Source organism: Bdellovibrio bacteriovorus (assembly GCF_048286975.1).
GTDB lineage: Bacteria > Bdellovibrionota > Bdellovibrionia > Bdellovibrionales > Bdellovibrionaceae > Bdellovibrio > Bdellovibrio bacteriovorus_H.
In genome coordinates this window covers 1,537,270-1,719,840 of record NZ_JBLVRT010000001.1, presented here as the reverse complement: position 1 = coordinate 1,719,840, position 182,571 = coordinate 1,537,270, and the positions used below count along the sequence as shown (strand labels likewise).

General features: G+C 50.8%; 149 protein-coding genes (1 of these 149 only partly in view). 53 read left to right on the top strand and 96 right to left on the bottom strand.

The features are described from left to right. Positions 1–164: 164 nt before the first annotated feature. The 12 genes from ACNQKP_RS08305 to ACNQKP_RS08250 form a co-directional block, all read right to left on the bottom strand. Complete coding sequence (locus ACNQKP_RS08305) at positions 165–1,178, bottom strand: hypothetical protein (RefSeq protein WP_011165373.1); 1,014 nt, start codon at positions 1,176–1,178, stop codon at positions 165–167. 172 nt (positions 1,179–1,350) lie between these two features. Continuing rightward, positions 1,351–2,352: a phosphoribosylformylglycinamidine cyclo-ligase gene (gene purM, locus ACNQKP_RS08300; protein ID WP_417864073.1), complete on the bottom strand. Its 1,002-nt coding sequence runs from the start codon at positions 2,350–2,352 to the stop codon at positions 1,351–1,353. A gap of 11 nt (positions 2,353–2,363) precedes the next feature. Then, the gene (gene purH, locus ACNQKP_RS08295) at positions 2,364–3,887 is read right to left on the bottom strand and encodes a bifunctional phosphoribosylaminoimidazolecarboxamide formyltransferase/IMP cyclohydrolase (RefSeq protein ID WP_417864071.1); all 1,524 of its coding nucleotides are present in this window, start codon (positions 3,885–3,887) and stop codon (positions 2,364–2,366) included. Beyond that, on the bottom strand, positions 3,884–4,630 hold the full coding sequence (locus tag ACNQKP_RS08290; protein ID WP_417864069.1) for a phosphoribosylformylglycinamidine synthase subunit PurQ: 747 nt from the start codon (positions 4,628–4,630) through the stop codon (positions 3,884–3,886). Before ACNQKP_RS08290 ends, purH begins: the two co-directional genes overlap by 4 nt. After that, positions 4,614–7,643 carry a phosphoribosylformylglycinamidine synthase subunit PurL gene (locus ACNQKP_RS08285; protein WP_417864067.1) on the bottom strand — a complete coding sequence of 1,010 codons (3,030 nt, stop codon included), beginning with the start codon at positions 7,641–7,643 and terminating at the stop codon, positions 4,614–4,616. Before ACNQKP_RS08285 ends, ACNQKP_RS08290 begins: the two co-directional genes overlap by 17 nt. 2 nt (positions 7,644–7,645) lie before the next feature. Further along, a complete protein-coding gene (purN, locus tag ACNQKP_RS08280) occupies positions 7,646–8,257 on the bottom strand; it encodes a phosphoribosylglycinamide formyltransferase (RefSeq protein ID WP_417864065.1) in 612 nt (203 codons plus the stop codon). Next, a complete protein-coding gene (gene purD, locus ACNQKP_RS08275) occupies positions 8,254–9,492 on the bottom strand; it encodes a phosphoribosylamine--glycine ligase (RefSeq protein ID WP_417864063.1) in 1,239 nt (412 codons plus the stop codon). The genes purN and purD overlap by 4 nt, the downstream gene beginning before the upstream one ends. After that, positions 9,489–10,523 carry a phosphoribosylaminoimidazolesuccinocarboxamide synthase gene (locus ACNQKP_RS08270; protein WP_417864061.1) on the bottom strand — a complete coding sequence of 345 codons (1,035 nt, stop codon included), beginning with the start codon at positions 10,521–10,523 and terminating at the stop codon, positions 9,489–9,491. The genes purD and ACNQKP_RS08270 overlap by 4 nt, the downstream gene beginning before the upstream one ends. Continuing rightward, a complete protein-coding gene (locus ACNQKP_RS08265) occupies positions 10,520–11,233 on the bottom strand; it encodes an AIR carboxylase family protein (protein WP_417864060.1) in 714 nt (237 codons plus the stop codon). The genes ACNQKP_RS08270 and ACNQKP_RS08265 overlap by 4 nt, the downstream gene beginning before the upstream one ends. Next, the gene (gene purF, locus ACNQKP_RS08260; RefSeq protein ID WP_417864059.1) at positions 11,230–12,669 is read right to left on the bottom strand and encodes an amidophosphoribosyltransferase; all 1,440 of its coding nucleotides are present in this window, start codon (positions 12,667–12,669) and stop codon (positions 11,230–11,232) included. The genes ACNQKP_RS08265 and purF overlap by 4 nt, the downstream gene beginning before the upstream one ends. A 306-nt stretch (positions 12,670–12,975) precedes the next feature. Then, entirely contained in the window at positions 12,976–14,436 is a 1,461-nt protein-coding gene (locus ACNQKP_RS08255) for a hypothetical protein (protein ID WP_417864058.1), read from the bottom strand. Positions 14,437–14,439: 3 nt separating this feature from the next. Next, entirely contained in the window at positions 14,440–14,802 is a 363-nt protein-coding gene (locus tag ACNQKP_RS08250; protein ID WP_417864057.1) for a hypothetical protein, read from the bottom strand. A 167-nt stretch (positions 14,803–14,969) separates the two neighbouring features. On the opposite strand from ACNQKP_RS08250, the gene ACNQKP_RS08245 reads away from it, so the two are divergent. Beyond that, complete coding sequence (locus tag ACNQKP_RS08245) at positions 14,970–15,938, top strand: hypothetical protein (protein ID WP_417864055.1); 969 nt, start codon at positions 14,970–14,972, stop codon at positions 15,936–15,938. 32 nt (positions 15,939–15,970) lie between these two features. Here the strand turns inward: ACNQKP_RS08245 and ACNQKP_RS08240 are convergent, their stop codons facing one another. Continuing rightward, a complete protein-coding gene (locus ACNQKP_RS08240; protein ID WP_417864053.1) occupies positions 15,971–16,651 on the bottom strand; it encodes a L,D-transpeptidase in 681 nt (226 codons plus the stop codon). Between the two features lie 184 nt (positions 16,652–16,835). Between ACNQKP_RS08240 and ACNQKP_RS08235 the strand changes: the two genes are divergently transcribed. Beyond that, entirely contained in the window at positions 16,836–17,225 is a 390-nt protein-coding gene (locus ACNQKP_RS08235; protein WP_417864051.1) for a hypothetical protein, read from the top strand. Positions 17,226–17,330: 105 nt separating this feature from the next. After that, the gene (locus ACNQKP_RS08230) at positions 17,331–19,082 is read left to right on the top strand and encodes a SpoIIE family protein phosphatase (RefSeq protein WP_417864049.1); all 1,752 of its coding nucleotides are present in this window, start codon (positions 17,331–17,333) and stop codon (positions 19,080–19,082) included. On the opposite strand, the gene ACNQKP_RS08225 is transcribed toward ACNQKP_RS08230, so the two are convergent. From ACNQKP_RS08225 to ACNQKP_RS08210, 4 genes are read right to left on the bottom strand one after another with little or no spacing between them, the layout of a single operon-like run. Further along, the gene (locus ACNQKP_RS08225; protein WP_417864047.1) at positions 19,079–20,815 is read right to left on the bottom strand and encodes a FliG C-terminal domain-containing protein; all 1,737 of its coding nucleotides are present in this window, start codon (positions 20,813–20,815) and stop codon (positions 19,079–19,081) included. The genes ACNQKP_RS08230 and ACNQKP_RS08225 overlap by 4 nt on opposite strands. Then, entirely contained in the window at positions 20,812–21,789 is a 978-nt protein-coding gene (locus tag ACNQKP_RS08220) for a hypothetical protein (protein ID WP_417864045.1), read from the bottom strand. The genes ACNQKP_RS08225 and ACNQKP_RS08220 overlap by 4 nt, the downstream gene beginning before the upstream one ends. Then, complete coding sequence (locus ACNQKP_RS08215) at positions 21,789–22,373, bottom strand: hypothetical protein (protein WP_011165389.1); 585 nt, start codon at positions 22,371–22,373, stop codon at positions 21,789–21,791. Before ACNQKP_RS08215 ends, ACNQKP_RS08220 begins: the two co-directional genes overlap by 1 nt. Beyond that, complete coding sequence (locus tag ACNQKP_RS08210; protein ID WP_417864044.1) at positions 22,373–23,272, bottom strand: tetratricopeptide repeat protein; 900 nt, start codon at positions 23,270–23,272, stop codon at positions 22,373–22,375. The genes ACNQKP_RS08215 and ACNQKP_RS08210 overlap by 1 nt, the downstream gene beginning before the upstream one ends. A gap of 75 nt (positions 23,273–23,347) precedes the next feature. Here ACNQKP_RS08210 and ACNQKP_RS08205 point away from each other — a divergent pair, with 75 nt between their 5' ends. After that, positions 23,348–23,965, top strand: coding sequence for a hypothetical protein (locus tag ACNQKP_RS08205; RefSeq protein WP_417864042.1), 618 nt, complete (start codon positions 23,348–23,350; stop codon positions 23,963–23,965). Between the two features lie 45 nt (positions 23,966–24,010). Here ACNQKP_RS08205 and ACNQKP_RS08200 read toward each other — a convergent pair whose 3' ends face one another. Both ACNQKP_RS08200 and ACNQKP_RS08195 read right to left on the bottom strand, forming a co-directional pair. Beyond that, positions 24,011–24,970: an OmpA/MotB family protein gene (locus ACNQKP_RS08200; RefSeq protein ID WP_417864041.1), complete on the bottom strand. Its 960-nt coding sequence runs from the start codon at positions 24,968–24,970 to the stop codon at positions 24,011–24,013. 2 nt (positions 24,971–24,972) lie between these two features. Next, a complete protein-coding gene (locus tag ACNQKP_RS08195) occupies positions 24,973–25,782 on the bottom strand; it encodes a motility protein A (protein WP_417864040.1) in 810 nt (269 codons plus the stop codon). A gap of 156 nt (positions 25,783–25,938) precedes the next feature. On the opposite strand from ACNQKP_RS08195, the gene ACNQKP_RS08190 reads away from it, so the two are divergent. Next, the gene (locus ACNQKP_RS08190; protein ID WP_417864039.1) at positions 25,939–26,370 is read left to right on the top strand and encodes a hypothetical protein; all 432 of its coding nucleotides are present in this window, start codon (positions 25,939–25,941) and stop codon (positions 26,368–26,370) included. On the opposite strand, the gene ACNQKP_RS08185 is transcribed toward ACNQKP_RS08190, so the two are convergent. The 6 genes from ACNQKP_RS08185 to ACNQKP_RS08160 are packed head-to-tail and all read right to left on the bottom strand — an operon-like array spanning position 26,367 to position 46,267. Further along, the gene (locus tag ACNQKP_RS08185) at positions 26,367–27,590 is read right to left on the bottom strand and encodes a hypothetical protein (protein ID WP_417864038.1); all 1,224 of its coding nucleotides are present in this window, start codon (positions 27,588–27,590) and stop codon (positions 26,367–26,369) included. The two genes, ACNQKP_RS08190 and ACNQKP_RS08185, sit on opposite strands and share 4 nt — an antisense overlap. Then, positions 27,580–28,989 (bottom strand): vWA domain-containing protein, encoded by a 1,410-nt coding sequence (locus ACNQKP_RS08180; protein WP_417864037.1) that lies wholly within the window; start codon positions 28,987–28,989, stop codon positions 27,580–27,582. The genes ACNQKP_RS08185 and ACNQKP_RS08180 overlap by 11 nt, the downstream gene beginning before the upstream one ends. Then, a complete protein-coding gene (locus tag ACNQKP_RS08175; RefSeq protein WP_417864035.1) occupies positions 28,986–30,158 on the bottom strand; it encodes a hypothetical protein in 1,173 nt (390 codons plus the stop codon). Before ACNQKP_RS08175 ends, ACNQKP_RS08180 begins: the two co-directional genes overlap by 4 nt. Positions 30,159–30,201: 43 nt before the next feature. Beyond that, on the bottom strand, positions 30,202–36,381 hold the full coding sequence (locus ACNQKP_RS08170) for a hypothetical protein (RefSeq protein WP_417864033.1): 6,180 nt from the start codon (positions 36,379–36,381) through the stop codon (positions 30,202–30,204). Positions 36,382–36,408: 27 nt separating this feature from the next. Further along, entirely contained in the window at positions 36,409–41,631 is a 5,223-nt protein-coding gene (locus ACNQKP_RS08165) for a hypothetical protein (protein ID WP_417864032.1), read from the bottom strand. Then, a complete protein-coding gene (locus tag ACNQKP_RS08160; RefSeq protein ID WP_417864031.1) occupies positions 41,618–46,267 on the bottom strand; it encodes a hypothetical protein in 4,650 nt (1,549 codons plus the stop codon). Before ACNQKP_RS08160 ends, ACNQKP_RS08165 begins: the two co-directional genes overlap by 14 nt. Before the next feature lie 307 nt (positions 46,268–46,574). Here ACNQKP_RS08160 and ACNQKP_RS08155 point away from each other — a divergent pair, with 307 nt between their 5' ends. Continuing rightward, a complete protein-coding gene (locus ACNQKP_RS08155; RefSeq protein WP_417864030.1) occupies positions 46,575–47,054 on the top strand; it encodes a hypothetical protein in 480 nt (159 codons plus the stop codon). A 56-nt stretch (positions 47,055–47,110) separates the two neighbouring features. Then, positions 47,111–50,116, top strand: a complete 3,006-nt coding sequence (locus ACNQKP_RS08150; RefSeq protein ID WP_417864028.1) for a hypothetical protein — start codon at positions 47,111–47,113, stop codon at positions 50,114–50,116. Between the two features lie 58 nt (positions 50,117–50,174). Here the strand turns inward: ACNQKP_RS08150 and ACNQKP_RS08145 are convergent, their stop codons facing one another. The 14 genes from ACNQKP_RS08145 to clpB form a co-directional block, all read right to left on the bottom strand. Continuing rightward, entirely contained in the window at positions 50,175–50,450 is a 276-nt protein-coding gene (locus tag ACNQKP_RS08145; protein WP_417864026.1) for a KH domain-containing protein, read from the bottom strand. A gap of 184 nt (positions 50,451–50,634) precedes the next feature. Beyond that, the gene (gene proS / locus ACNQKP_RS08140) at positions 50,635–52,134 is read right to left on the bottom strand and encodes a proline--tRNA ligase (RefSeq protein ID WP_417864024.1); all 1,500 of its coding nucleotides are present in this window, start codon (positions 52,132–52,134) and stop codon (positions 50,635–50,637) included. 18 nt (positions 52,135–52,152) lie between these two features. After that, complete coding sequence (locus ACNQKP_RS08135; RefSeq protein ID WP_417864022.1) at positions 52,153–53,526, bottom strand: sigma-54-dependent transcriptional regulator; 1,374 nt, start codon at positions 53,524–53,526, stop codon at positions 52,153–52,155. Positions 53,527–53,543: 17 nt separating this feature from the next. Continuing rightward, positions 53,544–55,748: a sensor histidine kinase gene (locus ACNQKP_RS08130; RefSeq protein ID WP_038448268.1), complete on the bottom strand. Its 2,205-nt coding sequence runs from the start codon at positions 55,746–55,748 to the stop codon at positions 53,544–53,546. A 15-nt stretch (positions 55,749–55,763) separates the two neighbouring features. Next, a complete protein-coding gene (gene ribH / locus ACNQKP_RS08125) occupies positions 55,764–56,303 on the bottom strand; it encodes a 6,7-dimethyl-8-ribityllumazine synthase (protein ID WP_011165408.1) in 540 nt (179 codons plus the stop codon). Then, complete coding sequence (gene ribB / locus ACNQKP_RS08120) at positions 56,303–57,433, bottom strand: 3,4-dihydroxy-2-butanone-4-phosphate synthase (protein ID WP_011165409.1); 1,131 nt, start codon at positions 57,431–57,433, stop codon at positions 56,303–56,305. The genes ribH and ribB overlap by 1 nt, the downstream gene beginning before the upstream one ends. Positions 57,434–57,435: 2 nt before the next feature. After that, complete coding sequence (locus tag ACNQKP_RS08115) at positions 57,436–58,035, bottom strand: riboflavin synthase (RefSeq protein ID WP_417864020.1); 600 nt, start codon at positions 58,033–58,035, stop codon at positions 57,436–57,438. A gap of 85 nt (positions 58,036–58,120) precedes the next feature. After that, positions 58,121–59,317, bottom strand: a complete 1,197-nt coding sequence (locus ACNQKP_RS08110) for a hypothetical protein (protein WP_417864019.1) — start codon at positions 59,315–59,317, stop codon at positions 58,121–58,123. 309 nt (positions 59,318–59,626) lie between these two features. Next, on the bottom strand, positions 59,627–59,953 hold the full coding sequence (locus ACNQKP_RS08105) for a CZB domain-containing protein (protein ID WP_011165412.1): 327 nt from the start codon (positions 59,951–59,953) through the stop codon (positions 59,627–59,629). Between the two features lie 84 nt (positions 59,954–60,037). Then, entirely contained in the window at positions 60,038–60,532 is a 495-nt protein-coding gene (locus ACNQKP_RS08100) for a hypothetical protein (RefSeq protein ID WP_417864018.1), read from the bottom strand. 43 nt (positions 60,533–60,575) lie between these two features. After that, positions 60,576–61,082: a hypothetical protein gene (locus ACNQKP_RS08095; protein WP_088564429.1), complete on the bottom strand. Its 507-nt coding sequence runs from the start codon at positions 61,080–61,082 to the stop codon at positions 60,576–60,578. A gap of 54 nt (positions 61,083–61,136) precedes the next feature. Beyond that, positions 61,137–62,249, bottom strand: coding sequence for a CapA family protein (locus ACNQKP_RS08090; RefSeq protein WP_417864016.1), 1,113 nt, complete (start codon positions 62,247–62,249; stop codon positions 61,137–61,139). Between the two features lie 91 nt (positions 62,250–62,340). Next, positions 62,341–62,724, bottom strand: coding sequence for a methylglyoxal synthase (locus ACNQKP_RS08085; RefSeq protein ID WP_011165416.1), 384 nt, complete (start codon positions 62,722–62,724; stop codon positions 62,341–62,343). A gap of 116 nt (positions 62,725–62,840) precedes the next feature. Next, on the bottom strand, positions 62,841–65,429 hold the full coding sequence (clpB, locus tag ACNQKP_RS08080) for an ATP-dependent chaperone ClpB (protein WP_417864014.1): 2,589 nt from the start codon (positions 65,427–65,429) through the stop codon (positions 62,841–62,843). Between the two features lie 58 nt (positions 65,430–65,487). Here clpB and ACNQKP_RS08075 point away from each other — a divergent pair, with 58 nt between their 5' ends. The 5 genes from ACNQKP_RS08075 to ACNQKP_RS08055 all read left to right on the top strand — a co-directional run bounded on the left by ACNQKP_RS08075 (position 65,488) and on the right by ACNQKP_RS08055 (position 70,087). Beyond that, the gene (locus ACNQKP_RS08075) at positions 65,488–65,748 is read left to right on the top strand and encodes a hypothetical protein (RefSeq protein WP_417864012.1); all 261 of its coding nucleotides are present in this window, start codon (positions 65,488–65,490) and stop codon (positions 65,746–65,748) included. A 566-nt stretch (positions 65,749–66,314) separates the two neighbouring features. After that, entirely contained in the window at positions 66,315–67,148 is an 834-nt protein-coding gene (locus tag ACNQKP_RS08070; protein WP_011165421.1) for a flagellin, read from the top strand. Positions 67,149–67,395: 247 nt separating this feature from the next. After that, on the top strand, positions 67,396–68,169 hold the full coding sequence (locus tag ACNQKP_RS08065; protein ID WP_417864011.1) for a hypothetical protein: 774 nt from the start codon (positions 67,396–67,398) through the stop codon (positions 68,167–68,169). Between the two features lie 109 nt (positions 68,170–68,278). Next, positions 68,279–68,875 carry a hypothetical protein gene (locus ACNQKP_RS08060; protein ID WP_417864009.1) on the top strand — a complete coding sequence of 199 codons (597 nt, stop codon included), beginning with the start codon at positions 68,279–68,281 and terminating at the stop codon, positions 68,873–68,875. A gap of 63 nt (positions 68,876–68,938) precedes the next feature. After that, a complete protein-coding gene (locus ACNQKP_RS08055) occupies positions 68,939–70,087 on the top strand; it encodes an aminotransferase class V-fold PLP-dependent enzyme (protein ID WP_417864008.1) in 1,149 nt (382 codons plus the stop codon). 50 nt (positions 70,088–70,137) lie between these two features. Here the strand turns inward: ACNQKP_RS08055 and ACNQKP_RS08050 are convergent, their stop codons facing one another. Together ACNQKP_RS08050 and ACNQKP_RS08045 are read right to left on the bottom strand one after the other, a co-directional pair. Then, a complete protein-coding gene (locus tag ACNQKP_RS08050; protein WP_417864006.1) occupies positions 70,138–70,779 on the bottom strand; it encodes a hypothetical protein in 642 nt (213 codons plus the stop codon). Further along, on the bottom strand, positions 70,780–71,571 hold the full coding sequence (locus ACNQKP_RS08045; RefSeq protein WP_417864005.1) for a TIGR02147 family protein: 792 nt from the start codon (positions 71,569–71,571) through the stop codon (positions 70,780–70,782). Between the two features lie 195 nt (positions 71,572–71,766). Between ACNQKP_RS08045 and ACNQKP_RS08040 the strand changes: the two genes are divergently transcribed. Further along, entirely contained in the window at positions 71,767–73,197 is a 1,431-nt protein-coding gene (locus ACNQKP_RS08040) for an Ig-like domain-containing protein (protein WP_417864004.1), read from the top strand. Between the two features lie 66 nt (positions 73,198–73,263). Here the strand turns inward: ACNQKP_RS08040 and ACNQKP_RS08035 are convergent, their stop codons facing one another. Genes ACNQKP_RS08035 through ACNQKP_RS08025 form a run of 3 tightly spaced genes read right to left on the bottom strand, consistent with a single transcriptional unit; the run spans position 73,264 to position 78,500 of the window. Beyond that, positions 73,264–73,785, bottom strand: a complete 522-nt coding sequence (locus tag ACNQKP_RS08035) for a MarR family winged helix-turn-helix transcriptional regulator (protein ID WP_417864003.1) — start codon at positions 73,783–73,785, stop codon at positions 73,264–73,266. A gap of 54 nt (positions 73,786–73,839) precedes the next feature. Beyond that, positions 73,840–77,055 carry an efflux RND transporter permease subunit gene (locus ACNQKP_RS08030; RefSeq protein ID WP_417864001.1) on the bottom strand — a complete coding sequence of 1,072 codons (3,216 nt, stop codon included), beginning with the start codon at positions 77,053–77,055 and terminating at the stop codon, positions 73,840–73,842. A gap of 2 nt (positions 77,056–77,057) precedes the next feature. Beyond that, positions 77,058–78,500, bottom strand: coding sequence for a TolC family protein (locus ACNQKP_RS08025; protein WP_417864000.1), 1,443 nt, complete (start codon positions 78,498–78,500; stop codon positions 77,058–77,060). Positions 78,501–78,669: 169 nt separating this feature from the next. On the opposite strand from ACNQKP_RS08025, the gene ACNQKP_RS08020 reads away from it, so the two are divergent. Continuing rightward, entirely contained in the window at positions 78,670–79,320 is a 651-nt protein-coding gene (locus tag ACNQKP_RS08020; RefSeq protein WP_417863998.1) for a TetR/AcrR family transcriptional regulator, read from the top strand. On the opposite strand, the gene ACNQKP_RS08015 is transcribed toward ACNQKP_RS08020, so the two are convergent. The 3 genes from ACNQKP_RS08015 to ACNQKP_RS08005 form a co-directional block, all read right to left on the bottom strand. Continuing rightward, positions 79,317–79,931 (bottom strand): hypothetical protein, encoded by a 615-nt coding sequence (locus ACNQKP_RS08015; RefSeq protein ID WP_417863996.1) that lies wholly within the window; start codon positions 79,929–79,931, stop codon positions 79,317–79,319. The two genes, ACNQKP_RS08020 and ACNQKP_RS08015, sit on opposite strands and share 4 nt — an antisense overlap. Positions 79,932–80,077: 146 nt before the next feature. Then, positions 80,078–81,412: a hypothetical protein gene (locus tag ACNQKP_RS08010; RefSeq protein ID WP_417863995.1), complete on the bottom strand. Its 1,335-nt coding sequence runs from the start codon at positions 81,410–81,412 to the stop codon at positions 80,078–80,080. 252 nt (positions 81,413–81,664) lie between these two features. Beyond that, positions 81,665–82,723 (bottom strand): sigma-54 interaction domain-containing protein, encoded by a 1,059-nt coding sequence (locus ACNQKP_RS08005; protein WP_011165432.1) that lies wholly within the window; start codon positions 82,721–82,723, stop codon positions 81,665–81,667. 186 nt (positions 82,724–82,909) lie between these two features. Here ACNQKP_RS08005 and ACNQKP_RS08000 point away from each other — a divergent pair, with 186 nt between their 5' ends. Further along, positions 82,910–83,794: a tyrosine-type recombinase/integrase gene (locus tag ACNQKP_RS08000; RefSeq protein WP_011165433.1), complete on the top strand. Its 885-nt coding sequence runs from the start codon at positions 82,910–82,912 to the stop codon at positions 83,792–83,794. 3 nt (positions 83,795–83,797) lie between these two features. Here the strand turns inward: ACNQKP_RS08000 and recO are convergent, their stop codons facing one another. Both recO and ACNQKP_RS07990 read right to left on the bottom strand, forming a co-directional pair. Continuing rightward, positions 83,798–84,397, bottom strand: coding sequence for a DNA repair protein RecO (gene recO / locus ACNQKP_RS07995; RefSeq protein ID WP_015092087.1), 600 nt, complete (start codon positions 84,395–84,397; stop codon positions 83,798–83,800). Next, positions 84,394–85,380, bottom strand: coding sequence for a hypothetical protein (locus ACNQKP_RS07990; RefSeq protein WP_417863993.1), 987 nt, complete (start codon positions 85,378–85,380; stop codon positions 84,394–84,396). Before ACNQKP_RS07990 ends, recO begins: the two co-directional genes overlap by 4 nt. A gap of 97 nt (positions 85,381–85,477) precedes the next feature. Between ACNQKP_RS07990 and ACNQKP_RS07985 the strand changes: the two genes are divergently transcribed. The 3 genes from ACNQKP_RS07985 (at position 85,478) to ACNQKP_RS07975 (ending at position 87,846) form a co-directional block, all read left to right on the top strand. Further along, on the top strand, positions 85,478–86,128 hold the full coding sequence (locus ACNQKP_RS07985; RefSeq protein WP_417863992.1) for a hypothetical protein: 651 nt from the start codon (positions 85,478–85,480) through the stop codon (positions 86,126–86,128). A 50-nt stretch (positions 86,129–86,178) separates the two neighbouring features. Continuing rightward, positions 86,179–87,285, top strand: a complete 1,107-nt coding sequence (locus tag ACNQKP_RS07980) for a fatty acid desaturase (RefSeq protein ID WP_088564410.1) — start codon at positions 86,179–86,181, stop codon at positions 87,283–87,285. A gap of 90 nt (positions 87,286–87,375) precedes the next feature. Then, on the top strand, positions 87,376–87,846 hold the full coding sequence (locus tag ACNQKP_RS07975; protein WP_417863991.1) for a hypothetical protein: 471 nt from the start codon (positions 87,376–87,378) through the stop codon (positions 87,844–87,846). Here the strand turns inward: ACNQKP_RS07975 and ACNQKP_RS07970 are convergent. Together ACNQKP_RS07970 and ACNQKP_RS07965 are read right to left on the bottom strand one after the other, a co-directional pair. Beyond that, the gene (locus ACNQKP_RS07970; protein WP_417863990.1) at positions 87,843–88,652 is read right to left on the bottom strand and encodes an intradiol ring-cleavage dioxygenase; all 810 of its coding nucleotides are present in this window, start codon (positions 88,650–88,652) and stop codon (positions 87,843–87,845) included. The genes ACNQKP_RS07975 and ACNQKP_RS07970 overlap by 4 nt on opposite strands. A gap of 150 nt (positions 88,653–88,802) precedes the next feature. Then, on the bottom strand, positions 88,803–90,332 hold the full coding sequence (locus ACNQKP_RS07965) for a YiiX/YebB-like N1pC/P60 family cysteine hydrolase (protein ID WP_417863988.1): 1,530 nt from the start codon (positions 90,330–90,332) through the stop codon (positions 88,803–88,805). A 175-nt stretch (positions 90,333–90,507) separates the two neighbouring features. Here ACNQKP_RS07965 and ACNQKP_RS07960 point away from each other — a divergent pair, with 175 nt between their 5' ends. The 6 genes from ACNQKP_RS07960 to ACNQKP_RS07935 all read left to right on the top strand — a co-directional run bounded on the left by ACNQKP_RS07960 (position 90,508) and on the right by ACNQKP_RS07935 (position 96,685). Continuing rightward, the gene (locus ACNQKP_RS07960) at positions 90,508–91,974 is read left to right on the top strand and encodes a class I SAM-dependent methyltransferase (RefSeq protein WP_417863987.1); all 1,467 of its coding nucleotides are present in this window, start codon (positions 90,508–90,510) and stop codon (positions 91,972–91,974) included. A gap of 18 nt (positions 91,975–91,992) precedes the next feature. Then, complete coding sequence (locus ACNQKP_RS07955; protein WP_417863985.1) at positions 91,993–93,435, top strand: adenylate/guanylate cyclase domain-containing protein; 1,443 nt, start codon at positions 91,993–91,995, stop codon at positions 93,433–93,435. Between the two features lie 144 nt (positions 93,436–93,579). Beyond that, complete coding sequence (locus ACNQKP_RS07950) at positions 93,580–94,311, top strand: 3D domain-containing protein (RefSeq protein ID WP_417863983.1); 732 nt, start codon at positions 93,580–93,582, stop codon at positions 94,309–94,311. Beyond that, complete coding sequence (locus ACNQKP_RS07945; protein WP_417863981.1) at positions 94,311–94,733, top strand: hypothetical protein; 423 nt, start codon at positions 94,311–94,313, stop codon at positions 94,731–94,733. Before ACNQKP_RS07950 ends, ACNQKP_RS07945 begins: the two co-directional genes overlap by 1 nt. A gap of 222 nt (positions 94,734–94,955) precedes the next feature. After that, positions 94,956–96,284: a transglycosylase SLT domain-containing protein gene (locus ACNQKP_RS07940; RefSeq protein WP_417863979.1), complete on the top strand. Its 1,329-nt coding sequence runs from the start codon at positions 94,956–94,958 to the stop codon at positions 96,282–96,284. Next, a complete protein-coding gene (locus ACNQKP_RS07935; RefSeq protein WP_417863978.1) occupies positions 96,272–96,685 on the top strand; it encodes a hypothetical protein in 414 nt (137 codons plus the stop codon). Before ACNQKP_RS07940 ends, ACNQKP_RS07935 begins: the two co-directional genes overlap by 13 nt. Positions 96,686–96,725: 40 nt before the next feature. On the opposite strand, the gene ACNQKP_RS07930 is transcribed toward ACNQKP_RS07935, so the two are convergent. Continuing rightward, positions 96,726–97,628: a LysR family transcriptional regulator gene (locus tag ACNQKP_RS07930; RefSeq protein WP_417863976.1), complete on the bottom strand. Its 903-nt coding sequence runs from the start codon at positions 97,626–97,628 to the stop codon at positions 96,726–96,728. 95 nt (positions 97,629–97,723) lie between these two features. Here ACNQKP_RS07930 and ACNQKP_RS07925 point away from each other — a divergent pair, with 95 nt between their 5' ends. Together ACNQKP_RS07925 and thpR are read left to right on the top strand one after the other, a co-directional pair. Continuing rightward, the gene (locus tag ACNQKP_RS07925) at positions 97,724–98,701 is read left to right on the top strand and encodes a TerC family protein (RefSeq protein WP_417863974.1); all 978 of its coding nucleotides are present in this window, start codon (positions 97,724–97,726) and stop codon (positions 98,699–98,701) included. Between the two features lie 51 nt (positions 98,702–98,752). Continuing rightward, on the top strand, positions 98,753–99,382 hold the full coding sequence (gene thpR / locus ACNQKP_RS07920) for an RNA 2',3'-cyclic phosphodiesterase (RefSeq protein ID WP_417863972.1): 630 nt from the start codon (positions 98,753–98,755) through the stop codon (positions 99,380–99,382). Here thpR and ACNQKP_RS07915 read toward each other — a convergent pair. The 7 genes from ACNQKP_RS07915 to ACNQKP_RS07885 form a co-directional block, all read right to left on the bottom strand. Then, the gene (locus ACNQKP_RS07915) at positions 99,332–99,724 is read right to left on the bottom strand and encodes a hypothetical protein (RefSeq protein ID WP_417863970.1); all 393 of its coding nucleotides are present in this window, start codon (positions 99,722–99,724) and stop codon (positions 99,332–99,334) included. The genes thpR and ACNQKP_RS07915 overlap by 51 nt on opposite strands. Positions 99,725–99,842: 118 nt before the next feature. Next, complete coding sequence (locus ACNQKP_RS07910) at positions 99,843–100,367, bottom strand: NuoI/complex I 23 kDa subunit family protein (RefSeq protein WP_088564400.1); 525 nt, start codon at positions 100,365–100,367, stop codon at positions 99,843–99,845. Then, on the bottom strand, positions 100,364–101,944 hold the full coding sequence (locus ACNQKP_RS07905) for a 2Fe-2S iron-sulfur cluster-binding protein (RefSeq protein ID WP_088564399.1): 1,581 nt from the start codon (positions 101,942–101,944) through the stop codon (positions 100,364–100,366). The genes ACNQKP_RS07910 and ACNQKP_RS07905 overlap by 4 nt, the downstream gene beginning before the upstream one ends. After that, positions 101,925–103,217: an NADH-quinone oxidoreductase subunit NuoF gene (gene nuoF, locus ACNQKP_RS07900; RefSeq protein ID WP_417863967.1), complete on the bottom strand. Its 1,293-nt coding sequence runs from the start codon at positions 103,215–103,217 to the stop codon at positions 101,925–101,927. The genes ACNQKP_RS07905 and nuoF overlap by 20 nt, the downstream gene beginning before the upstream one ends. After that, complete coding sequence (locus ACNQKP_RS07895) at positions 103,217–103,690, bottom strand: complex I 24 kDa subunit family protein (RefSeq protein ID WP_374033861.1); 474 nt, start codon at positions 103,688–103,690, stop codon at positions 103,217–103,219. Before ACNQKP_RS07895 ends, nuoF begins: the two co-directional genes overlap by 1 nt. A gap of 11 nt (positions 103,691–103,701) precedes the next feature. Beyond that, positions 103,702–105,384, bottom strand: coding sequence for an NADH dehydrogenase (quinone) subunit D (gene nuoD, locus ACNQKP_RS07890; protein WP_417863965.1), 1,683 nt, complete (start codon positions 105,382–105,384; stop codon positions 103,702–103,704). After that, positions 105,371–105,892: an NADH-quinone oxidoreductase subunit B gene (locus ACNQKP_RS07885; RefSeq protein ID WP_050792947.1), complete on the bottom strand. Its 522-nt coding sequence runs from the start codon at positions 105,890–105,892 to the stop codon at positions 105,371–105,373. The genes nuoD and ACNQKP_RS07885 overlap by 14 nt, the downstream gene beginning before the upstream one ends. Before the next feature lie 237 nt (positions 105,893–106,129). On the opposite strand from ACNQKP_RS07885, the gene ACNQKP_RS07880 reads away from it, so the two are divergent. From ACNQKP_RS07880 to ACNQKP_RS07865, 4 genes are all read left to right on the top strand, one after another. After that, complete coding sequence (locus ACNQKP_RS07880; protein WP_417863963.1) at positions 106,130–107,548, top strand: S8 family peptidase; 1,419 nt, start codon at positions 106,130–106,132, stop codon at positions 107,546–107,548. Positions 107,549–107,754: 206 nt separating this feature from the next. Next, on the top strand, positions 107,755–108,360 hold the full coding sequence (locus tag ACNQKP_RS07875; RefSeq protein WP_038448292.1) for a YceI family protein: 606 nt from the start codon (positions 107,755–107,757) through the stop codon (positions 108,358–108,360). An 8-nt stretch (positions 108,361–108,368) separates the two neighbouring features. Then, positions 108,369–109,223, top strand: a complete 855-nt coding sequence (locus ACNQKP_RS07870) for a DUF692 domain-containing protein (RefSeq protein WP_417863961.1) — start codon at positions 108,369–108,371, stop codon at positions 109,221–109,223. Beyond that, positions 109,192–109,968 carry a putative DNA-binding domain-containing protein gene (locus ACNQKP_RS07865; protein WP_417863959.1) on the top strand — a complete coding sequence of 259 codons (777 nt, stop codon included), beginning with the start codon at positions 109,192–109,194 and terminating at the stop codon, positions 109,966–109,968. Before ACNQKP_RS07870 ends, ACNQKP_RS07865 begins: the two co-directional genes overlap by 32 nt. On the opposite strand, the gene ACNQKP_RS07860 is transcribed toward ACNQKP_RS07865, so the two are convergent. From ACNQKP_RS07860 to ACNQKP_RS07850, 3 genes are all read right to left on the bottom strand, one after another. After that, complete coding sequence (locus ACNQKP_RS07860; protein WP_417863958.1) at positions 109,965–111,419, bottom strand: cache domain-containing protein; 1,455 nt, start codon at positions 111,417–111,419, stop codon at positions 109,965–109,967. The two genes, ACNQKP_RS07865 and ACNQKP_RS07860, sit on opposite strands and share 4 nt — an antisense overlap. Before the next feature lie 106 nt (positions 111,420–111,525). Then, positions 111,526–112,281: a murein L,D-transpeptidase catalytic domain family protein gene (locus tag ACNQKP_RS07855; protein WP_417863956.1), complete on the bottom strand. Its 756-nt coding sequence runs from the start codon at positions 112,279–112,281 to the stop codon at positions 111,526–111,528. A 58-nt stretch (positions 112,282–112,339) separates the two neighbouring features. Continuing rightward, on the bottom strand, positions 112,340–113,062 hold the full coding sequence (locus ACNQKP_RS07850) for a hypothetical protein (RefSeq protein ID WP_417863955.1): 723 nt from the start codon (positions 113,060–113,062) through the stop codon (positions 112,340–112,342). A gap of 130 nt (positions 113,063–113,192) precedes the next feature. On the opposite strand from ACNQKP_RS07850, the gene ACNQKP_RS07845 reads away from it, so the two are divergent. Beyond that, a complete protein-coding gene (locus ACNQKP_RS07845) occupies positions 113,193–114,125 on the top strand; it encodes a hypothetical protein (protein ID WP_417863954.1) in 933 nt (310 codons plus the stop codon). Here ACNQKP_RS07845 and ACNQKP_RS07840 read toward each other — a convergent pair. From ACNQKP_RS07840 to ACNQKP_RS07830, 3 genes are all read right to left on the bottom strand, one after another. Next, positions 114,122–115,069 carry an acyltransferase domain-containing protein gene (locus tag ACNQKP_RS07840; protein WP_417863952.1) on the bottom strand — a complete coding sequence of 316 codons (948 nt, stop codon included), beginning with the start codon at positions 115,067–115,069 and terminating at the stop codon, positions 114,122–114,124. The genes ACNQKP_RS07845 and ACNQKP_RS07840 overlap by 4 nt on opposite strands. Next, positions 115,069–116,400 carry a ferritin-like domain-containing protein gene (locus ACNQKP_RS07835; RefSeq protein ID WP_417863951.1) on the bottom strand — a complete coding sequence of 444 codons (1,332 nt, stop codon included), beginning with the start codon at positions 116,398–116,400 and terminating at the stop codon, positions 115,069–115,071. The genes ACNQKP_RS07840 and ACNQKP_RS07835 overlap by 1 nt, the downstream gene beginning before the upstream one ends. Before the next feature lie 100 nt (positions 116,401–116,500). Continuing rightward, a complete protein-coding gene (locus ACNQKP_RS07830; RefSeq protein WP_088564385.1) occupies positions 116,501–117,235 on the bottom strand; it encodes a helix-turn-helix domain-containing protein in 735 nt (244 codons plus the stop codon). 346 nt (positions 117,236–117,581) lie between these two features. Between ACNQKP_RS07830 and ACNQKP_RS07825 the strand changes: the two genes are divergently transcribed. Continuing rightward, positions 117,582–119,252, top strand: coding sequence for an ABC transporter ATP-binding protein (locus tag ACNQKP_RS07825; RefSeq protein ID WP_417863950.1), 1,671 nt, complete (start codon positions 117,582–117,584; stop codon positions 119,250–119,252). Further along, the gene (locus ACNQKP_RS07820; RefSeq protein WP_417863949.1) at positions 119,245–121,056 is read left to right on the top strand and encodes an ABC transporter ATP-binding protein; all 1,812 of its coding nucleotides are present in this window, start codon (positions 119,245–119,247) and stop codon (positions 121,054–121,056) included. The genes ACNQKP_RS07825 and ACNQKP_RS07820 overlap by 8 nt, the downstream gene beginning before the upstream one ends. Here the strand turns inward: ACNQKP_RS07820 and ACNQKP_RS07815 are convergent. Further along, complete coding sequence (locus ACNQKP_RS07815; RefSeq protein ID WP_011165465.1) at positions 120,987–121,973, bottom strand: hypothetical protein; 987 nt, start codon at positions 121,971–121,973, stop codon at positions 120,987–120,989. The two genes, ACNQKP_RS07820 and ACNQKP_RS07815, sit on opposite strands and share 70 nt — an antisense overlap. Positions 121,974–121,999: 26 nt before the next feature. Beyond that, entirely contained in the window at positions 122,000–122,791 is a 792-nt protein-coding gene (locus ACNQKP_RS07810) for a GYF domain-containing protein (protein WP_048349779.1), read from the bottom strand. 223 nt (positions 122,792–123,014) lie between these two features. Here ACNQKP_RS07810 and ACNQKP_RS07805 point away from each other — a divergent pair, with 223 nt between their 5' ends. After that, complete coding sequence (locus ACNQKP_RS07805) at positions 123,015–123,932, top strand: chemotaxis protein CheX (protein ID WP_417863947.1); 918 nt, start codon at positions 123,015–123,017, stop codon at positions 123,930–123,932. On the opposite strand, the gene ACNQKP_RS07800 is transcribed toward ACNQKP_RS07805, so the two are convergent. From ACNQKP_RS07800 to phnD, 4 genes are read right to left on the bottom strand one after another with little or no spacing between them, the layout of a single operon-like run. Further along, positions 123,929–124,333, bottom strand: a complete 405-nt coding sequence (locus tag ACNQKP_RS07800; protein ID WP_038448301.1) for an acyl-CoA thioesterase — start codon at positions 124,331–124,333, stop codon at positions 123,929–123,931. The two genes, ACNQKP_RS07805 and ACNQKP_RS07800, sit on opposite strands and share 4 nt — an antisense overlap. A 16-nt stretch (positions 124,334–124,349) precedes the next feature. After that, the gene (gene phnE / locus ACNQKP_RS07795) at positions 124,350–125,360 is read right to left on the bottom strand and encodes a phosphonate ABC transporter, permease protein PhnE (RefSeq protein ID WP_417863945.1); all 1,011 of its coding nucleotides are present in this window, start codon (positions 125,358–125,360) and stop codon (positions 124,350–124,352) included. Then, a complete protein-coding gene (gene phnC / locus ACNQKP_RS07790) occupies positions 125,338–126,123 on the bottom strand; it encodes a phosphonate ABC transporter ATP-binding protein (RefSeq protein WP_417863943.1) in 786 nt (261 codons plus the stop codon). The genes phnE and phnC overlap by 23 nt, the downstream gene beginning before the upstream one ends. Further along, on the bottom strand, positions 126,120–127,013 hold the full coding sequence (phnD, locus tag ACNQKP_RS07785) for a phosphate/phosphite/phosphonate ABC transporter substrate-binding protein (protein ID WP_417863941.1): 894 nt from the start codon (positions 127,011–127,013) through the stop codon (positions 126,120–126,122). Before phnD ends, phnC begins: the two co-directional genes overlap by 4 nt. A 93-nt stretch (positions 127,014–127,106) precedes the next feature. Between phnD and ACNQKP_RS07780 the strand changes: the two genes are divergently transcribed. Genes ACNQKP_RS07780 through hrpB form a run of 3 tightly spaced genes read left to right on the top strand, consistent with a single transcriptional unit; the run spans position 127,107 to position 131,035 of the window. After that, positions 127,107–127,835 (top strand): HAD family hydrolase, encoded by a 729-nt coding sequence (locus ACNQKP_RS07780; protein ID WP_417863940.1) that lies wholly within the window; start codon positions 127,107–127,109, stop codon positions 127,833–127,835. Then, the gene (gene rsmI, locus ACNQKP_RS07775; protein ID WP_417863938.1) at positions 127,835–128,491 is read left to right on the top strand and encodes a 16S rRNA (cytidine(1402)-2'-O)-methyltransferase; all 657 of its coding nucleotides are present in this window, start codon (positions 127,835–127,837) and stop codon (positions 128,489–128,491) included. Before ACNQKP_RS07780 ends, rsmI begins: the two co-directional genes overlap by 1 nt. Positions 128,492–128,494: 3 nt before the next feature. Further along, positions 128,495–131,035: an ATP-dependent helicase HrpB gene (gene hrpB, locus ACNQKP_RS07770; RefSeq protein ID WP_417863936.1), complete on the top strand. Its 2,541-nt coding sequence runs from the start codon at positions 128,495–128,497 to the stop codon at positions 131,033–131,035. Between the two features lie 61 nt (positions 131,036–131,096). Here the strand turns inward: hrpB and ACNQKP_RS07765 are convergent, their stop codons facing one another. The 14 genes from ACNQKP_RS07765 to ACNQKP_RS07700 form a co-directional block, all read right to left on the bottom strand. Next, a complete protein-coding gene (locus ACNQKP_RS07765) occupies positions 131,097–131,936 on the bottom strand; it encodes a hypothetical protein (protein WP_417863934.1) in 840 nt (279 codons plus the stop codon). A 131-nt stretch (positions 131,937–132,067) separates the two neighbouring features. After that, positions 132,068–132,304, bottom strand: a complete 237-nt coding sequence (locus tag ACNQKP_RS07760) for a hypothetical protein (RefSeq protein ID WP_015092134.1) — start codon at positions 132,302–132,304, stop codon at positions 132,068–132,070. Continuing rightward, on the bottom strand, positions 132,304–132,930 hold the full coding sequence (rpsD, locus tag ACNQKP_RS07755) for a 30S ribosomal protein S4 (RefSeq protein WP_374027527.1): 627 nt from the start codon (positions 132,928–132,930) through the stop codon (positions 132,304–132,306). The genes ACNQKP_RS07760 and rpsD overlap by 1 nt, the downstream gene beginning before the upstream one ends. A gap of 489 nt (positions 132,931–133,419) precedes the next feature. After that, positions 133,420–133,845: a DUF962 domain-containing protein gene (locus tag ACNQKP_RS07750; protein WP_417863932.1), complete on the bottom strand. Its 426-nt coding sequence runs from the start codon at positions 133,843–133,845 to the stop codon at positions 133,420–133,422. A gap of 1 nt (position 133,846) precedes the next feature. Further along, complete coding sequence (gene cysE / locus ACNQKP_RS07745; protein WP_417863930.1) at positions 133,847–134,353, bottom strand: serine O-acetyltransferase; 507 nt, start codon at positions 134,351–134,353, stop codon at positions 133,847–133,849. A 12-nt stretch (positions 134,354–134,365) separates the two neighbouring features. Beyond that, entirely contained in the window at positions 134,366–135,328 is a 963-nt protein-coding gene (locus ACNQKP_RS07740) for a 3'-5' exoribonuclease YhaM family protein (protein WP_417863928.1), read from the bottom strand. Beyond that, positions 135,328–135,984 carry a hypothetical protein gene (locus tag ACNQKP_RS07735; RefSeq protein ID WP_417863927.1) on the bottom strand — a complete coding sequence of 219 codons (657 nt, stop codon included), beginning with the start codon at positions 135,982–135,984 and terminating at the stop codon, positions 135,328–135,330. Before ACNQKP_RS07735 ends, ACNQKP_RS07740 begins: the two co-directional genes overlap by 1 nt. Further along, positions 135,984–137,756 carry a tetratricopeptide repeat protein gene (locus ACNQKP_RS07730; RefSeq protein WP_417863924.1) on the bottom strand — a complete coding sequence of 591 codons (1,773 nt, stop codon included), beginning with the start codon at positions 137,754–137,756 and terminating at the stop codon, positions 135,984–135,986. Before ACNQKP_RS07730 ends, ACNQKP_RS07735 begins: the two co-directional genes overlap by 1 nt. Before the next feature lie 3 nt (positions 137,757–137,759). Beyond that, on the bottom strand, positions 137,760–139,136 hold the full coding sequence (locus ACNQKP_RS07725) for an MlaD family protein (protein ID WP_011165484.1): 1,377 nt from the start codon (positions 139,134–139,136) through the stop codon (positions 137,760–137,762). Next, on the bottom strand, positions 139,133–139,897 hold the full coding sequence (locus tag ACNQKP_RS07720; RefSeq protein ID WP_011165485.1) for an ABC transporter ATP-binding protein: 765 nt from the start codon (positions 139,895–139,897) through the stop codon (positions 139,133–139,135). The genes ACNQKP_RS07725 and ACNQKP_RS07720 overlap by 4 nt, the downstream gene beginning before the upstream one ends. After that, a complete protein-coding gene (locus ACNQKP_RS07715) occupies positions 139,897–140,670 on the bottom strand; it encodes an MlaE family ABC transporter permease (protein ID WP_417863922.1) in 774 nt (257 codons plus the stop codon). Before ACNQKP_RS07715 ends, ACNQKP_RS07720 begins: the two co-directional genes overlap by 1 nt. Before the next feature lie 50 nt (positions 140,671–140,720). Beyond that, positions 140,721–141,929: an alanine racemase gene (gene alr, locus ACNQKP_RS07710; RefSeq protein ID WP_417863921.1), complete on the bottom strand. Its 1,209-nt coding sequence runs from the start codon at positions 141,927–141,929 to the stop codon at positions 140,721–140,723. A 9-nt stretch (positions 141,930–141,938) separates the two neighbouring features. Then, positions 141,939–143,429, bottom strand: a complete 1,491-nt coding sequence (locus tag ACNQKP_RS07705) for a GGDEF domain-containing protein (RefSeq protein ID WP_417863919.1) — start codon at positions 143,427–143,429, stop codon at positions 141,939–141,941. Next, on the bottom strand, positions 143,430–145,682 hold the full coding sequence (locus tag ACNQKP_RS07700; protein ID WP_417863917.1) for an ATP-binding protein: 2,253 nt from the start codon (positions 145,680–145,682) through the stop codon (positions 143,430–143,432). It abuts the gene before it with no gap. Positions 145,683–145,821: 139 nt separating this feature from the next. Between ACNQKP_RS07700 and nadB the strand changes: the two genes are divergently transcribed. From nadB to ACNQKP_RS07685, 3 genes are read left to right on the top strand one after another with little or no spacing between them, the layout of a single operon-like run. Then, positions 145,822–147,435, top strand: coding sequence for an L-aspartate oxidase (nadB, locus tag ACNQKP_RS07695; protein ID WP_417863915.1), 1,614 nt, complete (start codon positions 145,822–145,824; stop codon positions 147,433–147,435). A gap of 38 nt (positions 147,436–147,473) precedes the next feature. Continuing rightward, positions 147,474–148,325 carry a lysophospholipase gene (locus ACNQKP_RS07690; RefSeq protein ID WP_417863913.1) on the top strand — a complete coding sequence of 284 codons (852 nt, stop codon included), beginning with the start codon at positions 147,474–147,476 and terminating at the stop codon, positions 148,323–148,325. After that, entirely contained in the window at positions 148,325–148,921 is a 597-nt protein-coding gene (locus ACNQKP_RS07685; RefSeq protein WP_011165492.1) for a hypothetical protein, read from the top strand. The genes ACNQKP_RS07690 and ACNQKP_RS07685 overlap by 1 nt, the downstream gene beginning before the upstream one ends. 33 nt (positions 148,922–148,954) lie before the next feature. On the opposite strand, the gene ACNQKP_RS07680 is transcribed toward ACNQKP_RS07685, so the two are convergent. Both ACNQKP_RS07680 and rnhA read right to left on the bottom strand, forming a co-directional pair. After that, positions 148,955–149,731 (bottom strand): SDR family NAD(P)-dependent oxidoreductase, encoded by a 777-nt coding sequence (locus ACNQKP_RS07680; protein WP_011165493.1) that lies wholly within the window; start codon positions 149,729–149,731, stop codon positions 148,955–148,957. A 6-nt stretch (positions 149,732–149,737) separates the two neighbouring features. After that, positions 149,738–150,502, bottom strand: coding sequence for a ribonuclease HI (gene rnhA, locus ACNQKP_RS07675; protein WP_417863911.1), 765 nt, complete (start codon positions 150,500–150,502; stop codon positions 149,738–149,740). Between the two features lie 222 nt (positions 150,503–150,724). On the opposite strand from rnhA, the gene ACNQKP_RS07670 reads away from it, so the two are divergent. The 3 genes from ACNQKP_RS07670 (at position 150,725) to ACNQKP_RS07660 (ending at position 154,116) form a co-directional block, all read left to right on the top strand. Further along, positions 150,725–152,338 carry a hypothetical protein gene (locus tag ACNQKP_RS07670; protein WP_417863910.1) on the top strand — a complete coding sequence of 538 codons (1,614 nt, stop codon included), beginning with the start codon at positions 150,725–150,727 and terminating at the stop codon, positions 152,336–152,338. A gap of 126 nt (positions 152,339–152,464) precedes the next feature. Beyond that, positions 152,465–153,316, top strand: coding sequence for a hypothetical protein (locus tag ACNQKP_RS07665; RefSeq protein WP_417863908.1), 852 nt, complete (start codon positions 152,465–152,467; stop codon positions 153,314–153,316). An 8-nt stretch (positions 153,317–153,324) separates the two neighbouring features. After that, entirely contained in the window at positions 153,325–154,116 is a 792-nt protein-coding gene (locus tag ACNQKP_RS07660) for a hypothetical protein (RefSeq protein ID WP_417863907.1), read from the top strand. Between the two features lies 1 nt (position 154,117). On the opposite strand, the gene ACNQKP_RS07655 is transcribed toward ACNQKP_RS07660, so the two are convergent. Then, positions 154,118–154,855, bottom strand: a complete 738-nt coding sequence (locus ACNQKP_RS07655) for a DUF5602 domain-containing protein (RefSeq protein WP_417863905.1) — start codon at positions 154,853–154,855, stop codon at positions 154,118–154,120. A gap of 290 nt (positions 154,856–155,145) precedes the next feature. Between ACNQKP_RS07655 and ACNQKP_RS07650 the strand changes: the two genes are divergently transcribed. Both ACNQKP_RS07650 and ACNQKP_RS07645 read left to right on the top strand, forming a co-directional pair. Then, the gene (locus ACNQKP_RS07650; RefSeq protein WP_417863904.1) at positions 155,146–160,044 is read left to right on the top strand and encodes a hypothetical protein; all 4,899 of its coding nucleotides are present in this window, start codon (positions 155,146–155,148) and stop codon (positions 160,042–160,044) included. Positions 160,045–160,156: 112 nt separating this feature from the next. Then, positions 160,157–160,648, top strand: coding sequence for a hypothetical protein (locus ACNQKP_RS07645; protein ID WP_038448318.1), 492 nt, complete (start codon positions 160,157–160,159; stop codon positions 160,646–160,648). Positions 160,649–160,693: 45 nt separating this feature from the next. Here ACNQKP_RS07645 and ACNQKP_RS07640 read toward each other — a convergent pair whose 3' ends face one another. From ACNQKP_RS07640 to ACNQKP_RS07615, 6 genes are read right to left on the bottom strand one after another with little or no spacing between them, the layout of a single operon-like run. Next, positions 160,694–161,488, bottom strand: coding sequence for a PilZ domain-containing protein (locus ACNQKP_RS07640; RefSeq protein WP_038448319.1), 795 nt, complete (start codon positions 161,486–161,488; stop codon positions 160,694–160,696). A gap of 28 nt (positions 161,489–161,516) precedes the next feature. Beyond that, positions 161,517–164,597 carry a UvrD-helicase domain-containing protein gene (locus ACNQKP_RS07635; protein WP_417863903.1) on the bottom strand — a complete coding sequence of 1,027 codons (3,081 nt, stop codon included), beginning with the start codon at positions 164,595–164,597 and terminating at the stop codon, positions 161,517–161,519. After that, complete coding sequence (locus ACNQKP_RS07630) at positions 164,573–167,296, bottom strand: PD-(D/E)XK nuclease family protein (protein WP_417863901.1); 2,724 nt, start codon at positions 167,294–167,296, stop codon at positions 164,573–164,575. Before ACNQKP_RS07630 ends, ACNQKP_RS07635 begins: the two co-directional genes overlap by 25 nt. A 5-nt stretch (positions 167,297–167,301) precedes the next feature. Then, positions 167,302–168,453: a hypothetical protein gene (locus ACNQKP_RS07625; protein WP_417863900.1), complete on the bottom strand. Its 1,152-nt coding sequence runs from the start codon at positions 168,451–168,453 to the stop codon at positions 167,302–167,304. Continuing rightward, entirely contained in the window at positions 168,420–169,391 is a 972-nt protein-coding gene (locus ACNQKP_RS07620; protein WP_417863899.1) for a hypothetical protein, read from the bottom strand. The genes ACNQKP_RS07625 and ACNQKP_RS07620 overlap by 34 nt, the downstream gene beginning before the upstream one ends. A 9-nt stretch (positions 169,392–169,400) precedes the next feature. After that, positions 169,401–170,486, bottom strand: a complete 1,086-nt coding sequence (locus ACNQKP_RS07615) for a hypothetical protein (protein ID WP_417863898.1) — start codon at positions 170,484–170,486, stop codon at positions 169,401–169,403. 203 nt (positions 170,487–170,689) lie between these two features. Between ACNQKP_RS07615 and ACNQKP_RS07610 the strand changes: the two genes are divergently transcribed. After that, positions 170,690–171,412: a hypothetical protein gene (locus tag ACNQKP_RS07610; protein WP_417863896.1), complete on the top strand. Its 723-nt coding sequence runs from the start codon at positions 170,690–170,692 to the stop codon at positions 171,410–171,412. 76 nt (positions 171,413–171,488) lie between these two features. On the opposite strand, the gene ACNQKP_RS07605 is transcribed toward ACNQKP_RS07610, so the two are convergent. After that, positions 171,489–172,670 carry a hypothetical protein gene (locus tag ACNQKP_RS07605; protein WP_417863894.1) on the bottom strand — a complete coding sequence of 394 codons (1,182 nt, stop codon included), beginning with the start codon at positions 172,668–172,670 and terminating at the stop codon, positions 171,489–171,491. Between the two features lie 96 nt (positions 172,671–172,766). Between ACNQKP_RS07605 and ACNQKP_RS07600 the strand changes: the two genes are divergently transcribed. Beyond that, positions 172,767–173,294, top strand: coding sequence for a hypothetical protein (locus tag ACNQKP_RS07600; protein WP_417863893.1), 528 nt, complete (start codon positions 172,767–172,769; stop codon positions 173,292–173,294). Here the strand turns inward: ACNQKP_RS07600 and coaE are convergent. After that, the gene (gene coaE / locus ACNQKP_RS07595; protein WP_417863892.1) at positions 173,285–173,890 is read right to left on the bottom strand and encodes a dephospho-CoA kinase; all 606 of its coding nucleotides are present in this window, start codon (positions 173,888–173,890) and stop codon (positions 173,285–173,287) included. The two genes, ACNQKP_RS07600 and coaE, sit on opposite strands and share 10 nt — an antisense overlap. A 65-nt stretch (positions 173,891–173,955) precedes the next feature. Between coaE and ACNQKP_RS07590 the strand changes: the two genes are divergently transcribed. The 6 genes in view from ACNQKP_RS07590 to ACNQKP_RS07565 are tightly spaced (at most 40 nt apart) and all read left to right on the top strand, a layout consistent with a single transcriptional unit that may run on beyond the window. Next, on the top strand, positions 173,956–175,917 hold the full coding sequence (locus ACNQKP_RS07590; RefSeq protein WP_011165510.1) for a protein kinase domain-containing protein: 1,962 nt from the start codon (positions 173,956–173,958) through the stop codon (positions 175,915–175,917). A gap of 40 nt (positions 175,918–175,957) precedes the next feature. Next, positions 175,958–177,739 carry an AMP-dependent synthetase/ligase gene (locus ACNQKP_RS07585; RefSeq protein WP_417863890.1) on the top strand — a complete coding sequence of 594 codons (1,782 nt, stop codon included), beginning with the start codon at positions 175,958–175,960 and terminating at the stop codon, positions 177,737–177,739. Then, complete coding sequence (locus tag ACNQKP_RS07580; protein ID WP_417863888.1) at positions 177,736–178,476, top strand: formyltransferase family protein; 741 nt, start codon at positions 177,736–177,738, stop codon at positions 178,474–178,476. The genes ACNQKP_RS07585 and ACNQKP_RS07580 overlap by 4 nt, the downstream gene beginning before the upstream one ends. Then, the gene (locus tag ACNQKP_RS07575; RefSeq protein WP_417863887.1) at positions 178,473–180,890 is read left to right on the top strand and encodes an alpha/beta fold hydrolase; all 2,418 of its coding nucleotides are present in this window, start codon (positions 178,473–178,475) and stop codon (positions 180,888–180,890) included. The genes ACNQKP_RS07580 and ACNQKP_RS07575 overlap by 4 nt, the downstream gene beginning before the upstream one ends. Next, positions 180,883–181,746 (top strand): UbiA family prenyltransferase, encoded by an 864-nt coding sequence (locus ACNQKP_RS07570; RefSeq protein ID WP_417863886.1) that lies wholly within the window; start codon positions 180,883–180,885, stop codon positions 181,744–181,746. The genes ACNQKP_RS07575 and ACNQKP_RS07570 overlap by 8 nt, the downstream gene beginning before the upstream one ends. A 2-nt stretch (positions 181,747–181,748) precedes the next feature. Further along, positions 181,749–182,571, top strand: the 5' portion of a protein-coding gene (locus ACNQKP_RS07565) for a phosphoenolpyruvate synthase (RefSeq protein WP_417863885.1). The gene runs 1,862 nt beyond the window's last position; only the first 823 of its 2,685 coding nucleotides appear in the window; it begins with the start codon at positions 181,749–181,751; its stop codon lies off the right edge, out of view.

The following is a 182,571-nucleotide window of genomic DNA, read 5'->3' as shown; positions in this document are numbered from 1 at the left end:
CCGTTCCCCGTTCCCCGCCCCCAAAAACCGGGAACCAAGGTTGGTCAAAAGGGGGCAGATGCAAGGCGGAGGCGACCGCCCGCAACGCAGGCGTGCTCCAAGCACGTCGGAGAGAGGACGGGCACCGACAACGCAGTCAGATGCCCCCTTTTCACCGACCGGAACTAGAACAAGTTCAGGTTGGCAGACAATGCTACGTTTGTGCGGTCTGCGCGGATGTCTTTTGGTGTGAACTGTACGTTTGGATACAGGTAGATATCACGAGTGATAGAGATACCGGTACCAACAGACTGATATGGCTCCAACTGGAAGTTGTCAGCATAACCTTCGTAGCGTGCGAACTGGAAGTAACCAAACACAGTTCTGAAGGAATAACGGTCGTTGAAAGTGTACTGAAGGAACGGGAACAAACCGAAGCTCATGTCAGAGCGTTTGTATTTACCCGCTTTGGCTGCCGCAACCATGTTCGGATCATCCAGGTCCCCAGTGTAGAAGCTCTTACCCAAAGTAAAGCTTGTTCCACCATTCCACTTGGATTGACCGAAGTTCGCCAGAACTGTCTGGCTGAAGCTTGCTGCACCAAATGTTTTGGTCAGGTTGATAGAATCACTGTCTGTCGCATGGCTGTACTGCATGCTGGAGATCATCTGAGTGTCGAACGCGCGGTAACCACGGCTCCAGCTCAGGTAAGGAGTGGAAACTTCATAACGAGCCAAAGTGCCTTTACGGCCTTTACGAGTGTCTTCGGCAGGCTTCACGATATCACCGTGAAGAGGATCCACCACGGTCACGCCCGTACCGAAGCTGATATTGTCACGCTCACCCAAACGGTAGTTGACACCAACATCACCAGACAGAGTTGTCATGGCTTCGATAGTTGCGGAAGCACGGTAGTTTGGACGAACACCACTTAGAGGCTCTTCAACAGAACCACCAGAGTACGCCAGGCTGGATTTGAAAGACCATTTGGATTTGGAACCCAATTGAGCTCTCATGCGGGCGTCAGTGATTTCACTGTCGATGTCCTTTTCTTTTTCGTCAGCCTTTTTAAGGTCTTCCATTTTCACTGTGCTGGAATTTGTATTCACAGACGTGGTGGAAGTTTGTGCGAAACCAGAAACAGGGGCCATCAACAACCCTGTTGCCGCCAATACCAAGTAAGCATTCTTATTCATCATTTTAAACTCCGTTTGTAATGAACAGGCGACTGGTATAGCCCACTCCCAGAATGTGAGTCCATATTAAAAATAGGATATGAAAGAATGGTCCCAGTGATCAGGATTTAGACAGGGGCTCTGCAGACGGAAAAGCTGTCTCTGCCAATATAGGCAAGGCAGAGACAGCAAATCCCTAGTGACGCGCGGGGGCGATTTGGCCGGAGCCTTTTTGTATGGAGCCTAAGCGCCAGTGCTTCTCGCCTTGGGAGGCCAACCATGTTTGTACGGCATCCGCCTGCCCTTTCTTAATCAACAGAACCAGCCCCACCCCCATGTTGAAGGTGCGATAGAGCTCTTCACCCGAAAGACCTGCGCGCGGAATGATTTTGCCAAAGACCGAAGCCATTTCATTCAATGCCGGCCAGCCGGAAATATCATAATCAAACTTTTCACTCATACGCGGGATATTGTGAATGCCCCCGCCGGTGATATGGGAAGCCCCCACCATCGCCATCGGGAACTGACGGCGAAGCTCATTGACCAGCTTCACATAAATACGTGTGGGCGTCAGCAGTTCCTGCATCAGCTCGGTTTCATCTTCCTGCACCAGTTTTCTGAGCAAAGAATAACCATTGGAATGAAATCCTGACGACGCAATCCCGATCAGCACATCACCTTCGTTCATGTCTTTTTCATCGTACAGATCCGCCGGTGACATCTCGCCCACGCTGAAGCCGGCCAGGTCATATTCATTCCCCTGATACACGCCGGGCATTTCGGCCGTTTCACCACCGATCAAGGCCATGCCGGACTGACGGCAGCCGTCGACCATTCCGGCAATCAGCTCTTCACTGACTTGGGTGTCGAGCTTTCCAAAGGCCATGTAATCCAAAAAGAACAGCGGCTTTGCACCGACACACAGAAGATCATTCACACACATCGCCACCAGATCGATTCCGATGCCGTGGTGTTTGTTCAGGGTTTGCGCCAGTTTCAGCTTCGTACCCACTCCGTCAGTGCAGGAAGCCAGGTACTTTTCTTCGGTCAGCTTGTAGACAGCCGCAAAGCCGCCAATGCCCTGAAGAACCTGGTCATTGAATGTGGTCGGCACCAGGTTTTTGATTCTTTCAACGAAAGCATCGGCCTTGGTGATGTCAACTCCAGCATCTTTGTAGTCCATCAATTGCGTCGTCATAGCTCAATCTCCTAGTGTAAAAAGTGGCGGCGGCCGGTAAAGATCATGGATACACCCAGGCGATCAGCTTCAGCGATCACTTCCGGATCTTTCACCGATCCGCCGGGTTGAATGATGGTTTGAACTCCCAGTTTTGCAGAGACCTGAACGGAATCAGCAAACGGGAAGAACGCGTCTGAAGCCAGTACCACGCCGGTAAGATCGGTGATGCCCTTGTCTGCCAGGCGCGAAGTGATCAGTTTTTCGATGCAGTCGATGCGGTTGGTCTGTCCTGAACCCATGGTCAGAAGCTCAAACTCGGGCCCGTCCTGACGGCAAAGGGCGATGGCGTTGCTTTTCAGGTTCTTCACCGCCAGCATCGCAAAAGCCGCCAGACGCTGCTGGTCCGGGCTGACTTGTTTTTTCGTGACGGTTTTCATCTGGCTTAAATCAAAGCCGTCAGCATCCTGCAGCAGCAGTCCGCCCTCGATGGAACGCACCTGCATGGAGGGATTTGGTTTTAACGAAACCTCCATCACGCGGCAGTTCTTTTTCAGCTTTTCCCGAGCGCCTTCAGTGAAAGACGGCGCCAGAATCACTTCGACAAACTTTTCAGCAAAGAACGCGGCAATGTCTTCGGTTACCGGAACGTTCAGGGCGATGATCCCACCAAAGGAACTTTTCTCGTCCCCTTTCCAGGCTTTTTCCAAAGCCCGCAACGGAGTTTCGGCCACAGCCATTCCGCAAGGCGTGTTATGTTTCACAACCACCGCGGCTGGCAGGGCTTTTTCACCCTGCCAGGAATGCACATCCTGCAAGGTCTTTAAAGCGAAGTCGGCGTCCAGATAGTTATTGTAGGACATCTCTTTGCCTTGCAGGGATTTGGCGTGGGCCAGACCGTCAGCAAACGGGTCTTTCAGCACCACGGCTTTTTGATGCGGGTTTTCGCCGTATCTTAGAGCCGCCCCGGATTTTTGCGTCAAGAATCCGGCGATGGCCATGTCATAAAAAGCGGTCATGGTGTAAACGGCAGCGGCACATTTTTGACGGAATTCCCAAGTGGTGGATCCATTGTTGCCGTTGAATTCTTTTAAGAATTCACTGTACTGGGACGGCTCACACAAAACTGTGACCGAATGAAAGTTCTTCGCCCCGGCACGCAGCAATGTCGGGCCCCCAATGTCGATGTTTTCGATGCACTCCTCAAACCCCGCCCGCTTTTGCAGAGTCGCGTGGAAGGGATACAGATTCACCACCACCAGATCAATGGGTTCAATCCCCAGCTCGGCGGCCTGGCGCACGTCATTTTCGTCCTGACGACGGAACAGAAGACTTGAGGCAATTTCAAAGCTGATGGTTTTCATGCGGCCGTTGAAGGCTTCGCCTTTGCCACTCAAAGTTTCCACCGCGGTGACTTTCAATCCGGCCTCAGTCAAAGCCTTGGCGGTGCCGCCGCTGGCAATCAGCTCGACATTCTGAGCTGCCAGATTTTCTGCAAGCTCCAGCAAACCGGTTTTATCAGAGACGCTCAACAGAGCTCTGCGGATTGGATTCATACCGTCACTCCCTTTTCCTGATTCAAATAACTCACAGCACTTTTAAAAAATTCCAAACCCCAGGCTTCGCCTTCGTAAGGCAGGTGCCAATCATGCACGGCCGCCTCAGGGTGAGGCATCAGGGCAAAAACCAAACCCGACGGATCACAGACACCGGCGATCTGCGCCTGAGCGCCATTGACATCTTCAGTGTAACGAAGCACTGCCTGATTCTGGGTCAGCAGACGCTGCAACAGGCTTTCATCGCGACAGACAAAGCGCCCTTCGCCATGACGAATCGGCAGAGCGAATCTGGCGGGAAGATCGCGGGTCCAGATGCAAGGGGACTTTTCGTTTCTTTCCACTTCAATCCAGCGGTCAATGAAATGACCCTGCTCGTTTTTCACCAGAGCACAGCTGCGCTGAAAGTCAGCATCCGGCAACAGACCCAGCTTGATCAGTGTCTGAAAGCCATTGCAGATGCCCAGCACCGGGCGGGTTTTCACGAACTGCTGCAATTCGTTTTTCAGATTCATTTCAAGCTTCAAAGCCAGCACTTGCCCGCTGCCCAGGTGATCGCCAAAGGAAAAGCCACCCGGGATCACCAGGGCCTGGTATTCATTCAAGCGCCCTGGGTTCGCCAGCAGGTCATTGACGTGGACTTTGTCCGCTTCACCACCGGCCAAAGATACGGCTCGGGCTGTTTCATTTTCACAGTTGATTCCATCACCCCACAAAACCAGAAACTTAGGCTTGATAGACATTCAGAACTCCTTCAGACCAGATTTTTTGCAATTCGGACAAAGCGGTGTTTTGAGTGGCTCCCTGATGCTGCCAGCTCATCACAGGATTTTCCTGAACTTCCCCCAGCAGTCTTTGCTGATGGGTGAAAAGTTCTTCAAACTGAGCCTTATCAGCAGGCTTCACACTGACCACAAACAAGGAACCCGTTTCAGACCACAGTTCATTCCAAGTGAATGATTCCAGATTCAGCTTCATTCCCAGATTGTTGCCAAAGCCGCTTTCCGCCAAAGCGGTCATCAGACCGCCCTCGGAAATGTCATGGCAGGACTGCAAAAGTGTTTTCTGATGGGCCGCAAAGATACGGAAATAAAGATCCTTGTTGCGGGCCAGATTCGGATATTCGGGTGCTGATTCCGGCACGGTGAACTCCTGGGAAAGAACTGAAGCATAAAGACTTTGTGTCGGCGTGCCCAAAAGATAAATCAGATCCCTGGCATTCTGGAAGAATCCGGGTGCTGTTTTCGTCGCATCCGGCACCTGGGCCATCGCGGTTACCAGCAAGGTCGGCGGTACGGAAATCTTCACGGTGTCCCCGCCCTTGGTTTTTCCGATAAAGTCGTTTTTCATACTGTCTTTACCACTGACAAACGGAGCGCGGTAAGCCAGAGCCGCATCGTAAAGCCCCGCACACGCACGCACCAGCTGCGCCATCTTGTGGGCCGCATCGGGATTGCTTGCTTTTGGAGTCGGGTCCGGCCAGCAGAAATTGTCGACCAAGGCCATCTTCGCCGGGTCCGCTCCGGTCGCCACCAGATTGCGCACGGATTCGTCCACCGCTTTTTGTGCCATCAAATAAGTGTCGTACCAGGAAAACTGCGGGCACAGTCCGTTTGAAACGGCCACGGCGTTGTTGTCATCCCCTCCGTGGACCGACAAATCCAGCACACCGGCATCGTTGGCTCCGGATTGGGTTTTGCCACCATAAGGTTTTACGCGGGTGGCTCCTTGCACTTCGTGGTCATAGTACCGAACTAAAGGTTCGCGCGAAGCCACGTTGGGATTGGCCAGAACTTTTTTCAGTGCCGCGGCCAGGTCGTTGCCTGTCAGAGGTGCTTTGCCTTCGGCGCGGAAGTATTCCTGATATTGTTTCGGTCCGTCGAAGTGGGCTTTCAGCTTCATGCGGCTGAGACCTTCATGCAGGAATTCCAACTTAAGTTTGGCCAAAGGTTCTTTGCCATGGAAGATGTCAAAAGATCCCGAATCAGTGAATTCACCCAGAACAAACGCTTCAACACCCATGTGACGGGCCAGATTCATAAAGTCCATCAGATGATTCGGGCTGACAGCGTAAGACATGCGCTCTTGGGATTCGCTGACCAGCATTTCCCAATATTCAAGGCCCGAGTATTTCACCGGATGCAGGCCAAGATCCATGCGCGCGCCACCGGAATACTGAGCCATTTCCCCGATCGAGGAACTAACCCCACCCGCCCCGTTGTCCGTAATGGCTTGAATCCAGCCGTTGTCGCGGGCTTTCAGAGTGAAATCCAACAGACGCTTTTGCGTGATGCTGTCACCGATTTGCACGACGTTGGAAGCCACATTGTCATGCAACGCCAACGAACTGAACGTCGCACCATGCACGCCGTCTTTTCCAAGACGGCCACCGGCCACCACAATCAGATCACCGGGACGGATTTCTTTGGATTCGCTGGCGCGGCCGTGAACAGTTTTGGGCATCACGCCCACCGAGCCCACAAAAATCAAAGGCTTCGCGGCAAACTCACTGGCAAAACAGAAAGCACCGTTGATAGTCGGAATGCCGCTTTGATTCCCGCCCTCTTCAACCCCCTGATGGACACCGCGGAAGATCACACCGGGATCTTTGAACAGCTCAGGTCTTTGCGGGGAATCAGATGCAGGGAACAAGTTCGGAGTGGAAAGACAGAACACATCCGTGTTCGCGACGGGCTTTGCGCCCAGGCCGCACCCCAGAATGTCGCGATTCACACCTAAGATGCCCGTCAAAGCGCCGCCGAAAGGATCCAGCGCCGACGGGCTGTTGTGTGTTTCGACTTTAACACACACATTTAATTTTGAATCAAAGTCGACAATGCCTGCATTGTCTTTAAAAACGGAAACCAGATAACCACAGTCATCCAGATCTTTGGTGGCTTTTTGAATATAGCTTTTATAAAGACTGGTGACTTTCTTGTCACCCAAGGCCGGGAAGTCGCCAGAGGCTTCGGAATAGTCCACTTCAGCAGCAAAAATCTTGTGCTTGCAGTGCTCACTCCAGGTTTGTGCCAGACACTCCAGCTCGACTTCGGTGATCTTGCCATGCCAGCCGTAAGAAGCTCGCTCGGCAGCGACTTCCGGGGAACTGAAATGAGTCAGAATGGTTTGAATCTCTTCACCACTGAGAGCCAGTCCACGTTCGTTGTTGATGCGCTGAAGGGTTTCAACGTCCAAATTCAAAAGCTGCAACTGGGGCGTGTGTTCAGAGGCCTTCCAGAAGTTTGGATAGGCTGCCCATGAATTTTCTTGTTTTAGGGCTGCGCCCGTCTGGATTTCTAGTTTGTTTAAAAGGGGATTGGCAAGATTCTGGAACAGAACCTTTTGGATTTGCTCTTTGGAAATATCCCCGCTGATTTCCATCTCCCACCCGCTGTGGACTTCCAGAGGGAACTCCTGCCAGGAAGAATTATGTTGCGCAGAAAACAACATCAACGCTTCGGTCGCAGTGCGGGCCATGTTGTCGGTGACTCCGGCCAGGAAACGGACTTCCACATAAGTTTTACCGTCCTGATAATCCATAAAGCCGGTTTGCTGAACTTCCGAGATGGGATCAAAGAAGACTTTATCCATTACGGCTTGAAGAGGGAACTCTTTGGTGGCGCCGGATGTCTTTTCAAGCAGCCAGTACACGCGGCGCAGTTGCAGTTCGTTCACTGGAGCTTCCAGTGACAACGCCGATTTAAGAGCTTTTTCAGTGCTGTGATCATAGCGGCTGCGCACAGATATTCTTTGCATCTTTAAGTCTCCTCAAAAGGGCTTGTGGGGATCTGCCCCAAAGCCACAAGTTCCAGAAATTGAGTGTAAGTTTGATGTTCCAGCTTATGAAAACGCACGGACCAGTCGGCCAGACTTTCACCAGCTTCCAAAGGCAATCGCGACTGCATCAGTTGCGGGCCCGTGTCCATGCCCTCGTCCACCAGATGCAGGGTCACGCCACTTTCCTCCACACCGTCTTCAAAAGCGCGACGGATGGAATCAACCCCAGGGTACGCCGGCAGCAGTGACGGATGAATATTCACCACTTGTGAATTCCCACCATGCCAGCCGTTGAAGGTCTGCAAAAACTCAGGACTTAGCAGGCGCATGTAACCTGCCAGAAAGACCCAGTCGATGCGGTATTCACGCAGCAGGTTTAACACGCGCTGCTCGTGTTCGCGGCGGTCGCTTTGTTTTGCCACTACAAAATGGCGCACAGAAAGATTTAAAGCCTTTTCCAAAACACCCGCCCCGGCTTTGTCTGAAAGGACAAAGGTGACTTCGACAGAATTCAGGGACTGCGCCTTTTTCATCAGGGCTTCGGCATTGGAGCCGGTTCCAGAGGCCAAGATTGCAATCCTGATTTTATTCATAGCCCGATATCCTGTCGCAGATACATGCCGTCAAAGTTCACGGCCTGCATTTCTTGATAGACCTTTTCCCGAGCCTCTTCCCGGGTGGAGCCCAGAGCCGTGATTCCCAGCACGCGTCCGCCGACATTGACCAGTTGGTCGTTGATGCGGCTGACTCCGGCAAAATACAGATGACGATCCGGAGCGGAAAGAACCTTGGCCGTGATGGGATTTCCCAATTTCATCGGAGACCCCGGATACCCCTCGCTGGTTGCCACGACGTGAACGGACGACTCGGAGGCCAGTTCACAAACTTCGTTTTTCAATTGATGGGTCACGGCCTTCATGATCAGACCAGCAAGATCTGTTTTCAGACGAGGCAGCAGCGCCTGCGTTTCAGGGTCGCCCATGCGCACGTTGTATTCCAGAACGTAAATGCCTTCGTTTGTTTTCATCAAACCCGCAAACAAAAAGCCCTGATAGGGCAGACGCTTGTCCCGCAGGGCTTTCAGAGTTTTTGAGAAAATACTGCGGATCTCAGCTTCATCCGTTTCGTTCACGAAGTCACAGGGGCTGTAGGCACCCATGCCGCCAGTGTTGGCGCTGAAGGGATCCGACGACACGCGCTTATAGTCACAAGCCGTGCCCAGGATCACAAAGTCCTCGCCATCACACAGCGCAAAGGCGGAAAGTTCTTTTCCGATCAGACATTCTTCCAACAACAATGGAAAACCAAAATGACGTCCCAGCGTGCGCACAGCTTCTTCAGCCATGTCCCAGGTGTTGCAAACCCACACGCCCTTGCCTTGAGCCAGGCCATCGGCCTTGACCACCAGGGGACTTTTGAAGTCATGCTTCCCCACCGCCAGCAGAGCCTGGTCTTCCGAGTAGCTGACCTGACAAGCGGCGGTTCTGACGCCCGCGTCTTTCAGCACCCCTTTGCAGAAGAGCTTTGAAGATTCCAACTGCGCCACTTCCATAGAGGGGGCAAAGCAGGCAATACCGTGCTTTTGCAGGCGCAGCTTCAAGTCGGACAGAATCAAAGCCTCGGGTCCCACAACAACCAGTGAAACTCCGTTATCGATACAGAACTTTTCAATGGCTTCCGCGCTTTCACAGTTCACGCAAGAAAAACCCGCCTGCTGCATTCCGGGGTTCCCCGGTGCCACCCACAGATCTGTGACCAGAAGTGAACTTTTCAGTTTTTGCGCCAAGGCGTGCTCGCGCCCGCCTTTTCCGACGACGACCAGTTTCATGCTTTCTTCTCCAGCAAAGACAAAGCCTTTTGGTGCCAGAATTTCAAGTTGATGTTTTCGTCAAAAGGACGTGGTTTGTTAAGGACATTGGCGATCTCGTTAGCCAAAGCCAGATACAGCCATGAACTGACCTGAATCTGTTCTGCATTCAACGCTGCGGGCCTCTGACCCAGTTCGTTTTCACAGATCGACTTCCAGGCTTCAGTTTTTCTTTCTTTGGCCAGGTCTTTGGCTTTTTTAACAGCTTCGCTCCATTCGGATCCCGTATAGATCTGGCGCAGGAATTCTTTTGAAAGAGGCAGGCCTTCATAAGTCAGACGCAACTCATCCGGTCCGATGGAATCCACCAGCACCAGTCCCCGTTGACCGTTGTTTTCATGGGTAAAGGCAAACTCCAGCTTCCCGTCCCACAATTTGACTCCGAAGCTTGCAAAAAGTTTTTCCAGCTCGGCCGCCACGTCCTGCGTGTTTTTGCGCAAAGCTGCGTATTCGGCGTCGTTCACTACATTCATGGCGGCGACGTCGGCCTTGGACAGATAGCGATCCGTGGTTTCAAGTTTCGTTGAAACCTCCACCAGGGCTGGCATAAAGCTGTCAGCCGAAGTTGGCATCTTGCTCAGCTCCAGATCCGCAAGATACGCAGGATTCTTTTTCAAACGCCCTTCCAAAGAATTCCCCTGCCCCAGATGACGGCGGAAGATCACTTCCAGCGGCACCAGACACTGGGTCGGGCGAGACGCATACATGGAATAGTCATAGGCTTCACCCTTCCATTCCGGGCGCAGCACCTTCACCGGTTGCACTTCAATGGAGGTGCGGGAACGACCGGACAGATAGTGCGAAGAAAAACCTTTGGCCGAAAGATGTTCAAAGAACATCGAGGCCATTGCCGCCAGGGCTTCGCCTTTGTGTGGAATTTCGTCGGGCATTTCTCCCCAGTCGAAAATGGAATAGCGATTGCTGTATTCAAAAACAATTTTGTCGTTGTTCTGATAAAGGTCCTTTACGGAACCGCGATAGATCAGATTCATCGGCTTGCCCCTAAAACTTTCAGTTTGTTCCATTGATTCACAAAATTGGCCACGTTGTTGGCCCCCACCCAGAATCCGCCGTGGCGGGCCTTGGCATAAAAGTCCAACGCCAGGTTGGAGCTGGCCAGCTGTTCTTTTTCACACAGGAACAGATTCAAACCTTGCGTGTGCGGAAGCTCCCAAGGACTGACGATTTCGCCCAGACAGTTTTCGGCCTGAGCCGCCGTCCATTCGATCTGCAAACCGGTTTGAGTCTGAATTTCATCCAGGGCTTTTTGAATTGGTGAATAACTTTCCAGGCTGCGATTCCAGTGCAGACACAGGCGGTCTTTTGGAACTTTCGCCAGGCGAACGATGAAGTCTCCGATAGTGTTGGCATTGTCTTCTGTCACGGCTGCCACGGGAATTCCACGCGGCATCTGAACAATCGACAAAAAGGCATCAAGGCCAGCAAAGGCCCCATTCACCGCCACGCCGAAGACCGGCTTGTCCGTTAAAGAAGCCACGACACCTGGAAGATGGGCTGCCAAGCCTGCGCCGGCGACAAAAGCATCCGCACCGCAGGTTTTTACAATCTCATGGACTCGGGCGGGATCACGGTGGGCGGAAGCCACTTCCATTTTCACGTCACCGCATTTTTCAAGGGAACGGCACAACGGACCGTACACACGTTCATCATTCGCACTGCCAAAAAGAACCTGAATTTTCATAGTTCACCACCTAAATTGATGTTCCGGGTCTTCAAAAAGTTTTCAGTTGAGACCGGAACGGGATAATCACCATCAAGACAAGCACTGCAAAGATTCTTAAGGCCCAGGCCTTCTTGCAGTCGATTCAGAGGCAGGAACACCAAGCCGTCCACCTCCAGAATCTTTTCCACTTCAGCTTCACTGCGTTTGTGCGCCACCAGTGATTCCCCATCCGGGAAATCAATGCCATAGAAACAAGGATGACGGATCGGCGGACAGGTGCTGGCCAGATAGACCTTCTCCGCCCCGGCATCACGCAACAACCGAATGATGCGCGCGGAAGTGGTCCCGCGCACAATACTGTCATCCACCAGCAGAATTTTTTTACCTTTGATCTCACTTTGCACCGGTGAAAGCTTCAGATTCACCATCATCTTGCGAACTTCGGGTTCATTGACGATAAAGCTTCTTTGCACATAGCGGTTTTTGATCAGAACTTCGCGGTAAGGTTTTTCCAGCACTTCCGCCAGACGGCAGGCTGCGGCCCGCGAGGTGTCGGGCACCGGGGCCACAACATCTATATCCAGGCCTTTTTTGCGGCACTCTTCCGCCAGGATTTCACCCAGCTTCAGGCGCACTTCATAAACCGGGCGGCCATGCCATTCGGTTTCTGAACCGGCAAAGTAAATCCATTCAAACATGCACGGGCGCGGTTTCTTTTCACTTAAGACAAAGGAATGCAGATTGCGATCCTTGTCGACAAAGACCAGCTCCCCTGGGCGCAGATCGCGCCAGTATTCATAACCCAGTCCGAAAAAGACCTGCTTTTCAGAGGCAAAACAGTAATTGTACTTATCGCCCTTTTTCTGGCGACCGATCAACAAAGGCCGAATGCCATTCATATCGCTGAAGGCGAACATGCCCTGATCAGCCAGCATCCCAATGGAGCTGTAGGCGCCTTGAACTGTTTGCAGAAGCTCTTTCACCGCTTCCGCCAGACTGGCGGGAAGATCCGGGTTGTCTTTGCGTGAAGAAAGCCCCACCGCCACCATGTGCATCAGGATTTCCAGATCGTTGCGCGAAAAGGTCCATCTTAGTTTTCGGTTGCGCAGATAATCCACGATTTCATCATAGTTCGTGACGTTGCCGTTATGGATCATGCCGATGCCATAAGGATAACTGAGGAAGATCGGCTGCAAGTCCTCTTTATCGACGCTGCCGATGGTGGAATAACGTGTGTGCCCCAGGGCCATGGTGCCCTTCAGGCGCTTGCGGCGTTCGGTGGTGAAGACGTCTTCCACCAGTCCCAGATCCTTTTCCAGATGAAACTGGGAGCGTTCAAAGTCATAACTCAGAATGCCGGCGGCATCCTGCCCGCGGTGCTGAAGTGCGAAAAGAGCCGGATACAGTTTTTCGCCGGCCTGATCTTCACCAATGAGTCCTACAACGCCACACATGGAATGACCCCTTTAAAAAACAAAAACGGCGTCACTGGGACGCCGTTTTCTTTAATATTGATATTTGATTTTTTTTGCTGGCAGTTCGGGTGTGCGGACACACGGAGGGTGTGCAAACGGGATTTCTCTCCCGAAGAGGGTCCCTTCGATGGGGGCCTAGGTGGCGAAGAATGTCTCAAAAACACTTGATGTGTCATGGTCTCTCTTTACGCTGATTGGGTGGAATGCAACCTACGCTAGCGACCGTGACAGAGTTCCGTCAAGACCCCTGACAGAATCCTGACAATTCAACACATCTTGCCATAATCAAGGCTTACACTCTTGAGCATCATTACTGGCACCATCGCAGCCCAGAGCTTTTTGCAACTCGGGCTTGGCGTAATAGATACGTGTAATACGACGATTTGCATCCGGGTGACTGGAATGACCCTCCGAATGCTTCATATCTTCCATATACGCGCGGATTTCCTCCAACTGAGGGCATGACTCCACGAATTGATCCATCTTTCTGTCGACCGCCTCGGTCACCTCGGCACATGCAGTCCCAAAGAACATGGTCTGTGATCCAAATGCAAATTCCTTAGCTTTGGCAGAATCCTGAATACCAGAAATCTTTGACGTCAAAGCCTGGGTCGAAATCCAGTCCGAAAACGCTTCCTGAATATGACCTGTTCCGGTGATTTCACTGCAATACTTGTAGCGCTCGTAGTTCTTTTCGATATTCTGACGAGAATCCTCAAAGCGGGCATCCGTGGCATCGGTCGCTTTCGTTTCGCCGGTTTCTTCATCGATTTCGTCGCCGACTTCAGCCTTCAGGCCGTCTTCAAATTCATTGATCTCGCGAAGCAAAGCCTCCTTCGTGGGAATGCTGACTTCAATGGACTGCGGGGACTGCAGACAGCTGATTACGTTTTTAAACGGATTCTGGGCCATTCTGACTGCCGCATTGACGGTCGGTTGATTGGGCTTCACCACCAGACTCATAAAGTCCGGCAGTTTCGCCCCTTCCTTGCTGAAATCCATTTCCATGGCACAAGGATCAATCCCATGACCGAACTCGTGGGCCAGGGTTGAAAACAGCGATGCTTCCGGCAAATTCATCATCTGCGGGCACACCGTGATCGTGTTGGCTTCAGAGGAATAGTAGGCATTCGGAGATTCACACCCGTCAGCCACCAGATCCATATATCGGCCGTCAGTTTTTGCTGCCCGATATTTGATGGCCTTCACCCGGGCTATCATATTATCGATCTGCTTGCCGTTGGCGGAAGTCTTCTGCGCCTCCAAAGCTTTAACAACGTGATTGCGCGCGTCTTCAACAATCTTCAAAGTGCGAGCCGTTTCTTTTTTCAGACGTTCTTTATTGCGCTGAAGCTGTTCTTTGCCCCCGGCTGCAGCTTCATCCATAAATTGATTGGCATAGACAAAGGGATCCTGCACGGCGCTTTGCGGGAAGGTGCCTTTCGCACAATGTTCGGCAAAACTCAGATTGCCCACCATCGCCATATTGGGAACCTGACGGCCTTCGCTGTCCTGATACAGATAAAAATCCTGGGCTTTTCCCGCCAGCTTCCCGCAATAGCCTTCAAATGTACAAGTTGGCGACTGCGGTGTTTCACAGGCCCCACTGCGATCCGCGGAGATTTTCAAGGTCTCACGCATTTGGGAAATCTTGTTGATGGTCTCCCGCATGTGAGGACTGACCGCCTCCTGTGCAGAAGCCGTGAAGGAAGAAAACGCCATCGCAACGAACAAAATGGACTTCATAAATTATTTTCCTCGCGCATGAGTGCGGATATCTTCAATGTGCTGCACGAAGCGACCGTAAGCGGCCCCTTCGGCACATCCCTCTGTGCGGGTTTCTTTCTTAGAGACTCTGTTGGTGTAGATATAAGTTCCGGCATGGCAGCGCTGCTTGCCTGCGGAAGCCGGGCCTCTTTCAACCTGCTTCCAGGCTTCGGCCACTTTGGGCGGAAGTGTCTTTCCCAACGCCTTGCCGTCAAAGGTGTAAGTGCCTTTGTCCCGTTTCAAAATATCAATCTTACGAACGCCCATTTTATTGGTGCGATCCAGTATTACTTCGTTCGCGAAACAGGAAGCGGACATAAAGAAAACGAACAGGAAATATCTCATTCTCTCAGTTTATTAGGGAAGCCCCCGATTTGCACCCGACGATGGTCCTTATTTTGGTCACCTGGCCATCTTGTTTACACCTCAGTCCCCGCTAAATTGCTTCTGGCCGGGGTCCGGAGATTGCTGACGTGAGAAACGATCATAAACCTATCGTTTTGGAGTCACTTATGAACAAACGTTTTGCTGGACAACTGCTGTCCGTTTCAATGGCCTTTACTCTTCTTGCTTCCGCCTCACACGCAGAGATCATTTCCGATTTGCCAAGCCTTGATAACAGCCAACAAGCAAGTGTGCCAAGCACACCTCCTCCTCCTCCAAAAGAATCTGTGGGCTCAAGCTCAACGGCGCAAACTAAAACTGAAGCAAAAGTGGAAAAGAAGAAGAGTTCCACCTCCAGTTCTTCCAGTTCTAAAACTTCCACCAGCAAGAGTTCAGCAAGCTCGGTGTCCGCTGCAAAAGCGTCTCCGCAAGAGCGTTACTATCAATATGGACGTCTGCTGAGTGCAGAGAACACCCGATCTGATGCAGATACAGCGATGTCTGCGATTGAATCCCAACAGGTCTTGAATCTGCAAGACGGCGTGGATCTTTATATCAATCTGTTAAATGGCGATTCCAGCAACAGCGCCGGAGCCCTTGAGTTGTTCCGCTCCCTAGTCCGGGATAACTCCTCGCCCGCAGCGGTGCGTTCCAGCCTGAATGCGATCAAAAAAATCGCAGCCGAGGAAAATGGAATCTCGGACACCATGAAAAACTATGAACTGATTAGAAGATCGGAAATGGCCCGCCAATTGGGAATCGAAGCCGCTGCCAATGAATTTTTGGTTTTGTTGAAAGCTCTGGGTGGCTCCAGCGCAACGGCAGATGCGCAGTCGGCATTTAACGAGGTTCAACGCCTGGCCAAGGCCGCTCGAATCAGTTACCCTTCCGCCCGTAAGACACTTCAGGAATTTATTTCCATGGAAAACAGCGCCTCAGATGCTCTGAGCAACCTGAACCTTGTTTTGGAAGGAGCCGCGCTTAGCAAAAACTTTGAAGAGGCGAAGGAATTCTTCAAGCAGATTCATCGCGACGCCGGGGGAGCCAGCAGCACCTCCTCCGCTCAGGAAACATTCAGAAAATTCTATATCAGATAGAAAAAAGCCCTCTCAATGAGGGCTTTTTCATTTCAATACCCTTCCACGACAATCAGTGTGCGATATTTCACCGCCCGGATCACATTGCCCCGCCAGTCCCGGGCCACCGATCCGTTGGGTCGAATAACGGGAACCAGACCTTTTCCTTCCTGCACGATCCGCTCGTAGATATATTTTGCATTATCGCGATGCAGGCGGACACATCCGCCGGAAGCGCGGCGGCCCAGTTGATAATTGTGCGCGGAATTTGCGGCATGCAGGGCAACCCCACCGTTAAAGAAGACACTGAATTCCATATTGGTTTGCCAAGTTTGAGAGTAGTGATTGCGCACAATCGAGTAAGGATAGAACCATCCCGGGGGCGTCGTGGTGAAGTATTGCCGCCCGCTTTTGGAAGTCTCCCACTGCTCCCTCCCCGTTGAAATCTTCCACGTGTGAGTGTGCACCCCGTTCTGAATCACACGCATCGTCTGCGCCTCATAACCATAGGCATTTTTGTTGGCGATCAGAACTATCGGAAACTCCCGGGTCACGTTCAGGGACTCGATAGAATCAAAATCCCGCAGACTTAAAGCTTCGGTGGTCATTTCCGTGCGTGGGAACCCCGCTTCAGCAGCGATTTCATCCGGCGTCATCAGATCATCCATCGGCTCGGCTTCAGCCAGCGCATTCACAGACAGAGCAAACACGAGGAAAAGAATGAAGGATTTCATAAGACCTCCCAGGGTTACCACTTATGTTATCCCAGAACAGAGTGAAATTTCCCAACGTGATATGGAGCTTTCTGACACAGGACTTTCAATCGTCAGAATGCTGCACTGTCGATTGAAAGTTATTGCGAAAGAAAATTCCCTTTGAATGAATTTGCGTTCAACGTAGATGCTAGTGGAGGTCCCCATGAAAAATACCCTTTTCATCGCGTCCTGTGCTTTATTGACGGTTTTGCTTTTTGTTATGGGTGCCAAAGCTGAACCTTCCATGGCCTCCCCAGAAACTCCGGATCCAATGACGATTGCTCAGGGAATGAACTACTGCCGCACGCTGATTTCAGTATGTGATCTAAAATCCGACGGCGGCGCCTGCGGAGGTGACCAGTATGCCGGTTGGTGGCTTCCCACTGCTGAAGAGCTCAGTCACTTTGTGGGGCTTTCAACCTCTCAGAACTACAACTGGTCTCGCACACCTTTCACTCAGGAACTCGACACGTATATCATCATGAGTCTCTTGGATGGCTCCTGGGGTTATGGTGGATATGGCAACGCCGCCGTCGTTCGCTGTGTTCGCTAGTCTGATGGGACGGAACTGTTTGCTTTATCCATGCCCGCCCTAGGTCCAGTCAGCCCACTGCCTCCTCATTAACTCCAAGGGAACATCCGCCGATAAATAAAAGCCATGTCCATCAAGATTAAGTTTCTAGTGATTACATCTTTGTTGCTGCTTCTGTCGTCGGCCACGATCTTTTGGATCAACCGCACCTCTTTTCTGGATGACAAGCGATCTTATCTTTATTCCTCCGCGATGGAGCGAATCCAGGATGCCACTGAAGTCATCGATGAAGGCTCTAACAAAGTCATGGAACGCCTGCAGACCGCGCTGCTTTTTTTTGACGGAGCCGCCTTCAGTCCGCAGATCAAAACAGCCGCTCAGCAACAAGGCTGGGGCAATATTCAGATCTATCGCACCATTGAAGGCAATGCCACGTTCCTGGATGCTTTGATTGAGTCCCCAAGCCTGCCGGCAGCTCAGTTGCAGTATCTGCAAAAGATGCCTGAAGGCAAAGTGCAAACGGACGTCAATCTGGACAGACCCGAGAACATGATCGTGTACTACCGCAAAGGGGACCTGCTGATTTACGGCCAGCTGACCTTTGATGGTTTGAACGATGCCAATCAGAAAAAAACCCTGGGTTTTTGGCATCCGCAGAAGAAGCAATGGAAAGTGCCTGTCGGTCTAAGTAATGCAACAGACATTCACTCCCCTATCACCACCCAGTTGACGGGTCAGGGCAGCAGTGTGCGTGAAGTCCGTTTGAATGGTAATGACTATCTGATTTCTTACACCTGGCTTCCACAGCTGCAGGCTTATATGTTCCAGGCTTTCGATAAAGGCCAAATCTATTCGGTTCTGCAACAGACAATGAATAAAACCCTGCTGGCTTCAGCCCTGATTATTGTGCTGGGACTGATCGCCACCTTCTTCAGTGTGGATTCCCTGACCCAGAGTATTTCTGTGCTGGCTGGAGGCATGTCGCTGTTCGCATCGACCGGCCAATCCAAGCCTATCCAGTTAAAATCCAACGATGAAGTGGGCCGCATGGCCAAGGTCTTCAATTCGATGCTTGAAAAAATCCAGGGCCTGCTGCGCCAGACCGAAGAAAAGGCCCGAATGGAAGCCGAACTGGAAACCGCCAAGGAAGTCCAGACCGTTCTGCTGCCAAAACCCAAAGTCGACACCGATCACTTCACCCTGAAGGGCTTTTATCAGCCGGCTTCCGAGTGCGGTGGGGATCTTTGGTTCCACTTCAATGACGACAAACGACTGTTCGTATTTATTGCTGATGCCACCGGCCACGGAGTTCCCGCGGCGCTGATCACCGCCGCCGCCCGCTCAGTCTTGTCTTTGTCGATGGCTGAAAACATGTGGGACCCTTCGAAAGTTCTGAGCATGATGAATCAGGTTCTGTGTGATCTTGCCAAAGGCGAAAAGATGATGACGGCCTTTGCCGCCCTTTATGACCGGGAGGCCGGCACATTGACTTACTCCAATGCCAGTCATGACTTCCCGATGATCAGCCCCCTGCCCCCTGAAGGCAAAAAGATCAAAAAGAACGATCTGGTGTTTTTGACTGATGCCAACTCCAAACGCCTTGGTGAAAGCCGCGAATCGCAGTTCCACACTGCCACCGTACCGCTGATGCCTGGCGGGGTGTTCTTTGCTTACACGGATGGACTGATTGATGCCGTCAACGGAACCGGCACAGCCTATGGCGAACGCGCCGTGATTAAGACCGCTGTGGATTGTACCAACCGCGGTTCATCAAAGAGCCTTCACGATATCATGCAAAAACAGATTGTGGAGTATATCGAAAATCAAGAACAGCCCGACGACATCACATTCCTCGGGCTGTATATCAAACAGACTTAGACAGAACGAACGGCCCGAACGGTGCCGTCCACCAGATCGCCAACTCTTAGAGAGCGGCTGTACATCACCTTTTCAACCTGCTGACAGATATCACGGCGCACTTCCGCGGTTTTCTTTCTTTGCGGGATGGCGACCATGTCGGTCAGGTCTCTTTCAACGATCATCGCTTTTCTTTCAGGCAATGTCGCCAGGATGCGGTTATAGAAGGCCGAATGAGTCTTGAACAAAGCCGCATACAGGGAATCCACTTCGTACCCGTTCAGAACCTCAGACAGAATGTCCGAAGGAACCAGCTTCAGGTCATCGAACGTCAGAATTACACGGCGCAAACGCTCCAGCTCCTCCGGATTATCATTGGCAAACAAAGCCAGCAGATCCATCTCTTCTTCCGGAGACATACCACGGATGACTTTTGCCAGAACAGACGCACCTTCAACTTTTGGTTCCGGACGCATGCGCATCTCGGTCAGCTTTTGATTGAAAGAGGAAATCACAGCCTGCACCACATTGTGCGGCAGCTTTTCCACGCGGGAAATTTCAGCCAGAACCTTCACACGCTTTTCAGCATCCAAAGAACCAACAATCCCGGCAGTCACCTCCGCAGGGGAATGCAGGCAAAGAACCGCGATATTGGCTGGAGTTTCCTTGTCCAGAATCTGCTGACGTTCTTCTTCACGCATTTTCAGCACGAATGAGAATGGATTTGTTTCATCAGAGGACATCTCATGCTCAACATAAGCCGCCAGAATCGCCTTATAAACATTGCGAACCGCAGTTTCAGACTCAGATTTCGTGGTGTTGCCTTCGCGCTCTTTCACCGCTTTACCCAGGCGAGCCCAGGCCATCGCCGGCACATCTGTGAACACGCGTTTGGAAGTGTCCCAACCCAGGAACTCCATCAACAATGAAGCATCGCCAGCGGATTCATTCAAGGTGAACTCAGTCACTGCACGAGATGCCAGTTGCGGGTATTGAGCCGCAATCGCCAGAATGTGCTGTTTCACCGCATCCATATTGAACTGCGGCTCCACCACAGCGGCAACGGCTGGTTCTGCTGCCACAGCGGCCACAACTTCTTCCGGCTTTTCTTCGCCATCCTGGTCTTTTTCAGTGTGTTTGTACTCGTGGTTCTCTTTCATCTCCTTGCGCGGATCCTGCGCACGACCGCGTCTCCATGCCCAGAACATCAGGCCGGACAAAGCCAGCAAAGACATGATCACAATCAGAGTCCACATTTTCCAGGTCAGCTCTGGCAGAATATCGGGTTTTGGCTCGGCCTTTGGAGGATCTGCCGGAAGCTCAATGCGCTTCACCGTGACAGAATCACCCGCCGTCGCATCCAGATGCAATTTGGAGGTCAAGAGTTCTTTGATGACCTTTTCAGTCTCAGGATTCACATTGCGGGACAAAACCACTGAAATGTCTGTTTTGGACTTCATCTCGTGAAGCTTATTGGTGGCTTTACCCAGTGTTGGGGCATCACCCATCAAAGGCATACCTGGCAGATACTGAACGTCCATTTCGTCGTGGAACTCTTTCAGCTTCTTTTCATCACGGTCCATTTCGATGGCCACAACCAGAGTGTAATCCGTCGGACGCAGAATCGTGTTCAAAACACTGCGTGCGCGGGCTTCGTACACTGTTTCAAGAGATCCGATCTCTTCAATGTACTGGGCGAAGGACACCTGAGAAAACATCAATGATAGAATAAATGCAGAAAAACGTTTCATCATTTGATCCCTTTATCTTTCGCGAGAATGGCACCTGCCAGCATTTTCAGGTGCGGATACTGAGACTGCTTTTCGATTCTTTGGATATCTGCGGTGAATTCACTCACCACGTTCAGCTCCTGAACAGCCACAAGGAAACTGTCTTCCCAGACTTCATCCTTGCTCTTGGCCGCCTCGGCCAGGTGCTTTTTCAGGTCGCCCTGAATCAGGGAATGATTCAGAACCAGTTGTTTGTACACAAACGGCTTCATCGCCGCCGGGTAGTTCGCATAGTTTTTATAAACACGGTTCAGCAGCTCTTTGCGAGCCTCACCGTCACGCACACGGGCCAGCATCTGCAGCCCTTCATTCACTTCAGTTTTTGAAAGCAGCATTTTACCAAGCAACGCACGGCCTTCACTGCTTAAAGGTTCCGTCTGAATCAGCACATCCGCCACAATTTCACGACGGAAAGCATCGCGATTGGATTTGTGGAAGTTCTCAATCGTTTTCAAATCTTCGGCGGCGGGCGTCCCCAAACGCAACAGCGCCTTCGCGGCAAAGCTGTGAGTCTGCGCCACATCCCCGACAACGCCCTTACCGGTTTCAGTCAGGAATTTCACAATTTTAGACTGCAGAGCCTGCACGTCCTTTTTTTCCTCGGGTTTCCACTGGATATTTGAAACATCCAGCACATAGATGCTGGCCTGGAAGAACTCTTTGTTTTCTTTCATGGTGCGTTCTGGTCCAAACGATGCCATCAGTGTTGCGAAGTCATGTTTTTTCCAGGCCTGTCCGGTTTTGGAGGACAGATGTGTGTTCACCGTCATCGAGTGGGATTTCTTCAGTTCATCCCAGGTTCCCTGACCCGAGCGGATTCCCGCCTGGCGAGCCTGTGGCTTTTTGCTTTGCAGATAACCCGCATAGCCCAAAGCTGCGCCGACAACCAGCACAGCCCCCATGATCACACGTTTTTTGTTAGTGTTTTTATCAGACATCAGTCAAACCCCACAAAACGAAGACCCGCAAAAAGAGTCATAAAGCTGTATTTGACGTTTTCATCCTCTGAAGATGGGGCAGTCAGACTGGAGCCCATGGACACCTGCCCGATCAGCAGCAAATCAGACATCACCGGAATTTCAACGCCACCCCGGATGGTCAAATCGATCAAAGACGCATTAAAGTCATCCACCGCCAGATTGCTCAAACCCAGGTTGGCGGCAATAAACGGAGTCGGACGCCAGATTTTTGCTTCCGAAGAACTGTCCACCACAACGCGCATGCCGTTCACCCCGAACATATAATAACGCCCGCCCAAAGCGATGCGCGTGAAAGGAAGCTGTTTGCCTCCGCCACCCGCCATCTCCATAAAAGATAAGGTCAGAGCCGTGTTCAACGCCGGGTTGTTGATTGAATAGTTCACTTCCATCGTGGTGGAAGATTCGATGGACTTGTCAACACCAGCACTGGGGAACTGATACTTCAAAGAAGTCATGCCCATGCTGACATCCCAATCAGATGTCAGAGCAGCATGAGCCGGAACGTACAAGAATAGAAAGATCAGTGCCCCAAGAAACTTCATCAGCGAACCCTGTTTTCGTTACGCTTTTCGATTTCCACGCTGGATGCCGGATAGCGCATTTCAGCCCCTGTTTTTGGCAATGGGGCCATTCCCAGACGCTGATAGACGTCGGACAAATACTGATAAGCCACTTTATTGTAAGGATCAATTTTCAAACAGCGTTCCCAGGCGATTTTCGCGCCCTCAAAGTCCTTCTGCAGGTATTTGATGGAACCTTTCAGCAGCCACGCATTGTTGGAGTATTCATCCAGCTGCAATGCTTTGTCGATTTCAATCAGGGCTTTGTCATACTGCCCTTTTACAATCAGCTGCTGACCCTGGAAGACAAAACCAACCACGCGATCAGTGCGATCACGCTCTGCTGTCGGCATGCCGCCGGAAAGACGTGGCGAGAACAACGCATCTTTGTAGAATGAAGATGTGTTTTCCAGAAGCGCCACACGAAGCTTAAGCTCCTGCATTTCTGCCAGCAGCTCTTCCATTCTTTTATCTTCAGGTTTTTTGTCTTTGTCTTCAGGCTTTGGCTTTTGTGGATCGTTCTTTTTTTGATCCTCATTCTGAGCCAGCTCTTCAGCCTTCTTTTCCTCGTCGGACAAAGGATCCATGCGAGTCGCCACCGCAAGGCTTTCACCTTCGTTGACTTTGACCATGACTTCTTTGGTGCGATAGTTCTGCTTTTCAAAGATCAGGAAGAACACATCACCGAGCTTTGATTCCTCTTTCACCTGAAGAGGTGCGATACCCAGAAGTTTTTTCTCCTGGCTTTGCACGTCCTTGATGTAAACTTTGGCGCCGTTGGGATAGGACTTGATTGAATACTTGCCTGCGCATGCAGAAAGCAACACTGGCACCAGAGTTACAGACAACAATCCAAGTTGCCTTGCAGTTAAGATTTTCATTACCACCATCCATCCTAGATTCGGGGTCTGTTGACTTCCTACATTTTCTAGGTAAGCTCGTAAATTAACAACTTTATGAAGAGCTTACTAACCTTAGTCCTATTCCTAACTGTTCCCCATCTTGCGAATGCGGAATTTCAAGCGCCGGTGATCCGCGCGAAGATGTCCATGTTCAGTACGACTGTATCCGCAGGTGAACAGGTTAACGAAGAGGCCTTGGGGTCCATGTTAACGCTCCAGCCGATGGTTCTATGGAACTTTCCTTCCATCAACTCCCGTATGGGAATCCATTATATTATGGATTTCTCAAGTAATTACGGCTTCACTCCTATTTCCGGTATCGGGCTCACTGGCTATTACTATCTGAAGGGTTTGCCGGCTTCTTACGAAACGACACCGGACGACACACTGGTGCAGAAGTCCAAGCCTGGCTTCTTTACCTTTGCCAGTTTCACTCCCGTGAACTTCAACCTGAATAAAAAAGAATCCACACCGAATGCCGGAGACGGTTTTTCTTTCAGTGCGCTTTTATATGAATTCATGCTGGGTGTGGGCTACGAGTACCCGATTCGTCCTAATGCACTGATTGCAGTGGAGATTTCCACTCGCGAGGCCAGTGGCGGAGATGGCAGCACAAAGTTCAGCTACTCGGGACTGGGTCTCGGGATTTCCTTCACAACTTCCTATTACTAGAAATAAAAAAAGCGGCCATGAAGGCCGCTTTTCTTTTTTGGCGGATTACTGTGCCGCCGGAGAATTCAGATCGGTCTCAAACTTCTGAGCCTTGTTTTCCAAATCCTGGATCTTTCGTTGTAACTTATCCAGTTGCTGCTGTTTACGACGCTGCTCCTGTTGCTCCTTGTGGCGCTTCTGGGCTTCATCGAATCTGGCCTGGGCCTGTTTCATTTTTTCCTGCAGGCTGGCTTCACGCTGCTGATGTTCGACTTCTTCTTTCGTCAGCTGTTTTGAGAACTGCTTCTGCTGAAGCTTGTAAGCAGCTTCCGCATCGTCCAGCGTCACAGCCACGACCACGCGGCGATTCAGGACTTTATTGGCCGGGATTGGCGCCCCTGCCTTGTCCACTTCCGGCGCCAGCGGATGACTGGATCCGAAACCAGCTGCTGAAAGCAGTTTGGAGTCGACCCCACTTTCCTCAAAATAGCGAACCACAGAGCTTGCTCGCAGAGACGACAACTCCCAGTTGGATTTCACCAGACCGCTTTGAATTGCATCACTGTCGGTGTGACCTTCCACCGCAATCTTGTTCACGCCTTCAATAGAGCGCAAAGCACTGACCACTCGGCGCAGATTCGGTTTTGCCGCTTCTTTCACCTCGACTGCTCCGGAATCAAACAGCACTTCGCCGTCGAATTTCAACAACAGTGTGTTATTGCCATCCTTGATGATCTCCACGCCATTCAGGTCGCCAGAACCTTTAAGGATATTCATGATCTTTTGTTCAGCCAACAGGGCCGCACTGACTTCCTTGATATTACCACCGAAGTACTTTGCCACTTCCTTACGAACCAGATCGAACTTTGTATTGTCGAAGCGGGACATCGAATACATAAGAACGAAGAATCCAAAAAGAAGTGTCATCATGTCGGCGTAACTGACAAGCCAGTTGGATTCGTCATGAGCCATTTCATGCTCATGCTCATCCAAATGCACTCTGCTGCGTTTATTACGCTCTCCCATAATTAAGCCGCCTTCTTAGCTGTATCCACTTTCAAAGCACCATCGTCCTCGCGCTGAGCAGGAGACAGGAACGATTTCAGATATTCTTTGATAAACAATGGATGCTTCTTTTCGTGAACAAGCAGGATGCCTTCTTTGATGATTTCACGCAAAGTCACGTCCGCCTTGGAAACCGTCTGAAGCTTTTCAGAAATCGGGATCAAGACAAGGTTGGCCACAACCAGACCATAGAAAGTCGCCACCAGTGCGGTTGCCATCGCAGGACCGATTCGATCCTGAGCGCCCGGTTCACCCAGGGTTTGCAGCAGGGAGATCATCCCCAGTGTCGCACCCAACAGACCGAATGCGGGAGGGAAACGGGACATCGTATGCCAAACTTTGATTTCTTCATCATCGCGTTTCTTTTTACCGCGCAGGGCATTTGTCAAAACATCCGCCAGCTCGTCATAATTGAAACCGTATTCCACCAACAGCTTGACTCCGTCTTTGATGAACGGATGAGTCTCTGGTTTCATCAAGGCAGAAACAGATTTCGGGTCACGGCGATAGGCTTCAGAGATTTCCACGATTGTGCCGATGGTCCCCAGATAGTCGACTCTCTCACGCCCCAGCATTTTACGAGTGACAATCTTCAGGGCGGTCCAAAGACTCTTGAAATTGAAGCTCAACAGAGCCACGGTCAGAGTACCACCAATAACAAGCACTATCCCGTGCACATCGGCGAACACCTTTGGATTCTTTGCCGCATCGAGGATTGAAAATACTGCAATGCTGACTGCAGCCAAAATACCTAAAAGCCCCGCTATATTCATAGTTCCTCCGGAATATATACAATTGTCCAAACATCGTTTCGGAGGCCCGAGAGATACTCGAAACTGTACCAAGGCTTAGATTTCGGGGTGTTCCGCAGTTGAGACTAAATTACCTGTTCCGCAATTCTATATAATGAAGGGAACAGGGAGAGTGGAATGACGAGCCTTATTATTGGTGCATGTCTTGTGATCTTTGCTATCGAGGGACTTCTGATCAGTTTGGAGTACTTCAAGATGCAGAAGAATACAAAGCTGCAATCTGCACTGGATAAAGCCAATGCCGACAAAGACCTACTGGGCCAACGTCTGCTTGAGATGGAACGCGATCTGCAGAGCGCACGCGCCGAAGTTCAAGGCATTTATGTTCTATGGAACAAATCCCTGGAATCTGAAAAAACCATGCGCCATGAACTGCATGTCGCCAAAACCCAACTGACATACCTTGCTCAAAAAGTGATTCAAGGGGTTCCAGCTCCGAAAGTCAGCCCACAGGCCGCCTACTGGGAAACTCAAGAGCGCACTCCGGAAGTGGCCATTTCCAAAAATGTCCACCGCGAAAGCTATCAAGCCAATATGGACTTCCTCTAGAGAGGACACTGCAAGAGCGCGTATTCCACCCCGCTCTTGCTGTTTTCAACAAACAGATGTCTGCCACCTGGAAGCACTGTCCACAATCCCCGCTCTGACATCGCCTTCACCGCCACCTTGTCTGTCACAGAAAACTTCTTTGATTCCCCGGCCGGGGCTGCCACGGTCAGACCGTATTCTTTCAAAAGGTTATAAGGTCTTTTCCTTTCAGCAAACCAGACCGCGCGAGGTTCCTGCTCTCCATAGACTTTGTACTCTTCGCGATAATCCAGAGGTTCACCGGTTTCAACCGCCAAAGCCGCCGGCGCTCCTTGCAAGTGAGTCAAAGGATAGAAGGCCCACTTTTCATCGCGCTCCAGCCAGCCACTGGTTTTAAATCCGATCTGTTCATAAGGTGCCACCACAAAATCCGAGAAAGGATTGGTGCCGGCATCCACGGAAAGTCTTTGTGTTTCAAGACTTAAACGGTCCGGAGCCACTTTATAGACGGCAAAGTCTTTGCCCTCACCGCTGGAATAAGCCAGCACACCCGGCTCGATGCGCACACGAGCTTTGCCATTGGAATACGCCTGCCCGCATTGCAGGACACTCAGCATATTGCCGGACTCAACACCCATCAAAGTGTCCGGAGATCTTGGGACTTCCCGCGGAATCACGCTTTGCCAGGCCTGACTGTTATAAAAGCCAAGACGCCCGTTGGCTTCCAAAGAAACAAACGTGTTTTGATTCAATCGTCTGAAGATCACTTCCGAATTCCAGTTGTGCCCACAAACACCCAATTGATTCAGCATTGTTGCATTGTCGCCGTCCATTCGGATCGGCAGTGTGCGCCCGCTTTCCGTGCGCACAAAAGCCATATTGCCAAAAGTTGCTGCCAGAGAATATTTGGATTCTTCGAAAGGATAGATAGCATTGGCAATGGTGGACTTGGCCTCCAAATAGGGAGTGAAGTCCTGGGTAAAACCCAATTTATTCACAACCCAGGTGTCGCCCTTGGTATTCAAGGTCAGAGCGCGGTATTCACCATCTGCAAAACGATCCATTGCCGCCAGCATGGAGGTCTGTTCAAAGCGGCCGGACTTCACCGTCGCGCACTCAGGAAGTTCAGGATGTGGCTTGCTGTTTTCAAAAATCACCGCGAGCATCAGCCCCATGGCAATCACAACCGCAAGAATCACAGGGACCTTGATAAAAAACGGAATGGCTTTTTTATTTGTCATTTTTCACCTTGCTGCAATCCATCTTCACAAGTCCGCTGTTTGAACCCATGATCACATCCTTGAAGACGCATTTTTCATCCACACGGACTTCATAGACGCCCTTGCCCAATACCAGCGGCACATTCGTCAGATGATTTCCCAATAGAGCAAAACGTCCGTCATAAACGTAAATCCCCCGCACCTTGGGATCTTCCACCACCAGGGCGCCAGCTTCCTGAACATCATAAGTGTACTCAGCATTGGGAACAATCAGGTAGTTTTCCAGGGTCTTTTCAAAGAATGGGTCGCGGTAAAGACGAATCGCCCACTTGCCCGTTGGCAGCGGAACACGCACATCACTGGTGAAGCGCTTGATTACTTTGCGGTTGGAATCCAAAAGCTCAATCTTCATCAGCTTTTCAACAAAGTTCGCCTGGAAGAACCCCTGCCCGCCCACTTTCAGCGTCACCTTTTTTTGCGGCGGGATGATGAACTCTGAAAATTTGTATTTGGGCTTCAGATTTACGATAGCCAGGTACTTGCCCGGAGGAACTTCAATACCCTGGGACGCATGGAATTTGCGATAGATCTCGTTCGGGGAATCAGCCCGGAACAAAAACACTGTCGCATTGGGCTGGGGACTGCTGACAAACAGGTTCTTCCCCGGATTCAGCTGCTTGTCCAGATCCTGGAACAGCTCTTCCAGCTTTTGTTCATCATCGGCCTGGTTCATATCACCAATACAAGCCAATTTGTTCAAAATGTCCGGCTGGTTCTGCAAACCGAAAGCCACGACGAAGAATTTCAGATCCACATCTTTGCCACTAAGTTCCGCGGCGATCTTGCACGGATCCTGACCGCAGGTTTCTTCCCCGTCGGTGAAAAGAACCACTCGCTTCGGCCCCTTGTAATGTTCAACATCCTTATAGGCATCCTTTAAAGCCTGCCCAATCGGAGTCATTCCCACCGGTTCAAAGCCCTTCACGATGCCTTCAATAGCGCCCAACTTGCTTTGTCCGGGTTCAATCGCCAGATAATTGTCCTTACAATCCTTTTTGCGACGCGAACCGATCACCCGCAGTCCACTGCTGGTCTTTTCCGTCCACTGGGACATCAGATAGCGGGCCAGAAGCTTTTTTAGAACATAGATCTTGGTTTTTTTCGGGCCCATCAACTGCCCCATGGAACCCGAGCTGTCGATGACGTATTCCACCAGAGGAATGGCCGTTGATGGCAGGTCTTCGGCCTTTACTTCCCCAGCGGCATTGGCGGGAACTTTGGACGGATCAAAATCCATGTTATCCAGAAGATCTTCCGCCTTTAACTGAGTCATCCCCTGTGGCACGGAAGGATCATCCTTCTCCTGCGCTGAGGAGACAAAAGCACACAATGTCAGGACAAGCAGAATCAGCTTTTTCATCGGGGTTTCAGCATCTTTCCGACATAGTCTTCCATGCGAAGACCTATCATGACTCGAATGAAGTTCTGGCTTTCTTTATAGGTGCCACCTTCAGGAATACTATAAAAGCCGTCCGGCGCGTTCGTCGGCGCCCCCGAGAACGTCACCTGACTGGAACTCATCCCTGTGCTGACATCCACCGAAAAGCGTTTAAAGAAAGGAATAAAGCCCATATGCACCAGCGTTGTCGCCCCAAGGGAAATCTCCATCGCTGTCCCCGTGGAGCTTTCTCCCCGGGTGACTCCACTGTCTTTCATCGAATAGGACGGAAAATAAGTCAGGTCGAAGTAAACCCGGTTGAAGCTCCAGTCAAAGGACTTTTCGGAGTTAAACACATTCGGACCAAACAGATAGTGGAAGTTCGCCCCCAGCCCCATACCGGAACCCGTGCTGCTTAAAACATATTCATCGTCATTGGCGGTTTTGAAATCCGTGGACTTCGTCACCAGCTTCAGGGTCGGACGCAATTCTTTCCAAATCGGCAGGAAGCGGTAATGAATTGCGATCATGCTTTCACGATAAGTGGTTTCTTTTTCCTCACGATTGTAGGACTTTACAGGAACACTGCCGCCAGAGCTGCGGTATTCCAGGCCGATTCTCCACAGGAAATCGAAGTACCACATCAGATGCGTGTCCATAAAGTTATAATCAAACGTTTTGTACCGGTTGGCCTGATTGGGTGAGGCACTTTCGATCTTTCCCTGATAAGGGCCGAAATCCAGTTGCACATAACCCTGTTCGTAAGGATCTGGTTCGTCAGGCTGAAGGCCCCCGGTTGGAGGAACTTCCGGTTCATCATACTTTTTTTCCTGGAGGCGTGCCAGGCTGACCACGCGGTCACGAACCTTCGGGAATTTGGTGATGGTTTTGGAATCCAGCAAAATCAGGAATTTTCCATCCTGCATATTCTCAACAGATCCACGGGAGATAACTTCGATGTCGTCATCCTTGATACGCGCAATGACCACCAGGTCACCGACCCGAACCAACGGTGTTGATGCAACGATCACCACATCATCATTAACCCCGATGATGGGTACCGAGTTCTTCCGGATAATATCCGGATTGATAATGCTGGCAAAGCAGACATTGGCGAAAATAAAGATGCTGAAAAAAAGATGAAGCCTCACAGATAAATTCTATGAGGCCTCTCTGAAAGATACAATTTTAAAGCTAGCGGGCGCGGTAAATCCGGCCCTTGCTGCGACTGACAAGAAGGATCTGGCCGGATTCAAAACTGATGATGCTGTCGACTGGATCCTGCACTGAATTCGCATAGACCTGATAGCTGTCCAGATCGATAGTGAACACCTGATTGGCGTCCTTCATTGTACCAATAATCATGCGCTCATCCGGGCGAATCACCAGACGACGTCCCTGCCCAGGCACATCAAATGGCGAGCTGCTGATCTCGTTGACTCCGACAAACTGAACGTCGGCCGCTGTCGGAGTTTTCGCTGGTCCGTCGGTCAGGACAGCCACGCCGCCTGTACCCGCCAGCAGGGCCATCACACGGTGAGAAGCCACATCCACAACCAGATCCGTCGGTTTACAGTCCTGATGTCCAGCAACACCGTCCCACAATGTGATCTGGGCCACCAACCCTGGTGTTCCCCCTAAGCGCACGTTGCTGACATTGAAGATAAACAATTTATGCGAGATCGACGGACTGGTTTGCTGAGTCGCCACATAGAGACGTTCCAGATTCTTATTCAAAACCATTCCGGAAATTTTTGCGGTGCCGAAGTTGTAAATCTGAATGGCGCTGGCCGGATTCAGATAGTCGTACATCAGCTTATCCCCGTTATCAGAAGCATAGAACACATACGACGAATCCAGAGACTCGGTCAGACGCAAATCAGAATTCATGCTGCTGGTGAACAGGTTCTGAGGACAGTCACCAATACACTTATTCCCCGTGCCCAGACTCAATCCCGTCAAATCTGTCGCCGGGATACGCAGGGCTTCTGTTGTCAGACCAAATGGTCCCACCCGACCGGTTTGCGATGTCAGCAGGATATCAAAGCTGCCGGAAGTCTTCACCAAGGCCATGCGTTTGGTTTGAGTTCCCGTCAACCAAGGCAGATCTTCCATAAAGTTCCACGGTGGATTCACCAAAGTCCCATTGGGTTTGTTCATCGCCCCGTTCACCAAAGTCAAATCCCACAGGAAGTGTTTGGTGAACATGCCCAAAGTATAAGTTCCGGCAAAGACCAGGTGGTCGACAATGTTTGAACCCAGAGTCAGTGTGACTGGCACCTCGTTAAGCCAGTTCAAAGACAACGGATTCATCGACGGCAAGCTTTCAGGACGGGCCGCGAAGATATCAAAGAGTTTTTCCGCCAGCAGATAATTATTGCGGATCTTCACTTTCCATTCTTTGGTGGCCACATAGTTTCCGTCAGTGGCTTCCGCACGGATCATGAACTCCCCGGCTTTCAACGGGCCCGCACCATCCGGATCCACGGACGCATCTGTGTCTTTGGCTTTAAATTCGAAGTTTGGACCCTCATCATAACGAAGCTCATCATTCACATACCAGCGATAGAAGAGTGTATCATTGGCATTCGGATCCGTTGCGGAGATCGAGAATGAAACCGGTGCTTTTTCAGACGCCAGCACATCCGTGCCTGCCGGCAGGAAGCTGTTGATCACCGGAGACGCTTCAAATGGCGACAGCGGATTCTGCACTTTCAGATAGAAGCTGACCGTGTCGGTTTCCTGGGTTTTCATGTCACGGACACGGACTCGCACCTGATGACCCACACCACCTTCGGCAGTCACATCCGTCGGATAAGCTGGATTCCAGCTGATAATTCCTTTTGCAGAGTCGATACACATGCCGTTGGCTTCGGCGCATGGGCGCGGCGAAGTCACCAGTGAATACTCCAGCGAATTACCTTGGGAGTTATTAACAATCACCGGATATTTAAACGGTGCCGATGGCATACTGGCCGCGGTGTGGGGCATGAAGTGAACCGGAGTTCCCGCAAGATTCTGACGAGGGCTGACGAAGTATGCCGGCGCGACGACATTGATTCGTAAAGGCGTCGCACTGGCAGATCGAGTCAGCGCCAGTCCATCACGATCCACATCCCCGTTGTCATTGACATACAGTTCAGCCGAGTGTTCGCCAATGTGAGTTCTTTGAGGGCACCATTCCAACTTGTAGCGCTGGCGCAAAGTGCTGCCGTAAAGTTCTGGGGCACCTACCGGAGTCAGCTTCGGCACAGCCAGGTCCACATTCAAATTCGTACCGTCACCACACTGAGGAACCGATACGTTACGTTTATAAGTGGCATCGTAAGTGGCAATTTCAGGAGCCCAGGTCGCACTGTTTGCATGACAAGTATATGGATCCGCAGACACCGGATCCAGAGTGGGGTGGCGTAAAGGAACACTATTGGCATCACGGCACAGAGTCAACAAGGTCGAGAAACTGCCGCCGTTAGGAACATAGGCATCACTGTCATACAGGTAAACATCCTGACTGAAGTAAGTATCAGCGAAAATCCGGAAGTTATTACCAGAAACGATTTCGGCAATGGATGGTACCTGATTTTTATTGATCAGACGGATCTTATAAAAGGCATCCGTGGACTGCTGCACATCCGGCATTGTCTTGGCGTCATAGACGCGCATTTTCACCACAAGCCCTGCCGTTCCTGAGAATTTCTTCGAATCAGCGTCCGTCGGATTCCAGACAAGCTTGGCCGTTGTTTTGGAACCAGGACCCGGCGTCAATGCCTCGCGCTTTTCAATCGCAACAGAAAGACCTTCAGGCCTTGGCACCCACGTTGATGTCTTTAAGTCATAAACCTGAGCATCCAAATCAAAGTTCACTGTTTGAAGCTCGGAGCCTTTATTGTTATCAATGGCATAGATATTATAAAGCGACTCTGTGGCTTCATTGAAGTCCCCCAAAGTCAAAGGTGTCCCCAGTGCCGCGCCCGATCCACCCGTCAGAGGTGCAAAGCTGCTGTTGGTAAGGACGGGCTTGGTGTTGACCTCTTTCACCACCAATGTGACATTCGTGACGGTGCTCAAGGTTCCCCAAGGTGAACGCTCAACGGCAGTCACCTTAAAGCTGAAGTTGCCAGAATAGTCAGCCGCATTCGGCGTGTAACGGAAATAGCACTTGTTTGTCTTAAAGTAAGTCTGATCCGCAGCCGCTGGCACCGTTGAACACACATTCGTGCCCGTACAGGCCGAATTGGCAAGTCCCGTGGTGCGACACACACTCCACTGCCCGACCGGCCCTGTTCCGATTTTTTCAACGGTAAAGGTGTAGTAGTCTTTCGGATCCAATGGATACCAATAGTCATCCAGTGCATAGTACGGTGTTGGCAATTTTAAAGCACTGTCCGCAACTTGAATCAAACCATCCTGCAAGTTAGTACCCTGAGTAGCGATGATTGTCGGGCTGCTGACGATGATCGATGGATTATTGATGTCGCTATATCGCAAAGTCGCCAGCCGATTGTTGGCAATCGGAGTTGTCGTCGTCCAACCCACGTTTTCAACACGGCGAACCCACTTGTTGATTGTCAGCGTACCTGCTGGCATCACCAGAGGATCAATCAATTCATAGTAAGTGTAATTGGCAGTACGAACCCGAGTTCCAGCCGGCAGATTGATCGCCGTGGTCCCCGTCGCTCGGAAGAACCGGGCAATACCCTGGTGTTCAAAAACACCGGTGTTTTCAACTTTCAAGTTGGAGGCTTCAGGCGGCAGAACATCTGCAAAGGTGTTGATGGCTTTGGCGGGAGCACGGTAACCGTCCAAAGCACGCACGCGGAACTTACGATAGATATCGACTTGGTTCGAAGTTCCCCTCTGAACCATGTGTTCATTCCAGTCATAAAGGCCCGGAGGATGCGGCAGCGTTGGTGACGTTCCGGATACCGAACCGGAAATCGCACGAACGGTAAAGGCCGGTGAACCCGCCAGCGTATTGCTGGATGTTAGCAAAGTTCCGTCTGCTATCAGGATTGGTTTTCTCCAGACAGGAATTGAAACGCTGGCCGTCCCGATCGGCATGACAATATCATCCGGCGTTTCAAACTCAATCAGCCGGCCGGCGGTGCGAACCACAGTCAGCTTTGGAATTGTGATGGCCGTCGTGGTTGTCGGACGACTGAACGTGACGATCCCGCGATCATACAAAGCCGCTGGGTTTGTCACAGTGACCCCCGCCGGAACCGTGGTCGCAATGACTGTGACAGTGTTCGCCGCAGCCGTTGTGGCTTCAGCAACCACGGGGAACAGAACTTCAAGATCACCCGCATTGATTGTGACGTTCATTTTCGGTTTGAATACTATATTACTGCCTGGAACAGTGAAGGTGCTGTTTGTCGTGGCAAAAGTTCTGGCTGCAGTGTCTTCATTCGAACGCACGAAGCGCAGGTAACCAGCGGCCCCACCCGCAATATCCACTGAATTGGTCATAATACGGATACAGAACGATGAAGCATTTCGACGGTAAGTTGGCTCATCCATACCCACCATACGACGCAGAACCAGCATTTGACTTGTTCCGCAGTCGACTATGTTTGTCAGTGAGTCAAGGGCCCCTTTATTCGTCGCCGTACCAGTCATATTGAAGTCGTAAGCTTCCAGCCACAACGGATCGTTATCCTTGTCTGATACCGTATAAGTGATGGAATTCTGAATCTGGTTGGTTTTCACCTGAACAGTCTGATCCGCGCCCGCCAAGCACGGCTTGGTATTACGGTCGGCAGCCGTCAGATTCAGCGTGATCGGAGCCGTAGCACCATTATGATTGTCCTTCAGTGTTACGATGAAAGTTCCGGTTTTCAGGGTATGCAGGGGCTTCCACAGGAATGTGTAACGCACACGATCCGGCAGAATCTCAGGATTACCCACCTGCGTGATGTAGGTCTTCAACGTGCCTGCTGTGGTCACAATCAGTTCATCAGGTGGAAATGCCGCGTTTGGCCCGATATTGTCTGCATCCTGGAAATCCAAATAGAACTGATAAGGAGCGGCACCATCAGGAACTTCGTTGGCGCAATAGTCATACTCGATCGCACTGTCAGCGATCGGATTCACCCCACCCAGCATGATCGGAGCCGAGTTAGTGTCCTTCACTGTGACCTGCAGATTGGCCAGCGTCAAACCACCCAGCGCATCGGTGACTTCCAGTATGATACTGTTAAGTCCTTTTCGGGCATCCTCATTGTTCGGCGTCCAGCGCACGGTCACTTCACCGGCGTTGTTGATTTCAGTCGGTGCCATCTGATCATTCAAGTACAACGGATTGGAACCGGAAATGGCATCCGCGACAACCTTAACAGCATCTCCGTCTTCATCTTTGAATTTAACCAGACACACCCATTCGTTGTTTTCATTGACGGTCGGCGGGCAGTTATAGCTGTAGGTTGGACGACGGTTGACGTTCTCAACCAGCACCGGCCAGTCCACACGACTGATTTTGCCACCATCAGACAGAATAACACTCATGGTGTAAGGTTCGGGACGACCGTCGTCATAAGACGGATCCCAGCGCACGATTCCTTCTTCGGCTGTGCGCAGAACCCCCTCAAGCATCCAGGCATAAAACACCTGATCCCCATCCGGGTCTCTGGCGGTGGCGCGAATTTCAATTTTTTTGCCCTCTTCGACCCGCTGCTGCTGCACCTTGGTTGTGGCTTTTTCATCCAGCACTGGTGGTCGGTTCAGGATCCCAAACGGATAAGGCTCGGCCGTAACATCACCGTCGGCATTAAACACAAACTCCACACCGAATGATTTCATAAAGGTCAGGAAATCATGGTTGTTGGAAAGGCCGTTACGGATAAAGCGGTATAACAAATCTGGATTGAACTCCGGTGAAATTCCAAACAAAGCCAGACGTTCCTCACGGAACTTGATCACCGCGGCGGTGATTTTCTGAATTTCGTCCGGAGTGTAGGTGCTTAAATCCCGGCCCGGATAGGTCGACAACAGGTTGTAAACCAGCGTCGTATCAAGACTTGGCTGAATGATGGCGTCCGGATACACCACAGCGAACCAAGGCAGCGTGCGGTATTCCATCACCACCTTCAGCACCATCGCACCGGAAGGACTCAGGCCCTTCGGCATAATGGAACGAATGAAATCGGGTTTCGCATCGGTGGTCATATCCAGCAGGTTTTTTGTTTTCTTTTCAGACTGAATGAACTCTGTCAGATATAAAGAGAACTTTTTCGTGCTGGCCGGGTTCACCTTGGTCATATCAAACTGCAATAGACTGCCCGGAGGAATAACGATTTCACTCGATTTCCCCTGCTCCTCAAGACAGCCTGTCAACCAGACTGTCACCAGAATCAGCGCCAAAGCTTTTAATACCATCCCCTGCCCCCGCAGAAACAAACGTGCTTAATAGAGTAAGAAGAAGTTCCCCACGTCGATACCGTTGATCGGCGCATGGCCATCATGTCCCTCACTTGGAACAAGAATATCCATGGTACCGTCCCCGTTCACATCCCCGGATGAAGTGTTCATATAGAAGTAACTTGGTGATGTCTCGGTATCATCGTACTGGATCACATAAGGCTTCATGCGCCCTTGCGCATCCCCGACAACGACCGTGTCCGGATAATCTGCCGAGTGCAAACCCAGGATGGAACCGAAGAACACCAGACCCCGACCCAACTGAGTGTTGCCGTTGATCGAGTCATCATATCCATATGAGCCCAGAATCACGTCGTCGAATCCGTCACCGTTGAAGTCGCCTTTTTTCATTCGGCCTGTCATGACTTCACTGCCAACCATATCTCCGGACTTGGCATCCCACGCATAGAAGGCCTGAGGAGCCGGCTTCGGTGTTCCCACCGCCCGCATACACTCAATACCCGCGCCACCGCCTGGAAGGCTCGGGTCGGTATAAAGCATTTGTTTATTCAGATTGACCTCAAGATAGTCCCACATCGCCGAGTTATTATCAGAACCGCACAAAGGACCATAATAGACATAGGACATACCCACATCTGACATTCCCGCCTTCGGTGCTTCACGTGGAGCCGTCACAATCAAGTCTTCATAACCGTCATTGTTCAGATCCCCTGCTGTAGCGACACGGTAGCCGAAGTAGCGACCGTTCATGTTGTTGCCGAAGCCCTGATTCAGGATCGGAGGCATGATGCCATAAGCGCGCCCCGCAGCTCCGTCGAGATCCAGGGATGGATCCAGATTCTGGAACTGACTTTGTGTCGTGTTAACACAGGAACCAGCCATGTATGTGGAGTTGTAATAACTGTCACGATCAGCAGCCTGAATTCCATTCGTACTTCCCTTGTACATGAACAAGCGCCCGTAGTTGGAATAGTTGTCAGCATCATAGTAACAAGACAGATCTTCCCAGCCTGGAGCTGAAATCACCAGGTCATCAATACCATCTTTGTTATAGTCCATCACAGCAATGCTGGCCCCGAACATATGGCGCATGCGATCGTAACCAAAGTTCACGTTACGCACCATCGGACTGTACAGGTACTGCATCTTACACGAGTTATTCGGAGCCCCACTGCAGGCCTTGTTGGCCACTGCGGCAGATTCGGTCCCGTAAGTGTCGATCATATAGGTCGCATTGGCCGACAACAGATTCGTATTCACCGTTGGTTCATTGTCCGTCGGGGTATAACCCTTCACTTTCGGAGTCTGCACCCCAGTAGAGGAACCATACCAAATAAACACGCGTCCCATCTCAATCGCCTGAATACCATTCAAGCAACTGGAATCGGCTTCATCATAACACTGCCAACCCGCGCCCGCCGCCGGAGGATCCCCGAATGGCGGATTGACGTCGGCAATACTGGTGCCTTTATTCATCGTAAAGAATGAAGGCGCTGAAGGAATCGCAAATACGATATCCGAATAACCATCCCCGTTGAAGTCACCATGATGGATAACTTTGCGGCGATGCGGAGACAGCTCATCCATTCCCAGGAATTCTGACCCCCATGTGGTCGTTGACCAGCGGGTTGAGATGTACTGAGGATCTCCGGCCGCAGGAATCCATTTTGGATTGGTCACAGCCTGCAATCCCCCTCGGGAACCATAGTAAGCAACGATCTGTCCCCCCGTTGCCGGATCAAGGAAGATCACATCACTGAATCCATCTCCATTAATGTCGCCGCCATCAAAGGCACGAATCGCCCAGCCAGAGCTGAGGTTCGTAGGCTTGCTGATCAGCTGAGGCAACGCGATATCGTTCAACGTCACCCCCTGGGCCGGATTCACCGAAGGATAACAGTATGTTTCATTCTGACTTTGAGACTTGAAGACCCGGACCAGATTTTCTTTACAGAACGAAGTCGTGACCAAGCCCAGATTGGATCCAAAGAACACCACTGCATCGGTCGTATAAGTTTTGCTGTTCGCTGACGGGCGTGAAATCTGCGCCACCGCATCGGCATATCCATCGCGATTGATATCACCCACGATACGAATGCTTTCGAAGTTCAGACTTTGTGGGCTGCCCATGCGATCCACCAGCTTTTCAGCGGGAACGGAGTTTACTGAAGACAGCGGCTGACCCTTGGAATAATAACCAAAGGCTGCGCCTCCACCCAATTTTGTGGATTTATCAAGGTATGCCCCCACAAAGACGTCATTCAGCGGACTCAGACCGGCATAGTCCCCGTCAAAGTTACCCACTGCCACGGACCGGCCAAAGTAGTCATAAGACTGACCTTGATAGTTGTACAGATGCAGGAAGTTGGATGTCAGACCCACGCCAGACAAGCCCGTAAACACGTAAGCCGCACCGGAATTGGTCGCTTTGGTTCCGTCACCGGTAGCGCCCACGACGACATCTTTAAGACCGTCACCCGTAACATCCGCCACGGCCATGGCCTCCGGATACAAACCAAGATAATAGTTTGCACCGATGGAGTTCGAACGAATCAGAGTCGGAGCACATTTGCGCTTGGTCAGATTGTTGTTAACGTCAAAGCGGTCACACTGGGATGAACCATCGTTCCAGTCACTGTCTTTGATCGCCGGATCCACCGCATCGATACCTTTAAACGCATCCATTTCATAAAGCTTGAATGGATTTCCATAGAAGACCCACAAAGCGCCGGAATTGGTTTTGGAACCGTTATTGAAGTAGCTGCTGGATACAACGGCTTCAGCCCAGCCATCCGCATTTGTATCAGAAGGGCTGGTCAATGCCGTATTGGTGGCATCATAACGGGAACGATCCCCGACCAGGGCCACCGAGGTACCGAAACCACGGGAAACCATTTTAACGCCAGAGCCCACCTGATCATCTTTATAGTAACTGCGCGGGAACAGGATACGGAAGCCCGCTTTATTCGTCAGACACGAGTAATGTTTGTTCGTATCCATCTTGCGGTTACCGCAGAACCAGAATTGGTTACGATAAGTTTCATCTTCGGTCGCTGACGCCGATGGCGCGGAACGACCGAAGTAAATGTAAGCCGCACCCGGAGCAGAACCCACACCCGCAGCCGCGTTGTTCACCGGCAAGCTATAGTGATTCGTACCACTTGGGAACGAGAAGCCGGAACTTCCCCAACCGCCTTCTGCGGGCGGAATCGCCGCACAGGTGTCCGGGGTTGCACAACTGGCTGTTGTCGCTTTAATTTTCGCACTTTGCGCCTGGATGTAACGATCCCCTGGCGCACCCACGATCATGTCAGATCCACCCACCAGCTTCCCGGCTGAGTTGCGAATTCTGAATCCACCATCCACATCGGCACCACCGTGCACTGAATAGCCAAAGCGAGCACCATTGTGCGGAGTCGGAGCATACACCTTCAGGAAGCGGAACTTCGGATGTGTGGCATTAGGAATCGCCCCTGCCGTCGGAGTTTCATATCCGATACCGGACTTGGATCCGAAGTACATGGCCACAAATCCCGTTTCACGTTCGTATCTCGAATCGCCAGGAAGATTCGGAGCCGGAGTTCCATCCCAGTCACCACGAGGAGCCCCCACTGCGATGTCATCATAACCATCACCGTTGAAATCACCGATAAACGATACTGAGTATCCGAATTCGGCATTGTTGCCCATCTGAACTCGTCCAGCCTGATCCCAATGGGAAGATGGCCACAAAGAAGTATCCGGCCACAACATCACTGCAGAACAAGTCGCACCCTCCACAAGGCCATTACAGGTTTCAAAGTTCTGCTGCATGTCTTTGATTTTGGTCGGAGCTTTCAGACCTTCCGCACTTCCGAAGAAGACAAAGGCTGCGCCGTCATATTCATAAGGACTGTAACTGGTGTCCTGACCAGGAGCCCCGACGACCAGGTCTTCACAGGCATTACCCAGTCGAGTGTCTCCATTCAGATTTCCGCTTCCGGACATGGATTTGCCGAAGCGCGCATAGTGGGAAAGATCCTCAAAAGTGATGATCTGCGGATCAACCCCAGGAGCTGCCGGGCTCTGCACCGGGTCCGGGAATGTTTTCAGTTTATAACTGGCAGAGCCGGTTGGCTTATAAGAATAATAAACATAAACCGCGCCGGCATTGGCTGACTTCACACCCAAAGATGCGATGGATATGTTCGGCAACCCCACGGCCAAATCAGGATGACCATCACAGTTGAAGTCTCCTGAGGTCATGGCTTCACCCATGTAAGCAACCCCGGCATCCACCGCCGCAACCGGAGGCATATCTTTGTAACCCGGAATACCCTTTATATAGGTGCTCAGGTTATCAAAAATCAAAGTTTCATTCTTCGCGCCGTCATTATAGTTCACGCGAATGGACAAATCCTCGATTTTTCCGATCGTCCAGTTCGCCGACGGAGAGAACACAATTGTCCCGGCACCCACCAACGGATCCGACACGGCCGTGTTACCCATATATACCCGGCTGACATAGTTTTCGTTTTTGTATTCAGAATTCACCACTGGGGTGACCTTCGCAAAAGGCAACGCACCGATGGAAATCGGGCTCAGTTCATAGGCTGGCGTCGGGAAGGATGAATTGGTGGAAGCGGTCACAACTTTCGTTGGACGCTCGTAGGTGTCATCCATGTATTTCGCCTGAACCACAAAGTGGTAGCGTGTGGAACCCGTCATATTACGGAAGACATAACGATTTTCCAGTGAGGTGCGGTCCACCGATGTCCAATTGGCTGTATTGGCCGCCGTTGGGTCTTCGTACTCTTTAAAGAAGATCTGATATTCCGCAACTTTGCTGGGATAATCCCAGATCAGAATCAAATTTCCATCCGCATCTTTGGAAACACTGCCCGCACCCGCAAAGGGTTTGTTGGTGGTGACTTTGATCTCTTTGTTGCCGCCGACGCTGTTCGTGCCGTCAGTGCCCACAACTTTAAAGGTGTAGGTGGTGTTTGGAGTCAGGTTACGGATGATAACTGAGTCCTGGAATGTTTCAGCAACCGAGTCAGAAGAAAGATTGTAATATACTTTGTACTCACGATATCGGCTGTGCAGCTGCCAGTAAACTCGCACTGCCGTTGGCGAAAGAACCTCGACGCCTTCCGCGCCGGTGAAATCACGCAACAGACTTCCCGTCTCAAGCTTCTCTGTACAAGCCGTCAAGCTGACGACAACGGTCAGCAGGGCTGCATTGAAAATCCTTTTAATAGAGAACATAGACGACTCCTGTCGAGAATGCCTTGCCTGACGGGTGATTGCGCCCCGGAGCCCCCAGAACCACATCTGAAACTCCGTCGCCATTGATATCACCGCTCACACTGTTGGATATATAGGTGTATTCGTATGCTTTTCGCTCCGGCAGATACAGCAGGTACGGTTCACACATTGGTGACGAACCTCCATAGCAGCGCGGAGTGGTTGTTGGTGTGGAATTGATCTTCAATCCCAGCATGCTGCCATAATAGATCACATAAGCACCGGAATCGGCCTGAATCTCTTCAAGGTCATAGTCCTTGCCTGGCATGTTCACAATGATGTCAGTATAACCGTCATTGTTTACATCACCCAATCCCGCCAGCCCATAACCGAAGGCATCTCCGGCCTCGAAGATGGCATCGGTACCCAGAACCTCAAGACGCTGAGGTTTTGGCTGGGACTGGCTGGCATGCAAAGTGTTCTTGGCAATCGGAGCTGAACCCGCCAGGAACAGATCCGTGGTCGCCAGAGACGTCGAACCATAGAAGGCATATGCACTGCCGACCTGGCCTCCATAGAAAGTATAGATTTTTCCTGCAACAGGCGCCGAAACCACGATATCAACGACACCATCACCATTGATATCACCCGCCGCCGCCACTTCATATCCAAAGCGTTCGGCCGCCGCAGCCGGATCCAGTTTTTGAATCGGGGTATAGGCCAAACCGCGCGCTGCACCTTTGAACAAATAGATGCGACCTTTCATTGTCGTCAACGACGGATCACTGACGACCAATTCGTCGGACTCTTCACCCGCAAGAACATCCAGGGAATCAATGCCCACAACATTCCAACCGAAGGTCACGCCGGTGTCATTGGACGCCAGCATCTGAACTTTACAAACCTTAGGTAAAGTCTCACTGCATGGATTTTCCACCAGAACATCTGCCGCAGCCCCGTTATCATCCTGCAAACGGATCGTGCCTGTGGCGCGATTGGTCTGTGGACCTGTCGAAGAACCGTAGATAACAAATACACGGCCTCGATTGCCTGCCGCCATATTCACCCCACCCGGGATGACATCCGCACTTGGAGTCAAACTGGTGTAGGTGCCCAAAGCAAAGTCACTATAGCCATCGGCATTGAAGTCACCATAGGCCACAGAACGATTGATGTTGCTAAATGTTCCAACCGACAATCCCGGGAAAGTGAACGACCCGTACATATTACCGTCCGCATGGAAGGCAATAGTGTTTGCTCCACCCAGACCGAATCTGAGTGGATTCTGACCCACCGGTGCCAAGGATGGAGCATTGGCATAAACCACCCCGCTGGAAGAACCGTAGTAGATATAGCTGCCGGAAGTACCCAGAATCAGAAGATCATCATAAGCATCCCCGTTCACGCTGCCGACACGATGGAATTCCCGGCCAAATCCAGGGTCACTGTCTACAGCCAGCTTCAGCGGATGCAGAGGTGCAATCGGGTTGCGCGAAGGTTCTGGTGTTGTCACCAGGCCCCCCGCACTGCCATAGAAAACAACCAATTCAACGGTGCTCGCCACAGAAATGTGCGTCACAACATCAGCGTAACCATCCCCGTTCAAATCACCGACGACTTTGGCACGTTCATAGTGATAATTCAGCTCTTTGCTGAAGTTCACATTGATCGTTTGATCCGGAGTGGTCACAGAAGCTGCAAAGGAACCATTGGATTTAAAGACAAAGGCCGCACCGTTAAAGTAAGACGGACTGGAAAGATAAGGCGCACCAATAATCAAATCTCCGGTTTTATCGCCGTTGAAGTCTGCCCCAGCCAATCCTCCGGCACCGATCTGAGCACCAGCGGTCATGTCTTTCGCATAAATAATAGAGGCACCGAATGGATTCACACCACCGCTGTACCAGGTGCAGTTCGTAGCACACCCATAAGAATCGTCGTCAGACAGTTGTGGAGCATCGATACGAACCCCGGCTTCAGTACCCAAGGTGGATACGTCCGGCTTATACAAGTAAACCACACCATGATTTAAAATGGACTTCTTACCATCACTGCTGGTCACAGCTCGGTAAGGAACACCGACGGCCAAAGATGGCAATCCCCGCGTGACATCCTCGATATCCGCCACTGTACCCAAAGAACGTCCATACTGAACTCCGGCTTCGGAAGGACTGGTATGGATCGCCTGATTTTCACAGTGTTCAAGACTGCCGGTGATAACGTTTCTGTTTTTTGCATCACACGCCAATGAATTCACCGCATTGATCGTCTGCACTGGTTCCAAAATCCCCTGCAAACCACCGGTTGCATAGTCAGAGGATCTAGGAGTCATATAATAGCCAAACACCACACCCGCATTCGTGCGGCCCGAAACTGTGGATGTCGGCGCGCCAACGAACACAGCTCCGGAAACATTTGGCGTCGAATTCGTTGTTCCGATAACCTTGGTCAGAGGATAACCATTTTGATTCTGCACACCCAGCAAAGAATAGCCGTATCCTTTTACCGTGATGTGAGCAGCACTGATACCCAAAGAGGTGTCCGGATAGGACTCTTTACACATCCAGCTGGTGATTTGCTGCAGATCCGTCCCTGAAGTCGGCTGCACACCTTTGCATGCCAGGATAGATCCCCGCCCCGCCGCACGCTGAGAAGCTCCGATCACGAGGTCATCACATTTGTTGAACTCAAAACCCTTATTTTTTGGAGCCGGAGACGTTCTGAAGACGTAGCCGCCACCATTGGTACACGTGCGTGAGTTGTAGGCCGAGGCCACGGCGCCACCGAAGTCTTCAGTTACGCTCGAACCCACGAAAGTGCCGTCTGTCAGATCACCTGCGCCGATGGATTCAGCATCAATCTTGGCATGGCTTTTCACCGCGCTTGCCGGGTAAAGACCGAAGCGGTCACCACGCAGAACGTGAACCTGACGTTTGTTGGCGTTGGTCGTCACACCCATTGCCAGATCGTCAAAACCGTCATTGTTATAATCGCCGAATGCGATCGAATGCACATAGGCCGTGCTTGAATCACGATACTTGGCCGGACGACATTTGAAGGAGGTCGGGTCACAAGTTGCCTCGTTCAGACCGTAAGCGCTACCGCCCGCACCTGTTACCAGACCACGAACCGGATCACCGAAAACGACAAAAACCGCGCCATCGTTGGTTTGCATGGCAAGGTCATCACAGGTATGAATTTCTTTAAGCTTGTTCAGATCCGCCGGAGGAACTGCTGGTGTGAACAAATCATCACACAAGCCCACGCGGTTGATCTTTGGATCGTTATCCACCACACCTTCAGGTGGTTTGTAACGGCTGAAGCAGTCCCCGTTCACGTTGCCGACCGCAATTCGAATACCCAAACGTGCATCTGAAGTCAGATCCGTATAATAAATCAACTGAGGATCCGGGAACGACGCATCCGCCGTCGGTACCACGTCTGTTTTCAAACGCGGTTTCGGACGAACGATATTGCCGTTGGAATCAATTTCATCCGGTGGCTGATATCCATAGAAGATTGACACCGCACCCGTGGCATCATAGTGCCTTTCACTAATATAAGGAGTCGCGCGCGGAGCGGACACTGCGACGTCTTTATAGCCGTCGCAGTTAAAGTCGCCCACCTGGACACCGTTCCCCAATTCTTGCATCCCCAGACCACCGCCAATCAGACGTGGCAGCAACGGAGCTTTGGCGCCAGCACCTTCAAGGCTGCGCACCAGAGGTTTGCTCAACCCCGGCAAGCCGTCAGGCTGGACATCCACAATTGTCACTTTCCCGTCAGTGGCTGTGACTTTCGCGTAAATATTCTTGATGCCCGGAGCGATCGGGATGATCGAGCGGAAATAGTCATTTCCACTTACCGTAGCCAGACGAATGTCCGTAAATCTTTCGAAAATTTCGGTTTTATAGGTGGAATCCCCGCCCTCCGTCCAGAACCAAGGGAAGTTACCCACAAAAGCGGAGTTCATGCGTACCGCTGGCAAATTCGACAACTGAGACTGCACCAGCACACAAGGTGCCTTGGAGTTCAGGTAGGTCTCGCTCATATTGGATGGCTCAAAGGTGCCATCATCATAAAACGCCATAACCCAGAAGCAGTACTTCGCGCCGCTCGGCAAAGAGTTCACCAGGCTGGTACTTTTGCTGACAACCGTGTTCACCGGCGATGTCAGGTCCCAAGTTTCGTTCTCACGCTTGGCAAAAATTTTGTATGTGACCCCATCCCCGTTCTTCACCCAGCTGACTTCCACAGAACCATTTGACTGGGACTGCAAACCCGATGAAGGAATACCCGAGAAATTCGCCAGAGTCTTCACGGTCATATAACTGTCGAAACCAAATTCCTCGTCCGTTGTTGCGTCCACACCGGAAGTTGAAAACTCATAATAGCTGTCTGGTGTCAGACTGTTCAGAGTTGTTGTCGCAAAAGTCTCAGTTTTTTTCGGAGTATTAAAACCTTTTTGATAGATTCGATATTCTTTGAATCGAGCCTGCAATGGCCATGATAGTCTTACACTCGTTGGCGATATCGCCACGGCGCTTTCCAAACCGTTGAATTTAGATGGCAAGTTGGTGCTTTGAAGCCCTGCTTTCGCACACGAAATCAGAACACCACATGCAACGTACAAGAGGATTGATAAAAGACATTTCATATTAGATTTAGGCTAGCCTCACTTTTTGAGCTTGGAAATGTCGTTTGAAATCGCACAGATGATGGTACAGTCCAGCTGGGACACCATACATTCGACGTTTTTCAGGCCTTTAAGCCAGAGAAGAATCACACTGATACTCTAAGATGAAACCAGTGCAAGATAAGCGTCTCAGAACACCCGATCCTCGTTTGACATAAGGGGAACAGTTTCTGAAATTGTGGATAGTTCCAACAAGCATGAATTCCAAATTTGAATCAGAATTTCAAGTGGGAATAGAATCGTACTTTTCAATTTTAAGGAACACTCGATGAACACAAAAGTGAACGGAAGCACAATAGAAGTCGCTCTGGAAGGCCCGATCAGCGAAAAGACCTCTTTGTTTGAACTGAATATTCAAAACTACAAAGAGATCAAACTGAACATGGCAAAAGTGACCTTCATCAATTCCATCGGAGTGAAGAACTGGATCATGTGGACCTGTCGCGTGCCGACGGATGCCAGACTCTCACTTGAAGAGTGTCCGTTTGTCATCGTGAATCAGGTGAATATTGTGCACGGCTTTCTGCCGAAGAATGCGCGCGTGACTTCCTTCAACGCGCCTTTCCTGTGCGAAGACTGCTCTCACGAACACGTGATCAAGTTGTCAGAAAATGTTCACTACAAATACGCAAGTGATCACGAAGCGTCGGCACTGAATCTTCCCTCAGGATCCAAGTGTTCCAAATGTTCCGCTGAACTTGAACCTGACTTCATTGTGGAAAAGACATTTGGATTTCTTAAGAAATAAGACCGACATCCAGTTCATGTCTGTACATCAACAAACATTTCCCCGATAGTAAGGGAATGAAAAAGAAACTCGGATTTGCAGCACTTGTATTATTCATCGGAATCATAGCAGGCGTGGGATATCTCGCGGGTATCCCGGGCCTGAGCAAAGTGGATGAAACCTCTCTTGGAAAACCTCTCGCTGTCATTCGTGATATTCAATCCCAGGTTCGACACAAGTACCCTGGCGACTTCTTCTGGCGCACAGCTGCTGATGGGCAAAAGCTTTACAACGGTTCTGAAGTTTTTGTCGGCGAAAAATCTGCAGCCCTTTTGCACTTTTCCGGTAACCGTCGCGCCCGTCTGAGCGAAAACACCCTGCTGCGCATCTCTGAAGATTCCGGCGACAGAAACAATCTGATTCTGGCTTTGAACGATGGCTCATTCAATCTGCGAAGCTTCCCCAACGACAACACAGGAATTATTCTGCGTGTGGATCAGGCGGGTTTGCGTATCGGCCCCGGCTCAAAGTATGACCTTTACGTTAAAAAGAAAGAGCATGCACTGGGACTGGCGATGGCCGCGGGACAAGTTTCCATCGAAGGTGTCGAAGACAAAAAACTGCTGAAGCACGGAGAAAGTGTCATCGTGCGAAGCCGTGGAACCAGCGCTGACAGCTCCGGCAACGCCGTCGGAGAAACCAGCAAAGTTGAACTTTACATTGATCAAACCATCGACCCTTCCATCAAGCTTGTCCATCCGGCTGAAAAGCAAGTGGTCTATAAGAATGAAACAAATCAGGCCTTCATCTGGGAAAGCGACACGGCCGAACGCCAGACTCTGGAATACTCAACGCATCCGGACTTCTATCAAATTGACGGCGAGGTCGATGTGACTGGTAAGAAAACCACCCCCATTCCAGTGGCAAAGCTGCTGGGTGATGTGTTCTGGCGGGTGGTATCTTATAAAGATGGCGTCCCCCACTTTTCAACAAACTCTTACTTCAAGGTCGCCAACCTGCAAAAGACGACATTAAGTGAACCCACACTGACCTTCATTGAACGCGGAAAGTGGCAGCTGGATACATCCGTCAGCAACGCGGCTCCGAATTCTCGCTACGAGTTCCAGGTCAGCCGGACCGAACGATATCAGGATCTGTATGACGCCTTTGTCGGCCCCTCGCCTTTCCGCTCCCTTATTGATCAATCCGGCGACTTCTATTTGCGCGTCAGACGCCTTTACGCCAACGATCTGGTATCGGACTGGTCCGATCCTATCAAAGTGCACATTCGCAGCCCTCTGACCGCGCCAGAGCTTAAAGTCACATCTCAAAATGAAAAAGTCGGCGGCGTGATGGCAGCCCAGCTTTCCTGGACCGGCGAAGAGGCGGCAGAACATTTTCTGCTTCGCACGTCCTTCAACGCTGACATGCGGGATTCAAAAATCAACCGCCTGCCAAAGTCCAAGACCAGTTTTGAAATCAACGAATACCTGACGCGGCCTTATTATATCAGTCTGCAGACAGAATCCAAAGAAGGTGAAGTGTCGCCTTCTTCCAACCTCATCACCCTGCAACCTTCTGCGACGGCTTTGAAAAATCTGGCAGCTTCTTCCGCAGCGGCCAAAGCTGCTGAGCTTCAGGCACAGAAAGCGGCTGCCGCCGCGGCAGAAGATGAACGCAAGAACGCCCTGACTGTTCTTTCCCCGGATGACAACCTTGTTGCCTATATCGGAAAACCGGTTCGCTTTGAATGGAGCGGACAAGCGCCGACTCTGGAATTTTCCACCGTGCCGAAATTCACTCAAGATATCGAAAAGGTGAACACTGCCGGTCGTTCTTTCGCGGAAGTGACCCGTAAAAAAGCCGGCGTGCTGTACTGGCGTCTGATTGCCGCTAATGGCAAGCCCGGTGCCGGTCGCAAGATCACCGTTGTGGCACCATCAGACATCAACCTGGAAAGAGCTGACCTTCGCCTGATTGAGCGCGGACGCTGGGAGATCACCGCAAAAGTTCGCGATGCCAAAAACAATCAAAACTTCGAAGTGCAATTGAGCCGCACCGCCGATTTCAGCACGGTCCTGGATTCCCGCAAAGGTCCTTTGTCTCAGGGCATGGAAGTCACAGATCCTGGAACCTACTATCTGCGCGCGCAAAAGGTTTACACCGATAAACCATCGTCTGCCGTATGGTCCAACGTGATTTCCGCAGAGGTCCGCCCACCACTGAGCGCACCTATTCTGCTGAAAGAAAAAGAGGACCTGATCAGCCCGGTCACCGTGCGAGTCACCGTCAACTGGAAGCCAGTGACTCACGCCACGGGATACATGATTGAAATCGCGGACACCCCGAAATTCGGAAATGTGAACCTGAAAGTGGATCTGAACTCTCCGGAATACGCCATTGACCATTCCACCAAAGAACCCAGTTATGTGCGTGTCCTGGCCCGCTCCAAGGAAGGGGAAATTTCCCCGGCCTCAGAGGTATTCAAAATCAAAGGGGTCCTGCCAGGCCCGGTGGTGGAACGCTATGAAATCACCTACGGCAATATCGATGAAAAAGGATCCCAGGATCAATTGCACGTTCTTTGGACTCACCGTAAGAATGCCAAAAAGTATTTTATGGAAGTGGGCCGCAACGAAAACCTGAAGGACGCCAAACGCTTTGAAACCCGCAATATTGAGTTCTTTATGCCAGTCAAAGAAGAAGGCTGGTATTACTTCCGCCTGATTCCAAGTTCTGAAAGCCCGGATTTCTTTGATACTCCATCACAGGTCTATGGCGTTGAATACCGCAAGCAATCCGACCTGCTGGCCGCCGCACTGGAAGCTCCGAGCAAAGGCAACAAGTTCAAATCCGGCGATGCCATCCGCTTTGGCTGGGGGCAGATTCTGGGAGCTGCCTGGTACGAACTTGAACTGGCGAAGAGGCAGGACTTCAGCGGCAGTGTGGTTTATAAAGTTGAAGCCCGCGATTATTATCTGAATCAGGGGCTTGGCAAGGGACGCTGGTATTTCCGCATGCGCGGTCGCAGCAACAGCCAGACCTCTCCTTGGTCTGAACCCAGCTTCATCGAAGTTCAATAAAAAAAGAGCTCCCACCGGGAGCTCTTTTCATTTTCTGATCTTGAAATTTAAAGTCGGATTAAACCACCAGCTCAATGATCGCACGGAAGCCATTGCTTCCCGCCATTGCCGCAAGGATGTTACGCAAAGACGTTATGTTCTTCCCCTGAGCCCCGATCAATTTTCCGCGATGCTCCTGAGGGATATTGATGCGATAAACAGTGGTGCGATCGCCTGACGTGAAACTGACTTCGACACCTTCTGCGCCTTTCGCCATCTCCTTCACCACATCCTGCAACAAGCCTGCAATGCGTTCCCGTACGTGATCCATCTGCGTATCTGCCAGCGCCAACACTTTGTGCCTTTCGTTAACTTCCCAACCATGGTCAACGCTGGCCCCATAAAGGGCAACGTCCACCTTCAACGACAAGACTTCAAAGTGTTCACAGAGAAATGTTTCCCGAACAGCACAGGGAAACACAAGATTTTATAATTCTTTGATGTGAATATAAAAAGGCCCTCGGAAGAGGGCCTTTTGCTTAATAGGATTTTGCGAACAAAACCCACTTTGTCGCGGGTTTCCCGGAGAAAATACAATTGCCCTGTACCGGCTCCTGATCCAGCGGCATACAGCGCGGAGTCACTTTCAACTGCGCCAGCAGCTCATGCCCCATCCCGGCTTCACACCAAGGGACCTTGGCAAAGCCCGGAGCGGTGTTTTCACCACCAGAGAAGTACTTTTCAAAGTCCTGCAGGTTCGTGATGGTTTTGATGCTTGCATCGCGCATTTGTTTCGCACGCTCAAATAGACCATCTTGCATTTCCTGAAGAAGATTCGTGATGTTTGCCACGAATGCGTTTCTTTCCATGGAAGCTTTTTCTTTCGGACCACGGTCACGACGGCCGACAAAGACTTCGCCTTTTGCCATGTCACGAGGACCCACTTCAACACGCACAGGAACACCCTGCTTAATGTACTGCCATGCTTTTTCACCACCACGCATGTCACGATCATCGATCTTCACGCGCACGGAAGAACCCACATAGTTCTGGGCTTTAAGGTCTTTTTCCAAAGATTTTACATAGTCCAGCACCTGAGCACGCTCTTCGTCGTTGCGATAGATCGGAATGATCACCACGTGCAACGGAGCCAGTCTTGGTGGAACCACAAATCCATTGTCATCACTGTGGGTCATGATCAGACCACCGATCAAACGGGTCGAAACACCCCAGGATGTGGTCCAAGCAAACTCTTCCTTGCCTTCAGCGCTTAGATATTTGATCTCGGAAGCCTTGGCAAAGTTCTGACCCAGGAAGTGGGAAGTACCCGCCTGCAGGGCCTTTTTATCCTGCATCAGCGCTTCGATCGTGTAAGTGTCCACCGCGCCCGGGAATCTTTCATCCGGAGTTTTCATGCCCTTGATCACCGGCATCGCCATGTATTGTTCTGCAAAGTCAGAATAGACATTCAGCATCTGCAAAGTCTCTTCCTGAGCTTCCTTGGCCGTAGCGTGAACGGTATGACCTTCCTGCCACAGGAATTCGGCAGTTCTCAGGAACATGCGCGTGCGCATTTCCCATCTCATCACGTTACACCACTGATTCACCAGAATCGGCAGATCACGGTAAGATTTCACCCATTTTGCAAACTGGTGACCGATGATTGTTTCGCTCGTAGGACGGATGATCAATGGTTCTTCAAGTTCGCCATCAGGGATCAGCTTGCCGTTGCCATCACCTTTCAAACGGTGATGAGTCACAACTGCGCATTCTTTCGCAAAGCCCTCCACGTGAGCCGCTTCTTTTTCCAGGAAGCTCAACGGGATCAACAAAGGGAAATAGGCATTCACGTGGCCGGTTTCTTTGAACATGCGGTCCAAAACGCCCTGCATGTTTTCCCAAACGGCATAGCCCCAGGGTTTGATCACCATACAACCGCGCACCGGAGAGTTTTCCGCCATATCAGCGGCAACGATCACCTGCTGGTACCACTCTGGATAGTTTTGAGAACGTGTCGGGGTAATTGCTGTATCTGCCATCTTGCTGTCTCTTTCCTTCTATTCTTTCGTATCAATTCCGTAGGCTTTGATCTTTCGGTGCAGGTAACTTCTTTCCAGACCAATAACCTCTGCTGTGCGCGAAATATTGCCGCTGTTTTCGCCAATCTTGCGCAGCAGATATTCTTTTTCAAACTGGGCGCGTGCCTCACGGAAGGTGGAAAGATCCTGCATCTCCACCGCTTTTTCGTCGTCTTTGTCGATCAGACCCGCGAAACGCAAATCGTGAACGTCCACGAAATCGCCCGGAGTCAGAATGTACACGCGCTCAATAAAATTCTTCAGTTCACGAACGTTGCCCGGCCACTGATAGGCCAGCATTTTTTCCACGCCTTTTTCTGAAAACGCTTTTTTCGGATAACCGCTTTCGCGGGAAACGTTGTCAGAGAAATAGGAAACAAGCACCGGGATGTCCTCGGGATGCTCTCTCAGCGCAGGCACGCGGAAAGGAATCACGTTCAGACGATAGTAAAGGTCTTCACGGAAACGACCGTCTTTCACTTCTTTTTCAAGATCCTTCGAGGAGGCTGCGATCACACGAACATCATTTTCGATCAATTCCGTGCCACCCACTCTGGTATAGGTACGGCTGTCGAGATACTTCAACAGCTTGGATTGCGCCGCCTGATTCAGCTCGCCGATCTCAGCAATGTAAAGCGTTCCACCCAAAGCCAGATCCAGTTTGCCTTTTTTCGTGCGTTCAACGCCCGGCATAGCCCCTTTTTCGATTCCGAAAATTTCTGAATCCTGAAGGTCCTCGGGGATGCCACCGCAGTTGATTTCAACAAACGGACGGCTGGCGCGGGAACTCATGTAATGGATATTCTGCGCGACAAGCTCTTTGCCGGTACCCGCTTCACCCTGGATCAGAACCCAGGAACTGGTCGGTGCCACACGCGCGATGATTTGTTTCGTCGCCACGATGCTTGGGGCCTCGCCGATCAAAGCGATGGATTTACGAAGCTTGTTCAACAGAAGCGCTTTTTCTTCCTTCTGCTGCTGGTAGCTCAGGATGTTGGAGATCACAATCAGGATCTTGTCCATGGAAAGAGGCTTTTCGATAAAGTCCCAGGCACCCAGTTTGGTCGCCTTCACCGCGGTTTCGATGGTTCCGTGACCGGAGATCATCACAAACTCCACGTGAGGAAACTCTTTGCGCGCCAGATTCAGAACTTCGATACCGTCGTACTTGCCCGGCATCCAGATATCCAAAAACACGATGTCCGGCTGAACGTCACGAATCGCCTGGATTCCCGATTCACCATCATGAGCCAAAGAAACCTGATAGCCTTCATCACGCAAAGATGCGGAAAGCACATCACGAATCGGTGCTTCGTCGTCAATAATCAAAATTTTCGTGTTCAGTGCCGTCATAACGACCTCTTTTCTTGCTAGGACTCAGACGGCTTCCATGCGCCGACTTCGTTCACTGGCATTTCAATAACCATCTTGATACCTTTGGGTTCATTGGCCGTGGCCCGAATAAACCCGTTGTGATCCTCGATGATCCTTTTCACAATGGCCAATCCTAGCCCAGTTCCGCCCTCTTTTGTAGAGTAGTATGGCTCAAAAATGCGACTTCGATCCGCCGCGGGGATGCCTTCGCCATTGTCCGCCACCGTCATGCGCACGGTTTTGATGTCTTTATCGTAGCGCGTGGTGATTTTCACGCTGGGTTGTGACTCTTTTGCAACAGCGGAAACTGAGTTATCGACCAAATTGACCAAAACACGCTTGATCTGGTCCGGGTCAAACTTGAAGTCCGGCAGTTCCAGGTCCTTGCTGAACTCAAAGTCGATCTGCGGGTGGGCCTGACGGTACAACCCCAGGGATTCCTCCACCACCGAGTTCAAATTCGCCACCACCGGACGGGCCTGCGGCAAGCGGGCAAAGTTGCTGAACTCATTCACCAGATTTTTAAGTCCATCCACCTGTTTCACGATCATGGTGGTGCATTCGCTGAAGGCCGGGTCCGTGATCGAGCCCCCGAACTTGCGCTGCAGCCGTTCGGCAGAAAGTTTGATCGGCGTCAGCGGATTTTTGATTTCATGCGCGATACGACGGGCCACTTCGGTCCACGCTGCCGCACGCTGGGCGTTCACAATCGGGGACATGTCATCAAAGACAAGAATCTTACCGATGTCTTCGCCCTTTTCATCTTTCAACATCGACAAGGTCACCTGCAACGGGATCGCTTCCCCCTGAACATTCAGGCGCAGCTCTTTTTGCAAACTTTCGATCTTATGATCGTGCATGGTTTTTTGCAGCTCCGCGAAGGTGCGGAAATACTCCAGCGTCAGCAGATCACGCACCGAATGCCCGATGTACTTTTCCGGATCCACACGCAACAGCTGGGCGGCATGACGATTGATCGTCGTTACAATCCCCGCCCTGTCCACCGAGATCACCCCGGCGCTGACGTTTTTAAGAACCGTGTCCGTGTACCGCGCGTGCTGATCCAGTTCGGCCAGCGTGCTTTCCAGAGTCCCCGTCATCGAGTTGAAGCTTTGAATCAGGTCAGCAATCTCTTCAGAACCGGCTTTGACTTCCAGCGGGGTGTAATCCCCCCCGGCGACCCGGCGGGTGGCGCGGCCCAGTTGCACGATCGGCACTGACAGTTGTTTTGCCAGATAGAATCCGAACCAGGTTGCCGCCAGCAGGATCACGAAGGTCATCAGAACCAAAATATACAAATAGATCGACTTCAGCGGGTATTCCAGCGGATTGATATCGCGGAATTCATCATACGCTGTCGAGATGTCATTCATCTTGGAAATCAATGAAAGCGGCAGGAAGCTTGAAACGACAACCGCGCCCCGCTCGGCGCCCTCTTGGACGGGCACAATCACGCGCACCAGATTGCCGTCACCAAATTGGTGAATGATACTGGCTTCGGCCTGAAGCTTGATCCCCTTTTGCAGGAACTCCAAAGACACTGCCGGCACCGTTGGTACGGTGTCATCTTCGGCCGACACCACCACGCGCTTGCCGAACAGGGATGGATAGTACTCCACCGCATCCAGGCTGAAATCCTTGCGCAGCTGTTCCACCTTTTTTTCGATGGCACGCTGATCACGCAGCGGACGAAGAGAATCTGCAATCTGATGGGCGAAGTGATAGTTCTTTTTCTTGGCGTTGAAATAGTAAGCGTTGGTGACTTCGATGGAGCTTTTCAGGACCCCGGCCATTTTCGCACTGAACCATTTGTCGAAGCTGGAGTTGATATAAAAGACCGAGATGATGAACATCAGCACGGTCGGAATAAAACTGAACGCCACAAAGGCCGCAACCAGTTTGGCCTTTAAGCTTGAGCCAAAGACTTTGCCCTGTCTTTCCACGAAGACCTTCACGACGTTGCGGAAGATCATGAACAGCAGAAGCAAAAGCAGGATGATGTTGAAGTTCACCAGACCGAAGAAGAAGATACTGTGAACAAACGGAAGCTGCTGACTGGTGGCAAACAGGCGGATCTCAAACCACGTCAGCAGACCAAATAAAAACGACACCACAAGAACCAAAATGATCTCGCGGCGTCGCTTTTTAAACTCCTGGGGGCCAGGAGGAAGAAACTCATCCTTAAGGGGCGTATTTTCCATAGGCCCCATGCTAGATTACTTTCTTACTTTTTTCTTCTTTTTTTGTGTTTTTGCCGCAGCTTTTGCAGGCTTCTTGGCTGCCTTCGCAGGGGCTTTTTTAGCCAACATAAGAGCTGTCTTCATGGCCGCAGGGATTTCCTGAGTCAGGCCGATCATTTCCATCGTCACCTGAGCCGCTTCTTCACCCTTGTTACCGTGATCACCACCCGCACGAGCCAGGGCTTGTTCTTCGTTTTCAGTCGTCAGAACGCCGAAACCGATCGGTTTTTTGTAATCAAGCATAAGGCGAGTTACGCCATCAGTCACAGAGTTGCAAACATAGTCATAGTGAGAAGTGTCACCACGGATCACCACACCCAAAGCCACAACGCCGTCACAACCCGCTTCCAGGAAAGCCTGGCACGCCAATGGGATTTCCACCGCGCCCGGAACCAAAGCCGCAAAGATCTCTACGTCTTCACAGGCCTCCAGATAGCTGATCGCGCCTTCTTCAAGTTTAGAGGTGATTTCCTGATTCCAGCGAGCGGTGACAACACCAACTTTGATTTTTCCCATTATTTTGGTCCCTTCAAGTTTTCCATTGCGACAATTTCAACGATTTCAATATCAAAGGCCTTCAGGCCGACTTTCTTTTCAGGCTTATTGGTCAACAGGCGGATTTTGTTCGCGCCAATCTCACGCAGGATCTGCGCACCAATGCCGTAGTCACGTTCATCCATCAACGGCGTCGTCGGACGGATGTCCTCAAGACCCACCAGAACATTCAGCTCCTGAGTCAGACCGGAAGTTCGGTTGTTCCCGCGCAGAAGCACGAATGCACCGCTTTCTTCCTGGGAAATCGCCTTGATGCTTTCAAGCACGGACGAAGCCCCACGCTGAACCACCGCCATAAAATCACGGGTGAAGTTGTCCACGTGAACACGAACCAGGGTCGGATGATCTTTCTTGATTTCACCTTTTTGAATCACCAAATGTTCCAACCCATCCACGGTGCTGCGGAAAACACGCGCCTGCATGTTTTCACCAAAAGACGCCGGCAGTGGAACGCTGTGCAGCTCTTCCACCAAAGTTTCATTCGCCAGACGATAAGCGATCAGATCCACGATCGTGCCAATTTTGATGTCGTGCTTTTTTGCGAACTCACGCAGATCACCCACGCGAGCCATTGTGCCGTCATCGTTCATCACTTCACAGATCACGGCTGCCGGATTCAAACCCGCCAGACGGGCCAGATCCACGCTGGCTTCTGTGTGACCCGCACGCTTCAAAACCCCACCCTGCTGGGCGCGGATTGGGAAGATGTGACCAGGCATGTGAATGTCAGAGGGTTTTGCATGAGGGTTCGCAGCCACTCGGCACGTCAGCGCACGGTCGGCAGCGGAAATACCGGTAGAAATCCCTTCAGAAGCTTCGATGCTGACCATGAACGCCGTTTTGTTCGGCGCAAAGTTCAGATCATCACGCACCATCAATGGAAGCTGCAGACGCTCGACCTGCTGGGCTGTCAGACACAGACACACCAGGCCGCGGGCTTCTTTCACCATGAAGTTGATATTTTGTGGCGTCGCGAATTCAGCGGCCAGAATCAGGTCGCCTTCGTTTTCACGATCCTCGTCATCCACCAGGATGACCATCTTGCCGTTACGAACATCATCGATGATCTCAGGGATTGTATTGAATTCCATTGTTAGCCCTTTCTGACTTCCAAAGAACGTTGGATGGCGCGAGCCATGTAATCAGGCTCCACGTTGATACGGCTGCCCGGCTTAAGCAGTCCCAAGTTAGTGCGTTTCAAAGTTTCTGGAATCAAGCAGACAGACACCACCGAACCCTGCAGTTCGTTGACGGTCAGACTGACCCCGTTCAGGGTCACGCTGCCCTTTTTCCAAACGTAAGGCAAAATGGTTTCTGCCACATTCACATCCAGGAAGAAGGACTCCCCGTCAAGATCCGCGCGGGTCACAGTCCCCAGGCTGTCGACGTGACCGGTCACCAGATGGCCGTGAATACGGTCGCCAAAACGCAAAGATCTCTCAAGATTGACTTGTTTACCCAGCCAGCTTTGCGGGTTCCATTCAAGAACCTTGATGGTCTCAGCCGCCAAAGCAAAGGTCATGGTTTGATCATCAAAAGCTTCCACGGTCAGGCAGGCGCCGTCGCAGGCAATGCTGTCGCCGAGCTTTATGTCATTGAATTCAGAAGGTTTTTTGATTTTAATACGATAGGCATTGGTCAGCTCTTCAGAGCTTTCAATGGGCATCACAGATTCTACGATTCCAGAAAACATAGGGGCCTCAAGCTTGTGGCCGAGACCCTACATCTTTCCCCTGCCCGTGGCAAGGAAAGTGGCACTTTTACACTCTGAGAAAGCCCTAGCCGCGGCCTGGTTTTCCCGGGTTTTGATTGCCAATCGGCTTGGACGGGGTCTGAGTGCCTGGCGTGGAGGAATCCACCGGCTGAACACCCGGATCCTGGGGTTTATAATCCGCCGCATGGAACTGGAACAGTTTTACTTTGGCTCCAATAACCGCGTTATTGGCATTTTGTTCAATCACGCGTCCACGGGAGATTTCATCACCCACCCAGTCGATCTCGATCTTGGCAACAGCCGAACCTGCCGCGGCCCCACCACCCAGGTACTTCGAGTTACAAGGCTCACCTTCCCAATAGTAGTCTTCGTTATAAACCAACAACTGGTCGCCCGCTTCCAGGCCCACATCCAAACCACCCACGATCACCAGATGCGTGTCGTGATTGGCCATCACACGGGTATGCCATTCTTCCGATTTCAAACCGGCGTTCAGTTCACCCACCGCTTTGACCAATGCATTCTTGGTCACTTGCGCCAGCGGAGTCTGATAGTAAGCACTGGGCCCAATGGTGAAGGCACCGAAATTCAGGCCGAAGTTCACTTTGGTTTTGGTTTGTTTTGTCGTCACATTGGCGGCTGTCATGACTTTCGAGGTCAGCGGACGAGTCGCCATCATGGAAAGATCCAGCTGCGCCCACTCGACATTCAAGCCCGCCGAAGCCAGTCCATTCGTGGAATAGTTCCCAGCCGGGGTGAAACCAACAGTCAGACCACCACCGCCGATCAATTCAAATGAATTCACCGCACCGGAAAGTTTCGCCTGTGGAATGTTCACCATACACCACGCGGTTTGTGCGTACTGCACATCATAGTTGTCCTTGCCGACAGCTTCCGCGAACGCCTTCATCATCTGACCGTCCGCTTTGGTCAGATTGAAGAAGCTTTGATCCCCGCTGCGTGCCTGCTCCGGGGGAACAGCGATTGGAGGCGCGTATCTTAGCGCGAATTCTTTGCTCTCCATGAGCACTCCATATATCTGTTCGTTGGCAACAAATTGGAAATCGAAAGAACCGTTAGGGAAGATCAGAGGACTGGAGCGGATCGCGCCCATCTCCACAATCTTCTTAAGACTGCGCACCGGAACTTCAGCCTGCTTTTGTTCGCACTTCTGATTTCCCATTGTCATGGCCGCGCCGGCGATCATCACGCCTGCTTTGAAAATTTGTTTCGACCATTTTACTGTGCCTTGTGATTTCATGATATTCCCTTTCCACTCCATCTATCGAGGCGGTTCTTGCACAGTATACGGAATGAAAAGGCTGGACCTTAAACCGGGTGTAAGTTTGCGGACTCATTTGCAAAAACGAAACCGGTTTCACCTTGAGACACGCTAAGTGTTTGAAATTGTTCGCGAGGCTTGAAAACAGCAATTATAAAAAAATATTGCCTTGTCGAATGTTTAGACTGTTTAAGAAAAGTTGAATGGCGTGATGACTAGTGTGAATACTCTGAACGTCAAAACAATGATCACAAAAAAACGAAATACCAATAAAGAAATTTCGGACGGCTACTTCGCCGCCCGCTCCAGAACTGCAATGCTGCTGACAATTTCCTCGGACAACAGCACGAACATTTCACTCTTGATCAGCTCCCGGGCCTGCGATCTCTGCCCGGCATCAACCAGCGTCAGCACGGCAGAAACATAGTTGCAGAAAGCCTCGTGTTCTTTTTCCAGATGTTGAAATGCTGGCAGATGTGAAAGGCTGCGCTTGTTGTCCCGCAACCAGAAAAGCAGATCTTCATCAGGCACCTGCAGCTCTGAACCGTTTTCCACAAAATTTCTGAGGCTGAGTTTGTATTTGGCGTGCGCCAGAACGATGTCGTTAGTCTTCATGTAGGATTCCTCCGACGCTCTTGTCGGAGCGAATCCCTCTCACTGTATGATGCAGATCATGACTTAAGAAAAAATCAGCCAGTTTTAGAAGCTTCCGCCACCGGACAATGTGATAAAGTATTGGGTCTCGCTTTTATTAAGAGTGAAATCGTTTTTATCCTTACGATCCTCGAAATACTGGAACTGCTGAACACCTCCACCGATGCGCAAACCACCCAGGCCGAAGGTGATCCCGGCAACTCCAAACGCCGCGTTGGAATTTTCAGAGGCAAAACGCAATCCCGGACCGGCATAAAGCTCAATCCCCAAAGTGCGGCTGCTGTTGTACATCTCGTAATTGAAAAGACCTGCGGTGTCCAAGCCATACACGGTGTTAATCTGGGATCCGAACTGTGTGAAGATGGAGTTTCTCCAGTTGAACCAGTTCACCGGGAAGTAATTCAAGCCCAGATGAATCTCGCTGTAGGATTCGCCATCACGGGAACCGGCTGAACCACTTAAGTCATAAGAAACATACGAAGCCTGGGCTGCACTTGAAAATATCAGAGCCATCAACACCGCACCGATATACTTTTTCATACTGCTTCACTTTCTGCGGACCTCGGGCCCCGCTCAACATGTTTTACTTTTTCAAGAATTCAAAATCGCGATCCATCACCGTCTTGCGCCCGTCAGCCCGTGCATTTTCAATCGCCCGGTCACACAAAATGCGCACGTGATCCGAAAGCACATCCATCACCGAAGCCGAAGTATTGTATTCAGACCGCGCCTGAATATAGTCCTTCAAACGAGAAGCGATGATCAAAACTTCCTGAGGAGCTGCAGCCAGACTGCCTGCCGGAGCTGACGAAGTCGATGCCGTCGGGGATTTGACAATAATACGGGCCGGAGCGCGCTGATGGGATTCTTCAGCGGCCGCCGCATCTTTGGGAGCAACCTTTTCCACGGCCCCGGCATCGCGGTGTCTTGCCCCTGGCAGATGTGTTTCAAAACAAGGTACACTGCAAAAGACATAGCCCGTGCGTTCGTTATTGCAGGTGGAAACACTGCAGACGAAATATTTCGAACCATAATTGATGGGCTTCTTGCAGGAACTGCATTTACGCCAGAATGCGGTGGTGGCTTCCATAAAATCTCCTGCCACTATTGAAGCACACATTGGCAGGGCCTGAAAAACGAATTCTTATTGATTGCAGTGCGGGATTTTCTGGTCTGGCTCCAGACGGTTCTGCGTGCCCAGGTGACGGGCGGCTTCTTTCAGGGCGTCCTTGGAACCTTTGCTGCTGATCGGATAAACGGTGTAACCATCGCGGTACGTCGGCGTGTAATAGGATGTCAGCACCTGCGTGCGACCCTGCACATCGCGTCCCAAATGCAGATAGACAACGGCGCCGGTTTTCTTTTCGGTGCCTGCCTGGAATGCCAGGAAGTTCCCCAGGGAATACACAATCATCGTCAGACGACCGTCACTGGTGCGATAGCTTTCCCAAGGTTGCAAGACATGGGGATGAGATCCCACAACTGCCACAGCGCCCGCTTCCAGGAACCGCTTGGCATAAGCCGTTTGAGATTTGTCCGGTTTGTGGCTGTATTCCACACCCCAGTGCGGAAGCACAATCACACCGTCAACATCGCCACGAGCGCGCAACTGACGGATCAATGTCTCGACCTGCTGGGATTTGCCATAACAGGAAAGAACTTGGTTCTTCGTATCAGCAATCCCATTGGTTGCCTCGGTGCAGGCGACAAAGGCCATGCGATAGCCACGCACATCTGCCAAGTGATAGAAATTTTCGTTCGACGCATAGGACGGTCTTGTGCCCACCGTGGAAAGGCCGATATTTTTTGCGGCCTCAATCGTGCGATCCACTCCCCGCCATTGGCGATCCAAAGAATGATTGTTGGCGGTGCTGATCAGATCAATATTGGAGTTTTTCAGATCCCGCAGAATCTGCGGATGGAAGTTGAAGGAAAAATTAGTTCCTGAATACACGTTCAGATCATAGGTGAAACCCTGATCTCCCACATCACGACCGGCCTTATCGATACCGACCGCTGCCGGGCCTTCCAGATTCACGGTCATGTAATCGGCCTTGTTGAACAAAGGAATGGCTTTGCTCCAAAGACTGGTGAAGTTCTGTTTCGGCAGAATATTTTTGTAAAGAGCATCGTGAACCAGAATGTCCCCGGCAAACCCCAGTACCACGGAACCATCGGCGCAGTTCGCGCCTTTGTTCGCGTGAGCGGACGTAGCAAAGATCAGACTGGCAATGAGGAAGGCTTTATTCAGACGCATAGCCCGTGAGGATGCCCTCGGCAGAGGGGTTTCTCAACCCACAGGCCTGTAACGGAAAAGAATGCAAAAGGTGTCTAAAACCCTGACAGTTCTAGTCGTGGGAAAGGCCCGTAATCAGCAGCTCAGCCGTCGCCGGATTGGTCGCCAAAGGAACGTTATGAACGTCACAGATTCGCATCAGCATCGAGATGTCCGGGTCATGGGGATGCATGCCCAGCGGATCACGGAAAAAGATCACGCCTTGGCACTTGCCAGTCGCAACCTCGGCAGCGATCTGGGCGTCCCCACCCAATGGCCCCGAAAGCCTGCGTGTGACTTTCAATCCCGCGGCCTGGATCAGGCGGCCAGTATTGCCGGTGCCCACCAAAGTGAAGTTTTTGAAAGTCTCCAGATGATCACGCACGAAAGAAACCATCAGAGCTTTCTTTCCGTCGTGAGCAATCAAGGCCAATGTCTTTTTCTTTTGTTTTTTCATTTCTTCACTCTATTCCCGTAAAACTCAATTGTCATGTTATCGCTTAAGAAGCAAAAAGCCCTGCCTCGTTGAGACAGGGCTTGATGCTGTGTAGCCAGAAAAAACAACCAGGCACCTTAGAAGGTCAGGGTGCTTCCGTTGGCTTTGACGTGGATGGTGTCTCCGGCTTTGACTTTGCCAGAGATGATCTCTTTGGAAAGTGGATTCAGAAGTTCGGTCTGAATCACACGTTTCAAAGGTCTTGCACCGTAAATCGGGTCGTAGCCTTTCTTCGCCAGGAAGTCGATGGCCTCCTGATTGAAGTCGATGCCGATCTTTTTTGCTCTCAGTCGCTGTGCGACCAGATCCAACTGCACCTTCACGATGCCGGAAATCTGCGCTTCGCCCAGGGACTTGAACATCACGATCTCATCAATACGGTTCAGGAACTCCGGACGGAATCTTTCACGCAAAGCTTCGTTGACCGCTTCACGCTTCTGATTTTCCGACATGCCCGGATCCAGAATCGACTGTGAACCCACGTTCGAGGTCATGATCAACACGGTATTTTTGAAATCCACCGTGCGCCCCTGACCGTCGGTCAAACGACCGTCATCCAGAACCTGCAACAGGATGTTGAACACATCCGGATGGGCTTTTTCAACCTCATCCAGCAGCACCACACTGTACGGACGGCGACGGACTGATTCCGTCAGCTGGCCACCCTCTTCATAACCGACATAGCCCGGAGGCGCGCCGATCAGACGGGACACAGCGTGTTTTTCCATATATTCACTCATGTCGATACGGACAACGGCTTGTTCGTCATCGAACAGGAATTCGGCCAAGGCCTTCACGGTTTCAGTTTTACCCACACCTGTCGGACCCAGGAACATAAAGGTTCCGATCGGACGGTTCGGGTCTGAAATCTCGGCCCGGGCCCGGCGAATGGCATCGGCCACAATCGTCAGGGCATGATCCTGACCCACCACACGGTGTTTCAGAGAATCTTCCATGTGCAGCAGTTTCTGGGATTCACTTTCCAGCATTTTGCTGACTGGAATACCCGTCCACTTCGCGACGACTTCGGCCACATCTTCAGGACCGACTTCTTCTTTCAGCATGCGGTTTTCTGAAGAGGATTTCGCGCCTTCCTTGCTGCGCCCTTCCAGGGCTTTGAGTTTTTTCTCGGCCTCAGGAAGCTTTCCGTATTTCAGTTCGGCCGCCTTGCCCAGATCGCCCTCGCGCTCGGCTTTGGCCACGGCCACCTTCAGGTCCTCGATGTCGGCTTTGAGTTTTTTAATGCCCTCAATGCCGCCTTTTTCAAATTCCCACTGTTCCCGCAGCAACTGGTTCTTGGCGTTCAGCTCGGTGATTTCTTTATCGATCACCGCCAGACGCTCGCGGGCGCTTTCGTCTTTTTCTTTTTTCAGCGCCTCTTTTTCAATGCGCAACTGCATCAGCTCGCGTTCGATCTTGTCGACTTCTTCCGGCACCGAGCGGGTTTCAATACCCAGCTTGCTGGCCGCTTCGTCTATCAAATCGATCGCCTTGTCCGGCAGGAAACGGTTGGTGATGTAACGATGAGACAATTTCACCGCCGACACCAAGGCCGCATCCGTGATGCGAATACCGTGGTGGACTTCGTACTTTTCCTTCAGGCCACGCAAGATGGTGATGGCGTCTTCAACACTTGGTTCCTCGACCATCACAGTCTGGAAGCGTCTTTCCAAAGCCGCATCCTTTTCGATGTACTTGCGATACTCATCCAAAGTGGTGGCACCAATACAGCGCAATTCTCCGCGCGCCAGGGCTGGTTTCAGCAACTGCCCTGCATCCATGGCGCCGTCGGTTTTACCCGCGCCCACCAGGGTGTGCAGTTCGTCGATGAACAGAATAATCTGGCCATCACTGGAGGTGACTTCTTTGATCACCGCCTTCAGACGGTCTTCAAATTCCCCGCGGTACTTAGCGCCCGCGATCAACGCCCCCATATCCAGAGACATCAGTTTTTTGCCCACCAGATTGTCCGGCACGTCGTGCTTGATGATACGCAAAGCCAGGCCTTCGGCAATGGCGGTTTTACCCACCCCAGGCTCCCCGATAAGGACCGGGTTGTTTTTGGTGCGACGGGAAAGAACCTGCACCACGCGGCGGATTTCTTCATCACGGCCCACCACCGGATCCAGCTTGCCCTCGGCCGCCAACGCGGTCAGATCACGGGCATACTTGTTCAGAACCTCGTACTTGTTTTCCGGATCATCATCCGTCACTTTTTGTTTTCCGCGAATTTCAGTCAGGGCTGTGCGTGCCGCCTCCGCCGTGACTTTGTTTTTCTTAAACAGCCCGTTCAGCTCAGAGTCCCCGCCTTTCAGCATGGCCATAAAGAAGTGCTCGGTGGAGATATAGGAATCACCCCACTCCTGAGCTTCGGTTTCGGCCGCCTGAAAAATCTTTTCAAGGCGAGGGCTGGCAAACATCTTTTGCCCGCCGCCCGTCACCTGAGGGAATTTATCAATTTTGGTCCGCAATTCCGCAAGGAACTGGGCCTGAGGAACATTCAATTTGTCGAGGATGCGCGGAACTATGCCTTCGGTCTGCTGCACCAGCTCCATCAGAAGGTGTTCCGGCTCTACAGAGGGGCTGCTTTTGCGCTCAGCCAGTCTCGCGGCGGCCTGCATGGCCTCCTGGCTTTTTCGCGTCATTTTTTCAATATCGTTGCTCATAAACCCTCCATCTGGAATAAAGGATGAGTCTTATTTCAGCAATGTCAAGGCGGTCAAAGTGGCAGGTATCGTAAATCCCAAAGGTAAAGGCAAAWCGCAGCCACGCCTGCATCCATCCATTAAAAAAGACCGCGTCAACCCCAAGGACTATCTGGAATATGACACACGCTTTTCCTGTGAGGACTGTTCCCACTTTGACGGCGAAAAAGTTGTCTGCACCATTGGGTACAATCCCCTTCATCACCTCAAAGCCACACAAACTCATCAGTATGAACTGGCCGGCAACATGGCCTTCTGCCGTTTCATCGAGATAGACTGAAAATTCTGTTCCTTTGCACGCCAGCAGCGGGTTTGCGGTCAGCGCCCAGCCTCAGCCTTTTATCCCCATTCAGAAAATTGACTCAGCCAAAGTCCTGACAAATTCGATTTTTCCCTCTGAAAGTACTGTGTACAAATGATTCAGGACAATCCTACGTCCTGAATCCCCGATCTGTCTTACGGCCAGTATTGTGAAAAACAAACAAAACCCGCCCGACGTCCTGTCAAGAGCTCGTACCAAATCCCGATCTAATGCACATCAACGATTCACTCAGAAGGAGTCAAGAGAGATGGTCACTCTCTTGCTGAACCGAAAGGAGGGCCTTCAAGGATGAAACTGAAATAGAACAATAGATTGTTCACGCGCAGAGCGCAGGAGCAGAAAGGGCAAAGCCCTGAAAGCGGACTAAGCAAAGCGAGGGTTAAAGCCCAAAAATAAAAAGGCCATTATAAGCACCGACTCGGATGTCAGTGCCGGCAAAGCGAAAGTAGGTTTCGCTGATGCCAACAAAACAAATCAAGGAAGGTAATGAATATGAAAAATAAATATTAACGGAGGAATTTAAAATGGGAATGAGAGTAACAACAAATATCAGCGCACTTAATGCTCAACGTAACTTGGTCGGTTCTCAAAGACAGATCAACGACTCTATGGCGAAACTTGCTTCCGGCAGCCGCATCAATAAAGCTGCTGACGACGCTGCAGGTTTGGCGATCTCTGAAGGCTTGAAAGCTCAGATCAGATCTGCTGCTCAAGCTCAGCGCAATGCGAACGATGGTATCTCCATGGTTCAAACTGCAGAGGGTGGTCTGAACGAGATCGGTAACATCGTGGTTCGTCTACGTGAGTTGGGCATCCAGGCTGCTTCTGATACAGTTGGTGAAACAGAGCGTGGTATGTTGAATAAAGAGGTTCAACAGTTGAAATCAGAAATGCAGCGTATTGCTTCTGTAACAACTTGGGGTACTACAAAACTATTGGATGGTTCTTCTCCGAAGTTCGATTTCCAAGTAGGTTTGTTCAACAACTCTGAAGAAGATCGTATCTCCTTCAACGCTTCTGAAAACGTGGCTACTTTGGATGCTCTGGGTCTGTCTGGTGTGGACTTCTCCACTAAAGAAGGCGCTCAGGAAGCTTTGGGTATGCTGGATAATGCACAGACTTCAATCTCTGGAACTCGCGCCAACCTGGGTGCCCTTCAGAACAGATTGACTTCTACAGTGGACAACTTGGGTGTTGCTCAAGAGAACTTGTCTGCAGCTAACAGCCGTATCCGTGACACAGACGTTGCTCAGGCATCTTCCGAGATGACTCGTAACAACATCTTGTTGCAAGCTGGTACATCCACTTTGGCTCAAGCCAACCAGTCCAACCAATTGGCTCTTAAGCTGATCGGTTAGTCTGAAAGCTAAAAGTTCAAACTTTATACCCGGAGGGTTTACACCTTCCGGGTTTTTTATTTTTGGGGAACCGGCGGCCGCCGAGCTCCCCTTTTTCATTTTTAATGTTCAAAGTTTTTCCAGCCAGGCCTGCCTAGATAATTAGCATCAAAAAAGTGTAGAACTTTTTTACCAATAATTTCAAATATTTAGCTAAAGTCTAGGTGAAAACCTTCCGAAAAATATGGAAGAAGCATGGAGGTTTTGTATGGCTAAACATATCACAGCAAGATTGATGGTCGCTCTTTTCGCCACCGCAGCTCTTGCCGCCTGTGGCAAACAGGGAGGTTTCGAGTCACTGCCAGGAACTGGGAACACCAGCCAAGGGTCCAGTGATGGCAGCAACTCCGGTCAAGGTGGCACACCAGCTCCGACAGAGCCGGCTCCTCCAAGTGCTTACGACAAAATGGATCTGAATGGATATGTGGGCGGCGGCACCTATGAAAATGAAAAGGTACTGGGTATCGACAAAGCCAACAACGCTTTGCTTCTGTACCTCCCCCTGCCAGGTGCATTCAGCAACCTTTATATAGATGTGCCGCAAGTGAAGGGCGTTCAGATCAAGACGGTCATGGATTCCCAGCAGAAAGCACGTGTGGCGGTCAGCATTCCGCTGAAACTGATCGTTAAAGATCGCGTTACAACCCTGCCGGCGACTAAATTGCCAAATGGTAACAACCTGCCAATGATGCCAAGCGGAGAGCTTCCATCCCTTGGGCTGGGTCTGAATCCGAACTCGGACAACAAGGTTTATCTGTATTTCGGAGTGAATGCGGTCGGAATGTTTATCGAAAGTTCCTTGTTCCCGGCGTTTTTGGGCCTGACTTACCCTCTTAAGAACGCTGCCGCGACCCGCACCCTGGGTTATTTCACGATTGTCCCTAAATCCGGCGCCTATAATGGCGGCCTGTTCCTGTCCTTCATCCTTCCAAATGATCTGGCCAAGATCATCGATGACCACTTGAGTGGGGTTATCAAGTAAACAAGACCGTCCCCACCGTCATTCTATTTTGATTTGCATGCCCCCTTAATTCTCGCTAGTCTAAGGGGGCATTTCCATTATTGAACCAGGACATTTCAGGGAGCGAATCATGGCAAAGAAAAAAGCAAAACCTGCGAAAAAAGTAGCTAAGAAAGCAGCGAAACCTGCTAAAAAAGCTGCCGCAAAAAAAGTAACTAAGAAAGCTGCTAAACCAGCTAAAAAAGCGACTGCAAAAAAAGCGGCTAAGCCGGCTAAAAAAGCAGCTCCAAAAAAGGCCGCTAAGCCAGCTAAGAAAGCCGCTCCTAAAAAAGCAGCTGTGAAAAAAGCTGCGAAGCCTGCGAAAAAAGCCGCTGCTAAAAAGCCAGCTGCCAAGAAACCTGCTGCAAAAAAATCAGCTGCTCCTAAAAAAGCCGCTGCAGCTGTAGGTGGTATCGCTGCTGTTGAAGTTCTTAAACCTCAGGTTGAAGACATGACTGCAGACTTTGACGATGAAGCTGAAATCGACAGCATGATCGACATCGAAGAAGAAGCTGTTTCTGAAGATGACGAATGGGATGATGAAGAAGAGTCTGAAGAAGGCGAAGGCTCCATCGAAGAAGAAGACGAGGAAATCGAAGAAGACATCACTTCCAAAAACGATGATGATGGCGACGACGATGACGATGAAGACGACGAAGACTTCGGTGATGACGAAGGTTACTTCTAGTCGCTGCGCACACAGCAAATAAAAAAGGGAGTCTTTGACTCCCTTTTTTATTATCATCAGGGCATGTACAAGCACCTCTACAAACGCTTCCTTGATGCCCATCCGGACCAGATCCATTTTGCCTGCCACAGTCACCACTACTGGCCCGATGCCACCCGTGAAGCCCACCTGCAGTACTGGGATGATTCCTGCAAATATGTCGACAACAAATGGAACCACATTTTTTCCACCAAGGTTCCCCAGGCGCAAAAGCTGATCGCCGAAAATCTGAACCTGTCCCATCCTGAGCAGATTGTCTTTGCTCCGAACACACATGAATTTGTCTTTCGTCTGCTGAGTTCTTTGAACTGGGATAAAAAGCTGCGCATTCTGACCACTGATTCTGAATTTTACAGTTTCGACCGTCAGATCAACCGCCTGTCTGAAATGTCCCAGTTCGAAGTGGTGAAAGTACCCACTCTGCCCTTTGAAACCTTCCATGAAAGATTTGAAGCGGCGGTAAAATCAACGTCGTGGGATCTGGTCTTTGTCAGCCAGGTGTTCTTTAACTCTGGGCTGGCTTGCGATATCCACCGTCTGGTGAAGGCAGCCCCTTCTGACAGTTTGTTCGTGGTGGATGGCTATCACGCCTTTATGGCTGTGCCGACGGATCTAAAAGCTCTGGAAAGCCGCATCTTCTATCTGGCCGGTTCTTACAAATACGCCCAAGGGGGCGAAGGGGCTTGCTTCCTGTATGTCCCTCCGGGCACCCGTCACCGTCCGTTTCACACCGGCTGGTTTGCTGAACTTTCAAAGCTTTCTGCCGTGGGAAATGAAGTGGGTTATCCGACCGATGCCCTTCAGTACGCGGGCAGTACCATGGACTTTTCGGCGCTGTATCGCCTGATTGCCTCGCTAGAGACCTTCAAAAAAGAAGGTCTCAGTGTCACCGCCATTCACAAGCACATTCAAAACAACCAAAAAGTATTCTTGCAGGAACTGGAACAAAAAAAGCACCCGCTGCTGAACCGTTCCCGCCTGATGGCTTTGGACCTGGATCACCACGGTCACTTCCTGACGTTTGATCTGCCCTCCACCGAGGACTGCCAGAAACTGGTGCAGGTACTGGACGCCCGCGGAGTGCACGTGGATTCACGCAAGAACCGCCTGCGTTTCGGCTTTGGGTTGTATCACGACGCTGAAGATGTTCGCAGCGTGATTGAGCGTCTGTAGAAAGGTCGAGGCCACCGCCTGAAAAAATCCAACGAAGACCAAGTTCAGAACTAACGGATCTTTCTGAATGCTGGCGGCAATTCGATGGGCTGGCTGACCGTCAAAAGCTCCTGAGAGAAAAAGAAAGCCACGTAAACACGCAATTCACTGCTGCTGGCAGGCAAACCCACCTGGCTTCTCACCAAAAGACGGTACATCATTTCATGAATCAGCAATGCCGCCTGATTGCGACTGTCTAACCGTCCCCAATAGTCAGCGGCAATCAGATAACGTCGCCCCTGGCTGGAGTTTTCTGACCACTGCACAGCCAGCTGCTTCAGAATGCATCCCTCTTTCAGCTGATACCCGCCTTCGTCATTCACTTCCGGAATAGAGGACGCAGGAACAAAGGCCACTTCCTTCCAGAAAACTTCAAGCTCGTGTTGCAGGGCTTTTTCAACGTAAGGATACTGAAGACCTATACGGTGCAAAACTTCACCCAGAACTTCACGCCCGCCATTTCCTGAAAACTCGACTGGTAAAAAGCCCCAGCGGGGAAACTCGTGCATGTCCAGCACTTCATGAGTCTGACCCGGCCCCGTGCCACAGATAACGACATCGCCGCCATTACCGCGATCAAAAACGCCCTCATCACCACCGGCCATTGCCGCAACTGGAAGAAAACATAAAATCACAAACAACAACTGTTTCATCTACACCCCCAGTTCCGAAACCGGCACCAGTTGAATATTGAGATTATAGATCTCTGACGTTGAACCCTTTTTCATGAGCTTCGCCATCTTTCCCTTAAATTCGCGAATCAGCTTTTTCGCCTCTTTAATTTGCTGAGGATCCACCGGGAAAGTCATCGAGGTGATATCCCGATCCAGCACATCCACGGAGTGCATCTTTTCCAAAGCCTGCATAATGCAGCTGGTGTTGGCATTTTTCAACGCCGCCGATGGAATGTCAGTCAAAGTCGACATCGCCCGGTGCACATTTTTAAGCTGACCTGTGGAATCAATCGCCACAAAAGACAAAGACAATAGTTTTTCCAGAACTTCTTCAAGACGGGCCTGGGTAAGACCCAGCTTGCGGGCAATCCATTTTTTGTCAAAGCGGAAAGTGCTGGTTTCAATCAATGACATCAGCGCGAAATGTTCCCACTCTTCGATCAGGGCCAGTTGATCCATACGGAGTCGATAAGCTGCTGACTTCTTGCGCCCGCGGACAGTACGCCCCTCGGAGCGTTGTAATGCTTCATTTTCAGCCAGCCTCAAAAAGTGCTGTTTTTCAAAGGGTTCAAGCGAAAGCCTTTCCACCAAGGCCAGAGCTTTCTTTTCCGTCAAGGGAGAGCGGCCGTTCAAAATATCGCTGAGTCTTCCGCTTGAAATTCCCAGCAGCTTTGCATAAGAACGCAGGGAAAAGCGCGGGTTTTTCTTTCGTCGAATCTGATAGTCAGCCAAGAGGACATCTCGGGTGTTTAGAAATTTTAACAGTTCCATGCGGCCCCGATCCTATATAGACAATAGAGGCTCCTACAAGTCAGTTCTGTCATAAGTGCTCCAGAAGTTACCAACGAATTGGAGCGACTTTCCAAACCTAATTCTAGGAACGCTCCAAAACTCACATTATCGCTCCAAGAAGATCAAGCGGAAAAATAAAGAGACCGAAAAGACAGGGATACGATCGGAGATCCCATGGCACGTATGATCGCTTTATTCAGTCTTATCCTGGCGGGCTGCACCCTGGATGCAGAAATGCTCAGGAAGATGGAACTACAACTAAAAACACCGGAAACCATTCTTGCCAGCGACAGTGCCGATAACATTAATGCCTCACCCTTTACGGTGATTGCCACATTTTCCGAATCCATGGTCAATTTCGACGCTGCGGCAGTTTCAATCATCAATGGCACCGTCAGTGTGACCGGCTCCGGAAAAGAGTACGTTCTTACCGTGACTCCGAATGCCTCCGGAATCGTCAGCATTTCCATCCCGGCATCGGCAGCTCTGACAGCTGATGGGTACGGAAACTCGCCTTCAAACACTTTGCAAAGACTTTTCGATGACATTGCCCCTGTTCCACCCGTGGTATCGAACAGTGTCGCGACGGCAGACAGCACCACATCTCCGGAAATCACCTGGACTGCCGCCACGGACGGACATTCAGGGATTAAACAGTATGAAATAGCCGTCGGCTCCAACTCCGGAACCGATGATGTCGTGGCCTGGGCCGTAGTCACAGGCCACAGCAAGACTTTTACGGGACTGACACTAACTGATGGAACTCCTTACTATGCCTCAATTCGTGTCACAGATGTCGCTGGCAATATCAGCACTGCGGTTTCAGGACCGGCTTTTTCTTATCATGCTCCTCTGACATGCCCGACAGGCTACAGTCGTGTTGCCGCAATGGCGCCCTACACAACAACCGATTTTTGCGTGATGAAGTATGAAGCGAAAAATGATGGCTCTGGCAAAGCTATTCCTCAGGGAACCGGAACCCCCTGGGTCAGTGTCACTCGTCCCCAAGCAGTAACGGCATGCCAACTCAACGGAGCACGCTATGACCTGATCAGCAACGACGAATGGCAGGCCACGGCCCGACACATCACCACAGTCAATGCCAACTGGAGTTCGGGAACAGCCTTCGTGGGTCGTATCAGCCGTGGACACAGTGATGGTACTCCGGCCAGTCCGTTGGCGCCGTCGACAGATGATAATCAAGGCTGCACGGGAACAGGACAAACCTGCAGCAGCACGGTATGGAACCTCCAGCGCCGCACCCATGTGCTGCCAAGTGGTGATGTCGTTTGGGATATGGCCGGGAATGCCCATGAATGGGTGAAGGGCGACTATACCAACTCCGCATCAAGCTATGCGGTCACCATGGCCGGAGCCATTCGTAACACATTTGGTCCGGCTACGAACTGCGATGACATCACCGTGTCCAACGATTACTGCGGCTACGGCAAAGGATCCCTGTTCACTGCCGCAGGCGCACCCTATCCCATCACCCGCGGAGGCACGGCCACCTATCAGGATTCATCCGGTCTTTTCAGCACCCGCTTGGACCCAAGCGAAACCACGGTGTCTTCCAACTTCACCTTCCGCTGCGTGTACAAATAGAAAAAGGCCGTCGCAAGACGGCCTTTTTCTTCTAATCTCAAATTTCCAGTTTCCAGTTTCCAGCGTCTATCTTGGTGTCAAAGCAGACTTGTTCTGAATCATCTTTTCCATCAGACCGTTCAGGCTGCTTTTTTCCTCGTTGGAAACGACATTCCAGAAATTCACGATCCGCGGATACCACTGAGGGAAGATATCCTGGATGGCCTGCTCACCTTTCGGTGCCAGACGAATCACGAAGGAACGACCGTCAGACTGATGCCCCTCACGAACCACCAATTCAGCTTTTTCTAGGCTGTTGATCAAACCTGAAATCGTGGCTTGGGTTACACCCACCTGGTTGGCCAGCTCGGAAGGACGCAATCCCGCAGGCGCGTTTCGAAGCATGAACAACAACATAAAGCGACCGCTGGAAAGGTTGTATTTGGAAAGCAGACTGTCGAGGCTGTTTTCAATCTCACTGGCCACTTTCAGGAACAGCAGATTGGAATATACCGCCATGGAATCCGGCTCTGCCGCCACCGGCAGCGTCGTCAAAGACGTATGAACCTCTTCACGGGAAGGAATATCTTGAATGAACAATTTTGCCATAAGGCCTCCAATATCTGAAAACAAGGGCGGGAAATGTTCCCGCCCGGTACTGAACTATTTAGCCGGAATCATGCCTTTGTCGTCATGGTTCCCGGATTCCTCTTCAATCACCGCGTCGCTTGATTTCTCTTCCATCTTTTTCTGGGAAGTGAATCTTGCGCCAAAGTTATTTGCCCACACACGGAATCTGTCCACGTAAGTGAACACCGCAGGCACCACAATCAAAGTCAGGATTGTGGATGAAATCATACCCCCGATGATCGCAACCCCCATCGCCGTACGCGTTTTGGAAGCCGCATTCATACCGATCGCCACCGGAATAACCCCGGCAATCAGTGCGAAGGACGTCATCAGGATCGGACGAAGACGAGTTTTACCAGCCAGAATCAAAGCTTCACGGCGGTTTTTACCCTCTGCCATCATCTGCTTGGCAAAATCGACAAGCAAAATACCGTTCTTACCCGCCACCCCGATCAACATGAAGAACCCGAAGATCGCAAAGATCGTCAGAACTTCACCGGTCAGGAACAGCGCCAGGAAGGCACCGCACAGAGCCAGTGGCAACGCCACCATGATCGTGATCGGCGTGATGAAGGACTCATACAGCGATGACAGGATCAGATAGATGAACAGAATCGCAAAGCCCAGTGCCATCACCGTGGATGTCATCAGTTCCTGCATGTTTTCCGCATCACCACCGAAACCATATCGCACACTTGGAGGCAGAGCATTTTCACCCGTGGTCATTGCTGCCACAGCTGAATTCACCACATCACTCAAACCCGCACCAGGCGCAAGACCTGCTGTGATCTGGATGTAACGACCACGGTCCTGACGTTCGATGGAAGCCGGTCCGGATTCCACCTCACCTTTGGCGATATCGCTCAAACGCACCAGCTTTCTGTTCACGTTCGGAACATAAACGTCATTGTACGTTTTCATCAAGTCGCGCTGATCTTCCTGCAAACGAACACGAACTTCATACTCACGACCACGTTCGCGGAATTTTGCCGGAGTCAAACCTTCCACCTGGGCACGAAGCTCGCCACCCATGGTGCTGGTGTTGATACCGAACACTTTGGCCGCGCCTGGCTTCAAGTGAACCTGCATTTCAGGTTTACCCGGGCGATAGTTCGAGTCGACGTCCTTTAGACGTGGATCCTTCTTCAAAAGTTCATACATTTTTGTGCCGGCTTTTTCCAATTCCACCGGATCCGCAGAAATAATGTTCAGAATGAATGGCTGACCACCCATACCACCAGTTGCGTCATACTTTTTAACAACCGGATTTGCCGAGGACAAATGCGTCAACTGACCGCGGATTTTGTCACGGAACTGCTCTGTTGTCAGAGGTCCACGTTCTTTGCCATCTTTCATGCGCACATAGAAGCTGGCTTTATTGGACTCCCCGTACAAGCTGCCCACGATCATTGTGGTGAAACGAACTTCCGGGTTGTCGTGCAGGATCTTGTCGACCTGACGAGCCACTTCTTCCGTACCATCCAAGCTGGTGCCTGGCTGCAGTTCCAAAGTCACAGAGAACTCACCCGAATCATCATCCGAAATGAACGCGCCCGGAACTTTTGTCACCGTATAGATACTCACGAAGAACACCACCATGGTCAGACCGATAGTCACCTTCGGCCAATCCAGGGATACATTCAAAAGTTTCACGTACAGGTTTTCAAGCATGGTTTGGAAACGGTCGAAACCTTTCACCATGCGGCCCAGAGTCTTGTCATAAAGACCCGCAGGCTTATGCTTGTCATGACCGCCACCGTGACCGGAGCCACCGAAATACGCTGTCAGCATCGGGATCAAAGTCATCGCCACGAACCAGCTGATGGCCATCGAGAACACGACAGTCATACCAAACTGTTTCAGGAACTGACCGATGGTTCCGGACATCGTACCCACTGGCACGAACACCGCGATAACCACCAGAGTGATCGCCATAACGGCCATCTGGATTTCCGTAGTCCCTTTTTCCGCCGCCGTCAGGGATTCTTCACCCAGCTCCATACGACGATAGATATTTTCAATAACCACGATCGCGTCATCGATCAACAGACCCACGGCCAAAGTCAATGCCAGCATGGATACGATGTTGATAGAGAATCCGGCAATCTTCATAACCATGAACGCACCAATCAAAGAGATTGGAACAGACAACGCCGTAATGAAAGTGGAACGCGGACTTCCCAGGAAGAAGAACACCGTGATAACGGTCAGAAGGATACCGATGATGATCGTCTCGTAAACGTCATACAAGTTGTCAGAGATCTTCACAGAAGCATCTGTCATGACCGCGACAACCGGTGCACCTTCCATTTTTTCAAGCTCAGGCTGAATGCGCTTCATCTGCTTGATCACGTCCTGAGCCACTTTCACAGTGTTGGAACCGGACTGACGATAAACCTGCAGGAACAGGGATTTTTCACCGTCCACATAGGCACGGGATTTTTCATCGGCCAGTGTGTCGACAACTTTACCCAAGTCCGCCACGCGGGTTGGAACTTCATTCCCGTAAAGGTTTACCAAAGTGTCCGAGATTTCCGGTACGGATGAGAACTCACCCAGACCACGGAAGACCATCTCTTTTTCGCCCTGATTCACTTTACCGGAAGGAATATTCTGACCGGAAGCGCCCACTTGCGCCGCCACCTGAGATACAGAGATCTCACGGGCACGCAGTTTTTTGCGATCCAGAAGCACGTGAATTTCACGCTCGCGGCCCCCGATGATCTCGATTGCGCCCACGTTACGAACCTGCTCAAGGCGCGGTTTCACGAACTGGTCGGCGATATCAAACAATGCCGCATCCCCAAGATCCTTGGCAGTCAAAGATACTGTCAGGATCGGCGTGTCCGCCGGGTCGAAACGTTTGATCAGAGGATCTTCAACGTCGTCAGGCAGTTTGGCTTTGGCAAGATTGACCTTGTCGCGCACTTCCTGCTCGGCGTGTTTGACGTCCACTTCACTGTTGAACTCAACGATAACCTGGGAAACACCTTCCAGGGATTTGGAGGTCAGACGTTTGATACCGGAAATCGTGCTGACTTCCTCTTCAATAGGACGGCTGACCAGGGTTTCAATCTCGGCAGGACCCGCACCCGCATAAACGGTTTGCACGGTTACAACCGGAATGGAAACGTCCGGATAAAGATCCACGGACATGGACTTGAAGGAGGCCCAACCGACAACCACCATGGCGATGGTCACGCAGGTGATAAATATAGGACGGCTGATGGATAACTTAGGTAAACTCATGACTATTTCCCTCCTTCAGGAGAGGCCTGGTAAAGCTTGATTTGCGCCTGCAAACCAAGAATATTTGCTGCTGATTTTACTTTGCTGATTGCAGACGTTGTATAGTCCTGTTCAAACAACAGAACCTGATACGTGGTCGTGCGACCCTGACGAAGACGAACGCGCTCGTTTTCAAGCTTCGCTTTCTGAGCATCTTCAATGCGAGACAACAAACGAAGGTTGTCACGAGCATCCTGAAGATTGCGGGTCAAATTGGTCCAGTCGATTTCCTGCGCATAGTAAGCGTACTCACGGTTCAATTCCGCCGCACGTTCAGCTTTGCGAGCACCGGCTTTGGTGTCAGATGCCGCACCAATATTCAAAGGCATACTGAAGCGAACGCCCACAAAAGCGGTGTCTTGGTCCGTTTTACCGGATTCTTTCATCGCCTCGTTGTATTCTTCATCGCGGCCGTTCATTGCATAGTTACCGTAGATGTCCAAAGACGGACGGTTTCTTTCCAGGGTGATCACGGCATTAGCGCGGGCCGCCGCCAACTGAGCGTTGGTCGCTTCCACATCTGCGCGGCTGCCAGGACGAGCTCCAGGGATGGTCAGCTGCTCCAGGGATTTGTAGTTTACCTTTTCAAGTGTCTCTACTTTTGCTGTGGCTTCACGGTTCAGGAATTTATTGAACATGCGCTGGGCTTCAAGATATTCATTCTGAGCCACTTGCAGTTCCAAAGTACGCGCTTCAACCAAAGCGCGGGCCTGCAGAACGTCCGCTTCTTCGCCCAGATTCATTCTTTTTTTACGGCTGACATAATCAAGAATGCTTTGCGCCGCTTGTTTGGCCTGTTCTTGAATTGTCACCACGTCCTGCCAGGCAGCAAGCTTCCAATAAGCCGCTTCTGCGCCGGCAAGAATGTTCAGAGATTGCCCCTGGCTAGAGAATTTTTCAGCAAGGTTCTGCGCGCGCAATGCTTCTTCATTAGCCTGAGCGGTACGGCCGAAACCATTGGCCCACAAAGGCATGGACAATTCCAATTTAGGAGTCGCATCCCAGTATTTGGATGGATTAATAGGAGATGTCGGCGCCAGTCCTTCAAACTGAGTGCGATTCAAATCATAAGACAACTTGGTCTGAAGACCGAAGCTGAACTGCTGACTTACACCCAGGGAGTAGTACTGACTTTTGACTTCGTCATACATCTTGGGATTGCCGGGCTTGCCGTCATAACCCCAGCGGGCTTCCGCAAAAAGCTTCGGGGTGAAGATCAAATCAGCTTCACGGGATTTTAACTGGGCACCTTCTGACTGCTCAGCACTTCCTTTATAGGCCGTACTGTCACCTTTCACCTGATCGAGATACTCGTTCAGAGTCAGTGCGGAGGCCGAAGCTCCGTGCAAAAGAGTCCCACAGATGAGGAACTTCGCTCCCCATTGTATGATCTTGTTTTTTTCCATATTAGTTCTCCAAAGTCCAATTACTGACTGGTTGAATATGTAATCGCTTACATACAAGTTTGTACCCCAAGGATGATAAGTATGCAATCAATTACTTAATTGAATATCAATTGACCTTATGATACAGTATCTTATAGATAGTGATTTTAGGTATTTAGGGGGGTTATCCATGTCTGACACATCTCAACTTAAGACTGTTCAGGACGAAAGTTCTGATAGCCAAAAGGGCAAAAAGCGTGACAGAAGTGCTTCTGAAGAGCGCCTGATTGCTGCGGGCATCGAAATCTTCTCTAAGCATGGTTATGACGGCTCCACTACTAAGTTGATTGCAAAAAAGGCCGACGTAAATGAATCCCTGATCGGTCGCTACTTTGACGGCAAGGAAGGTTTGTTACTTACCATCGTCGAACGCTTCATCGAAGAGATCCGCACGGAAGAGCTTGCCTACCCGCCTCAAGACACCCTTGCTGCTGAGCTTAGCAAGTATGTCGATTTTAAGGTCGGCAAAAGCCACGATCGCGACTGTCTTGGTAAAATCATCATCTGTCAGTGTTTGACAGACAATAAGTTCCGCAAAAAAGCACTAGAGCGCATTCCCATGTTCGCAGATCCCAAGCTGATTGAGCGCCTGGAGCGCCTGAAAAAGATGGGGCAGATCAAGGAAGGCATCACTTTGGATGAAATCGCCGAAGAGATTGAAACCTACCTTCATGGCGCCTTCTTGTTTGACCTGATTCTTTCCGAAACCCCTCAAGAGGTCGTCACCAAGAACGCCCTCAGATTCATCGACCACTACACTGCGGGCATCGGCAAATCCTAGAAGAAGTATTTCAGATTCAACAGGGCGCTTCCGATAGCGCCCTTTGTTTTTATCGTATCCGTTCCGGACGACAGCTTCAGCTCTGTCGTCGTTGATCGTCCGATATACTCAATCACGAAATTATCCGCAAAGAACCAGCCCAGGCCAAACAACACACCGACCCCATTGGTCGCTTCGCCATCACCCGTTCCTGCCGGAGTGAACTTGTTGATACCATAAGCAAGACCCAGTGGAAGATAGAAGGATTCCCAGCGATACAGTGTTCCCGCATAAAGGAAGTGTGTCTGGAATTTGGAAGTGCTGCCGGTTGCGCTGTAGGTGACTCCGTTCAAGGTCATCTTGTCCAGATCACGCTCCCCACCCAATGAGATACCACTGATAAAGCCCCAGGAATGTTGAGGAGCGTACCAGGCGTTGAATCCAACCTCGACAGCACCTTTGTATTCCAGGTCATAATCAATATCTGTCGGAGTTCCCGAAACCGTTCCGTCACCGGAAAGTTTCGCCAGATAGTTCGGGCTGTACCCGATCTGAACGCCATATCTCCACTCGGCGTTGGCCGTCGTGGAAAGCCCCAAAATCATCATCACTGCTGCTGCGAAAATTCTCATGCTGTACCCCTTAAATGCACGTGGATTGATGATCTTTCGGGGGCCGCAATTGTGTAAACACAAAATAAATTGTTTAGGACCTTGGTCTTTTAAAATGAAAAAGGCCCGTCGTTTTACCGACAGGCCCTTGGTGATTTTGGTTTTTATTACTCTGGCATTGGCAGGTCAATAATCAGACCGCCATCTGGTGGTGGAGGCGGAGGAGTTGTCACCGGATCCAACGGCGCTGGCTGTTGGGACTCCTGCTTTTTCTTCTCTTCCTCTTTTTTCTTTTCTTCGTCTTTCTTTTTCTGTTCGTCCGCTTTGCGTTTTTCCTCGGCTTTACGCTGCTCTTCCTGACGGCGTTTTTCCTCGTCCTTGCGCTTCTGCTCTTCCTGCTGCTTGCCGGAATCTACAGACGGCTGGGAAGGAGTCGTCGGAGCTGTCGGCTTGGACGGCTGCTGCGGGATCGGCTGTGGCTTTTCCTGCTGCTTGCGGTTTTCTTCTTCCTTACGACGTTGTTCGTCGGCCTTGCGTTGTTCTTCCTGCTTGCGAGCTTCTTCCTGCTTACGAGCCTGCTCTTGCTGTTGTTGCTGCTGCTGCTGGCGACGAGCTTCGTCGGCCTTGCGCTGTTCTTCCTGACGGCGTTTTTCTTCAGCCGCTTTCTTTGCAGCTTCCGCTTTGGCAGCTTCGATACGACGCTGTTCTTCAATGCGGCGACGTTCGGCCTCGGCACGAGCGCGGGTTTCAGCGTCGTGTCTTTCCATACAAACTGCTGCCGCAGAAACACCGGTACGACCGCGGTTTTGAACTTCGTCCACAATACACTTATTCAATGCAGTGTTGGTTCCATTTTTACAAAGTCTCAAAGCATCGTACTGCAAGCGGTTGTTTTCAACCTCAAGAGCACCTTGGTTGTAAAGTTGCGACACGCACTTATCAAACGTAGGGCTGGATGACTGGCGGCAGATAAATAGAGAATACTCTTTAGCCTGACCATAACGTGGGAATGACTTTTCCAGACTTTCCGTACAAAGCTGAGCTGGCAAATTGTTTTCAACGCCTCTTTCGCAGAAGAACGCCGCGTTCTCCAAGGTCAACGAACGTCTCTTGGACAAATCAAGCATACACTGAACCGCATCTGCGCGTTTGGAGGTAACACAAACATCAGCAGCACGACCAACATATTTATTATGATCAGAGTATGACAAATGGTCCTTATTTGGATTGGCCTTGTTATCCAGAACCTTCGTAAGATCAATCACACATTTTTGGAATTGAACATCCACACGCCCCAGACCACAGGCATACTCAGCAGATGACGGCCACAAGTCCAAGCCATTAAAAAGATTATCTGCACAACTTCCCATTGTCTGAGATGCCACAGCTCCTGGCGGCGGCGGTGCTGGAGGATTGTTGTTGCCATTTCCACGCTTGATCCACGCATTGGCAGAGCTGGCCATGGCAATAATCATCAATAATGTTACAGAAGCGCGTTTCATATGAACCTCTATTATCCAAGACCTTGAGTTGCAATGCCTGCGCCAAAACCATCTCAAATCTGTACGTTTTGGAGTATTTTACCTGCGCATAACTTTGACAGCAGTGCCGCTTTCTGCGGCGACAACGCCGGTAATTCCAAACAGTTCCGGGGGCTTAAACGACAAAAGGCCCGCAAAGGGCCTTTTGAAGAGAGAAAGAGAACACCCGGAGTGGAAAGAGAGAGGAACCACTCCGGGTTGCTAGTACAAAAACTATTTCATCGGTTTCGTGTGAACCGCGAATTTCTCGAATTCGCCGTACTCATGAAGTTTGTTATAAAGGGTCTTGATCGTGATACCCAGGTTGTTTGCAGCCTGAGTTTTGTTGCCACCGAAGTGAGCCAACGCTTTCAGGATGTAACGCTTTTCAAGCTCATGCAAAGTCATCGCCGGATCGTAAGCGATAACGTCTTTTTCAGCTTCACCGTTACGGATGTTTTCCGGGATATCATTCAGCATGATCATGTGACCGTCAGACAGGATCTGAAGTCTTTCACACACGTTCTGAAGTTCACGGATGTTACCAGGCCACTCGTAGCGAATCAGAGCTTTCATCGCTTCTTCATTCACAGAACGACCACGGTTCAGGTAGGCGTGCTGGGAGTTGTTCAGGAAGTGATTCACCAATGCAGGGATATCTTCCTTACGACGACGCAGAGGCGGAGCGCTGACCACGATCGTGTTGATACGATAGAACAAGTCCTCACGGAAGTTGCCACGAGTCACTTCCTGATCCAACTCACGGTTGGTCGCACAGATCAGACGGATATCAACTTTGATTGGGTCTTTGCCACCCACACGGTAAACTTCACCTTCCTGAATGAAACGAAGAAGTTTAGCCTGGATCGCCGGATCCAATTCACCGATTTCATCCAGGAACAAAGTTCCGCCGTTAGCCGCTTCAGCCAAACCGATTTTGCGGTTGTAAGCGCCAGTGAAGGAACCTTTTTCGTGACCGAACAACTCAGACTCAAGCAATGTTTCGCGAAGGGCACCGCAGTTGATTGCAACAAACGGTTTGTTCTTACGACCGGAGCGATCGTGGATGGCGCGGGCGATCAGCTCTTTACCAGTCCCGGATTCACCAAGAACCAGGATGTTGGCTTGGGATGGAGCTACACGGTCGATCATCTTCATCAAACTGCCCATCACTTCGGACTGATAGACGATGGTCTTGTTTTCAACCACTTTGGAAGTTTGATTTGTGTTCCACATAACTTGGTTTGCATTCTGAGAAGAGGGCAAAACAGTCGTTGAGTTGTTTTCGTTCATAGCTCCACCTTTCGGTTTACGTACTTTTTAAAACTGGGTGGGCGTCTCAATTTGAATATCTCGCTTTGATACGCCGCGACAACGCATTGAGTTATAACTTTGGTCGTGTAGTAATTGCAATAAAAATAATGCACGACGTTAACTTTTTTTTAGGGTCTCAGCCCTAATATAGGAACTTTCAGGGGTATGGCGAAGGCATTTAAGCTTTCCGAAAATATAGATAAATACCTGAAATACATGACTTTTATAAAGTCTGCCTCGCCCCTTACGATCAAGCACTATTCCCTGGATCTGATGCAGGCCTTTAATTATGAAGATCCCTCAGTTAAGGCTAAATCAATTTCGGAGTCCGAATTACTTTCCACGGCCCGGGCGGCCTTCAACCAATGGGCGCATCTGTCGCTGGCCTCTAGAAACCGCAAGGCCGCTACTCTGAAAAGCTTCTTTTCCTGGGCCTTTGAAGAAAGCCTGACCGAGAAGGATCTGTCGGTGCAGATCACCTGCCCGAAAGTCCCGAAGAAGCTTCCGCATTTCGTAAGCGTGGATGAAGCCCTGTCTGTCCTGAAAAGCTTTGATAGCGAGACGAAAATTCCCCTGAAAGAAAAGGTTCTGTTCCTGCTTCTGTATGGCGGCGGCTTGCGTGTCAGCGAAGCCTGCAATCTGAAGTGGAGCGAAGTGCAGACCTCGCAGAAAGTTCTGCGTGTGAAAGGAAAGGGATCTAAAGAGCGAGTCGTCGCTCTGCCCTCTTTGACTGTGGAAGTTCTGCTGAAGTGGAAAAAGGAAAGCTCTTTTGATGAATACGTCTTTGGCGAAAAGCCTCTAAATTCCCGCACCGCCTACGAGATGGTCCGCCAAAGTGGTATTCGCGCAGGGCTTTTAAAACCACTGCATCCCCATGCGCTTCGCCACAGCTTTGCCACTCACCTGCTCAGCAGCGGAGCGAATCTGCGCACTCTGCAAGAACTTCTGGGTCACGAAAGCCTGCAAGCCACAGAAAAGTACACCCATCTGGGCATCGACCAGCTGGCTCGCACCATGGAAAACCTGCATCCATTGGGTAAAGGAAAGTAAGCTTTAAAGAGTGGCGTTCACGATATAGTGACGAACCATCTGTTCAACGTTCTTCAGTTCATCATCCACAGTCTGACGATAGGACACCAGCTGATTGCTGTCGGCCATGTTGGTCTTAAGAAAAGGCGCCATCCAGGGTTCGGCATCCACCACACCCTGCTGCAGCAGAAACTTCAGATAGAAATGCATTTTCACGATCAGCGGATCCTGGGCCGTTTCAAGCGCGCGCAGCGTGTGCCCCAGAAGGTTGAACAGGAACTCGGAATGCCGGTCGCCTTCCTGACTGACTTTGCTGACACATTCCAAGATGTGCAAAGCCAGCTCCAGACGGTCATAGTCCGTGCGAAGTCCGGCAAAATCGTTGATCAGCGTTGCTTCCTGCAAGACGTGCAGTTTGCCTTCTTCCGCGGATTGTTTGTAAGTCAGACTGACAAAGTGAGTGGGTTCCAGCACGCCACCGCCGAAACGTTTTTTGCTTTTCAGCGCTCCCCGGGCCATGAAGGACAGCTTTTCGCCTTGAGTGGAAATGGCATGCAGAATCAGATCCGATTCGGAGTATTTCATTTTCTTGAGAATAATGAAGCGATTCTGGGCTTGGGTCACACATTCCAACTTTGCTGGGCTTTGATATCTTCATACGAAGATATCAGCAGCTTGGCAAAGTCTTTTGTCGCCAGCAATTCCGGCCCGACTACCAGCAGGCCACGCAGGCTGTCAGTGGAAGGAACCGGCTCCCACCAGTGACGGAACATTTTCATGGCATTCCACTGGCACATGTTGGTGGTTTCCAGCTTCTTCCAACCCTCTTGGGCTGAAAGCCCCAGCTTGCTGAAAACTTTTTGTGCCACAGCTTCAGCACTGACATCAGGAAAAACACACAGCGCCCGGTCATACAGGCGCGCACTGCCGGGACTCAGGAAAGACCGAGCCACGGTCGCCATTTCGGATTCGAACTTTTCCACCAGCAATTGGTTCACACTGCGCCCGTCACGAGCCTGCGTCAGTTCTTTGATAAAATCCACTTCCGACCAGGACTGGTTTTGCACCTGCAAGGCCGGTGAACGGAAACGTTCGCCCAATATCGCCACACTGACGGTGGGTGCGTAAGAACACAAACGAACCGTGTAAGGGCGAATCTCAACTGACTCATGAAAATGTCTGGCGTGAGAAATACGGAAAGAAAAAATGCGCTTTTCATTCAACAGACGATCCAGCTCGTCGGCGAAGGGATATAATTCCCCCGTCACCGGATGATCCTCACTGAACAACACAAAGCAGGTTTCTTTCTTAAGACTTTCCACCCACTCTTTCACGTCGGTGATTTGAGTGTGCGAACGTGCATTCACTTCGTAGGTTTCTTTGTAATAATATCCCAGCAGACCTTCAAACACAGAGGTCTGTCCCTGCACAACACCAATGGCTTTCTTGTGGGACATAAAGTGAGCAGTGCTCTGAGAAACTTCGTAAACCGCCTGAGACAGGCCCTGATAAGCACGCGCACGAATTCGCGGCGCCAGCCCCAAACAGGTTTTCACTTGATCGTTCAACTCTTCCCAGGTCTCAGGGCGCACAACATCGATGAGCATACTTCACTCAAGGCTAGCAGATTCCCCGACAAAAGAGAGTGAGACAAAGGTCTTATTTTAAGACGTGGTTTTGAGAAACCTGCCAAGGAACATTACAATGGAATGGTTTTCCGGGAGTTCGTTTATGCGTCTATTTAATATTTTGATTCTTGGTCTTTTTGTCTGTCTGCTTTCTCCGGTCGCGCAAGCCCGTGATCTTTTCGAAGCGCGCCTTTCTTATGGCATGCTGAACTCGGATCCGGATTTAAATTCATTGTGCGTGGACTGCGCAACCTCTGCTCCCAGCGTGACTCCATTTTATGGCCTTGGCGCGGACGGAATTGTCACGCTTCCCATCCCCCTGCTGCCCGGTATTGGTATTCGGTATGAGAATATGAAATTTTCCACCTCAAAATCCGGACTGGACTATACCGCCAATTTCAGCCGAACAGCGCTGCTGCTCAATTGGCGTCCCATTGATAATCTGATCTATGCTGGTCCGATCCTCACATACGGTCTGTCACATTCAACCGATCTGAAAGTCACGGAATTTGGTGTGAAAAAAGCCAGTTATTCCGCTGGTTCTCCCAGCTCGTACACAGTGGGTTTAGAGGCTGGCGTAAAGCTCATTGGCTTCTCATTAGGGGCTGAGTTCGGATATCAGAATTTTCAATGGAATGATGCGACAGACTCGACTGGTAACGCACCCTCTCAAGATATCAATATGAATGGGACTTACGGTAAATTTATCCTTGGCTTTTCCATTTAAGTATTGAAATCATGGCGCCTCTGTTACACTCAGAAGTACGAGGTGCCCTCATGACAAAAAAACGTATCGAATGGCCAGTGGCCTTGTTCTTGGTTCTGAATCCACTGATCACTCTCATCCTGGCCCCCATTTATTTCTACAATTTCGGTTTCCAATGGGACATCCTTCTTTTCGCTTTGGCTTTTGCCGCGGCAACAAACCTGGGTATTACGGCGGGCTATCACCGTTTGTTCTCCCATAAAAGCTATGATGCTCACCCACTGGTGAAAGCACTGTTCCTTTTGATCGGTGCTTCCGCCTTCCAGGGTTCTGCATTGAAATGGTCTTCTGACCACCGCCGTCACCACACACACATTGATGGCGAAAAAGATCCTTACAACATCAATGAAGGTTTCTGGTACGCCCACATGGGCTGGATGTTCTTCAAGGACTCCGTGGATCAGAAAATCCACGCTCCGGATCTTGAAAAAGACTGGATGGTGAAATTCCAGAACGATCACTACGTTCCAATCGCGATCCTGACAGGCTTCATCTTCCCTATGCTGGTGGGCTGGGCGATGGGTTCCTGGTTGGGTGGTCTGGTGATTGCCGGGGGCTTGCGCATCGCTTTGACCCAGCAATCCACTTTCTTCATCAACTCTCTTTGCCACACTTTGGGCAAACAGACTTATTCCAAAGAAATCTCTGCCCGTGACTCCTGGTTCGTGGCGATTCTGACTCATGGTGAGGGTTACCATAACTTCCACCACAAGTTCCAGATCGACTATCGCAACGGTATCAAATGGTACCACTGGGATCCGACTAAATGGGTGATCCGCACTTTGAGCGCGATGGGACTTGCGACCAAACTTCGCCAGATCTCTCACGTGGAAATTCTGAAAGCCCGTCTGCAGGCGGAGGCAGCCGAACTGACCAAACACGGTTTTGCTGAAGAAAAACTGGCTCAGATGAAAGAAAAGATCCTGGAAGCGCAGAACAGAATGAAAAAGCTGCGTGAGGATTATGAACAGTTCAAATTGGATGCTGTTCGCAAACGTGAAGAACTGAAAGAAGCTTACGATCACAAGCTGGAAGAGCTTCGCCGTGACATGGAAATTGCCAAACTGGAATTCCAGATGGGCATGAAACAATGGCGCGTGTATCTGCGCTCTGTCTAGATCCGGTTGTCATTATTGACATAGGCGTTGACGCCAGCACAAACCCACAACTTTAATTGGTTGTGGGTTTTGTTTTTTCAGGAGGTTGTTATGCTTAAAACTCTTTCTGCGGTGATCTTAAGTGCAGCGCTGACTTGGTCCCTGCCCGCTCTGGCTGAGGGCTTTGCTGCCTCTTTTAAGGCGAAATACCTGCCAAAGAAACTGGCCTCTATAGCCCCCGGTAAAACCACCAAAGCCGAAGTCACCAAACTGCTGGGTAAGCCGTTAAAGACTGAAAACAAAGACACGCTGCTGTTCTATAAAACCGGCAGCCTGGACTATGACACCACCATTGAAATCAAAGACGGCAAGGTGCAGTCCTTCTATCACCGCATCCCTGAAGGAAAAGTGCATCTAAAAGACGTGCAGGCCCTGCTGCCCGAAGATGCCCAGAAAGATGAATCCGAAGTGGGTCACGGCGAAGGAACCGAAACCCAGATTGAACACGACGGGGTTCGTCTAGCGGTGAAAAACACCAAAACCGCCCCGATCATTTCCTATTTTGAATCTGCAAAACCTTAAACTTTGATCCCCACATCAAGGCTGGCGACAAAGCCGGAACTGTAGTTTCCGGACTGGATGCTGGCCATCTGATAAGCGGTCCCATCGCTGAACACATTGTCCGTGGCAAAACTGATTTTGTTAAAATTGGTTTTGCTGGCCGAATACCCCGATGCATTGTTATACACCGAACTGGAAGTCGCCAGCGGGAACGTCAGTTGTGAAGTTCTAACGATATAGCTGTCATCCACGGCTTCAGCCATGCTGGGATAAATCTCGAAGTGGATATGGGTCATACGACCATCATAACAACCCGGAAAGATTGTCTGAAACGTCACGCTGCCATTGCTGTCGGTCTGCTGCACGCCACGCAGATAAGTTTCACTGGTGACACCGGAAGAATACATTGAATACTTGCCGTTAATATCACAATGCCATAAATAGATCGCATACCCCGCCAAAGGCGCACAGGACGCGTTCACATCCAGCAAGTTCAACGTCAGGGTCAGCGGCACCCCGGTGGCCGTTGAGCTTCCCGTATAGCCACCCGTATTCAGACTGCTGCGAACATCACTGCGAACAATTCCGTTCAGTCTTAACACGTTGATGGCGCTGTCATCATGGGCGGGATACGGCCCCGCAGTTTCAGAAGGAATCTGGGCACAGCTTCCACCATTGCCATCACTGACAGACTCGGCGCCATCAGCCACGGCATTGGAAAAATTCGCTTGGGAACAACCCGTTAGCATGCCGCCTGCGGCCGCTCCGAAAAGGGCGATTCCACCGTATTTGATCAGCTCTCTGCGAGACAGTCTTTTGATTTCCATATCCTCTGATTCCTTTCAGACAGAACACCGCCGTCTTGAACACAGAATATCAAGGCACTATGGATTCAGCATGGAGCCCTAAAATGCCAAAAGCCGCAACCTGATACAGGTGGCGGCTTTTAGCGTTTCCATTTGAGATGGAAATCCTAATTATTCACACTTTTTGCTCTTATTATAGAAGAACCAGTGGAACTTTGATTCATCCGGAAGTGGCTTGTTATCCACCGTCATTGGCTGTTTACGGTACTCTTGATGTTTCTTGCAATCAGCGACGCGGTAAGCTTCGTTGATCGCCAGCATGTCCTGGAATGAAGGCAGATAGCCTTTTTTCTGATAGAACTCTTTTTCTTTTTCATAGATGTTCTTTTCAAGCAAAGTCGCTACCGCTTCAAACTGCACGTTCGTTTTGATGCTGTCGACTGGCATGTACTTCGGCAAGGTGTCTTTAGCCACACCGAACTGACGAACCATTTTGGCGAAGTAAGCCTTCACACTGTGCTGAGGTGCCCAGTGGAACGTATAGTCCTTATCAATCATCCAGCCATAAACACTTTGCATGACCGCATCCTGCATACGCACCTGACGAAGCAGAGGCATAAAGCGGTATTCAGCGACGAAGTCGAATCTTGGATCCACTTCGATATCATAAGGCGAGAACAAAGAAGTCTTGGTCACACCCAAAGAACGTGGATAGTCCGTGTTCTTAAACTTGGAAACGGTGCTGCGATACTTTGGAACGATGAACTGACCACCGGAAGCCTTGTCGTAAGCCATGCGGATAACTTCAGAACAGAACAAAGATGAATAGTCATCATCGTCCATGGCAAAGTCATAGCGAATGCCTTTCTTGCGATCCAAAGCACCCTTGGCATGATCATACATAAAGCGCGCAGCTTTCTTCGCCAAAGCTTCATCCGGCTGACGATAAAGCGCCACACGCGCATCTTCAGCCTGACGCCACTTTTCCAGCGGTGTCACAATCACCCCGTATTGAATCAATGCTTCAACGATGTACTTCTTCCCGGCTTTGTCTTCGCCAACAACTGCCAAGTGCGAGAAGTTGCCTTCTTCATCAGAGATACGCGCAATCATCGCAGACACATAGGACTTACCACGGATCAAAAGTACGTCGCCGCTTTTCAGTTCAAAGCCCGAGAATTTTGGATTTGTCCAGGTGTCCGGCTTTGAATTCACCATGATCGGTGTCTTTTTAAAGTTGAATACCTTGTTCGTATACAACCAGTCCAACAGGTACTCTTCAGAGAATCGTGCATACTGGAAGCCTTCACGCATTTCCAGGATACATTCTTTGCTCAGTTCGTTGCGGGACTCGAACTCCTGCAATTTATCGTGCAAAGCCACGCGGATCTGGAAGATGGTGTCCATCACCTCAGGTCCGATGGACTTCAACTGCTCCACTTCCGTGGCATTCTTTGGCAGGAAATGATCTGCCGGCAGATAATACAGATAGTCAGTGACCTTGTTCACAAAGCCAGCGCAGGTCTTGGCATTAAACACCTGAGGATTGCCGATGTCGGCCAGAACCTTGCGGCTGCCGGTGATCAGCTCATCCGTGCTGGCCGGATGACGATAGGTTTTAACTTCAGATTTAAATGGTGACGTGCAGGCCGTAACCAAACCCACCGCCGCAGCGGCACCCAATAAAACGAGCTTCTTCATAAATAATCTCCTAATTAGTCCCTTTCTTTTTCGGTTACTTAAGGAACAAAACCAACTGGACCAAAGTATAATAAGAACGCTCCCCCTGCTTTGGTCCCGTATTCTTAGTAGCCCATAAGTACGATAAGAGCCTTGCTTAGTTTTACATCAGATATTTCAACTTAGAGGAGTCAGCATGAGCGGCAACGGCGCTATGAAGCAGGAATTTTTCCAGATCGATGAAAACACACGTAAAAAAGTGATTCGTCAGGATCGCAATGATATCGAGCCTGGTGCCTGTTTCCTAACTATCCCCGGTCGTAATCTGGAAGTTCTGAATATCAGCGCCTTTGGTTGCGCTGTACTTGTTCCGGGCGCAGAGTACGCAGACTTGAAAGCATGGTGGGACAAGAACCCACACTTTGAAGCCGACGTTCTTTACAAAAATATTCAAACTCAGCACGTTTCCCTGCGCTGGGCGCGTTCTGAAAATCACAGCAAGTCCGTGACTGGCGAAATGATTGTGGGCTTTGAGGTTCTGGGTGAACCTTTGAAAGTGGACCGAATCAAAGCTTTGGAAGTGTCTTCTGAAGTTATCAACGCGCAGACTGAATATGCCATGCATCTGGCGCAACTGCCGGCGGAATTCAAAACATTTGTCTATGAAATGAAAGACTGGCTGGAAAAGCTCAAGTCCCGCATCGACAAACTGGAACAGGAATCCCCGGTCGACAGCTGGAAAGAAGCCCAAGACTATCGCATGACGATTGCGGACTCGGTGTCCGACTATCTGGGCCAGGTCATTCCAATGAAATACGCCGACGTTCCGAAACTTGTGAAAAACTTCACTCCGGAACAAATGAAATGGGCTACTGACTTTGCCCGAGAACAAGTAGGTCACCTTGTTTACGGGGCTCCGTTTGCCAATCGTGCTTACTTCAAACCACGCGGTTATGCCGGTGACTATGAAATGATGAATCACCTTTACCGTGATGAACTGGTGGGTAAAACCCTGTTTGACCAGTGCATGCACAAATACTTCATCGACGAACCTGCAGGTGCGGCCGTGAAAAACCGTGGTCAGTACCTGTTTGAAAAGATCACTCAGCTGTTTGAGCGCACTCCGCCGACTGCGCCGGTGAAAGTTCTTTCCGTGGCCAGCGGTCCTGCGATGGAGCAGCAAATCTTCCTGCAAAATGCGACGCCATTCTATGGCCGCCCGGCTGAATTCACGTGTCTGGATCAGGATGAAGAGTCTTTGAAACACGCACAAAGACAGTTGCATTCTGTCGAGCGCTTTGTGAAATCCGGCTTTAAATTCAAATTCAACAATATGGCGATCCGCAACGTGATCGCGGCAGGCTGCCCGGAAACAGACTATGATCTGATCTATTCTGCCGGCCTGTTTGATTACTTCACAGAACCTGTGGCACAAATGGCAGCACAAAAAATGCTGGCGTCTGTAAAACCAGGCGGTCATGTCGTGATCGGCAACTTCAGCAAGGACAATCCTTGTGTGCCATTCATGGAACTGGTTCTGGACTGGCATCTGATTTACCGCTCTGAAGAGGACCTGCTGCGTATTTTCAAAGGCATGGGTTCCAAGATCTGGGTGGAAAAAGAGCCTCTGGGTGTGAATCTGTTCGTGGTAATTCAGAAATAAGAAGCTTTGAGGAACTGAATGCTGGGGAAAGAAATCACCACCTCACAAATGCGCGAGTTTGAGGTGATTGAAGAAATCAGATCTGTCCTGCGAGTCATCGCAAACTGGATGGCCGTGCCTTTGTTCATGGCTTTCTGGATTGCCGATCTGATTTACGTTCCCCAGTTCAAGTGGTTGTTCCTGGGACTGCGTCTGACCATCATTCCGCTGTGTATGCTGGCCAAGTATGAACTGCGCAAGGAACAAAGCTTTACCCGCGCGCAGTGGTTTGCTGCATTGTATGCGGGCCTGGTGGCCCTGCCCATCAACATCATGATCTATTTCATCCCTGACGTGGGCACTGGTTATTATGCCGGCCTGAACCTGGTGGCCATCGGGGGACTTTCGTTCATTCCGTTTTCCACGGGCTTCTTTGTTGCCACCGCTTTGGGGATCTATCTGCCCTATTATCTGTTCACCGCTCTGAAAATCCAGTCCGCTCCGGATCTGTGGCCGGTGATCTTGAATTCATTCTTTATTGTCGGCTCTATCGTGATTTGCTTCCTGATTCGTTTCTTTCACGAACAACTGCGCATGCGCGAAATCAACAGCCGTCTGGCCCTGAAGGCCGAAATCGCCAACCGCGATCACATCATCAAATCCAAAACCGAAGAAGCCGTTCGCCTGAACACTCTTAGCACCCAGTTCAGCCCGCAGGTGGTGCAAGCCATCCGTGAAGGCAAAGTGGATCTGGAAAAAGGTGTTCGCCGTGCGCAGATCTGCGCCATCTTCGTGGATATCGTGGGTTCCACGGAACGCGTGGTCCGTCTGGATCAGGCCAAGGTGGATCTGGTCCTGGCAAGATTCATGGACACGGTCGTCAGTATCTTCCTGAAATACGACATCACTATCGACAAATTCCAGGGCGACGGGATTCTGGCCTTTGCCAACGATCCGATCCGCTATGGGGACTACACACAAAGAACCTGCCTGGCCGCCCTGGAAGTGCGTGAAGCCCTTCGCCAGGACCGCGAGTTCTATCTGATGAACTGGAAAAAAGAAATGCAGATTCGCATCGGTATTTCTGCCGGGTATGCGAATGTCGGCTTCTATGGAAACAAAAAGTTCTTCCGTTCCTACACGGCGATTGGTGCCCCCCTGCCGTTTGCTTCCCGTCTGACGAACTTGGCTGAACCTGATCAGATCCTGATTGATTCTGACATCGCTCAGACCCTGCAGGCTGAAGGCTTTGCCGTGAAAAACATCGGTGAACGTGTGATCAAAGGCTTTGAAGGCGACACTCACTATGTCTTTGAACTGAATCAGGCTCCGATCGTACGCAAGGATGTTTCAGCAAGCTCCTGCCCTCACTGCCCGGATTCAATCCTTTATTTGGACACCAATGCCCAGGGCCACTTCGTGATGAAGTGCCGCACTTGCGGTTATGAAGCTGCGGAAACTCAGGCGGTCAGTTCTTTATAGAACCCGGCCGTTCCGCGCATTACCGGGAACAAAACATCTCATCCTGAGAATATGTAAAGACTGACATACACTGTCCAATCACCACTCACTGAGCTGCAATTCAGAGCCAATACGAGTGGGCCTTATTTTGCTTTACTAAGCAGTATGCAAACTTTCAAATGTCTCACTCAAAAAATTGCAGATCCGAAGTGGCTCTATAAACCCTTTGTTCTCTTTGCTATGGTGGCGACTGCCAATGCCAGCAGTTCGCAGCTGTGCAAAAGCGGCATCGCGACCACCAGCACCTACTTCGTTCCTCATATCAAGGACTACTGCTCCAGCTCCAAACCCTGCAAGAAGTTCCTAAAGCAGGTGCGCATGCAGGGTTCTGGCACTCTGTCTGGCAACCGTCTTTTGACCTACACGGGTAAAACACGCAGCCTGGGCTCCTGTGATACCGCATTCGGCGCCAGTGGCAAATGCCTGATCCCGTTCTTTTCTGTAGCCGCAGATCCGCGCTATTACAGCATGGGTGACATTATTAGAATGCCCGCCCTTGAGGGGAAAAGAATTCGTATGCCCAACGGAAAAACGGTCATCCATCCTGGTTACCTGATTGTGCATGACACGGGTGGAGCGATCAAAGGACCCAACCGTTTCGATATGTTCACGGGCTCTTACGGCCTGAATGATAAAGACAACGTATTTGGATATAAAGGCAGCAGAGACATGCGCATGACGGATGTCAATGACTGCACTAAGAGCTTTAGCACCGTCCGACGCAACTCTTATGATTACCAGCACTCTCTGGCAATGCTGGAAGATGTCTTGTCGGATGTTTACAGCAGCAAACGCTCCATCGCTTCCTATCAGTCTTATAAGAAAGGATCCCGCTAATGAACAAACTTAACAAATGGACCCTCTTTACAGTCACAGCCCTTCTTGCCTGGTCCAACACTTCATGGTCTGCGGAATCCATCGACATGAATGAACCACCATTCTATATGTCGTCTTATGATGAATTTGCAGACCTGCAGCAGGACCAGAAGGAACTTTATCTGCAAAAGCTGCTGACCCTGAAAGAAAAAATTCCCTCTCTGGATTACGTCAACAAGGAAAAGCTCGATGAAGGTTCCGAGTGGTATGCCACTTGGGATGGAATGCGCAAAAAGCTGTATAACTCCTGCCAGGAAAAAGAACTGCTCCCGGCATGCGAAGAGTTCGCAGATCTGCGCATCGAGGTACTGAACCTGCACGCCAACCAAAAAGAAGAAAACCGCAATGCGGCGGCCGCAGCTCAGACGGCAAAGACCAAATAAGAATAAATAAAAGACGACTGCACCAAGGGCCTCTCTCTTCAGGGGCCCTTTTCTTTTTTTAAGTCCCTCCATCACATGTAGAGCCTTTTGACACCCCGATGACCGTTTAGGCCTTTCACACCCCCGGTCTCACTCTGAGACAACAATGAACCCCGCAAGTCCTTGATAATTGTGGAGTCCCATTGGCAGACCTCTTGCTCTTTAAGGCCGTGAGGAGGCTTCATGAAAGCTACCACACCCCATTTGTACAAAATGCTGTTTCTAACCCTTTGCTTTAGCATGGGCTGGAATATGAAACCTGTGGACTTCCATATGGACCTGGCTTCCAAGGAAGAAAAAGGACTGGCAGCACCATTCAATCTGAATGCCTCCAAATCCAAAGTGGAAAACAAAAAGGAAGAGGAAACAACCTCAGAGCCTATTCCTATTATTGAGCACGCCCTGGATAAAATTGAAAAAACCAAAAGCTTCCAAAGCCTGTTTGGCTGGGGTGACAACGTTGCCAACCGCAACTGCGACACCTGCCAGGAAGAAATCCGCAACATGCGCTACATGCAGTGCAATGCCCAGAACAACTATCTGGAAGCAGAAATGAAAACGGCCGTGGAATCACAAAGCAGTCTGCTGGGTGATCTGATCCGCGCCCCGATCAAGCCAAACTCCATCATCAAGGCTTCGTGCATTCAGATGGGCATGAACACGAAATTTGGTGTCAGCAGCAAAACCTTTCGTCAGTGCAACGCCGCCGGAGCAGCCCGCCAGGCATTCCGCCCATGTATTTCTGAGAACTATTTCAAGATGGTGAACAACAGCTTCGAACTGGTCAGCTCCTGCATGAAGGATTTTATTGCTCCAGGCAAGGATGAAGAAACACAGAATCTGGATGTTCGCGCGGTTTACGCTTTGATCAATATTGAATCCGGCTTCCACGTCAACGCCATGAGTGGCACCGGTGCCGGCGGTATCGGACAGTTCACGGCCCCTGCTATTCAGGATGTGAATTCCAATGAACTGAACGCGGTTCGCATCTCTTTGGAAGGCAACAAAAACCCGCTGTGCAGCCGCCTGTCGATGGAGCTCCTTGATAAGATGGAGCCGATCCGCCCGGGCAAAGCGCAGTCCTGTGAACGCATTTCTTTGAAAAACGGGAACCCAATGAAGAACATGATCTACACGTACGCTTACCTGAAAGGGGTTAAAGCGGACATGGACAACATGATCTTTGAAAACAAAAACTATAAAAATAAATTCCGTATGTCTGAGTTTGACCTGAACAAGATCAAACGTGCTTTGATGGTTTGGTCGCACAACACCGGCCCGGCTGGCACGTGGACACCGGCGAAAACTTTGCTGAATTCATTCTACAGAGGAAAAACCGTGACCAATGCGGATCAGTTCATTCAGCAAATGCAGCAGTACATGCAAAAATTCCCGGCCAGCGCCAACAAATCCAGCGCTCGTCGCAAGGAAACGTCCCGTTATTTCCCTGAGATCACAAAGACTTTGAATAATATCGAAAACGCAGTAGGAGGTGGCACATGCGTAAACTAGTGATGGTTCTGGCTTTCGTTCTTGCCGGCAATTCCGCAATGGCTTTTCAGGATCTGCAGACGTACCGCGCGACGGACGAACTGATCAATGCCATGCAGCTGGAAGGTGACACCTCGGTGCGTTTGCGCCAGCTGGAATCCTACAAGGACTTCCTGTATTCCCGACTGAACACCATTGAACTGCCGGACATCGAAACCACGCCCGACAACGACCCCCGCCTTGAGGAGTATCGCAGTCTGACAGAGTTCGACAACTACGTCGCCCTGATCCGCATGCGCCAGGTATCAGCAAAATCCTGCAACTCCACGAAGGTGCACATTGAAAACTCCACCAGCCGCGACGGCGGTGTGGTGCCGGAAGCGGTGGAAGCACTGAAGATCCTTTCAGCACTTTGCACATAGCAACAAAAAAACAAGCGGCGGGTCTCCCGCCGCTTGTCTTTTATAATGTAAAACCTTTCATCAGCTTCGCCGCAATCGGATTGTCGATCTTGCGGTTGGCCGCCATCAGCCAGATCTCTTCATAAATCCCCGGCAAAGTTCCCAGCACCACCAGCTTTTTTTCCCGGATCAGGTCCGAGGCTGCGACTTCCACTATCGGAATCAGGCCCACACCCTCTTGACCCAACAGCTTTTGAAGACTGGTGTCCTGAGTTTCCGCTATACGGTCCACACGAATGCCATTAATAGAAAAATAATGCTCCAAATCACGCCGCAGACGACTGTGAATGGTCGGGAAAATAAACGGCTGACCTTCCAGAGAATAAGGAAAATCCCGACGCAGATGTTTGTACTTGGCCGAAGCACACACCACCACATCCAGCTTTGCAATGGACTTGGCATACACGGTCTGGAAATCCACGTTCGGAGGATAGTTTGAAAGCAGCAGATCAATCTGATGCGCGCTCAATTCACGCAACAAATCATTGCCAGCGCCTTCCAAAACCGAAACCGCACAATTCCCCTGCTTATAGGCCTGCAACACCACTTCAGAAATGATCGGTTTGGGCACACTGTCCAGCGCTCCAATTTGTACGTGCACACGGTTGTTCTGCAAACGGTCCTGCAGAACCTCCACCATTTCCGCCCCCAGGCGAAACACCTGGTCGGCATATTCAAAGGCGATCTTCCCCGCCTCTGTCAAAAACAGGCGCTGCTTGCGTCTTTCGAAAAGATTCTTTCCCAAGGACTCTTCCAGCTGCTTTAATTGAATACTAAGAGTCGGTTGACCCATGTTCAGCTTTTCGGCGGCCTTGGCGATACTGCCCTCTTTGGCAATAACGTGGAAATAGTGCAGATGATGGTAGTTCAGCCATTGAACCTGATTTTCGATACGAACGGGCATATTTCACCTCATTGCTTTTAGCGAATAACTTGTTAAAGAATATCTAATTTTTAAAACATCCAAAAGTCTTTATACTGCGCTCTGGAGGTTTTACCGTGTCCGAAACGTTACTATTCCCTTTTGCTGACTTCTGGTGGTTTTACGCAGGTTTCATCGCCTTTGTCATAGGTATGCTCGCCCTGGATCTGGGTGTATTTCATAAACACTCACATACGGTGAGTTTCAAAGAAGCCACGATCTGGTCGATTGTTTGGGTGTCGATCGCGATGCTCTTCAACTTGGGCTTGTATTACTACACCCTGCATCTTTACCCGGAAACCCCGGCCCTTGCCAAACAGGTGGGATTGGAGTTCCTGACCGGATATGTGATCGAAAAATCCCTGTCCGTCGATAACATCTTTGTCTTCGTCGTCGTGTTCGGTTTCTTCTCGGTTCCGGCCAAGTACCAGCACCGCGTGCTGTTCTATGGTATCCTGGGAGCCCTGATCTTCCGTGCGATCTTCATCGCTCTGGGATCAGTCCTGATGCAATACCAGGCTGTGGTTCTGATCTTCGGTGTGTTCCTGATCATCACAGGTGTGAAGATGATGTTTCAGCCGGACAAAGAAGTGGACCCTTCTCAAAACTGGTTGATCAAATGGCTTAAAAAGCACATCCGCGTTGCCGACCGAATGCATGAAGATCACTTCTTCATTAAAGAAAACGGCGTGAAACTGGCAACTCCGCTGTTTATTGCTCTGGTGTTCCTGGAATTCACGGACATTATCTTTGCGGTAGACTCTGTGCCGGCGATCTTCGCTATCACGAAAGAACCTCTGATTGTGTTCACGTCCAACATCTTTGCGATCCTGGGCTTGCGTTCCCTGTACTTCCTGCTGGCTGGCGTGGTTGATAAGTTCCACCTGCTTAAGTACGGTCTGGCGCTGACCCTGGTGTTTGTAGGCTTAAAAATGGTATGGCTGAACAAATTGTTCGGTGGCCACTTCCCTATCGGCATCTCTTTGGGAATCATTTTCGCGTTCATCGGCGGTTCTATTGCCGCTTCCCTGATGTTCCCGAAAAAAGGATCTTAATCCATTAGACAAGCTCCCTCAAAACAGCGAACATGTTTTTGAGGGGGCTTTATGACCAGACGACTGTTCCTTGCTCTCAACGCTACCGATCCTTTGGCAGACACCTTTCTGCCGACCTTAAAGAAACTCAAAATCAATGCTGATCGACGCGACATGACTGTGAAGTGGGTTCCGATGGACAACTACCACGTCACTATCACGTTTTTAGGTGAACGCCCCGAGGAAGAAGTTCAAAAGGTGGCCGATGCGCTGGCGCACGTATGCCAGAACTTTGCCCCGTTTGATCTGAAGATCGAGGACGTCGGTGCTTTTTCAAACGAACACGATGCCCGGGTCCTGTGGCTGGGTGTGCAAAACAAAAGAAGTCTGAATCAATTCAAAGAAGCTCTGGATCACGAGCTGATGGAAAAGAATCTGCTGCCGCAAATTGAAGAGCGGCCGTTTTCACCGCATCTGACCTTCGGAAGACTTCGCAATCCGCGAAGTGTGAAAGACATGATCTCGCCGTTTAAACGTAAAAGCTTCGGCAAAATTCATGTCACAGAAATTGTCCTGTACGAATCAACACTGCAAGGGGCCTTCCCTGTGTACAAGCCCCTCGCCCGTTGCAAGCTGACTGGAAGCGCCGACCTAGCGGATGGCGTTCCCGAACAAACGGATATAGATATTACTTTCACGTAGGTGAACAGTCACATCACCCCAGTGAGAACCCGTTGTCGACGGATGGAAAATCACGCGAATCGTGCACTGCTGACCCGGCATCAGAATCTGCGGGCAGTTGGTGTCCACGCGATAAGCGAAGGAACCCTGTACGCTGATACCACGGATGAATGTGGAATCAGGGCCATTCGCGGTCAGAACGAAATCCTGGAATCTGGCGGAGTGAACAAAAGAAGTCCCGAAATTGTAGTTAAGATACTGATCCTGAGCTTTCACCTCTACGTTCAGTGGCTGAACTGACACATCTGCAAAAGCAAAGGCTGGAGCCAAAACCAACGCCAAAGACATCAAAAAATTTTTCATAGAATCCCCCTCTATGACCTAAGTCTGGCAGGGGAACCGAAGCGCGGGCAAACAAAAAGGGAGTCTTTCGACTCCCTTTTTTGACGCATTGTAGATGTAAAAAGTCACCAGGCACCTTTTAGATGCCGGCTTTGTGGCGTTCTTCGTCGTCGACGTGAGTCAGGATGCCGCCCTTAAGGTTTGGACGGTATGCCAGATGATTGATGTCGTAGATGAAGTTTGCACCATTCACGCCCGGAGTCTGCCATTCAGGGCCCAGACGGATTGCATCCACCGGGCAGGCTTCTTCACAGAAACCGCAGAATACGCAGCGAAGAATGTCGATCTCGTAGCTGATCGGGAACTTTTCAACCGATGGGTCGTTGTGTTCCGCCGCCGTGATCTTGATACATTCCGCAGGACAGTTGGTCGCGCAAAGCATACAAGCCGTGCAACGCAAAGAACCGTCTTTTTTAACCGTCAGAACGTGATTGCCCTTGAAACGAGGAGAGTACTCGTACTTCTCCTCAGGATAGTTCAGGGTCATCATTTTCTTCTGATTGAACAAGTTCTTCAGCAAGTGCTTCATGGTCGTTGCAAGACCACCCAGAATCCCCGGCAGGAACCACTTGGACTTTTCAGAGTTGTTTTGCATTACGCTCATAGGCTACCTCTTCTGAACACAAACTCATTCTTTTTACGAGCTTCCAAAGTCACCTGATCTTCACGCTGGTTGTTCGGCATGAACGTCGCGTTCACCGCAGGGATCGCCAGGTTCTTGCCAACCATCAACAACGCCGCTTCAGTCAATGTCAGTGCTTCGGAAACAATCGTCGTCGCTTTTTTGAACTTCTGCTCAAGACCTGCGTGGTTGATGAACGTGCCGTCTTTCTCAACAAATGTTTTTGTCGGGATCAACCATACGTTGCCAGTCAACGCCATCAAAGCATCCTGTTTGGTCGCCTGCAGCCAGATCAGGTTGGAAGCTTTGGAAAGCTCTTTCACGCGATCTGCGAAGTCAGGGAACGCATTCATGTTCTCTGGGCCAGCCACCACAACAGTTTTGATCGCTCCGGAGTTCAAACCGGAAGTCAGATCCGCCCATGTCGCTGTGATTCCGTGTTTTTCCAGAACTTTCAGCAGGCCTTTGGTGTTCGGGTTTTTATCCCCGCGCAACAGCAATCCATCGAAGCTTTCGAAGGATTCCTTGTTGTTGATCCAGAAGAAGACTTTCTTGGTTTTGAACTCGTTCACGAACGAGGAAACGATCGCATCGAATTCTTCCACCGTGTACTGAGCAGTCAGAACCAGTGCCAAAGAATCGCCTTGAGAGTTTTTCAGAACCTCATTGGCATTCTTCGCCGCCGCCCCTGCTGTCATCTCTGTCCAGCCGGAAGCATTGCGAACCTGCGCCTTCAACAGACGGTGTTCACGGTTGACGAACTTGTAGATGTCACGACCTTCATCGCACATCCAGTGACCGTTCACCTGCTCATTGTAAACAGGCTTCACACGGAAGAAACCTTCCTTATTATAGAAGACTTTTACGTTACAGCCGGTAGAGCAGCCATTACATACAGTTTCAGCATCTTTTAGATACCAAACGCGCTGACGGAAACGGAAGTCTTTGGACGTCAACGCACCCACCGGGCAGATGTCGACAGTGTTCAAAGAGTATTTGTTGTCCAAAGGCATGCCATCGTGAGTGCCGATTTCAGTGCGGTCACCACGGTTGAACAGGCCCAGTTCGTTGGTTTTGGATACTTCCTCAGTGAAACGAACACAGCGGGAGCAAAGGATGCAACGCTCGGAATCCAGAACAACTGTCGGACCCAGGTCCACAACCTTGTGTTTCTTTTGCTTGTGTTCGGCCATTTCAGGATCGTACTTGCCGTACTCCATGTACTGGTCTTGCAGACCGCACTCACCTGCCTGATCGCAGATAGGGCAATCCAGCGGGTGATTGATCAAGTGGAAGTCCAGGCCCCACTTCACAGCGTCTTTTACTTTTTCAGACGTGTTGTTGATCTTCATACCCTCAGTAACCATGGTGTTACATGCGATCTGAACGCGTGGATTTCCTTCGATCTCCACCATGCAAAGACGACAAACACCGGCCACGGACAATCCCGGGTGCCAGCAATAGTGAGCGATACGATCGCCAGACTGTTGCATCGCCTCGATGATCGACGTGCCTTCCTTTACTTCGACTTCTTTGCCATTAATGGTGCATTTCGGCATATGTCGTTCCTTTTACTTTCGAACGTCCTTCACGGACATAGAATTCAAATTCATCTCTAAACTTAGTTACGAAGCTCAATACCGGCAAAGCCGCTGCATCGGAAAGCGCGCAGATGGTTTTACCTTTCATGTTGTCAGCAACTTTGATCAACAAGTCGATGTCCTGCAGACGGCCGCGGCCTTCCAGGATCGAATGAAGAACTTTGTTCAGCCAGCCTGTGCCTTCACGACAAGGCGTGCACTGACCGCAGGATTCGTGAGCATAGAAGTGAGTCAAAACACCCAGCATATCAACCATGCACTGGGAATCATCGATCACGATCACCGCGCCCGAACCAAGCATGGTGCCCAGACCCGCCAGGGATTCGTAATCCAAGTTCGCTTTCGCCACTTCTTCAGCTGTCAGAACCGGAGCGGAAGAACCACCCGGAATAACCGCTTTCAGTTTGCGGCCCGGCTTCATACCGCCGCCTTCCTTCATGATCAGATCCATCAACGGGTAACCCAGTGGAACTTCGAAGTTGCCAGGAGTCATCACGTTACCGGACAACGAGAACAGCTTGGTGCCAGCGGATTTCTCAGTACCGTGTTTGCGGTAAGCCTGAGCACCGTCTTTAACGATGTAAGTCACGGCAGCCAAAGTTTCCACGTTGTTCACGATGGTTGGCTTTCTCAGGTAACCCTGAACAGCCGGGAATGGTGGCTTCAATTTTGGCTGGCCTTTCAGACCTTCCAAAGAAGAAATCATGCCTGTTTCCTCACCGCAGATATAAGCACCGGCGCCACGGTAAACATCAAGATCGAAATCAAAACCGGAACCCAGGATGTTTTTACCCAGCAGGCCGGCAGCGTAAGCCTCTTTGATCGCCTTGTTCAGACATTCAATCGGGAATACGTATTCACCACGAACGTAGATGTAACCTTTGTTGGAACCGATCGCGAAAGCAGAGATGATCATACCTTCGATCAATTGATGTGGAGCACGCTCCATCATCATACGGTCTTTGAAAGTTCCTGGCTCACCTTCATCGGCGTTGCACAGAAGATAGCGTGGCTCGCCGTTTTTCGGCAAAAAGCCCCATTTCATACCCGTTGGGAAACCCGCACCACCACGACCGCGCAGACCGGAAGCTTTCACTTCATCGATGATCTGCTGAGGTTGCATTTTGAAGGCTTTGTGAAGAGTTTCGTAACCACCCTTGGCTTTGTAGCCCGCCAAAGTTTGATATTCAGGCAGGTGGTAGAATTCTGTAAGCACTTTTACTTCAGACATTATTTCATACCTCTCAACAGATTCATCGCTGTCTCTGGAGTCAGCTTTTCATGGTAGGTGTCATTCACCTGCATCATCGGCGCAGTTCCGCAGGAACCAAGGCACTCAACCTTGGAAACTGTGAAGCGGCCATCAGCAGTGACTTCATTGTATTTTACACCCAGCTCATGGCAGATGTGGCTTGCCATCTCACGACCGCCCTCTAGGGCGCAGGAGATGTTCGTGCAAACCTGCACGTGGTACTTGCCCACGGGCTTCTGGTTGAACATGGTGTAGAACTTGAACACTTCATTGATACGTGCTTCCGGAATATCCATCACCTGGGAAAGTGTGCGGATAATTTCAGGCGTAATGAAGCCGTTGTTTTCTTTTTGAGCAATGTAAAGGCTTGGAATAATAGCGGACTCTTTCGCCTCGTAGCGAGCCAGTTCACTTTTTACTGCAGCCAAGCCAGAATCAGACAATTTAAACATCGTTGTTTCCTCTAGCGGTCCAATTCGCCGGCAATAAGGTTCATGGAAGCAACCGTTGCAATCGCATCGGCCAGCATCGCGCCCTTAACCACAGTCGGGAAAGACTGGTAGATCGCAAAGCAAGGTGGACGAACTTTCAAACGGTACGGATTCGCGGAACCATCGCTGACCAGATAGAAGCCCAACTCACCGTTGGCTGCTTCTGTCGCATCATAAACTTCACCCACTGGTGGGCGAAGACCTTTGATGATCAGCATGAAGTGATTCATCAAACCTTCGATGTTGCCGTAAACGTCTTTTTTCTCTGGAAGAACGATGCCTTTGTCGCGAATTGTGTAATCGCCACCAGGAACGTTTTTGCAGACTTGTTCAATGATACGAACGGACTGACGCATTTCCTCGAAACGAACCAGGTAACGGTCATAGATGTCACCGTTGGTTCCAACTGGAACATCAAAATCCAAAGCGTCGTAACCATAGTATGGCTGAGCTTTACGGATATCCAGGTTCACACCGCAGGCACGAAGCATCGGGCCTGTGTAACCCCACTGAATTGCATCAGCGGCAGATACCGGACATACGTTTTTGGTACGCTGGATGAAGATTTTATTGTCGATAACCATCGCAGCCATTTCGTCTGTGCCCTTGCGGATTTCTTTTACAAGAGCCAGAACCTCGTCGAACCAGCCTTCCGGCGCATCCTGAGCCATACCACCGATACGGGTCATGGATACTGTCAGACGGGCACCGCAAAGTTTCTCGAACAGACCGTAAACTTTTTCACGCATACCGAACATATAGAAGAAGCTGGTCAAAGCCCCCAAGTCCATCGCGCCAGTACCGATTGCGATCGTGTGATCGATGATACGGGAAAGTTCAGCCAGGATCACACGCATCGCCTGAGCTTTCGGCGGGATTTCCACGCCCAAAAGTCTTTCAACCGCTTTGCAGTAACCGATATTGTTCATCGGAGCAGAACAGTAATTCAGACGGTCGGTGTAAGGGATCACCTGATTGTACGGGTGAGTCTCTGCCATTTTTTCGAAGCAACGGTGCAGGTAACCGATCTCGTTATTGCAACGAACGATCGTCTCGCCGTCCATTTCAGCCATCACACGCAAAGTTCCGTGCATCGCTGTATGGGAAGGACCGATGTTCAATGGAAGATATTTGTCGTTCAATACGTCGCCAGGCGAACCCGGCTCGTTGTTGAAATGAATCGGCAGGGAGTTTGTACACGCCTGCTGGTTGTTCGCATCGTAATCCTTGCGCAGAGGATGACCCACGAACTGGTGGTGAGTCAGGATTTTGCGCAGGTTCGGGTGACCATCAAAGATGATACCGAACATGTCGTACGCTTCACGCTCAAACCAGTCCGCACCACGGTAAGCAGGAATCGCAGTACCGATGGACTCGCCCTCACCCACTTGCGCTTTGATACGCAGACGGCTGGCATCCTTGGAGTTGAACAGGTTGTAAACAACGTCAAAACGTCTTTCACGATTCGGGTAGTCCGCACCGCAAACGTCCATCAGGAAATCGAACTGGCCGCTTTCACGAAGGAACAACAAAAGCGCCGGAGCGTCTTCTTTAGGAACTTCAATCACGTCATCGCCGACAGCGTGAGTGAACTTGAAGTTCTCAATTTTAAATTTGCCAGCCAGAAGCTGTTTCAGATTTTCAAGCTTGTTCATATGGGCTCTTCCAGTTGTCTTTCCAAGGGCGTGGTTGATTTGTCGCGATCATACGCTGCAAAGCCATGATACCGTCCATCACCGCTTCTGGTGTTGGAGGGCAGCCTGGAATGTAAACGTCGACAGGGATGACTTTATCAACGCCCTGAAGAACGTGGTAAGCACGATAGAAACCACCGGAGCTTGCACAAGCGCCCATGGACAACACGTACTTAGGTTCCAGCATCTGCTGATAGATACGCACGATCACCGGAGCCATTTTCTCAGTGATGGTTCCCGCTACGACAAGCAAGTCCGCCTGACGTGGAGAGAAGCGCGCCACTTCCGCACCGAAACGAGCCAAGTCATACTTGGGACCCATCACGGACATGAACTCGATACCGCAACAAGCAGTACCGTACGGCATTGGCCACAGAGAGTTTTTTCTTCCCCACGCAACAATAGCATCAAGCTTTGACGTGAAAGCAAAACCCCGCGACATATCATCTACAGCTTGGGTTCCGGTCATCCCATCGTGAGATACCAAACCCTGCACTTGTTCATTGTGCATAAATACACCTCTGCAATTTCATTTAGCTATCATTAAGTAGTTACTGAAAAACCGTAATCCTGACAACTAGATATATATATTGGCGGCCCTCGCCGATTTCTTCAACGCACCTTTCCAAAGTGGGCCAAATGAAATTGATTCTCCTGTCGTTTAACCACAAACTTTAGGGAGCTTAAACAATAGGAGAAAACCCACATGAAGAAGATGGCACTGTACGTTGCTTCTGCCATTCTTGTTTTGTCCGGAGTGGCATCTGCCAACTCCCAAAAGCAAGATTTGCTTATTAAACTGGCACCTGGCTTCGTTGAATTGGAAATTCAGGGCGCAAAAGTCGAAAAATTGAGCGAATCCTGGGTTCGCGTTCAAGCTCCCCGCCGCATGAGCCTTCAATCTTTGGAAAAAAATCCGGCCATCGAGTACGTTCAGCCGAACTACAAAATCTCTCTTTTGGAAGACTATAAAATCGAAGACCCTCTTCGCCGTGCCGCTTTGGCAAAAATGCTTTCAAGAAATCCTCAGCTTCGCGCAGCCGCTCGCCAGGATAACCCGGCGATTCCTGACGCTCCGCAACCAGCGACGGGTGCAGATCCTTTGTTCTCCAAACAGTGGGGCATGCTGGATATCGGCGTGGTTGACGGCTGGAAAGTGACCAAAGGCAATCCGGAAATGATCGTGGCGGTTATCGACACAGGTGTCGACTACACACACGAAGACCTTCTGCCAAATCTTTGGAGAAACGCTGGCGAAATCCCTGACAACGGCATCGACGATGACGGCAACGGTTACATCGACGACGTGATCGGCTGGGACTTTGTGACCAACGACAATAAACCTTATGATCTTGCAGTGGATTCTTTGGACGGCTTGTTCAAAGGCGGCAACCCTGGTCACGGCACTCACTGTGCTGGTAACGTGGCCGCTCGTGGCGACAACGGCAAAGGCATTGCCGGCGTGGCTCCGAACGTGAAAATCATGTCTTTGCGTTTCATCGGCATGACTGGTGGCGGGACCACAGCTGATGCGATCAAATCCATCCGCTATGCGGTTGATAACGGCGCAAAAATCATGAACAACTCCTGGGGTTCGGAAGGTGAAGAGCCTGGCGCTCCTGAAAATCAGGCTTTGCGTGATGCGGTTCAATACGCTCAAGACAAAGGTGTGCTGTTCATCGCAGCAGCTGGCAACGGCCACAAAGGCGTGGGCTATGACAACGACACCGACAAGCTTCCGGCGTACCCGGCGTCTTATGACCATGACATCATCATCTCTGTGGCGGCTTTGGATTCCAACGACCGCCTGGGTTCATTCTCCAACTGGGGTCAGAAGTCTGTGGATATCGGCGCTCCGGGCGTGAAAGTTTATTCCACGACGGTGGCGCAGAGCTACAGCGACACTGTTATCGATAAATTTGGTTTCAAAGCGACTTGGGATGGAACGTCCATGGCGGCTCCGCACGTTGCGGGCGCGGCGGCTCTGTACTGGTCTGCTCACCCGGAAAAATCCTGGCAGGATGTGAAAGCGGCGATCATCGGATCTGCTCGCAAGATCAATGCTCTGGATCGCAAGTCCGTGTCAGGCGGCAAGCTCGATGTGAAAGCTTTGATGAGCTACTAAGTTCTGAACTTCAAAGCCCGGTGCCGACAAAGCACCGGGCTTTTTTTTGCCCTAAATCTGTCGCTGCACAATTTTATCCTGCCTTCTGTTCTTATCTTAAAAACTTTCCGCTTCTTAATTTGTAAATCTTCTTTCGATCCAAAACAGTTAATGAATACCGTCTCCATCCCGGAGCACCTATTTAAGAACAATCGAAAGGATCTCGTATGCGCGCGCTGCTTTTGTCTTTCATGGCCACATCCCTGGTAACCACCTCAGCTCTTGCCGCAAAGTTTGACGTCGACAAGGCTCACACCAACGTTTCCTTCACGGCTCCGCACCTGATGGTGTCCAAGGTCAAAGGCCGCTTTGACAATGTCTCTGGCAGCTTCCAGTTCGACGAAAAAACCATGAAGCTGAACGACATCATGGTCACCGTTAAAACGGACTCGGTGAACACCAACGAAGCGGACCGCGACAAACACTTGCGCAGTCCTGACTTCTTTGACGTCGCAAAATTCCCGGAAATGACATTTAAATCCACCAACGTAAAATATGAAAAGGACAAACCCGACAAAGTCGAAGGTGACCTGACCATTCGCGGAATCACAAAAAAGGTCACGCTGGACGTGGACTACAACGGCGCCGTCACTGACCCTTGGGGCAATCGCGTGGTCACTTTTGAAGCTGAAGGCGAAGTGAACCGCAAGGACTTCGGTCTGAACTGGAACAAAGCCATGGATAAAGGCGGCTTTGTTGTGGGCGACAAAATCAAAATCGAAATCGATGGTGAAGCCAAGGTTGCCGCAGTCCCAACAGCTCCAAAAAAATAGAGGCCTTCATGCAAAATTCCAGTTTTTCCCACAAGGTGGGCATGGGCCTGCGGGCCCCGCATTTTCCTTATCTTGAACAGCGCCCCTCCACCGAAGTGGCGTGGTTCGAGGCCCAGACGGAAACCTACATTCACACCCATGGGCGCTCGATGGAAATGCTGCAAACCATCCGGCAGGATTATCCCGTGGCACTGCACGGGATTTCCATGAACATCGGAGCCCCTGAAGGCATCCGCGTGGATTACCTGCAGGGACTGCGCGAACTGATCGACCGCGTGGAACCGTTCATTGTTTCAGATCACATGTCGTGGAACTCGATCTCGGGTCAGAACTTCCACAACCTGCTGCCGATCCCGTTCACCGAAGACAGTCTGCAGACCCTGGTGAACAACATCGATTTTGTGCAGAACTTTCTGCGCCGGGCTTTGGTGCTTGAAAACATTTCGACTTACATCAGCTATCATCACAGCCATATGAACGAATGGGATTTCATTTCCGAAGTCAGCAAACGTTCCGGCTGTGCGCTGCTTTTGGATGTGAACAACATCTATGTCAATTCACGCAACCACGGCTTTGACCCGAAATACTTTATCAACCACATCCCGCTGGACCGCGTGGCGCAAATCCACCTGTCCGGCCCAAGTGATTACGGTGACTTCCTGTACGACACACACTCGCAGGAAATCCCTGGACAGGTGTGGGATCTGTTTAAAATGCTGGCGCCGCAGGTTCGTCACCTGCCGGTGCTGATTGAACGGGACGATGACATTCCTGATTTCCGCGAATTGGAAGTCGAAGTGATGAAGGCCGCTTACATTCTGGAGAATTCCTATGAAACTGAGCGAACTACAGAGTCTGTTTAAAAGAAACATCCTGGCACCGGAAGCCGATCCGGCGCATCTGGAATATCTGAAACCTGCTGGCAAATTGAGCCTGGAGCAGGCGTTCCAGATCTATCACCGCACTTATTTGGCACGACTGACAGAAGCCCTGCGCAGCACCTACCCTGCCGTGGCCTGGGTTCTGGGGGACAACTTTTTCAATGAGCTGTGCCGAAAGTATATCGAATCCCAGCCCTCAGTGGCCTACAATCTGGCCGATTATGGCGAAACTTTTCCCGGTTTTATCCAGGAAACCTCCACGGCCAAGGGCATTCCTTTTTTGCCCGATTTGGCCACCTTTGAATGGATCTACAAAGAGGTGCAGCACGCCGCCACTCCGGAACCTCTCCCGGTTGAAACGATTCAGGAACTGCTGAATTCCGATGACGTGAAAATGCACATGATCGATGCCATGGAGCTCTTTGAAAGCGACTATGCTGTTTATGATATCTGGGAGCACCGTCTGGAGCCGGCTTACATGTTTGAAGATGTGGACTGGAACACTCCGCAAAGCCTCTTGATTCACAAAAAACAGCAGAGGGTCCTGGTGCAGGAACTGCAGCCGGTGGAAGCGCAGATTCTGCGCGCGCTGACTGCGGGCCGAACTGTATCAGAAGCCCTGACCCCGCATGCAAATTCATTAAGCCCCGAAAGAATCGCCCAGCTCTTTGAGATGATGATGAGAGCCGGGATCATTGAAGACGTAATGTCAGTAGAGGCCTACTAAGAGGCCTTTCCGATCACTTCTGTGGCCATGCTGTGCACCATGTGCTGAAGAGTATTGGCCTGAGCGGACATTTCCTCGGATGTGGCCGCTGTTTCTTCCGCAGCCGCCGAGAAGGCTTGCGTCTGACGCTCCAAAGAACCCATCGCTTCATGAATGGCACGAATGCCTTCCGACTGATGGGCCGTGGTTTCGGAAATTTCCTGATTCAGAACATTCACTTTTTGTACAGAGCTGACAATGCCATCAAGCACACGGTCACTGCGCTCGGCCAGCTCCAAAGACACCTGAGTCTGCGTCACGCTGCTGGTGATAACGGACTTAACTTCCTTCGCAGCTTGCGCCGACTTCAGCGCCAGACTGCGCACAGCTTCTGCCACGACGGCAAAACCTTTCCCCTGCTCTCCGGCACGGGCGGCTTCCACCGCCGCATTCAACGCCAGCAGGTTTGTCTGGAAAGCGATATCATCAATGATGTCCATGGCCGAAGTGATCTCGCCTGAAATCTTCGACATGACGTTGATGGCTTCAATCAGTTTTTTGACTTCCATGGCCCCTTGGGACGCGCCACTTTCAGAGCTCTTCGCCAGGTCCGCCGCCGCGCGGGCTCTTTCCTGGTTGGCTTGAACGATCTCATTTAGATTCTTGATTGAAGCCATCGTTTCTTCGATACGGGCCGCGGATTCCACGGCTCCTTGCGCGACGTTTTGTCCCGCGCTGGAAAGCATGTTGGAAGCCTCAAGCACCTGCTGACTGGCGTCGTTGGTGTCATTCACCGTGCGCGCCAGGAAGTTCATTAAACGGCTGGCAAAGACAAAGAACAGAGCAAATGCCACCACAAATGCAATCGTGAAACCGATCAGCACCTTGTTACGGAAAGAGGCAATTGCCGTTTCAACGTCATCGACGTAAACACCACTGCCAACAATCCACTGCCATGGCTTGAAATTGCGCACAAAACTGATTTTAGGTTCGGGATTTGGGGAACCCGGCTTGGGCCAAAGATAAGGAACAAATCCCTCGCCTTCAGCCGTCTTGCCTTTTTCTGCAAAGGCCACAAACAAATGGAAGCCATTCGGATCTTTAAAGCCTGTCAGGTCCTTGCCATCAAGCTCGGGCTTAATCGGATGCATCAGCATGGTTGGGTGAAGATCGTTGATCCAGAAATACTCGTTGCCGCTGTAGCGCAATTTTGAAACGGCTTTTAACGCCTGCTTCTTGGCCTCTTCCTCGGTCAGAATTTTTTGCTGATATTGATCGTGATAGAATTCCAGCACTTTCGTGGCGATATCAACAGTACTGCGAATCGCAACCCGGCGATCTTCGTACATGCTTTCACGCACCAGCGGGAGCACATAGAAAAGCACAATCGCCCAAAGGGGAATCATCGCGCCGATAAGCAGTGCCAAGGTCTTGTAGCGATAGCTGCGAGTCTTCCAGAGTTTATGCCACATAATCCGATCCCCCTAGGGTTGATGTCGTAGGGATTTATCGGATTCACTTAAGGATACTGAATAACACAATTGTTATTGCGAGGAACTTTATCTTATATGTCTCACTTCAATCCACGCCCCCACCTTCGCCGGGGTTGCGTCTGGTGTTGACTCCGGGAGGCAGCAATTCGTCCCCCATCAACGACTGTTCGGAAGGGTAGCGTCTGGAGTATCCAATCAGATCTTTATGATATGAAAACAGGATGCTCCCGTTTTGCAAAAGGTTGATCAAATACTGGACGTACTCCAGTCCTACCGCAAAACACCCTTCGCTCCAGCCCAGTCGCCGATTGCGTGCAATGAATTCCTCGCTGACATAGCTGGCTCCGTGTAAAACAATCTGCCGCAGGCGTGAGTTGTTATTCGAGCGGTCAATTCCGTCAAGATACAGTGACAATCCGTTTTTGGGGCTGTTGTAAGTTCCTTTGGCGAAATAGAAACCCAATGAGCTCTTCCACGAATCCGGAAGATTTGAAAAACTGCGGGTTTCCAAAATGCCCGAACGAATGCCATGAGCAACATAGAATTTCTGCACCAACCCTGTGCGCAGATCCAACAGATGCAAACGTTTCTCTGTGCTGGGACGGGAATAATCCACCAACACGGCATAGTCAGTATTGGGAATGCGGCCTTCATTGTAATCGAACATGCGGAAGATCAAATCCAGTGGTTCGCGGGGCACGGATTGCTCCAGCAGGACATCAAACAGGAAGCGTCCGTTGGCAGCTCGGCGATTGAACATGGATTCAGCTGCGCTGACCGAGGCCGAAAGCAGTAAGAACAACGCCACTAAGTATTGGTATATTCGTGATGCGTAAGTCATTCCCCCACTCTCAAGGGTGATGGCTGCATCGGCAAATTAAGAATCAGAAAGGTCAGAGTTACGGCCAGGGAATGTACGGAACATCCTGACAAACGATTGGCAATCCCGCGGCCTGCAGTGGTGCGGCAACTTCATCGATCTCGGCGGAGTCATCCAAAAGCATGATGTGAGATCTCAAAACAGTGCGTGATAGGAACTCACTCGACACTTTATTCTTAGCTTTTGATTTTTGCGCGTGCACCGGAGTCAAAGCTGCCATGCGACGAACCGACTCCAGAATGTGTTTTACCATGCAGTTGTAGCGGGGCTTCTGATCCAAATCCACAATCTGTTTATCTGCATATTCGGCCAACTGCATATAGGCCTTGGCTTTGTAAAGTTCCAGCAGGCGGGATTTCATACCCGCGATATCGGGACGGCGATAGTTGTGCAAAGAATCGGTGCCTTCAGGGTTCTGCGCTTGAAACTTCGGCGTTTCAGACATCGAAATAAAGTCCTGGCAAAGGATAGGAATTCCCGCCGCCTGATAAGGTGCTGCCCAGGCATCAGCAAACGGGACTGCCACTGACAGCTTTCGCTCCATCCAGATCAGTTTGTCTGAAACCGCCTTGGACTTGCCATTGGAAAGCTTCATGTAAAGGGGCTTTCGCTCTTTGTTCAGAACCATGGCCTCGTGAATATGCTCCGACAGACAAGGGCGTATGTCTTTCAGGCCTGCCCAGGACAAGGCCGGAATCATGAATACCGCAAAGCTGAACAGAATCACAGAGAAAGACTTCATGGGCTCTTTATACCATACCCCGCAAACCACCCGCCCGCCGGGCTCCGGGCCCCTGTAAATAAACCTCGACTGTCCAGAATTTGGTCACCGGTCCTTAACAAAACCCAGGGCATCTTCTAACCTTGAATGAATGCCTGGTTTGCGACTTTTCATTCTTATATCAGTTCTTTGGACAGCCTCCCAGGCCCAAGCCGACTTTTCGGATTGCTACCTTATTAACGAATGCAGCCAATTCCGCCGTGACCCGGCCAGCCCGGCGCCGGGTGGCAGCCAGATTAAAATCAACCCTTCTGCCGTTCCAACGGAAAAAGGTCTGGGTCTGGAGGCCATCTATTTCAACCCTTCTGCAGACTTTTCGATTGTTCGGGGGAACGGTAAGGTGGGTGCCGCACTATCCCCTTCAAACAGTGAGGAAACCTTCTTTGGTGCCCCCGGCTTTGAATTGATGGAGGACCTCTGGGAGCGCAAGCACAACCAACAAAAGTATCCTAATCAGAAACTGACCCTGGCCTCAGCATTCGATATCGTCGACCGCAAAGGCAATGGCTATCGCCGCTACAGCCTGAAGGCCGGCGCTATGGCGAAGTACAACACCGAAACCAACAAAATCAATATCGGTGGCGGGATCAACGCAATTTGGGGACCGTTTTCAGCCGGCTATTCTGTTTATGGTGATGAAACCCAGCTGGAACAAAGTGAATACGTGAAGACCACCATCAAATATCAGGTCAACACTTACAATGTGGCCCTTCATCTGAGCTCTTTGATTCTAAGTTATGCAAATTTGCACCTGATGGAGGAAGAGGAACTGTACGAAGCGCGCGTGCAGACCTTCACCGCCTCATTGGCAATGGGAAAATTTATTTTCACCGCCGCCAAACGCATCGAGGACTCCCCGGCATGGGCCTACAATTATGAAACCAAAGAACTGGAAGAAAAGCAGATCAAAGAAGAATACTTTGGCGGCGTCCAGTATTCCCTGAGCCGCCGATTTATGATTGGTGCGCTTTATAACTACTATCTGCTGCGTGAAGGCTCCGTCACGGCGACTTTGTTCTTCTAAACGCCCGCCATCTCAACACCGGACATCGTACTTAATAACAGCTCCGAAGCTTCCACCGTGACCGCCGCAACCGGAATTTCCCGCATCAGACCTGTCAGACTGCGACAAGGACCAATATTCACAAAGCGATCAATGTGATGATCCTGTGCGAGCTTCTGCACAGCATGGCTCCAGTGAATGGGCTTTGTGATGCTTAAAAGAAATTCCTGTTTGATTTGTTTTGGATCCAGCAAAGGCTGGGCACTGAGACTTGAAAAAATCGGCACGCGAGGAATTTCGGTGTGCACACTTGCGAAGTCGCTTTCCACCGCCTGCACATAGGGCAGAATGTAGCGGGAATGCACGGGGTAATCCAAAATGCGCATCACATTCCAGCCTTTTTCCCTGGCATATCTTTCGACCTCATCCAGATCAGCATACCGCCCGCCAATGTTAAGAAACCTTGGTGTAAGGCACGACACATCCACGTTGTTTTCCTCAAACCAAGCGTAGTCCTGTTCGGTAAAAGGAGCCCCCCGAGGTGTAAGCACGGCGATATTACGACCAATCTTATCAATCCCATCGATGCTGCGGGTGAAGTGGATATGATTGTAAATGGCATCTTCAAACGTGTAAGTCCCGGCAAACACAGCGCGGGCCAAATCGCCCAGGGAACAACCCATAACCCAGTCCGGATCACCTTCTAATTCCCGCAAGCGCCGAGCGACACCGGTTTGAATACAGCAAATTGCCACCGCCGCCAGGCTGATATTCTTTAAAGCATAGATATCCTCGGCGGGAAGCTCGAGAAATTCCTTAAAATCAAAACGGTAACCGAAGCGTTCTTGAATGATAGCTTCGGCCCGACGAAAACAGGCCTGAACCTCAGGCAGATGCAAAAAACGATGACGATCTGATTTTCGCAGCAAAGCATTCAAACCCGGAAAAAGAAATGCCGTCGCCATTATCGTAACTCCATTTCCGCTTCAGTGGGTCTTTCCTGCGTGCACACCGGAAAGGCGCGCTGATACAACGGGGCAAATTCGGTGATCTGGTCCTGGGGTTCAATCAGGGATAGCACGCGGCCGGCCGTGTGTTCAAAAACCACATCCTCGGTTTGCCGAACCCATTTCAAAAGTTGCGCGTCCATAAACTCCCGGTCACCGATTGCCTCATGCACCATGCGTGTGTGTTCAGCTTCATCCTCTAAAATGACAGAAATAGTCTGAGCAATGCCCACATGGTCCGTACCGCGCATGATATCTGTGTAGTGGCGGAACACCCGCATTTCCAGTCCCCAGGCGCCGTACAAATACAAATGCTCGGGCTCGGGGATCTGCCGCATCATCAGGCTGAAGTAGCGGGTCAGATAGCGCTCCAGTTCATGACACAGGCGACGCTCCAACTGGCGATAGCCAGGCACAGCCAGCCATTTGCGCCTTTCTAAAACCACACTTCTTTGCAGAAGCCGGGCGTGGCGCAATTCATCACTGACGTGTTCAGGCATCAGATCCGGCATCGGCAGATTACGGGAAATAAAAATCTTCTGCATATGCAGTGAGGCCATCAGCTCGCTGTGTCCCAAAGCGTGCACCCAGGCCACTTGTGCATAGGGGCGGTCGGCAATCACCCGAACCAGCTTTTGGCTGGCACGGAGGACTGGCTCTGGCTGGAGCTCATGATTTTGAAACTCCTGCACCAGCACGGTCATGCGCTGTACCATCAGCAGACACATTTCCTTTTCTATGACCTGAAGCTCCTGCAATGACAGGCGCTCAGCTTCTGGCAAAGTGGCCAAAAACTTTTTACCCAGTTGAATGTGCCCGACTTCATCAGCCAAAACCTCCTGCATGCCTTCGCGAATCCGCGGGCTGCTGGTGCCGTCGATATAGGCGGAATAAATTTGAAACGGAAACTGCTCAATGGTAATCGCGCCATGCACGTAAGCGGCAAAGCGGGACTGCGCCTGCAGCAAAACCGGATTGGCAAAAAACCCCAGAACAAAACTTTCTGCCACCGCCCGCAGCCGGTGGCGCAAATCTTCATAGCGCCCGTCCTTTGCCATTGGATAAGGTCGCAGAGACAAAATGATATCGCGATGACGTGCTTCATCTGCCGCATGCTCTTGAATTTCATTCACAAAATGCAATGGCGTTGAGGCCGAGATATTCCCCAGTACCTGCTGCGAAGCCAAATGCTCCATGTGCGCCAGAGTGCTGAGCCACGCGGATTCCAGATGCGGATCTTCCGTCACCAGAGAAATGAGATATTGAATTGATTCGGTGAAGTTTTTCATAGAGCCCAAAGGAATACTTTGGACTCTAAAACAAAGGCAAGGCAGGGACTCTGCCCTTGCCAGTAAACAGTGTATGAAAATCAGGTAATCAACTAGTGGGCTATTCTTTCTTCTTCAGCGCACCCATATAAGAATACTGCCAAGGACGGAATGCCATTAACACGCCAGAATCGATGACAGAAACATTATGTTCCACCTCGTAGCGGGACTCTTCTTGCATATCCATCATCAGACGTTCCAGTTTGGCCTTGTACTTGGCCAGAGTGGGCGCGCTGACTTTGATCAATGTAAAGCGGATGTAATCCTCGGGACGAAAATCATAATTCAGATAATTCGACTTGGTTTGCTCAAACAAAGCCTTCCCCACCGGACCGTCACGACGGAAACGCAGAAAGCCCTGACGCTTCAGCTTCACCTTGTCGCGGGGATGAAGTTCAATCAGGTTCAGACGATCCAGCTGGAATAAATACTTTTTCGCTTCCGAACCCGGGATCTGATATTCCTTTTCGATTTTCTGCGGGGTTTTTCCTTCCTGAAGCATCATATAGAAATGCAGCAGGCGCGCGTTTTCGGCCAGAGCCTTTTCCTGCTCGTCAGAAAGAATCATCGGCTGATTGGCCTCTTCCAGATTCGCCGACTTCACCACTTCTGAAAAACTTAGGTCGGCGATCCGACAGATTTCCTCCAGACGATCCAGGCTTAAACTTTTGCTGGAAAGAATGCGCTTCACACTGGATTCACTCAAATCCAAAGCTTTAGCGAGATCCTTATAAAGAATATTCTTCGCTTTTAAGGATCGTTTTAAGGCATTCAAAAACTGGTCAATCTGTGACATCTCAACCCCCAAAACCAGAGTATTACATTATAGTACCCGACGCAAGGGTATTGAATGCTGGCACCAATCCGCCGATCCTAATAGCAAGTAAGGAGGTACTAATGACCGCTCTCAGACTGCTTTTCCAACGACTGACACAGTCCCGCCCCTTCTTTTACGGCTGGGAACAAAGGGCCTATGAACGACGCCAGGAGCAATCCCACTGTGACGCCCAATTCTCTTGCAGACTTTGGAAGGATTAAATACAGTCCCCGGGGTGATGCAGAACTCCTCTGAAAATTCCTTATTATTTAAGCGTCCCCTTTGGTTTTATATCAAAAACAATCCCCGGGCCTTCAGCTTGGGGATGATTTTTTTGCTGCTGACGAATGCCCTGGATTCAGCATACCCGCTGGTGATGAAAGCCGCCATCGATCAGATTCAGGCCAAGGCCCCGCTGTCTGACATTGGCAAAACCTGCTTGATCTTCCTTGCGATGATGACGGGCCTTGCGATCACCCGCTACGGGTGGCGCGCGAACTTTGGCCGCTTCCACACCTACGCCGCAGAACACATCCGCCAAAAGATCTTCCGCCATATCACGTCCCTGGGACCGAATTTCTTCCACAAAAACCCCGTGGGTGAACTGATGAGCCTTCTGACCAACGACGTGCAGTCGTTCCGTCAGGCCATCGGCCCGGGCCTTTTGATTCTGGCCGACGGGATTATCTATATCCTGATGGTTCTGCCGATCATGATGTCCCTGAACTGGGAATGGACCTGGAAAACCCTGGTATTCCTGCCGCTGGTGCCTTTCCTGATCTGGAAGGTCATGCGTTTAATACACTTAAACTATAAAATTCAGCAGGAACGCTTCTCTGAACTGACCGGCATCGCCCAGGAAACCGTGGGTGGCATCCGCGTGATTAAAAGCTTCGCGCAGGAAAATAATCGCACCCAGCTTTTCAACGGCATCAGTGCCGGCTTTGAAAAAGCCTGCAACAAAGTGGCCCGCGTGGATTCGATGTTCATTCCGGTGATGGAGTTTGGTGTTACCTCGGGCAGCGTGATTCTGCTGTTCATCGCCAAAGATGACTTGTATTCAGGGGCTGTGACCATCGGGACCTTCTTTGCTTTCCAGCGCTACATCCAGAAAATGGTGTGGCCGATGACGGCTTTGGGAATGGGCTTTTCAAACTTCCAAAAAGGGTATGCTTCCTTTGACCGGATCAAAGAGGTTTTGCAAACCGAAACCGATATTCCCGACAACGGGACCATCGAAATTGAAAAGTTCCAGACGCTGGAATTTAAAAACGTTTCTTTCCGCCATAAAACCAGCCCGGTGTATGCGCTTAAGAATGTGTCCTTCACCCTGAATGCCGGCGAAAGCCTGGGAATTATGGGGCCGGTTGGCGCCGGTAAAACCACGCTGCTGAATCTTTTGACCCGCATGTATCCGCTTGAAGAAGGCCAGATCCTGGTCAATGGCCACGACATCAGCAGCATCACGCAGGAATCTTTGCGCCGCACCTTCTTGCTGGTTCCGCAAGAGGCCTTCTTGTTCAGCGACAGCATCGCCGACAATCTGAGCCTGGGCCTGACCGAGCGAGCGGATATCAATGAAATCCAGCGCATGACTGAAATCGTGGATCTGACCAAAGAAATTGATTCCTTGCCGCACAAGTTTGACTCCCAGCTGGGTGAACGCGGCGTAAATCTGTCTGGCGGGCAGAAACAACGTCTGACCATCGCCCGCGGTATCATCATGAAAACCCCGGTGCTGGTTTTGGATGACTCTTTAAGTGCCGTGGACACACGCACGGAAAAAGCCATCGAACAGGAACTGCGCAAAACTCATGGCTCCATGAGCCGCATTATTGTCGCTCACCGTCTGTCTTCACTAAAATCCGTGGACCGTCTGTTGATTCTGAAAGACGGCCACGTTGAAGCCTGGGGAACCATGGAGCAGGTTCAGGAAACCAGCCCGACCTTCCAGAAGATTGTGCAGATTCAAGGGATGGGGGATCACCATGAATGATAATTTTATGAATGAGGACCTGGTTAAAACCAAGGTCACTTACCCGATTCTGTTCAAACGCCTGTGGCCTTATGCCCGTCGCGAAAAAGGTCTTTTGTTCATGGCGATCTTTGCGGTCGCCGGCGGCGCCACCGTCGCCCGCCTGATTCCACTGTTGATTGGACAGGCCATCGACAAAGGTGTCGTGGGTCGCGATCTGTCGATTTTCACCAAAGTGGCTTACGCGTACCTGGCACTTGAAATCATGCGTTCAGTGTTTTCGTTCGGAAATGCTTTCCTGTTTCAGTTGTTCGGAAACCGCATGCTGTATCATCTGCGCGAAGATCTGATGAACCACGTGCAAAGACTGCCGATGCAGTTCTTCAACAAGACTCCGAACGGACGTATTGTCACCCGACTGACCAATGATGTGATGTCTTTGGGGGAACTGTTTTCAGAAGGCGTGATCTCGGTCTTCACCAACGCGGTGATCATCGCGTCGGTGGTGATTGCGCTCAGCCTGATTTCCTGGAAGCTGACCGTGGTGTCGCTGTTCCTGGCGCCGTTCTTTATCTGGGCCACGTTCCACCTGTCCAATAAAATCCGTGCGATCCTAAGCGAACAGAAAAAGAAGCTGTCCACCATCAACGCTTTCCTGGCTGAAAATCTGAACGGCATCAAAGTCATTCAGCTCTACAATCGTGTCACCCGCAATCGCGACAAGTTCGGCACCCTGTCGGTGGATTATCGTGATACCAATATGCGCTCGATCAAGGCCTATGCCCTGATGCAGCCGGTGATGAATCTGTTCAACGCCGTAACCATCACCTCGGCTTTGTATTTCGGTGGTTACTTAAGCGCTGAAAACTCGATCGCCATTGGTTCATTGGTGGCGTTTTTGATGAACATCCAGGACTTCATCCCGCCATTGCGAGAGATTTTAGAGAAATACCAGCAGTTCCAAAACTCCCTGACCAGTGCCGAGCGCATCTTCACCCTGATGGATGAACCGAAAGAGCACGAACTGGCCGCTCTGACCAGCCCGGGATCTTTGCGTGGAGAACTGGAAATCAAGAACCTGAACTTCCAGTACGAAAGCCATCTGCCGCTGGTTTTGAAAAACATCAACCTGCACATTAAAGCCGGAGAATCCGTGGCTTTGGTGGGGCGTACCGGCAGTGGCAAATCCACGTTTATCTCGTTGTTGCAGCGATTCTATGATGCCCCTGAACAGACAGTCTTTGTCGATGGTCTTGCCCTGGAAAGCATCCCGCGTGAGGAAATCCGCCATCATGTCGGCGTCGTTCAGCAGGATAACTTCATCTTCCGCGGCAACATCCGCGACAATATTGGCCTGGGCGACCCGCGCATCACAGAAGAACAAATCCGCATGGCCTGCGAAAAAACCGGCTATATGGCTCTATTGACCCGCACAGGGCGCGATTTGCTCAGCCCGGTGGCTGAACGCGGCGCCAACTTGTCGGTCGGCGAACGCCAGCTGATCGCCTTTGCGCGCATTCTGGCCTTCAACCCGGATATTTTGATTCTGGATGAAGCCACCGCCAACATTGACTCTGAAAGCGAACACATCATTCAGGATGCGACCAAAGAGATCACCAAAGGCCGTACAAGCATCATCATTGCCCACCGTCTTTCAACGATTGAACAGTGCGATCGCATTATTGTTCTGAATCAGGGGGAAGTGGCCGAGATGGGCTCGCACGAAGAACTTATGCAAGCCCAGGGCATGTATTATCAGTTCGCGTCTTTAGGTTTGAAATCCACCTTGATCGACGCATCTGCAGCGGGCACCGCAGTTCCATAGAAACGGATCACGTTGCTGGCGGCCAGATAGTCCCAACCATTGGTGGTGTCACGCGGAATGCTGACACCATTGATGCTGACTGTGATGGACTCTTCCAAAGGCACTTTTGACAATTTAAAGTCCGTCAGGATCTGATAGATGCGTGAACGGATGTTCCCCACTGCTGACGAAAGATTCGTGCTGCAGATGGATTCTTTCACCCCGCCGGAAGTATCCGCCAGGCCCATATAGCTCAAACCCGCAGATGCAAAGTCATTGAAGGTTTTGCACTGGGACGTCAAACTTAGGACGCCGATAAAATTAAACACCCACGAACGGCTGCCATCCACCCACGGTTCTTTGATACCATCCAATAAATTGGTGTAATAAGTGATGCCGGCAGAAGAGCTGGATTTACTGAAGTCATCCTCATCCGACAATGCGATCACCACCAAAAGGGCGTCATTGCGGAAGAAGCCTTTGCCTTCATTGGCCAGATAATTTGCTGACAGGGCATTTTCCATGGACTCAAGACCGCGCTCCAGATTGCTGCCGGCCTCTCCCACGATCATACGGTTTTTCAGGCTGTTGACCAGATCCGGAGTTTTCGAAGTCACATACTTCGGACTGCCGATAAACTTCCCGCCATCAGGTGACGTGCCCCCCATGCTGGTGGTCACCACGGCCATGTGATAGTCCATTTTCAATGTATTGAGTTTACTGACCAGATCCGGAACCTGTTCGCTCAAGCGCTGCTGATGCTTCAGCATGGAGGTGGAATTATCCACGATCCACAGAATATCCACCTTGTTGTTGTACGTGATGCTTTGACCGAAGTTGTCTTGAGTTTCCGGCAGATCGAATGACACATTCTGTGCGCAGGCCATCAACAAAGATGACGCTGCCGCGACAACAAGAAGCTGAAAGTCCTTTTTCATACAAAAGATCCTCTCAAAGGCTGCTTTTATGCAGCCTTCGTTGTGAAATTCTTGATCGATTCACGGGCGGACTGGCTCAGAGTCGTAAACTTCACGCCATACTTCACCGGCTCAACCGCCGTGCCGCTGTCCTTCACGTATTGTTTGCTGACGATCTGGCAGACCGCATTGAATGGCGGAACACCGTCGCCCGGCTGGAAATGCAGGAACAGACTTTGCCCCGGTTGCAGATTCGGAGTGTCGATCAGGACACCCGCCCCGCCGGCACTGATTTCCAGAGCCTGACCGCGGAAAACTGTTTTGTTGTTATGAACAATCAAAGACGCACCATAAGAGGCGCGCACATGACGACGGCGGAAGAAGATCTCAGCCACGTCAGCTTCCTTGGAGTCTTTCATCACACGGATGCTTTCTGCAGAGAAGTCTTCTACTTCGGCCACTCTTTTCCAGGAAGGAAGTTTCGAGTGCCAGATGTAGTCGTACTCGTACAACGCTTTTTCCTGCAGCATCTGGATCAACTCCAGTTGGCAGAACGGGCCGTAGTTATTGCCCTCTTTCAAGATAAACCATTCTTTGTCTTTCAGAGCGAGCTTGCTCAGCAAGGACGCCGGAGACGCCGAAGGTCGAGTCGCGGGCTTTTGAGCCAGTTTTGCAGAAAACTCCGGATGCTCCAGTAGCATCAGCCACTCACCCAGCGCTTCGTCATAGATGTAATCCGTCCACTGGTTCTCTTGGCTTTCGATCTTTTTTAAAACTGTCTCAAGATTGAACGGCCCGATATGAGTCCCATTGTTCGAAAGATAATACTGTTTTCCCATGCTCTCGATACTCCTGTTCCGCACTATTCGGCACAAACAGAAGATGACTTAACTGTAGGAAATTAGACAATTTGTTGGTAATTTGTTTGGGAATTTTCGTCGAAGTTCTCGACAATAAATAGAGTTAAAGGCTTCCTCACAGTTACCCGACAAGATTACTGCCAGTTAAGAAATCCGCATCTTAAACCGAATAGAGTTTATGGTATTCATACAGAAGAAAGAAATGAAAACACGAAAAAACATCCTGATCGTGGACAACAACTGTGAGCTTGAGCAACTGGTGAAAGAACCACTGCTGAAGCAGCTTGAAAACTCGGGGTTTTCCCCGGTGGTGGTCCGTGCAAAGGATGGCGCCGAAGCTGCGATCAAGTCCGAAAACCAAAAATTCGACGTCGTGCTGATTGATACCGAAGTGCCGCGCCTGATGGACGGTGGTTTCGTTTATGGTATCCATACTTATAAGAACACCCAGGATGCTGAGCTGATCGTGATCTCACAACGAGACTCATCGGAGCTGCCGGAAAGCCTGCAGTCTTCGAAGTTCTTTAAAAAACCGGTTTCTCCGAATGAGCTGATCAGCGCAATGATCTCTGTTCTGAATGCCCAACACCACGGTACGGGCGCCAAAGAACCGGCGACAGCAGCAGCGGCCTCAAAGTATGCCGTGGATGTGCGTGTGATCAATGCCGTCATCAAGGCCACCACTCATGTACTGGGCCAGTTTGGCTGCCCTTCTGTGAAAATGGAAAAAGCCGGCCCCAAGTCCCCACACGATCCAATGATGGGGGAAGTTTCCTCGGTTGTGGAGATCAAGTCCCAGGCCTTCCAAGGGCATCTGTGCATTTCATTTGATAAAGGCAGCTTCCTGGAAGTTGTGTCTTCGATGCTGATGGAAGAACAAACTGAATTGAACAAAGACAATCAGGATGCCGTCGGAGAGATCAATAACATTATCTTTGGTAACGCCAAGGCGGAAATCAGCTCCTATGGCGTGCAAATGACCGTGCCGAAAGTTCTTTTAGGCAGTGGCCAAAATGTGCCGTGCGCTCAAGGCTCCGCCGGGATGATGATTCCTTTTTCCACTGAAAAAGGAAAGTTCTACATCACCGTCGTCGCCCTGCCATTGGCCAAAGCCGCTTAGTCCATTCCAATCGCCCGCTTCCATTCCGGAGTGGGCTCGATCAGTTTTCTTTCTTTCATATCAAACAGACCAAACGTAAAGACCGCTTCGCTGGCAACACTGCCATCGTCCTTGATCATCTGCTGTTTCATCTGGGCGATCTTGCCTTTGTAACCCAGCATCTCCAAAGTGATCGTGATCGTTTCACGCAGCAAAACCTCGCGCTGGAATTTCAGATTCACTTCCAGAATCACCGGGCCCTGCTTTATTTTTTGAATGTCTTTAAAGCCGTAACCGCGACTGGTGATCGCTTCCCAGCGGGCTTCTTCAAACAATGCCAGATAAGTGGCATTGTTCATATGACCCAAAGAATCCACATGGTGCTCTTTAATAGTGACCTTATAATTATTCAAAACAGACATGAAAAGCTCCTTAAGACTATTTCAATGCTTCACGAACATAGGCTGATGCCTGATCCAGGGCCCATACCACCACTGCAATCACGACAATGATACAGCCCACTTCCCGCCACATCGCCTGCCCCTGGTACTGCACCAGCATCGTGCCGATACCGCCCCCACCGACCAGACCGATGATTGTCGCCATGCGCACGTTGATGTCCCAACGATAGACCGTAAATGAAATATAAGGCAAAAGCACCTGAGGAACAATCGCATACCAAATCGTTTGCAGTTTATTGGCCCCCGTGGATTCAATAGCTTCAATCGGGCCTTCTTCAACAGACTCAACCATCTCGGAATATTGTTTGGCCAGTGAAGCAATCGAATGAATCATCAATGCCAGCATGCCGGCAAAGGGACCAATCCCCACCCACACTGAAAATATAATCGCCCAGATCAAAGCTTCGATAGAGCGAGTGACATTCAGGAAAGTTCGCATGACAAAATAAACCACGCGCGCCCAGGGCCCCTGCATGATATTTTTGGCGCAGACAAAGCTGAGCAAAAAAGCCACCGGAATCGCCAGCGTGGTAGCCAGAAACGCCATAAAGATGGTTTCAATGATATTCAACACCGCTCGGGGCAAAACATCCCAGTTCGGGTCCAACAAGCCCTTGAACAATCGCACTGCACCCGCAAAACCATTCTGATCAAAAAGTTCTACAAACGAAAATTCAGTCTTGATCACGGCCACCGTCAGCGTGGCTAACAGTGATACCAGCAACTGCCAGCACCAGAACGTACGATACCAGGGGCGATCGTCTTCAACACCTTGATGAGATCCGAACAAGCTTGCGCCCAGCGTGACGATTTTATGCGATGAAAGCGCCAGACTGATTCCACACCCGACAACAAAGAACAACAACGCCAAGGCCGAAATCAGGCCCAACTGCAAAAGCTGCTCTTCGGAAGTAACAAACAAAGCTGCCGCCAGAAGGCACAGCAAAAACCCAAAGACGATGCCGTCAAATATCGTTCGGCGCAACATCCTGTGCTCCTTCCCCGTAAATACGACGGAACCATTCTTCGGTGATTTCTTCAGGCTTTCCGCGGAAGACGATCTCGCCGTCTTTGAGAGCCACCACCCGGGTGGCGTACTTTCTTACCAAAGACAAAAAATGCAGATTGGCGATCACGGTGATACCCATTTCCCGATTGATCTTGCGCAAATAGTCCATGACCACATGGCAAGTCGCCGGATCCAGGGAAGACACAGGCTCATCCGCCAAAAGCAATATCGGCTTTTGCATTAATGCTCTGGCAATGGCCACGCGCTGTTTTTGCCCGCCCGACAACTGATCCGCGCGCAGCGAGGCTTTTTCGGCGATACCCACCAGACGCAAGTTTTCTTTCGCCTCCAGTCGTTCGGCCCCGGAAAACACCCCCCACAGACTTTGCCAGGTGGATTTTGCCGCCAGTCGGCCCATCAGAACGTTCTTCAAAACACTTTGACGTGGGATCAAATTGAAGTGCTGAAAGATCATCGCCATCTTGCTGCGCACACTGCGAACCTTCGCGGCATCTTGCAGCTGCCCAATTTCCTGCCCGGAAAAATAGATGCTCCCGGAAGTCGGTTCCTGCAGACGGTTCAGACATCGCAACAACGTGGACTTGCCGGACCCACTCAGACCGATCACCACCAGAAATTCCCCGGGGTGAACTTCCAGATTGATATTTTTCAGCGCCTGCACCCCGTTGGGATAGGTTTTGGACAGGTTTTCAACGCGCAACAGGGCCTCGCTCACGATCACTTCCCTTCCGGGGCCAGCGTCGACAGCATCTCGCGAACGCTGTCATAATCACTGTCGGTGGATTTTTTCAAATTGGTTGCCCCCAACATCAAGTCCAGGGACTTTTGCCCTTCAGGAGTGGCGGCAAATTGCAAAAGCGTGTCGACAATCTTTTCTTTCATTTCTTCCGGCATGTCTTTGCGGAAGACGATCGGATCATTCGGGATGGGTTCGGATAATTCGATGATCTTCACTTTTTGTTCGACATCAGGATACTGGGTTTTCACCAGACGGCGGGCGTCTTCAAGCTGCCCATTTTGTGGAGGGCTGTAATAAGTCGCACCGGCATCCACCTGCCCCTGATAGATCATGGTCACAACTGAATCATGCTTCATCGCAAAGACGGTTTCTTTGGGTTCGATCTTGCGGTCCTTCAGTGTTTTCAACGGCAGCAGATAACCCGAGGTCGACGCAGGATCCACAAAAGCCACTTTCTTTCCCTGCAGGTCTTTCAGTGTTTTGATTTTTCCATCCGCCCGGGCCAGAAACTGTGACTGGTAAGTCGCTGACCCATAACGAATGACTGTCAGCCGAGCCTCGACACCGTACTGCTTGTGCGCCAGATAATATCCATAGGTGTTGATAGCTGCGACATCCGCCCTCTTGGTGCCGAAAGATTCCACCACCGCCACAAAGTTCTGAGGGATGGTGATTTGAAATTTATAAGGTGTGTTCTTTTCCAGATAATCCTTCAGAATCTGCGAATTGTCGGTCAGAACTTTGGCATCAACGGCAGGGACCAAATGAAACTTGATCGGGTTTTCGACCGTCCCCAAAACATCTTTCTTCAGATGACATCCACCCAATACAACAGGTCCACACAGAACCATGCCAAGAAGAAGTTTCTTCATGCTGTTTGCCTCCCAAAATCATTATAGAAAACCCCCAAGCACGGGCAAGAAAAGTCTTTGATTTCACTGGACTTGTATGGCTAGATGGCCCCTATGCTGGAACAGATTCTTGTTAATATTCAGGACCTCACAAAACAGGGCAAAACCAGCCTTGCAGTCTTCGACCTCGACTCCACTTTATTTGATGTCAGCCCCCGCCTTGAAAGAATCCTTCTGGATTTCGCGGCCTCGCCATTGAATCAAAAGAAATTCCCTGAACAAGTGGCGTTGCTAAAGAACATCAAGACCCTCAGAACTGACTGGGGCATCGTTGGTGCCCTGACCCGTGCCGGACTGGACGGTCACCATCCTGAGTTCCAGGAGGCTGTGAAAGCCTACTGGCAGAAAAGTTTTTTCTCGAATCACTATCTGCAGTTTGATGCCCCTTATGAAGGTGCCGTGGAATTTGTGAATGCAGTTTCAGATGCCGGCGCCCATGTTGTGTATCTGACCGGCCGGGATGTGGAACGCATGGGGGGAAGCTCGGGCGAAGTGATCGCTCAGTGGGGCTTCCCGCTGAACAAAACAGCTGAACTGGTTTTGAAACCTCACCGCAGTATGGATGATGCCAAGTTCAAGACTGACTGGTTCCTGGATGCGGAAAGAAAAAGTTACGAGGCGATTTACTTCTTTGAAAATGAACCGGTGAATCTGCATCTGCTGGCCCAGCACTGTCCCAAAGTACAGATGATCTTCTTTGAAAGCACTCATGCCGGAAAGGCGGAGCCGCCTGAAAATCTTCCGCGTATCATGAATTTTCTGCTGAATCAGAAGGAGTCCTGATGCTTTACGTGGTGGCCACCCCCATTGGCGATGTCAGTGAAATTTCCCTGCGCGCCCTTGAAATCCTGAAAAACTGCGACGTGGTGATTTGCGAAAGCACGAAAGAAGCGTCAAAGCTTCTGCGTGCCCATGGCATTACGGGTAAGTCCTACGAAGTTCTGGATGAGCATTCCACCCCTGAAGACAAAGCCGCGCTGGTTCCGCTGTGTGCGGAAAAGACCGTGGCTCTGGTTTCTGACTGTGGAACGCCAGGGTTCTGCGATCCGGGTGCGGATCTGGTGCGCCTGTGCCGCCAGAAAAACGTACCGGTAAAATCCGTGTTGGGCGCCTCCGCCCTGATGGGATTGCTGTCTTTAAGCGGTCAGCGCATTGATGAGTTCGTGTTTCGCGGCTTCTTGCCGGCTGAAAACGAAGCTCGTGCGCGTGCTTTAAAAGATCTGACCAAAGAAAAGCGCGCCATCATTCTGATGGACACTCCTTACCGCCTGAAAAAAACCCTGAACGACATGAAAGAGCATTTTGCTCAACGTCGCTTCCTGCTGACCATGAATCTGTCCCAGGAAGAAGAGATCGTTCTGGAGGGCTCAATCGACAAACTGATCGGCGGCCTGAAAGCCGACAAGGCAGAATTCATGCTGCTGGTGTATCCGGTCTGATTGATGAGTCAGGAACTGCTGCTTCCCATTGACAGTTTCGTCCCCGAGATTCAGAGCCTTCTGAAAAATGGCCAGAATCTTGTCATCACGGCAGCGCCGGGTGCCGGTAAGACCACCCGTCTGCCTCCGGCCCTGCTGCAGGTAACTTCCAAAAAAGTCATCGTGCTGGAACCGCGCCGTATGGCAGCCATCGCTGCTGCCCACCGGATCGCCGAAGAACAAGGCTGGCAGGTCGGTGAAGAGATCGGCTATCAAGTTCGCTTTGCCAATAAAACTTCGAATAAGACGCGTTTGGTTTTTATGACCGAAGCACTGCTGGCGCGCCAGATGATCGACGACCCGGAACTATCCGAAGTCGAACTGGTGATTCTGGATGAATTCCATGAACGCTCCATGCACGTGGATCTGGCTTTGGGACTTTTGCGTGAATTGCAGGAGCTGGGCCGTGATATCAAAATACTGGTGATGTCCGCGACCCTGGAAGCCGAAAAAATCGCCAGCTATCTGGGCGACTGCCCGATTGTCAGTGTGCCGGGAAAATTGTTTGAGCTGGACGTGCGCTATCAAAAGGGATCTCAGCAACTGCAAACCTTTCCGCAGTTCTTTGATGCCGTCGCGCAAACTGTGAAAGATGCCCAACTGCAAACCCGTCACGACATTCTGGTGTTCTTGCCGGGCGTGGGCGAAATTGACCGCGCCAAAGATGCTTTGCAAAGCTGGGCTGACAGCAAAAACATCGAGCTGGTCCCGCTGCATGGGTCCTTGAATCTGGAAGACCAGCGACGCGCCTTGAAAAAGACCTCACAGCAACGGGTGATCCTTTCCACCAATATTGCGGAATCCTCGGTCACCATTGACGGCGTAAACACGGTTATCGATTCCGGCCTTGCCAAAAACATGAAGCAGGATCACCGCACCGGGTTTTCCCGCCTGGAGCTGGGACGTATCAGTCTGTCCAGCGCCATTCAGCGTTCCGGCCGGGCCGCCCGTCAATTCCCGGGTGTCGCATATCGCATGTGGAATAAAATGGATGAGCTGTCCTTCGGTAAAAGCGAAGTGGCTGAAATCCAGCGCGTGGACCTGACAGAAAGTTTGTTGTTCTTAAGTGCTCAAGGTGTCACTGATTTTGATTCTTTCAGCTGGTTTGAAAAACCTCAGAAAGTGGCCATTGAAAACGCCCTTCGATACCTGCGCATTTCCGGCGCCGTGGACGACAACAACAAAATCACAGCTTTGGGTCGCAAGATCCTGCACTTCCCACTGCCCGTGCGTCTGGCAAAGCTGATGCTGGTGGGAATGGATCTGGGCGCCATTGAATTGGCGTCAGAGATGGCCGCCTTGCTGCAAGAGCGTGACATCCTCAGACGTGAATCCGTCGCTTCCTTCCTGGGTGACAATCTGGAATGCGACCTGAGTGCGCGCCTGGAGGTTTTGCATCAGTTCCGCCAAAACAAAAAGGCCCCTGCAGGCAGTGCCTATTTCTCTTTGCAAACTGTGGATCAGGCGGCTCGCCAGATTCAGGAACTGGCGAAGCGTCTGCAAAAGTCCTCGGACACCCCGACAGCAGCTCTTAAGAAAGACCAGCAGCTGGCACTGACGAAGAAAATCCTGCTGACGGCTTATGCTGATCGCCTGTGCCGCCGACGCGGAAAGACCGAACGCGCCCTGATGGTCGGCGGTCGCGGTGTGAAGCTGCAAAATGAAACTCTGGTGAAAAATTCTGAATTCTTTGCCGCTCTGAATGGCGTAGAAGGCAGTTCCGACGCGGAAACCATGGTCAGCCTTGCCTGCGGTGCTGAAAAAGATTTTGTCTTGGATCTTTTCCGCAATGACATTGTGAAAACCCGCGATGTGTCCTTTGTCGAAGAAAAAGGTCAGTTCTTCACCCGCGAATACCGATCCCTGTACGGTCTGCCCCTGGAAGAACCTTCACTGAGCCCCGCCTCCGCAACCGAAGTTTCTGAAAAGCTGCCGCAGATTCTGGCCGACAAATTTGATCTGGTTTTAAAAACCAACGAAGCCCTGTCACACTGGTGGGAACGCCTGCAGTTCCTGCAACAGCAAGAGGATCTGAATCTTGATATCGAAAAGCTGAAGGTCGAAGCCTTCACGCAAGCCTGCATGGGCGAAAGCAAAATGCAGGCGGTGATGGAAAAAGATCTTTGTTTCTTCTTTGAAAGTGTTCTGCCACCGGAAACCGCAAACACCCTGCGCCGGGAAATCCCCGACCGTATTGAAGTTCCCAGCGGCAGCAAGATCCGTGTGATTTATCCTTCCGACAAACCACCGTATCTGGAAGTGCGCATTCAGGAAGTCTTCGGCCTGATGCAGACACCGAAGGTCTACAAACAGACGATTCCGATCACCCTGCATTTGCTGGGACCAAATTTTCGTCCAGTGCAGGTGACTTCAAATCTGGAAAGTTTCTGGAAGAATGGTTACCCGGAAGTGCGCAAAGAACTGCGTATCAAGTATCCGAAGCACCAATGGCCCGAAGACCCGGCCGACGGAATCCCCGAAGCCAAAGGCCGCCGCCGCCACTAAAAGGTACCTGCTGGGGCACCCTCCACAGGAGGGCCCACCCCAGTTTTGCATAAGCTATGCATCACTCTTGAAGTATGGTCTTCACGTAAGCTTGAATCTTGGGCGAAAGATAGTCCTTCGCTGTGGGATCGAAGATGTAATAAGAGATGATTTCGGCAAAGGATTCGTGCGTATTTGTCATGGAATACACAGTAGGAAATCCATACTGAATTCCCAGCTCGCGGTCTTGAGCATAAGCCAGAGCACTTTGTTTGTTTCCAACCAATGCCAGAATATTTTTAAAGTCCAACTGCGACTGATGATAGTCCACGCCACCAATCACATGGTTCTTGCCGTCCCAATGCCAGCCGACGCTGTCATAGAATTCCTGCGAGGTTGAGATATGCCCCAGAGCCACATCAAAGACATGCACCAGCTCATGAAAGACATTGATCTGCTTGCGATCCACTTTCGCATGAGGGTCCATGAAAGATGTGCCGGTAAAAAACGAGTCTGAAAAACCAATCACGTTGGTGACCGGATTCACCCACAACAAAGCCTTGTCCCTGCTGCGTACGAACTCGGCGCGACGTTTGGAAATATTGTTGTACCAGGTGGCACCGTACCCCACGCGGTGGATTTTTGTGATGCCCTTGGTTTTGATCACTTCCAGCAGATAAGACAGGCGCGGATCATTGATGTTGGCCAGGTACTCCCCGACGATTCGTTTTTCAGCCTCTGTCCAGGGTTTAAAATCCACAGCCTCGCAGAAAGAATGATGCGGAAACTTGTCGTTACAGGTGAACTGATCCTCAAAGGTCATGACATCCAGAGCACTTTGAGGACGGGCTTGAGCCTGAGCCACAGAAAGACAGGTGACCAACCCCAGGACAAGGGACAAAAATGGGCGAAACAGGGGCATGCGGCCTCCAATATAGGAACTCTGAACCATCTAAAACGATTCTAATATTGATGGGAGCAATGGCGATGCCATCGGAGCCTGGATGGCTTGGATTTTGGGCAAAAAAAAAGGCCTCTTTCGAGGCCCTTTACTTAGTGAACTTTAGCTTCTGCAGGAATGCCCTCACAGGCACAGGTGCCTTGCATTTCAGCCTGCTCTTCTTCCTTGGCTTCAACTTGCGCCAGGAAAGAAGCACAGCGGAAGGACAGATCGAACAGAGTGTCCACGTCGATCACGAACTTCTCATCCCCGAATTTTACGGAGACCCAGTTTTCAGCTACTTCTTCGAAAGCAATTTGCTCTGCTTCGATGAATTTAGTCGTTTTCATTAGCCCCTCATTGAGTAGTAACCGATGACCAAACCCGGCTCGAACGCGAACGGAACCGCTTCAAGATTTGGTTCATCAGTCAAACGGCCTTGCTCTTTACCCGCAACATCTTCTTTAGCCATGAATGATGGCAAAGGCAGACGTGGAGCTTGTTTCGCAGCCATGTAAACCTGATTTTGGTAAGCTTCATCTTTCAAAGCGATCTTGTCGCCCACTTTGATGATTTGCGAACCGATGTTCACTTTCTTGCCGTTCACAAGAACTTTACCGTGAGAAACCAACTGTCTTGCCGCAGGAATGCTGCTGGCGAAGCCCAGGCGGAATACCACGTTGTCCAGGCGTTTTTCCAGCAAGTTCACCAAAGCTTCAACCCAGTTGGTGGCTTTGGATTTTTTGGCTTTATTGATCAAACGACGGAACTGCTCCTCGCGCAGACCATAGTGGAATCTCAGCTTTTGTTTTTCCTCAAGTTGCAAAGCGAATTCAGAGTACTTTCGGCGTTGCAAGCCGTGCTGACCTGGAGGATATGGGCGTCTTTCAAGAGCGCCCGCCTTCCCCATACCGGGAAGTTCGGTCAAAAGTCTTCTCTGTCTTTTAAAACGTGGCGTTTTACCTTGTCTGTTCATAGATTATTTCATCCTTCAATGTCGTCAGACGATTTAAAAGCACCCTGAGTGAAAGAACAGCATTTCGTTGAAAACAAGCATGAATGAAAACGTGAGGAAAGCGGATTGAAAAGAAGATGAGATTGAAAACGAACTGAAGTACCAACTGAAAATGAAAAAAAAAGCCCCCGAAATGGGAGCTTAAAAAAAGCCGGTCAAAAAGGTTCAGCCGCTTATTCGGATGGGCCTTGTTCACCGGCTGTGGCGGTTGGGCTTACCAACCGCTCAGTCGTCTGCGACTTCTTCTCTTACGTACCGGAGCAACAGTACCGTTGCTTTCCTGGTGCGGAGTCGAAGTTGGCACCGTCTGGATTTGTTCTGTCTGCTTCATAGCCGAACTCCTTTCGCCTAGATTAAGATCACCCTTAGTATCTCAGAAACGCACGGCGGCAAGCGAACCATTTAATATGAAGCTTGAGTCATGAAAACCGGATGAGAATATCTTGGAGCTCAAAACAGACCACGGACCACCCACAAGGGCCCGATCAGAAGATACTGTAAGTCTTTGAAAAAAGATGGCTTTTTCCCTTCAAGGTGGTGTCCATAAAACTGTCCCGCCCATGCAGAAACGAAGATCAGGACCAACGGCCAGATCGGTGACACCCACAGACTTAGTACGTAAACCAAAGCATAACTCAGAACCAATTGGCCCAACATTACCAGGAAAACCCGGGGCCCCAGAGTCATGTACCAGCCCAAAGCCACTGCAATCAGCAACTCACCCAGCTTAATCGGCCCCAGCTCAACCGGGATTTGCAGAAGCATTCCCACGATAGAAAAGAAAATCAGAGGCACACATATCTTGTGCAGGCGCTGGTTGACGGGATGCTGGTGACTTTCACTGTATTCAGCGAACCAATGCTCCAGCGACTTCATATCACTTCACCGTCGCCACAGGTCCAACCACCGTGGCACCTGCAGGCACCTCACGGATCACAACAGCGTTTGCGCCGACAAGAGCACCATCACCAATGGTGATCGGCCCCAGGATCTTGGCGCCTGTTCCGATCAGCACTTTGTTGCCAACCGTTGGGTGCCGTTTCACCGGATCAAACTTCAGTCCCCCCAAAGTCACACCGTGGAAGATGATGCAGTCATCACCGATCACCGCAGTCTCACCAATCACCACACCAAAACCATGATCAATCACCAGACGTTTTCCCAATGTGGCGCCGGGATGAATTTCAATTCCGGTCAGCCAACGGGAAATCTCAGCCACCAAACGGGCCAGGAAGAACAATTTCACACTATAAAGTTCATGAGCAATTCGATGCAAAGCCACGGCCTTCGGGCCCGGATAAAGCAAAGCAATCTCCCACAGGGATTTTGCCGCCGGGTCGTAGTTCTTATAAGTTCGCAGGAATTCCAAAATGCCGCTAATCATCGTGCTTCTTTTCTAGTATTTCTCGTTCATATCATCGAGCAGGAAATAGCGATCAAACAGTTCGCTATAGCGGGACCACTTTTCACCGGAACCGCGCTCATTATCCATCAGGGTCTTCACGGTAGCGACCTTGCTGTCGAAATCATCCACCATGGCCACCACCATCGCCTCCAGGAATTTCGGACGCTTGGGCGATCCGTATTCCAGTTTGCCATGATGACTTAAGATAATGTGCTTGCAGATGTCACGCAGTTCTTCGGAAAAACCCAGGATACGTGAGGACTTCTTGTCTATCAGCTCACACGCGATCTGCATGTGCCCAATCAGACGACCACGATCCGTGTAGGAAATTCCATTGTCATACGACAGCTCCCACACCTTGCCGATGTCGTGGAAAATCGCACCGAACAAAAGTAAATCGCGATTCAGGAATGGATAATGCGTACCCATAAAATCCATGATTTTACAGATGGAAAGAATATGCTCCAGCAATCCACCCATCCACGCGTGGTGAATGCTTTTAGCCGCCGGCGCACGAAGGACCATCGGGCGGATCTCGGGATCTTCCAAGGTGTCCGTCACCAACTGGCGCAGATAATCGTTTTTCATTGAACGCACCAACTGGGTCAGTTCAGCCATCATGTCTTCAGCATTGCGGGCTGTGGCCGGAATAAAATCCGCCATATCCACCATTGAGGCCTCAACGCGTTCCAATCGATGCACGATCAGCTGCTTGCGATGCTGAAAGATCTGAACCAGACCTTTCACTCTTAGAATGTCGCCGATTTCAAATTCACGGGCCAGCTCATCCACGCGGTCCCACAGACGAGCGTCGATAGTGCCCGTAGCATCACCCAACTGCAGCCCCATAAAAGGACGGCCGTTTTTACCAACGGAAACATTCTTTTCCTTCACCAGGAAAAGAGCGTCGACATTGCTTTTATCCTGAAGACTTTGGACAGTTTGTTTTTCCATCAGCGCTCCTCGCAGAAGAATTGGGGCTGTTGAGAGTTGGTGAAGCGAACCTGGGCCAGATGTACATCCGCCCCTTTTTCCGCCGCGAACAGGAAGCTTCCCCCCAGCACACTCAAGTATCTGTCTTGCGTGCTGTTGACCTTCAGTCCTTCGGCCTTCATTTTTTTGAAGAATTCATCGGTGATATCAAAGTACTGATTGCAGCCGGCCCCGAAGATCTCGCTGCCAAGCCGACGCTTACGCGCCTTGCTTAAGAACAAAACCCTCTTACCGGTGGCATCGGTAAATTCCGGGAACTCAAAGCCGACATAGAAAGTGCCACGGCGATCGGTGATAAAACGCGAAAGATCAATCGTGCCCCCACCGCGCGGCAGCTGGATCTTGATGGCTTCGCCTTCAACCACACCGGCGTTCTTTTCAACCAGATAAACCGTCAATTCAGAAAAGATCAGGTTTTTACCCAGAGCAACCCCATGGGCGTCGGCTGCAGGCTTGAACTCTAATAGGTCCCAGGCTTTGGTGGGAATTTTGACTTCTTCAGGAACATCCTCGAACTTGATTTCCTGGTATTCAGACACGTGGTAACCGGGCTCCTTGGTACAGGCACCCAGCAAAAGAAACATCCAGATGCTTGCGGCCTGGACGGAACGTTTCATCACTCAGACTCCAGTTGATCCCTCAACTCCAGAAGTGGCAGATAGTTTGGCTCGGCCTGCAAACCAGCGCGTACGTAGTCGTAAGCCATAGGACGGTTGTTGCTCTTCACCATGACCCAAGCCAAACCGTACAAAGTTGGAGCACTTCGTTTGTCAGTGCTATAGATATGAGTATAAGCCGTCTGGGCGCAATTCACATCCTGCGTGATAATGCAGATGTCACCCATCAATAGATTTTTCACAGAAATCTGGGACAGCTCCGGCATTTTCAGGATTCCCAAAGCTTCCGGCAGACGGCCCACTTTGGAAAGATAACTGGCCTGAGTCACCAGAACATACGGATCTTTCGGAGCTTCAGCCAAAGCCTCTTGCAGAACTTTGGAGGCATCCGAGTCACGATTGACTTCCATCAAACAGACCGAGCGCAGGGCTTTCAATTCAGCATGCGGAGATTGTTTTTTAAAGGCTTCTGCGCAGTACTTTTCCAGATAATCCCACTGCGTGAAACGCCATTCCACCTGCAACGGATGGATATAGTTGCGGGCCTGCCCCGGCATCTCTGCCAGGAACTGCACAACGGCACGGTTCACTCCGTCCACGTCCCCCATCAGACTTTGTGCATACACCAGGAACAACAAAAGCTCCTGACGAAGATATCCGGTCTTTTGGATATTGGCCTTGATATCACCCACCAGTTGATTCAGGAAGTTGGGATCATTGACGGTTTTTGCGTATTCCACGGACGCCATGGCTTTACCAAACAGCGCCAGCACAGAACCCGGATTTTTGCGATAGATGGCATCGAAGTCGCGCATCGCTTCGCCGTAGTTACCTTTTTTAAGCTGGATGATCGCCAGATTCAAAAGAGCAGAAATATTAAACGGCTCATGCCCGATGGCTTTTTGCAAAGTGTCTTCAGCCTGCTTCAGATCCCCGTCCATCATATAGGACACGGCGATCCCCAGATAGGCATCGACGATTTCGCTGCGGCTGCGGTTTTCCTGAACCAGAGCTCTTTCCAGAATGCGACGGCCCATCAGACTTTGACGGTCCTCGGAAATCAGCACAGTGGCCATCTGCACCTGTGCTTCGGCATCAGGTTCTTTCAGTTTGGAAGCACGCTGATAGGATTCCAGGGATCTTTCGTACAAGCCCAGGGACTTGTAACGCAAAGCCTGGCTCATCAGTTCTTCATAGCCCAGGGATTTGTTTTTATCTTTCTGGGAAAGTGTGACGAAGACCACACCAGCCACGGCCACCGCCGCCGCCAGGATTCCCCAGCGCATAAGATTGGATTTTTCACGGATTTTCCCCTGCAATCGGGTATCGCCCGTGGCGCCATAACTTTTTGCCGCTGTCGCAGCCACCGCCGTGCGGTTGGCCGGAGTCTGCACCACCGGAGTCACATCTTTGATGTCGCGAATCGGTGGCGGAGTCAGATCCAGATGCGGCACCGGTGTCGGTGTCAGGTCATCGGTCACTGGCAAAACATCAGTCCTTGTCATCGTGTGATGAGCAATGGACTGGGTCATGGTCTGTTCAGAGTGGGAGTCCTGCTCTTCACGGATGTTTTTGACGATATCCATGAACAGCTTATTTTCACGGATGTAGCTCCAGCGGCCTTCCGGCTGACGAACTTCATCAATGATGGAAACCTGTTTAGAACGCAATTGTTCGGTGACTTCTGCCAGAGTGAATGGGCCCAGAATCCTTGTGGAGGATTTAACCAACCAGTTCTTTTCTGTGCTGCTCATCACGTTGTCACCGCTCATAGGTTAAAAAGGTGCCTTGGTTAGAAGAAGTTTAAGATCGTCGTTCGTCAGGAACAAACCCGCACCCAGATAGCTGGAACGTGCACCCTGTTGATCGAAGGCATCGTTGATACCACCAGTAATAAAGATACCGCGATACAAGTTATACGTCAGACTGCTGCGCACGTTGGTTTCGCTGAACTGGAAGGCTTCAGCTGTGAACTTCAACTTACGACGGAAGAAGTAGTAATCGATACCGAAACCACCGTTGTTTTCGATCAGGCCCCCTTTAAGAGTCAGATCCCAGAAGTTCTTTGCAAACAAAACCGTGAACTTGATCTTGTTGCTGTAAGTTTTCTTTTCAGTATAGGAACCTGGTCCCACATCACCCGCGCCCGGGCCAGTGACTTCAGTTTTGGTCGTTTCAACCACACCGGCAGGGTCATCCACCACACCAATATAGTAATAACGATCCAGACCCGGCTGGATCTGCACACCAATATAAGACTTGGTCGCGCCAACTTCGTTCAGGTATTCCCCGCGGAACTCAAACGCTGTTTGGATACGGTTCGCAGAATCAAGCATTCCACCCAGACCATCGATCGCCGAAGTCAGGTTTTCGGAAGTCTGCTCGTCGCTGATAAGTTTACCCAAGGCGCCTTCACCCTTGTTGATACGGGTGGTGATGTCATCCAGGTTTTTGACCGTGTTGGAAAGCTTCTTCCAGGTCTCTTTCAGGCCGGAATCGCTTTTGTCGTTCATGACTTCCTGAAGGTTCGCGGTGATGCCGTGAATGTCATCCACGATATCGCCGATCTTATCCTTGTTCTCGGTCGTCATCTGCGCCAGATCACCGGTCAGTGTCTCGATATTTTTAACGATACGGCCCAGAACGTGGGCACGGGTGCCATCCTCAGAAGTCGCTTCTTTCAGATTCTTCGCCACTTCTTTCAGGGAGCTTGCCACATCAGAAACCTGAGCCATCAGGTTTTCCATGCCCGCCCCGTCTTTAATAGACAGGATCTGAGCATTATCTTCCAACGGAGGATCGGTCGGTGAACCCGGGTAAACTTCGATGTGCTTGTCACCCAAAATACCCTGGGCTTTGATTTCCACAGAAGCGGAAGTCGTCAGCGGCACTTCAGATTTAATAGTAATATCGATGCGGGCCATGCCGTCCTGCAGACGGATATCCTTAATAACACCCACCGGGATACCGGCGGATCGAACGGCGGAGTTTTTAACCAGACCGCCAGCGTTGGGAAGAAGGAACCAGGCTTTTTTGGAACGACCAAGATAAGATGGATCGTCGCTGACCTGCATAGACATGACCGCGATGAGTGAACCCACCACAATCACCATTAATCCGACTTTAAATTCTGCAGCGCGAAGCCAATTCATTGATGTTTCATTCCTTTATTCACAAACTTCTTCACCAGTTCGATGTCCGTGTTGAAGAAGTCCTCTGGAGTACCAAATAACAAAACCCGGCCACTATCCAACATCGCGATGTGGTCGGCAATCCTAAACGCAGCGGACAAATCATGTGATACCATGATAGAAGTCACACCCTGTTTTAACTTATGGGTACTCAGGATCAAATTATCCACCATTTCTGTCAGAATGGGATCTAAACCCGTGGTCGGCTCGTCATAGATCAGAATTTCTGGATCTAGGGCGAGAGCTCGCGCCAGACCCGTTCTCTTCTGCATACCACCACTGATTTGACTCGGAAGCTTGTGGTAATGTTTGGACTCCAAACCTACTTGATGCAGCTTCTCTTCAGCTATACGAAGGACTTGGGCCGGCTTCAATTCACGTCGGTGTTCAAACAACGGAAAGCAGACATTTTCCAACACCGTCATATCGTCAAACAAAGCGGCGGACTGAAACAGCACCCCGAAGTTACAGCGAAACTTTGTCAGTTGATCCGGATTCAGCGTTGAAAGATCCGTCCCCAACACCTCAATGGTCCCGGAGGTGGGTTTGAACAAGCCCAGCAAATGCTTCAGCATCACACTTTTTCCGGTTCCGGAAAAGCCGATGATCGCTGTCAGACTGCCTTTGGGAATCTCCAGGTTGATACCTTTCAAAACGAACTCATGCCCGCCATCAAAGGACTTTTTCACATCACGAAGTGAAATTGCTGATTCATTCGCCATTATGTAATCCCCACAAGACTGTAGAACAGACGGATCATGTTGGTTGCAAAGTAATCCAGAATGATGATGCCGACCATGCTTTGCACGACGCCCTGATTGGTGGCTTCACCCACCCCTTTTGCTCCGCCCGTGGTGTTAAATCCGCGGTAGGTGCACATCAACGCAAAGTAAATACCGAAGACCATGCCCTTCAAAAGCCCCTCGTTGATATGACGGATTTCAATAAAGTCGGCGATCTTTTGCCAGAACACCGCTTCATCCAAACCAACCATTTTCACACACAGGAACCAGCTTCCCAGCATGGCTACAAAGTCAAAAACCGCCACCAGAAGTGGCATACAGATAAAGGCCGCCACCAGACGCGGCGACACCAGATATTGCTTGGTGTTCACACCCATCACATCCAGGGCATCGATCTGCTCGTTCACACGCATGGTGCCCAGGCGGGCTGCCATCGCACCACCTGCTCGGGCCGCCACAATCAAACCCGTCAATACCGGACCCAATTCACGAGTGATACCCAACGCCACCGTCGGACCCACCATATTCACGGCATTGAACAGCTTAAAACCCAGATACAATTGCAGGGACAGCGCAAGACCCGTGAAACCACCCGTCAGACAAATGATACCGATGGACTGGTTTCCGATAAACTCCATGTGTCGGATGATTTCAGCAAATCGCGACGGTTTGGCAAAAATCAGGCGCACACTTTCATTGAAGAAAAGGATGATTTTTCCCGTCGAGGAAACCAGATCCGAAATAGTACCCATAAAGTACCTTCCGAGTCCGGAAATCAATTTATAAAGCTTTTGCGACAGGGTCATCGTTGGCCTCTGCTTTCCTCAAACACAAATCCGACATCCAGGCCGGAGTAAATACGTGGCACGCGCTCGCCCACACTTGTCAGCATTTCCCAGGTGATGCTTTTGGCCTGAACCGCCAGCTCTTCCGGGGACAGGAAACTGCCATCGGAAGCAAATCCGAACAAGGTCACTTCCTGATCCTTAAAGTCTTTCAGATCTTTACCGCGCACCACTTCCGTCACATCCAGCATCAGATAATCCATGCAGATGCTTCCGACAAGGGGAACTCTTTTGCCTGCAAAAACCACAGAGGACTGGTTGGATAAAATACGATGGTAACCATCCGCATATCCAATGGGGACCACAGCAATGACAGAATCCTGCTTGGCCGTCCAGGTGCCGCCGTAAGAAACAGTTTCACCTATGTGAAGCTGTCTGTAGGTGGCCACATGAGATTTCAAACTCATCACCGGTTTTAGGCCCCCGAAGTTGTTCTGACCCAATGGATTGTAACCATAGATCATCAGCCCCGGGCGCAGACCCCAGTTTTGCATGAACAGCGGATGATCCGCCGGCGTGCTTCCCGCGTCTTTCATCTGCAGGGCACTCATGATCCCGGCCGAGTTCAAAGCATGGCAGAAAATATTAAAAGGCTTAAACACCGTGCTGACCCGATTCAGATCACGCAACTGGCGGGCACTGATACCTTGAGAATCCGTGGCATCTTCGCCGTTAAACAGATGAGTCACCAGGGCTTTCAATCGGATCTTCTTGTTCTGCCACAGACGATCGAAAAGCTTTTGCGCTTCTTCAGGACGGAATCCCAGTCGATTCATGCCGGTGTCAAACTTCAGGTGAATCCCCACTGGGTCCGAGGCCACGGCCTCCAGATGATCAATCTGCTCCCAGGAACTCACCACCGGTGTCATGTTGTATTCGATGATTTTTTCTGCCCCTTCGCGATCAAAACCGCGGAAGACCAGAATTTCAGCATTCACACCGGAACGACGAAGCAGCAGACCTTCTTCAATCAGACATACACCCAGGTGTTTGATGCCCAGACTTTCCAGGAAACGCGCCAACTGTACATCGCCGTGACCATAGGCATTGGCCTTGACCATGGGACACAGAAAAGGGGCTTGCGGAAAGGCCTTCTGCAGCACTTGGATATTGTGCTTCAGATGATCCAGATTAATTTCCGCAAACGTGCGACGGTACATTTCCATTCTTAGTCTCTATTCCGCTGTCACTTCAAATTCAGGCTTGTGGGTTTCCGGAGCCTTGAACAAACAAATTTTATTTCCGCCCTTGTCGTTGATGTGAAGCAAAGCCTTCGTCGCGGATTCATCCAAGGATTTGGCGGAATCACACAGGGAAGGATACTCACTGACACCCAGGCTGATGGACACCTTCATGCCGTTATCCATGAACGAAGTGCCTTCAATGATCCGGCGCAGACGTTCTGCGCGCAAAGCCGCACCCTTTTTCGGGCAGTGCGGAAGAATCATAGCAAGCTCATTCACCCCCGTACGGCAGGTGACGTCATTGGTTCGGCTGGTCTTAGTGATGATGGTTGCCACAGCTTTTAGCAACTCATCTCTCACCGCTTCACCCAAAGATGATTCAATCTCATAAAAATCATCCATCGAGATTTTAACAACTGACAAAGGCTGCTTCAGGCGGCGGGCGCGGGACACCTCATCGCCCAGAACTTTCTGGTAATAGTTGCGGTTATAGACCTCAGTGACGAAGTCCTGCACTTCCAGGGAATCGACTTTCTTTTCCAGAGAAAAGTGCGAATAACAAAGCGACAAAAGCGTGAACTCTTCGTTCATGCGCGCAACTTCTTCAGCCGGCAGCTGGCCGGAATAAACAAACACACCTTCCAAAGCGTTGTGCGCATACAGCGGCAAAGCTTTCGGCGGGCTGAAGTGGAATGCTTCCACCAGCATTTCAGTAAAGCGCGGAGGCAACAGGCCAATGGCCATTTGCGAGCTCAGCTCTTTCATGTCGTTGGATTCCAGCTGCACACCGACACCCTGAATGTCAGAGCCCGGAATGCCACTGGCGTGAGTCGCCACAAAGGAACGAACCGACGGCAGGAACTTGAAGAAGACACACAAACTGCCCGGCAGCTGATTCAGATATTTCTGGATCAGATCCTCTTTGCTTTGTGCAGAACGATATTCACCGATGCGGGTTGAAATGGAAACCGGCGGGGCTTTTTCAGCCTCGGCCTGTTTCATGCTTTTCACCGCCGCGGCGTGAACTTCTTCCATGCGCGATTCAGTTGATTTCAAATCATCAAACAGCTGTTCGTTCTGATAGGTCAGATATAGTTTTTCACAGGCACGGTCCACCGCCCACACCACACGGGATTCCAGGGCTGCAGCATCGTCCGAAATCACATCCACGAATCCGTGGCTGTTGTACTGAGCCAGAATGTCAAACTGGGAAATCGAGCTGACCGCAATAAAGCGGATCTCGTCGTTGATACCCTGAACGATGCTGACAAAATCACTCAGCGAACCCGCCAGGGCCGCTGTGGAAAACACCAGAATATGCGGGGCGCTCTCTTTCAGTCTTTGTTCCAGCGTCTCGGGATCCTGGAAGAAATAGGCATCATAGCCGGCTTGCGAAAGATACACTTTCGCCGACGCCCCCAGATCCACATCCGTGGTGAAAACAAAAACTGTAAACTGAGAACTGTAATCGCGAATGTTCAATTAAATCCTCTTTCCAGGGCGGCGAATTTCAACATGATATCCGTCGAGCTTGGATTCTTTTTTGGCAGCAGCCATTTTCGGCGGAACGATAAAATTCACCGGAGTCAGTTCATCATCCATATCAGCAAGGCTGGCACCGGCAGCAGGCTCGACCGGAATCGCGGTACTGGTCACCGGTTCTGTCGCCGCAGCCACAACAGTTTCAGCGGAAGCTTCGACCGCATCGGCGGCCACTAGAATTTCCTCTTCCACTTCAACTTCCTCCTCAACTTCTTCACCCATGAAGCCGTCGATGAAGGTCAGCTCATCGCTGGCAGGCTGAGATTTCTTTTTCACCGTTTTTTTCACAATCTTTTTAACCATCACTTGTTCTGCCGCAGCGACCGGTTCTGCTTTGGCTGGCACGACTTCAGGCAGCTCTTCCAGCAGGTTGTCGATGTTCACATCCAGTGGGGATGCCGCAGGCTCTGGCTGCACCACAGTTGCCGCGACGAAATTCGCTTCGGCTTCGGCGCGCTCCGGGGATTCCTCTTTCAGGCGAGGCAGTTCTTTCATCACAATCACCTCTTCCTCCTCCTGCTTTGGTGCCACCGGTGCTTTCATCACGGCAAGGCCCATGGTTTTCTTGAACAGGATCATCACTTTCGTGCCCTGCCCGCGCTGGGACTCGACTTTCACGTCGGCGTTGTGCTCTTTCAGAATACCGAAGGCCACCGACAAACCCAGGCCCATGTGATTCTGGAACGAGCGAGTTGTGAAGAACGGATCAAAAATCTTTTCGATATTCGCAGGCTCAATGCCCTCGCCGCAGTCCTCGATGTCCAGATGAGTGCCGCTTTCGGATTCGTACAGGGAAACCTTGATTTCCTTTTTCGCCATACGTTCCATCGCTTCCACCGAGTTGGTCATGATGTTGACCATCGCGCGGGTCACACCATCCACATCCAGATCTTTTGCGTGGGTGTCCTGAATGTCTTTGGTGATTTTCACACCTTTTTGCGCAAACAGCGTATCCAGCTGCTTCAGTGCACGCACCAGCGGGCCTTCAACACGCATGGCGTTTTTTTCTTTTACTTCTTCGCCAGCGTAACCCAGAAGCTTGTCCAGCACAGAGCGGGCGGCGCGGGTTTCGCGCAGGATGGAGTCCGTGCTTTGCACAACTTCACTTTCCGGAGATTTTGAAAGAATGACCTGAGAATAACCCAGAATGGAAGCCAGAGGCCCGCGCATTTCATGCGCCAGCGCTGAAGCCACACGCATCGAAGCATCCAGGCGTTCTTTGTGAGCGATCTCTGGATCTTGCCCGATGACTTTTTCCACCACCGGAGCCGGAGCTGGTTTTGCCTTCGCTTCTGCCAGCTGGGTTTCCAGGGTTTCAATTTCTTTTTCTGCAGGTGAAATCACCCATAATGCAGCAGCCGCACCAACCAGCACCAGGCCCGCTCCCAGAAGCAGGAACTGCCACCACAAACCGGTGCGCCCCTTCATCGCCTCTTTCAGCGGAGCGGAACTTAGCACATACAGATTGCTTTGCGGGATCATTTCAAACATGCCGTAAAGATCCTGACCAGACGCAAGTTTGAAAACAGAACTGCCGTGGGAAGAACCGCTTTTTTGCGCTTCACGGAAGACAGGATCATCACGCATCACGGTGCCCAGATATTCAGGCACCGAGTGGCCCACGGTCAGACCCGTGGCGGTCACAATCGAAAATGCACTCAACGAACCTTTTTGCGCGTCGATCAGGGACTGGAAGGTTTCCCCTGAGCCGATCAAAGCATAAGCGCGCGTGCCTTCCAAAAACACCAGCGCGACATAACGACCGCGCTGAGAATCCTGGAAGGGCTTCACATAAAATCTCATGTCGTTGCCGCGCGCACCGATGTTGCCAATGGCCGCCTTCACGAACTCTTTGTTCCAGTTGGCGGCTTTGGAATTTTCACGAACGGACAAAGCTTGCGGATCCAGCTCGGACCCACGCACAGAGAATGCCGCCACCGCATAGTATGGCGACAAAGAACTCCAGTTCATTTTTCCTTTTTGAAAACTTTCAGAATTCAAACCTGAAACCAGGCGCTGCAGGGATTTCAGTTCCACCGTCAATGAATGGTTGATGGCCCCCAACTGGGTGCGGGTCTGCGCTTCGACCCAACTCATTCGATCTCCATAGACAAAACTGTCCGTCCGCCACAAGACAGCGCTGATGAAAACAGTCGCCACCGCAATCAGAACGACGATGAGTTTAACTTTCATTGAGGCAGTTCCTTCCTGTAACTTCTCCACGCTCTTCCAAGAGCGAGATACCTTTGATTTTATTGTAGTTTTAGAAACTGGTAAGAATCAAGCAAGAGTCCTTTGCAAATGCCACTAAAAGGGGTAGAAGATCCCCACTATGAGTACTCACCGCTGCGACATTTTGATTATCGGCTCTGGCACTGCTGGCTTGGCTTTGGCTCTGAAGCTTTCGGAAAATGGAAAAGTGATCGTGCTGGCCAAAGAAAGCGCCGGCGGAACGAACTCTGCCATGGCTCAAGGTGGAATCTCCGCAGTGATGTCCGAAGAGGACAGTTTCGAGGCTCACTTGCAGGACACTTTGACGGCTGGAGCCGGTCTTTGCAAAGAAACTGTCGTCCGCGATTATGTAGAGCAAGCCCCTGATCGCATTAAAGATTTAACAAACTGGGGAGTTCATTTCGATGTCCGCCGCCGCGGCTCCGAAGAAACCAACGAAGTGGATTTGACGCGCGAAGGCGGACACAGCAAAAGACGCATTCTTCACTTCGAGGACCAAACTGGCTTAGAGATCCATCGCACTTTATTGGCGCGAGTTCGCGAAAATCCGAACATCACCCTGATGGAAAAGTATTACGCCATCGATCTGATCGTGAACAAAGAAGTCGACCCTGCGGACATGGATCCTGTGACTTGCATCGGATGCTACGCCCTTAGCAAGGACACCGGAGAGGTGCATACTTTTATAGCAAAAAACACCGCCCTAGCCACTGGGGGTGCGGGTAAGGTTTATCTTTACACTTCCAACTGGGGTGGCGCGACCGGTGACGGCATCGCGATGGCGTACCGAGTGGGCGCCCGCATCGCCAATCTGGAATTCATGCAGTTCCACCCGACGTGCCTGTTCCACCGCGACTCCCGCAACTTCCTGATTTCTGAAGCTCTGCGTGGCGAAGGTGGCGAGTTGATCGACAGCAAGGGCAGTGCCTTCATGCGCAAGTATCACGAGTTGGGCTCGCTGGCTCCGCGCGATGTGGTGGCTCGTTCCATTGACAACGAAATGAAAAAAACCGGGGCCGAGTGCGTGTACCTGGACATGACCAAACTGGATCGCGAGTTCCTAAAGCAGCGCTTCCCGACAATTTTCAACAAGTGTATGGAATTTGGCATCGACATGAGCACACAGCCGATCCCGGTGGTGCCGGCCGCGCACTACCTGTGCGGCGGAGTTTTGACAGATGTTTCAGGGCGCACGGACATCACCGGCCTGTGGGCCATTGGCGAAACCGCCTGCACGGGTCTGCACGGCGCCAACCGTCTGGCCAGCAACTCTTTGCTGGAGTGCCTGACCACGGCTCACAACTGCGCTGAGGAAATCAAAAAGCACTGGGACAGTTACAAGTTGACCGACAAAGAACCCAAAGCCTGGACTCATCCTCAGGAATCCAATGATGACGAGATGATCGTGATCAACCACATGTGGGACGAAATCCGCCGTCTGATGTGGAACTATATGGGGATTGTCCGCTCTAACAAACGTCTGGAACGAGCGCAGCACCGTTTGAAAAACATTCTTTCAGAGACCAAAGAATATTATTCGAACATGAAGATCCACCCGGACATATTGGAACTTCGTAACATCGCGATCGTGGCGGATCTGTCAGTGGAATGCGCTTTGCGCAGACATGAGTCCAGAGGCATCCATTACAATCTCGACTATCCGGAAAAGAGCAAGACCGCCCAGGATACAATCGTGGTTCGAGGCCTGAATTGACTTGCCCGCTTTAAACGGGCACGGCAAGCTAAGACAGTATGTACAAACGATCTGAAGGCTTCTTTAAGGGCTACCAAGACATCAACCTTTTCTTCCAGATTTGGGACAATCCCGAAGCCCGCGGCACCGTGATCATCACGCACGGCCATGGCGAACATTCGGAATCCTATCACCGACTGATCAAAGCTTTTGAAAACGACAAATGGAGTTTTTACGGCTGGGATCTGCGCGGTCACGGTCGTTCGGACGGACGCCGTGGTTACGTGGCGGAATTTGACGATTACTGCAAGGACTACAAAATCTTCCTCGACATGGTTATGAAAGAGGAAAAGGTCAAAAAAGGCCCGGTGATTTTGTACTGTCATTCCATGGGTGGCTTGATTCAGCTGAAAACCCTGCTGCAAAATTCCGACATCGACTGCACCGCGATGGTGATCAGTGCTCCGCTGCTGGGTCTGACAGTTCCGGTTCCGGCGTTCAAAGCCAAAGGCGCTGGCATTCTGAACAAACTTCTGCCGCAGATCACGATGGGGAATGAACTTTCCAACGACATGCTGACACGCGATCCGGATGTGATCCGTGAATACGAACAGGATGCTCTTCGCCACACGCGTGTTTCACCAGGCGCTTTTCTGGGCTTCTTGGAATCCTTTGAATTCGTCAACCCTCGCGCCAATCAGCTGAAGAAACCGGCACTGGTGATTGTGTCTGACGCTGATCCGGTGATCAGCACGTCCGCTGCGAAAGCGTTGTACGAACATCTTGGCACCACGGAAAAAGAGCTTTACGTCTATCCGGGCGGCAAGCATGAATTGATCAACGATACGATCCGCCAGACCGTGTATGCGGATATCAAAAAGTTCCTCGACGGTTTTTTGGAGTCTAAGTAATGAGATATATTCTGGCCTTGGCCACTGTCACAATCCTGTCCGCCTGCGCTTCCACTTATGAAGTGACTCCGTCCGGTCGCACCCTGCGCACCTCTGACGAATACATGCAAGTTCTGGAAGACAACTCGGACAAACTTCGCACCTACAACGGCTTTTACAACGTGCTGGATGTTGAAGGCATTCAGCTGAATTCCAAAGTCGCTGCCGCGCAACTGGATCAGAGCATGCGCCTGTATCAGTGGACGGAAGAAAAATACGCAGAAGAAAAAGCGAAGTTTGAACAGCGTCTTTCCAAGCAGTCTGAATTCTTTGTGACCTTCTTTACACCAGAAAGAAAGAACGACGATCTGTACAAAGCTGACACTGTGTGGAGAATCTTCCTGGATGTGGACGGCCGCCGCTTCGAAGGCAAAGCCACAAGAATCAAACTGCCGCTGGCTGAAATCCAGGGTCTGTACCCGATTCACAACCGCTTCTCGACCCCTTACACCTTCACGTTCCCGGTCCCGATGATTTCCATCGAGGGCAAGGACCAGAAGCTGACCATCACCGGTCCGGTGGGCTCAGGAACTTTGAGTTACAAATCTTCAAAATAAAAAAAGCCCGCTGTGAAAGCGGGCTTTTTAGTTTTAAGAGCGCTTGAACCGGCGCATGACTTCCATTTCAAACAAGGGCTTCGCAAGCTTTGCGATCTTCAAGCCCACCCCTGTTAAGCCCGATGGTTCCACCACTTCCAGATCATGCAACACGGCTTCACGGATGACTTCGGCATACTTGCCCGGAGTCATTGATTCCGACGGAATCACAAAGTTTTTGGAATACAGAGTTTCGATTTCATCAAACATGCGGGTTTTGATTCCCGGAGTGATCAGCAGCAAGGTACTGACGCCGGTGTCTTTCAGCTCCAGACGGATGCAGTTGGTGAAAGCCATCACTGCCGCCTTGGATGCCGCGTAGGTCGATGCGCACGGGAAATTCATGTACGCCGAAACGCTGGAGTTATTGATGATCTTTCCGCGCTTTCTTTTCAGCATGCCCGGCAGCACCCCTTGAGTCAGATGCACCAGAGCGTTCACGTTCACCTGCAGCATTTTATAAACATCATCGATGGGTTGCTCTTCAATCAGACCCCCGGTCAATACACCGGCGTTGTTGAACAGAATATCCACGGGCACATCTTTGATCTGCTCCAGCAGGTGCTCAACTCCTTCACGGGTCGACAGGTCTGCTTCCCAGATGTTCACGGACTTGGCGCCCAGGGATTCAAACTCTTTGATAACTTCGTCGTCTTTTTTTCTGAGCACCAAATGCAGGTTGGCTTTGTCTTCAGCACAGATTTTCGCAAAAGCACGGCCGATTCCACGACTGGCTCCGGTGATCAGGACATGACGGTTGGTGATTTCCATAAGTGCTTATCCTTCCTTGATAACTGTGCTGGGGCTTAAACCCCAGGACTTCAGAATCTCGATTTCTTCAGCGGCCGAGGTGGCTTTTTTGAATTTCGCCCCGGACTGACCGCTTACTCGCTTCTGACACGCAGGCCAGGTGCGGTGACGGTAAACCAATCCCCCCAGATTGCTCAGATAACTAAAGGCTTCTTTCTTCTTTTCACCAGGGCCCTTCATTTCTGGAAGGCTGGTGTCAGCAGGAACCTGCAACAGATCGTAGGGATATTGATCCAAACTCCCAGAGTACAAAGACACATAGTCGTTTTTGGAAAACGCCACGGCAATGCGGTCGCAGCGCTCATTCCCCGGGATTCCCACGTGACCGCGGGAATAGTGCCATTCAATCTTGCCATGGGTTCCCCGTGCAGCAACAACATGGGACAGATCTTCCCAGATATCCTGATTGGAAACTTCGCCACCTTCAGCTGTTTTCCAGCCGCGGCGACGCCACCCGTGGACCCACTGGGTGATTCCACGGATCAGATAGGTGGAGTCCGTATAGAAACGCACTGGCACCTTCATGTGCGCAACGGCCTTCAATGCCTCAAGGGCGGCCGTCATCTCCATGCGGTTGTTGGTGGTGGATTTTTCACCATCCCCCAGCTCCTGCACCTGATTGTCAGGGTAAAGAATCACACTGCCCCAGCCCCCAGGGCCGGGATTGCCGGAGCAAGCTCCGTCGGAATAAATCATGATATGATCGCGAGTATTTGTAGACACGCCCAACATCCTTACGAGCCGGGGCTTTTCTGTCAATGCCCTGTGCGTAGTCGGAGTAGGAATTAACGCCGCCTTGATTCATCCAGCGCCACCCCCTACAGTCCCGTTCTCCTAGGCGTTCGCACAGAAGTTCGAGACGCTTTGTCTTAGGAACCCTGTACTTTTTTGAGACAAGGTCTCCCCTGATATTCCACAATAAGTAGAATAATAGTCAGATATCCGGGGGGATGTGTGAAAAAGAATAGGTTGGCGGCTTTGGCCGGGGCGTCCATATTGGTTCTTTCTTTTCAGAACTGTGCACCGCAAAATTTGCGTTTTGATATGGACTCTGAAACGGCCTATCGAATTGACGGCGAACTTCCCGAAAATGCCAAAGTGTCTGAGTTCCAAACGGAAGAATCTGTGGAATACCCATCGACACAGTTGGTTCTGGTGGTCGATAACTCCCAGACAATGAAGCAATCACAGGAAGAACTGGTCGCTCGTATCGACGGTCTGCTGGCCTCTTTGGCCACGAAAAAGGTGACTGTGCAGCTTATGTCCACCTCCAGTTATCTTAACGCCTCTGGCACTTTGATTTATGGAAGCGTGAAAACAGGCAGTGAAGTTTATGTGAACGACATTTCAGAGCTGGCCGCCAATGACACTCAAGCCATTGCTAAAACGATTTATGGTGGAAGTCCACAGTCTATCGTGCTGGACCCCCGTGATTCGGCGTCAGTTCGTCAGTCTCGCGTGAATAGTATCAAACAATCCGTGCTGAATATGGGAACGGCCGGAAGTGATAATGAATCCGCTCTGTGTTCGATTGTTCAGTTCGCGGCAAACAAATATCAGAAACCTGCGACAAATGAAAAGGTGGTCTTCTTTGTTCTGACGGACGAAGACAATTATCAAGGTCGTCATTGTATGAATGATCTGGTTTATAACTATGACCGCACGATGTCTGTCGTTTATAAAAGAGTCAGCATTCCATTTACGTTCACTGGGGTGGGCTATCGTGACGGAGTCAGCACGAACGTCGAAACGCGCACTTTCTATGGTTACAATTATCTGGCAAAAGGACAAAGTGAAGTTGGCTTGGCAGGACAGAACTGTCAGGGCGAGGACTTAAAGCGTGTTCAGGACAGTATGGCTGCGCTGGTGGGCAAGACGGTCTCTTATAATGGGGTTAATTTCCATTTTAACCAGGTTCAACTGACAGAATGTAAATACACCGAAGGCGCTTCCACATACTATGTAGAGGAAAGCGAAGGTTTGACGGACTATTGTTCTCAGGCCTATCGTGGACATGCGAATATCATGGCTTATCTTGCTTCCATTTACCCAGGGACGGCTGCGACTCAGGCCTGTAAAATGACGGGCCCAACAGGGGTGCGCCGTGGGATTGTGCGTTCGGGGTATTTGCTGGAGGGCGGGACTGATTTAGCCCAGAACTTCCTTAGCGATATTTCCAAGACGGCTCTGCAAGGAAACTACTTTATGGCGGTGGTGGGCAATACCCACGGTCAAAGCTGCGAGCTGAAAATGGGACAGTCTTATGCGGAAACCTTTGAACGCCTGCAAAGCTCCAGTCCTGGCGTTGTGCAGACCTATTCCCTGTGTCAGGACGATGACGGTTATAAAAAAGCCTTTGATAAAATCGCTTCCTCTGTTTCGTATATCAGCCAGGAGTTTCCTTTGGAGATTCCAGAGGGTATGAAGATCCGCGATGTGCTGTTAAAGAGAAAGAGCGGTGCAGAGCTTGAAAAGGTCAAGGCCGATCAGTACGACGTGGCTGGTGGCAAAATCAAATTCACCCTGAAACTTGCCAAGGGAGACAAGCTGACAGTCGTCGTCTTCTAAGACGCAGAGAGGTCCCCGGAATTGGCCCGGTGACCAAACCTTGGACAGTGACCTTGGGTCCTATTGCAGCTCAGGTCGGATTTCAATGGCACCCGATTCGCAGTTGTAATGGTTCTGAGGTGGCCTATGTCTTTTGCTATTCGTCCTGTTCTTGGATTTCTGATCAGTGCTCTGATGGCAGCGCCTGCGTTTGCCAACAATGCTTCTGTGACATCGGCAACATCCGTGATGCAAGCCCCGAAAAAAGACGGTCGCCGCTGGAGCGGTTTTATCAATTCCAGCTATTCCACCAATATGATCGACTATGAAGACGGCACCCGTGGGGAATCCATGGACTATATGGCCCGCTTCAATCTTAAACTGAACAACACTTTCACCGCTCGCGTTCAGGGTGGTTATGCGCAGGACTTGAAAGACTCCCAAAACGATTCTTTCAGCAACACCACTTTCAGTGTGAACCGAACACCGTTCGAGGTGGGTAAACGCCTGTCCATGAACTATCGCGTGGGCATGGTGGCGCCAACTTCCAAAGACGCTCAGAAAAGACAGAATATGATCACGGCCCTGACGGCGGGAACAACTTTCATTGTCAATCCGGACTATCTCATTTCGGGACTGGATATCACGGCGACTCTGGGCTTCAACCGCAACTTCCACCAGTACGAAACGGCTCTGGATGGATCTGTGAACACAGAATACTCATCGAACCAGGGTTTGTCCTTTGCTTACTCTTTTGCCAACGGCATTTCCCTGTCTGCGGACTTCGTGCATATGAACACCTGGTCTTACCAGCGTGTGATGCGTGATTCTTTCGATTTCTCTCAGGAAGTCGGTTATGAAATCAATCCTACGTTCTCGATTGCAGTGGGTCACACCAACAGCGGTTCGACTTTGAAGCCGAACGGAACTGATTCCAATATCGACCTTATGGACGAAGACACGTCCATCGTCTATGGCTCTGTGACTGTTGTATTCTAAGGAACTTCATGAAACTGTGGCTGGCAATTCTCATTCTGATTTTGAGTTTCCAGCCGCAGGCACAGGCCACCACGCCACAATCCGGTTTTGACATCGTCTTTGATATCGACTGGACCACCTTCTACAGCATCAAAAATCCTAACGACCACCAGGGTGACAAACAAATACGCGTCGTCGAGGACAAAGCCTACCGCCACACAGACTTTCTGCCCGAAATGATCGAAACCCTGATGCAAAGACATCCGGATGTACGGATTTCCTTCTTCAGCGGGGGCACTAAATCCCGTAACGAAACTCTGCTGTCGCAAGTGCATCTGTCCGATGGAAGGTCCCTGCTGCAGATTGCTCACCGTGTGTTTTCCAAAGACCACCTGCAGGTCGTATCTCAGGATGAGACACTGTCTTTTCCTTCCCGCTTTAAAAAGAATCTGAGCTTGGTGATGCCGGAAGCAGCACCCACGCGCACCATCCTGATTGATGATCAGACTGATTTTGCGGTGAAGCCTCACAAAGCGGTCAGCTCTTTGGGAATCTTTGACTACTTTAAAAACTATGATTCTTCCATGGCTGGAAAGCCCTATGCTCCTGCTTCCTTTGAAGCCTGGAGTATGGAACGCAACAAAGCCCTGTTGTGGCTGGCGATGCTGGACACCGCCCTTGAAAACGCCCGCGCTCATGGGGACCTGGCCTCTGAAGCCCAGATCCAATGGAATCAACGCCCTCAGAACCGTTTCACTTTGGAAAAGGGCCGTACTCTGATCGCCCGCCCGAAAGCACCTGCCTGCGGGCGCGTGTTCTAAATCACTTTTCTTTTTTCACCAGATTTTTCAATTTCACATAATACAGATTTTTAAACGGATCATATGCCAGGGAATAAGCCGTGGGATAATGCCCGCTGATCATCACCTTGTCAGGGACGGGAATCAGACTGGCAAACCACGTTGTCGCCTGGATAAACTCTTTGGTCATCATCGGCTCAATGAAGTTCATTTCTCCGTTGTAAAACCCATAGATCATCGTGCTAGTAAACGGCTGCCCATTGTATTCGGGCGAACGCGGATCCACCCAGTGCCAGCCCATCTGCGGAACCCCTGCCGGAGTCGGAGTATAAAATGGCGGAATCAGCTCGGGTGCGGGTTGTTTCAAACACACGGCTTCATCTTCACCCTGACAGGTGATCTTTTGACGGTCCTCGGAGCTCATCATATAAAAGTGAAAATCAAAGTGTGGACGGCCATAGACTGATTCTGGCTCATGCCCGTGCGGCATCCAGTCCAGCATCACATGATTGTACGGAGGCAACGCCATCGTCGTCGGCAGAGCCACCACAAAGACCTCAGGGGCATGTTCGGAAAGACCGTCCATAGCCTCCTTCGGGAAGGCCACCCCAATAGAAAGAGGTTCTCCCAAATCAGTGGTTTCAATGAAGGTTCTCACCTCCCCATTCCCCATCGTCGTTGGAGGCCCCCAGACCACCACCACCGCATTCGAGCTGATTCCAAACAAAAAAACCGAAAGCCAAAGAGTGAGCAGCTTCATATTCTTCCTCCCTGAAGATATACCCATAGCCAATCCCCAGAACCATTCCGAGACAAGATCCTGTGTAGGGAATCAGGTATTTGCGCCGTCTCAAAATGAGAAACGCCCTAATTGTCCCCTGATCAAACTCTGGACACCTTTCGCGGCTGAAATGCAAATAGTTCAAACTGAGGTGGTTTCACCGTGGCACCTTCAATGCATTTATATCCTCTTAGGAGAGAGTCATTTCCCGAAGACCTTTATATTCGATATGGGTCCCGAGAGGTGACATTTTAGGAATGGAGAGAGTTATGTCTAACAAGTCTCAATACGCAAAGGCCTTCACAGCCCTGCTGGCTCTGGCAATCTTTGCTACTGGTTGTACAAAGAAAAGGGACGCCGCTTTGCCGGAAGAAGCCCAGGAAAACATCTTTGCGATCAGTGACATCCCTGAGCTGCAAACTGAGAACTCTCAGTATGAAGTTCAGACTGATGACAGTCTCTCCACTCTAAGCCTGGGGGACTCCTCCAAAGCGACGGCGGAAAAAGGTGTGGTTGCGGTTCGCGACTCCCAGGTTCCAAAACGTCTTAAATATATGTTTAAAGGTCTGGAGATGTCCGGTCAGGCTGGCCAGAAGTACTCCATCACTTTCTCTGTTGATAAGCAGTTCGTGACAGCTTACAAAATCGTGACTGACACTTCTGAATTGTCCAATCTGGAAAAACACCTGGCACAGGTGAAAGAGGAAGTTCAGCTTCAAAAGCAACTTCAGAAATCCAAAGACAACAGCAAAGCGAAGTCCATGGTGGCTTCCTTGAAAAAGATCCGTTCAGAAAAGCAGGCTCTTCTCTCCCAGAAGTCTGCAACTCTGCTGGTTCCACTGTTCAAATTCAAAATCAATGGTTACGGTGTTTTGCAAAGAGTTAAAAATCAGTTGAACGAAGAGACCTCCACTCTTCGCATGAAAACAACTGACTGGGCTGATGCAACTCACATCCAGGTGTCCATCAACCCGGCTGATCGTATGCCGGTGGGTATCGACGCGGCTTCTCGCGGCGATCTGGACCGCACATTCGTAATGAACAAAATCAACAATAAGTTGATGACTGCTGGCACTTTGAACTCTGACTATCAGATTCCGGTGAACCTGGAAAAAGACGTTCGCATCCTGACTTTGCTGGATGTGGATGCTTTGCATGTGTTCGAAGTGGGTCAGGTTGGTAAAACTGTATTGACTGACTCTCAATTGGCTCAGTTGAAATCCGGCGCTAAAAACGCCAACGTTCGTCAGTGTACTGAAGACATCGTAAAAGCTCTTCCGGCTGATGCTCAACAAAACTGTATCCTGGTTCTGCGTTACGATGTTCCAGTAACATATGTACGCCCGGAACTGCCAGTTGTTGACTACGAAGGCAACCAGGACGCGACGATCTCTTTCAAAGAGGTTCGTGCTGGTGACTCTGTAGGTCTGGTTCAGATCGCTCAAAACGTACAAGCTAAAAAAGTAGAGGCGAACACTCAGTTCGACCCGCGCACTACAATCAAAATTGCTGATGTAAAAGGCAAAGAGTTCTTCTATAAGCGCACGATCGAAGACGTGGCATTCTCTGCTGCTTCCCCAGGTTTGGCTGCTGGTATGGCCGGTTCTTTGACCATCGTTAAGTTCGACCTTGAAGAATCCCGCGTGGTGGTTCGTAAAGCGGACCTGATCGCCAACTACAAATCCGGCACAAACGCAGTTGATTACGAAGAACTGATGTCTTTGCCGGTGAAATACCTGAAACTGGAAGAAAAGGACGCTACCGGCGCGAAATACGCAATGGCCCGCCTGGTTGAAACTTCCCGTAAAGATGCTGACTACATGGAATTGGACTGGACGAAGAATTCTCTTCCACAGGACAAATCCCCTTACGCTGCTATCTATGAAGGTTGCTTGACTGGTGTCGCTGATACTCAAGTGACTGACGTGAACATGAAATTGGAACAAGGTGTGTTGAGCTTCACTCAGCAGTACTCCACAGGTCTTCGCTGGTCTTGCATCGGTGACTTCCAGGCCTTTGATGATTACAACGGAACTCCAGGTTACCAGGCCGCGGTTCGCGTAAAAGAACGCGTATCCTTCAAATTGAACGACGGCTCTACAGACAAAGCGTTTGTTGAATCCATCCCGTTCTCTGCACAAAATGCACTGGGTTACGGTGTTTGGACTATCGGTCAGGCAAATCCTGACAAGAACAACCTGCGCGGTCGCGAAGGCACTGAAAAAGCACTGCCAATGGTTCACGACTTCAGAAACGGCAAGAAACTGGTTTACACAGTGACTGGTCTTCCGACTGACAATCCGGAAATGCGCAAGCTTTACATCGAATCCACTGAAGAGCTGGTGAAGGCATGGAACTTCGCTTACAAACAAGCCTTTAAAGGTTCCGCTTTGGAGCGCTCTGGTGACTATATCGAAATGCAAATCGCTGGTGAAAACGGTGTAGAAGCTCACTTGGGTGACCTTGATAAGAACATTATCCACTTTGAGAACAAACCGGCTGACCACGGCATCCTGGGTGTATCTCAGGTTGGTTTCAACCCTCGCTCTGCGATCGTGGTTGCGGACTCTTTGATCCTTTACGCTGGTAACATGCTGCAAAGCGTGGGTGCGGACTTCCGCAACATGCAGATCAAGCAAAACTGGGACAAAATGAAGGAAGACTTCCGTGAACAGGCTCGTGCCCAGCTGGCAAAACAGCAGGCTGAAGAAGCAGAGGCTGCGAAGAAAGCCCAGACTCAGCAAGGCACTGCTCAGGATAAAGCTGTAGCGGCGACTCAGTTCACTCGTAACATGGTGAACATGGTTAAAGGCGCTCAGACTGATGCCAAGTCCAAAATGAAGGCTAAGAACATCGGCGCTTCCATGAACATCCTGAAAGCGGCGGTGGCTGAGCGCAAATCTTTGGGTGGCGACAGCAACTTCAAGTTCTCTTCTCCACAGACTCAGGACGCTTGGATGAGCAAGGTTCACAAGGCGTTGTCTGAAAAACCAGGCATGACTCCTCGTGAAATCGAGACAGTGATGGCTCGCGAGATGCTTGCGGCAAAAGGTTCCAAGCTTTCTGCCAAAGAGAAAGCGACTTTGGCTAAAACTGTAAAAATGGGCGAAATCCACGCCAAAATGATGGCTACGATGCAAAATGCACCAGGCTGTATGAAAACATCCGCGGAACTGGCTGATTCCAGCTTCATCGCGATGCCATTCAACCAGGCTTTGAAGATCGAAATCATCAATACATTGGGTCATGAGATGGGTCACTCCCAGGGCTTGACTCACAACTTCATCGGTTCCTTCGACAAAGCGAACTTCGCTAACGAAGACGGCACTGAAAGCAAACGTAACTACTCTTCCATCATGGACTACCTGACTCCAGGCAAGTTCAATTGGGATGGTCTGGGTACATACGACATCCGCGCTCTGCGTGCTTCGCACCTGGGCTTGGTTGAGGCGACTCCGGAAATGATCGCTAAACTTGAAGGCAACGCTGCTTCCAAAAAGCTTTTGGTTAACGGCAAGTACCTTCACGTCAGCACGATCAAAGCCAACTTCGCTAAGAACGGCTGGGCTAACTTCAACAAGTACCAGGTTCAGGGCGTATTGAAAGAGTACATGTACTGCACAGACAAAGACGTTGGTTACGAGCCTACGTGTGAGCGTCACGACTTCGGTACTTCCGCTCAAGAGATCGTTGAGTCCAATATCAACGACTGGGAAAGCATGTACGTGAACTCGTTCCACTCCTGGGACCGTCTGGTGTTTGATGTTGGAACTTCCATCCGCGCAAGCTCCATGTCCTCTTACTACCAGTTCCGTATGCGTAAGTTCATGGACGAGTTGTTCTACATGCTGGTTGTTGACAACAGAAACCCTGCGATCCAGGACTACGTACAGGCTTCTTTGAAGACGTACCTGTTCTACACGCAGCTGATCAACACTCCGGATGCAAACTCCCTGTTCCAGAGCGCGGACCGTTTCATTGCGGTTCCTTACGAGAAGAAAGAAGTGAACGAAAAAGGTGAAGAGACTGGCAAGACTTCCATGGATGTTGCGATCGTTGAAAAACGTGCAATCCAGGATATCTCCACTACGAAAGACCGTCTGGACACTGTGGGCCTTGAGTACGAAAAAATCACGGCCATGGAAATGCTGACTATGAAGGGCTACCCTTCATACAAGTACTACTACAACAGCATCCAGTTCTCGTTCCTGGATTTCGAAAAGTACATCCTGGGCATGAGCGCTGAAAACAGCCTGTTCGTGAACACGATCACTGGCATGATGCTGGATCAGTTGCAACCAACGTTCTCTAACGAAGACGTTACTTTGCAGGCAATCCAGGGTGAAAAAGCAACGGTGACTGCTTCCATGAGATTCTACGCTGGTATCCACGCGATCCTGAATCTGGAAGCTTCCACTCTGCGCGACAAAGACAACTTTGCAACTCTGTTCAAAGTCGGCAGCAGCTTGGGTAAAGCGCCTTCTGACAGAACCGCTTTGAGCCAGCTGGGTGTATCTGAGAAATCCAAAACTCGTCTGAGCTTCTGGGCTTTGGACAACGCTTTGGCTTCCCAGACTTTGGTTGACGTGGCAGCTCAGAAAAACTTCTTCATCCAGAATGCAGAAGTTCTGAACCCACTGATGCAGAACATGGCGATCCTTCAGCTTCAGAACATGCTTACTCAGGGTAAGATGGAAGCGAAACTGACTGAGGCGAAAACCGCTTTGACAGCGAAACTGAACGAGCTGAACAAGGATGGTAAAATCGTTTCTGCGGAAATGGTTAAAGCCAACCCGAACCTGAGCATTGAAAAACAAGTTGAGCTGATGGCTCAACTGAATGACCAGGTGATCTCTATCTCTGTAGCGGTTCTGACTAAGCAGCAGGGCGCTCAGGAGGCAGCAGGTGAATTGGCAGCTCAGACAGCTCAATTGGCAGAAGTTCTTCCATTGCTGGCTCTGGACTTCAACGCTCTGAACGAAGCGATGAAAACTGCTGGTGAAGCTCTGAGCAAACAGCAGGGTCTGGAAGTTCTGGCTCAACTGGGTGATATTTCCTCCCAGTTGGTTGATGGCGGCGGTCTGGAAGTTTCCTACGGCATCATCATGAAGAACCTTGAGTTCCTGAACAAACTGACTCTGATGACAAACCCAGAGTACAACAGATAATAAAAAGGCTCTCCTGGCGCGGATTCCTCTCTCTCCGGAATCCGCGCCTTTTTTTGTTTTAGACAAGTGACTTGAAACCAAACAATAAACCAAGCATGAACCCGGAGTTTTTATGAAAAAAGTAGTGTTTGCAGCTCTTCTGCTGAGCGCCTCTTCCGCCCTGGCTGACGTTGGATCTTTCATCGGCCGCTATGAGCTGAATGCCTCCGACAACAACGGAGAAACCTTCTGCTATGATGGTGTGATCATTTCCCAAAACGAGGAATCTGAACTGGAGTTCTATCGTGCGGATATCACCTATATGCCCCTGTACAAAGGCGTGGTGAATGGCGAGGCTCGTGCTGTCAGTGGATCTCACGGTGAAGCCTTAAGTTCTTCCAAAGGCCAGGAAAAAGTGACCTATAAAAATGGAACCCTGACTTTCCAATACAGCGGGGTCAACAAATTCCTGGGTGTTCCTGCCACCCGAGTTCAGAGTGGTGTATCCATGAAGATTTCTGACAAGGGCCGCGTACTGTCCCTGACCCGCAAAGAATTCGAAGGTGTGGCCTTCGGTATGGGTCGTGATGCTGTTGCCAAGTGCGAATACCTTCGCAGCAAATAGTCCCAAAATAAAAAAGGGAGGCTTCAAGCCTCCCTTTTTCTTTTCTTAAGTTCTCGCTTTCGGGAACAATCCTTCGCCCTTCGTGAAGAGCTTTTTCAACCAGACACCGAAGCTGTCTTCCGGACCCGGCAGACGTTCCGCGATGATCAGTCCTTCGCCACGAAGCTTGCTCACCAACATCTTCATTTGCTTTTCAGATTCGTCGGAATGAGTGAACTTCACACCGTAACCCGGGATATCCGTACGGTTGTCTTTATAAACCACCGACCCGTTCACCTTGATGTGCTGGCTTTGGTAAGTCCAGTCCATCTCGACCGTGTCATTTTCATTCAGCGCCGGTGCAGAGGAAAGGAACAATCCTCCCTGGGAAATACTTTTGATAAAGGCTTTCTGCCCGTTAGCAGAACCCATGTGATTGAAGTGATAACGAGGAGCCGCTTCCCACCAGCGCATGCGTGGATCGAAGTAAACTTTCTGCACGGATGGCACCACAAAGTAAGCCACCACCAGAACATCGATCAAAACCACCACCAGCAAAAGCACCAGAGTGCTCATGTTCATGTTGGTCCAATAACTGTAGATGTTTGAAAGCAGAATCACCAGCAGACAACCCAGGTAAGCCCAGTAGCTCCAACGGCGGCAGATGAAAATAAAGATACCCGCCAGCACCGGCACCAGAACATAAAGAGCTACCAAAGGTTTTGGCAGAACCTCAAACCAGTAAGTCCACTGCTGAGACAGCGTCCTTCCGGAACGAGCTGCATTCAGGAAAAGGTTACCTACCGGAGCCAGGATGTGAAGCAAAGCAAGGATGATGAGGGACCATGGTTTTGTTTTCATATCAAAAATGATATGGGGCCCTCAATTCCTAGACAAGGAAATAGTTGTCGATGCTCTTTTCAAGCCGTTCGTTCAAATCTTTCAGGCTGCCCAAGATTTCAATCTTGACCACTTCGTCCACAGGATAAACAACCGCCAGTTTCACCTGCTGTACCTTCTCAAGGTATTTCATACGATAAAGTGCCCAGGTGTATGCCTCTAATTGCCTGAAAGCCGTATCAGAATAACGTTGGGACCCGGTTTTGTAATCCACCATCCACAACGTCCCGTCAACAATGCCCCAAAGATCGATCTGCCCCTGCATCAGGGCCTCTTTGTACTTCAGAGCAAAACCCCACTCGACAAAACCTTCATTGATGATTCTTAAAAGCGGCAGTTCCGGGGTTTTTGCCAGGAACTCCAGCGGCTTTTTAAGGTCCTCGTCTGAAATCTTCAAAAGCTCGTCAAAAGAGGTGAACTTCAAAGCTTCGAACAGTCGGTGCGCATTGGTCCCCTGCTGAGCCCTGGCCAACCCAGCCCCCAGCTGAGATGCCTTCGGCGTGTAACCTCCACCAGCCTGCACTCCCTCGGGTGTTACCAGTTCAGTGACCGAGATGTATTTTCGTTTTTCAGAAGCTTCGGCCTGCCACTGCGGGCGCAGGTCCTTTTCCGCGAGGTCTTGTTCAGACATCTTGACGGGTTGAGGATTCTCGCTGCGTACAACGTAAGAGAAATCTTTTTCCTCGTGAAGACCTTCTTCCAGATTCAGCGGGCAATGGGCCGCCCAGGATTTCTTCCCGACTTTTTTATCCCACAACAGTGTCACACCGGATTTTGCCCGGGTCAGAGCCACGTACAGAACACGGTTGAACTCTTCAGTTTCACGTTTGCGAAGTTCTTCCACAATCTGATCGGCCAGCACACTGCCAGCCATAGCTTGAGTTTCTTCGTTGCGCACTTTCAGGGACCATAAGCCGGTTTTTTCATGAATGCTCAGAACCGGCGCATGACTTGCGCGCGGGTCATTACCCATACCCGGCAAAATCACCTGATCAAACTGCAAACCTTTCGACGCGTGTACGGTCATAAAATTCACACGCTTGGGCTCAATCACCGGAGTCGCATCCGCGTCCTCGCCCCCTTCATCCGTGGACAGTGTTTCAAGGCTCGAATCCAGGAAGTCCAGATAGTTAAAGCCAGGACGGCGTTCTTCCTGCGAAAGCAAGGACACCACTTTCCAAAGATTCGCCTCGCGACGGCCCGTGGAATCAATGCGGGCGGAATAATCAAACAGTCCCAGATCAATCAACGCCTTTTTCAAGGTCCAGGACAAGCCTTTGACTTCCGCCTGCGCCAAAAGCGCCTTCATCACCCGCAACGGATGAATCTCGGGCTTCTGATCCAGGTTTTTTTGCGCTTCTTTCCAGAAAGAATGACGGAAGGAATGGCAGTAAGAAAGAATCTCGCTGTCTGGCAAAGCCAGCCATGGGGATCTTAGAAGCGCCACGAAATTGGCATTGTCATGAGGATTCACCAAAAACTTCAAAACCGCCAAAGCGTCCAGCACCTCACGGCGCTCATAGAATCCGCTGCCGCTGTGAAGCTGCAAAGGCACGCCGTATTCCTGCGCAACTTTGGCAATGTCTTCCAACGTTCTATGAGTTCGGCCCAGAACACAGATTTGCTCCGGACTGGTGCCCGCTTGCAATAGTTCCTGGATGCGCGCGACGGTGGCCAGAATTTCGGCCGAGGTTTCGTCCTCGTCACCAGTTTCAGACAGCACAACCTGCACGACCGGGGTTTCGGGACCTTTTTTCGGTTTCTTTTCATCCGGGGTCATCGCAGCAAACTGCGAACCCAGACGAGTGAAGTAATGATTAAAGAACTCCAGCACTTCCGGGGAAGACCGGTAGTTCACAAGTTTGACCTGCACGTCGCCCTGCTGGGCTTCGATCTCTGCCACCTTTTCACGGAAGACCTCTGAGCGGGCGCCACGGAAAAGATAGATACTTTGCTGTGGATCCCCGACGATGAACACCGGCTTTTCCCCAACAAGGTGGCGCAACAGCTCCACCTGCACAGGGCTGGTGTCCTGATATTCATCGACCATCCAGAAGTCCCACTCTTGCGAGAACTTCACGGCGGCATCAGGCTGATCCAAAGTGATTTTGGAAGCCAGGGTTTCAAGGTCACTCATGGAAAGCAAACCGCTTTCAAGCTTGGTCTGCATAAAGTCGCGACAGAAATTCTGCGCCAGCTCTTCAAACAGGGCGCAGTTCTTTTCATGGCGATCCCAGTATTCGGGACGATAGCGAGGCTCGGCCAAAAGGCGGTCGACGCGATCACGCAGTTCCTCCAGCTCTTCATTCAGACTTAAGCTGAACGGCGGGGTCGCTTTGCGGAAGACAGGCTTGCTGATGTTTTCCCAGAAAGATTCCAGACGGGCAAAGAAGCCCTCCCAATCACCATTCGAGGCATTCCAGTCAAATCCGGTCATGGCACCGGCATAATCCACCCACTTGTCATTGCTGGTTTCCTGGGAAATTTCCAGACACACCCGGCGCAAAGCTCCGCCGATATCAGCCACAAACTTGGCGGTTTCTTTTTCCATCTCGCCACGGCGAATGAAGGTCATTCCCGGAAAGATCACCTGCTCACCGAAAAATTTCAGCAGCGCCCCTTCCAGGGTCTGAAAGTCATATTCCTCCAAAAGTTCCTGCAACTGGGGATTTTCCAGCAGGTATTTGCGCATGATCTTGCGTGCGCCTTTGCGGATTTCAGAATCACTCATGATTTTATAATCCGGAGTCAGGCCGATGGCAGAACCATAACGGGACAGGAACAGACTTAGCACCCCGTGGATGGTTGAAATCTGCACCTGGGACTTGGAGCTGACAAACTGAAACAGGTCATCGCGCTTTTCATCCAGGGCTTTGCCCAGCAGACGCTCTTTCAGTTCTTGCGTGGCCTTGCGGGTGAATGTTGTCACCACGATGCGCGGGAACTTTCCGTGCTTTTCCTTGAAGTCGCTCGCGAACTTCAGGAAAGTCTGGGTCAATGTCGTTGTTTTCCCGGCGCCGGCACCGGCACGCAGGATGATATTTCTTAGTTCAGGTGTGGTGCCCGACATTGTCGCCTCCACTCACAGCTAGTACAGGTTTTAAAATCTGCGGGTTTCGCATCACATTCACCATTCTTGATACGACTCAAAGTCGTCATCAGAATCTGGCTGAACTCGGTCAGATAGCGCTCTTTCGCCTCGAAGGTGGCGTTTTTGTCCTTGCGTTTATTGGCCGGATACAAAACCCCGGCCAGATCATCGACCTTGAAACCTTTGCGCTCAAAGTTTCTGAAAACATAATAGAACAAACCAATGACTTCACCCTGCACGTCCTGCACCAGTCCTTTTTCAAGAACCCACATATAGAACAGCAGCTGCAATTCACGGTTCTTCAGCCAAGAACCATGGGCAGAAATCCCGCCCGAAGAACTTTTATAGTCAACCACCACCAGCTGCTTGCCGCCATCACTGTCGATACGGTCGATCTGACCCGAGATGCGGAAGCAGTTGTCACGAGCCTCGGTGGAAATATCCCCGGACTGCGGATCCAGATAGAACTCAAAACGTTTTTCACGTCCGACAGTACGGGTTTTCTTGAACTCCTCACGCCAGCGTTTTTCAAATTCCAGAAAACGCAGGCCCAGCTGAGTGTGCTTCTTTTTCAGCGGAGTCCACAGACGTTCGTCCGCAAACACCAGCTTTTTTTCCACCCGCACGGTTTCAAGCAACTGATCCAGTTCCTCAACCTTCCAATCAAAGCGCATGGGTTCAATTGTCAGTTTTTCGAAAATGGCGTGGGCTAACTGCCCGCGCGTGCGGTGATCCACGTCCAGATCAATATCCGGCAGGTCTTTTAATTTGAAATATCGTTGTGCCGCGAAGATAAACGGACACTCCAGGAAACTTTCCACCGCCGACGCCGAAATACGTGGCAATTCAGGCGATGTAATTGTGGCAAAGGGAACTTTCCCCAAATCCTGAAGGATTCTTTGTTCCACCAGTTCTTTTCTTCCGGCCAGAAGAGGGCGCTCCCCGCGCTGAGTGGAATGTTGCAATTCATCCCAACGGGTTTCCAATGGCACGGTCAGTTTTTCATGCTCACCTTGCAAACTCATCCAGAAAGTGGCTGGTGAACACAGAGAACCACTCAAGTCCGTCGCACCAAAGCAATAAAGGTCTTCATCACTGTCGGCTTCTGCCAGAAGGCGCAATTCAAACTCCAGATCGCTTTGGTCCGGATTATCCAGATAGAAACCAATGTCTTTGGCTAACTCAAAATAATCCTGTCCCGAAAGCTGGGTCTTGTTGCGCCCCTTCAGAGCTTCATCGGTCAGCCCCACGAAGATACGACGACGGGCTTTTTCACTGTGGGCCGACATCAGCTTCGTCACCATGATCCCGCGAGGCTCCCCTTTTTCAAGAGTGTATTCCTTGGCCGCGACGATGCTTTCAAGATAGCTCAGCCATTCCTTCCAGGTCAGGGAAGTTCCGGCCACGGCGTTTTGCAAAAGTTCACGCAAAACGACCTGCACGATATCTGTTTCATCGGAATTCCAGGACAACAAAGCTTTAGCGACAAATTCATCACGCTTTAAGAATCCCCCCAGATCCATCTGTTCGAAAAAGACCTTATGCACGATTTCATTGCGTGCCAGATCTTCATTCACATACAGGCTTTTAAACAGCGAACGGAATTCCTCATAGCGCAACTGCTGGGCTTCTTCCTTTTCAAAGAATGATATCTCCAGATCTGAAGTCGACAGTCGGCCGCTTTTGGATCTGAGCAGCGCCAGCCAGCGGGTCACTGAAGGCAGGCTTTGTGCTTTGTGAGTGATATCTTTTTGTGCGGGAATACCCTCTTCAGCCAGATATGCCTGAAGCACGGGCCAGTAGGTTTCAATATCCGGTGCAATAACGGCGATATTTTCCGCGGCAATGCCCTGATCCAGCCACTGACGGACCTGACCGACACTGTGCTTAATTTCAGCCAGCATGCCTGAGAAGCGCAGAACTTCTGACTTCTTTTCTGCACGCCCCACCGCCGGAAGCTTTTGCACCCCGGTGCTCATGGCACGCAGATCTTCATAAGGTCTTAACAAGAAATGGAAGTCGGCACGCCAAGCCGGTGTTGGCTCCAGCACTACAACATCGACGGAACGGGAAAGCACCTGCAGAATCTCAGCTTCCACCCGCGTGATCTCACCGCTGAGATCCACGATTAATGGCATGTTCCAGACTCTTTCCAGGTCATTGAAGTTTTGCAGATAAGCAGTGATCCAGTCAGCCGTGATCACACGATGTTCCCGAAGCAGCTTCAGCGCACAGAAACGCGCGCGCAGATACCATTCTTTCCAGCGGTTCATGGCTTCAGGGTGACTTTCAAACCATTCCGTCAGGCGAGCTGTGCCTTCCGGGTGAAAGATCACCGCCGCCATCTGATCGATATAACTGAATACGGTGTCTTCGGCAGAAGAATTCACGCCTAGTACTTCGGCATGTTCATCCATGATCGTGCGCAGAAGAGATCTGGCAAACGGATCACTGACCAGACGAAGCCCCGGATCCAGACGCTTCAACAGCATCTTCCACAGGTCACTGGCACGCAGGACAGATTCATCGATGTACTGGCCATCACGGCCCAGGATTTTTTGCTGAAGCTCAAATTTAGTGCGCAGATCCGACACGAGCCAGGATTGCTCGCGGGGATTGTAATTGGCGAAGATCTCAGAAATCTGAGATCTGCTTTCAATGGAAATTACTTTCAGCATCAGTACTACCGGCGTTGTTTCAGTTTTCTCTTCTTGCCGCTAGTATCCGTGAATTTGAAGTTAGCATCAAAGCTTAAATCAATGCTGAGGCCCACCATGATGCGATTGTCAGCACTCTGACCCGGATAGACACCCAGCTCTTCTGTGTAACTTGCAGCATCAAGACGGAAAATAAAGAAATCAAAGCCCGCACCATAGGAGAAATACCCCTGATTGATACCGGCGCGGATATCCAGGAACGGAATTGAAATCTCTGTCCCCAGATGCAGCTTTTTACCAATCTGAATTTCCGGATCCAAAAGGTGCTGACCCTCCAGCGCAATAATCCAGTCAAGACCCGGAAGATCAAAGCCCAAAGACACCCCGGCCCCCAGATTCTGAGGAATGTGCGAAGGCGCCTCCGCCCCGGCGGTCTTTTCAAAAGCCGTGCTACCCACATCTTTCCACACCACCGTCAGTGTTGGATTTAGCGGAGTGTCCGCTTGGGTCAGAACAGCGAGATCCACGCCATAACCCGTGCCCTTGTTTTCAAACTGATCCATGATGGCGTTGATATCACCGGCGTTCGCCACGGTCGTCAGACCCAGCTCTTGCACATCCCCACCCCAACGATTCACACGCTTCAGCGCAAGGCCCAGGAAAGTCTTCGGACCCAGTGGATAAGCACCACCCACATAGTAAGCCGAATCGTTACGGAAGTAGGTCGTAAATTCCGGATACCCTGGATTGTGCAGTTCCAACGAAAGCGTATAATCAGTGTAATAACCGAAGCCGATGTAAGGCAAAGCAATGGCTGCGCTTCCCGTCCCCAGGAAATGCAGACGACGACCGAACAAGTCGTTGTAAGTGGAAGGATCATTGGCATCAAGACCTTCGATGGCATCCAGATCCTCTTTTGTCGGAGTTCTGCCACCCAGGCCCACACTCAAAAGATGAATGTCGAGACCTTCGATTTTACCCATCGCCGCCGGGTTCGAAAACAGAGCTTCCGACCCATGCACTGTGGTCAGCATCGTGCCCCCCATCCCCAGAGAACGAATAGGACGATACATCTGATTGATCTCTTGTGCCTGCAGCGGCAGACCCAGAAGTATTAAAATGAAAGAAACCAGGAACTTCATCATCAGAACCCCGGAATCTTCAGTCGAGGACAGCATGCAGCCGCATCGGGATAAACTTTGCTTGGATCACAGGCACCAAACCCCATGCCATTTGTATCCATCAGAACACGAATAGTATAAAGAAGTTCCGGCCCCACAGCGGCCTCATTGGTCGCAGTACAGTTACCAGCGCCAGCCACGGATTCACACTGCTCCAAAGCATCTTGCAACGCCGTCAAGGTGGAGTTGTCTCCGGACAGGACTGAAGCCAGCGCCGAGATGTTCTCGAAAATCAAACCAATGCCTGATGCAATTTTTTTGGCTTCCGTATCTGTGATGGATCTGGTCGGCGCCACAACCGGAGCTGGAATCGCCAGCGGATTCTGCGGGCTTGGACCTGGCTGCGCCCATCCATCAGTCGCAGTGGCCGTTCCCGGCGCACCGGAATAGTTATGACAGACGCTGTAGTTGGTATTATAGACACCATCCACCACACCATCATTTGTCGGATCCAGTTTCGCACTGATCGTTGTTCCGATGCGGGCAATTCCCAGAATGGTCATGAATAGATTCTGATCCTGAGTGCGCTGTAAAACGGTCCCCAGACTTGAGATGATAGAAATCGCCTGATCACAGGAGGCGGTATCCAGCGTGTTGCCACCAAAGATGGAAACAAAGAACGGGAAGATGTTCGCTGACGGGCTGTTTTGCATCCCGCTGATAATATCCACGAACGTGAAGCCGCACTTGCCGGCATAAGCTCCGGCCAGGGTTTCCTTGACGCTGACTTTGGCGGCATAAGAAGGTGAAATCTGATTTTCGATAATATCAATAGCTGCATCCCACTCTAGGGCATCCAGCTTTTGTTTGGCTTCGTAATAAAGTGCATCGTCAGAATCTGTATCAGAAACATCGGTCAGCAGATTCGGCTGCGCACACGAAGTGGTCAGAACCAGGCTCAGTAGAATTATGAAAGCTTGTTTAACACATTTCATGCTTCATCCTTAAAACCGGTATGCGAACTTAACGGTGTATCGTCGGTCTTCTTTGGGTGCATCTGAGGTGCCGACTTCTTCGCCGTAAGTGGCAAACTGCCATTGAAAACGTTCGGAGGCGAGCTCCATACCAGCGGTCCAATACCTTTGATTATATCCGGCACGGGCAAAAACCACATCCCCGAAGTTCAATTCGAGACCGCCGTGGATCAATTTGGCTTTGTCCTCTTCATCACCTGATGTTAATAAACCACGGTACTCTACAGTCCATGCGGAGCGAACATAGTTAGAATGAATCGGAAAGATTGCTGCTGCGACATCAATATCCTGCTTCACCAAATTGGGACGGTTGGTTGTGTCTAATCGGACACCATGTGCCTGATCGAAACTAGTGCCTCCCACATCGCGAACCACTGCAGAAATTGTTGGAATCATTTTCCACGGAGCCGCCAGAATCAAACCAACATCTGTTGAAAGGCCCACGCCTTCACTGGCGATTGAGTCATAGTCCATAGGACCCGTTGCCGGAAGAGCAGGATCATCGACTTCCACGCGACTGATCAGCTTGGTGTTAAAGCCCAGCTTCACTCGTCCGTCAAAGAAGCGGAAGTTGAAACCCAGAACGAAGGCAAGGTCGTTGCGATAGTATGCATCCACCGTGGTGCCATCATCAGACATCATCGCATCCAGCGTGTAGTTGCCATAAATACCCACACCGAAATTTCTGCCTACGAATGACGGAAACACCTGAAGCTTGGCGTGATAAGGCATATTGCGATTTTTCTCTAAAGCACCCAGGACATCTTCCAGGCTGTAAGGGTTCGAAAATGAAGAATCCGCATAGAAGCCCTGAGCCTCGGATCCGAACTCAATCTCCGGATCGAAAATGGTTCCATAGAAATCACGAAGCTTACCCAAAGCTGCCGGATTCACCAGCAAAGCGGTTTCGTCATTGGTCACAGCCAGACACGCCCCGCCCATTCCCAGACAGCGGACACCGCTATAAAAATTTTGGCGCGCACGAGCGTTCACATCGGGTGTGAACACCATCAACAGAACTATTTGAATGAGCGCTATCCACAAAATCCTTTTCATAGATACCTCGTTAATAAGAAGTCGAAACAAGTCATTAATCTTATCGGTCGATCAGGGGATCACATTGAGACGTTTCAGAAAAATACATTCAAACGTCCTGCTTACATAATCGTTACGAATTCACGACCAACATCGTTTGCGAGTTAAGACCTCTGCAGGAAATCCGATAAGTTCTCTGTACTTTAGACCAAGGAGTATCCAGGATGTTTTCTAAGAAAATCGCAACTATGATTCTAGGATTGAGCGCAGCTCTTCTCACGGGATGTGAGGGTGAACAAACTGAAAAAGACATGATCGCCGAAGCCCAGTTCTGTCTGGACGAAGCGCGAGATGCCGCCTCTGCCAATGCCTGCATGAGCAAAATCAACGGCATCACCTCCCCTAACGCTTATACATTAAGATGTGCTGCCGGCTTTATTTCCTCCGGTATCACTTCGGCTGCCAATCTGTCCTCGGCCCTGACAGCGATCAGTGAAGGCGGTGGTCCAACAGATATGCTGCAAGCTTTGAACTTTGGCGATGTCAGCCTTGTGAACAGCACGGCAAGCTATTGCAGCCAGTCCGGACAAAAAGGTCTGGCATTGATTGGCGCGATGGCAAAAAGTGCGACCGCTCTTTCGAATGCGGCTGAGCTTCTGAATCTGGGTTCTTGCGGTGGCGACCTGTCGGGCTGTGACACAGCGGCGATTGAAGGTGCGATCAACGACATTATTGCTGATCCGAACTCCCCGGCTGCGGTGGAAGCCATCGAAGCCATCGGTTCATCCATTCAAACGGTGTACTCTGTAACTTGTGGTGGCACTAATAATGCCAACTCTGACATCTGTGGTGACATCAACCAGGCAGCCGCTACTGCCGGCATTGACATGTCCACTGCTGATATCAACGCCATCGGCCAAGCGCTGCTGGCTCAGTGGAAGCCATAACCAAAAGGTACCTGCTTACTTTTGCAGAAGCAGTGAGCTAAAAAACAAAGGCCCCGTTTCCGGGGCCTTTTTCATTTTAGAAGTCTAGGTTGAGGCGGGTCATGTACACCCGGCTTTCAACCGGTGTGTTGCGGGTGCCGACGTCATCCGCGTAAGATGCGAAATCCAGGTTGAAAATCCCCAGCTCAGCAGAAATACCCGCTGTCCAGAAAGACTCTTTCAGGCCCACTCTGTAGTGACCTTTCCACCAAGTGGAAACTGTCCAGTCGAACTCAAAGCCCAGGTGAACGCCTTTTCTCCAGTTGAAGTCCGGGTGTCCAAGATCACGCACATCCAGAACGCCGCGACCACCGAAGATCCACATGCTTGGGTATTCCCAGCGCGTCCCGATATCCACAACACGGTGAAGCTTTTCCGGCGCGCCGTTTTGACCTTCTTTATTCAGAAGTTTCAAAGAAGAACCAAAGCCCGTTTCAGCGACGTTACGAACAACCAAACCCACTGTCGGACTGGCCAGGCGAAGCACTGACCACAAACCTGAATCCGGCAGTTCCGGAGTCCACAGGAAACCGATGTCAGCATCGATCGTGTAGCCTTCCAACATGTCTTCTTTTTTGATGATCTCGTCACCGTTCGCAAAGTCCGTCGAGCTGATCGGACGGCTGTAGAATCCACGGTTCACGAATTTACCGGTCACACCCCAGGAAAGGCGGCCATGATCGATACCCTTGACGTCGTCGGCGTAAGACAAAGCCAGCGTGGTGTCAGCATAGACGGTGGTGTTCACCGTCGGCCCCACCTGCTGGTGCATGGCCATTTCAACCGACACGTCGGCCGGGATCAATGCAATACCCCAATTCGGACGAACCCAGAAGCCTTCCATCGGCGCAATACGCATGGAATAAACTTCGCCATAGTTCTTTTCAATCAGCTCCAGGTAAGCCTGCTGCTTCTGCTGATCGGTCTGACTGCTCTTGTCGATATCAGAGAACTCATTATAGAAGTCCATCGCCCCCGGTGTTCCACCCGCCGTCAAAGACAGATTGATTTGACCGTCTTCACGACGAGCCAGACCTGCCGGATTATAGAACATGGCCGAATAGTCATTGGCAACCGCCACGAAGGCGTCACCCATCCCCAAGGCACGAGGAGCCTGATAGTGATGGTGAATGGTGGTGCTGACGCTTTCGGCCTGCGCAGAAACAGTGGTAATCATCGCAGACAGGACCGCGAGGAACAGGAATCCTCTATTGAACATAAATTTTGCCTCCAAAATTCTTACCATTGATTGTAGACATAATTTATACTTTGTCTTATGCGAGTTTTTCTTAGCCTCCTTTTTTTGACCTTGGTCGTGAGTTCAGTTCAGAGCATTGCTGCTCCCACAACAACGACCACTTTAGAAACCTCTCCGCTATCAGGCGAGGATGATCCTGATCTGGCATCTGTAAAAGTCTCAGATTTTGCAGAACGCAAAGAATTTCTGATTCAGACTGCCGTCGGATATCAGAGCGGAAATTACCTGGAGCGCGACGAATGGGCACAAGGCCCCTATCTGGCAGTACGCTTTGCTTTTATCAAAGAATCCCCTTTACCGACCTGGGACTATGAGCTTTCTTACAACACAGAGGAATTCCTCGGAGTGGGCTTGGGGCACCGATGGTACTTCGCTGAAGAAGACCGCTATGTGCCTTATGCCCGCCTGGGCGGCAATGCCTATCTGGAGTCTTCAGATGGAGTGACAGGTTTGATTGAAATCCGCCGCTGGCGGGTGCATGCCGGGATCGGCGCTGGTGAGACGTTCACTGGCGAAATCGGCACCGGGTTTTCAGTGACCGGGCCGGATATCTATGCCCAGTTCGGATACAACTTTCAATTCTGACTTTTTAGCTCTTCCAGCCATTTCAACAGCCGGTCCACTTCGCGCAACAAATGCTGCTCGTCGCGGTTGTTGTGCAGAACAAAGTCTGCCTCCTGCTCTTTGAACTGAATGGGAATCTGGGACGCGATCCGCATCTCGATTTCATCCTCGCTCCAGTTCTGGCGGCGCAAACGCTCTTTTTGTTGCTCCTTCGTGCAGGCCACCACAATCACGCCGTCAAACTGATCCTTGGCGCGAGTCTCAAACAGCAATGGGATATCATAGATGGCGAGCTTGTGCCCCATGTCCTCGAACAGACGACGACGGCGGCGGGTCTCTTCGCGGATCAACGGATGAGTGATCGCTTCCAGCTTGTGCAAAAGCTCGGGATGACCGAAGACCTTCTGCCCAAGCTTGCGTCGGTCCAGGGCTCCTTCGGCAGTCAAAAACTCTGGACCGAACTCTTGTATGACGGACTTAAGTCCAGCAGAGCCCGGCTTCACGACTTCCTTGGCAATTTCATCAGCATCCACCACCGGAATGTCGTGGGTTCGGAGCATTCTGCTGACCGTGCTCTTGCCACAGGCTATACCTCCGGTCAGTCCAATCCATTTCATATTTGAAACTCCTTAAGGATTATTTTTATTTTACCGATAGTCTTCTCAAAGGGGAACATGATTTCATGTCTCAAGCTGTGGAACAGTTCGGAAAATACATTCTTCTAGAGAGACTCGCCGCCGGCGGAATGGCGGAAGTGTATCTTTCTAAATCCACAGGTGCCGTGGGCGTCAATAAGTTCGTCGCTATCAAGCGCATTCTGCCCCAATATTCCGATCATCAGGACTTTATTGAGATGTTCAAGGAAGAGGCAAAGATCGCCGTGAATCTGAATCACGGGAACGTTGTCTCAATTTACGATTTCGGGGTCGAAAGAGCCCAGTTCTTCCTTGTCATGGAATACGTCGAGGGCCGCAACCTTCGCCAGATCCTGAATGAACTTAAGAAAACCAACACACAATTCACCATCGAGCAGATCGTATACATGATCAAAGAGGTGGCGGCTGGTCTTGACCACGCTCACCGTTGCATCGATGGCACCACCGGCAAACCGCTGAACATCGTTCACCGTGACATGAGTCCGCAGAACATCATGGTCAGCTTTGAAGGTGAAGTGAAGATCATCGACTTCGGTATCGCCAAAGCGGAAACGCAGATGGAAGCCACCAAAGCCGGTACTCTTAAAGGCAAATACGGTTACATGAGCCCTGAGCAGGCCGATGGTCAGTCCATCGACCCGCGCACGGATATTTTCTCCATGGGTATCGTCCTGTGGGAGCTTCTGGCCAACGACCGCCTGTTCACTTCCAACAGTGAAGCGGCGATCCTGCGCAAGATCCGTGAATGTCAGGTGCCTTCCATCAGAAAGATCAATCCTTCCGTTCCACCGGAACTGGAAAGAATTGTGAACAAGGCGCTGGCTAAAGACAAAAGCCTGCGCTATCAGACTGCGGCGGCATTCCACCGTGACCTGAACCGCTTCCTGAATACTCAATATCCAGAGTTCTCCCCGCACGACTTCAGCGTGTTCATGAAGAATGCCTTCTCGGCAGCCTTCCTTGAGCAGCGTCGCAAGCTGGTTGAATTCGCCAAGATTCAGTCGCAGCCTTCTTCTGAAGACAAAACCATTGTCACTCAGACAGACATGCGCACGCCTCAACGTCCTCCGGCTTATGCCCCTCCCGCGGAAGCAGCCGAAGGCGAAGAGCGTCTGGATCTGGATACATCCACTGATATTCGTGTGAATCTGGACAATCTGAAAACGCCACCAAAACCTTCCATGCCGAAGGTTCCAGGCGCAACAGACACCAACATCACACAAACCCGCACGTCGGCGACAGGCACTTTTGCCTCGGGCCCGGGCACCATGACTCGTACTCCTTCCAGTGTTTCCCCGATGGGAACACGCACGTCCATCGGCAGACCGGCACCAAGTTCTTCCATGGAAGACATCACCGGTATTGCGATGAAAGCCGTGGGTGCATTGCTGGTTGTTGTGGGCCTGTGGTGGGGTTACACCAATTTCGTAGCAAAAAAATCTCCGGGCAAATCCGGTGCGACAGCAGGTCTGACACCGAAACCGGCCACCGCGGGCAACGCCCAGGCTGCCGGCACCCTGCAACAGACTGAACTGGCTGCCACCTCTCCGGAATACACTGTCACCATCTATTCCAATCCGGGCGGTGCCCGCGTGGTGATTGATGGCAATGACACGGGTGAATTCACACCGGTGCGCAAGACCGTGAAAGCCAACACTCCTTACAGTCTGCGACTGGTGAAGGAAGGTTACACGGATCTGGTGACAACCATCACTCCCACTTACGAGGCGTACTCTTTCACTGGAACTCTTCAACGACTTCCAAGAGTGGCTTCCCTGATTATCAACATCGTCAACGGTGGCGCTAATCCGGAACTTCGTATTGCCGGCGTTCCAGTCAGCATCAAGCCAAGCGGTGACGCTTATCTGATTCAGGCTGAAGTTGGTGTCAAAATACAGGCTAGAAACAAGACGACAGGACTCTCTGCAGAAACCACAATTACGGTTCCAGCAGACCAGAGAAAAATTGTAGATTTATATCTGAAATAATCACTTCGTCGCAAAGTTACGGCAACCAGGAGTTTTCATCATGACGAAGCCCACCACTTTGGGTCATTCCATTCTAAGCATGCGCAGCCGCAGTCCTCATCACGTGGCTGTTAAATACAAGGTCAATGACTCCTGGAAAGAGAAAAGCTGGAACGAATACTATTCGGACATCGAAGCTGTCGGTAGTGCCCTGCTGTCCTTGGGAATCAAACCCGGTGACCGCGTGGCCATCATGGCGAACACCCGCCTGGAATGGTCCACGACCGATCTGGGTATTTTTGGCATTAAAGCCATCACTGTTCCAATCTATCAGAACAACACCGCTGATGATGTGGAATACATTCTGAACAACTCTGAATCCCGTATCCTGATCTGCGAAAGCCGCGGACCTTTGAAAACATTCGAATCCGTAAAGGCAAAATGCCCGAAAGTGGAAAAGGTCATCGTCTTTGACGAAACCTGCCCGAACCCGGATGCGATCACATGGCCGAAGCTTTTGCAGATGGGTAAAGACTATCTGGCAAAACACCCAAGTCAGTTCCAGGAACTCTGCGCCTCTTTGACCCAGGAAGACATCGCCACTATTTTGTACACTTCCGGAACCACCGGTCGCCCTAAAGGCGTGGTGATGACTCACCTTCAGGCCATCAGCGAAGTCAGCGAAGCTTTCCCGCTGTGTGGTGCCACCGAAGCGGACACATCCCTGTCCTTCCTGCCTTATGCGCATATTTTGGGACGCATCGAACACTGGGGTCATGCCTATATCGGTTTCACCCTGGCGTTCGCAGAAAGCCTGGAAAAAATGCGTGGCAATCTGACTGAAGTTCGTCCGACCTTCCTGATGTCAGTTCCCCGCATCTTTGAAAAAATTTATGCAGCAGTCACCGCACAGATTCAAACCCAGCCGCTGAAGATGAAGATTTTCAACTGGGCCTTGGAAGTCGGCACCAAAGTGGGCGACTACAAAATGAGCGGTCAGGTTCTGCCGCTGGATCTGCTGGTTAAATACGAACTGGCGAAAAAACTTGTTCTGGACAAGATCCCGACTGCATTCGGGGGCCGTCTGCGCTTTGCGATCAGTGGTGGCGCACCGATCCCTCGTGAAATCGCCTTGTTCTTCCACGCCGCAGGTGTGTTGATTCTGGAAGGCTATGGTCTGACTGAAACAACGGCCGCTATCACGGTGAACACTCCATTCAATTATAAGTTTGGCAGCGTGGGCCGCCCGATCGGCGAAGTGAAGCTGAAAATCGCCGAGGACGGCGAGATAATGGTTAAAAGCGACAAGGTGATGAAGGAATACTACAAAAATCCTGAAGCCACCAAAGAGGCATTCACAGATGGCTGGTTCCACACCGGCGATATTGGAGAAATCCTGCCGGGCGGTGACTTGAAAATCACCGACCGTAAAAAAGATCTGATTAAAACCGCCGGTGGCAAATACGTGGCACCACAGCGTCTGGAAGGACTGCTAAGTCTTTCCCCTTATATCGCCAATGTCCTGGTCCACGGCGATCAGAAAAAATACATCGTGGCCCTGGTCACGCTGGATCGCCCGACTGTGGAAAATCTGGCAAAAGAAAAGCAAGTCAGCTATTCCGACTGGAATTCTTTGGTGCAATCCCCGTTCGTGGCGGAACTGATCCGCAAGGCCGTGGCCGAAACCAACAGCCAGCTGGCAAGCTTTGAAAGCATTAAAAAATACATCATTCTGCCCAACGAATTCACAGTGGAAGGCGGCGAACTGACACCGTCCCTGAAAGTGAAAAGAAAAGTGCTGGATCAGCGCTATAAGGAAAAAATCGAAGAGCTTTATCTATGAGAACACTGCTGGTCACCTCCGCGGTGACATTTGTTCCGCACAACTATGACAAGCTGACGTTGCCGTTGGCGCAAGAGCCTCATATCGAGGCTCTTGTCGTTATAGACAACCGCAGCTGGGATATTCTGGTTAAAGCGTTCCTGCTGATACTGAGCCTGGCCGCCCCTCGCATGGGCTGGCAGCTGCTGATAAACTTCTTCGATAATTCGCTGACTCGAAAGAAGCAGGCCTATGAAGCCGCTGGCAAAAAGGTGCACATCGTCAAGGACATCAATTCCGAAGCATCCCTGGCCCTGCTGGAACGCCTGCAACCAGATCTGATTCTGAATGCGCGCACCCGCTCATTCTTTAAAAAGAAGCTGCTGTCTCTTCCCAAAATGGGATGTTTGAACATCCATCACGGCCTGTTGCCGGATCAGCGCGGTCTGATGTGTGATTTTTGGGCCCATCTTTTAGACACCCCGGCAGGATTTTCCATTCATGAAATGACCTCCAAACTGGACGACGGCGCCTTGCTAAAGGTCGTGGAAGTTCCCTCCGATAAAAAGGATTATCTAAAGTCCCTGGATCTTGGAGCGTCATTCGAAGCAAAAGCAGCCTCGCAGATCCTTCAGGAGTTCGCCTCCCAAGGTAAGATTCAGGGTCTTGAGAACCAGAAAACTGAAAGAACGGTTTACAGAAGCAATCCACGCTTGCGTGATTTTTACCGGCTTCGTTCAAAAGGAGTCAGAATATGAAAACCATCATTGCTCTGCACGGAAACCCCGGCCATCCCGAGGACTGGAGCCTTTTGCAAAAGAGTCTGGATCCCAACGCCTACCGACTGCTGGCAGTTGAAGCTGACAGCGAGGAGTGGATCCGCCTGCTGACTCAGGATAAATCCAAAAAAATTCTGCTGGGTCATTCCTGGGGTGGCTATCGTATTTTGAAATCCCTGCCAAAATATCAGGATTATGTTGAACAGGTGGTGCTGGTCACCCCCTACATCAAACCCGAGCGTCCCTTGTCAGCTGTCGCCAAGGGGCTTTTGCAATTGCCGATCCTGGGTGACAAGCTGATTCAATCCAGTCATACAAAATCCAAAGACGGCTTCTTTGCGGATCTGATTCATCCCCTGAAAGCCGATGCTCTTCCGTATCTCGCCAAGGTTCAGGAACGCCTGCAGGACTGGAAACTGTGGCAAAAAACCGTCGCCAACAAAATGAAAATGGAAGCTCAGCCGTGGTCCTCGGGTGATGTCTGCAAAGTTCCGGTGACGGTGATCTATGGCCGCCAGGACAAGATCAGTCAGGATCAGGCACAGAATGAAATCGTCTCTAAATACCCGTCCCACAAAATTGTCCATGTCGACAATGCCGGACATGGACTGCTGTGGTCTCACGTTCAGGACATTCTGAAAGTACTGACGACAGAGGCCAGCAGCAATGCTTCAGGCTCTGACAACAAGATCGGCTACTATCCAGGTGAAGACGGACGAAACAACGTCATCTCCTACATGGAAAAACACTTGCGCGATTTCCCAGAACGCGTGGCATTGCGCTGGGCCAACCCGCAAGCTTTAGCGCAGTGGAACGGGGATCCGAAAACCCCGATCAAACACGATGAAATCACCTATCGCCATTTCGCCGCCCGCATCAACTCGTTTGCGCGGGGCCTGTTGGACATCGGTATTAAAAAAGGCGACCGGGTTATCATCTTCCTGCCGATGAGTCTGGACATGTACACCGCGATGTTTGCGGTTCAGCGTATTGGCGCCATTGCCGTATTCCTGGATTCCTGGGCGCGCAGTCACCATCTGGGTGCTTCCGCAGAATGCGTGGGCCCGAAAGCCATGATCAGCTTTAAAATGGCGTTTGATCTGGTGGAACAGGTGCCGGAATTCAAGTCCATGCCGATCCGTGTTCTGTACGGCCCCGGCGACAAGTTCACGCACAAATTTGAAGAGCTGCTGAAAGCAGAGCCTTCACCGATTGAGCCGGTGGAAAGTGAATTCACCGCTTTGATCACTTTCACCACAGGATCCACAGGAAAGCCCAAGGGTGCCAACCGCACTCACCGTTTCCTGTCGGCCCAGCACCATGCGCTTTCTCATGTGATTCCGTACACCGAGAAAGACAAGGACATGCCTGCCTTCCCGATTTTCAGTCTGAACAATCTGGCTTCCGGTGTAACCACCATTTTGCCAGCGTTGAATCTGGCGGCTCCGGCGGCCCACGACTCGGCATTGCTGGCGTGTCAGATTCTGCATGAAAATATCAACTGCACGACCCTGTCACCGAGTATGCTGGTGGGGGTCGCCAAGTTCTGTAAAGAGAACAACATCCAGCTGACCGGACTGCGTCGGGTGGTGACTGGTGGAGCACCGATTTCCAAGGATGACGTCAAAGCCTTCTATGAAATCGCTCCGCAAACCGACCTGTGGATTTTGTATGGCTCTACGGAAGCAGAACCGATGGCCCACATTGAAGGCCGCGACATGCTGAAAGAAAGCGGCATCACCGACCCAGAAATCATCGAGGAAGGTGTGAACGTCGGTCATATCAGTGAAGACATTGACTATCGCTTCATCCGTATCAAAGATGGTCCCATTGAACTGAAGGATTCCCCGTGGTCCCAGATCGAAGTGCCAAATGGTGAAGTGGGTGAGTTCATCTGCACCGGGGACCACGTCTGCCGTGACTATTACAACAATCCAGACGCCTTCAAGACCACAAAAATTATGGATGAAAAAAAGTGCGTATGGCACCGCACTGGTGACCTGGCTTACATCGATCCCGACAAGAACCTGTGGATCGTGGGCCGGGTGAACAACGCCATCGAACGAGCGGGCAAGTACTACTTCCCGGTTCGGGCCGAAGTTCTGTTAAAACGTATGGACTTCACGTATCGCTGTGCCTTCCTGGGTATGGATGATGCGAAGCTCGGCCAGGCCACTTATGCGGTCGTCGAACTGAAAGAAGGCATCGACGCGGCAACTTTTGATTTTGTCGCTGCGAAAAAAGAAATCCAGCGTGTCTTTGAAAAGAATAAAATCCCGGTTGATGAGATCAAATTCGTCAACAAGGTTCCGATGGATCCGCGCCACCATTCCAAAGTGGAATACAAAGTGCTGCGTGACCAGTTGAAAGAACCGGGAGTTGTCATTGGCTAAGTGGTGGATCCTGGTCAAAGAAAGATTCAGTCCGGCCTCTTATGTGCCCATGATATTGCTATTCTCATGGGCCAATGGTTTGTACCTGACGAACTCGCTTGAGCAGGACTGGAACTGGTCCCGCTTCGCGGTAGTCTTTGTGCTGCTGCTGTCGTTCTTTTTCCGCATGCGCCTGTTTGATGAAATCAAGGACTATGAAGTCGACCTGAAGATCAACCCCACCCGCCCACTGGCGCGCGGGGTATTGTCCGTGGCGCAGGTCAAAAAAGCCCTGCTGGTTCTGATCGTGCTGGAACTGGTGATCGCTGGTTCTTTGGGGCTTTCACCTTTCCTGGTGCACGCAATTGCCATTGGCTACAGCCTGATGATGTACGAAGAGTTCTTCATCGGGGATCTGCTGCGCCCGCATCTGACGACATATGCGGTGTCTCACACGTTTGTAAGTGCTTTGTTGGGATTATCCGCGGGCATTGCCATGACCGGCATGGATCTGACCCAGCTGAAGACCGAACACGGTCTGTTCTTTTTGATGAACTGGTTCTTTTTCAACTTGTTTGAATTTGCCCGAAAGACCTTCGCCCCTGAAGAAGAGCGCGACCATGTTCCCAGCTATTCCAATATTTTTGGGTGCACCGGAGCCTGGGCCCTTTCAATCAGTCAGGCGGTTTTAGGCGTGGCTTTGATCTATTTCCTGCATCCCAGCCTGTGGCCACCGATAGCCTTGACCCTGTATGTGGCTGTGAGCCTTGCCTATCTTTTGCGTAAATCACGCAAGACATCGGCCTTCTTTAGAAATATCAGCGGCGTTTATCTGCTTGTTCACTACATCATCCTTATTTGTATCTTGGGAGTTTAACCATGCTTGTCACCCCCAAATCGACCCTGTTTTTTGCAAAGAACGAAGCCGGTGGTAAAGGCTTCAATCTCTATCTGATGTCCCAGGCCGGCTTGCCGGTTCCTGAATGGGTGGTTTTCGGCAAGCGCTACTTCCATGAATTCCTTCAGTCCGCGGACGTGAAAATCCGTCTGGAAGGAATTTTAGACCGCCTGCTTCGTCAGGAGCTGACACCCGCTTTGGCGGAAAAAGAAGTTTTAAATTTGTTTGAATCGACTCCCCTGCCGGCAACGGTTGAATCTTCTTTGGAAGAAGCCTTGCAGTCCCTGGGGTCTGACAAGGTCTTTTCCGTGCGTTCTTCCGCCGCGGACGAAGACAGTCTGTCGCATTCTTTTGCCGGACAGCTTTCAAGCTATCTGTATGTTTCTGGCAAAGCCGACATTCTGAAATACATTCGTCAGTGCTGGGCTTCGGCGTTTTCTGAACGCGGTCTGGTGTACCGCCTGGAAAACAAAATTGATCTTAAGAAAATCTCGGTGTCTGTGGTTCTTCAGCGCATGATTGACCCGGATAAATCCGGTGTTTTATTTACCTGTGACCCCGTGGCGAAAAAAACCGACACCTTCGTCGTTTCCTCGGTGTATGGCGTGGGCGAAGGCCTTGTTTCCGGAGCTCTGGATGCGGATTCGTTCTGGCTTGATGCCAAAAGCGGAAAGATGCTGCGTGAAGAACTGGTCGAGAAAAAAGAGATGATGAAAAAATCCGCTTCCGGTCATTGCGAAATGAAACCGGTCAGCGGGGATAAAGTGAACACCGCCTCTTTAAGCTCTGAAGAAATGAATGGCC

Bases quoted from the DNA above. Each gene is read 5' to 3' on its own strand.
- ACNQKP_RS07845 (WP_417863954.1), top strand. From the start codon at position 113,193: ATGCCTGGTTTGCGACTTTTCATTCTTATATCAGTTCTTTGGACAGCC.
- ribH (WP_011165408.1), bottom strand. From the start codon at position 56,303: ATGGGAAAAATCAAAGTTGGTGTTGTCACCGCTCGCTGGAATCAGGAA.
- ACNQKP_RS08105 (WP_011165412.1), bottom strand. From the start codon at position 59,953: ATGAAGACTAACGACATCGTTCTGGCGCACGCCAAATACAAACTCAGC.
- ACNQKP_RS07655 (WP_417863905.1), bottom strand. From the start codon at position 154,855: ATGAAGCTGCTCACTCTTTGGCTTTCGGTTTTTTTGTTTGGAATCAGC.
- clpB (WP_417864014.1), bottom strand. From the start codon at position 65,429: ATGAGCAACGATATTGAAAAAATGACGCGAAAAAGCCAGGAGGCCATG.
- ACNQKP_RS07780 (WP_417863940.1), top strand. From the start codon at position 127,107: ATGCTGGAACAGATTCTTGTTAATATTCAGGACCTCACAAAACAGGGC.
- hrpB (WP_417863936.1), top strand. From the start codon at position 128,495: ATGAGTCAGGAACTGCTGCTTCCCATTGACAGTTTCGTCCCCGAGATT.
- ACNQKP_RS08305 (WP_011165373.1), bottom strand. From the start codon at position 1,178: ATGATGAATAAGAATGCTTACTTGGTATTGGCGGCAACAGGGTTGTTG.
- ACNQKP_RS08240 (WP_417864053.1), bottom strand. From the start codon at position 16,651: ATGAAATCCTTCATTCTTTTCCTCGTGTTTGCTCTGTCTGTGAATGCG.
- ACNQKP_RS07885 (WP_050792947.1), bottom strand. From the start codon at position 105,892: ATGACCGGAACCCAAGCTGTAGATGATATGTCGCGGGGTTTTGCTTTC.
- ACNQKP_RS07945 (WP_417863981.1), top strand. From the start codon at position 94,311: ATGAACAAACTTAACAAATGGACCCTCTTTACAGTCACAGCCCTTCTT.
- ACNQKP_RS07685 (WP_011165492.1), top strand. From the start codon at position 148,325: ATGAGATATATTCTGGCCTTGGCCACTGTCACAATCCTGTCCGCCTGC.
- ACNQKP_RS07830 (WP_088564385.1), bottom strand. From the start codon at position 117,235: ATGTCACAGATTGACCAGTTTTTGAATGCCTTAAAACGATCCTTAAAA.
- ACNQKP_RS07735 (WP_417863927.1), bottom strand. From the start codon at position 135,984: ATGAAACGTTCCGTCCAGGCCGCAAGCATCTGGATGTTTCTTTTGCTG.
- ACNQKP_RS07865 (WP_417863959.1), top strand. From the start codon at position 109,192: ATGAAACTGAGCGAACTACAGAGTCTGTTTAAAAGAAACATCCTGGCA.
- ACNQKP_RS07895 (WP_374033861.1), bottom strand. From the start codon at position 103,690: ATGTTTAAATTGTCTGATTCTGGCTTGGCTGCAGTAAAAAGTGAACTG.
- ACNQKP_RS08015 (WP_417863996.1), bottom strand. From the start codon at position 79,931: ATGAGAATTTTCGCAGCAGCAGTGATGATGATTTTGGGGCTTTCCACG.
- ACNQKP_RS07715 (WP_417863922.1), bottom strand. From the start codon at position 140,670: ATGGGTACTATTTCGGATCTGGTTTCCTCGACGGGAAAAATCATCCTT.
- ACNQKP_RS07870 (WP_417863961.1), top strand. From the start codon at position 108,369: ATGCAAAATTCCAGTTTTTCCCACAAGGTGGGCATGGGCCTGCGGGCC.
- ACNQKP_RS08225 (WP_417864047.1), bottom strand. From the start codon at position 20,815: ATGATGAAACGTTTTTCTGCATTTATTCTATCATTGATGTTTTCTCAG.
- phnD (WP_417863941.1), bottom strand. From the start codon at position 127,013: ATGAAGAAACTTCTTCTTGGCATGGTTCTGTGTGGACCTGTTGTATTG.
- nuoF (WP_417863967.1), bottom strand. From the start codon at position 103,217: ATGTCTGAAGTAAAAGTGCTTACAGAATTCTACCACCTGCCTGAATAT.
- ACNQKP_RS08130 (WP_038448268.1), bottom strand. From the start codon at position 55,748: ATGGAAAATACGCCCCTTAAGGATGAGTTTCTTCCTCCTGGCCCCCAG.
- ACNQKP_RS07610 (WP_417863896.1), top strand. From the start codon at position 170,690: ATGTTTTCTAAGAAAATCGCAACTATGATTCTAGGATTGAGCGCAGCT.
- ACNQKP_RS08065 (WP_417864011.1), top strand. From the start codon at position 67,396: ATGGCTAAACATATCACAGCAAGATTGATGGTCGCTCTTTTCGCCACC.
- ACNQKP_RS08165 (WP_417864032.1), bottom strand. From the start codon at position 41,631: ATGTTCTCTATTAAAAGGATTTTCAATGCAGCCCTGCTGACCGTTGTC.
- ACNQKP_RS08115 (WP_417864020.1), bottom strand. From the start codon at position 58,035: ATGTTTTCTGGAATCGTAGAATCTGTGATGCCCATTGAAAGCTCTGAA.
- ACNQKP_RS07975 (WP_417863991.1), top strand. From the start codon at position 87,376: ATGCTTAAAACTCTTTCTGCGGTGATCTTAAGTGCAGCGCTGACTTGG.
- ACNQKP_RS08290 (WP_417864069.1), bottom strand. From the start codon at position 4,630: ATGTCTATCAAGCCTAAGTTTCTGGTTTTGTGGGGTGATGGAATCAAC.
- cysE (WP_417863930.1), bottom strand. From the start codon at position 134,353: ATGATTAGCGGCATTTTGGAATTCCTGCGAACTTATAAGAACTACGAC.
- ACNQKP_RS08045 (WP_417864005.1), bottom strand. From the start codon at position 71,571: ATGGAACTGTTAAAATTTCTAAACACCCGAGATGTCCTCTTGGCTGAC.
- ACNQKP_RS08250 (WP_417864057.1), bottom strand. From the start codon at position 14,802: ATGAGATATTTCCTGTTCGTTTTCTTTATGTCCGCTTCCTGTTTCGCG.
- ACNQKP_RS08110 (WP_417864019.1), bottom strand. From the start codon at position 59,317: ATGAAATCACAAGGCACAGTAAAATGGTCGAAACAAATTTTCAAAGCA.
- ACNQKP_RS08050 (WP_417864006.1), bottom strand. From the start codon at position 70,779: ATGAAACAGTTGTTGTTTGTGATTTTATGTTTTCTTCCAGTTGCGGCA.
- ACNQKP_RS07860 (WP_417863958.1), bottom strand. From the start codon at position 111,419: ATGTGGCATAAACTCTGGAAGACTCGCAGCTATCGCTACAAGACCTTG.
- rsmI (WP_417863938.1), top strand. From the start codon at position 127,835: ATGCTTTACGTGGTGGCCACCCCCATTGGCGATGTCAGTGAAATTTCC.
- rpsD (WP_374027527.1), bottom strand. From the start codon at position 132,930: ATGAACAGACAAGGTAAAACGCCACGTTTTAAAAGACAGAGAAGACTT.
- ACNQKP_RS08270 (WP_417864061.1), bottom strand. From the start codon at position 10,523: ATGAATCTGATCTATCGCGGTTCCGTAAAGGACCTTTATCAGAACAAC.
- ACNQKP_RS08185 (WP_417864038.1), bottom strand. From the start codon at position 27,590: ATGACAAATAAAAAAGCCATTCCGTTTTTTATCAAGGTCCCTGTGATT.
- ACNQKP_RS07930 (WP_417863976.1), bottom strand. From the start codon at position 97,628: ATGCCCGTTCGTATCGAAAATCAGGTTCAATGGCTGAACTACCATCAT.
- ACNQKP_RS07750 (WP_417863932.1), bottom strand. From the start codon at position 133,845: ATGAAGTCGCTGGAGCATTGGTTCGCTGAATACAGTGAAAGTCACCAG.
- ACNQKP_RS07850 (WP_417863955.1), bottom strand. From the start codon at position 113,062: ATGAAGTCTTTCTCTGTGATTCTGTTCAGCTTTGCGGTATTCATGATT.
- ACNQKP_RS07985 (WP_417863992.1), top strand. From the start codon at position 85,478: ATGGAATGGTTTTCCGGGAGTTCGTTTATGCGTCTATTTAATATTTTG.
- purF (WP_417864059.1), bottom strand. From the start codon at position 12,669: ATGTGTGGCGTTGTAGGACTCATTGGTGAAGATCAGGCCGGCGAAAAA.
- ACNQKP_RS07640 (WP_038448319.1), bottom strand. From the start codon at position 161,488: ATGAAAACAAAACCATGGTCCCTCATCATCCTTGCTTTGCTTCACATC.
- ACNQKP_RS08200 (WP_417864041.1), bottom strand. From the start codon at position 24,970: ATGGGAGAGCGTAATAAACGCAGCAGAGTGCATTTGGATGAGCATGAG.
- ACNQKP_RS08030 (WP_417864001.1), bottom strand. From the start codon at position 77,055: ATGAGTTTACCTAAGTTATCCATCAGCCGTCCTATATTTATCACCTGC.
- ACNQKP_RS07970 (WP_417863990.1), bottom strand. From the start codon at position 88,652: ATGGAAATCAAAAGACTGTCTCGCAGAGAGCTGATCAAATACGGTGGA.
- purM (WP_417864073.1), bottom strand. From the start codon at position 2,352: ATGACGACGCAATTGATGGACTACAAAGATGCTGGAGTTGACATCACC.
- ACNQKP_RS08070 (WP_011165421.1), top strand. From the start codon at position 66,315: ATGGGAATGAGAGTAACAACAAATATCAGCGCACTTAATGCTCAACGT.
- ACNQKP_RS07840 (WP_417863952.1), bottom strand. From the start codon at position 115,069: ATGGCGACGGCATTTCTTTTTCCGGGTTTGAATGCTTTGCTGCGAAAA.
- ACNQKP_RS07720 (WP_011165485.1), bottom strand. From the start codon at position 139,897: ATGGCGAATGAATCAGCAATTTCACTTCGTGATGTGAAAAAGTCCTTT.
- ACNQKP_RS07645 (WP_038448318.1), top strand. From the start codon at position 160,157: ATGAAAAAAGTAGTGTTTGCAGCTCTTCTGCTGAGCGCCTCTTCCGCC.
- ACNQKP_RS08265 (WP_417864060.1), bottom strand. From the start codon at position 11,233: ATGAAAATTCAGGTTCTTTTTGGCAGTGCGAATGATGAACGTGTGTAC.
- ACNQKP_RS07855 (WP_417863956.1), bottom strand. From the start codon at position 112,281: ATGACTTACGCATCACGAATATACCAATACTTAGTGGCGTTGTTCTTA.
- ACNQKP_RS08085 (WP_011165416.1), bottom strand. From the start codon at position 62,724: ATGAAAAAACAAAAGAAAAAGACATTGGCCTTGATTGCTCACGACGGA.
- ACNQKP_RS07700 (WP_417863917.1), bottom strand. From the start codon at position 145,682: ATGAAAGTTAAACTCATCGTCGTTCTGATTGCGGTGGCGACTGTTTTC.
- ACNQKP_RS08220 (WP_417864045.1), bottom strand. From the start codon at position 21,789: ATGTCTGATAAAAACACTAACAAAAAACGTGTGATCATGGGGGCTGTG.
- ACNQKP_RS07650 (WP_417863904.1), top strand. From the start codon at position 155,146: ATGTCTAACAAGTCTCAATACGCAAAGGCCTTCACAGCCCTGCTGGCT.
- ACNQKP_RS07825 (WP_417863950.1), top strand. From the start codon at position 117,582: ATGATTTTTTTGCTGCTGACGAATGCCCTGGATTCAGCATACCCGCTG.
- ACNQKP_RS07740 (WP_417863928.1), bottom strand. From the start codon at position 135,328: ATGGAAAAACAAACTGTCCAAAGTCTTCAGGATAAAAGCAATGTCGAC.
- ACNQKP_RS07965 (WP_417863988.1), bottom strand. From the start codon at position 90,332: ATGAAGAAGCTCGTTTTATTGGGTGCCGCTGCGGCGGTGGGTTTGGTT.
- ACNQKP_RS07625 (WP_417863900.1), bottom strand. From the start codon at position 168,453: ATGCTGTCCTCGACTGAAGATTCCGGGGTTCTGATGATGAAGTTCCTG.
- ACNQKP_RS07635 (WP_417863903.1), bottom strand. From the start codon at position 164,597: ATGTCGGGCACCACACCTGAACTAAGAAATATCATCCTGCGTGCCGGT.
- ACNQKP_RS08245 (WP_417864055.1), top strand. From the start codon at position 14,970: ATGAACAAACGTTTTGCTGGACAACTGCTGTCCGTTTCAATGGCCTTT.
- ACNQKP_RS07760 (WP_015092134.1), bottom strand. From the start codon at position 132,304: ATGAAAACGACTAAATTCATCGAAGCAGAGCAAATTGCTTTCGAAGAA.
- ACNQKP_RS07815 (WP_011165465.1), bottom strand. From the start codon at position 121,973: ATGAAAAAGGACTTTCAGCTTCTTGTTGTCGCGGCAGCGTCATCTTTG.
- ACNQKP_RS08135 (WP_417864022.1), bottom strand. From the start codon at position 53,526: ATGACGGCACTGAACACGAAAATTTTGATTATTGACGACGAAGCACCG.
- ACNQKP_RS08025 (WP_417864000.1), bottom strand. From the start codon at position 78,500: ATGGAAAAAAACAAGATCATACAATGGGGAGCGAAGTTCCTCATCTGT.
- ACNQKP_RS08155 (WP_417864030.1), top strand. From the start codon at position 46,575: ATGAACACAAAAGTGAACGGAAGCACAATAGAAGTCGCTCTGGAAGGC.
- ACNQKP_RS08000 (WP_011165433.1), top strand. From the start codon at position 82,910: ATGGCGAAGGCATTTAAGCTTTCCGAAAATATAGATAAATACCTGAAA.
- ribB (WP_011165409.1), bottom strand. From the start codon at position 57,433: ATGGAATTCAATACAATCCCTGAGATCATCGATGATGTTCGTAACGGC.
- thpR (WP_417863972.1), top strand. From the start codon at position 98,753: ATGACCAGACGACTGTTCCTTGCTCTCAACGCTACCGATCCTTTGGCA.
- ACNQKP_RS08150 (WP_417864028.1), top strand. From the start codon at position 47,111: ATGAAAAAGAAACTCGGATTTGCAGCACTTGTATTATTCATCGGAATC.
- ACNQKP_RS08180 (WP_417864037.1), bottom strand. From the start codon at position 28,989: ATGAAAAAGCTGATTCTGCTTGTCCTGACATTGTGTGCTTTTGTCTCC.
- ACNQKP_RS07580 (WP_417863888.1), top strand. From the start codon at position 177,736: ATGAGAACACTGCTGGTCACCTCCGCGGTGACATTTGTTCCGCACAAC.
- ACNQKP_RS07800 (WP_038448301.1), bottom strand. From the start codon at position 124,333: ATGTCTGTTTTGAATAATTATAAGGTCACTATTAAAGAGCACCATGTG.
- ACNQKP_RS08210 (WP_417864044.1), bottom strand. From the start codon at position 23,272: ATGAAAATCTTAACTGCAAGGCAACTTGGATTGTTGTCTGTAACTCTG.
- ACNQKP_RS07980 (WP_088564410.1), top strand. From the start codon at position 86,179: ATGACAAAAAAACGTATCGAATGGCCAGTGGCCTTGTTCTTGGTTCTG.
- ACNQKP_RS08195 (WP_417864040.1), bottom strand. From the start codon at position 25,782: ATGAATATAGCGGGGCTTTTAGGTATTTTGGCTGCAGTCAGCATTGCA.
- nadB (WP_417863915.1), top strand. From the start codon at position 145,822: ATGAGTACTCACCGCTGCGACATTTTGATTATCGGCTCTGGCACTGCT.
- ACNQKP_RS07690 (WP_417863913.1), top strand. From the start codon at position 147,474: ATGTACAAACGATCTGAAGGCTTCTTTAAGGGCTACCAAGACATCAAC.
- purN (WP_417864065.1), bottom strand. From the start codon at position 8,257: ATGAATAAAATCAGGATTGCAATCTTGGCCTCTGGAACCGGCTCCAAT.
- ACNQKP_RS07810 (WP_048349779.1), bottom strand. From the start codon at position 122,791: ATGGGAAAACAGTATTATCTTTCGAACAATGGGACTCATATCGGGCCG.
- ACNQKP_RS07875 (WP_038448292.1), top strand. From the start codon at position 107,755: ATGCGCGCGCTGCTTTTGTCTTTCATGGCCACATCCCTGGTAACCACC.
- ACNQKP_RS07960 (WP_417863987.1), top strand. From the start codon at position 90,508: ATGAGCGGCAACGGCGCTATGAAGCAGGAATTTTTCCAGATCGATGAA.
- ACNQKP_RS07955 (WP_417863985.1), top strand. From the start codon at position 91,993: ATGCTGGGGAAAGAAATCACCACCTCACAAATGCGCGAGTTTGAGGTG.
- ACNQKP_RS08100 (WP_417864018.1), bottom strand. From the start codon at position 60,532: ATGAAAAAGTATATCGGTGCGGTGTTGATGGCTCTGATATTTTCAAGT.
- ACNQKP_RS07915 (WP_417863970.1), bottom strand. From the start codon at position 99,724: ATGAAAAATTTTTTGATGTCTTTGGCGTTGGTTTTGGCTCCAGCCTTT.
- ACNQKP_RS07725 (WP_011165484.1), bottom strand. From the start codon at position 139,136: ATGAATTGGCTTCGCGCTGCAGAATTTAAAGTCGGATTAATGGTGATT.
- ACNQKP_RS07585 (WP_417863890.1), top strand. From the start codon at position 175,958: ATGACGAAGCCCACCACTTTGGGTCATTCCATTCTAAGCATGCGCAGC.
- ACNQKP_RS07805 (WP_417863947.1), top strand. From the start codon at position 123,015: ATGAAAACACGAAAAAACATCCTGATCGTGGACAACAACTGTGAGCTT.
- ACNQKP_RS07990 (WP_417863993.1), bottom strand. From the start codon at position 85,380: ATGCTCATCGATGTTGTGCGCCCTGAGACCTGGGAAGAGTTGAACGAT.
- phnE (WP_417863945.1), bottom strand. From the start codon at position 125,360: ATGTTGCGCCGAACGATATTTGACGGCATCGTCTTTGGGTTTTTGCTG.
- ACNQKP_RS07730 (WP_417863924.1), bottom strand. From the start codon at position 137,756: ATGAGCGGTGACAACGTGATGAGCAGCACAGAAAAGAACTGGTTGGTT.
- ACNQKP_RS07905 (WP_088564399.1), bottom strand. From the start codon at position 101,944: ATGCCGAAATGCACCATTAATGGCAAAGAAGTCGAAGTAAAGGAAGGC.
- alr (WP_417863921.1), bottom strand. From the start codon at position 141,929: ATGGAAATGTACCGTCGCACGTTTGCGGAAATTAATCTGGATCATCTG.
- ACNQKP_RS08170 (WP_417864033.1), bottom strand. From the start codon at position 36,381: ATGGTATTAAAAGCTTTGGCGCTGATTCTGGTGACAGTCTGGTTGACA.
- ACNQKP_RS07615 (WP_417863898.1), bottom strand. From the start codon at position 170,486: ATGAAAAGGATTTTGTGGATAGCGCTCATTCAAATAGTTCTGTTGATG.
- purH (WP_417864071.1), bottom strand. From the start codon at position 3,887: ATGAATCCAATCCGCAGAGCTCTGTTGAGCGTCTCTGATAAAACCGGT.
- ACNQKP_RS08090 (WP_417864016.1), bottom strand. From the start codon at position 62,249: ATGCGTCTGAATAAAGCCTTCCTCATTGCCAGTCTGATCTTTGCTACG.
- ACNQKP_RS07940 (WP_417863979.1), top strand. From the start codon at position 94,956: ATGAAAGCTACCACACCCCATTTGTACAAAATGCTGTTTCTAACCCTT.
- purD (WP_417864063.1), bottom strand. From the start codon at position 9,492: ATGAAACTGGTCGTCGTCGGAAAAGGCGGGCGCGAGCACGCCTTGGCG.
- ACNQKP_RS07680 (WP_011165493.1), bottom strand. From the start codon at position 149,731: ATGGAAATCACCAACCGTCATGTCCTGATCACCGGAGCCAGTCGTGGA.
- ACNQKP_RS07575 (WP_417863887.1), top strand. From the start codon at position 178,473: ATGAAAACCATCATTGCTCTGCACGGAAACCCCGGCCATCCCGAGGAC.
- ACNQKP_RS07590 (WP_011165510.1), top strand. From the start codon at position 173,956: ATGTCTCAAGCTGTGGAACAGTTCGGAAAATACATTCTTCTAGAGAGA.
- ACNQKP_RS08005 (WP_011165432.1), bottom strand. From the start codon at position 82,723: ATGAACGAAAACAACTCAACGACTGTTTTGCCCTCTTCTCAGAATGCA.
- proS (WP_417864024.1), bottom strand. From the start codon at position 52,134: ATGGCAGATACAGCAATTACCCCGACACGTTCTCAAAACTATCCAGAG.
- ACNQKP_RS07820 (WP_417863949.1), top strand. From the start codon at position 119,245: ATGAATGATAATTTTATGAATGAGGACCTGGTTAAAACCAAGGTCACT.
- ACNQKP_RS08020 (WP_417863998.1), top strand. From the start codon at position 78,670: ATGTCTGACACATCTCAACTTAAGACTGTTCAGGACGAAAGTTCTGAT.
- ACNQKP_RS07665 (WP_417863908.1), top strand. From the start codon at position 152,465: ATGTCTTTTGCTATTCGTCCTGTTCTTGGATTTCTGATCAGTGCTCTG.
- ACNQKP_RS08055 (WP_417864008.1), top strand. From the start codon at position 68,939: ATGTACAAGCACCTCTACAAACGCTTCCTTGATGCCCATCCGGACCAG.
- ACNQKP_RS07605 (WP_417863894.1), bottom strand. From the start codon at position 172,670: ATGTTCAATAGAGGATTCCTGTTCCTCGCGGTCCTGTCTGCGATGATT.
- ACNQKP_RS08205 (WP_417864042.1), top strand. From the start codon at position 23,348: ATGAAGAGCTTACTAACCTTAGTCCTATTCCTAACTGTTCCCCATCTT.
- ACNQKP_RS07835 (WP_417863951.1), bottom strand. From the start codon at position 116,400: ATGAAAAACTTCACCGAATCAATTCAATATCTCATTTCTCTGGTGACG.
- ACNQKP_RS08060 (WP_417864009.1), top strand. From the start codon at position 68,279: ATGGCAAAGAAAAAAGCAAAACCTGCGAAAAAAGTAGCTAAGAAAGCA.
- nuoD (WP_417863965.1), bottom strand. From the start codon at position 105,384: ATGAACAAGCTTGAAAATCTGAAACAGCTTCTGGCTGGCAAATTTAAA.
- ACNQKP_RS08190 (WP_417864039.1), top strand. From the start codon at position 25,939: ATGACGAGCCTTATTATTGGTGCATGTCTTGTGATCTTTGCTATCGAG.
- ACNQKP_RS08235 (WP_417864051.1), top strand. From the start codon at position 16,836: ATGAAAAATACCCTTTTCATCGCGTCCTGTGCTTTATTGACGGTTTTG.
- ACNQKP_RS08285 (WP_417864067.1), bottom strand. From the start codon at position 7,643: ATGCAAAGAATATCTGTGCGCAGCCGCTATGATCACAGCACTGAAAAA.
- ACNQKP_RS08010 (WP_417863995.1), bottom strand. From the start codon at position 81,412: ATGAAACGCGCTTCTGTAACATTATTGATGATTATTGCCATGGCCAGC.
- ACNQKP_RS08040 (WP_417864004.1), top strand. From the start codon at position 71,767: ATGGCACGTATGATCGCTTTATTCAGTCTTATCCTGGCGGGCTGCACC.
- ACNQKP_RS07620 (WP_417863899.1), bottom strand. From the start codon at position 169,391: ATGAAATGTGTTAAACAAGCTTTCATAATTCTACTGAGCCTGGTTCTG.
- ACNQKP_RS07950 (WP_417863983.1), top strand. From the start codon at position 93,580: ATGCAAACTTTCAAATGTCTCACTCAAAAAATTGCAGATCCGAAGTGG.
- ACNQKP_RS07765 (WP_417863934.1), bottom strand. From the start codon at position 131,936: ATGCCCCTGTTTCGCCCATTTTTGTCCCTTGTCCTGGGGTTGGTCACC.
- coaE (WP_417863892.1), bottom strand. From the start codon at position 173,890: ATGAAATGGATTGGACTGACCGGAGGTATAGCCTGTGGCAAGAGCACG.
- ACNQKP_RS07630 (WP_417863901.1), bottom strand. From the start codon at position 167,296: ATGCTGAAAGTAATTTCCATTGAAAGCAGATCTCAGATTTCTGAGATC.
- ACNQKP_RS07660 (WP_417863907.1), top strand. From the start codon at position 153,325: ATGAAACTGTGGCTGGCAATTCTCATTCTGATTTTGAGTTTCCAGCCG.
- ACNQKP_RS07880 (WP_417863963.1), top strand. From the start codon at position 106,130: ATGAAGAAGATGGCACTGTACGTTGCTTCTGCCATTCTTGTTTTGTCC.
- ACNQKP_RS08160 (WP_417864031.1), bottom strand. From the start codon at position 46,267: ATGAAATGTCTTTTATCAATCCTCTTGTACGTTGCATGTGGTGTTCTG.
- rnhA (WP_417863911.1), bottom strand. From the start codon at position 150,502: ATGTTGGGCGTGTCTACAAATACTCGCGATCATATCATGATTTATTCC.
- ACNQKP_RS07910 (WP_088564400.1), bottom strand. From the start codon at position 100,367: ATGAGCGTAATGCAAAACAACTCTGAAAAGTCCAAGTGGTTCCTGCCG.
- ACNQKP_RS08255 (WP_417864058.1), bottom strand. From the start codon at position 14,436: ATGAAGTCCATTTTGTTCGTTGCGATGGCGTTTTCTTCCTTCACGGCT.
- ACNQKP_RS08215 (WP_011165389.1), bottom strand. From the start codon at position 22,373: ATGAAGTTTCTTGGGGCACTGATCTTTCTATTCTTGTACGTTCCGGCT.
- ACNQKP_RS08095 (WP_088564429.1), bottom strand. From the start codon at position 61,082: ATGGAAGCCACCACCGCATTCTGGCGTAAATGCAGTTCCTGCAAGAAG.
- ACNQKP_RS08035 (WP_417864003.1), bottom strand. From the start codon at position 73,785: ATGGCAAAATTGTTCATTCAAGATATTCCTTCCCGTGAAGAGGTTCAT.
- ACNQKP_RS08230 (WP_417864049.1), top strand. From the start codon at position 17,331: ATGTCCATCAAGATTAAGTTTCTAGTGATTACATCTTTGTTGCTGCTT.
- ACNQKP_RS07935 (WP_417863978.1), top strand. From the start codon at position 96,272: ATGCGTAAACTAGTGATGGTTCTGGCTTTCGTTCTTGCCGGCAATTCC.